206 protein-coding genes, 5 tRNA genes, 1 other RNA gene and 2 pseudogenes (1 of these 214 running past the window's edge) are annotated in these 229138 nt (G+C 66.1%); 127 read left to right on the top strand and 87 right to left on the bottom strand.

What is annotated here, in order from left to right:
* Positions 1-147: 147 nt before the first annotated feature.
* A pseudogene (locus OKW76_RS04355) lies at positions 148-825 on the bottom strand (family 43 glycosylhydrolase); the annotation flags it as partial.
* 225 nt (positions 826-1050) lie between these two features.
* Between OKW76_RS04355 and OKW76_RS04350 the strand changes: the two are divergent.
* Positions 1051-1332: an IS66 family transposase zinc-finger binding domain-containing protein gene (locus OKW76_RS04350; RefSeq protein WP_265551460.1), complete on the top strand. Its 282-nt coding sequence runs from the start codon at positions 1051-1053 to the stop codon at positions 1330-1332.
* A 103-nt stretch (positions 1333-1435) separates the two neighbouring features.
* On the opposite strand, the gene OKW76_RS04345 is transcribed toward OKW76_RS04350, so the two are convergent.
* Positions 1436-3787 (bottom strand): TonB-dependent receptor, encoded by a 2352-nt coding sequence (locus tag OKW76_RS04345; RefSeq protein WP_265551459.1) that lies wholly within the window; start codon positions 3785-3787, stop codon positions 1436-1438.
* A 298-nt stretch (positions 3788-4085) separates the two neighbouring features.
* On the opposite strand from OKW76_RS04345, the gene OKW76_RS04340 reads away from it, so the two are divergent.
* Both OKW76_RS04340 and OKW76_RS04335 read left to right on the top strand, forming a co-directional pair.
* Positions 4086-4805, top strand: coding sequence for a response regulator (locus tag OKW76_RS04340; protein WP_265551457.1), 720 nt, complete (start codon positions 4086-4088; stop codon positions 4803-4805).
* A 281-nt stretch (positions 4806-5086) separates the two neighbouring features.
* Positions 5087-6226: pseudogene (locus OKW76_RS04335) on the top strand (sensor histidine kinase).
* 186 nt (positions 6227-6412) lie between these two features.
* On the opposite strand, the gene OKW76_RS04330 reads toward OKW76_RS04335, so the two are convergent.
* The 7 genes from OKW76_RS04330 to OKW76_RS04300 are packed head-to-tail and all read right to left on the bottom strand — an operon-like array spanning position 6413 to position 14467.
* A complete protein-coding gene (locus OKW76_RS04330) occupies positions 6413-7939 on the bottom strand; it encodes an MFS transporter (protein WP_265551454.1) in 1527 nt (508 codons plus the stop codon).
* Positions 7940-7944: 5 nt separating this feature from the next.
* Positions 7945-8979 (bottom strand): lactonase family protein, encoded by a 1035-nt coding sequence (locus OKW76_RS04325; protein ID WP_265551452.1) that lies wholly within the window; start codon positions 8977-8979, stop codon positions 7945-7947.
* Positions 8976-10034 (bottom strand): zinc-dependent alcohol dehydrogenase, encoded by a 1059-nt coding sequence (locus tag OKW76_RS04320; RefSeq protein WP_256507668.1) that lies wholly within the window; start codon positions 10032-10034, stop codon positions 8976-8978. Before OKW76_RS04320 ends, OKW76_RS04325 begins: the two co-directional genes overlap by 4 nt.
* A 40-nt stretch (positions 10035-10074) precedes the next feature.
* Positions 10075-10815 carry an SDR family oxidoreductase gene (locus OKW76_RS04315; protein WP_265551449.1) on the bottom strand — a complete coding sequence of 247 codons (741 nt, stop codon included), beginning with the start codon at positions 10813-10815 and terminating at the stop codon, positions 10075-10077.
* Positions 10816-10817: 2 nt separating this feature from the next.
* Positions 10818-13043 carry a hypothetical protein gene (locus tag OKW76_RS04310; protein ID WP_265551447.1) on the bottom strand — a complete coding sequence of 742 codons (2226 nt, stop codon included), beginning with the start codon at positions 13041-13043 and terminating at the stop codon, positions 10818-10820.
* 9 nt (positions 13044-13052) lie between these two features.
* On the bottom strand, positions 13053-13577 hold the full coding sequence (locus OKW76_RS04305; protein ID WP_265551445.1) for a ferritin-like domain-containing protein: 525 nt from the start codon (positions 13575-13577) through the stop codon (positions 13053-13055).
* 32 nt (positions 13578-13609) lie between these two features.
* Positions 13610-14467, bottom strand: coding sequence for an MBL fold metallo-hydrolase (locus OKW76_RS04300; protein WP_265551443.1), 858 nt, complete (start codon positions 14465-14467; stop codon positions 13610-13612).
* A gap of 408 nt (positions 14468-14875) precedes the next feature.
* On the opposite strand from OKW76_RS04300, the gene OKW76_RS04295 reads away from it, so the two are divergent.
* Together OKW76_RS04295 and OKW76_RS04290 are read left to right on the top strand one after the other, a co-directional pair.
* Positions 14876-15652 (top strand): Crp/Fnr family transcriptional regulator, encoded by a 777-nt coding sequence (locus OKW76_RS04295; protein WP_265551441.1) that lies wholly within the window; start codon positions 14876-14878, stop codon positions 15650-15652.
* Positions 15653-15804: 152 nt separating this feature from the next.
* Positions 15805-15987, top strand: coding sequence for a hypothetical protein (locus OKW76_RS04290; RefSeq protein WP_265551439.1), 183 nt, complete (start codon positions 15805-15807; stop codon positions 15985-15987).
* A gap of 214 nt (positions 15988-16201) precedes the next feature.
* On the opposite strand, the gene OKW76_RS04285 is transcribed toward OKW76_RS04290, so the two are convergent.
* From OKW76_RS04285 to OKW76_RS04230, 12 genes are all read right to left on the bottom strand, one after another.
* Positions 16202-16951: a kinase gene (locus OKW76_RS04285; protein WP_265552763.1), complete on the bottom strand. Its 750-nt coding sequence runs from the start codon at positions 16949-16951 to the stop codon at positions 16202-16204.
* A gap of 294 nt (positions 16952-17245) precedes the next feature.
* Positions 17246-17569 (bottom strand): DUF2200 family protein, encoded by a 324-nt coding sequence (locus tag OKW76_RS04280; RefSeq protein WP_265551437.1) that lies wholly within the window; start codon positions 17567-17569, stop codon positions 17246-17248.
* A gap of 184 nt (positions 17570-17753) precedes the next feature.
* Positions 17754-17828 (bottom strand) — tRNA-Glu (locus OKW76_RS04275).
* A gap of 61 nt (positions 17829-17889) precedes the next feature.
* Positions 17890-19557 (bottom strand): formate--tetrahydrofolate ligase, encoded by a 1668-nt coding sequence (locus tag OKW76_RS04270; protein WP_265551435.1) that lies wholly within the window; start codon positions 19555-19557, stop codon positions 17890-17892.
* 68 nt (positions 19558-19625) lie between these two features.
* Complete coding sequence (locus OKW76_RS04265) at positions 19626-20414, bottom strand: 3-keto-disaccharide hydrolase (protein ID WP_265551433.1); 789 nt, start codon at positions 20412-20414, stop codon at positions 19626-19628.
* Positions 20415-20586: 172 nt separating this feature from the next.
* Complete coding sequence (locus OKW76_RS04260; RefSeq protein WP_265551431.1) at positions 20587-22176, bottom strand: class II 3-deoxy-7-phosphoheptulonate synthase; 1590 nt, start codon at positions 22174-22176, stop codon at positions 20587-20589.
* Positions 22177-22215: 39 nt separating this feature from the next.
* Positions 22216-23151: a D-2-hydroxyacid dehydrogenase gene (locus tag OKW76_RS04255; protein WP_265551429.1), complete on the bottom strand. Its 936-nt coding sequence runs from the start codon at positions 23149-23151 to the stop codon at positions 22216-22218.
* Between the two features lie 268 nt (positions 23152-23419).
* On the bottom strand, positions 23420-24862 hold the full coding sequence (cysS, locus tag OKW76_RS04250) for a cysteine--tRNA ligase (protein ID WP_265551427.1): 1443 nt from the start codon (positions 24860-24862) through the stop codon (positions 23420-23422).
* Between the two features lie 74 nt (positions 24863-24936).
* Positions 24937-25155: a hypothetical protein gene (locus tag OKW76_RS04245; protein ID WP_265551425.1), complete on the bottom strand. Its 219-nt coding sequence runs from the start codon at positions 25153-25155 to the stop codon at positions 24937-24939.
* A 124-nt stretch (positions 25156-25279) separates the two neighbouring features.
* A complete protein-coding gene (locus tag OKW76_RS04240; RefSeq protein ID WP_265551424.1) occupies positions 25280-26338 on the bottom strand; it encodes a glycoside hydrolase family 43 protein in 1059 nt (352 codons plus the stop codon).
* On the bottom strand, positions 26335-28290 hold the full coding sequence (locus tag OKW76_RS04235; RefSeq protein ID WP_265551422.1) for a sialate O-acetylesterase: 1956 nt from the start codon (positions 28288-28290) through the stop codon (positions 26335-26337). Before OKW76_RS04235 ends, OKW76_RS04240 begins: the two co-directional genes overlap by 4 nt.
* Positions 28291-28365: 75 nt before the next feature.
* Positions 28366-30378 carry a glycoside hydrolase 43 family protein gene (locus tag OKW76_RS04230; protein ID WP_265551420.1) on the bottom strand — a complete coding sequence of 671 codons (2013 nt, stop codon included), beginning with the start codon at positions 30376-30378 and terminating at the stop codon, positions 28366-28368.
* 138 nt (positions 30379-30516) lie between these two features.
* Here OKW76_RS04230 and OKW76_RS04225 point away from each other — a divergent pair, with 138 nt between their 5' ends.
* The gene (locus OKW76_RS04225) at positions 30517-32088 is read left to right on the top strand and encodes an alpha-N-arabinofuranosidase (protein WP_416221857.1); all 1572 of its coding nucleotides are present in this window, start codon (positions 30517-30519) and stop codon (positions 32086-32088) included.
* A gap of 78 nt (positions 32089-32166) precedes the next feature.
* Here the strand turns inward: OKW76_RS04225 and xylA are convergent, their stop codons facing one another.
* The 11 genes from xylA to OKW76_RS04170 all read right to left on the bottom strand — a co-directional run bounded on the left by xylA (position 32167) and on the right by OKW76_RS04170 (position 45108).
* Positions 32167-33477, bottom strand: coding sequence for a xylose isomerase (gene xylA, locus OKW76_RS04220; RefSeq protein WP_265551418.1), 1311 nt, complete (start codon positions 33475-33477; stop codon positions 32167-32169).
* Positions 33474-34934 (bottom strand): xylulokinase, encoded by a 1461-nt coding sequence (gene xylB, locus OKW76_RS04215; RefSeq protein WP_265551416.1) that lies wholly within the window; start codon positions 34932-34934, stop codon positions 33474-33476. The genes xylA and xylB overlap by 4 nt, the downstream gene beginning before the upstream one ends.
* A 6-nt stretch (positions 34935-34940) precedes the next feature.
* Positions 34941-36074 (bottom strand): glycoside hydrolase family 43 protein, encoded by a 1134-nt coding sequence (locus OKW76_RS04210; protein ID WP_265551414.1) that lies wholly within the window; start codon positions 36072-36074, stop codon positions 34941-34943.
* A 221-nt stretch (positions 36075-36295) separates the two neighbouring features.
* Positions 36296-38098: an IlvD/Edd family dehydratase gene (locus OKW76_RS04205; protein WP_265551412.1), complete on the bottom strand. Its 1803-nt coding sequence runs from the start codon at positions 38096-38098 to the stop codon at positions 36296-36298.
* A gap of 30 nt (positions 38099-38128) precedes the next feature.
* Complete coding sequence (locus OKW76_RS04200) at positions 38129-39265, bottom strand: aldose epimerase family protein (protein WP_265551410.1); 1137 nt, start codon at positions 39263-39265, stop codon at positions 38129-38131.
* Between the two features lie 123 nt (positions 39266-39388).
* Positions 39389-40609: a dihydroorotase gene (locus OKW76_RS04195; protein ID WP_265551409.1), complete on the bottom strand. Its 1221-nt coding sequence runs from the start codon at positions 40607-40609 to the stop codon at positions 39389-39391.
* Complete coding sequence (locus OKW76_RS04190) at positions 40606-41595, bottom strand: aspartate carbamoyltransferase catalytic subunit (RefSeq protein WP_256507042.1); 990 nt, start codon at positions 41593-41595, stop codon at positions 40606-40608. The genes OKW76_RS04195 and OKW76_RS04190 overlap by 4 nt, the downstream gene beginning before the upstream one ends.
* Positions 41596-41635: 40 nt before the next feature.
* Positions 41636-43159, bottom strand: a complete 1524-nt coding sequence (locus tag OKW76_RS04185) for a methyl-accepting chemotaxis protein (protein ID WP_265551407.1) — start codon at positions 43157-43159, stop codon at positions 41636-41638.
* Positions 43156-43446 (bottom strand): hypothetical protein, encoded by a 291-nt coding sequence (locus OKW76_RS04180; RefSeq protein ID WP_265551405.1) that lies wholly within the window; start codon positions 43444-43446, stop codon positions 43156-43158. Before OKW76_RS04180 ends, OKW76_RS04185 begins: the two co-directional genes overlap by 4 nt.
* 100 nt (positions 43447-43546) lie before the next feature.
* The gene (ruvX, locus tag OKW76_RS04175) at positions 43547-44008 is read right to left on the bottom strand and encodes a Holliday junction resolvase RuvX (RefSeq protein ID WP_265551403.1); all 462 of its coding nucleotides are present in this window, start codon (positions 44006-44008) and stop codon (positions 43547-43549) included.
* Complete coding sequence (locus tag OKW76_RS04170) at positions 44005-45108, bottom strand: DUF3089 domain-containing protein (protein WP_265551401.1); 1104 nt, start codon at positions 45106-45108, stop codon at positions 44005-44007. The genes ruvX and OKW76_RS04170 overlap by 4 nt, the downstream gene beginning before the upstream one ends.
* 131 nt (positions 45109-45239) lie before the next feature.
* On the opposite strand from OKW76_RS04170, the gene gatC reads away from it, so the two are divergent.
* From gatC to gatB, 3 genes are read left to right on the top strand one after another with little or no spacing between them, the layout of a single operon-like run.
* Complete coding sequence (gene gatC / locus OKW76_RS04165; protein WP_033921318.1) at positions 45240-45527, top strand: Asp-tRNA(Asn)/Glu-tRNA(Gln) amidotransferase subunit GatC; 288 nt, start codon at positions 45240-45242, stop codon at positions 45525-45527.
* Complete coding sequence (gene gatA / locus OKW76_RS04160) at positions 45524-47008, top strand: Asp-tRNA(Asn)/Glu-tRNA(Gln) amidotransferase subunit GatA (protein ID WP_265551398.1); 1485 nt, start codon at positions 45524-45526, stop codon at positions 47006-47008. The genes gatC and gatA overlap by 4 nt, the downstream gene beginning before the upstream one ends.
* 1 nt (position 47009) lies before the next feature.
* On the top strand, positions 47010-48488 hold the full coding sequence (gene gatB / locus OKW76_RS04155) for an Asp-tRNA(Asn)/Glu-tRNA(Gln) amidotransferase subunit GatB (RefSeq protein WP_265551396.1): 1479 nt from the start codon (positions 47010-47012) through the stop codon (positions 48486-48488).
* A 48-nt stretch (positions 48489-48536) separates the two neighbouring features.
* Here the strand turns inward: gatB and OKW76_RS04150 are convergent, their stop codons facing one another.
* Together OKW76_RS04150 and OKW76_RS04145 are read right to left on the bottom strand one after the other, a co-directional pair.
* A complete protein-coding gene (locus OKW76_RS04150) occupies positions 48537-48752 on the bottom strand; it encodes a hypothetical protein (protein WP_265551394.1) in 216 nt (71 codons plus the stop codon).
* A gap of 19 nt (positions 48753-48771) precedes the next feature.
* Positions 48772-48996, bottom strand: coding sequence for a hypothetical protein (locus OKW76_RS04145; protein WP_256507051.1), 225 nt, complete (start codon positions 48994-48996; stop codon positions 48772-48774).
* A gap of 111 nt (positions 48997-49107) precedes the next feature.
* Between OKW76_RS04145 and OKW76_RS04140 the strand changes: the two genes are divergently transcribed.
* From OKW76_RS04140 to clpX, 5 genes are all read left to right on the top strand, one after another.
* A tRNA-Leu gene (locus tag OKW76_RS04140) sits at positions 49108-49192 on the top strand.
* Between the two features lie 68 nt (positions 49193-49260).
* Positions 49261-50871: a trigger factor gene (gene tig / locus OKW76_RS04135; protein WP_265551392.1), complete on the top strand. Its 1611-nt coding sequence runs from the start codon at positions 49261-49263 to the stop codon at positions 50869-50871.
* A gap of 152 nt (positions 50872-51023) precedes the next feature.
* Complete coding sequence (locus OKW76_RS04130; protein ID WP_265551391.1) at positions 51024-51962, top strand: glycosyltransferase family 2 protein; 939 nt, start codon at positions 51024-51026, stop codon at positions 51960-51962.
* Between the two features lie 100 nt (positions 51963-52062).
* Entirely contained in the window at positions 52063-52704 is a 642-nt protein-coding gene (locus OKW76_RS04125) for an ATP-dependent Clp protease proteolytic subunit (RefSeq protein ID WP_265551389.1), read from the top strand.
* Between the two features lie 142 nt (positions 52705-52846).
* A complete protein-coding gene (gene clpX, locus OKW76_RS04120; protein ID WP_033921312.1) occupies positions 52847-54115 on the top strand; it encodes an ATP-dependent Clp protease ATP-binding subunit ClpX in 1269 nt (422 codons plus the stop codon).
* Positions 54116-54166: 51 nt separating this feature from the next.
* On the opposite strand, the gene OKW76_RS04115 is transcribed toward clpX, so the two are convergent.
* Positions 54167-54418, bottom strand: a complete 252-nt coding sequence (locus OKW76_RS04115) for a DUF1294 domain-containing protein (protein ID WP_416221842.1) — start codon at positions 54416-54418, stop codon at positions 54167-54169.
* 48 nt (positions 54419-54466) lie between these two features.
* Positions 54467-54700, bottom strand: coding sequence for a hypothetical protein (locus OKW76_RS04110; RefSeq protein ID WP_265552758.1), 234 nt, complete (start codon positions 54698-54700; stop codon positions 54467-54469).
* Between the two features lie 107 nt (positions 54701-54807).
* Here OKW76_RS04110 and OKW76_RS04105 point away from each other — a divergent pair, with 107 nt between their 5' ends.
* The gene (locus tag OKW76_RS04105) at positions 54808-55923 is read left to right on the top strand and encodes a calcium:proton antiporter (RefSeq protein WP_265551386.1); all 1116 of its coding nucleotides are present in this window, start codon (positions 54808-54810) and stop codon (positions 55921-55923) included.
* Positions 55924-55942: 19 nt separating this feature from the next.
* On the opposite strand, the gene OKW76_RS04100 is transcribed toward OKW76_RS04105, so the two are convergent.
* Positions 55943-57622: a M1 family metallopeptidase gene (locus OKW76_RS04100; protein WP_265551384.1), complete on the bottom strand. Its 1680-nt coding sequence runs from the start codon at positions 57620-57622 to the stop codon at positions 55943-55945.
* A 55-nt stretch (positions 57623-57677) separates the two neighbouring features.
* On the opposite strand from OKW76_RS04100, the gene lon reads away from it, so the two are divergent.
* The 5 genes from lon (at position 57678) to OKW76_RS04075 (ending at position 65326) form a co-directional block, all read left to right on the top strand.
* The gene (lon, locus tag OKW76_RS04095) at positions 57678-60074 is read left to right on the top strand and encodes an endopeptidase La (RefSeq protein ID WP_265551383.1); all 2397 of its coding nucleotides are present in this window, start codon (positions 57678-57680) and stop codon (positions 60072-60074) included.
* Positions 60075-60216: 142 nt separating this feature from the next.
* Positions 60217-60489 (top strand): HU family DNA-binding protein, encoded by a 273-nt coding sequence (locus tag OKW76_RS04090; RefSeq protein ID WP_256507059.1) that lies wholly within the window; start codon positions 60217-60219, stop codon positions 60487-60489.
* A gap of 95 nt (positions 60490-60584) precedes the next feature.
* Positions 60585-60659: transfer RNA gene (locus OKW76_RS04085), tRNA-Val, on the top strand.
* Positions 60660-60918: 259 nt separating this feature from the next.
* Positions 60919-62514, top strand: coding sequence for a hypothetical protein (locus OKW76_RS04080; RefSeq protein ID WP_265551380.1), 1596 nt, complete (start codon positions 60919-60921; stop codon positions 62512-62514).
* Positions 62515-62572: 58 nt separating this feature from the next.
* Positions 62573-65326 carry a TonB-dependent receptor domain-containing protein gene (locus OKW76_RS04075; RefSeq protein ID WP_322740110.1) on the top strand — a complete coding sequence of 918 codons (2754 nt, stop codon included), beginning with the start codon at positions 62573-62575 and terminating at the stop codon, positions 65324-65326.
* A gap of 61 nt (positions 65327-65387) precedes the next feature.
* On the opposite strand, the gene OKW76_RS04070 is transcribed toward OKW76_RS04075, so the two are convergent.
* A complete protein-coding gene (locus OKW76_RS04070) occupies positions 65388-66065 on the bottom strand; it encodes a prolyl hydroxylase family protein (RefSeq protein WP_265551378.1) in 678 nt (225 codons plus the stop codon).
* A 244-nt stretch (positions 66066-66309) separates the two neighbouring features.
* Between OKW76_RS04070 and OKW76_RS04065 the strand changes: the two genes are divergently transcribed.
* The 4 genes from OKW76_RS04065 (at position 66310) to OKW76_RS04050 (ending at position 69398) form a co-directional block, all read left to right on the top strand.
* On the top strand, positions 66310-67434 hold the full coding sequence (locus tag OKW76_RS04065) for a GspE/PulE family protein (RefSeq protein WP_265551376.1): 1125 nt from the start codon (positions 66310-66312) through the stop codon (positions 67432-67434).
* Positions 67435-67510: 76 nt separating this feature from the next.
* Positions 67511-67587, top strand: a tRNA-His gene (locus OKW76_RS04060).
* Between the two features lie 29 nt (positions 67588-67616).
* Positions 67617-68669 carry a Glu/Leu/Phe/Val family dehydrogenase gene (locus tag OKW76_RS04055; protein WP_265551373.1) on the top strand — a complete coding sequence of 351 codons (1053 nt, stop codon included), beginning with the start codon at positions 67617-67619 and terminating at the stop codon, positions 68667-68669.
* A 66-nt stretch (positions 68670-68735) separates the two neighbouring features.
* Positions 68736-69398: a tetratricopeptide repeat protein gene (locus OKW76_RS04050; protein ID WP_265551371.1), complete on the top strand. Its 663-nt coding sequence runs from the start codon at positions 68736-68738 to the stop codon at positions 69396-69398.
* Positions 69399-69535: 137 nt separating this feature from the next.
* Here OKW76_RS04050 and OKW76_RS04045 read toward each other — a convergent pair whose 3' ends face one another.
* Both OKW76_RS04045 and ald read right to left on the bottom strand, forming a co-directional pair.
* On the bottom strand, positions 69536-69754 hold the full coding sequence (locus OKW76_RS04045; RefSeq protein ID WP_265551370.1) for a DUF3072 domain-containing protein: 219 nt from the start codon (positions 69752-69754) through the stop codon (positions 69536-69538).
* A 17-nt stretch (positions 69755-69771) separates the two neighbouring features.
* Complete coding sequence (gene ald, locus OKW76_RS04040; RefSeq protein WP_265551369.1) at positions 69772-70914, bottom strand: alanine dehydrogenase; 1143 nt, start codon at positions 70912-70914, stop codon at positions 69772-69774.
* 270 nt (positions 70915-71184) lie between these two features.
* Between ald and OKW76_RS04035 the strand changes: the two genes are divergently transcribed.
* The 4 genes from OKW76_RS04035 (at position 71185) to trxB (ending at position 75098) form a co-directional block, all read left to right on the top strand.
* Complete coding sequence (locus OKW76_RS04035) at positions 71185-73029, top strand: potassium transporter Kup (RefSeq protein WP_265552755.1); 1845 nt, start codon at positions 71185-71187, stop codon at positions 73027-73029.
* Entirely contained in the window at positions 73026-73544 is a 519-nt protein-coding gene (locus tag OKW76_RS04030; RefSeq protein ID WP_265551367.1) for a 2'-5' RNA ligase family protein, read from the top strand. Before OKW76_RS04035 ends, OKW76_RS04030 begins: the two co-directional genes overlap by 4 nt.
* 55 nt (positions 73545-73599) lie before the next feature.
* A tRNA-Met gene (locus OKW76_RS04025) sits at positions 73600-73676 on the top strand.
* A 453-nt stretch (positions 73677-74129) separates the two neighbouring features.
* A complete protein-coding gene (gene trxB / locus OKW76_RS04020) occupies positions 74130-75098 on the top strand; it encodes a thioredoxin-disulfide reductase (RefSeq protein ID WP_265551366.1) in 969 nt (322 codons plus the stop codon).
* Between the two features lie 132 nt (positions 75099-75230).
* Here trxB and OKW76_RS04015 read toward each other — a convergent pair whose 3' ends face one another.
* From OKW76_RS04015 to OKW76_RS04005, 3 genes are read right to left on the bottom strand one after another with little or no spacing between them, the layout of a single operon-like run.
* Positions 75231-76025: a hydrolase 1, exosortase A system-associated gene (locus OKW76_RS04015; RefSeq protein WP_265551364.1), complete on the bottom strand. Its 795-nt coding sequence runs from the start codon at positions 76023-76025 to the stop codon at positions 75231-75233.
* The gene (locus OKW76_RS04010; RefSeq protein ID WP_265551362.1) at positions 76013-76720 is read right to left on the bottom strand and encodes a hypothetical protein; all 708 of its coding nucleotides are present in this window, start codon (positions 76718-76720) and stop codon (positions 76013-76015) included. The genes OKW76_RS04015 and OKW76_RS04010 overlap by 13 nt, the downstream gene beginning before the upstream one ends.
* 10 nt (positions 76721-76730) lie before the next feature.
* Positions 76731-77003 carry an acyl carrier protein gene (locus OKW76_RS04005; RefSeq protein WP_256507072.1) on the bottom strand — a complete coding sequence of 91 codons (273 nt, stop codon included), beginning with the start codon at positions 77001-77003 and terminating at the stop codon, positions 76731-76733.
* Positions 77004-77116: 113 nt separating this feature from the next.
* On the opposite strand from OKW76_RS04005, the gene OKW76_RS04000 reads away from it, so the two are divergent.
* The 12 genes from OKW76_RS04000 to OKW76_RS03945 all read left to right on the top strand — a co-directional run bounded on the left by OKW76_RS04000 (position 77117) and on the right by OKW76_RS03945 (position 92422).
* Positions 77117-78625 (top strand): acyl-CoA ligase (AMP-forming), exosortase A system-associated, encoded by a 1509-nt coding sequence (locus OKW76_RS04000; RefSeq protein WP_265551360.1) that lies wholly within the window; start codon positions 77117-77119, stop codon positions 78623-78625.
* Positions 78622-79857, top strand: coding sequence for a pyridoxal-dependent decarboxylase, exosortase A system-associated (locus tag OKW76_RS03995; protein ID WP_265551359.1), 1236 nt, complete (start codon positions 78622-78624; stop codon positions 79855-79857). Before OKW76_RS04000 ends, OKW76_RS03995 begins: the two co-directional genes overlap by 4 nt.
* Positions 79858-79952: 95 nt before the next feature.
* Positions 79953-80597 (top strand): XrtA/PEP-CTERM system exopolysaccharide export protein, encoded by a 645-nt coding sequence (locus tag OKW76_RS03990; protein ID WP_265551356.1) that lies wholly within the window; start codon positions 79953-79955, stop codon positions 80595-80597.
* Positions 80597-82132, top strand: a complete 1536-nt coding sequence (locus OKW76_RS03985) for an XrtA system polysaccharide chain length determinant (protein WP_265551354.1) — start codon at positions 80597-80599, stop codon at positions 82130-82132. Before OKW76_RS03990 ends, OKW76_RS03985 begins: the two co-directional genes overlap by 1 nt.
* A gap of 10 nt (positions 82133-82142) precedes the next feature.
* A complete protein-coding gene (locus OKW76_RS03980) occupies positions 82143-83069 on the top strand; it encodes an AAA family ATPase (RefSeq protein WP_265551352.1) in 927 nt (308 codons plus the stop codon).
* Positions 83066-84688, top strand: coding sequence for a hypothetical protein (locus OKW76_RS03975; RefSeq protein ID WP_265551350.1), 1623 nt, complete (start codon positions 83066-83068; stop codon positions 84686-84688). Before OKW76_RS03980 ends, OKW76_RS03975 begins: the two co-directional genes overlap by 4 nt.
* Before the next feature lie 33 nt (positions 84689-84721).
* Positions 84722-85780, top strand: a complete 1059-nt coding sequence (locus tag OKW76_RS03970) for an ExeA family protein (RefSeq protein ID WP_265551348.1) — start codon at positions 84722-84724, stop codon at positions 85778-85780.
* A gap of 13 nt (positions 85781-85793) precedes the next feature.
* Positions 85794-86636, top strand: a complete 843-nt coding sequence (locus OKW76_RS03965; RefSeq protein WP_265551346.1) for an XrtA system polysaccharide deacetylase — start codon at positions 85794-85796, stop codon at positions 86634-86636.
* Positions 86633-87685, top strand: coding sequence for a FemAB family XrtA/PEP-CTERM system-associated protein (locus OKW76_RS03960; protein WP_265551344.1), 1053 nt, complete (start codon positions 86633-86635; stop codon positions 87683-87685). The genes OKW76_RS03965 and OKW76_RS03960 overlap by 4 nt, the downstream gene beginning before the upstream one ends.
* Positions 87685-88869, top strand: a complete 1185-nt coding sequence (locus OKW76_RS03955; RefSeq protein WP_265551342.1) for a TIGR03087 family PEP-CTERM/XrtA system glycosyltransferase — start codon at positions 87685-87687, stop codon at positions 88867-88869. The genes OKW76_RS03960 and OKW76_RS03955 overlap by 1 nt, the downstream gene beginning before the upstream one ends.
* Positions 88866-90401 carry an exosortase A gene (xrtA, locus tag OKW76_RS03950; RefSeq protein WP_265551340.1) on the top strand — a complete coding sequence of 512 codons (1536 nt, stop codon included), beginning with the start codon at positions 88866-88868 and terminating at the stop codon, positions 90399-90401. The genes OKW76_RS03955 and xrtA overlap by 4 nt, the downstream gene beginning before the upstream one ends.
* 137 nt (positions 90402-90538) lie before the next feature.
* Positions 90539-92422, top strand: coding sequence for an XrtA/PEP-CTERM system amidotransferase (locus OKW76_RS03945; RefSeq protein ID WP_265551338.1), 1884 nt, complete (start codon positions 90539-90541; stop codon positions 92420-92422).
* 151 nt (positions 92423-92573) lie between these two features.
* Here OKW76_RS03945 and OKW76_RS03940 read toward each other — a convergent pair whose 3' ends face one another.
* Complete coding sequence (locus OKW76_RS03940; protein WP_265551336.1) at positions 92574-93548, bottom strand: alpha/beta hydrolase; 975 nt, start codon at positions 93546-93548, stop codon at positions 92574-92576.
* 108 nt (positions 93549-93656) lie between these two features.
* Here OKW76_RS03940 and OKW76_RS03935 point away from each other — a divergent pair, with 108 nt between their 5' ends.
* Complete coding sequence (locus OKW76_RS03935) at positions 93657-94862, top strand: saccharopine dehydrogenase family protein (RefSeq protein ID WP_265551334.1); 1206 nt, start codon at positions 93657-93659, stop codon at positions 94860-94862.
* A 109-nt stretch (positions 94863-94971) separates the two neighbouring features.
* Entirely contained in the window at positions 94972-96150 is a 1179-nt protein-coding gene (locus tag OKW76_RS03930; RefSeq protein WP_265551332.1) for a carboxynorspermidine decarboxylase, read from the top strand.
* Between the two features lie 213 nt (positions 96151-96363).
* On the opposite strand, the gene OKW76_RS03925 is transcribed toward OKW76_RS03930, so the two are convergent.
* Positions 96364-97596 carry a type III PLP-dependent enzyme gene (locus OKW76_RS03925; protein ID WP_265551330.1) on the bottom strand — a complete coding sequence of 411 codons (1233 nt, stop codon included), beginning with the start codon at positions 97594-97596 and terminating at the stop codon, positions 96364-96366.
* A 150-nt stretch (positions 97597-97746) separates the two neighbouring features.
* Here OKW76_RS03925 and OKW76_RS03920 point away from each other — a divergent pair, with 150 nt between their 5' ends.
* Positions 97747-98709 (top strand): threonine ammonia-lyase, encoded by a 963-nt coding sequence (locus tag OKW76_RS03920; RefSeq protein ID WP_265551328.1) that lies wholly within the window; start codon positions 97747-97749, stop codon positions 98707-98709.
* Between the two features lie 191 nt (positions 98710-98900).
* Entirely contained in the window at positions 98901-99071 is a 171-nt protein-coding gene (locus OKW76_RS03915; RefSeq protein WP_265551326.1) for a hypothetical protein, read from the top strand.
* 24 nt (positions 99072-99095) lie between these two features.
* On the opposite strand, the gene OKW76_RS03910 is transcribed toward OKW76_RS03915, so the two are convergent.
* Positions 99096-99752 carry an alpha/beta hydrolase gene (locus OKW76_RS03910; RefSeq protein WP_256507091.1) on the bottom strand — a complete coding sequence of 219 codons (657 nt, stop codon included), beginning with the start codon at positions 99750-99752 and terminating at the stop codon, positions 99096-99098.
* A 113-nt stretch (positions 99753-99865) separates the two neighbouring features.
* Here OKW76_RS03910 and OKW76_RS03905 point away from each other — a divergent pair, with 113 nt between their 5' ends.
* The 9 genes from OKW76_RS03905 to OKW76_RS03865 all read left to right on the top strand — a co-directional run bounded on the left by OKW76_RS03905 (position 99866) and on the right by OKW76_RS03865 (position 108355).
* On the top strand, positions 99866-100972 hold the full coding sequence (locus OKW76_RS03905) for a cysteine desulfurase family protein (RefSeq protein ID WP_265551323.1): 1107 nt from the start codon (positions 99866-99868) through the stop codon (positions 100970-100972).
* Positions 100969-102186 carry a cysteine desulfurase family protein gene (locus OKW76_RS03900; protein ID WP_265551321.1) on the top strand — a complete coding sequence of 406 codons (1218 nt, stop codon included), beginning with the start codon at positions 100969-100971 and terminating at the stop codon, positions 102184-102186. The genes OKW76_RS03905 and OKW76_RS03900 overlap by 4 nt, the downstream gene beginning before the upstream one ends.
* Positions 102183-102518, top strand: a complete 336-nt coding sequence (locus tag OKW76_RS03895) for a 2Fe-2S iron-sulfur cluster-binding protein (protein WP_256507094.1) — start codon at positions 102183-102185, stop codon at positions 102516-102518. Before OKW76_RS03900 ends, OKW76_RS03895 begins: the two co-directional genes overlap by 4 nt.
* A 1-nt stretch (position 102519) precedes the next feature.
* The gene (gene bla, locus OKW76_RS03890) at positions 102520-103377 is read left to right on the top strand and encodes a class A beta-lactamase (protein WP_265551319.1); all 858 of its coding nucleotides are present in this window, start codon (positions 102520-102522) and stop codon (positions 103375-103377) included.
* A gap of 63 nt (positions 103378-103440) precedes the next feature.
* Positions 103441-103538, top strand: an RNA gene (gene ffs, locus OKW76_RS03885) — signal recognition particle sRNA small type.
* 245 nt (positions 103539-103783) lie between these two features.
* Positions 103784-104032 carry a hypothetical protein gene (locus OKW76_RS03880; protein WP_265551317.1) on the top strand — a complete coding sequence of 83 codons (249 nt, stop codon included), beginning with the start codon at positions 103784-103786 and terminating at the stop codon, positions 104030-104032.
* Between the two features lie 188 nt (positions 104033-104220).
* Positions 104221-105483: an MgtC/SapB family protein gene (locus OKW76_RS03875; RefSeq protein ID WP_265551315.1), complete on the top strand. Its 1263-nt coding sequence runs from the start codon at positions 104221-104223 to the stop codon at positions 105481-105483.
* 126 nt (positions 105484-105609) lie between these two features.
* Entirely contained in the window at positions 105610-106830 is a 1221-nt protein-coding gene (locus OKW76_RS03870; protein ID WP_265551312.1) for a Gfo/Idh/MocA family protein, read from the top strand.
* Between the two features lie 25 nt (positions 106831-106855).
* Positions 106856-108355, top strand: coding sequence for a hypothetical protein (locus OKW76_RS03865; RefSeq protein WP_265551311.1), 1500 nt, complete (start codon positions 106856-106858; stop codon positions 108353-108355).
* A 30-nt stretch (positions 108356-108385) separates the two neighbouring features.
* Here the strand turns inward: OKW76_RS03865 and OKW76_RS03860 are convergent, their stop codons facing one another.
* Positions 108386-109108, bottom strand: a complete 723-nt coding sequence (locus OKW76_RS03860; RefSeq protein ID WP_265551309.1) for a Crp/Fnr family transcriptional regulator — start codon at positions 109106-109108, stop codon at positions 108386-108388.
* Positions 109109-109276: 168 nt separating this feature from the next.
* Here OKW76_RS03860 and OKW76_RS03855 point away from each other — a divergent pair, with 168 nt between their 5' ends.
* The 4 genes from OKW76_RS03855 (at position 109277) to OKW76_RS03840 (ending at position 113837) form a co-directional block, all read left to right on the top strand.
* Positions 109277-109555, top strand: a complete 279-nt coding sequence (locus OKW76_RS03855) for a hypothetical protein (RefSeq protein WP_265551308.1) — start codon at positions 109277-109279, stop codon at positions 109553-109555.
* Positions 109556-109598: 43 nt separating this feature from the next.
* Entirely contained in the window at positions 109599-110588 is a 990-nt protein-coding gene (locus tag OKW76_RS03850) for a sensor histidine kinase (protein WP_265551306.1), read from the top strand.
* A gap of 134 nt (positions 110589-110722) precedes the next feature.
* Positions 110723-111682, top strand: a complete 960-nt coding sequence (locus OKW76_RS03845; RefSeq protein ID WP_265551304.1) for a response regulator — start codon at positions 110723-110725, stop codon at positions 111680-111682.
* An 82-nt stretch (positions 111683-111764) separates the two neighbouring features.
* A complete protein-coding gene (locus tag OKW76_RS03840; protein ID WP_265551302.1) occupies positions 111765-113837 on the top strand; it encodes a putative bifunctional diguanylate cyclase/phosphodiesterase in 2073 nt (690 codons plus the stop codon).
* A 27-nt stretch (positions 113838-113864) separates the two neighbouring features.
* Here OKW76_RS03840 and OKW76_RS03835 read toward each other — a convergent pair whose 3' ends face one another.
* Positions 113865-115661, bottom strand: a complete 1797-nt coding sequence (locus tag OKW76_RS03835) for a putative bifunctional diguanylate cyclase/phosphodiesterase (protein ID WP_265551300.1) — start codon at positions 115659-115661, stop codon at positions 113865-113867.
* A 48-nt stretch (positions 115662-115709) separates the two neighbouring features.
* The gene (locus OKW76_RS03830; protein ID WP_265551299.1) at positions 115710-115997 is read right to left on the bottom strand and encodes a hypothetical protein; all 288 of its coding nucleotides are present in this window, start codon (positions 115995-115997) and stop codon (positions 115710-115712) included.
* Between the two features lie 195 nt (positions 115998-116192).
* Here OKW76_RS03830 and OKW76_RS03825 point away from each other — a divergent pair, with 195 nt between their 5' ends.
* Positions 116193-116900 carry a Crp/Fnr family transcriptional regulator gene (locus OKW76_RS03825; RefSeq protein WP_265551297.1) on the top strand — a complete coding sequence of 236 codons (708 nt, stop codon included), beginning with the start codon at positions 116193-116195 and terminating at the stop codon, positions 116898-116900.
* 27 nt (positions 116901-116927) lie between these two features.
* Here OKW76_RS03825 and OKW76_RS03820 read toward each other — a convergent pair whose 3' ends face one another.
* A complete protein-coding gene (locus OKW76_RS03820; protein ID WP_265551295.1) occupies positions 116928-119309 on the bottom strand; it encodes a hypothetical protein in 2382 nt (793 codons plus the stop codon).
* A gap of 132 nt (positions 119310-119441) precedes the next feature.
* Here OKW76_RS03820 and OKW76_RS03815 point away from each other — a divergent pair, with 132 nt between their 5' ends.
* Together OKW76_RS03815 and OKW76_RS03810 are read left to right on the top strand one after the other, a co-directional pair.
* Positions 119442-120809: a M24 family metallopeptidase gene (locus OKW76_RS03815; protein WP_265551293.1), complete on the top strand. Its 1368-nt coding sequence runs from the start codon at positions 119442-119444 to the stop codon at positions 120807-120809.
* Complete coding sequence (locus OKW76_RS03810; RefSeq protein WP_265551290.1) at positions 120806-121552, top strand: phosphatase PAP2 family protein; 747 nt, start codon at positions 120806-120808, stop codon at positions 121550-121552. The genes OKW76_RS03815 and OKW76_RS03810 overlap by 4 nt, the downstream gene beginning before the upstream one ends.
* On the opposite strand, the gene OKW76_RS03805 is transcribed toward OKW76_RS03810, so the two are convergent.
* On the bottom strand, positions 121489-122415 hold the full coding sequence (locus tag OKW76_RS03805) for a diacylglycerol/lipid kinase family protein (protein WP_265551288.1): 927 nt from the start codon (positions 122413-122415) through the stop codon (positions 121489-121491). The genes OKW76_RS03810 and OKW76_RS03805 overlap by 64 nt on opposite strands.
* 97 nt (positions 122416-122512) lie before the next feature.
* The gene (locus tag OKW76_RS03800; protein WP_265551287.1) at positions 122513-123487 is read right to left on the bottom strand and encodes an alpha/beta fold hydrolase; all 975 of its coding nucleotides are present in this window, start codon (positions 123485-123487) and stop codon (positions 122513-122515) included.
* Positions 123488-123685: 198 nt separating this feature from the next.
* Between OKW76_RS03800 and OKW76_RS03795 the strand changes: the two genes are divergently transcribed.
* The 3 genes from OKW76_RS03795 (at position 123686) to OKW76_RS03785 (ending at position 124945) form a co-directional block, all read left to right on the top strand.
* On the top strand, positions 123686-124048 hold the full coding sequence (locus OKW76_RS03795; protein ID WP_265551285.1) for a hypothetical protein: 363 nt from the start codon (positions 123686-123688) through the stop codon (positions 124046-124048).
* Positions 124049-124086: 38 nt separating this feature from the next.
* Positions 124087-124347 (top strand): hypothetical protein, encoded by a 261-nt coding sequence (locus OKW76_RS03790; RefSeq protein WP_256507115.1) that lies wholly within the window; start codon positions 124087-124089, stop codon positions 124345-124347.
* Between the two features lie 94 nt (positions 124348-124441).
* A complete protein-coding gene (locus tag OKW76_RS03785; protein WP_265551282.1) occupies positions 124442-124945 on the top strand; it encodes a ferritin-like domain-containing protein in 504 nt (167 codons plus the stop codon).
* A 43-nt stretch (positions 124946-124988) separates the two neighbouring features.
* Here the strand turns inward: OKW76_RS03785 and OKW76_RS03780 are convergent, their stop codons facing one another.
* Positions 124989-126446 (bottom strand): helix-turn-helix transcriptional regulator, encoded by a 1458-nt coding sequence (locus OKW76_RS03780; protein ID WP_265551278.1) that lies wholly within the window; start codon positions 126444-126446, stop codon positions 124989-124991.
* A gap of 158 nt (positions 126447-126604) precedes the next feature.
* Here OKW76_RS03780 and OKW76_RS03775 point away from each other — a divergent pair, with 158 nt between their 5' ends.
* The 6 genes from OKW76_RS03775 to OKW76_RS03750 all read left to right on the top strand — a co-directional run bounded on the left by OKW76_RS03775 (position 126605) and on the right by OKW76_RS03750 (position 133584).
* Positions 126605-126874, top strand: a complete 270-nt coding sequence (locus tag OKW76_RS03775; RefSeq protein WP_265551275.1) for a GlsB/YeaQ/YmgE family stress response membrane protein — start codon at positions 126605-126607, stop codon at positions 126872-126874.
* A gap of 17 nt (positions 126875-126891) precedes the next feature.
* The gene (locus tag OKW76_RS03770) at positions 126892-127422 is read left to right on the top strand and encodes a hypothetical protein (protein ID WP_256507119.1); all 531 of its coding nucleotides are present in this window, start codon (positions 126892-126894) and stop codon (positions 127420-127422) included.
* Positions 127423-127712: 290 nt separating this feature from the next.
* Positions 127713-128516 carry a SirB1 family protein gene (locus OKW76_RS03765; protein WP_265551272.1) on the top strand — a complete coding sequence of 268 codons (804 nt, stop codon included), beginning with the start codon at positions 127713-127715 and terminating at the stop codon, positions 128514-128516.
* A gap of 124 nt (positions 128517-128640) precedes the next feature.
* A complete protein-coding gene (gene ahpC, locus OKW76_RS03760) occupies positions 128641-129204 on the top strand; it encodes an alkyl hydroperoxide reductase subunit C (RefSeq protein WP_265551271.1) in 564 nt (187 codons plus the stop codon).
* Between the two features lie 88 nt (positions 129205-129292).
* Positions 129293-130879 (top strand): alkyl hydroperoxide reductase subunit F, encoded by a 1587-nt coding sequence (gene ahpF, locus OKW76_RS03755; RefSeq protein ID WP_265551269.1) that lies wholly within the window; start codon positions 129293-129295, stop codon positions 130877-130879.
* Positions 130880-131064: 185 nt separating this feature from the next.
* Positions 131065-133584 (top strand): glycoside hydrolase family 3 protein, encoded by a 2520-nt coding sequence (locus OKW76_RS03750; protein ID WP_265551267.1) that lies wholly within the window; start codon positions 131065-131067, stop codon positions 133582-133584.
* 153 nt (positions 133585-133737) lie between these two features.
* Here the strand turns inward: OKW76_RS03750 and OKW76_RS03745 are convergent, their stop codons facing one another.
* From OKW76_RS03745 to OKW76_RS03730, 4 genes are all read right to left on the bottom strand, one after another.
* Positions 133738-133944 carry a DUF2842 domain-containing protein gene (locus OKW76_RS03745; protein ID WP_265551264.1) on the bottom strand — a complete coding sequence of 69 codons (207 nt, stop codon included), beginning with the start codon at positions 133942-133944 and terminating at the stop codon, positions 133738-133740.
* Positions 133941-134492, bottom strand: coding sequence for a 5-formyltetrahydrofolate cyclo-ligase (locus tag OKW76_RS03740; RefSeq protein WP_265552753.1), 552 nt, complete (start codon positions 134490-134492; stop codon positions 133941-133943). The genes OKW76_RS03745 and OKW76_RS03740 overlap by 4 nt, the downstream gene beginning before the upstream one ends.
* 286 nt (positions 134493-134778) lie before the next feature.
* Positions 134779-135081 carry a cell division protein ZapA gene (locus tag OKW76_RS03735; RefSeq protein ID WP_265551262.1) on the bottom strand — a complete coding sequence of 101 codons (303 nt, stop codon included), beginning with the start codon at positions 135079-135081 and terminating at the stop codon, positions 134779-134781.
* The gene (locus OKW76_RS03730; protein WP_265551260.1) at positions 135081-135275 is read right to left on the bottom strand and encodes a hypothetical protein; all 195 of its coding nucleotides are present in this window, start codon (positions 135273-135275) and stop codon (positions 135081-135083) included. Before OKW76_RS03730 ends, OKW76_RS03735 begins: the two co-directional genes overlap by 1 nt.
* 186 nt (positions 135276-135461) lie before the next feature.
* Here OKW76_RS03730 and tkt point away from each other — a divergent pair, with 186 nt between their 5' ends.
* From tkt to OKW76_RS03570, 32 genes are all read left to right on the top strand, one after another.
* The gene (gene tkt / locus OKW76_RS03725) at positions 135462-137450 is read left to right on the top strand and encodes a transketolase (RefSeq protein WP_265551258.1); all 1989 of its coding nucleotides are present in this window, start codon (positions 135462-135464) and stop codon (positions 137448-137450) included.
* 4 nt (positions 137451-137454) lie between these two features.
* Positions 137455-138459 (top strand): type I glyceraldehyde-3-phosphate dehydrogenase, encoded by a 1005-nt coding sequence (gene gap, locus OKW76_RS03720; RefSeq protein ID WP_265551257.1) that lies wholly within the window; start codon positions 137455-137457, stop codon positions 138457-138459.
* A gap of 157 nt (positions 138460-138616) precedes the next feature.
* The gene (locus OKW76_RS03715; protein WP_265551255.1) at positions 138617-139084 is read left to right on the top strand and encodes an MOSC domain-containing protein; all 468 of its coding nucleotides are present in this window, start codon (positions 138617-138619) and stop codon (positions 139082-139084) included.
* 53 nt (positions 139085-139137) lie between these two features.
* Complete coding sequence (locus tag OKW76_RS03710) at positions 139138-140331, top strand: phosphoglycerate kinase (RefSeq protein WP_265551253.1); 1194 nt, start codon at positions 139138-139140, stop codon at positions 140329-140331.
* Between the two features lie 52 nt (positions 140332-140383).
* Positions 140384-140911, top strand: a complete 528-nt coding sequence (locus OKW76_RS03705; protein ID WP_265551252.1) for a DUF1440 domain-containing protein — start codon at positions 140384-140386, stop codon at positions 140909-140911.
* Between the two features lie 78 nt (positions 140912-140989).
* Complete coding sequence (locus tag OKW76_RS03700; protein WP_265551250.1) at positions 140990-141889, top strand: fructose bisphosphate aldolase; 900 nt, start codon at positions 140990-140992, stop codon at positions 141887-141889.
* 63 nt (positions 141890-141952) lie between these two features.
* Positions 141953-142636, top strand: coding sequence for a thiamine phosphate synthase (gene thiE / locus OKW76_RS03695; protein ID WP_265551248.1), 684 nt, complete (start codon positions 141953-141955; stop codon positions 142634-142636).
* Between the two features lie 85 nt (positions 142637-142721).
* The gene (locus OKW76_RS03690) at positions 142722-143756 is read left to right on the top strand and encodes a L,D-transpeptidase family protein (protein WP_265551246.1); all 1035 of its coding nucleotides are present in this window, start codon (positions 142722-142724) and stop codon (positions 143754-143756) included.
* Positions 143757-143768: 12 nt separating this feature from the next.
* Positions 143769-144407 (top strand): M23 family metallopeptidase, encoded by a 639-nt coding sequence (locus OKW76_RS03685; RefSeq protein ID WP_265551244.1) that lies wholly within the window; start codon positions 143769-143771, stop codon positions 144405-144407.
* 38 nt (positions 144408-144445) lie between these two features.
* The gene (gene efp / locus OKW76_RS03680; protein ID WP_033919948.1) at positions 144446-145009 is read left to right on the top strand and encodes an elongation factor P; all 564 of its coding nucleotides are present in this window, start codon (positions 144446-144448) and stop codon (positions 145007-145009) included.
* 121 nt (positions 145010-145130) lie between these two features.
* Entirely contained in the window at positions 145131-145952 is an 822-nt protein-coding gene (locus OKW76_RS03675; RefSeq protein WP_256507137.1) for an inositol monophosphatase family protein, read from the top strand.
* 138 nt (positions 145953-146090) lie between these two features.
* Positions 146091-146465 carry an NADH-quinone oxidoreductase subunit A gene (locus OKW76_RS03670; protein WP_265551240.1) on the top strand — a complete coding sequence of 125 codons (375 nt, stop codon included), beginning with the start codon at positions 146091-146093 and terminating at the stop codon, positions 146463-146465.
* Positions 146456-147034, top strand: coding sequence for a NuoB/complex I 20 kDa subunit family protein (locus OKW76_RS03665; protein ID WP_416221841.1), 579 nt, complete (start codon positions 146456-146458; stop codon positions 147032-147034). The genes OKW76_RS03670 and OKW76_RS03665 overlap by 10 nt, the downstream gene beginning before the upstream one ends.
* Positions 147035-147036: 2 nt before the next feature.
* Positions 147037-147882 (top strand): NADH-quinone oxidoreductase subunit C, encoded by an 846-nt coding sequence (locus OKW76_RS03660; RefSeq protein WP_265551238.1) that lies wholly within the window; start codon positions 147037-147039, stop codon positions 147880-147882.
* Complete coding sequence (locus tag OKW76_RS03655; protein ID WP_256507140.1) at positions 147882-149117, top strand: NADH-quinone oxidoreductase subunit D; 1236 nt, start codon at positions 147882-147884, stop codon at positions 149115-149117. Before OKW76_RS03660 ends, OKW76_RS03655 begins: the two co-directional genes overlap by 1 nt.
* A gap of 75 nt (positions 149118-149192) precedes the next feature.
* Entirely contained in the window at positions 149193-149870 is a 678-nt protein-coding gene (locus tag OKW76_RS03650; RefSeq protein WP_265551236.1) for a complex I 24 kDa subunit family protein, read from the top strand.
* On the top strand, positions 149867-150037 hold the full coding sequence (locus OKW76_RS03645) for a hypothetical protein (protein WP_265551234.1): 171 nt from the start codon (positions 149867-149869) through the stop codon (positions 150035-150037). The genes OKW76_RS03650 and OKW76_RS03645 overlap by 4 nt, the downstream gene beginning before the upstream one ends.
* Before the next feature lies 1 nt (position 150038).
* On the top strand, positions 150039-151343 hold the full coding sequence (nuoF, locus tag OKW76_RS03640) for an NADH-quinone oxidoreductase subunit NuoF (RefSeq protein ID WP_265551232.1): 1305 nt from the start codon (positions 150039-150041) through the stop codon (positions 151341-151343).
* Positions 151340-151570 (top strand): hypothetical protein, encoded by a 231-nt coding sequence (locus tag OKW76_RS03635; protein WP_265551230.1) that lies wholly within the window; start codon positions 151340-151342, stop codon positions 151568-151570. Before nuoF ends, OKW76_RS03635 begins: the two co-directional genes overlap by 4 nt.
* Before the next feature lie 10 nt (positions 151571-151580).
* Positions 151581-153587: an NADH-quinone oxidoreductase subunit NuoG gene (gene nuoG / locus OKW76_RS03630; RefSeq protein ID WP_265551228.1), complete on the top strand. Its 2007-nt coding sequence runs from the start codon at positions 151581-151583 to the stop codon at positions 153585-153587.
* Between the two features lie 5 nt (positions 153588-153592).
* Complete coding sequence (locus tag OKW76_RS03625; protein WP_265551226.1) at positions 153593-153991, top strand: clan AA aspartic protease; 399 nt, start codon at positions 153593-153595, stop codon at positions 153989-153991.
* On the top strand, positions 153988-155040 hold the full coding sequence (gene nuoH, locus OKW76_RS03620) for an NADH-quinone oxidoreductase subunit NuoH (RefSeq protein WP_265551224.1): 1053 nt from the start codon (positions 153988-153990) through the stop codon (positions 155038-155040). The genes OKW76_RS03625 and nuoH overlap by 4 nt, the downstream gene beginning before the upstream one ends.
* Positions 155037-155522 carry an NADH-quinone oxidoreductase subunit NuoI gene (nuoI, locus tag OKW76_RS03615; RefSeq protein ID WP_265551222.1) on the top strand — a complete coding sequence of 162 codons (486 nt, stop codon included), beginning with the start codon at positions 155037-155039 and terminating at the stop codon, positions 155520-155522. Before nuoH ends, nuoI begins: the two co-directional genes overlap by 4 nt.
* Positions 155523-155668: 146 nt before the next feature.
* Complete coding sequence (locus tag OKW76_RS03610) at positions 155669-156280, top strand: NADH-quinone oxidoreductase subunit J (protein WP_256507147.1); 612 nt, start codon at positions 155669-155671, stop codon at positions 156278-156280.
* Positions 156277-156582: an NADH-quinone oxidoreductase subunit NuoK gene (gene nuoK, locus OKW76_RS03605; RefSeq protein WP_256507148.1), complete on the top strand. Its 306-nt coding sequence runs from the start codon at positions 156277-156279 to the stop codon at positions 156580-156582. The genes OKW76_RS03610 and nuoK overlap by 4 nt, the downstream gene beginning before the upstream one ends.
* 127 nt (positions 156583-156709) lie before the next feature.
* Positions 156710-158770 carry an NADH-quinone oxidoreductase subunit L gene (gene nuoL / locus OKW76_RS03600; RefSeq protein WP_265552752.1) on the top strand — a complete coding sequence of 687 codons (2061 nt, stop codon included), beginning with the start codon at positions 156710-156712 and terminating at the stop codon, positions 158768-158770.
* A complete protein-coding gene (locus OKW76_RS03595; RefSeq protein WP_265551220.1) occupies positions 158770-160350 on the top strand; it encodes an NADH-quinone oxidoreductase subunit M in 1581 nt (526 codons plus the stop codon). Before nuoL ends, OKW76_RS03595 begins: the two co-directional genes overlap by 1 nt.
* Positions 160350-161795: an NADH-quinone oxidoreductase subunit NuoN gene (gene nuoN, locus OKW76_RS03590; protein WP_265551218.1), complete on the top strand. Its 1446-nt coding sequence runs from the start codon at positions 160350-160352 to the stop codon at positions 161793-161795. The genes OKW76_RS03595 and nuoN overlap by 1 nt, the downstream gene beginning before the upstream one ends.
* A 5-nt stretch (positions 161796-161800) precedes the next feature.
* On the top strand, positions 161801-162502 hold the full coding sequence (locus OKW76_RS03585) for a biotin--[acetyl-CoA-carboxylase] ligase (RefSeq protein ID WP_265552748.1): 702 nt from the start codon (positions 161801-161803) through the stop codon (positions 162500-162502).
* 21 nt (positions 162503-162523) lie between these two features.
* Positions 162524-163318, top strand: a complete 795-nt coding sequence (locus tag OKW76_RS03580; RefSeq protein ID WP_265551215.1) for a type III pantothenate kinase — start codon at positions 162524-162526, stop codon at positions 163316-163318.
* Between the two features lie 132 nt (positions 163319-163450).
* The gene (locus OKW76_RS03575) at positions 163451-165091 is read left to right on the top strand and encodes a ribonuclease J (RefSeq protein WP_265551213.1); all 1641 of its coding nucleotides are present in this window, start codon (positions 163451-163453) and stop codon (positions 165089-165091) included.
* 4 nt (positions 165092-165095) lie between these two features.
* Positions 165096-165368 (top strand): DUF1467 family protein, encoded by a 273-nt coding sequence (locus tag OKW76_RS03570; protein ID WP_265551212.1) that lies wholly within the window; start codon positions 165096-165098, stop codon positions 165366-165368.
* Between the two features lie 174 nt (positions 165369-165542).
* On the opposite strand, the gene OKW76_RS03565 is transcribed toward OKW76_RS03570, so the two are convergent.
* Complete coding sequence (locus OKW76_RS03565; RefSeq protein WP_265551211.1) at positions 165543-167822, bottom strand: hypothetical protein; 2280 nt, start codon at positions 167820-167822, stop codon at positions 165543-165545.
* Positions 167823-167898: 76 nt separating this feature from the next.
* Here OKW76_RS03565 and OKW76_RS03560 point away from each other — a divergent pair, with 76 nt between their 5' ends.
* Positions 167899-168192 (top strand): Hpt domain-containing protein, encoded by a 294-nt coding sequence (locus tag OKW76_RS03560; RefSeq protein ID WP_256507155.1) that lies wholly within the window; start codon positions 167899-167901, stop codon positions 168190-168192.
* A gap of 14 nt (positions 168193-168206) precedes the next feature.
* Here the strand turns inward: OKW76_RS03560 and OKW76_RS03555 are convergent, their stop codons facing one another.
* From OKW76_RS03555 to OKW76_RS03510, 10 genes are all read right to left on the bottom strand, one after another.
* Positions 168207-169382, bottom strand: a complete 1176-nt coding sequence (locus OKW76_RS03555) for a vWA domain-containing protein (protein WP_265551210.1) — start codon at positions 169380-169382, stop codon at positions 168207-168209.
* Between the two features lie 40 nt (positions 169383-169422).
* Positions 169423-170823 carry a glycosyltransferase family 39 protein gene (locus tag OKW76_RS03550; protein ID WP_265551208.1) on the bottom strand — a complete coding sequence of 467 codons (1401 nt, stop codon included), beginning with the start codon at positions 170821-170823 and terminating at the stop codon, positions 169423-169425.
* Positions 170824-170862: 39 nt separating this feature from the next.
* Positions 170863-171423, bottom strand: a complete 561-nt coding sequence (locus OKW76_RS03545) for a CHAP domain-containing protein (RefSeq protein WP_265551206.1) — start codon at positions 171421-171423, stop codon at positions 170863-170865.
* A 99-nt stretch (positions 171424-171522) separates the two neighbouring features.
* Complete coding sequence (locus OKW76_RS03540) at positions 171523-172365, bottom strand: AAA family ATPase (RefSeq protein WP_265551204.1); 843 nt, start codon at positions 172363-172365, stop codon at positions 171523-171525.
* A gap of 90 nt (positions 172366-172455) precedes the next feature.
* Positions 172456-173121 carry a DUF6975 family protein gene (locus OKW76_RS03535; protein WP_265551201.1) on the bottom strand — a complete coding sequence of 222 codons (666 nt, stop codon included), beginning with the start codon at positions 173119-173121 and terminating at the stop codon, positions 172456-172458.
* Positions 173122-173231: 110 nt separating this feature from the next.
* Positions 173232-174140 (bottom strand): PAS domain-containing protein, encoded by a 909-nt coding sequence (locus OKW76_RS03530; protein WP_265551199.1) that lies wholly within the window; start codon positions 174138-174140, stop codon positions 173232-173234.
* Positions 174141-174253: 113 nt separating this feature from the next.
* Positions 174254-176281 (bottom strand): RNA polymerase sigma factor RpoD, encoded by a 2028-nt coding sequence (gene rpoD / locus OKW76_RS03525; protein ID WP_256507162.1) that lies wholly within the window; start codon positions 176279-176281, stop codon positions 174254-174256.
* Between the two features lie 13 nt (positions 176282-176294).
* Entirely contained in the window at positions 176295-178169 is a 1875-nt protein-coding gene (dnaG, locus tag OKW76_RS03520) for a DNA primase (RefSeq protein ID WP_265551195.1), read from the bottom strand.
* 82 nt (positions 178170-178251) lie between these two features.
* Entirely contained in the window at positions 178252-178644 is a 393-nt protein-coding gene (locus OKW76_RS03515) for an endonuclease domain-containing protein (RefSeq protein ID WP_265551193.1), read from the bottom strand.
* A gap of 55 nt (positions 178645-178699) precedes the next feature.
* Positions 178700-179152: a GatB/YqeY domain-containing protein gene (locus OKW76_RS03510; RefSeq protein WP_265551191.1), complete on the bottom strand. Its 453-nt coding sequence runs from the start codon at positions 179150-179152 to the stop codon at positions 178700-178702.
* 140 nt (positions 179153-179292) lie between these two features.
* Between OKW76_RS03510 and carA the strand changes: the two genes are divergently transcribed.
* The 5 genes from carA (at position 179293) to OKW76_RS03485 (ending at position 185719) form a co-directional block, all read left to right on the top strand.
* Positions 179293-180564, top strand: coding sequence for a glutamine-hydrolyzing carbamoyl-phosphate synthase small subunit (gene carA, locus OKW76_RS03505; protein WP_265551189.1), 1272 nt, complete (start codon positions 179293-179295; stop codon positions 180562-180564).
* Positions 180561-181184 carry a hypothetical protein gene (locus OKW76_RS03500; RefSeq protein WP_265551187.1) on the top strand — a complete coding sequence of 208 codons (624 nt, stop codon included), beginning with the start codon at positions 180561-180563 and terminating at the stop codon, positions 181182-181184. The genes carA and OKW76_RS03500 overlap by 4 nt, the downstream gene beginning before the upstream one ends.
* Positions 181185-181186: 2 nt before the next feature.
* Positions 181187-184522: a carbamoyl-phosphate synthase large subunit gene (gene carB, locus OKW76_RS03495; protein ID WP_265551184.1), complete on the top strand. Its 3336-nt coding sequence runs from the start codon at positions 181187-181189 to the stop codon at positions 184520-184522.
* A gap of 76 nt (positions 184523-184598) precedes the next feature.
* Positions 184599-185075, top strand: a complete 477-nt coding sequence (gene greA, locus OKW76_RS03490) for a transcription elongation factor GreA (RefSeq protein WP_256507169.1) — start codon at positions 184599-184601, stop codon at positions 185073-185075.
* A 5-nt stretch (positions 185076-185080) separates the two neighbouring features.
* Positions 185081-185719, top strand: coding sequence for a rhomboid family intramembrane serine protease (locus OKW76_RS03485; RefSeq protein WP_265551181.1), 639 nt, complete (start codon positions 185081-185083; stop codon positions 185717-185719).
* A 131-nt stretch (positions 185720-185850) separates the two neighbouring features.
* On the opposite strand, the gene OKW76_RS03480 is transcribed toward OKW76_RS03485, so the two are convergent.
* From OKW76_RS03480 to OKW76_RS03460, 5 genes are all read right to left on the bottom strand, one after another.
* Positions 185851-186081, bottom strand: a complete 231-nt coding sequence (locus OKW76_RS03480; protein ID WP_265551179.1) for a DUF4170 domain-containing protein — start codon at positions 186079-186081, stop codon at positions 185851-185853.
* Positions 186082-186178: 97 nt separating this feature from the next.
* Positions 186179-186631 carry a hypothetical protein gene (locus OKW76_RS03475; protein ID WP_265551177.1) on the bottom strand — a complete coding sequence of 151 codons (453 nt, stop codon included), beginning with the start codon at positions 186629-186631 and terminating at the stop codon, positions 186179-186181.
* Positions 186632-186633: 2 nt separating this feature from the next.
* Complete coding sequence (locus OKW76_RS03470) at positions 186634-186957, bottom strand: hypothetical protein (RefSeq protein WP_265551175.1); 324 nt, start codon at positions 186955-186957, stop codon at positions 186634-186636.
* A complete protein-coding gene (locus OKW76_RS03465; protein ID WP_265551173.1) occupies positions 186954-187310 on the bottom strand; it encodes a phage holin family protein in 357 nt (118 codons plus the stop codon). The genes OKW76_RS03470 and OKW76_RS03465 overlap by 4 nt, the downstream gene beginning before the upstream one ends.
* 35 nt (positions 187311-187345) lie before the next feature.
* Positions 187346-187915: a hypothetical protein gene (locus tag OKW76_RS03460; protein ID WP_265551171.1), complete on the bottom strand. Its 570-nt coding sequence runs from the start codon at positions 187913-187915 to the stop codon at positions 187346-187348.
* Positions 187916-188055: 140 nt separating this feature from the next.
* Between OKW76_RS03460 and eno the strand changes: the two genes are divergently transcribed.
* The 4 genes from eno (at position 188056) to OKW76_RS03440 (ending at position 192412) form a co-directional block, all read left to right on the top strand.
* Positions 188056-189339: a phosphopyruvate hydratase gene (eno, locus tag OKW76_RS03455; RefSeq protein ID WP_265551169.1), complete on the top strand. Its 1284-nt coding sequence runs from the start codon at positions 188056-188058 to the stop codon at positions 189337-189339.
* 31 nt (positions 189340-189370) lie between these two features.
* Positions 189371-189694 (top strand): FtsB family cell division protein, encoded by a 324-nt coding sequence (locus OKW76_RS03450; RefSeq protein ID WP_265551166.1) that lies wholly within the window; start codon positions 189371-189373, stop codon positions 189692-189694.
* Positions 189695-189945: 251 nt separating this feature from the next.
* A complete protein-coding gene (gene pdhA / locus OKW76_RS03445) occupies positions 189946-190995 on the top strand; it encodes a pyruvate dehydrogenase (acetyl-transferring) E1 component subunit alpha (protein WP_265551164.1) in 1050 nt (349 codons plus the stop codon).
* Position 190996: 1 nt separating this feature from the next.
* The gene (locus OKW76_RS03440; protein ID WP_265551163.1) at positions 190997-192412 is read left to right on the top strand and encodes a pyruvate dehydrogenase complex E1 component subunit beta; all 1416 of its coding nucleotides are present in this window, start codon (positions 190997-190999) and stop codon (positions 192410-192412) included.
* A gap of 41 nt (positions 192413-192453) precedes the next feature.
* Here the strand turns inward: OKW76_RS03440 and OKW76_RS03435 are convergent, their stop codons facing one another.
* From OKW76_RS03435 to OKW76_RS03425, 3 genes are read right to left on the bottom strand one after another with little or no spacing between them, the layout of a single operon-like run.
* Entirely contained in the window at positions 192454-193122 is a 669-nt protein-coding gene (locus tag OKW76_RS03435) for a TadE/TadG family type IV pilus assembly protein (protein WP_265551161.1), read from the bottom strand.
* Positions 193104-193721: a TadE/TadG family type IV pilus assembly protein gene (locus tag OKW76_RS03430; RefSeq protein WP_265551159.1), complete on the bottom strand. Its 618-nt coding sequence runs from the start codon at positions 193719-193721 to the stop codon at positions 193104-193106. The genes OKW76_RS03435 and OKW76_RS03430 overlap by 19 nt, the downstream gene beginning before the upstream one ends.
* Positions 193718-195499, bottom strand: a complete 1782-nt coding sequence (locus OKW76_RS03425) for a TadE/TadG family type IV pilus assembly protein (RefSeq protein WP_265551156.1) — start codon at positions 195497-195499, stop codon at positions 193718-193720. Before OKW76_RS03425 ends, OKW76_RS03430 begins: the two co-directional genes overlap by 4 nt.
* 74 nt (positions 195500-195573) lie before the next feature.
* Here OKW76_RS03425 and OKW76_RS03420 point away from each other — a divergent pair, with 74 nt between their 5' ends.
* Positions 195574-196287: a squalene/phytoene synthase family protein gene (locus tag OKW76_RS03420; protein ID WP_265551154.1), complete on the top strand. Its 714-nt coding sequence runs from the start codon at positions 195574-195576 to the stop codon at positions 196285-196287.
* A gap of 65 nt (positions 196288-196352) precedes the next feature.
* A complete protein-coding gene (locus OKW76_RS03415; protein WP_265551152.1) occupies positions 196353-196814 on the top strand; it encodes a histidine kinase in 462 nt (153 codons plus the stop codon).
* Between the two features lie 9 nt (positions 196815-196823).
* Here the strand turns inward: OKW76_RS03415 and trmFO are convergent, their stop codons facing one another.
* On the bottom strand, positions 196824-198191 hold the full coding sequence (gene trmFO / locus OKW76_RS03410; RefSeq protein WP_265551150.1) for a methylenetetrahydrofolate--tRNA-(uracil(54)-C(5))-methyltransferase (FADH(2)-oxidizing) TrmFO: 1368 nt from the start codon (positions 198189-198191) through the stop codon (positions 196824-196826).
* 125 nt (positions 198192-198316) lie between these two features.
* Between trmFO and OKW76_RS03405 the strand changes: the two genes are divergently transcribed.
* A complete protein-coding gene (locus tag OKW76_RS03405; protein ID WP_265551148.1) occupies positions 198317-198766 on the top strand; it encodes a DUF488 family protein in 450 nt (149 codons plus the stop codon).
* 130 nt (positions 198767-198896) lie between these two features.
* On the opposite strand, the gene OKW76_RS03400 is transcribed toward OKW76_RS03405, so the two are convergent.
* From OKW76_RS03400 to OKW76_RS03390, 3 genes are all read right to left on the bottom strand, one after another.
* Positions 198897-199247 (bottom strand): DUF952 domain-containing protein, encoded by a 351-nt coding sequence (locus OKW76_RS03400; RefSeq protein WP_265551146.1) that lies wholly within the window; start codon positions 199245-199247, stop codon positions 198897-198899.
* Positions 199244-202093 (bottom strand): DNA gyrase subunit A, encoded by a 2850-nt coding sequence (gene gyrA, locus OKW76_RS03395; protein WP_265551144.1) that lies wholly within the window; start codon positions 202091-202093, stop codon positions 199244-199246. Before gyrA ends, OKW76_RS03400 begins: the two co-directional genes overlap by 4 nt.
* A gap of 188 nt (positions 202094-202281) precedes the next feature.
* A complete protein-coding gene (locus tag OKW76_RS03390) occupies positions 202282-203052 on the bottom strand; it encodes a thioesterase family protein (RefSeq protein WP_265551142.1) in 771 nt (256 codons plus the stop codon).
* 185 nt (positions 203053-203237) lie between these two features.
* Here OKW76_RS03390 and OKW76_RS03385 point away from each other — a divergent pair, with 185 nt between their 5' ends.
* From OKW76_RS03385 to OKW76_RS03370, 4 genes are all read left to right on the top strand, one after another.
* Positions 203238-204455, top strand: coding sequence for an acyl-CoA dehydrogenase family protein (locus tag OKW76_RS03385; RefSeq protein WP_265552746.1), 1218 nt, complete (start codon positions 203238-203240; stop codon positions 204453-204455).
* A gap of 100 nt (positions 204456-204555) precedes the next feature.
* On the top strand, positions 204556-205629 hold the full coding sequence (locus OKW76_RS03380; protein WP_265551140.1) for an acyl-CoA dehydrogenase family protein: 1074 nt from the start codon (positions 204556-204558) through the stop codon (positions 205627-205629).
* Positions 205630-205818: 189 nt separating this feature from the next.
* Positions 205819-208620: a TonB-dependent receptor gene (locus OKW76_RS03375; RefSeq protein WP_416221840.1), complete on the top strand. Its 2802-nt coding sequence runs from the start codon at positions 205819-205821 to the stop codon at positions 208618-208620.
* Between the two features lie 88 nt (positions 208621-208708).
* A complete protein-coding gene (locus OKW76_RS03370) occupies positions 208709-210010 on the top strand; it encodes a spinster family MFS transporter (protein ID WP_265551137.1) in 1302 nt (433 codons plus the stop codon).
* A 130-nt stretch (positions 210011-210140) separates the two neighbouring features.
* On the opposite strand, the gene OKW76_RS03365 is transcribed toward OKW76_RS03370, so the two are convergent.
* Positions 210141-211097, bottom strand: a complete 957-nt coding sequence (locus OKW76_RS03365; RefSeq protein WP_265551134.1) for an NAD(P)H-dependent flavin oxidoreductase — start codon at positions 211095-211097, stop codon at positions 210141-210143.
* A gap of 385 nt (positions 211098-211482) precedes the next feature.
* Between OKW76_RS03365 and OKW76_RS03360 the strand changes: the two genes are divergently transcribed.
* Positions 211483-211824 (top strand): UrcA family protein, encoded by a 342-nt coding sequence (locus tag OKW76_RS03360; protein WP_265551132.1) that lies wholly within the window; start codon positions 211483-211485, stop codon positions 211822-211824.
* Positions 211825-211870: 46 nt separating this feature from the next.
* Here the strand turns inward: OKW76_RS03360 and OKW76_RS03355 are convergent, their stop codons facing one another.
* The 5 genes from OKW76_RS03355 to OKW76_RS03335 all read right to left on the bottom strand — a co-directional run bounded on the left by OKW76_RS03355 (position 211871) and on the right by OKW76_RS03335 (position 217853).
* Entirely contained in the window at positions 211871-212380 is a 510-nt protein-coding gene (locus tag OKW76_RS03355; protein WP_265551130.1) for a RidA family protein, read from the bottom strand.
* 33 nt (positions 212381-212413) lie between these two features.
* A complete protein-coding gene (locus OKW76_RS03350) occupies positions 212414-215071 on the bottom strand; it encodes a TonB-dependent receptor plug domain-containing protein (protein ID WP_265551128.1) in 2658 nt (885 codons plus the stop codon).
* A 68-nt stretch (positions 215072-215139) separates the two neighbouring features.
* Positions 215140-215706, bottom strand: coding sequence for a GNAT family N-acetyltransferase (locus tag OKW76_RS03345; RefSeq protein ID WP_265551126.1), 567 nt, complete (start codon positions 215704-215706; stop codon positions 215140-215142).
* Complete coding sequence (locus OKW76_RS03340; protein WP_265551124.1) at positions 215703-217235, bottom strand: flavin monoamine oxidase family protein; 1533 nt, start codon at positions 217233-217235, stop codon at positions 215703-215705. The genes OKW76_RS03345 and OKW76_RS03340 overlap by 4 nt, the downstream gene beginning before the upstream one ends.
* A gap of 333 nt (positions 217236-217568) precedes the next feature.
* Positions 217569-217853: a UvrB/UvrC motif-containing protein gene (locus tag OKW76_RS03335; protein WP_265551122.1), complete on the bottom strand. Its 285-nt coding sequence runs from the start codon at positions 217851-217853 to the stop codon at positions 217569-217571.
* Positions 217854-218005: 152 nt separating this feature from the next.
* Here OKW76_RS03335 and OKW76_RS03330 point away from each other — a divergent pair, with 152 nt between their 5' ends.
* The 6 genes from OKW76_RS03330 (at position 218006) to OKW76_RS03305 (ending at position 223899) form a co-directional block, all read left to right on the top strand.
* Complete coding sequence (locus tag OKW76_RS03330) at positions 218006-218653, top strand: SRPBCC family protein (RefSeq protein ID WP_265551120.1); 648 nt, start codon at positions 218006-218008, stop codon at positions 218651-218653.
* Positions 218653-219837: a zinc-dependent alcohol dehydrogenase gene (locus tag OKW76_RS03325; RefSeq protein WP_265551118.1), complete on the top strand. Its 1185-nt coding sequence runs from the start codon at positions 218653-218655 to the stop codon at positions 219835-219837. Before OKW76_RS03330 ends, OKW76_RS03325 begins: the two co-directional genes overlap by 1 nt.
* Positions 219838-219841: 4 nt before the next feature.
* Positions 219842-220612, top strand: a complete 771-nt coding sequence (locus tag OKW76_RS03320; RefSeq protein WP_265551116.1) for an SDR family NAD(P)-dependent oxidoreductase — start codon at positions 219842-219844, stop codon at positions 220610-220612.
* Between the two features lie 78 nt (positions 220613-220690).
* Positions 220691-221467: a class I SAM-dependent methyltransferase gene (locus OKW76_RS03315; RefSeq protein ID WP_265551114.1), complete on the top strand. Its 777-nt coding sequence runs from the start codon at positions 220691-220693 to the stop codon at positions 221465-221467.
* A gap of 115 nt (positions 221468-221582) precedes the next feature.
* Entirely contained in the window at positions 221583-222440 is an 858-nt protein-coding gene (locus OKW76_RS03310) for a DUF4886 domain-containing protein (protein WP_265551112.1), read from the top strand.
* Between the two features lie 112 nt (positions 222441-222552).
* A complete protein-coding gene (locus tag OKW76_RS03305; protein ID WP_265551111.1) occupies positions 222553-223899 on the top strand; it encodes an MFS transporter in 1347 nt (448 codons plus the stop codon).
* Here OKW76_RS03305 and OKW76_RS03300 read toward each other — a convergent pair.
* Positions 223886-226174, bottom strand: a complete 2289-nt coding sequence (locus tag OKW76_RS03300) for a glycoside hydrolase family 3 N-terminal domain-containing protein (RefSeq protein WP_265551109.1) — start codon at positions 226172-226174, stop codon at positions 223886-223888. The two genes, OKW76_RS03305 and OKW76_RS03300, sit on opposite strands and share 14 nt — an antisense overlap.
* Positions 226175-226350: 176 nt before the next feature.
* On the opposite strand from OKW76_RS03300, the gene OKW76_RS03295 reads away from it, so the two are divergent.
* Both OKW76_RS03295 and OKW76_RS03290 read left to right on the top strand, forming a co-directional pair.
* Positions 226351-227343, top strand: coding sequence for a LacI family DNA-binding transcriptional regulator (locus tag OKW76_RS03295; RefSeq protein ID WP_265551108.1), 993 nt, complete (start codon positions 226351-226353; stop codon positions 227341-227343).
* Between the two features lie 43 nt (positions 227344-227386).
* A protein-coding gene (locus OKW76_RS03290; RefSeq protein WP_265551106.1) for a TonB-dependent receptor crosses the window boundary here: on the top strand, positions 227387-229138 show its 5' portion. Its footprint extends 1254 nt past the window's final position; only the first 1752 of its 3006 coding nucleotides appear in the window; the start codon lies at positions 227387-227389; the stop codon falls past the right edge of the window.

Here is a 229138-nt window from a genome sequence, read left to right as displayed (position 1 = left end):
TCCGATCTCGGATATTACAGGCGCACTGTTGCAGAAGCGTTCGGTGCTCGGAAAATATACGCGTGGGTTTGAAGCGCGTCCAAGCAGAAGGTGGGGGGCGGATATCGCCCTTGCGTGCCACACCGCTCTCGCCAGGCAGGATCAGGTCAGTGGCCCATTGCCGACCGGGGGATCGAATAGCGGCACCCCGGCGCTGTCATAGCGCACCCGCTGGATGCGCGTATGGCGATTGGGGTCGAACAGCGGATCGCCGGTGATTTTCTCGTAATCGCGTGCGTGGAACACCAGCATGTCGCGGCCTTGCTCGTCCATCGTGAAGCTGTTGTGCCCCGGTCCGTAGATGTTGTTGGTTGGCGAGGTCTGCATCACCGGCACCGGCGACTTGGTCCACGCCCGTGGGTCCATGATATCGGCGTCGTCGCGCGCGGTTAGCATCCCCAGGCAATAGCGTGCGTCGGTAGCGCTTGCCGAATAGGTCATGAACAGCCGGCCGTTCCTGGCGAGCAGCGCAGGGGCTTCGGCGACCTTGAACCCGCGGATTTCCCACGGAAGCTCGGGGATCGTCAGTCTCGCCGGCTTGGCGGCCAGCGTAAGCGGCGTGGCGAGGGGCGCGAGATACAGATTCGAGTTGGTCTCGATCCCCGGCTCGCGCTGCGCCCAAGCAAGATAGCGGGTGCCGCGATGGACGAAGCTGGTCGCATCGAGGTTGAAGCTGTCCCATGGGGTTTCGAGTTGCCCCAGCAACGCCCATTTGCCCGTCATCGGATCGGCGCCGTTGCACGCGACGACATAGGTGCGAATGCGGAACACATCTTCGCCGCCGCCGGGGCGCGGCGGGGGACCGCGCCCGGTGGAGGTCAATCGAGCGAATAGCGGACGCCAAGCGCAAAGGTTCGGCTGAGCAGCGTAGTATCCAGATTGAACTGGTCGGGGTTCCCGCCGCGCGCGAGCCCGTTATCGATACGCTGCGCGTGCAGCTGGCCCGTCTCAAGCGAAGCGCCGGATCGAGCCCGAGCAAGGCAGTTGCACCTGCGCAGATTGCGGCGGGGCATGCGCCCGCTGGGCCAGGACAGCGACGAGATGCTCGATGCCGTGCCCGTCCAGGGGCGCGTCGTGCGCACCATCCGCCCCAAGTATAGCTGCAGGGCTTGCGACAAGATCGTGCAGGCGGCCGCCCCGGTGAAGGCGATTGTGCCCGGTAAAGCCACCTTCGCGACGCCGACCCATGTCGTCGGCAAGTGCGATCATCGCCTGCCGCTCTACCGCCAGGCTGAAATGATGGCAGCACCGGGATCGATCTGGATCGATCGACGCTCACCGGTCGGCGGCTGAAGTTCAGACGCAGCATTTGGCTTCGGAGCGTCCAGCATTGGTCTTCTCAGAGCTGAACTCCTGCTACTTCGCAATCCGGCTCGCTTCGTACAGATTGTGGATCTTAAAACGCCTTTCGTAGCGTCAGGTTGACCGTTCGCCCCAACGGATCGAGCAGCGCGGGTTGGAAAGCGATCGGCGTCGCACCCGCTTGGTCGCGCACCTGCGGGCGGGCGTTCAGAAGGTTGCCGACGCCGAGCGTCACGCGGGTCCGCTTGATCCAAGCTGGTGCTCCTGCGCCCCCGAAGCGCTCAGCTGGGTTCAGGAATAGGTTGAGGTCGACCCGTCCGAAGTCGGCGAAGGCAAGGTCGCCTGTTCCGCCCAGCCCGCTAATCCGGGTCGCGCTCTGCCAGTTCACGCCAAGGCGCGCGCCAAGCCCCTTTTTGAATACCCCAATCTGGAACTCAATCTCGTGCCCCCGCCGTCCCCCGCGCAGATCGGTGGCGAAGCCATCGAGCCGGTCGAGGGTCGGCCCGCCTTCCACCAGCGTCAGCGAATCGGTCAGCGTCCAATTGTGGTAGAGGCTGACGTAGAAGCGGCTGCGCATGGTTTCGCCCCGACGCGCCGCTGCGCTCCCGGGCTCGGCGGACGCAAATACGACTGTGGCGTTGGGATTTTGTCGGCGGGCGTGGGCTTCCGCCTCAGCCGCGCTCGAGAAAACCCGCGTCTTCATGGTCGTACCCGGTGCAAGCCCGGCGGTCGGGTCACCGAGCGGCCGGGTGAAGTTGATGCCCGTGCGCAATTGCCGAGTCGTCGATTGCGCGAAGTTGATCGGACGAGCATCTATGGTCGTCAGGCGACCCGCGGTGTCACGCGAAAACCGGTTTGGAAAAGCCGACTCTAGCGCCGGCGTAAGGACAGGGAAGGCGGCGATCGGGTTGTCGATCCGCGTGTCGACATAGTCGACGCTGAAGAAGAGGTCGGTGCGTTTGATCGGTGCGACGTTCAGGGCGATGCGCAGCACCCGGCGGTCGTCCGCGACAAGATCGGCGTTCCCACCGAACACGCGCGGCACATCGACCGACGTGCCGCTGGCGAAATCGAAGAAGCGGAATGCCGGGGTGACGATCGTCGGCGCACCAAGCTGTTCGACGGTCGGCGCACCCTCCTCCTGCGTCACGGATGCGACGAGGTTGATCGAGGAAATCGGAGACCAGGTTAGCGCGGCCCCGGCCGTCGACAGCGTGCCTACGTCCGACAGTCGTTCCACCTCGGCGCTGATATTCGCCGACAGCGTGCCAATCGCGCCCGCGCTCGTAATCGGCACGTCGACGCTTCCGCGCGCTGCCGCCCGGTCGCGACCGAGTCTGGTAAGGCTGAACACGTCGTCGCGGTCCGAGGAACCGCGAAAGTCGCGCGTGCCGACGCCGCCGCCGATGCTGGCGGTGACGGACCCTGCAGGTAAGGTGAACAAAGGGCCGCTCATGATCAGATCGGCATCGGCGATCGCATTTACCGAACGGACGCGGTCGTGCGAATCCATCGGGTCGTTGCCATCGGTCAGCACGGTCACCGCCGTGCGATCATACCCGCCGGTGAACGACCACAGCCACCGGCCCACGCGTCCATCGAACACGGTTCCGATCCGGCCCCGTCTACTCCGCGTGCTACGCTCGAGTGGCTGGTCGAGAGCGGCGGGACCAAGGAGCGCCGTCAGGTCGCTTGCCTCGAACTGCGCGTTCAGCGACGCGCCGATTTCCGTCGTCAGCGGCGCGCCGATCACCCCGTTGAGCGAGAAACGCTCGGCTTGCGGCAACAGTGTGCGAAGGTTGCCGCTCCCCTGAGCGCCACCGGGCTGCAGCAACTCACGCTCGCTTTCCAGCAGAGACGACGTTCGGTTGTAGCTGGCGCCAATCCCGAGCCGGGTGTCGCCGCTGAGGATTAGCTGATCTGCGGTCAAACCGCCGGTCGCCGTCCCGCCCTCGGTCGGCACCAGCGCGGTCGCCTGGGTGACGAGCGAGCGGAAGTTTGGAAGGGTGACGATGTTCACCACCTTCTGGTCGGCGCGAAAGCCGTAGCGCAGCGCCAGTTCTTCCGGAAAGACATCCATCCGCTCGATCGCTTCGGTGGGTATCCGGGCGATCTCGGCAAAGCTCGAGACGCGGCGGCCGTTCAGGAGCGTCACCGGACCGGCATCCGAGCGTCCGCGATTGCTGCGGGCCTGCGGCGCGATCGCCTCAAGCAGTTCGCTCACATCGGTCGCCCCAAACGCGCGCACGCTGAGCATGTCGAAACTCCGCTCCGCCGGCACGTCGCCAATCACTGCCCCGCGCGCTCGATCGCTGGTGACGACGATATCGCCGTTCCGGGCTGGAGGTTGGCCGGTCTGCGCGGGGGGATTGTTGCGAAACCGCTCTTCAAGCTGGCGCTGGACCTCTGGCGGCAGCGGGTTGCCCTGCGCATCGCGGAAAATCATTTGCGGCCCCGGAGCGCGGGGCGGCGACGCCCGCGTCGCGCCGGCCCGCGGTGCGGTCTGCGGGGCGGTGGTTGCGGAAGGCGCAGTCACGGGCGGGCGTTCTTGCGCAGCAGCTGGCGCCGCGAACAGGGAGATTGCCGAGACTCCTACGTACCGTTTCGCTTTTTGCATCGCTGCTGCTCCCCCTTCGATTGGACCGACGGGAACCTTCAAGCAGCAGACCGTAGCCTCGCGATGTCGGGTGCGTAGCAGCGGCGGATACGCAAATGCTACAAAAGCGCGCTATCGATGCTTGCTCATGGCCATCCTTCCCAAGCTCGCGGAGACCATCCTCGTCGTCGATGACGACACCAGCATCCGCGACGCGCTTGCCGAATTTCTTACCGCGCATGGCTATTGCGTGCGGGCTGCAGCCGACGCCGCGGCCTGCGAACGGGCGCTTGCGGTCGCGCCGGTCGACCTGATCGTACTCGACGTCATGATGCCCGGTGAGGACGGACTGTCACTGTGCCGCCGCCTGGCGACGGGTGGCCGGCCGATTCTGATGCTGAGCGCACTCGATGGTGTCACGGACCGGGTCGTTGGTCTTGAGGTCGGCGCGTGGGATTATCTAGTGAAGCCGTTCGAGCCGCGCGAATTGCTCGCTCGCATCCGGGCGCTCCTGCGCCGGCCGCGAAGCGAAGCGCCGGCGACCGCGCCACCAAGCGGCGTGACTTTCGCCGGCTGGTATCTCGACATGGACGAACGACGACTGCGCGATCCGGCCGGGCGCCCGCTGGTCCTAAGCGAAGGCGACCACGCGCTGCTTGCAGCGTTTGTGCAACGACCGGGCCGGGTGCTCAGCCGCGATTCGCTGCTTGATCTGGCGCGTGGCGTCGATGCCGCTGCCTATGACCGCGCGGTCGACATTGCGATCAGCCGGTTGCGCCGCAAGCTGGCCGACGGGGATCCTGCGCCGCTGATCGAAACGGTGCGCGGTGTCGGGTATCGCTTCACCGCTACGGTGCGACCAGCTTGACCGCGCGCGCGAAACGCCCGCGAAGCGCGGTCGCGGCTATTGGCGGCTTCGGCATCGGCGTGGCATTGCTGAGCGTGGCCGCTACCGCTGCAATAGTGTTGATCGCGCCGGAACCCGACGGCCTGCGTGTCAGCATAAGTGACGCCGCTACTGCGCTGCGCGGCGAAACACGCCGGTTCGAACGCAGTATCGGGGCGGAGCCCGAAGGGCGGCGCTCTGTCATTTTCGAGGCAGTCCTTGCCGATCTGGTCCAGCGACCCGCAAGCGACGTCCGCATCATCATGACCGGGCCCGACACCTTCTCCACGCGGGCGAGGATCACCGGCGGACCTCCAGGCCGCGAGGCCTCAGGGCCGGTAGTGCTGGTCAGCCGCGCGAAGGATCAAGCAAGAGGCATCGCGGGCTCGATCCGTAGCCAAGGCATCGTTCTTCGCGGCGATAGTCTTCGCCTGCTGGGTGCGGATCATACGCCGCCGCCAGCGCTGCGCATAGCGCTGGCGGCGGTGCCGATCGATGCGTTCGCCGCCAGCGTGCGGCAACCCGACGGGCGTTGGTTGACCGTAAAGCCCTACCAACCTTGGCTTAGCGGCTGGCGGCTGCGGGTGATAGCCGCGATCCTCGTCAGTCTGCTGCTGATCCTGCCTCTAGCTTGGCTGTTCGCGCGGCGCCTGACCCGCCCGTTCCGTGCGCTTGCCACGGCCATCGACACCGGCGGCATGACCATCCCCATCGAAGGTCCGCGCGAACTGCGCGACGCGGCGAGCGCCATTGCCGCAATGCGGGAACGCCTCGCCGATGAGACCGCCGAGCGCTTGCGGATGTTGACCGCTATCGCGCACGATCTGCGTACGCCCTTGACCAGCCTGCGACTGCGCATCGAGTCGGCTGCCGAGCCGCAGCGATCGCGCATGGTCGCCGATGTCGAACGGATGCAGGCGATGATCGGCGAAGTCCTCGCATTTGCTCGAGATGTCGAGCTGCCGCGACAATCTGTCGCGGTCAGGCCGCTGATCGCACAGATCGTTGCTGACATGGACGCAGGGCGAGGCATGGTCTTGCTGAAGCCCGGCGATGACGGTTGGGTCAACGTTGCCGAATCGGCCTTTCGTCGAGCGATCGAAAATCTCGTGCGCAATGCGATCGACCATGCCGGCGGCGGCAGCGTCGGCATCGTTCGGGAAGGCGACGACGTCATCGTGACGGTCAGTGATACAGGGCCGGGGATCGCAGCCGAGGATCACGCACGCCTTCTGCGACCCTTCTAGCGCGGTGAAGCCTCCCGTAATCGTGAGACCGGGGGTGCCGGCCTCGGCCTTAGTATCGTTCAGGATTTCGCTGATAGGCATCGCGGTACGCTCGTCCTACGCAACCGGGTCGAGCCGGGATTAATTGTCGAGCTTCGGCTGCCTTCGCTTCGCTGAAACGTATCGTCCCGCGGTCGGATAATCATGTCCAGTTTGTCTACTTGCCGTTCGTCGTCACCGGATAGCGGCATGCTGTTTCAAACATAACAAATGGCGGAAGCTGCGGTAGTGGGGCAACGTCGCAAATGTGGCATTTTGGGTCATCTCGCCAGCGCTGCACTGCCGCGACAATGCCAGGCAGCTTCAGTCTTCGCGTCGTTCTTCGAACATTTGATCGGCCTGCTTCATTGCACTGCGCCGTCGCAATGCGGTCCTTCCGTCGCGGAGCAGCGATACGGGCACGAAGGTCGCCGCGCGCAAGCCCGCGACCGAGGAGATGTTGCGGATGCTGCGGCGGGTGTTGTTGAGCATCTCGGTCATCATCTCGCGCGGCTCGATCTCGCCCTGCTCCTGCACCAGCGACAGCCGGTGGATCGCGTACATGCCGATCGGGCCGGCGAGCAGGAAATAGAAGTCCCAGCTGGTCAGCAGGATCGGCACGCTGAAGCTCGATTGCGGGCTCGACCAGCGCACCAGCAGTTCGAGCCGACGCTGCGCGAAGAAATCGGCGAGCAGTCCGCCCAGGATCGGCGCGGTACCGGCGGCGATCGCGGTGACGGTGGCACTCACCGCGATATAGGCGGTCGCGCTGCCGCGCGGCGAGAGTTTCAGCGCGATGTTGCTCACCGCCAGCGTCACCCCGGCCACCGACGCGCCCATCGCCAGGTGCAGCAAGATCAGCCACAGCTTCACCAGGTCGCGGTCCGCGATCTGCGACGCGCCGATCATTGCGACGATCGAGAAAATGTAGACCGGCGCGCAGATCGCGAGCACCGATTTATTAGCGAACCGGTCGCTCAGCTCACCCCAATAGCGCAGCACCAGGATGTTGGCGACCTGGCTGACGACGCTGAGCGCCATCACGAAACTGGCGTCGAAGCCCAATTGGCGGACGATGAAGACCGTGAAGAAGGGCGTCGCGAGGTTGACCGCGAATTGCCAGCTGGCGACGAAGATCAGCAGCCGCTTGAAATTGCTGTCGCGCAGCGGCGGCATCAGCAACGCGACCAGGCTAACCCGGTCGCTGCGTTCGGGCATCGCGGGTTCGGGCATCGCGCTTACCATCCGCGCGCTGATCAGCCCGGCGATGCAGCCGATGAGGAACATGCCCGCGAACACCAGGTCGCGCGCCAGCGACTGGGCGTCGGTGACATCGAGCGCGATCGCCGCGGCCACTCCCAGCGCGAGGTTAATTGCGGTTAGCCGGGTGGTGCGCTTGGCCATTACCTGGCCGAGCCGGTTTTCGGGCGCGAGATCGCGTAGCCAGGTGTTCCACGCGCAGCTGCCGACCGCGCCGAATCCGCACAGCGTGAACTGCGCCGTGAGCAGGATCAGCAGCGGCAGCATCCCGGTCGAAAAGGCGGTGAGCGCCATCACCGCGAGCATCGATCGCCCGACGATGCTCGTCAGCACCGCGATCCGCTTGCGCTGGCGCAGCCGCTCGACGAGCAGGATCGCGGGCAGCTGGAGCAACTGCGCGAGGAACGGCGCGCTCGCGAGCACGCCGATCATCGTGTTCGATGCGCCCAAATGGAGCGCGAAGGCGGTGAGGATGACGCCGGTGGTCAGCGCGGTCGCGCCGCCCGAGAAGGCGGCTTCGACGACCAGCAGCCGCAGCCCCCGTTCGCGCTCGTCATCGCTGACGTGCGACTGGGGGGATAGCGAGGGCAAGGCTGTTATCGCCCCGGGACGAAGGGAAACACCGCGCCGGGAAGGGGGATTGCGGCGGGTCGTGCCGCCAGGGTGCCGTCAGGCCGTAGATCGAAGAGGGTGAGATTGCCGCCGTCTTCATTGGCAAGCACCAGCAGCCGCTCGGCTTCGAGCAGCGCGAACGCACGGGGCGAGGCCCCGCCGCTGGGAATGGCTTGCAGCATGTCCAAATCGGTGCCCGATTTCCATGCGAAGACGGCAATGCTGTCGTGCCCGCGATTGGTAACATACGCCCGCTCGCCGTGCCGGTCGAGCGACAGATGCCCGGCGATGCTTTCGCCGGTAAAGTCCTCGGGCAGCGTCGAGCGCGTCCGCAGCGGCGTCAGCACGCCGTCGCCAACCGCGAGGACCGTCAGCGTGTTCGCCAGCTCGCTCACCAGCAGGGCGAGCGGGTGTGAGGGATGGAACACCAGATGGCGTGGGCCCGATCCCGGGGGTGCGTCGTATGCGCGCTGCCCCGTGCCGAGCGGTCCGTCGCGCCGGTCGGCGCGATAGGCCATGATCGCGTCGGCGCCGAGATCGACATGGTAGAGCCACCGCTGATCGGGCGCGAAGCATACGCAATGCGCGTGCGGGCCCTCCTGCCGATCGGCGACCGGCCCGCTCCCCGCGTGATGGCGGATCTGCGGCGGCGCGAGCGGGCGGCCGCTCGATGAATCGAGGCGGAAGAGCGCGATGCTGCCGCTGCCGTAATTGGCCACCGCCAATCGATCTTCCGCGCCGTTGAGCGCGACATAGCAGGGGTCGGCGCCGTAGGTCGCGACCTGCGCCACCTGCTGCCAGCCATCGGCGCCCGCGCGATACGCGCCGAGCGCGCCATCAGCCTGTTCGTCGACCAGATAATAGAGGTCATGGCGCGGCGAATAGGTGGCGAACGATGCATTGCGCGCGACCGCAAGCACCTCGTCGCGGCGCAAGCTGCCGTCGTTCGACAATCGTAGCCGGTGCAGGCCGGTACCGCCGATGCTGGCGTCGGTGCCGACCAGCAGATCGACGCTCACGAAATCGTGATGGCGACGAAGACCGCGCCGGTGGTCTCCTTGGCGTCGGCGGTCTCGAACGCGTCGTTGATGTGATCGAGGTCGAAGCGATGGGTGATCAGGCTGGCGGCGTCGAGCTTCCCGTCGGCGAGCAGCTGGAGCACCATGCCCTGTTCGGGATAGATGTCGTGGAAGGCGAAGCTGGCGCTCATCACGATTTCGATCTCGGACATCTGGATCCGCTGCCATTCGAGCGGGATGCTGAGTTCGCCCGCGTCGAAGCCGCCCACGACCACCACCTTGCCGCCCCGGCGCGCCAGCTTGGTCGCGAGCGGCAGCGTCTCGGCCATCGATTCGCCGCCCGCGCATTCGAAGCACACATCGGCGCCGCGCTCGCCGGCGAACGCCAGGACGCGCTCGAGCACGTCTTCGCCCTTGCTGGTGTCGACCACGACATCGGCACCCAGCTTGGTCGCGAGCTCGAGCGAACTGGCGACGCGATCGACGATCAGCACATCGGCGCCGCTCAATTTGGCGAGCTGCAACTGGCCGAGCCCGATCGGCCCCGCGCCGATGATCGCGATCTTCTGATTGACCCCGACCCCGGCGCGATGATGCGCGTGCAGGCAAACCGAGAAGGTGTCGATCAGCGCGGCTTCCTCGAAGCTCACATGATCGGGCAACGGATAGAATTTGCTCTGCGGCCCGCACACGAATTCGCCATAGGCGCGCGAGACATATTTGGTCCGCACGTCGTACAGATGCTCGCAGATATTGTAGCGCTGGATCCTGCAATAGGGGCACACCCCGTCGCCCATCACGGTTTCGATCACCACCCGGTCGCCGGGCTTCAAATTGGTGACGTCGGCGCCGACTTCGACGACTTCGCCGGCCAGCTCATGGCCGACGATATGGCATTCGAGCTCGGGCTCGGCCTTGTTCCAATGGCGAAGATCGGTGCCGCAAATGCCTGCGACGCGAACCCGCGCCAGCACGAAATCGCCGGTGGGAATGATCGGGCGTTCGACCTCGGTAACCTGGAACCTGCCATCGGCGGTCTTGAGCGCGGCCCTCATCGGCGTGTTCCTTCGGTGATAGCGGGGGTGAGTGACACGGTCAGGCGGTCTTCTGGATCCGCGGCTCGATCCGCAGATTGACGATGTCCGACCGCTCGGACCGCGTGAGCGCGAACAGGATCACGTCGGCGACCTCGTCGGCGTAGAGCATCCGATGGTCGGCGATCGCCTGTTCCTTCTGGTCGTCGCTGCATTCCTGCATCGGGGTCGAAACCGATCCCGGCTGGATCACGCTGACCTTGATGTTCTTGTCGGCGACTTCCTTGCGTAGCGTCTCGGCAAAGGCCTGGATGCCCGCCTTGGTCGCGGCGTAGACGCTCTCGCCCACCGCCTTGATCTCGGTGCTGATCGATCCGACGAACAGCAGATGCCCGCCGCCCTGCGCCTCCATCCGCAGGATCGCGCGCCGCGCGCTGGCCAGCGTACCGATCAGATTGGTTTCGATGACATAGCGCCAGGCGTCCTCCTCCATCTCGTGCACCGGTTGCGCGCCAAGCGCCGCGCAGGTGACGAGCATGTCGATGCCGCCGAGCTTCTCGTCCATCGCGGCGAACACCGCATCGATGCCGTCGCGCGTCGAGACATCGGCGAGCATCCCATCGACGCTGCCGCTGCCGCGATCGGCCTGCGCCAGTGCGTCGTCGAGCCCCGGCTGATGCCGGCCAAAGGTCATGACGCGCGCGCCGGCTTCGACGAGCAATGTCACTGTCGCGAGGCCGATCCCGGTCGTGCCGCCGGTGACGAGCACGCGCTTGCCGTCGAGGCTGGTGAGTTCTGGCATGATCATTCCCATGTGAGGACGAGGCGGCCGCTGGCGGGCACTTCGTAGGCGATGCGATCGGCGGTGCTGGCGCTGGATCGCAGGACGTCGCCATCGGGCGCGGTCAATTCGACCGCCCCGAGCTTGCGGCGCTTGAGCCGAACGACGCTGAGGCCGGCGATCGAGGACTCGCCCCCCGCCAGCGTGATCGTCAGCGCGCGATCACCGGTGCGCTCCATCGACTGGACGAACTGGTCGCAATAGATCCGGAACGGGGCGCCCTCGATCGGGTGGAAGCTGCGCGTGGCGAAGATGAAGGCGGCGCCGGCGCCATAGACTTCCTGGCCGACCTGGCCCGCGGGCTGGCCGTCGGGATAGAGGTCCTCGAGCGGGAACGAGAGCTTGGGGTCGATATGCCCGTTGCTCTCGCGCTGCTCAGTGGCGACGGCTTCGGGCGGCAGCGCGTCGGGGTAGAAATACCAGCCGCGATCGAGCGCGTAGCGGCAATATTCGGCGACCAGCAGCCGCGCGGCGGGTTCTAGATCTGGGCCGCTATCGGCGAGATAGCGCTCGAACGCGGTGAAGGAATCGAAGCATTCGTAGATCGCCATATACGGCGCATCCTGCAGGCAGGTGACCCCCAGGAAGGTCTTGTACTGCGCGGCATGCCCGACCTTGCTCTCCCAAATGACGCAATTCTGGAAGAAGCTGGCGAGATAGACATAGCTTTGTTCGAGATAGACCGGGCGGTTGGTGATCCGCCACAGCCGCATGCACGCCGCTGCACCCCAGGCGGTGAGATTGGCCTGGTAATTCACCCCGAAGCGCAGCCCCATCGCTGCGTCGATCGCGCAGCGCGCCTCGTCGAGGAAGCGTTTCTCGTCGGTCAGCTCGAACGCCTGGAGCATTACCCAGGCATAGATGCCCGCGACATCGGTCTGGCCGCGGCAATCGGCGCCGGCAAGCTCGGTGATGATGCTGAAATCGGTGACCTTGTACTGGACCGGCCATTCATAGTTGAAATGATGCGCCGCCTTGATGCCGAAATCGATCGACTTGAGCAGCAGCGTCCTTGCCTGTTCGTCGCCGTCGAGCGCGAGCAGGCCGAGGTTGAGCATCGGGTGGTACAGATACCAGCTGTCGACCGCGTCGGCGTCCTTGTCGTCGCCGACATTGGGCAAATAGCGTCGCAGCGATTGCAGCTCGGGATCGTAGAATTTCTCGAGCCCCGCCTTGAACTGCGCTTCGAGCGGGTGCGGGGTGCCGCACCATTTGCCCCAATCATGGATCGCCGCCACGACCGACATCTGGACCATGATGTCGGGATATTCGGCGTTGGTGTAGGGGTGGATATAGCGATGGCCGTAATGCTCGATCGTCGCCTCGGGCGCCTGGTCGAGGTCGCGCAGCGTGCGTTCGGCGCGGTCGACCCAGTCGCGATAGTCGACGCAGGGCAGGTCGAGCCGCTGATAGGCGACGCCGAGCATCTGCAGGAAGCGCCGCGCGGTTTCGCGCTCGTCGGGCGGGGCATCGTGGCGGAACACCAGGATCGCGTCGGACAGGATGATCTCGGTCCCGCCTTCGAGCACGCCGGCGGGTGGGGTCTGGCCGCCCTGCGCGATCGGAAGGAGATGGCCGAGCTCGGGCCAGCTTCCGCCGACGATGCTTTCGGGGGTGGTGCCCGTCGCGCCATAATAATCGTTCATCGACGTCAGGTTCTGGAAGTACAGCACGTCGCCGAAGCGCGGTTCGTCGACGCGGAAATAGACGATGCCGACGTTCAACTTGCGCTGCTTCGCCTCGACGCTGCCGACGGTGCCGAGCGGATCGCCCTTATTGTCGATCGGGTACAGGTCGCGCGGGATGAACGGGATCAGCATCGGCATCGCCGGCGTGAAGCGAACCGTCACGCGCAGGTTCTCGAGCGCGTTCGCGCCGGCTTCGAGCGTGACCAGATGGCGGCCGAGCGCGCTGGTGACGCCGAGCCGCGCATCCTCTCCCGCCTGCGGCGCGAGCGCCTTGCATTCGAAGGCGCACGACAAATGGGCGGCGCGCAGTGCGACGCCGCCGCGGCCTTCGCGCACGACCACCACGAACACCGAATCCTGCGTGGTGCGCACCTCGACCTGGAGCTCGCCCAGGTCGAATTCGGCGATCGGCTTGGCAGCCGCCGCACGCCCTAACTCGCGCACCGCCAGCACGTGCGGGCTGGCGATGGGAACGTCGGCTTCCGGATTTTTCGCTCCCATCGCCTTCGCTCAAACCTTGGCGGTGAACGAACCGCTTTCGGCGTACAGGCCGGCATAGCGGCGGGTCACCATCGGCAGCGATTCATCGATCCACTGCGCCATCGCCTGCTCTTCGTGCAGCGACTCGGTGAACAGCGCGGTGGCCTGAGCGAAGCCTGCATCCTCGGCCATCGTCAGCAGCGATTTGTACCCGGCGATCTCGAAATGCTCGAACGCATAGTTGGCGAAGCTGTTCTTGAGGATCTCGTCGCCGGCGATCGAATGCGCCATCGCCGCCATGCCGCCCGTCATGCTGAGGCCCAGATCCTTGAGTGCCGAAGCGCTGGTGTCGAAGCTCGCCAGTACTTCGTCGATCCGCGCGAGCTGATCGTTGGTTTCCTCGATATGCGAGCGAAGCCGATCGGCGACCTCGGGATAATGCTCGATCCGCGCGACCTGCGGGGTCATGATCGACAGCGCCTGCTTTTCGACCGCGTGCATGTTCTTGGTGCCGGTGATGAAAAGGTCGCGGAGGGCTTCCTGGATGTTGGTCATGATCGTCTCCTTCGGCTTGGGGTGGTAGAAATCTAAAGCGGTGATCCCGCGCGACAGCGTTCGAACTCGACCGGATCGTGCGCGCAGGTGACGGTGACCTGGTCGCGACGCTCGATCGACAGCGTGCGCAGCCGTGCCTGGTTGGCCATCCGGCTGGTCGCGTCGACCTGCATCAGCCGCTGATAGGCGCGCAGTCCTGGGGTGCAGCGGCGCCGTGCATCGCGCATCTCGCCGCGGTAGAAATAGGCGTCGCCGGCATGGAGCAGCCAGCGGCCGTCGTCGCGCCGCACCGCTACCCCGGCATGGCCCCATGTGTGCCCGGGCAGCGGCACGAACAGGATTTCGGGTGGCAGGCCGGCAAGGTCGCGGACCGCGTCGAAGCCGAACCAGGGCTCGCCGCGCGCGCTATAGCGGCGCCAATGCTGGACGCCGTCCAGCTGCGGCGCGCGCCAGCGGTTGCGCGCGACAACCCCGGCATGCGGCCCGGTGGCGTCGTCATATTCGCGCGCCATGACATGGACCACCGCGTTGGGAAAATCCTCGAGCCCGCCGGCATGATCGAAGTCGAGATGCGTCGCGACGATATGGCGGACGTCCGACGCCCGGTGGCCGAGCGCTTCGATCTGGCGGATCGCGGTGTCGCGTTCGTGCAGCCGGATGTTGAGCATCATCCGCCACGGCACCGGAATCCGAGGATCGGGGCGCGCATGCGGATGCGCCACGTCGCGCAGGCCATAGCCGGTATCGATCAACACCAGCCCATGCGCGTCGGTTTCGATCAGCAGGCAATGGCACACGATCTTGCCGAGCGGGCCGGTGCTGCGCCCGTCGAACAGCGCGCCGCCGAGCGGGCAATCGGTACCACAGTTCAGGTGATGGATTCGCAACATCGGTCCTTCGTCGATCCGCCGCGCGCGCCCGCCCCGAGGGACGGACGGGGAGTTACCTGCACCGCGGTTGGTCGGGTGCCGGGAGGGTCTGCTCAATCGAAACGAAGGGCTGCTGGCGGCGATCGTGATAGTACATGATACGTCCTCGGGCTGCGCAGATGCAGATGCGGAAGGAGAACCGGTCAGTCGGGCAGATGTTTCGGTGATTTTCCCACATCGCGGCCAAGATGTTGCGGCGATTGGGGAATATAATATCGGGTCGGCGCATTTGAGCGGTCTGTCGATCGGAACGATAATCTACGTTAGTTTTCAGCCGTGCGTACCGGCTATCATCGATCGATCGGCCAAGGCAGGAGAGGTGCGGGTGATGCGCGAGGTGCATACACTATTAAGCGAATGGGGTCGGCGATGAACACAGTGACCGAAATTCGTACCGGCAATCTATTATTGAACGCGCTTTCGCCTGACGACCTGGCGTTGCTGGCCGAAAAGATGGAACCGGTCTCGCTATCGCGCGACGACATCATCGTCGTGTCGAATGCGGAAATAGATCATGTTTATTTTCCCGACGACGGCCTTGCCTCGATCAGCACAGTCACGTCGATCGGTCGGCAGACCGAAGTCGCCATATTTGGCCGCGACGGGGTGTCGGCGACCTGCCTGATCCTAGATGTATTCAGCTCGCCGCACGAAACGCGGGTGCAGATGGCGGGGATGTCGGCGCATCGGATCGAGACCGAACATTATCTGGCCGCGATCGCGCAAAGCCCGACGTTGCGATCGGCGCTGCTTCACTATGTCCAGACGCTGCTGGTCCAGGCCGAGCACAATGCCGCCACCAATGCGCACCAGCGGATCGAGGTCCGCCTCGCGCGCTGGCTGTTGATGGCGCACGACCGGATCGATGGCGACGAGCTTCGGCTCACGCATGAATTCATGGCGAAGATGGTGAGCGCCGAGCGCAGCGGCGTGACGATCGCGCTCCACATGCTCGAGGGCAGCGGACTGATCAAATCCGAACGCGGGCGGGTCATCATGATCGACCGCCCGATGCTCGAACGGCTGGCCGGCGAATGCTACGGCTTGCCCGAAGCCGAATATCGCAAGCTGATCGGGCCGCTGGGGCGCGGGGCATGCGCGCGCGTGCAGGTCAATTCCGCCAGAAGCCCGGGCGCTAAGCAATAAAGCATCTTCTGTCCGCCGATAGACGTGCAAGCCCATTTAAGGGGGGCTGTAGTTCCATAGAATAATGTAGATCGCGATATACTGTAAAAAAAGCCGGTGCTGGGTCCTGCGCGGACCGCCAGCATCGCCTCTCGTGTTGAAAGTGTACGATCATGAAGCGCAGTTTTGGACTTTCGGTCGCTGCGATATTGGCCGCCTGCGCCGCCCCCGCATTCGCTGAGACGCCGCCGCCGCCCGAAGCCGCAAAAGGCGAGGCCGCGCCCTATGTGATGGCTGCGGCCCGGAGCGATCTGTACGAGATCAATTCGAGCAAGGTCGCGCTGGAGAAATCGTAGGACCAGCATCTGGTCGCGGCGCAGAGGATGCAGCGTCGAGATCACGCCGACCATGGACAGCTATCCATTTCACGGTCTTGGAAGTCGGCCAACCGGCAGCGTGAACCAGCGCCAGTTTGCAGAGGCCTCCTTGGATCGCTGATCGAGCAAGCATGGAGCGCACCAACCTTGGCTGCCGTTCTTGCACCGGTGAGCGCCGGCGTGTTGAGAATATTCACACAGGCACCATCCGCCGCCCCTCGTCGAGGTGGATCGTGCGATCGGCCATTTCCGGCATCCGCTCGATCATCCAGCGTGTGATCCGCTCGTAATGAGCGACGAACCGAACAACGGCTGCGTCGTCCATAACTGCGGTGCCCTGAGGCGCAGTGCTACGCAGCGCGGCCTCCTGCTGCTGCCGCCACTGCACCACCGTCTCAAATGATGGAGGCGCCAGCCACAGCAGCGCGTCAATTGGTTGCCAAAGCGCGGTATAGGCCACCGCCAAGTGGCGGTTGACCCACCGCCGCCACACTCCGTCGCGATCCTCCTCCGCCTCCAGTGCGTTGACGGGATCGACGAGTAGACCTTCCGGCATGGCCGGCGCGCCGAGGCACCAGCCCTCGACCACGATCAGCGGGCAAGCGGGACCCGCCACCGGCCATTGCTTGTCCGGCAAACGGTCGTCGATCGCCTTGTCGAAGCGCGGAAGCCGCACCGCGTCGCCGCGCCGTAGCGCAGCGATGGTGGTGATGCCGAGATCGACGTCGTGGGTGCCCGGCACACCCCGTGTCGCCAACAGCGGATGGACATCGCGAGCGAGCCGTCGCCGCGTATCACGACCAAGGTAAAGATCGTCCAGCGACAGGACCGCAGCGCCGGGGACGGCGGCGGCAAGCTCCGCTGCGAGCGTCGATTTGCCGCTACCTTGCGGTCCTGTGATACCCAGCACCATAGGCGCGGCACCGTGATGCGCGGCCGCCATGTCGAGCAAGATGCGCTTAACAGACACAGTTTGGCGGCTCCAAGCGAGCTAAGGAATCTCGCAGGTCCCTTATCGCCTGCGCGCCACGATCGTGGCGCTGCCGAGATGCGGCGTCAATCGCCAGCCCGAGCGCGTGATATGATGAGCTGTCCGCGACATGCTCCGGCGACACCGCCGTCGAGGCGGCGATGAACGAAGGTCTGGTTTTGAGAGGTGCCAAAGAGCTCCCGGACGTCCGCTTGTGGGTCTTCGCGACCACGAAGCCGCCTGCGCGCGCATGTGCCCAAACCGCCGTCACTTACCGCGCATAAACTTCCGCATGGCCCAACCCTTGGCGAGCTCGTCGATCATTTTGTCGAGCCGGCGAATGTTTCGCATCAACGGTTCCTCCACCGCCTCCACCCTGACGCCACGCACCACACCAGTCACAAGCTCGCGCGAGGCATTCATATCCGGCGCCTCCGTGAAGAAGTCCGCGACTGTTATGGGCGTTGCAAGTGTAGCCTCCAGCGACCGCTGCGTGTGTCCCGTAAGCCAGCAGATGATCTCATCGACCTCCGCCTTCGTGCGGCCCTTCCTCTCCGCCTTAGCGACATACGCAGGATACAATCCCCTCATCGTTACGGACGTTGGCCGAGTCTGTGGACCGCACATCGATCGAGGCGCGGCGGCAGGATCAGGATCACTCGGCTGCCAAAGGATCTCGCGGTAGGAAAGCCTGCGCAGTGTGTGCGACGGAATGTGGACGCTGGCTGCGCCACCGAGTAAAAAGCGCAGCATTCGGCCGATTCTGGCTTGACGATGGTGACCCCTACGAGAATCGAACTCGTGCTTACGCCGTGAGAGGGCGTCGTCCTAACCGCTAGACGAAGGGGCCGTTAGCGAACCGCGCATCTAGGGCGGGGGCGGGGGGGCGTCAAGGCGGTTTGCGTGGGGGCTCAGCTCAGGCCTTCGATGCTGCCATCCGGACCCAGGCCGATATGTTCGGCGGCGGGGGCGCGGGGGAGGCCGGGCATCGTCATCAACTCGCCGCAGATCGCGACGACGAAGCCCGCGCCCGCCGCCAGCCGCACCTCGCGCACGGGCACGACATGGCCGGTCGGCGCGCCGAGCTGTAGCGGGTCGGTCGAGAAGCTGTACTGCGTCTTGGCCATGCACACGGGTAGATGGCCATGGCCTGCCGCCTGCCAGCGTTCGAGCCGGGCGTGGATCGCGGGTGATGCGGTCGCGCGTTCGGCGCGGTAGATCCGCGTCGCGACGGTGTTGATCTTGTCGAACAGCGACAGGCCGTCGTCGTAGAGCGGGGTGAACTGCCCGGCATCCTTGGCCGCCAGCGCCTCCACCGCGTCCGCCAGCGCTTCGGCGCCCGCGCCGCCTTCGGCCCAGTGGCGGCACAGGATCGCCGCGGTGCCGTGCGCAGCCGCGCAGCGCTCGATCGCCGCGACCTCAGCGGCGGTGTCGGTGCCGAAATGGTTGATCGCGACCACCGCGGGGACGCCGAACTGGCGGATATTCTCGATATGGCGGACGAGGTTCACCGCGCCGCGTTCGACCGCGGCGACGTCTTCGCGCGCCAGATCGGCCTTCGCCACCCCGCCGTTCATCTTGAGCGCGCGGACCGTCGCGACGATCACCACCGCGGCAGGCGCGAGCCCCGCCTGGCGGCATTTGATGTCGAAGAACTTCTCGGCCCCCAGATCGGCGCCGAAGCCCGCTTCGGTCACGACATAATCGGCGAGCTGGAGCGCGGCGCGCGTCGCGATCACCGAATTGCAGCCATGTGCGATGTTGGCGAAGGGGCCGCCGTGGATCAGTGCCGGTGTCGCCTCGAGCGTCTGGACGAGGTTGGGCTTGATCGCCTGCGCCAGCAGCACCGCCATCGCGCCGCTGGCCTTGAGGTCGGCGGCGGTGACCGGCCGGCGGTCGCTGGTATAGGCGACGACGATCCGCGCGAGCCGCGCTTCAAGGTCGTGCAGGTCGCTTGCCAGGCACAGGATCGCCATGACTTCGGAGGCGACGGTGATGTCGAACCCGCTTTCGCGCGGGTAGCCGTTGGCGACCCCGCCGACGCCCTGGACGATGTCGCGCAGCGCACGATCGTTCATGTCGAGCACGCGCCGCCACACCACGCGGCGGACGTCGATCCCGAGCGCATTGCCCCAATGGATATGGTTGTCGATCATCGCCGCGAGCAGATTGTGTGCCGAGGTGATCGCGTGGAAATCGCCGGTGAAATGAAGGTTGATGTCCTCCATCGGCACCACCTGCGCATAGCCGCCGCCGGTCGCGCCGCCCTTGGTGCCAAAGCATGGTCCGAGCGAGGGTTCGCGCAGCGCGAGCATCGTCTTGCGGCCGGTGCGATTGAGCGCGTCGGCGAGGCCAACCGAGGTGGTGGTCTTGCCCTCACCCGCGGGGGTCGGGTTGATCGCGGTGACCAGGATCAGCTTGCCGGCGGGCGCCGGGTTCGCGGCGAGCCAGTCGAGGTCGAGCTTGGCCTTGTGCCGGCCATAGGGCTCGATCGCTTGCGGCGGCAGGCCGGCACGGTCGGCGATCGCCTGGATCGGCTGAAGTGTGGCCGCGCGAGAGATTTCGATGTCGGAGAGCATTGCGCAGACGTAGCGCGCAGCCGCGGCGGGGGGAAGGTTGCTTCGGGCCGGGTTCGCTCGAGCTGCGATCAGCCGATCGGCTGGAGTTCGATCTTGCGGAACTCGACCGGGTGGCCCTCGCCCTGCAGTGCGATGTACCCGCGATCGAGCGTCAGCTTGCCGCCCGCGGCGGCGATCAGCGGCTTGGCGTCGGCATCGTCGGGATCGAGTTCGGGGTCGGCGTAGCGCAGCACGACCTTGCCATCGATGCGGTGGGTGATGCGGCCATCGGGCAGGACTTCGAGCTCGGCGGTGGTCCAGCGCCCGGCGGGGAGCGGTTTGCCTCCTGCGAGGATGCAATGGCGCGGGTCGCGCTTGCCGTCGAACGTCACGATCGTGCCGGGGGTACACAGGTTGCCCGATGGCTCGCGGGTGGCGCGGGGCACCGCCAGCAGCTGCATCTCGAGGCTGACGGGGAATTTCTGGTCACGCGCCATCGTCGCGGGGGCCTGCGCGTGGAACATCACGCCGCTGTTGCTCTGCTGCCAGGGTTCGACGCCGGGCAGGAAATCGCCGAACAGCCGATATTCGTAGCGCAGCCGATAGGCAGCGACCGGAGCCTTCCAGAACAAATGGCCGAACTCGCCCTCGAAGCGGGGATAGTTGGCATGCGACACACGGATCGCGCCGTTGTGGACGATGAACATGCCGCGCGGGTCTTCGCCGACTGCGCGACCGGCGATCTTGGGGGTCCAGCCGGCGAGGGTCTTGCCGTCGAACAGCGACTGCCAGCGCGGCGCGGGAGCGGCACCGAGCAATGCGAGCGCGGGGAGCAGGAGCAGGGCCTTGGCGGCGCGGCGGGGGAAGTCGCTGGGCATTGGCTGTTCCTTCATTTGATCGTGAGCGCCCCACCGTTCGTGCTGAGTAGCCGCTGAGCTTGTCGAAGCGGCGTATCGAAGCACCCGGCCCGCTTGCGGCAATGTCCTTCGATACGGGTCTTCGCCTTCGCTCAGCCCCTACTCAGGACGAACGGGTGGGGGTGGGGCGCGCTTACGCCGCTACCTTGCGCCGTTCGGCCATTTCCTCATTGAGCATCTCGGCCAGCAGGAACGCAAGCTCGAGGCTCTGCCCCGCGTTCAACCGCGGGTCGCAATGGGTGTGGTAGCGATCACCCAGCGACTGTTCGGTCACGTCGACCGCGCCGCCGGTGCATTCGGTGACGTTCTGCCCGGTCATCTCGGCGTGGATGCCGCCGGCATGCGTGCCCTCGGCGCGATGGACCGCGAAGAAGCCGCGGACTTCGGCGAGGATCCGCTCGAACGGGCGGGTCTTGTAGCCATTTGCCGCCTTGATGACGTTGCCGTGCATCGGATCGCAGCTCCAGACCACCGGATGCCCCTCGCGCTTCACCGCGCGCACCAGCTTGGGCAGCAGCGCCTCGATCTTGTCATGGCCATAGCGGGTGATCAGCGTCATCCGCCCGGGCACGCGACCGGGGTTGAGCGTGTCGAGCAGGCGCAACAATTCGTCGGGCTTGAGCGTCGGGCCGCATTTCATCCCGATCGGGTTGCCGATGCCGCGCAGGAATTCCACATGCGCCGATCCCTCGAACCGCGTGCGATCGCCGATCCACAGGAAATGCGCGCTGGTGTCATACCAGTCGGCGGTCAGCGAATCCTGCCGGGTCAGCGCCTGTTCGTAAGGCAGCAGCAGCGCTTCGTGGCTGGTGTAGAAATCGGTCGCCTTGAGTTGTGGCACCGTTTCGGGATTGATCCCGCACGCTTCCATGAAATCGAGCGCTTCGCCGATCCGATCGGCGACGTCGGCATATTTGGCGGCCCAGGGGCTGCGGCCCATGAAGTCGTGGGTCCAGCGATGGACCTGCTGAAGATTGGCATAGCCGCCTTGCGCGAAGGCGCGCAGCAGGTTGAGCGTTGCCGCCGACTGCGAATAAGCGCGGATCATCCGCTGCGGATCGGGAACGCGGCCCTCGGGCGTGAAGGCGATGTCGTTGACATTGTCGCCGCGATACGAGGGCAGGGTGGTATCGCCGATCGTCTCGGTATCGGTCGATCGCGGCTTGGCGAACTGGCCGGCCATGCGGCCAAGCTTCACCGTCGGCAGCTTCGAGGCGAAGGTGAGCACCACCGCCATCTGGAGGATGACGCGGAAGGTATCGCGGATGTTGTTCGCGCTATGCTCGGCAAAGCTTTCGGCGCAATCGCCGCCCTGCAACAAGAAGCCGCGCCCTTCGGCGACCTGCGCCAGTTCGGCGGTGAGGCTGCGGGCTTCGCCGGCAAATACGAGCGGCGGGAAAGTCGCGAGCTGCGCGGTGGCGGCGTCGAGCGCTTCGGCATCGGGATAGGTCGGAAGCTGGCGCGCTTCGGCATGAGTCCAGCTATTGGGGGCCCAATCGGCCATGTCGTTCTCCGCGTTGCGTAGTTTCACGAACCAGTCGGCGTGATGCGCGATGCCGTTGGCGGCGATCTGGTTGACCACCGCCGCCTGCGCGCGCTTGCCGTCTTCCTCCCAGCCCTGCACCGTGCTGCCGGGAGTGCCGTACCAGGCGCCAAAGGCGGCGCGGGTGATGCCGCGTTGTTCGCGGAAGCGTTTGATCTTGGTGCCGGCTAAGGTTGTCATCCCCGGGCATTTACCCGATCGGGGTAAATCCGCAACCCCTCAATAGCCCGCCTCGAGATCGACGACGTTGCGCAGCGGTTCGCCCGCGCGGAACGCAGCGAGGTTTTCGAGGAACAGCGTGGCTGCACGGCTGAACATCGTCGTCTGGCTGCGGCCCGAAAGATGCATCGAGTGCAGCGCGTTGGGCGCGGACCATAAGGGGTGGTCGGCGGGGAGCGGCTCGGGATCGACGGTGTCGAGGAACGCCCCGGCGATCCGGTGCTTGGTGAGCGCCTCGATCAGCGCCGGCTGGGCGATCATGTCGCCGCGCGCCATGTTGATGACCCAGGCGCTGCGCTTCATCGCGGCGAATTCGGGCGCGCCTAGCAGCGCCGCGGTTTCGCCGGTCGAGGGCGCGGCGAGAACGATCCAATCATAGTCGGCGATGCGCGCCTTCCAGCCATCGGGGGTCAGCGTGCCGTCGCGGCCCGATCGCGTGACCCCGGTCACCGCGACGCCGAACGCCGCCAGCCGCTCGCCGATCAGCCGACCGATCGTGCCATAGCCGATGATCAACGCGCTGCTGCCCGCGAGTTCGACGGTGCCCGGGGCGACGGTCGGCCAATCGTGGCGGTCGGCGATCCGGACGACCTCGTCATAACGCTTGGCAGCGGCAAGGATGCCGAGCAGCGCATATTCGGCGACCGCGACCGGATTGAGTCCGGTGCCGTTGGTCATCACCGTCCCGCGCCGGCGGAGCAGCGCGGTGTCATAGGCATCGATCCCCGCGCGCATCGTCGACAGCCACCGCAGCCGTGCGCCGAGCGCCGCGACCTCGGCCGAATCCTGCGGGTTCTGCATGTCGACCCAGGCGATATCGGCATCGACAATCGCCGCCTCGGCCTCGGCGCGGGTGGCGAACCAGTGCAGGTCGAGGCCGGGCGGGAGATGCGGCTCGAGCAACGGCCGGGCAAGCGCGGGGAGGAGGGTTTTCATCGGCGGGGTCCATGGCTGGAAGTGCGACGTATCATTCCTCCCCCTGGCGGGGGAGGAATATGGGTTTCGATCCTGGGCGCGGTGGTCGGTTCGAGCAACGGGCGGCTTTTCATAGGCACGGCTCGGCGGCGGACTGCGATCAACAATTCCTCCCCCGCCAGGGGGAGGGGGACCAGCGAAGCTGGTGGAGGGGGAGGACCCCCAACGGCAGCAATCGCGCGCGCCCCCTTCGCCGCTGCGCGCTCCCGCTCCCCCTGGCGGGGGAGGATTATAGCTTCCAATCCCAGCTCAGCGGGTCGCCGTCCATCACTTCGACCCCGGCCGCTGCCAACTCGTCGCGCAGCGCATCCGAGCGGGCAAAGTCCTTCGCGGCGCGCGCCTCGCGGCGCTCGGCGAGCCTGGCCTCGATATCGGCAGCATCGATCGTCGCCGTCGCCGGACGGACGCGCAGATCGGCGCGGGTGAGCGTCGCCAGCTCCAGTCCGAGCGCCGCGTCGAACGCCTCGGCTGCGGCTAGCCGATCGGCAGGCGACAGTGCCTTGTCGGCCAGCAATTCATCGAGCACCGGCAGCGCCCGCGGCGTATTCAGGTCATCCGACAGCGCCTCGTCGAACCGCGAGCGATAGGCATCGGCGGTCGTCCGCGAAGGCTTCTCGGGCGCCGCCCGCAGTTTCTCGATGGTCTGCACCAACCGCTTCAACCTAGTCTGCGCGGCGATCGCGCCCTCCCAGGTGAACTCGAGCTCGCTGCGATAGTGCGCGCTAAGGCACATCAGCCGGTATGACAGCGGATGGATGCCGCGATCGACCAACGTCTGCAGCGTCAGGAATTCGCCCGCCGACTTCGACATCTTGCCCGCGCGATCGACCAGGAAGTTGTTGTGCATCCACATCCGCGCGCCGGTGAAGCCTGGCTCTGTATCGGTGCAGCCGCAAAACGCCTGGTTCTGCGCGATCTCGTTGGGGTGGTGAATTTCGCGATGGTCGATCCCGCCGGTGTGGATGTCGAACGGGTGGCCGAGCTGCGCGTTGCTCATCACCGAGCATTCGAGATGCCAGCCCGGCGCGCCGCGACCCCAGGGCGAATCCCATTCCATCTGGCGGCTCTCACCCGCCGGGGTCTTGCGCCAGATCGCGAAATCCTGCGGGTTGCGCTTGCCGCCGACCGGGTCGATCCGGCTTTCGCCCGCATCGGTGGCCTGGCGTGCCAGCCGGCCATAATCGGGCACGCTCGACACGTCGAAATAGAGCCCGCTGTCGAGCTCGTAGCAATGCTGCGCCGCGATCCGCTGCGCAAAGGCGATCATCTGCGGCACATAGTCGGTCGCCACGGTCCATTTCGCTGGCGGGGGGATGTTGAGCCGCGCGACATCGGCCTTGAACACCTGGGTATAATGCGCGGCGATTTCCCAGATTGATTTGGCCTGCGCGGCGGCGGCCTTCTCCATCTTGTCGTCGCCGGCATCGGCGTCCGAGGTCAGGTGGCCGACATCGGTGATGTTGATGATGTGCTTGAGGCCATAGCCCTTCCAGCGGAGCACGCGCCCGAGCGTATCGGCGAACAGGAACGCGCGCATATTGCCGATATGCTGGTAATTATAGACCGTCGGGCCGCAGGTGTAGACGCGCACCGGCCCGGCGGGGTCGATCGGCGCGAAGGGTTCGATGCTGCGGGTGAGCGAGTTGTAGAGCTTCAAGGGGGCGGCGTTCATGCCGCCCCGTCTAAAGCGCGTGGCCGCGAAGGCAAATGGGGTTTGCGTGGCCCGAGGACGTCAGGTGGCAGGCTTCAGGCGGCGAGGCGCGCGGGCCGGCTGCCGTTCGACACACGGAAGACGCTGTCGCCCTGCACCTGGCCAGTGCGGATCGGCAGCGCGGTCGCGCAGGTCGCGCATTCGGCGGTCACCCGTCCCACCAGCCATTGCGAGCCGCCACAGCCGGGGCAGTGATTGATTTCCTGCAGCCGATAGCCGGGCTCGCCGGCGCGGAAGGGGTGCTGAACGTGCATTACGATAAGGTCCTGATACTGGTTCGACCGCTTCAACCAAGGCGGTTCGCGCTTGGTTCCGCCTTCGCGTCAACGACGATCAAGAACGTTTCGTCGTGACATGCGGGCAACAGCCACGCGGAGGCTAGTCGCTAGGTGGCGGCACCGAGATGCCGGCATCGGTCTGCACCACCGGCTTCATCAAGCCGTTGGTGTCATATTGGAGGTGCTCGGCGGTCACCGCGCGGCGACCGATCGAGCCTTTTAGTTCGCCGATCGTCAGCGATGCGTTGTGCGCGAACAGATACCAGTTGTTCTTGAATTCGGCGATTCCGGGATGGATCGTGAAGCTGTCTTTGCCCGATCCGGTCAACTCGCCGCGATGCGTCCAGGGGCCGTCGAGCGAGGTCGCGGTCGAATAGGAAATCCGTTCGTCGCGATGCGTCTTCCGGTCGAGCGAGGCATAGGTCAGGTAGTAGAGGCCCCCGCGCTTGTGCAGCCACGGCCCTTCCTCGAAATGCGGCGGGGTGATCTCGCGGATCGGCCCGTCGATCTCGATCATGTTGGGTTTGAGCTTGGCGATATAGGCCTGGCGATTACCCCAGGCGATCCAGGTGGTACCGTCGTCGTCGGTGAGCACCGTCGGGTCGATATCCTCCCAGCTATGCGTACCCTTGGGGGTCATCTCGTTGGTGATCAGCGCCGTTCCCTTGGCATCGACGAAGGGGCCGGTCGGCTTGTCCGCGACCGCCACCCCGATCGCCTTGCCCGGATGCGTGGCGTCGTGCTCGACCGTGGCAAAGAACCAGAATTTGCCGTTCTTCTCGATCGTCTGCGCGGCCCAGGCGTCCTGCTTGGCCCATTTGAAGTCCGACACCTTCATGATCGATCCGTGGTCGGTCCAGGTCTTCATGTCGGTCGTCGAATAGACCAGCCAGTCGCGCATGTTGAACATCTGGTCGCGCTCGGCTTCGTCATGCCCGACATACAGATACAGCCGGTCGCCGACGACCAGCGGCGCCGGATCGGCGGTGAACTTGTCGCGGAACAACGGGTTCGATCCGGGGGCGGGTGCGGGCTTGCTCTGCGCCTGCACCACCGGCGCGCCGATCGTGGCGGCGGGCGTCACCGCACCGCCTACGGCGAGCAGCGCGATCGCCGATGTAAGGGTGCGAAGCGTGAGGCGCTTGGCGGCGATCATCATTCGGCTCCTACGGGCAACTCGAACGGTACGGCAGGCAGCGGAGCTTCGTCGAACAGGTTCACGACCGGCGCATCGGCCCAGGCATAGCGGACGCGGTCGACCGGCTGGCCGTCGCCCTTGAGCCGGACGGTGCTGCCCTGCGCCCGCGCCTCGGCGAAGCGACAGCTGGTCGGACCGCACAGCTCGAAGCCGATCGGCCCCGCCGCGCTCGATGCCGCCAGTCTGCCCTTTACCCCTTCGAAGGTCACGACGACATCGCTGCCGGCGTGCCGCGCGTGCAGCGGCAACGGTCCCGAGGGCGGCAGCTTCGCGCCATAAGCGAGCACCGATGCCGCCTGCGCCATGCGCTTGGCCAGGTCGTTCTTGTTCGCCGGGTGGATGTCGGTCGGCTCGCCGATATCGATCGCGGTGACGATCGCGGCATGACCATCGGCGAGCGCGGCGCGGCGCTGTTCATCACGCACCACCGCCCAGCCGCTTTCCTGCGGCGTGGTCGGTGGCGCGCCGAAATTGGCGAGCCCGACGATGACGAAGGGAAGCTGCGGATCGCCGAACTGGCGCCGCCACCCGGCCATCAGCGCCGCCATCCGCGCGTCGTAGCCCGGCATGCCGGCATCCGATTCACCCTGATACCAGGCGGCGCCCTTCAGCGCGATCGGGCCGAGCGGCGCGATCATGCCGTTGTAGAGCGTCGAGACGCCGGCATGGCTTTCCCACGGCATCCGCGGCGCGCGCCCCAGATCGGCGGTCTCGACCGAATAGCGCCAGCCCTTGCCCAGCGGCACCGGCGCGCCGCCCGCCGGGGTGATGCGGATCGCCTCGGCGGGGCCGACCATGCCACCGGTCTGCCAGCTGTCGCCGACCGACACGATCACCTCGTTGCTTCCCTGGCGCAGCACCGATGCGGGCACGGTGTAGCTGCGCGGGCTTCCCCAGCCGAAGGTCGATCCGACCGCGACGCCGTTGACCCACACGACATCGATCTCGTCGACCCCGCCCAATTCGATCAACGCGTCGCCGGTGGGCGCGGCGGCAAGGTCGAAGCGATTGCGGAACCACACATGCCCGCCCGATTTGGCGGTCTGCGGGTCGCCATAGTCCTGCCAGACGCCGATCCTGGGCACCGGCTTCCACTGGCGCTTGTCGGGCGCGGCCCAGGGTTCGGCGCCGACCGCGTCGCCGGTCTTGGCGCGCCACCATCCGCCCCATTGGTCGGCATATTGGCGGATCGCCGCGGTGCGGTCGCGTGCGTACAGCGCGAGCAGGTCGACGTCGGCGGCGGTGTCGGGGAGCTTGCGCGCATCTGCGGCGGCGATCCACGGGCGGATCCGCGTCCCGCCCCAGCTCGAATCGATCGCCCCCATCGGCACCTTCGCCTCGGCCTTGAGCGCCTTGACCATCAACAGGCACGCGGCGGAGAAATCGGCTGCGCTTTCGGAGGTCGCTGCCTGCCACTTGGGGCGTTCGGGCAGTGCTTCGTCGGCGGTGAGCCCGACGCGCTGCGCCATCGACAGCAGCCGGATGTCGGGATCGCCGGCGGCCTGGACGAGTCCTTCGCCGTTGAGCGCCGACTTGAGCGGATATTCCATGTTCGACTGGCCCGAGCACAGCCAGACATCGCCGATCATCAGATCGCTCGCGCTCGCGGTACCGTTTGCGCCGGTCACGTCGAGCCGGTACGGCCCGCCCGCCTTTTGCGGCGCCAGCTTGGCCTGCCAGGCGCCATCGGCGGCGGCGCGTACGCGCAAGCTTTGGGTGCCGAGCTTGACCGTCAGCCGTTCGCCCGGCTTTGCGGTGCCCGCGACGACGATCGGCCGATCGCGTTGCAACACCGCATGATCGCCCATCGGCGTCGCGATCGTCGGCACCTGCGCCGACGCCCCGACCGCGACGGCGCAAGACGCGGCGGCGAGCGCCCAATAGCAGCGGCGACGTACGGCGGATGGCATCATGCTCTCACTCCCAAAGCTGGTATTTTTGCGTGCTATGACGATGCCGGGTTGCCCCCGGCAACGATAATTCTGGGCTCAGCGCACGGAAAAGCGGCTGCGGTCCTTGTTGTCGGCGGTCGCGCCCGGGCTGTCGGCGCGCAGGCTGCCGTCGTCGGCGACGTGCAGATAGCGATGGGTCTCGAGCGACATCAGCAGGGCGCCGCCGGTCAGTGCCTCCATCCACTGGAATTGCTGCGCGACGCCGCCATCGGCGCGCCGCATCGTGACCGCGCCGTCCTTCGCCACCGTCAGCGCCTGCCCCCCGTGCAGCAGCGACACGCGCCCGAGCGGATGCTGCTGGACGAGCAACGGTTGCGCGAGCATCGGCGATCCGGCTGCGCCGATCGGGGTGAAGCGTACGTGCTTGCCATAGGGGATGGCCGGGCGGCTCTCGGCGCGCGGCTCGTTCACCGCGAAGTCGAGGAAATCGGCATGGCCGCCGGGCTTGCTGCCCTTGTTGTACGCGAACAGGCTGTAGCGGACGCCCTGGAAGGTCAGCAGCTGGTACGGCATCGTGATCGGCGTGCCGACATTGCTGAAGCGGCGGCCATCGGTCGACACCGCGAACTGCGCCTGGTCGGTCGAGAAATCGCCATCGGCGCGGAGCCACAAGCGCTCAGACGGCATCGGCTGCCGCGCGATTTCGCCGCGCAGTTCGTCGGTTACGACCAGCGCGAGCCCTGCGCCAGTGCGCTCGATCGCGATCGACGCGTGCGGACGGTTGAGCAGCGCCAGACCCGCAACGTCGCCAGCGCGCAGACCGCTCGCGTCGATCTCTACCACCGCCGCCGATTGCGGTCCCATCGCGCGCTGGGTCAGCGTGTTGCGCGCCTGCAGGAACCCGGAGGCGGGGAGGGTGGTCAGCCGCAACGCCCCCGGCCGTGCCCGCAGCGACCAATTGGCGTCGACCGGCACATGGTTCCATTGCCACACCGCGCCGAGCTCGGGTCCGTCGAAACGGTCGCCGCGCGCATAGGGCGCGCGGTCCGGTTGGACGGGCAGCGCGGGTTTCACCCAGGTGCGCGGCGTCCGCCCGAGATTGCCCGGCAGCCCGAAATAGGGCCAGCCGTCCTTCCAGGTGATCGGCGACAGCCCGGTCAGCCGCCCGACCGAATTGCCCTCGAACATCGACCAGCCCCACCATTCGCCCGCCGGGGTCTGGATGATTCCGCCCTGGTGCAGCGCCAGCGCGCCGCGCGCGGTGCTCGGCGGCACCAGCGTGATCGGCTCGTTGTTGCCCGCGACACGCCAGCCGTTGATCTGGCCGAAATCCTCGTCGATGCTGATCGCGCGATTGACTTCCCAGGGGCCGGTCAAGGTATCGGCGCGCGCCGCGGGCATGCGGAACGGGCTCGCCCATTCGGCGCTGGTGATGAAGTAGCGCCCGGCGAATTTGTAGAAATGCGACCCTTCGCCCATCCCCTCGCCCTTGCGGATAATGATCCGCTCGGTGCCGGGCACGATGTCGGTCAGCGTCGCGTCGAGCTGCGCCAGATGAATGTCCTGATAGCCCCACACCACCCAGGTCTTGCCGTCGTCGTCGAACAGCACCGACATGTCGTGCAGGCTGCGCTTCATCGGCGTGCGCTTCCACGGTCCCCCCGGCGACGTCGCGCTGAAGATCTGGCTGTTCTGCCCGTTGATGTTGGTGAAGATGTAGAAAATGCCGTCGCGATAGCGGAAGCTCGGCGCCCAGATGCCGCGGCCATAGACGTTCTTGCCGCCCTCGAGCCGGAAATCGGGGCCGAGGTCGAGCTTGTCCATCGCGTAGCCGACGAACTTCCAGTTCACCAGGTCGCGCGAATGCAGGATCGGCAGCCCCGGCATCGCGTGCATCGTCGTGCCGGTGAGGTAGAAATCGTCGCCGACGCGGATCATGTCGGGGTCGGAGAATTCGTCGAAGAACAGCGGATTGGTGAAGGTGCCGTTGCCATTGTCGGCGGTCCAGGTCGCCGATTGCGCCAGCGCCTGTCCGTCGCCCGCATTCGCCGCGGCGATCGTCGCCGCCATGCCCAGCGCGAGCCCCAGCCCCAGACGTCGTCCTGCCATCGCATCCTCCCCCGTTCGGTCGTTATGTCCGTCGTGCGACCGTTTGCACTTGCTTAACTCGGACAATATCGGTTTTCTAGGCGGAATGATGCTGCGCTCGCGCGCGCATCGCAGATAAACCAACGGGAGAGAGAAGTGCTGAAGCGATTCCATTTAGGGCTAGCCGTATCGTTCGCGGCATTGGTCGCGGCGCCCGCCGCCCTCGCGCAACAAGCCGCGGGTCAGGCCCCCGCCACCGCGACGCTGTCGGGCGACAAGCCGGGCCCGGTGATGCACCGCAACGTCTTCGGCCAGTTCGCCGAGCATCTCGGCACCGGCATCTATGAGGGCATCTGGGTCGGCGGCAATTCGCGTATTCCCAACGAGGGTGGCTATCGCCGCGACGTGCTGGCCGCACTCAAGGCGATCAACGTGCCGATGGTGCGCTGGCCCGGCGGCTGCTTCGCCGACGAATATCACTGGCGCGACGGCATCGGCCCGCGCGGCAAGCGCCCGGTCAAGGTCAACACCAACTGGGGCGGTGTGACCGAGGACAACAGCTTCGGCACGCATGAATTCATGGGCTTCGTCGAGAAGCTGGGGGCCGAAGCCTATGTCTCGGCCAACCTCGGCAGCGCGCCGCCCGCCGAGACTGCGCAATGGGTCGAATACCTCACCGCACCTGCAGGCACGAGCGTGCTCGCCAAGGAGCGCGGCGCCAATGGCCGCTCGCAGCCATGGAAAGTCCAGTATCTCGGCATCGGCAACGAGCTATGGGGCTGCGGCGGCAACATGCGCGCCGAATATGCCGCCGACCTGACCAACCAATATTCGCAATTCGCCAAATCGACCAACGGGCCGATGCTCAAGATCGCCAGCGGGCCCAGCGATTCGAACTATGACTGGACCGAGACCTTCATGAAGATCTCGGGCAAGCACATCAACGGGCTGGCGCTGCATTACTATACCCGCCCGCGCGACAAGGACTGGAGCGACAAGGGCCCGGCACTGGGCTTCCCCGAGCGCGAATGGGCCTCGACGATGGCGCACACGCTCCAGATGGAGGAGTTCATCACCAAGCATTCGGCGATCATGGACAAATATGATCCCGAGAAGAAGGTGATGCTTGCGGTCGACGAATGGGGCACGTGGTACGACCCGACCCCCGGATCGAACCCCGGCTTCCTCCAGCAGCAGAATTCGCTGCGCGATGCGGTGGTGGCGGGGCTCAACCTCAACATCTTCGCGCATCATGCCGATCGCGTGAAGATGGCGGCGATCGCGCAGCTGGTGAACGTGCTGCAGGCGATGCTGCTGACCGACGGCGCCAAGATGGTGAAGACCCCGACCTATCATGTCTTCGACATGTACCAGCCGTGGATGGACGCAACCACGCTGCCGATCGAGGTTGAATCGCCCTACTACCACAACGCCGAATTTGCGATGAAGGCGGTCAGCGCATCGGCGGTGCGCGACAAGAACGGGCAGGTGCATGTCGCGCTGGTCAACCTCGACCCCAACCGGCCGATGCCGATCTCGGTGGCGATGACCGGGGTGCAGGCGACCGGTGCGACCGGGCGTATCCTCACCGCCGAGGCGATGGACGCGCATAACAGCTTCGAGCGGCCCGACACTCTGGTGCCGGTGGCGTTCGATGGCGCGCAGATCGCGAACGGCACCTTGTCGGTGACGCTGCCGGCGAAGTCGGTGGTGGTGTTGGCGCTGCGCTAGGGCCGCAGCTTCGGCGTCGCCATCGCGGCGGCGCCGACGTGGCCCCGGCCCCGCGCTGAGCGGGGCCGGGGCAGACGATCAGAGGAAGCGGTTGATCAAATTCTCGATCCGCTCCTGCTGGCCCGACACCTGGTGCGGGTTCAGGTCACGCTCGACTGCCAGATCGGCGATACCGGCCAGGTCGAGCCCGCCGATCGTGCTGCCGATATCGGCATCCCAGCCGGCATAACGCTCGGCCTTGATCGCATCGACGCGGCCGTCCTCGATGATCGCCGCGGCTGCCAGCAGGCTCTTGGCGACGACGTCGATGCCGCCGACATGACCATAGAAGAGATCGGCAGGATCGATGCTCTGGCGACGGACCTTGGCGTCGAAGTTGAAGCCGCCATCGGTGAAGCCACCCGCACGGATGATCTCGATCATCGCGAGCGTCAACTCCTCGACCGAATTGGGGAACTGGTCGGTATCCCAGCCATTTTGCGGATCGCCGCGATTGGCGTCGATCGAACCGAAGATGCCGAGCGCCGCAGCGGTCGCGATCTCGTGCTCGAAGGTGTGGCCCGACAGCGTGGCGTGGTTCGCCTCGATATTGACCTTCACTTCGTTCTCGAGGCCGTAGCGCTTCAGGAAGCCGTACACCGTCGCGGTGTCGAAATCATACTGGTGCTTGGTCGGCTCGTGCGGCTTGGGTTCGATCAGGATCGTGCCCTTGAAGCCGATCTTGTGCTTGTGCTCGACCACCAGGCTCAAGAAGCGCCCGAAATTGTCGAGCTCGCGCTTGAGGTCGGTGTTGAGCAGCGTCTCATAGCCTTCGCGACCGCCCCACAGCACATAGTTCTGGCCACCCAGCCGATGCGTCGCCTCGAGCGCGTCGCGAACCTGCAGCGCGCTGAAGGCATAGACTTCGGGGTTGGGGTTGGTTGCCGCACCGGCGGCGAAGCGCGGGTGGCTGAACAAATTGGCGGTGCCCCACAGCAACTTGCGGCCCGACGATGCCTGCAGCTTTTCGAGATGATCGACCGCCTCGGCGAAATAGCGGCGATGTTCGGTGACGTTCGCCGCATCGGCCATCACGTCGATATCGTGGAAGCAATAATAGGGAATGTCGAGCTTCTGGAAGAAGTCGAACGCCACTTCGCGCTTCTCGGCGGCTGCCGCGCTGTCGTTGGCGCCGCGATGCCAGGGGCGGTTGAAGGTGCCGCCGCCGAACACGTCCGAACCCGGCCAGCAGAAGGTGTGCCAGAAGCAGGCGGAGAAGCGCAGATGGTCTTCCATCCGCTTGCCCAGCACGACCTTGTCCTTGTCGTAATAGCGATAGGCCAGTTCGTTGGTCGATTCGGTACCTTCGTACTTGATCGTTGGAATGTCGGCGAAGAAGTCGGACATCATGCGTTCCTTGTCGTGGATTTGGTGGTGATCCGGGGATAGGCCAGTTGGAAGGCCGCTTTTTTCTCCGCCAACGCGGCGACGAGCTGGGGATCGGGCGCGATGCGGTGCGCCACCGGCGGCGCGACGCAGACCTTGGCGGGATCGCCGCCATCGACCGCGAGTTGCGCGAGCCTTGCCGCGCCGAGCGCGGGGCCGACTTCGCCGCCCTGGAGGTAGACGAGCTCGACCCCCATCGCCGCAGCAATGACCTGGCCCCAATAGCGCGACCGCGCGCCGCCGCCGATCACCGACAGCCGCTCGACCACGGTACCGGCCTCGCGCAGCACTTCGAGCCCGTCGGCCAGCGCGAACGCCACGCCTTCGAGCACCGCCTGCGAGAGCCGCCCAGCATCGCTGTCGTTGTCGAGCCGCAGGAACGCGCCGCGAACCTCGGCATCGTTGTGCGGCGTGCGCTCGCCCGACAGATAGGGGAGGAACAGTTCGGGGCCGCTGGCTGGGCCGGCGGCTTCGGCGCGTGCGAACAGGTCGGCAGCGCCCGCCGCGCCGGTGATGCGTGCGACCCAGTCGATGCACGATGCCGCCGATAGATGCACCGACATCTGGTGCCACATCCCCGGCATCGCATGGCAGAATGCATGCACCGCGCGATCGGGGTTGGGCCGGAATTCCTGCGTCGCGACGAAGATCACGCCCGAGGTGCCGAGCGACAACAGCGCGTCGCCGTCGGAAACGACGCCGACGCCGACCGCTCCGGCGGCATTATCGCTGCCACCCGCCGCCACCGGTACCTGTGGCATGCCCCAGGCTTCGGCGACCTGCGGGGTGAGCGTACCGGTGATCTGCGTACCCTCGAACAGGGCCGGCATCTGCGCGCGGGTCAGCCCGCATGCGCTGAGCAGCGTATCGCTCCAGTCACGCTTGGCGACGTCGAGCCACAAGGTGCCCGCGCTGTCCGACAGGTCCGACGCCTTCTCGCCCGTCATCAGCAAGCGGACATAGTCCTTGGGCAACAGCACCGTCGCGATCTTGGCGAAGATCTCGGGCTCATGCTCGCGCACCCACAGCAATTTGGGCGCGGTGAAGCCGGGCATCGCGATATTGCCCGCGATGCTGCGCAGGTCGGGTACCGCGCGCTCCATCGCCTCGCACTCGGCGTGGCTGCGCCCGTCGTTCCACAGGATCGCCGGGCGAAGCGGAACGTCATCGGCATCGAGCAGCGTGGCGCCGTGCATCTGCCCGGCAAGCCCCACGCCGCGCACCGACCGGCGAATGCTCGGCTCGATCGCCTGCACCGCAGCGTTGGTCGCGCGCCACCAAGCTGCGGGGTCCTGCTCTGACCAGAGCGGATGCGGGCGCTGGACGGTCAAGGCGGCGACGCCCTGACCGACCACTGCGCCGGTCTCGTCGAGCACCACGGCCTTTACGCCCGAGGTGCCGATATCGATGCCGAGGAACATGCCCGATCAGTCCTTGAACGGATTGATCGGGACGATCGTGCCGTCGGGGTTGAAGGTCATCTCGGTCATCTTCACCGAACGCAGGTGGTTCTTATTCGACAGCTGGGTGTCGTGGTAGAAGAGCCACCATTTATCCTCGAACTTCACGATCGAATGATGCGTGGTCCAGCCCTGCACCGGCTCCATGATCCGTCCGGTATAGGTGAACGGGCCATAGGGATTGTCGCCGATCGCGTAGGCCAGATAATGCGTGTCGCCGGTCGAGTAGGTGAAGTAATATTTGCCATCGCGCTTGAACATCCACGCCGCCTCGAAGAAGCGCCGCTCATGGTCGCCGCCCAGGATCGGCTTGCCTTCGGCATCGACGATCTGCACGTCGCGCGGCTTTTCGGCGAAGGTCTTCATGTCGGCCGACATGCGCGCGATCTTGGGCGCCAGTGCCGGCTTGTCGTCCTGCTTCAGGTCGGTATCGCCGCCCTGCGCATTATAGCTGCCGTTCGCCCAGCGCTGGAGCTGGCCGCCCCAGATGCCGCCGAAGAACATGTAGCTTTCGTTATCGTCGTCGGTGAACACCGCCGGATCGATCGAATAGGCGCCGGGGATCGGCATCGGCTCGGCGACGAACGGGCCGGTCGGCGACTTCGAGGTGGCGACGCCGATGCGGAAGACGTCATCCTTGTCGCGCGCCGGCATGTACAGATAATAGGTGCCGTTCTTGTACGCCGCGTCGGGCGCCCAGGTCTGCTTCGACGCCCAGGGGATCTGCGACACGTCGATCGCGACCGGATGGATCGTCACTTCGCCGCCGGGCCGGTCCATGCTCAGCACGCGATAATCTTTCATCGCATATTGGTTGCCCAGATCGTCGTCGGGGATGCCCGCATCGATGTCATGACTCGGATAGACGTACAGCTTGCCGTTGAAGACATGCGCCGACGGATCGGCGGTGAAGATCTCGCTCACCAGCGGCTGGTTGAGATAGCGCTTGCCCTCGGGGCTGCGTGCCTCGTCACCCGCTGCCGCGTTGGCGCCCGCTTCGTTGGCAACCGCCTCGTTCGAGGTCGCGGTCTGCGACGCGTTGCAGCCGCCGAGCAAAATGAGGGGAAGCAGCATTGCGCTGGCCTGGAGCCCGATTTTCATGCCTTCGATCCTTTCCTATCGTCACGATCTTCTGCGAGATCGATGGTTCGTTAAAACTACGTTAGCGCTATCATAGACGGACGCCCGGTTGGTACAAGCCTAGCGTGCCCCCGTAGCGGGGGGAAGGGCGCCATCGCCGGGACGCGCGCCGCGGCGTCCCGGTCCGGCGTGCTTTCCCCCGCGCGGATGCCGGCGCATCGGGCTGGAATCGCGCGCAAAGCTCAGTGATTGTCGCGCGGCAGGCCCATCGTCTGGGCGATGCGCTGATATTTTTCGGCCCCTTCCAGGATTGCCCCGGTCTGCAACTGGCCCACCGTGGCACGCTGGATTTCCTGCCACGGTGTCTGCGAGGCGGGATAGGCATAGCCGCCGGCCTCGGTAAGCGCACGGCGGCGCTCGGCGAGTTCGGCGTCGTCGACCAGCACATCAGCCGAGCCCTTGCCCAGATCGATCCGCACGCGATCACCGGTGCGGATCAGCGCCAGCCCGCCCATCGCCGCCGCTTCGGGCGAAGCGTTGAGGATCGAAGGGCTGCCCGACGTGCCCGACTGGCGGCCATCGCCGATGCAGGGAAGGGCATGCACGCCTTCGCGGATCAGATAGGCGGGCGCGCGCATGTTGACGACTTCGGCCGCCCCCGGATAGCCGATCGGCCCGGCACCGCGCATGAAGAGCAAATGGCTGTCGGTGATGCCAAGCGCGGGATCGTCGATCCGCGCGTGATAATCCTCCGGACCATCGAACACCACCGCGGGACCTTCGAACGCCTCGGGATCGTCGGGGTTCGAGAAGTAGCGGTTGCGGAATTCGGGGCTGATCACGCTGGTCTTCATGATTGCCGATTCGAACAGATTGCCGCGCAGCACGATGAACCCGGCTTCTTCCTTCAGCGGCGTCGCGAACGGGCGGATGACCTTGTCGTCCTCGATCGTCGCATTGCGGCAATTGTCGCCGATCGTCTTGCCGTTGGCGGTAATCGCGTCCTCGTGAATCAGCCCCTGCTTCATCAGTTCGGCCACCACCGCGGGAACGCCGCCGGCATGGTAGAAATCCTCGCCGAGATATTCGCCGGCAGGCTGCAGATTGACCATCAGCGGCACCTTGTGGCCGTGCGTCTGCCAGTCATCGAGCGCGAGGTCGGCGCCGATGTGGCGCGCGATCGCGGCGAGATGGATCGGCGCGTTGGTCGATCCGCCGATCGCCGAATTGACGACGATCGCGTTGAGGAACGCGTCGCGCGTCATGATGTCCGACGGCTTGAGATCCTCGGCGACCATCTCGACGATGCGGCGGCCGGTGAAATAGGCGACTTCCTGGCGGTCGCGATACGGCGCCGGGATCGCCGCCGAGCCGGGCAGCTGCATGCCCAGTGCTTCGGCCAGCGAGTTCATCGTCGTCGCGGTGCCCATCGTGTTGCAATAGCCGGTCGAGGGCGCGGAGGAGGCGACGAGCTTGATGAAGCCCTCGTCATCGATCGCGCCGGTCGCAAGCAATTCGCGCGCCTTCCAGACGATCGTGCCCGAGCCGGTGCGCTCGCCCTTGTGCCAGCCGTTGAGCATCGGCCCGACCGACAAGGCGATCGCCGGGATGTTCACCGTCGCGGCGGCCATCAGGCAGGCAGGTGTGGTCTTGTCGCAACCGATCGTGAGCACCACGCCGTCGAGCGGATAGCCGTACAGCACCTCGACCAGCGCCAGATAGGCCAGGTTGCGATCGAGCCCCGCGGTCGGGCGCTTGCCCGTTTCCTGGATCGGATGCACCGGGAATTCGAGCGGGATGCCGCCCATTTCGCGGATGCCATCGCGCAGCCGCTCGGCCAGCACGAGGTGATGACGGTTGCAGGGCGAGAGATCGCTGCCCGTCTGCGCGATGCCGATGATCGGTTTGCCCGACCGCAATTCCTCGAGGCTGAGCCCGAAGTTCAGATAGCGCTCGAGGTAGAGCGCGGTCATGTCGACATTCTCGGGATTGTCGAACCAGGCGCGCGAGCGGAGCTTTGGCCGGAGCTGGGGCGTGTCAGTCATGCAGGGTCTTTCGCGAAACGGGCAGGTGGGTCAGCGCTTCGTCGACACGCGATAGATCATGACATGCCGATAGGGCTTGCCGGGATCGACGCGCGCCGAGACGAAACTCGGCTGGTTGGGGGCATCGGGAAACTTCTGTGGCTCAAGCGCGATGCCGTCGCCCATACGGTAAAGGTGCCCCTTCTTCCCGACGTACGTGGCATCAAGGAAGTTGCCGCTGTAGAATTGGACGCCTGGCTCGGTCGACAGCACTTCGAGCACGCGGCCCGATGCAGGGTCCTCGAGCCGTGCCGCGATTTCGGGGGTATCGGTCAGGCCCTTGTCGAGCGCGTAATTATGGTCGTAGCCCTGCGCGACGCGGATCTGCTCGTCCTTGCCGTCGCGAATGCGCTCGGCGATCATCCGCGGCCGGCGAAAGTCGAATGGCGTATTCTCGACCGGGCGCAGCTCGCCGGTCGGGATCAGCGCGGCGTTGACCGGGGTGTAGGCGCGCGCGGGGATCGTCAGCAGCTGGTCGGTCGCGCCCATCGGCGATCCGTCGCCCGCCATGTTGAACAGCGCGTGGTTGGTCATGTTGACGATCGTCGGCTTGTCGGTCTTCGCGTCGAACGCGATGCCCAGATTGCCCGTCTCGTCGAGCGTGTAGGTGACGGTGACGTCGAGCTTGCCCGGATAGCCCGAATCGCCATCGGGGCTGCGGTGCGACAGCACCAGCTTGGCGGTAGGCCCGCTGCTGACCGACACGACCTTCCACAGGATCTTGTCGAAGCCCTTGTCGCCGCCATGCAGCGAATTGACCTTGTCGTTGAGCGGTAGCTGATAGCTTTTGCCGTCGAGCGTGAACTTGCCCCCTGCGATCCGGTTGGCGAAGCGGCCGACGGTGACGCCGAAATAATTGGGACGGTCGACATAGGAAGCGACGTCGTCATAGCCGAGCACCACGTCGGCAAGCTTGCCGTCGCGACCCGGTACCATCAGCGATTGCAGCGTCGCGCCATAGGTCAGCACGCGCGCGCTGACGCCATTGGCGTTGCTGAGCGTGATCGCCTCGACAACTGATCCGTCCTTGAGCGTTCCCGCTGCTTCACGCGTCGCGGTGGCGGCGATCGCCCCGCCGGGGGACGTCATGGCCAGCATTGCACCAATCATCAGCGTCGCTGCCTTCATGTTCGCCATCCTTCGTCTCTCCCGCGCGGGCGTCGGTCCATGCGTCCGCTGCGCGGATATAGTCAGACAACATCGCGGTGGGCAAGCGCTTGGGGGCGGCTTTCGGGTTCGGTTCGGCGGCAATCAGGCGAGGATCGACCCGCCCTTCATCACCATCTTGACGCGGCCCTGCACCGGCAAGCCGTCGAACGGGGTGTTACCCGCCCGCCCGACCATCCGGTCGGCGACGATCTGCGCGCCGATATTGGGATCGACCAGGATCAGGTCGGCGGGCTGCCCCGCCGCCAGCATGCCCGTGTCGAGCCCGAGGATCCGCGCGGGGTTACGCGCGAGCAGCGCGAAGAGCCGCTCGATCGTGATCGTGCCGTCGTGCACCAGCCCGAGTCCCAGCGGCAGCAGCGTCTCGGCGCCCGACATGCCCGGTGCCGAATCGGCGAAGGGCAGGCGCTTTTCCTCGGGGCCGCGCGGATCGTGCGACGAGGTAAGCACGTCGATCGTCCCATCGGCGAGCGCCGAAAGCGCCGCGCGCCGGTCGTCTTCGCAGCGCAGCGGCGGCGAGAGATGCGCGAAGGTGCGGAAATCGTTCATCGCGATGTCCGACAGCAGCAGGTGCGCGGGCGAGATTCCGCAGGTCACCCGAACCCCGCGCGAACGTGCGGCGCGGATCAGGTCGAAGCCGGCAGCCGTCGTCACCTGGCGAAAATGGATCGCCGCGTCGGTTTCCTCGGCCAGCATCAAATCGCGGGCGATCGCCAGCGATTCGACGATGGCGGGGGCGGCGCGTAGGCCCAGCCGCGTCGCGGTCTCGCCCTCGGTCGCGACCGCGCCTGCAGCGAGCCCGGCATCTTCTGGGTGGGCGACAACTGTCAGCCCGATATCGGCGGCGTAGGCGAGCACGCGGCGCATCACGCCGCTATCGGCGATCCAGCCGCGCCCGGTCGCCACCGCGCGCGCGCCGGCCTCCTGGTTGATCGCCATTTCGGCGAGGTCGATGCCCGCCAATCCGCGCGTCGCGGCGGCGATCGGATGGACCCACAATTCGGGCTTGCCCATGTCGGCGGCGCGCTGGACGATGCCCGGATCGTCGAGGATCGGCGACTGATCGGGCATCAGCCCGACACGGACGATCCCGCCGACAAGGCACGCCGGCTTGTCGATCGCGAACACCCCCAAGTCAACGATCGCCGGCGCCAGCATCCGCCCGCGGCAATCGACGATCGTCGCATCGGCGGGCGCGTCGAAATCGCCGACTCGCGTGATACGATCGCCCTCGACCAACAGGCTGCCCGGCCGCACGCCGCCTTCGGGGCATACCAAGGTCGCGTTCACGAATGCCGTGGTCATGCCCACCCCTCCACGCCGCGCGCGCGCCGGGTCAGCACGTCGAGACACGCCATCCGCACCGCGACCCCCATTTCGACCTGCTCGGTGATCGCCGACCGGCCGGGCATGTCGGCGACCGACGAGGTGATCTCGACCCCGCGGTTCATCGGCCCCGGATGCATTACCAGCGCGTCGGGCTTGGCGAGCGCCAGCCGCTCGGGGGTCAGGCCATAGCGGCGGTGATATTCGCGCGTCGACGGGATGAACGCCCCCGACATCCGCTCGTTCTGCAGCCGCAGCATCATCACGACGTCGGCACCATCGAGCGCGGCGTCGAAATCGGTGAAGCGCGTGACCGCCATCTGCTCGACCGCGGCGGGCATCAGCGTCGACGGGCCGACGACGCGCACCTCGGCGGCGAGCGAGGCAAGCGCCAGCATGTTCGATCGCGCGACCCGGCTGTGCAGCACGTCGCCGCAGATCACCACGCGCTGGCCGGCGATGCTGCCGCGCCGCCGCCGGATCGTCAGCGCGTCGAGCAGCGCCTGGGTCGGGTGCTCGTGGCTGCCGTCGCCGGCGTTGAGCACCGGGCAATCGACCTTGTCGGCGATCAGCTGCACCGCGCCCGAGCTGCCGTGGCGGATGACGATCACGTCGGCGCGCATCGCGTTGAGCGTCACCGCGGTGTCGATCAGCGTCTCGCCCTTCTTCACGCTCGACTGGCCGACACCCATATTGACGACGTCGGCGCCGAGCCGCTTTCCCGCGATCTCGAACGACAGCAAGGTCCGCGTCGAATTTTCAAAGAAAGCGTTGATTTGGGTCACGCCGTCGAGCCGCCGGTCGTTCTTGGCGCGCGCGCGGTTCGCCTCGATCCATTGCTCCGATTCGTCGAGCAGGAAGGTGATCTCGTGCGGCTGCAGCCCGCCGATACCCGTGAGGTGCCGGTGCGGGAACGCGACGCGTCCGGGCAGGACGGCGGCGGGGGAGTGGTCCGAGGCTGACATCAAGGCCGGCGGTTAGAACGCCCCCGCCGCGCGCGCAAGCTCAAGCGGCTTCGAGCTTCGAGACGAAGGTGTCGGCGGCGGCATGCAGCGCACGCGAGGTTTCGGCGAGCGCAGATGCCGCGCCGAGCACGCGGTCGGACAGTGTTTCAGTGTCGTGCGCGGCCATCACCACATTGGCGATCTGGTCGGCCATTTGCGTTGCCCCCGCCGCGGTATCGATCGCCGTGGTCTTGAGCGCGGCAGCGGTGGCGCGCTGCGCGTCGATCGCGCTGCGGATCGCCGCCGCATCGGTGGCGAGATCGCCGATGGCGCCGGTGATTCCGGCCAGTGCATCGTGCGCGATCTCGGCCTCGCCATGCACCGACGTCGCGAGCGTGCGGATTTCGCCCGTCGCGCCGGTGGTTTGGCCCGCCAACAGCTTCACCTCTTGCGCGACCACCGCGAAGCCGCGTCCGACATCGCCCGCACGCGCCGCCTCGATCGTGGCGTTGAGCGCTAGCAAATTGGTGCGCGCGGCGATCGCATGGACCGAATCGGCAAAGCGTCCAATCGCTTCGGTACGCTCGGTGAGGTGGCGGACCGCGTCGTGCCCCGATGTCGATACGTCGCGCGCGTCACGGCTCAACCGCGCCTGGCGATCGACGCTGGCACCGATCGCGTTGATCGACAGCGACAGTTCGGCGATCCGCGCGGCAAGCGCCTCGGCGCTGGCCGACGACATCGCCGCGGTATCGGCGCTTTCGGTCGTCTCGCGGCTCGCGCGGCGGGCAATATCCCGCAGGTCGCGGGCCGACGCCTCGAGCTCGGACGACGCCGCGGACACCGATCCGACGATCGCGTCGATCGTGTCGTGGAAGCTGCCCGCGAGCGCGAGCATCTCGGCGCGGCGCGCCTCGGCGGCGTCGCGCTCGGCGGCCTCGCGGCGCTCGCGCTGCTCGCCTTCGCGGCGCTCGGCGGCGGCCGCCGCTTCCATCGCCGCCTCAATCTCGCGGCGGCGCGCGATCGCGTCGGCAGCCGCAGCATCGCTGTCCTCCTGCGCCTGTTGCTGCCGCAACATCAACGCCTGCAGTCGCATGGCAAGGAACGCGAGGACGCCGCATTGCAGGACCACCGCGATCACATGGATCACCGTCCGCCAGACATTGCCGCCGCCCAGAAACACCCAATCGGTGGCGAGCAACCCGAAGCTTAGATGGTGGAGCGCGATCAGCACCGACGCCAGCACCAGCGGGCGCCAGTCGCACAGCACTGCGAGCGCGGCGAGCGCGACGAAGAAATACATGTGGATATCGATCTGCCACGCGCGCCCGGCATATAGATAGACGCCTAGCGCGGGGAGCAACGCGGCGAGCACGCCCAGCATCAGCCGCGCATTGGGGTCGCGGCGACCGCGAAGCAGCGCGATCGTGGGGGGAAGCGTGGCTGCGATCCCGATCGACAGCACGATCCCAAATCCAGGCGCGCGAAGGACCATTCCCATCGCGCCGATCGCCGCTACGCTGACCCAGGCGGCGATGACCAGCAGGTCGAAGCCGCGGCGACGAAATGCGTCGAGCTGGTTCATGCCTTCTCCACCGCTTCGCTGCCACAGCCCGCCCCGGGCGCACGCAGCAATAGGATCGCGCGCCCCTGCGTCTGCCCGCGCAGCGCCGTCAGCGGCGATTCGACGATCAGCGACCCCGGCCAGCCGCCGGTCGCTACCAGCGATCCGCCCGCCGATCGTGCCAATGCCGCCATTGCGCCGGCCGAGGTGCCGTCGAGCGGGACCATCAGGATACGCCCGCGCTGCGGCGGCAGCCCTGCGAGCACGCCCATGCCAACGATCGCGACCAAGGCTTGGCCGATCAGCATCGAAGAGGATGAAAAACGCGCACGTTGGAACACGCGCTCGGTGTAACCGCGACTAGTTAGTGCGAAGTAAACTGCCCAAGAAGGTCTTTCGTACCCTTATTCAGCCATGCGCGAGCGCGTCGATCGCGCCTTGCAGGATCCAGGCGGCGGCCATGTTGTCGATCAATTCAGCGCGTTTTGCGCGACTTGCGTCCTGTTCGATCAACGTTCGCTCGACCGCGACGGTCGACCAGCGCTCGTCCCACAGCAATATCGGCAATGCGAGATCCTCGACATTCCGCGCGAACGCGCGGGTCGATTGGGTGCGCGGGGTGTCGCTGCCGTCTAGGCTCAGCGGCAGCCCGATGACGATTCCGCGCACCACCTGCTTGCCGATGACGCTGGCGATCTCGGCCTTGTCCTTCTGGAACTTGGTGCGGCGGATCAGCGTGGCGGGGCTTGCGAAGCTCCAGCCGGCGTCGCAGAAGGCGGTGCCGATCGTCTTGGTGCCGACGTCGAGCCCGATCAGCCGCCCGCCAGCAGGGAGCGCCGCGGCGAACACCGCCTTGTCGGTGGTGATCATCGCGCGAACGCCGCCATCCGCCGCGCCGCATCCTGGCGGATATTGCCCCAGAACAGGCTGTAGTCGAACACGTGGTAGTTGTTGCCCGGCAGCACGTAGTTGCCGAGGTCGGGCGGGGTACCGATCATCAGGATACCGCGCCCCTCGCAGCGCCCCGGGATGCGCCCGGGCTCGAGCGTCGCCTCGGTCAGGTCTTCCGACGGGAACAATGCGCCCAGATTGGCCGAGGCCTCGGCCGAATCGCCGGCATTGCCGGTGATCGGGTTGGTGCACACCACTGGCGTTCCCGCGCGCGGCTGGCCGTTGAAGCCGGTGGTTTGGTCGAAGGTGTCGAAGATCAGCGAGGGATCGGCGGGCTCGGCAAAGCTCTGCCACGACAGGATGCAGCCGGTCTGCTGCGCCGTCGCGCATTCGGGCAGCCCGAGCGCGGGCAGGTCAGCGGGCTTCGATACCGGCCAGCCGACGACATAGGCAGCGACGATCCGGTCGGCGATCGGCTGGCCCGCGATCCGGTCCTTGAGCAAATGCGTGAGGTGCAGCGCGCCCTGGCTGTGCCCGGCAAGAATGATGGGTCGATCGGGGCCGACTTCCTTTGCGAACTGGTCGAACGCCGCCAGAACGTCGCGATAGGCCAGCGCCAACGCCTGGCGCGCGCTGTCCTCGCTGGTCAGGAACGCGCCGAAGGTCGCTTGCCGATAGCGCGGCGCCCAGATCGCGCCGACCTCGTTGAACGCGCTCGCCTGGCCGCGCAGGAAAATCTCGGCGCGGCCATTGGCGTCGGCATTGTCGAGCGGCGCGTTCCAGTGACCACGATCGAGATACGAGGTGGGGTGAATGAAGAACACCGCCGCGGGCGGATTGGCGCCGACGTTCAGCCCCTGCGGCACCCAAAGCGCAGGGTTCCCCGCGCGGTCGGGCCGCGCGATCCACATGGTGGGCTTGGCATAGGCATTGGGCTCGGGCTCGGGCAGCGCTTCGAACGGCGCGCTCGGCACCATCGTCCTGCGCAACAGCTCGATGCCGTACAGGCGATAGGCAAAGGCCGCTGCGATCGCGAGGATGATGAGCACCGCCACCACGTACAGAAATTTCCGCGCCACTATCCAAATCCTTCCTGCCCGCGAACCAGCGGACCCGCGCACACCCCGTGCGACAGCGTTGCGCGCGGCGCAACCGCAGCTTTGGGGGGTGAACGCTTGAAGCGGGCAAGGCACGATGCTAGCCGCGACGAATGTCCGTAGACACCGCAACCGTGAAACGCATCGCGAGCCTCGCCAGGATCGCGATCACCGATGACGAGGCGCAGGCAATGGCGCCCGAACTCAACAACATCCTTGGCTGGATCGAGCAATTGGGCGAGGTCGACTGCACCGGCATCGAGCCGATGACCGCGGTCATCCCCAACACGCTTCGTTTGCGCGAAGACGTGGTGACCGAGCCCGACCAGCGCGACCTGGTGCTGGCCAACGCGCCGCAGGCCGAACATGGCTTTTTCGCGGTGCCCAAGGTGATCGAATGACCAAGCTTACCGACCTCACCGTCGCCGGTATCCGCGACGGCTTTCGCGCAGGCGATTTCTCGGCGCGCGAAGTGGCCGAAGGATTCAACGCGGCGGTTGCCGGCGCGAAGGCGCTCAACGCCTTCATCGTCGACACCCCCGATCATGCGCTGGCCGCCGCCGACGCCGCCGATGCCGCGCGCGCGGCAGGCGACGCGGCCAAGCCGCTGGCGGGCGTGCCGATCGGCATGAAGGATCTGTTCTGCACCAAGGGCGTGCAGACCACCGCAGCGAGCCACATCCTCGAAGGCTTCGTGCCGCCCTATGAATCGACGGTGTCGGGGAAATTGTGGGAAGCCGGGGCAGGGATGCTCGGCAAGCTCAACCTCGACCAGTTCGCGATGGGGTCGTCGAACGAGACGAGCTATTTCGGCAATGTCATCAGCCCGTGGCGGCGGAGCGACGGCGGCAACGCCGCAATGGCCCCCGGCGGATCGTCGGGCGGCAGCGCCTCGGCAATCGCGGCGCGGCTGTGCCCCGCGGCGACCGGCACCGACACCGGCGGCTCAATCCGCCAGCCCGCGGCGTTCGTCGGTATCTCGGGCATCAAGCCGACGTATGGCCGCTGCTCGCGCTGGGGCGTGGTCGCCTTCGCCTCATCGCTCGACCAGGCGGGGCCGATGGCGCGCGACGTGCGTGACTGCGCGATCATGCTCGAGGCGATGAGCGGGTTCGACCCCAAGGATTCGACCTCGCTCGATCTGGCGGTACCGCAGTGGGAAGCTGGTTTGTCGAGCGACCTCAAGGGCAAGCGCGTCGGTATTCCCAAGGAATATCGGGTCGAGGGCATGCCCGCCGAGATCGAGGCATTGTGGCAGCAGGGGATCGATTGGCTCCGCGACGCCGGGGCCGAGATCGTCGAGGTCTCGCTGCCGCACACCCGCTACGCACTACCGGCCTATTACATTATCGCCCCGGCCGAAGCGTCGTCGAACCTCGCGCGCTATGATGGCGTTCGGTACGGCCAGCGCGAGCTGCCCGAGGGTGCGAACCTGCAGGACATGTACGCCGCGACTCGATCGGCGGGCTTCGGTCCCGAGGTGAAGCGCCGGATCATGATCGGCACCTATGTGCTGTCGGCGGGCTATTACGACGCCTATTACACCCAGGCGCAGAAGGTCCGCACGCTGATCGCGCGCGATTTCGCCGAGGCCTGGGACCATTGCGACCTGCTGCTGACCCCGACCGCGCCGTCGGCGGCGTTCGCGCTGGGTGAGAAGATGGCCGATCCGCTGGCGATGTACTTGAACGACGTGTTCACGGTGCCGTCGTCGCTGGCGGGCCTGCCCGCAATGTCGGTGCCCGGTGGGCTCGACGCCGGCGGTCTTCCGCTTGGGTTGCAGGTGATCGGCCGCCCGCTCGACGAACAGAGCGTGCTGAATGCCGGCCTGGCATTGGAAGAACGCGCCGGCTTCACCGCCCGCGCCGAGGCATGGTGGTAAGATGAGCAGCTATCGTATCCAGGGCGCCACCGGCGACTGGGAGGTCGTCATCGGCCTCGAAGTCCATGCGCAGGTCACCTCGCACGCCAAGCTGTTCTCGGGCGCGTCGACCGCGTTTGGGTCCGAGCCCAACACCCAGGTCAGCCTGGTCGATGCGGCGATGCCCGGCATGCTGCCGACGCCGAACCGCGAATGCATCCGCCAGGCGGTGCGCACCGGCATGGCGATCGATGCGGCGATCAACAAATGGTCGCGCTTCGATCGCAAGAATTATTTCTACGCCGATCTGCCGCAGGGCTATCAGATCAGCCAGCTCTACCACCCGCTGGTGGGTGAGGGGACCATCACCGTCCAGCTAGACGAGAAGGACCCCGAATCGCCGGTCAAGGCGATTGGCGTCGAGCGGATCCATGTCGAGCAGGACGCGGGCAAGCTGATGCACGATCAGCATCCCACGCGAAGCTATGTCGATCTCAACCGATCGGGCGTCGCGCTGATGGAGATCGTGTCGAAACCCGACATGCGCTCGCCCGCCGAAGCGGGGGCCTATGTCCGCAAGCTGCGATCGATCCTGCGCTATGTCGGGTCGTGCGACGGCAATATGGAGGAAGGCTCGATGCGCGCCGACGTCAATGTCAGCGTGCGCAAGCCCGGCGAGGAATTCGGCACGCGGACCGAGACCAAGAACGTCAATTCGGTGCGATTCGTGATGGCGGTGATCGAGCATGAGGCGCGCCGCCAGGTCGACGTGCTCGAAGCCGGCGGCAAGATCGTGCAGGAAACGCGGCTCTACGATCCCGATCGCGGCGAGACGCGGTCGATGCGGTCGAAGGAAGACGCGCATGATTATCGTTACTTCCCCGATCCCGATCTGCTGCCGCTGGTGCTCGACGACGCCTTCCTCGCCGAATGTCGCGCAAGCCTGCCCGAGCTGCCCGATCCCAAGCGCCGACGCTACGAAACCGAGCTGGGGCTGTCGGCGTACAACGCCGCGGTGCTCACCGCCGAGGTCGAGACTACGCGCTGGTTCGAGGCGCTGCTTGCCGAATGCGCTTCGCAGGTGACGGCAAAGGCGGCGGCGAACTGGTTGATTTCAGACCTGTTCGGCGCGCTCAACCGGCTGGGCCGCGACATTGCCGACAGCCCGGTCAGCCCTGCCCAGGGCGCTGAATTGCTGGCGCTGATCGCCGACGGCACGATCTCGAATACGCTGGGTAAGCAGGTGTTCGAGATCATGCTCGAAACCGGGCAGGGCGCGGGCGCGATTGTCGAGGAACGCGGGCTCAAGCAGACGAGCGATACCGGCGCGATCGAAGCCGAGATAGCGAAGGTCATCGCCGCCAACCCCGACAAGGTCGCCGATTATCGCGGCGGCAAGGACAAGCTGTTCGGCTTCTTCGTCGGCCAGACGATGAAGGCGATGGCGGGCAAGGCCAACCCTGGCGTGGTCAACGAACTGCTCAAGAAGGTGCTCGGCTAAGGCCGGCGAACGGGGCGCACCGCAGATCGGTGCGCCCCGCTTGCGCGCTTACTGCGCGTCGGCGTCCTGGTTGCGGACGACGCCGCCCGAACCGCCCGCGCTGTCGGGCGAGACCGTCGGTACGGTCGGCGACGTGCCGCCGCCGGTGCCGCCCTCTACATTCTCGACATCGTCGTTGCGTCCCGAAACCGCGCGTTCGATATCCGAACGGCGGTCGGTATTGTCTTGCGGCATGCTGTCTGGATGCGGGTCGCGATCGCTCATCGGGCTTCTCCTTGTGGAATCACATTACCGGCTGGCCGGGGGCAACGCCTGGATCGCCGCCGGGCTGCGGTGAGGGGACGTCGATATCGGGGCCGGGCGGGTTGAATTCGGGTGGCGGGCTGGCGGGGATGCCGGGCTGGCTCGGCTGTTCGCCGGGGTGCGGCGGTGCTTCGGGCGGCGGTGCGGTGGGCTGGCCGGGTTCGCCGGGCATCGGTTGTTCGGGCATCGGGGGTTCTACGGGCATCGACACTCTCCTTCAGGGGCATAACGAACTGCATCGATAGCGGTTGCCTTGTGTCTTGCCCTGTCTCGCACGGCTGCTATAGACGCCGGCTGATCGGCGGTGTCCTCTCAGGCGGGCGTGGCGGAACTGGTAGACGCGCTTGGTTTAGGTCCAAGTATCGCAAGATGTGGGGGTTCGAGTCCCTTCGCCCGCACCAGTCTCGCCCCATGCAGGGGCGATGCAGCCACATATGGATTCACGAGAAACGAAAGCGCGACCCCGCACATGCAGACTGTCGAGACGTTGAACGAGGGCCTCAAGCGCGCCTACACGCTCACCATCACCGCCAAGGATATCGATTCCAAGGTCGATGCCGAGGTGAAGCGTGTCGCGCCGCAGGTCCGCATGCCCGGCTTCCGCCCCGGCAAGGTGCCCGCCAATCTGGTGCGCAAGATGCACGGCGAGTCGATCGCGCAGGACGCGCTGAACAACTCGATCCAGGAAGGCATCCAGCAGCTCATCGCCGAGCAAAAGCTGCGTCCGGCAATGGCGCCTGCAGTGTCGCTCGACGATTATGCGCCGGGCAAGGACGCAGCGGTCAAGGTCGAGCTGGAAGTGCTCCCTGACGTGCCCGCGCCGTCGATCGAGGGGCTCAAGCTCGAGCGGCTGATCGTGCCGGTGCCCGAGGAGCGGGTTGCCGAGCAGATCAACCAGCTGGCATCGCAGCAGAAGAAGTTCGACGACGCGCCCGAGGGGCATGCAGCCGCCACCGGCGACCTGGTCGTGATGGATTTCCTGGGCAAGGTCGACGGCGTCGCCTTTGACGGCGGCACTGGCGAGGACATGTCGGTCGAGATCGGCACCGGCCGCTTGATCCCAGGGTTCGAGGATCAACTCGTCGGCGTGAAGGTCGGCGACGAAAAGCAGATCGAGGTGACCTTCCCCGAGGATTACGGCGTCGACACGCTGGCGGGCAAGCTCGCGACCTTTGACCTGACGGTCAAGAAGGTTCAGGTTTCGGGTGAAATGGCGATCGACGACGATTTCGCCAAGTCGCTCGGGCTCGAGAGCCTCGAGCAGCTGCAGGGGCTGATGAAGGGCCAGCTCGAGAACGAGACCGGCCAGCTCACGCGCACCCACATGAAGCGCAAGCTGCTCGACCAGCTCGCCGAGGGTCATGATTTCCCGGTGCCGCCGTCGATGGTCGAGGCCGAGTTCAACCAGATCTGGCAGCAGCTCGAGCATGAAGCCGGCCATGAGGAAGATCCCGCGGCGGCGATGGCCGAGCTCGAGAGCGAGCGCGACGATTACCGCAAGATCGCCGAGCGCCGCGTGCGGCTGGGGCTGCTTCTGTCGGAGATCGGCCAGGCCAATGGCATCGAAGTGACGCAGGCCGAAATGAACCGGCTGGTCGCACAGGCCGCGCAGCAATATCGCCAGGAAGACCGCGAGCGCTTCATGCAATATATCCAGCAGGAGCCGATGGCGGCTGCCCAGCTGCGCGCGCCGCTGTACGAGGACAAGGTCGTCGACTTCCTGTTCGACAAGGCCGAAGTGACCGAGCGCGAAGTGTCGCGCGAGGAACTCGAAGCCGCGATCGAGAGCGAAGATGGCGTGGTGCCGCATGTCCATGGCCCCGATTGCGGCCACGACCATGACGAGGCGCCGGCCAAGCCAAAGGCGAAGGCCAAGAAGGCGGCTGCCAAGCCGGCGACCGACAAGGACGTAGCGCCTGCGGAAGCCGACGCGCCTGCCGAAGCCGCTGCTCCCAAGAAGAAGGCAGCGACCAAGAAGGCGGCAGAGCCGGTCGAAGCCGCCGCCGAAGTGTCGGACGAGGCTGCCGAGGCTCCCAAGAAGAAGGCTCCTGCGCGCAAGAAGAAGACCGACGCCGAGTAATCTGTCCCTCTCCCGCGGGTGGGAGAGGGTTGCGTAGCCTGGGTCCGCGGTCTTCACGCGGCCCCAGGCGTAGCTGGATGGGGTGGCTGGGGTCGCCCGCGACCTAGCGACGCTATCCTTCTCCCGCCGTCGGGGGAAGCTTTGGGGGCAATGTGACCGAACCACGCATCGCGGTGATCCTGCCTTGCTATAACGAGGAAGCCGCGATCGCGCAGACGGTGGTGGCGTTCCGCGCCGCGCTGCCCGGCGCGCGCGTCTATGTGTACGACAACAACAGCCGCGACCGCACCGCCGAGGTCGCCGCCTTTGCCGGCGCGATCGTCCGCACCGAACGCGTGCAGGGCAAGGGCGCGGTGGTCCGGCGGATGTTCGCCGATGTCGACGCCGATATCTATGTGATGGCCGATGGCGACGCGACCTATGACGCCGCCTCGGCGCCGGCGATGGTCGCGCGGCTGCTCGACGAACAGCTCGACATGGTTGTCGGCAGCCGGGTGCACGAGGCGACCGAGGCGTATCGCCGCGGCCATCAGTTCGGCAACAAGGCGCTGACCGGCATGCTCGCGCGGCTGTTCGGCCGTAGCTTCAGCGACATATTGTCGGGCTATCGCGTGTTTTCGCGCCGCTTCGTCAAGAGCTTCCCTGCGCTGTCGGCGGGGTTCGAGATCGAGACCGAGATCAGCGTCCACGCGCTCGAGCTGAAAATGCCCGTCGCTGAGGTTGAGACGCCGTATTTCGCGCGGCCCGAAGGCTCCGAATCGAAGCTCAACACCTATGGCGACGGCTTTCGAATCGCGACGACCATCGCGACCTTGTACCGGATCGAACGGCCGATGCTGTTCTTCGGGCTGATCGCCGCTGCCATCTCGCTGCTCGCGCTGATCCTGTCGATCCCGCTGGTCGCGACCTATATCGACACTGGGTTGGTGCCGCGTTTTCCCACCGCGATTCTCGCGACCGGGCTGATGATCCTCGCCTTCCTCAACCTTTTCGCAGGATTGATCCTCGATACCGTGGTGCGCGGGCGGCGCGAGGTGCGGCGGCTGGCCTATCTGGCGCATCCGGCACCATCGCGCGGCGGCGACCGCTAGCCCCAGCGCTGCGGCAACGTTCGCCGAACCCCGCCGCGCCCCCTTGCGCGGCACTTCACTAGCGCCGATGTTGGCGTTTCAACTTCTGAGCGGGATTTCCATGCACGACCCTATGAGCGCACTCGTTCCTATCGTCATCGAACAGTCGAGCCGTGGCGAGCGCAGCTTCGACATTTTCTCGCGGCTTCTGCGCGAGCGCATCGTTTTCGTCACTGGTGGGGTCGAGGACGGCATGGCCTCGCTCATCACCGCGCAGCTGCTCTTCCTCGAGTCCGAGAACCCGAAGAAGGACATCTGGATGTACATCAACTCGCCCGGCGGCGTCGTGACCGCCGGCATGGCGATTCACGACACGATGCAGTATATCCGCCCGCGCGTCGGCACCGTCTGTATGGGGCAGGCGGCGTCGATGGGCAGCTTCCTGCTGGCATCGGGTGAGCCGGGGATGCGCGTCGCGCTTACCAACGCGCGGATCATGGTGCATCAGCCTTCGGGCGGCGCGCAGGGCATGGCGAGCGACATCGAGATCCAGGCGCGCGAAATCCTTCGTATCCGTCGCCGGATGAACGAGCTGTACGCCAAATATACCGGCAAGCCGATCGAGGAGATCGAAAAGGCGATGGACCGCGACACCTTCCTCGAGGCCGACGAAGCCAAGACCTTCGGCCTGGTCGATGAAGTGTACGACAAGCGTCCGGGCGTGCCCGAGGATCCGTCGACGGGCACCACGCCGACGATGTAAGGCCTAGGATGCAGGTCCGTTTCGGCGGGCCTGCATTGCAGGGGGCGGGGGCAGCCCCCAATTTGTGCGTTGCCCCTGATACCCTGCCGTGTAGGATGGCGGGTGGATTAAAGCGCCCGAGCGGCGCCAAGGATGAAATCGAATGACGAAGCTGAGCGGTGGCGACTCGAAGAGCACCCTCTATTGCTCCTTCTGCGGCAAGTCGCAGCACGAGGTGCGCAAGCTCATCGCCGGGCCGACGGTGTTCATCTGCGATGAATGCGTCGAACTGTGTAACGACATCATCCGCGAGGAAACCAAATCCGCGCTGGTGAGCAAGAAAGACGGCGGCGTCCCCGCGCCGCAGGAAATCTGCGACGTGCTCGACGATTACGTCATCGGCCAGAAGCGCGCCAAGCGCGTGCTGTCGGTGGCGGTGCACAATCATTACAAGCGGCTCAACCACGGCGCCAAGGGTGCCGATGTCGAGCTGAGCAAGTCCAACATCCTGCTCGTCGGCCCGACCGGCTGCGGCAAGACTCTGCTCGCGCAGACGCTGGCGCGAATCCTCGACGTGCCCTTCACGATGGCCGATGCGACTACGCTGACCGAAGCGGGCTATGTCGGCGAGGATGTCGAGAACATCATCCTCAAGCTGCTTCAGGCTTCCGACTATAACGTCGAGCGCGCGCAGCGCGGGATCGTCTATATCGACGAGATCGACAAGATCAGCCGCAAGGCCGAGAATCCTTCGATCACGCGCGACGTGAGCGGCGAAGGCGTGCAGCAGGCGTTGCTCAAGCTGATGGAGGGAACGACCGCCTCGGTACCGCCGCAGGGCGGGCGCAAGCATCCGCAGCAGGAATTCCTGCAGGTGGATACGACCAACATCCTGTTCATCTGCGGCGGCGCGTTCAGCGGCCTCGAAAAGATCATCGGCGACCGCCTGCAGGGCAAGTCGATCGGCTTCGGTGCCTATGTCGCCGCACCCGAGGAACGCCGCACCGGCGAGACTCTGAAGCAGGTCGAGCCCGAGGATCTGCTGAAGTTCGGCCTGATCCCCGAATTCGTCGGTCGTCTGCCGGTGATCGCGACGCTCGAGGATCTCGACGTGTCGGCACTGATGAAGATCCTCACCGAGCCGAAGAACGCGCTGGTGAAGCAATATCAGAAGCTGTTCGACATGGAGGGCGTGAAGCTCGGCTTCAACGACGAGGCTTTGGTCTCGATCTCGAAGAAGGCGATCGAACGCAAGACGGGTGCGCGCGGGCTGCGCTCGATCCTCGAGGGCATTCTGCTCGACACGATGTTCGACTTGCCGAGCATGGACGGGGTCGACGAGGTCGTGGTCGACAAGGACGTGATCGAGGGCCGCAAGGAACCGGTGCGCGTGTACGCCAAGAAGGAAAAAGCGGGCAGCGGCGCCGCCTGATCGATCGGCGATGCTGCTAGCGAAGGGGCCTCGGGAAACCGGGGCCCCTTTTTATTGCGGTAGCAACAGGCCGATCCCGACCTGGATCATCACGATCAGCAGCAAATAGGTCGAGAAAGGCTGTTTGCGCGTCTTGTGCCGGAACAGCTGCCGCGCCAGCAGCGCGCCCGGTGACCCGCCGATCAGCGCTAGGCCGAGCAGGTCGTTTTCGGGGATGCGCCGGAGGCCCTCGATCGCGCGCTGCTTGTCCTGCCAGAACCGCATCATCGTCCAGCCGTTCAGCACGATGGCGGCGGTAATCAACCAATATATCATGGGGATAGATGATAAGCGGGGCAAGTTTCGCTAATCTTAACCCCGTCCGCGCTGGCGGCTTGCCAGGACCAGCCCGGCGGCGATCTGTACCACCGCATAGGCCTGCCGTCGGCCCGGGCGCCCGCGGAAGGGGGCGACCAGCTTCTCGGCACCCAGCGCCTCACGCTCCCACAAACCGACGTGCCGTTCGGGCTGCACGAGCCCCAACAGCCCGTCGCCGATCATGAAGGTGGCCGCCATTTCGGCGGCACGGTTGGTCCAGATCGTCATCTGCAATATCTCCTATCGGCGCGTAACGCACCGATGCCTGGCTATGATCCTCGGAACCCCGGCTGCGCCCGCTCATTCGTCGAGCGACCGAATTGACAGGAGACCGCATGCCCGCTGCCCCGATTGCTGCCCCAGACCTGCCCGATCATCCGATGCTGCCCTTATGGTCGCTGGCGCTGCCGGCGTTGGGGCTGATCGCGATTGGCCTGTCGCTTGCCAAGATCGGAGGTGCGGGAATCGCGATGGCGGTAGCGATCCTGATCGGATGCGTGCTCGCGGCGGTGCATCAGGCCGAAGTGGTCGCGCACAAGGTCGGCGAACCGTTCGGGACCTTGGTGCTGGCGGTATCGGTGACGGTGATCGAGGTGTCGCTGATCGTCTCGCTAATGCTCACCGGCGGCGACGATGCCCCGACCTTGGCGCGCGACACGGTGTTCGCGGCGATCATGATCATCCTCAACGGAATCGTCGGCATCTGCCTGCTGGTGGGCGCGGTGCGGCATCATGAACAGGTCTTCGTGCTGAAGGGCGTCAGTGCGTCGCTCTGCGTGCTGGCGGCGATGGCGGTGCTCAGCCTGGTGTTGCCCAACTACACGCTCGCGCGCGCCGGGCCCTATTTCAGCCCCGCGCAATTGATGTTCACCGCGACGATCTCGCTGATCCTCTACGCGACGTTCGTGCTGGTGCAGACCGTTCGCCACCGCGATTATTTCCTGCCCGCGGCCGACGGCGATCTGGGCGACGAGGCGCATGCAGCGCCACCCACCACCCGACAGGCCTGGACCGCCTTCGGGGTCCTGCTGGTGGCATTGGTATCGGTGGTGCTGCTGGCGAAGGATCTGGCGCCGACGCTCGAGCGCGGCGTGCTCGGCGCAGGACTGCCGCTGGCAACGGTCGGCGTGGCGATCGCCGCGCTGGTGCTTGCGCCCGAGAGCCTCGCCGCGGTGAAAGCGGCGCGGCGTAACCGGCTGCAGACCAGCCTCAACCTCGCGCTCGGCTCGGCGCTGGCGACGATCGGGCTGACGATCCCGACCGTGGCGATCGTGTCGCTGGTGCTCGGGCTCGACATCGCGCTCGGCATTGATTCGAAGGCGATCGTGCTGCTCGGGCTGTCGCTGCTGGTCGCGGTACTGTCGCTCGGCAACGGGCGGACGACGGTGTTGCAGGGGGTGGTCCACCTGCTGATCTTCGCGACCTATTTGTTCACGACGGTGGTGCCGTAATCCGAGCCGGGCGGTGGCGTCAGCTGCCGCCGTCGCCCGGTAGCTTGCGCAACACGCGCGACTGCGGATCGACGATAACCAGCGCCCCCGCCGGTACGGCAACCGAACCGCGCCCGTTCGCCATCGCCAGCGTCTGCACCCGTCCTGCGACCCACACCTCGACCGGCAAGGGAAAGTCGCCACCCCCCGGCACTTTCCACGCCAGCGCCAGCCGCCCCGGCGTCCGCGTTTCGGCCAGTTCGGGAAGCGCTGCCTGCCCCAGATACACGTCAAAGAACCAGCCGAGGTCGCGCCCGGCCACATCGTTCACGATCGCGCGATATTCGGCGGTCGTCGCGAAGCGTGAGGTGAAGTTGCCCGGCGCTGGATCGGAGCGGCCATAGACGACGCGGCGCATGATTTCGCCGAACTTCGCATCGCCGATCAGCCCGCGCAGCGTGTGGAGCATCCACGCGCCCTTGAAATAAATGTCGCTGCCAGGCCCGGTCGCTTCGTCGCTCACGAGGTTCGCCGCGCGAGGCGTGCCCGAAACGATCGGATGAAGATTCTCGAACCGCGCCCGCCCGGCGCGCATCATCGCCAGATAGCGCCCTTCGCCCTCGCGGGCACGGCCATAGAGCGGCTGCATATATTGGGTATAGGCCTCGTGCAGCCAGAAATCGTCCCAGTTCGCCACCGTCATCTGGTTGGCGAACCATTCATGGCCGAACTCGTGGTGCAACAGCCAGTCGAAGCCCTCGGGCGCCTGCTTATAGGCGTTGCCATAGGCGTTGATCGTCTGGTGCTCCATGCCGAGGTGCGGGGTCTCGACCACCCCCATCTTCTCGGCGGCGAAGGGGTAGGGGCCGACCATCGCCTCATAGAAATCGAGCGTCGGCGCGAATTCGGCGAACAGCCCGCGCGCCTTGGCCTCATTGCCTTCGAGATACCAGAAATGCATCGGGATCTGGTTGCCGAAACGGCTGGTATGGACCGCCTTGAGTTCGCGATACGGCCCGACATTGAGCGCGACCGAGTGGATCGTCGGATTGGCGACCCGCCAGTTCCACCGGCGCCGTCCGTCGGCCAGCGTATCGATGCCGGTCAACACCCCGTTCGACGGCGCGCCGAGCCCTGCGGGAACGGTGATGTGCAGGTCGACGCGCTTGGGCTCGTAGGTCGGGTAATCGATGCACGGCCAGAACAGGTCGCAGCCCTCGCCCTGGATCGCCGTGGCGACCCAGGGCTTGCCCGACGGCGTCTTGGCCCAGACGAAGCCGCCATCCCACGGCGCGCGCACCGCGACATGCGGGGTGCCGGCATAGCTGATCCGCGCGCTGACCTTGCCGCCCGCCGCAACCTGGCGCGGCAGGTCGATCGTCATGCGGCCTTGCGGGTTGCGCCACGCGCTGCGCGGCAGCGCGACCCCGTCGATCGCCACCGCGCTCACCGGCAGATTACGGTCGAGATCGATCACCAACCGGCGGACCGGCGCCTTGGCGGTGAAGCCAAGCGTCGCCACCCCCGCGATCGCTTCACGCTCGGGAAAGATTTCGAACGCCAGGTCGGCGGTGTCGAAGATCAGCTTTTGTTGGTCGGGGTCGAGCGGCCCACCCGTCGTCGCGGTTTGCGCGGTGAGCGGCGGCTTGCCCGGATCGGCGGCGGCGGAGGCGAGCAGCGCGGCGGCGCCAAGCAGCGCCGCACGATTGATGCCTTGCATTGCGCCCCCATATAGGTTGCAAAGGCGTCGTTTGTCGGACGCCATCGGAGTGTTCATGAAGTCCAGCTATCCCGTATTGCCGCTACGCGACATCGTCGTGTTCCCGCACATGATCGTGCCCCTGTTCGTCGGTCGCGACAAGTCGGTCGCCGCGCTCGAGGCCGCGATGGCCGACGACAAGGAGATTTTCCTGGTCGCCCAGCTCGACCCCGCGCAGGACGATCCTGGTCGCGACGATCTCTACGACACCGGCGTCTCCGCCGAAGTGCTGCAATTGCTCAAGCTGCCCGACGGCACCGTCCGCGTACTGGTGTCGGGCAAGGCGCGCGCCAATCTCGACCAGCTCGAGGCCAAGGACGGCTATCTCACCGCGACGGTCTCGCCGGTCGAGGAAGCGGCGGTCGAGGGTACCGAGGTGCAGGCGCTGATGCGATCGGTGGTCGACCAGTTCGAGAATTACGCCAAGCTCAACCGCAAGCTGCCCGCCGAAACCGCGGTGCAGCTGGGCGAGCTCGACGATGCCTCGCGCCTCGCCGATGCGATCGCGGGGAATATTGCGGTCAAGGTCGCCGACAAGCAGTCGCTGCTGGTCGAGATCGACCCGCGCAAGCGGCTCGAGATGGTGTTCGCCTTCATGGAGGGTGAGCTTGGCGTGTTGCAGGTCGAAAAGAAGATCCGCAGCCGCGTGAAGCGCCAGATGGAGAAGACCCAGCGCGAATATTATCTCAACGAACAGTTGAAGGCGATTCAGCGCGAGCTGGGCAATGAAGGCGAGGAAGGCGATGGCGACGAAATCGCCGAGCTGACGCAGAAGATCGCGACGCTCAAGCTGTCGAAGGAAGCGCGGACCAAGGCCACCGCCGAGCTGAAGAAGCTCAAGACGATGGCTCCGATGTCGGCTGAATCGACGGTGGTCCGCAACTATCTCGACGTGCTGTTGGGGCTGCCCTGGGGCAAGAAGTCGAAGGTCAAGAAGGACCTGGTCGAGGCCGAAGCGGTGCTCGACGCCGATCATTATGGCCTGGAGAAGGTCAAGGACCGCATCCTTGAGTATCTCGCGGTCCAGGCGCGCACCAACAAGCTGAAGGGGCCGATCTTGTGCCTCGTCGGGCCGCCGGGCGTGGGCAAGACCTCGCTTGGCAAGAGCATCGCCAAGGCGACCGGGCGCGAGTTCATCCGCCAGTCGCTGGGCGGTGTGCGCGACGAGGCCGAGATCCGCGGCCATCGCCGCACCTATATCGGTTCGCTGCCGGGCAAGATCGTGACCAACCTGCGCAAGGCCGGCACGTCGAACCCGCTGTTCCTGCTCGACGAAATCGACAAGCTCGGCCAGGATTTCCGCGGCGACCCGGCATCGGCTCTGCTCGAAGTGCTCGACCCTGAACAGAACGGCAAGTTCCAGGACCATTATCTCGAAATCGACGTCGACCTGTCGGACATCATGTTCGTCACGACCGCGAACTCGCTGAACCTGCCACAGGCGCTGCTCGACCGGATGGAGATCATCCGGCTGGAGGGCTATACCGAGGATGAAAAGGTCGAGATCGCCGAGGGGCATCTGATCGCCAAGCAGATCGACGCGCATGGCCTGAAGGAGGGCGAGTTCACGCTCGAACAGGCCGCGCTGCGCGATTTGATCCGCTATTATACCCGTGAGGCGGGCGTCCGCACGCTCGAGCGCGAGATCGCGCGGCTGGCGCGCAAGGCGCTGCGCCAGATCCTCGAGGGCAAGGCGACCAGCATCACGATCACGCCAGAGAATCTCGGCGAATATGCCGGGGTGCGCAAGCATCGCTTCGGCATCGGCGAGGAGGAGCATCAGATCGGCGCGGTCACCGGGCTTGCCTGGACCGAAGTCGGCGGCGAATTGCTGACGATCGAAAGCGTGACGGTGCCCGGCAAGGGCGCGGCCAAGATCACCGGCAAGCTCGGCGATGTGATGAAGGAATCGATCGAAACCGCGTTCAGCTTCGTCAAGGCACGCGCGCCGTCTTATGGCATCAAGCCCAGCCTGTTCGCGCGCAAGGACATCCACATCCATCTGCCCGAAGGTGCGGTGCCCAAGGACGGTCCGTCGGCGGGTATCGGAATCGTCACCGCGATTGTCTCGACGCTCACCGGCGTTGCGGTGCGCCGCGAGATCGCGATGACCGGCGAGGTGACGCTGCGCGGCCGGGTGCTGCCGATTGGCGGCTTGAAGGAAAAGCTGCTTGCGGCGATGCGCGGCGGGATCACGACGGTGCTGATCCCGGCGGAAAACGAGAAGGACCTGGTCGAGATCCCCGCGGTGATCCGCGACGGGCTCAAGATCATCCCGGTCAGCCATGTCGACGAGGTGCTTCGCCTGGCGCTGGTCGAACCGCTCACCGCGATCGACTGGACCGAGGCCGACGAGCTGGCCGCCTTGCCCCCGCCCGGGGTGCCGCCGGTGGCGGGGTCGGTGCACCACTAACCCGCCGTTTTTCGGACGTTTGGCCGCAAAAACGCCCAAATCCCTTTGACACAGGGCGTTGGAGCGGCCTTACTGCCGCACCGATTGCGGACATTCGATCCGCGAGCGAGCAAGTTTCGGTTTTTAGAGCAGGGGTTTTGGGATGAACAAACAGGAACTGATCGGCCAGGTTGCCGACCATTCGGGGCTTACCAAGGGCGACGCGATCAAGGCGGTCGAAGCGGTGTTCGATTCGATCTCGGGTGCGCTCAAGAAGGGCGACGAAGTTCGCCTGGTCGGTTTCGGCACCTTTTCGGTCAGCAAGCGCAAGGCATCGACCGGTCGCAACCCGCGCACCGGCGAGCCGATGACGATTAAGGCCTCGACCCAGCCCAAGTTCAAGGCCGGCAAGGGCCTGAAGGATTCGGTCAACTGATCGACTGACATACGCCGTCGATCGACGGGCTGGACAAAGGGCGCGCGCCTCGCTTAAGAGCGCGCTCCCGCCGTTCGGTTCGCCGTTTCGGCAGCGGGCGCGTAGCTCAGTGGTAGAGCACACCCTTCACACGGGTGGGGTCGCAAGTTCAATCCTTGCCGCGCCCACCAGATTTTCGAAACCCCGCCGGGCGCGAGCCTCGCGGGGTTTTTCGTGTTTGGCCTGTCGATCGGCGGCTCGCTGTAACCGCGGCGTAACAACCGTCACGGTTCAGCAATAAAACTGCCACCGAACTTTCTTCAAAATCCCATCCCGTAGTCATGCTTGGGCCTTAGCGAGGGCGCGAGGTCGACAGGGGGATTTCCGAGTCGATCGTGGGCGCCCATGCCCAGCCCTCGCAAACCGGAAGCACCGGAACGGAGATTCTTCATGGCCGATTTCAAACGCCTCAGCCTCGTATTGCTCACCAGCTGCGCCGCAGCCTCGCTCGCCGCCTGCGACGGCGCGACCAGCGTCGCATCGCCCGGCGAAGGCGTGATCGTTGTGCCTGCCCCGACGCCCGCCCCGTCGCCCACGCCGACACCGACGCCAACCCCGACGTCTGGTACCGGCCCTGCAGCAAGCTGCCCCACCGGCACGGAGAGCGTCGGTGTGATCGGTAACTTCCGCAGCTGTCGTCTGCCGACGCTGATTACCAACTTGTCGCTGCCGCGCGTTGCTGGCGTTGCGTATGAGATGAACGGCCGCGTCGATGTCGGCGTGGACCGCGGCGGCTCGGGCACGATCGGCCAGGCTGGTAACCTGACAATCGCTCCTGGCGTGATCATCTATGCCAATACCACCAACGGTGACGCCGACTATCTTGCGGTCAATCGCGGCTCGACGATCAACGCCGAAGGCACCGAAACCAGCCCAATCATCTTCACCGCGCAAGCGAACTTAACCGGCAATGTCACCGACGAGTCGCAGCAGCTTTGGGGCGGTATCGTCCTTGCAGGGCGCGCACCGATATCGAACTGCAACCTAGGCGGTGTCACGGGTGGTGCAGTGAATTGCGAGGATGACGTCGAAGGCACCGGCAACGTTATTTACGGTGGATCGACGCCGACCGACAGCTCGGGCGTTATGCGCTACGTCCAAATCCGCTATTCGGGCACGACGATCAGCCCCGATAATGAACTGCAGGGCCTCACCACCGGCGGCGTCGGTTCGGGCACGCGGATCGAATATGTCCAGATCCATAACAGCTCGGACGATGGCATCGAGATTTTCGGCGGCCGGCACAACGCCCGCTACCTGGTTATCACCGGCTCGGATGATGACAGCGTGGATACCGATGTCGGCTGGAAGGGCTTCATCCAGTTCGTGATCGCCGCGCAGCGCCCGAACAACATCCAGAGCGATAGCTACATGATGGAGATCGACTCGAACGGCAACGAAGACGCGCTTCCGCGCCAAAATGGCCGGATCGCCAACTTCACCTTCATCCATCGCTCGACCGGCGTGAACGCAGCGATCCGTCTGCGCGGCGGTGCCGACTTCACCTTCGTCAACGGCATTGTCACCAGCAACCAGCCCTGCTTGAACATCGTTGCGGGGACCGAGGCAAATGGCGGCAAGTCCACCATTCGCGCGGCCAATGCAGCCCTGGATGAAGAAGGCCCGCCGCGCTTCAACTCGGTCTACTTCGCATGCTCGGCACTGTCGGCAACGACCACGCAGAGCAACGTCACTGTCACCAACGACGAGCAGGCAGCTATCGTAGCCGCAGGCACCAACAACGTTACCAACGGAACCGCCGCAGCGGCGCTGAACGGTCTGCTGCCGGGCACGGGTGCCGCCGGGGTTACGGCCTTCAACGCTGCGACGCTGAACCCATCGGGTTCGTCGTTCTTCGTCCAGACCTCGTATATCGGTGCGGTCAACGGCTCGACCGACACTTGGTATCAGGGTTGGACCTGCAATTCGAACCGCGCGAACTTCGGTACGACCAGCGGCTCGTGCACGACGGTGCCCGGCATCTAACAGGCTGTCGATGCCAACCGGGCGGGGGTGATGGCAAGGGGCCGTCACTCCCGCCTCCTTGCGGCGGCTCGTCGTTTACCTGATCCGGATATTGAAAATGAAAAAGCAACTAGCATTCGGAAGCCTGCTTCTGGCCACTTCGCAGCTTGTCGCTCCTGCAGCGCTGGCTCAATCGACGAGCCCGCCAACCGGATCGGTCGTGACGCCCGACGCAACGCAGCAGGGCACACCGCCTGAGAGCTTGGGGCCGCAGGACGCGCCGACTGAAGATATCGAAATTTCGGCGCCCGGCGCAGGCGATGTTCAGGAAGACATTGTTGTGATCGGCCGCAACATTCCCAACATCGTCCGCGCGACCCCGCAGGTCGTTTCGGTCCTAAGCACCGCCGACATCGCCCGCACCGGCGAAGGCGACATTGCGGGCGCATTGACCCGCGTAACCGGGCTGAGCGTAGTTGGTAACGGTTTCGTGTTCGTTCGTGGCCTCGGCGATCGCTACTCTTCGTCGCTGCTCAACGGTTCGCCCTTGCCAAGCCCCGAGCCGCTGCGCCGCGTGGTGCCTCTCGACATTTTCCCAACGAATATCGTCGCGTCGGCCTTGGTGCAGAAAAGCTATTCTGCAAACTATCCCGGCGAATTCGGCGGCGGCGCGATCAATCTGACAACGCGCGCCGTGCCCGACGAGACATTCCTTCAGGTTGGCGGTTCGGTGGGTTTCGACACCGTTTCGTCGAGCGAACTCGGCTATGTTTATGATGGCGGCTCTGCCGATGTTTTCGGATATGATGATGGGGAGCGCGACGTTCCTGCGTTCATCCGCGAGGCGGGACTGAATTCGCGCAGCCTCACTTCCGCCGAGGCGTCGTCGCTTTCGAACGCTCCTACCACGTTGCTGCAGGAGCAGGCACAGCTCCCCGCGAACTGGTCGGGCGAAGCTAGCTTCGGGACATTCGTGGACGTAAGCGGTTCGACCCGGATCGGGTTGATCGCAAGTGGCGGCATCAGCAACAGCTTCCGCACGCGCGCCGCTACACAGCAGGTTGCCAACAGCGCAGACGGCGGGCTGTCGAGCGACTTCGACACGGTCACCACCGACAACCGCATTCTGGTGAACGGCTTGTTCGGGCTGGGTGCCGAAATCGGCGAACACCGCCTTCGCCTGACCAACGTATATGTGCACGACACGCTGAAGCAGGGCATCCTGAGCGCTGGCGACAACGAAGCGTCGGGCATTCCTAGTCCGTTCGGCGTACCCGGCCTGATCGAGCAATATACCAACTGGTTCGAGCGCCAGCTGTTCACCACCCAGTTCAATGGGGAGTTCGATTTTGATCCGCTCAAGGTCGAGGTTCGCGGTTCGTATGCTAATACTAAGCGTAAATCTCCCTATGAGCGGGCGTTCCGGTATCAATATACCGACGCGCTGGGGATCAACGACTATATCAACGATCTCGGCGGATCACCGAACCGTTTTGGCAGGGTAGCGTTCAGCGACCTGAACGAGGATCTCTATTCGGGTTCGATCGACCTGACCTACGACCTCAACCTCGATCGCCCGCTCAGTATATCGACTGGCTATGCGTATACCGACTCGCAGCGTACTGCGAGCCGCTATGAGTTCCGCTATCTCGGGCCGAACAACGCATCGCTGCCGATCGAGGTTGCGCAATTGCGTCCCGACTATCTCCTGTCGGACGCCACGATCAACTTGTACGGCATCACCCTGCAGAACAATTCGACGTCGCAGGGGGCCGCAGCATATGATGCGTCGCTCGAGACGAATGCAGGCTATGTACAGGTCGACGCAGAGGTGCTCGACGGCATTCGTGCCACCGTCGGCGTTCGGTATGAAGACGCCAGCCAATCGGTCGTGCCGACCGGCGGCGTAACGGGTACGAACCTGTCGAACAGCTATTGGCTGCCGGCATCGACGATCACCTGGAACTTCGCTGAAGACATGCAGCTTCGCGTCCATGCGTCAAAGACCATCGCTCGACCGCAGTTCCGTGAATTGGCGCCGCAAATCTATCAGGATTTCGAATCGAACCGGCAGTTCATCGGCAACCCGTTGCTGGTCGACTCGGAGCTGTACAATCTCGAAGCTCGGTATGAGTGGTTCTTCGGGCGCGATCAGCGCCTGACGGCGGCGGGCTTCTACAAGCGGATCGACAATCCGATCGAGGCGGTTGCATCGATTGCGGCCGGTGGCGGTGCGCTGCAGACCGGCTTCTCGAATGCGCCCTCCGCCAACCTCTATGGCGGCGAGATCGAGTTCCAGAAATATCTGCCGCTCGACAGCCTGGGCAGCAGCTTCGCCACTGCGCGCCTATTGTTGCTCGCGAACTACACATATACCCAGTCGAGCATCAACGCCTCGGAGGCGCTGGTGCCCAACCCGATCCTCAACCAGCCACCGGTAGCGGCAAATCTGTTGTTTCGGGACGGCGCACCGCTGGTTGGCCAGTCGGACCATCTGGTGAATGCGCAAATCGGTATCGAGGACGAGGAGAACCGCACCCAGTTCACCGTGCTGTTCAACTATGCCAGCGAACGAGTCACAAACCGTGGCCCGGTTTTCGACGGCCAGCGCTTGCCCGATATCGTCGAAGAGCCCGGGCTGCGGCTGGACGTGGTGTTCCGGCAAGGGATCGCGATCGGCGACAAGCAATCGATCGATCTGAAGTTCGAAGGCCGCAACCTGACCAAGACGCGGTACCAGGAATATCAGATTTTCCCTGAGAACGTCCGCGTTGACACCAACACCTATGATCTCGGCCGCATCTTCACCGTCGGGATCAGCGCCACGCTGTAACCGTCGAGCTATCGCGCCGATGCGGGCCGCCGGGGCATATCCTCCGGCGGCCCATTTCGTTTTACGCCCAGCCCCAGGGGCGCTCGCGATACCATTTGGTGATTACGTACTTGGTCCCCGCGCGCACCTTCATCCCATGATGCAGCGTCGCCGGATTGGGCGTGCCGTCAGGACGCAGGTTGTTCCACGCGAGCAGTTTGCCGGTTTCGGGATGGACCATCTTGTCGATCGCCTTGAACCGCGTCGCGCCGCCTGCCTCGGGTTCGTTCAGGTAGAGCATCACCGTCCAGGTACGGTTGCCCGCGACCGAGCAGAGTTTCTGGAAGTCGGCGCCCTGTGGTTCGAAATAATCGGTGTGCGCCTTGAACTCCTGCCCCACCGCATAGCGCTGGCCCTGGATCGGCTCGCCATGCGCGCGATCGAGACCGCAAAACGCGGTGATCGCCCGCTCGAGCTGCGCGACCAGTGGATCGCTGGTGTCGAGATCACAGGTCTCGCTGGTCCGGAACGCCGAATCGCCGTTGAAGTCCGACACCGTCGAGGGGCGGCGCTGCGCATCGATCTGCGCGCACAACGCGGCGCAGACCTCGGGGGTGAGAAAGCGCTTGCGGAGGAACAGCGTTAGCTTTGGGCTGGGGACTTTCTGGACACCGGGTTGCGCGAGGATTTGATCGATTACTGGTTCGGGCGGATAGCCCGAGCCGAGATTGACCGACGGGGCGGATGCGAGCGTTGCCATGGCGTCATCCTGCCAAAAAGCCGCAGCCGCGAAAAGCGTTGGGAGGTTCGGCACCCACTTCGCTTGGTAGCTGACACGAAACGGTAACATCAGGGTCGCAGGACCGTAACGCTCGGCCAGATCGGTCGCGCTTGGGGGGCATATGGCGACCGATCACTTGCTCGTACGGCAACGGCAATCGTCCCCGGTCGTTCCCCGCGGGACGGTAATTCCCGCGCCCACCGGTAGCGGCGAGGCGGACGCAATGCTCGACCGCATGCTGGCCGAATGCATCGCGCGCCGTGGCGGCACGGTGCATGTCGATCTCAGCGGCGAGGCGCTGGCGATCCGGATCCGCGTGCACGGTGCGTTGCACGAAGTCCTGGCGCTGCGTGGCTCCGACGCCACGGCCTTGCGCGCCTGCCTGTTCGACCGCGCTGGGCTGATCGCGGGGCAGGGTGAGGGACGGTTGACCGCCGCCGGCCGCGACTGGCTCGCCCATCGGCTCGACACCGCCGATGGCGCGCGCGTCGTGCTGCAGCATATGGGGACGCCGATCGCCGAAGACCCGCTGGCCGCGATCGGCATGTCGCCTGCGCTGGTCCGCACGATCGACAGCGCCTTGCTCGATGCTGCGGGCGGTGTCGTCGTAGTGGCGGGACCCTCGGGTTCGGGCTGCGCCGCGACGTTGCGGGCGATCCTGGCGCGGGTGAATGTCGGTACGCGGCGATCGTTCGCGGTCCAGCGCGTCGCCGAGGCCGCAGACGCCGGCGTCGGGCGGGTAACCGTTGATGCAGCCGATCCGCGCGGCACCGCCGCTGCGCTGCGGCTGGTGCTGCGGCAGGATCCCGACATCGTGCTGCTCGACGACTTGCCCGATCGCGAGACCGCGCAGATGGCGTTCGAGGCGGCGCGGACGCGCCGGCTGTTGCTGTTGGGGGTCGAGGCCGACGACGCAGTGGGGGCGATCGCGCGGCTGCGTGCGCTGCGCGTCGAACGCTTCCTGCTCGCGTCGACGCTGCGGGTCGTCGTTGCCCAACGCCTGGTGCGCCAGCTCTGCGCCGATTGCCGGCGCCCGGTCCAGGCATCGGCGGCGGCGTCGGCGCTGCTGGGGTTCGATCCGGGCTCGGTGATCTACACTAGCGACGGCTGCGACGTATGCAAGGGCAGCGGCTTTGCGGGGCAGGTCGCGGTGTTCGAAGCGATCGCGTGCGATTCGGCGATCAGCCGGCTGCTCAACGATGGCGGCGATTCCGCGATCCTTTCGCGTCACGCCTTCGTCGCCGCCCCCAATCTCGGCTCGGCCGCGCGCGCGCTGGTGCGCGAGGGGCGGACCACGCCCGAGGAAGCGCTACGAATCTCGCGGGGCGGCGCGGCGGTCACCGCCTGACGCAAGCCAATGCGAAGAAACCCGCGCAGCAATCTTGCGTTTGGCGAAACCCCTCGTTAAGTGCGCTCACTCTGCGGCGGTCGTAGTTCAATTGGTTAGAGCACCGGCTTGTGATGCCGGAAGTTGCGGGTTCAAGTCCCGTCGGTCGCCCCATTCCTTCCCCAACACCGGAACCATCGTTCGTGCTCACCGACTGGGGCTTCCCCGATTTCGACGATCATGAGGGCGTGCACCTCTTCACCGACCGCGCCACCGGCCTGCAGGCGGTGATCGCTTTGCACTCGACCGCGCTCGGGCCAGCCGCTGGCGGCACCCGCTTCTGGCATTATGCCCAGTCGGCCGATGCGATTACCGATGCGCTGCGATTGTCGCGCGGGATGAGCTTCAAGAACGCGATGGCCGGGCTGCCGATGGGCGGCGGCAAGGGCGTGATCCTCGCCGATGCCAATCGCACCAAGACCCCTGAAATGCTCAAGGCTTTCGGTCGCGCGGTCGAATCGCTCGGCGGGCGCTACATCACCGCCGAGGATGTCGGCATTTCCGAAGCCGATATGGTTACCGTGTCGGGCGAGACGAAGTTCGTCTCGGGCCTGCCGGCCACCGCCAGCGGCGGGGCAGGGGGCGATCCGGGACCCTTCACCAGCACCGGCGTGTATCTTGGCGTCAAGGCGGCGGCGAAGCGCGCGCTGGGCACCGATGACATGCGCGGCGTCCATGTCGCGATCCAGGGCGTCGGCAGCGTCGGTGGCGGGCTCGCCCGGCTGCTGGCCGCCGACGGCGCGCGGCTGACGCTGGCCGACGTCAATCGTGACCGTGCGCAGGCACTTGCCGAGGCGCTCGGCGCTGCGGTTGCCGATCCTGACCAGGTGCTCGGCATCGAAGCCGATATCGTCAGCCCCAATGCGCTTGGCGCGGTGCTGACCCCCGAATCGATCGCCGCGCTTCGCTGCAAGGCGGTCGCGGGCGGCGCGAACAACCAGCTCGCCCACCGCGACGACGGCGCGACGCTGCATGCGCGCGGGATCCTGTACGCGCCCGATTACGTCATCAACGCCGGCGGCATCATCAGCGTCGGCCTCGAATATCTCGGTCATGGCGACCGCGCCGAGGTCGAGCGGCGGATCACGCTCATTCCGGGCCGGTTGGTCGATGTGTGGGACGAAAGCGAGCGCACCGGGCTGCCCGCGTCGGACGTCGCCGATGCGCAGGCGCGCCGGCTCATCGGCCGCGGATGATCCTGCCGCGGTCGAGCGGCGGCTGCTGACGGTGCTGCGGCGCCGATCGCTGCGACGGACGCCCGCATGGGTTTCGTAACCCTGGCCTTCCTGCTTGCCGCGATCGTCGCGTTGCTATGGTCGCTACGGATCGCGCCGCGATTGCTGTTGCTGGCGGGCGCGGTGATGATGCTGGGGGCGGCGGGCTATGCGCTGCAGGGCCGGCCGACGCTCGCGGGGAGCTTGCCCGACGCCCAGGCGGCGCGCGGCGCGCCGATCGATCCGTCGCTGATCGAAATCCGCCAACAGATGTTCGGCCGGTTCCAATATGCCGATACCTATTTCACACTGACCGACGCGCTCACCCGGATGGGCAATGATCGCGGCGCGGCGCTGGCGATGCTCGGCGGCGTGCGATCGGCGCCCAACAGCCTGCCGCTCTGGACCTGGCTCGGCGTGACGCTGAACCAGCAAGACGGAGGGGCGATGTCGCCTGCCGCGCAACTGGCGTTCCGGAAGGCGCGGTCGCTCAATCCGCAGCATCCCGCGCCGTGGTTCTTCCAGGGCACAGCGCTGATGCGCGCGGGCGAGTTCGATTCGGCGCGCGCCTATTGGGTGCGTGCGCTGGCGGTGTCGCGGGCGAATTCCGCGTACCGGCCGGCCATCGCCGAACGGATCGCGATGCTCGATCGGTCTCTCGCGATGCGCGTGAAGATGCAGGCCGAGATGGGCGGCGCGCCGGTGATGTAGCAAGCCTCTCCCTGGAAGGGAGGGGTTGGGGTGGGTATCGTCCAGGCAATACGGTTCAATCGCGCGCTGCGCCGCCGTATCACGAGCACTCGACCCACCCCCGCCCCTCCCTTGACCACGGAGGGGCGGGAAAGCGGTTAAACCCCGCGCCCCGTCTGCCCCTGCAGTTCGTCGATCCGCTTCGACGCATCGGCCTTGGTCAGCGTCTCGTCAAACGTCTCGCCGGCTTCCTCGCTCAGCGTCTTGAGATACGATGCCTGCGCACCCGTCATTTTCTCGTCCCCGGTGGTCCAGTCATCGGGGTCCTTCTCGGCGTTCGAAAAGGGCTCGCTCTTGGGGTTGGCAGTATCGGACATCGTGGGTTCCTCGTTACTTAGGCATCATGCGCCAAACGAGCTTGTTCCACATTCGTTCCCGTCCATTCGTGGAAGGATAGGTCGAGCGCTTCGGCTACCGCGCGATGGCGGATCTTGCCCTGCGACACGTTCAGCCCGTTCGCCAGATGCCGGTCGGCAGCCATCGCGCCCTCGGCGCCCATCCGCGCGAGGCGCAGCACATAGGGCAGGGTGGCGTTGTTGAGCGCGAAGGCCGAGGTGCGGGCGACCGCGCCGGGCATGTTGGCGACGCAATAATGGATGACGCCGTCGACCTCGTACACCGGGTCGTCGTGCGTGGTGGCGTGCGAGGTTTCGAAGCAGCCCCCCTGGTCGATCGCGATGTCGACCAGCACCGAGCCGCGCTTCATCGTCTTGAGCATCTCGCGCGTCACCAGCTTGGGCGCGGCGGCGCCGGGCACCAGCACCGCGCCGATCACCAGATGCGCGTTCTTCACCGCCGCGGCGATCGCCGCCTTGCTGGCATAGGCGGTCTTGATCTGGCTCGAGAAGAACATGTCGAGCTCGGCCAGGCGGTCATTGTTGATGTCGTAGATCGTGACGTCGGCGCGCATGCCGACCGCCATCTGCGCCGCGTTGACGCCCGACACGCCGCCGCCCAGGATCGCGACCCGCGCCGGCGCGACGCCGGGCACGCCGCCCAGCAATACGCCGCGTCCGCCCTGTTCCTTTTCGAGATAATGCGCGCCGACCTGCACCGACATCCGCCCGGCGACTTCGCTCATCGGCTTGAGCAGCGGCAGCGAGCGCGATTCGCTCGTGACCGTCTCATAGGCGATGCAGGTCGCACCCGACGCCATCAGCCCCTCGGCCTGCGCCTTGTCGGCGGCAAGGTGGAGATAGGTGAACAGCAGATGCCGCGGCTCAAGCATCGCGATTTCCGAAGGCTGGGGCTCCTTCACCTTCACGATCATGTCGCTGCTCGCGAACACTTCGGCAGCGGTGCCGACGATGCGGGCGCCCGCGCCCACATAATCGGCGTCGTCGAAGTCGATTCCGCTGCCCGCCTGGGTCTCGACGATCACTTCGTGGCCCGCTGCCACCAGCTCGGCGACCGAGGGCGGGGTCAGCCCGACTCGATATTCGTGGTTCTTGATTTCCTTGGGGACACCGACTCGCATGAACGATCCTCTCTTGAAGCTTATGGCGCGCCTATAGCCCGGCGTTTCGCGCTTGTCCCGCGGGTGGAAACCGGGTCCATCGGCCCCGTTGCGGCGCTGCAGCGAGGGTGGTAACGGCGCGGTTTCCTTACACGAGAGATTTGGTCGCATGGTCGTTCAAGGCCCGCTACCCGCCCGGACGCTTCGTTCGTGATCGACAACCCGACTTCGTCGGCCGAGCTGCCGGCGTCGGACGATAGCGAACCGCCGCGTGCGCATGGCCAGAACGGCATGTGGAAGCTCACGATCGGCGCGATCGGCGTGGTGTTCGGCGATATCGGCACCAGCCCGCTCTATGCGCTCAAGGAATCGTTCGTCGGCCATCATCCGCTGCCGGTCGATGGGGTGCACGTGTTCGGGGTCGTCAGCCTGATCTTCTGGACGATGATGATCATCGTCACGCTGAAATATGTCATCCTGATCATGCGCGCCGACAACAAGGGCGAGGGGGGCAGCCTGGCGCTGCTGGCGCTCATCACCCGCCGATCGGGCGCGCAGCGCTGGTCGCGCAGTCTGGTGATGCTCGGGGTGTTCGCCACCGCGCTATTCTATGGCGACAGTTTCATCACCCCGGCGATTTCGGTGCTGTCGGCGGTCGAGGGGCTTACCACCGTCCAGCCGGGGTTCGAGCCACTGGTGCTGCCGATCGCGGTGTCGATCCTGGTCGGGCTGTTCTTCATCCAGGCGCGCGGCACCGAGGTGATGGGCAAATTGTTCGGCCCGATCATCATCGTCTATTTCATCACGCTGGCGGTGCTCGGCGTCATCAACATCATGCCGCGCCCCGAAGTGCTGTGGGCCTTGTCGCCGCAATATGCGGTGCAGTTCTTTACCGACGATCCTCGCCTGGGCTTCCTCGCGCTGGGATCGGTCGTGCTGGCGGTCACCGGGGCCGAGGCGCTCTATGCCGATATGGGGCATTTCGGGCGCAAGCCGATCGCGATCGGCTGGCTCTATTTCGTCGCGCCCGCGCTGATCCTCAACTATCTCGGCCAGGCCGCGCTGCTGATGAACGACCCCAGCGCCGCGGCGAACCCGTTCTTCCGCATGGCGCCCGAAGAATTCCGGCTGCCGCTGGTAATTCTGGCGACGATGGCGACGATCATCGCCAGCCAGGCGGTGATCTCGGGCGCCTTCTCGGTCACCCAGCAGGCGATCCAGCTCGGCTTCATGCCGCGGATGCGGATCAACCACACCAGCGCGAGCGCGGCGGGGCAGATCTACATCCCCGTCATCAACTGGGCGCTGCTCGTGATGGTGCTGCTGCTGGTGTTCTTCTTCCGCAGCTCGAGCAACCTCGCCGCAGCCTATGGCATCGCGGTGACGGGCACGATGTTCATCACCACCTGCATGCTCGGCGTGCTGATGGTGCGCGTCTGGAAGATGCCGACCGCGGTGGCATTCGGCGTCACCTTCGTCTTCCTGGTGATCGACGGTGCCTATCTTGCGTCGAACATGACCAAGATCCCCGATGGCGGCTGGTTCCCGCTGCTCGCGGGGATCATCATCCTGACGCTCATGACCACCTGGGCCAAGGGCCGCAAATTGATGATCGACCGGCTGCTCGAAAGCGCGATGCCGATCAAGGTGTTCATCCAGTCGGCGGCCAATTCGGCAACGCGAGTCGCCGGGACCGCGGTGTTCATGACCTCGACCCCCGAAGGCGTGCCGCACGCGCTGCTGCACAATCTCAAGCACAACAAGGTGCTCCATGATCGCGTCATCCTGCTGACGGTGAAGATCGTCGACGTGCCCTATGTCGCCGACGACAAGCGGGTCGCGCTCGACGATCTGGGCCAGGGGTTCCACCGCATGATCCTGTGCTACGGCTTCATGGAAGAGGCCGACGTGCCCGCCGCGCTCGCCAAGGTGCATGATTGCGGCGCCGAGTTCCGGATGATGGAAACCAGCTTCTTCTTGGCGCGCCAGACGCTGTTGCCCTCGGCGCGGCCGGGGATGTCGCTGTGGCGCGAGAAGCTGTTCGCGTGGATGCTGCGCAACGCCGAAAGCGCGATGGAGTTCTTCCGCCTGCCCACCAACCGCGTCGTCGAACTGGGAAGCCAGGTCGAGATTTGACCGGGGCAGCACAGCCCGCGCCGATCATCGTCACCGCGCTCTTCGGTGGCGAGGACGCCAGCTATCTCAATCGGCTGCGTACCGAGCATTTCCCACCCGAGCGCAACCAGCTCGACGCGCATCTGACGCTGTTCCACCATCTCGCGCCCGATCTGGCGCGCGAGCTCAAGCAGCGGCTGGCGGCCGAGACGCGGGGTATTACGGCGCCCGATGCGCGGATCGCCGGCGTGATCTCGCTGGGGCGCGGCACCGCCTTCCGCATCGAATCGCCCGCGCTCGAGGATATCCGGGCGCGGCTGGCCGAGGCATTTGCGCCGATGCTAGTACCACAGGACCGCGCCGGCTGGCGCCCGCACGTGACGATCCAGAACAAGGTCGAGCCCGCCGCCGCCAGGGCGCTACGCCAGCAGATCGAAGCCGATTTCGCGCCGCGACCCCTCGCGATCGCAGGGTTGGCGGCGTGGTGGTATCGCGGCGGGCCATGGGAAGCCCTCTCGCGCCATATGTTCGCTTGACCGCCCCGCCACACCGACTTATGAGCGCGCCTTCGCCAATAGGCGGGCCCCTTGGGGCGGAGTAGCTCAGTTGGTTAGAGCACGGGAATCATAATCCTGGGGTCGGGGGTTCAAATCCCTCCTCCGCTACCACCCGCGTGGTGTTCGGCTGTTGTGCGCCGCTCCCGTCATAGGTCAGCAATCGCTGCTTCGGCCGTTGCATCACCCCGTCCCATGCCTTGGCATGCGCGATGTTTTGGCGGCGTCGTTGGCGTCGACGCTCGCGGCGTTCGCGTTCGCGCACATGCTTGCGAATGCCCAAGCCAAGACACAGTGCTACGATGATGAAGATGACCAGCCCGAGATGCATGGGAGCCGACTCCGCGATAGAGCTTCTGGTGCGACGCAAAACTCTACGCAAACTCGACTTTGGCTACAGCAACAGCAGCGATTCGGCGAGTCCGTTGCCGCGGCTGCGAAGGCGCGTTGTGCCATTTCGCGGCGGCGCAGCACCGCTGGCAAGCCCGCCCCGCCGCTCCTATCTTGCGATCTGGCACGCGGGCGTCTTAAAGCCGGTCGCACGATCCTCTTATCCGATGGAATGCCATGACGACGCACACCACCCGCATGCTGATCCTGGGCTCGGGCCCCGCCGGGCTTTCGGCCGCCATTTACGGCGCGCGTGCCGGTATGCAGCCGATCGTGGTGCAGGGTATCCAGCCGGGCGGCCAGCTGACCACCACCACCGATGTCGAGAATTATCCCGGCTTCCGCGAGGTCATTCAGGGGCCGTGGCTGATGGAGGAGATGCAGGCACAGGCCGAACATGTCGGCACGCGGCTGATGTACGACACGATCGTCGAGGTCGACGTCTCACGGCGCCCTTTCAGGCTGATTGGGGATGGTGGGGATGTGTATGAAGGCGAGACGCTGGTGATCGCCACCGGGGCGCAGGCGCGCTGGCTGGGGCTCGACAGCGAGGAACTGCTCAAGGGCAAGGGCGTGTCGGCCTGCGCGACCTGCGACGGCTTCTTCTATCGTGGCAAGAAGGTGGCGGTGATCGGCGGCGGCAACACCGCGGTCGAGGAAGCCTTGTACCTCACCAACCACAGCGACGACGTCACCCTGATCCATCGCCGCGACAGCCTGCGCGCCGAGAAGATCCTTCAGGAGCGGTTGTTCGCCAACGACAAGATCACCGTGCTCTGGAACAAGGGGGTCGAGCGCTTCATCGACGGCGGCGGCACCGCGGGGCTGGTCGGGATCGAGCTGCGCGACACCGTGACCGGCGAATTGTCGGCGATCGACGTCGATGGCGGGTTCGTCGCGATCGGCCACCATCCCGCGACCGAGCTGTTCCGCGGGCATATCGAGCTCGACGAGGATCACTACATCGCGGTCGAAACCGGATCGACGCGCACCAACGTGCCCGGCGTGTTCGCGTGCGGCGACGTGATGGACAAGGTGTACCGCCAGGCGGTGACCGCGGCGGGGACCGGTTGCATGGCCGCGCTCGACGCCGAGCGCTTCCTGGCTGAGGTCGAGTTCGAGGAAGTGCGCGAGGCGGCGGAATAGCCGGCGCTAGGTGAGGGTGGTGCGGTCGCTTGCGACCGCGCGAGCCAGAGGCTCGCACCACCCTCATCCAACCTTCGCTAGGCCGCTTTGTGGCCAAGCTTCGGTATCCTTCTCCCGCCGGCGGGAGAAGGTTTAGGGGACCATCGCTTTCAGCAACTGCTCGCGCAGCCAGGCCTTGTCTTCGGCGGTGTGGAAGCTGTGGCTCGCGGTATCGCGCTCGGCGATCGTCAGCCGCCCGCGTAGTGGATCGAACGCGCTTGCCTGCCAGGCTTCGTTGAACGCCACCGCGGTATTGTCGCGCTTGGCGAGCAGGATCGTGATCGGTTCGGCGCGCGCCGCCATCCCCGCTGCCAGCCGCCCGGCAAGCCCCGCGGGTTCTTCGGTGGGCGCCTTCGACACTTTCGACAGCCCTTGCGCCAGCTTGCCCATATTCACCCCGCCGGTCACGAGCCGAAGCCAGGCCTTGGGATCGCGCAGCCGTTCGGCATAGCGCGCGCGGATCGCGGCTGCCGGCGGGAGCGCGTCGGCGGTCTCGATCACCCAGGGGTTGGCGAGCACGAAGGCGTCGATGCCGCCCACGCCGTGCAGCGCCAGCGCGCTGGCGGCATCGCAATTGCCGAACCCGACGATCCGCGTCACGCCGGGTGCCGCGCGCCGGAACGCCGCTACCGCCGCCGCGATATCGTCGCCGCTCGTTTCGAACCCGCGATTGGCGCCCGTCGAATCGCCGATCCCGCGCCGGTCGAAGCGGAAGACCGGATGCCCCGCGGCGGCGATGTCGGCGGCGAGCAGCGCCATGCCGCGATGCGCGCCGATGCGGATTTCGTTGCCGCCCGACACGACGAGTAGTCCGGTGCTCCCCCCGGCCGCATCGAGCGTGCCCACCAGCGTATCGCCGGCGCAAGGAAAGGCGATCAGCTCCCGCATTGCTTCACCCAATCGGCGACATCGGCGGCAAGTTCGCGCGCGAGTGCGGGGTTATTGTCGGGCTCGGCGCGCCGCCACAGGGGACGCGCGACGATCTTGCGGTCGGCCTCGCCAGCGTCGGTGTCGAGCCGAAGCGTGCGCAGCGGCGGCGCGACCGTCGGCACCGCGCCCTGCAATTCGGCGAGCAGCCCGCGCGACAGCAGGTTGCCCGCGAGCTCGATCGGCGGGCCATCCTCGTGGATCGCCTTGGCCGAGAAGGCCTCGCCGCTCTCCTTCACCGCGGCCTGCTTGGCGCGGATGAGGTCGCGCACCAGCGCTGCGCCGGTGACGGGCGAGAAATGCCAGCGGCCGTTGCAATTGGCGCGGGTGTCGATCAGCGCGCCGCCGCGCATCGCCAGCACATGGACGCGCGCGCCCTGGCGCGTCAGCCGCTCCTCGGCAGCCGCGAAGGCCTGACGCCAGTCGTCGAGCGTCGCGGCTTCGGTCGGGACGAGGCTCTCGCCGGTACCCGGCAGATCGGGCAGCGCCCCGCCGATCCCGTGGTCGCCGAGCGCGCGCAACAGCGTGACGATGAACGCGCGGAGCCGGTTGGCTTCCTCGAACAGCGGCATCGCCGCCAGCACGACCGGGCCGGTCGCGGGCCCGAAGCGCAGCATCGGCTCGCTGCCGTCGGTCCAATCATAATGGTCGATCATGCCGCCGCGGTCACGTCAGCGACTTGTCCTGCGCGAAGCGGACCAGCGCGCCGAAGCTTTCGAGCGTCTCGCCGTCGATATCGTCGTCGTCGATCGTGATGCCCAGCCGATCCTCGAGCTCGGTCAGCACGCCGGCTACCGCCATCGAATCGAGCTCGGGGAGCGCGCCGAACAACGCGGTGTGGTCGTCAAAGGCGGCGACGCGGTCGTCGCTCAGCCCCAGCACGTCGCGCAAGACCGCGCGGACCGCGTTTTCGACTTCGGCATGTCTTTCGGGCAGCAAGTTTGTTCCCCAACGTCACGATTTGCTTACCCCCGGGCGTTAGAGGCGCAAATGGGCGCTGCCAACCCCGCGCCCCTTGCCGGTGCGGGACAGCGGCGCGAAAAAGGCGAACGATGCTGCTCGATATTCCCGAACCCTTACCGATCGACCATGTCGCGCTGCGCGGTGCCGCCGATGCGCCCGCGCTGGTAACGCGCGACGGCACGCTCGATTATGCCGCGCTCGAAGCCGCGGTGGGGGCGCTCGCGCACTGGCTGGCGGGGCAGGGGCTGGTGCCCGGCGCGCGGGTGGCGACGTGGTTGCCCAAGACGCGGACCGCCTGCCTGATGCCGCTCGCGGCTCCCCGGGCGGGGCTCGTCCATGTGCCGGTCAATCCGGTGCTCAAGCGGGCACAGGTGGCGCATATCCTCGGCGATAGCGGCGCGGCGCTGTTGCTGACGCAAGGCGCGCGGTTGGCGGCGCTCGAGCCGGGCGACGTTCCGGCTGCTTGCCGGATCGTGACCGAGGAGGAGGCGCAGGGTAGCGACCTTCTGCCGCCCTCGTCGGCCGATCCGCAGGCGCTTGCGGCGGTTCTCTACACCTCGGGCTCGACCGGGCGGCCCAAGGGAGTGATGCTCAGCCATGCAAATATGTGGCTCGGCGCGGTCAGCGTCGCGCGCTATCTGAAGGTCACGCCGCACGATCGTGTGCTCGGCGTGCTGCCCTTGAGCTTCGACTATGGGCAGAACCAGCTGTTCTCGACCTGGGCGGGGGGCGGGTGCGTCGTGCCGCTCGATTACCTCACCGCGCGCGACGTGGTGCGCGCGGTCGAGCGCCACGCGATCACCGGGCTGGCGGGAGTGCCGCCGCTCTGGGTGCAATTGCTCGAAGCCACTTGGCCCGATGCTGCCGCCGCGAGCCTCAAGCGGCTCACCAACTCGGGCGGGGCGCTGACCCCCAAGCTGGTGCGCGAGCTGCGCGCGCGATTCCCCGCGGCCGAGCTCTATCCGATGTACGGGCTGACCGAAGCCTTTCGATCGACCTATCTCGCGCCCGAGCTGGTCGACACGCATCCCGATTCGATGGGCCGCGCGATCCCCTTCGCCGAGATCATGGTGGTGCGCCCCGATGGCGGCGAAGCCGCGCCCGATGAGCCCGGCGAGCTGGTCCATGCCGGGCCTTTGGTCGCGCAGGGCTATTGGCAGGATGCCGAGCGCACCGCGCAGCGATTCAAGCCCGCGCCCGCCTGGTCGCGCTTGGGCGGGATGGCGGTATGGTCGGGCGACACCGTCCGCGCCGATCGCGAGGGGCTGCTGCACTTCGTCGGGCGCGACGACGAGATGATCAAGTCGGCGGGCAACCGGATCAGCCCCACCGAGATCGAGGAAGCGGTGCTGTCGGGGGGCGAGGCGGCCGAGGCGGTGGCGCTGGGCGTGGCCGATCCGCGGCTGGGGCAGGCGATCACCGTCGTCGCGCGCGCCAATGGCGATGCGCGCGCCGCCGAGGCCGCGCTGCGCGACCGGATGCGGCGCGAATTGCCGAGCTTCATGCAGCCCGCCGCCTATGTCTGGCGCGAGGCGATGCCGCGCAACGCCAATGGCAAGCTCGACCGCGCCGCGCTCAAGCAGGAGATGATGCCTTGAAGCCGATGGGACCGATCCCGCCCGAATTCGCCGGGACCGATGCGTTGACGATCGCCGGCCACGACGCCGAGCATTGGATCGCGCAGGCGGGCGACACCCCGTTATTCGTGTACGATTTCGCGATCGTCGCGGCGCGGGTCGCGCGGCTGCGCGCGGCGATGCCCGACCGGCTGCAGCTCCATTATGCGATCAAGGCCAACCCGCACCCGGGGATGCTCGCGGCGATCGCGCCGTTGGTCGACGGGCTCGACGTCGCGTCGGGGGGCGAGCTCGAAAAGGCGCTGGTGGTGAAGCCCGCGGGGGTCGTCAGCTTCGCAGGCCCCGGCAAGCGCGACGACGAACTCGACCTCGCGATCCGATCGGGGGCGACGCTCAACCTCGAATCCGAGGGCGAGGCGGCGCGGGCGCTCGCGATCGGCGATGCGCTGGGGATCACCCCCCGGCTGGCGATCCGGGTGAACCCCGATTTCGACCTCAAGGGATCGGGGATGAAGATGGGCGGCCGTGCCTCGCCCTTCGGCATCGATGCCGAGCGGGTGCCGGCGTTGGTCCGCAAGCTGGTCGCGGCGGGCGCCGACTGGCGCGGCTTCCATATCTATGCCGGGTCGCAGGCGCTGTCGGCGGCGGCGATCATCGATACCCAGGCGGCGACCGTCGCGCTCGCGCGGCGGCTCGCCGACGAAGCCGGCGCACGCGCGGCGCATGTGAACCTGGGCGGCGGGTTCGGCATCCCCTATTTCGCGGGCGACCAGCCGGTCGATGTCGAAGCGGTCGGCGCCGCGCTCGGCGAATGCCTCGAACGCGATGGCGATCCCGACACGCACTATGCGATCGAGCTCGGACGCTGGCTCGCGGGCGAATGCGGCGTCTATCTGACGCGGATCGTCGACCGCAAGCAGAGCCAGGGCGAGACCTTCCTGATCGTCGATGGCGGGCTGCACCACCAGCTCGCCGCCAGCGGCAATTTCGGCACCGTCGTCCGCCGCAACTATCCCGTCGCGATTGCGCGCCGGATGGCGGCGGCGGAGACCGAGACCGTATCGGTGGTGGGCAGCCTGTGTACCCCGCTCGATCGCCTCGCCGATCGCGTCGCGCTGCCGCCCGCCGATGTCGGCGATGTCGTCGCGATCTTCCTGGCGGGCGCCTATGGCTTCACCGCCAGCCCATTGCTGTTCCTGGGCCACCCCAGCGCGCGCGAGCTGTTCGTCAATCTAACTGACGCTGAACGGTAATTTAACCTCTCCGGTCCCATAGCGCTGGCGATCCTGCGCGAGTTGCAGGCGGTCGCGCCGCCTGCTGGGGGCGCGCGAACGGGGAGCGAAGAACGATGCGTTTGGGCGATGGTGCAAGGGGCGCGGCTGCGTCGGTGATGCTTGGCATGGTGCTGGCGGGCTGCGCCGGCGGCGGCGGACGCCCCGAGCTGCCGCCCGCGCAATTCGTCGGCGCGACCGAAGGCCCGGGCGAGGAATATGTCATCGGCCCGCTCGATTCGCTGCAGATCTTCGTCTGGCGCAACCCCGAACTCTCGGCGAAGGTCCAGGTGCGCCCCGACGGCCGCATCACCACCCCGCTGATCGCCGACATGCCCGCCACCGGCAAGACCCCGTCGATGCTCGCCGACGACATGAAGATCGCGCTGCGCGAATATATCAAGGACCCGATCGTCTCGGTGATCGTCGAGAATTTCTCGGGCACCTTCAGCCAGCAGATCCGCATCGTCGGCGCGACCGAGAAGCCCGCGTCGTTGCCCTATCGCGCGAACATGACGCTGCTCGACGCGATGATCGCGGTGGGGGGGCTTTCCGAATTCGCATCGGGCAACCGCGCGCGGCTGATCCGCTTCGACAAGAATACCGGCAAGCAGAACGAGTTCACCGTGCGGCTCAACAGCCTGCTCAAGGACGGCGATACCAGCGCGAATGTGCGCCTCGCCCCCGGCGACGTCATCATCATCCCGCAGAGCATGTTCTGATGGACGGGCTGTACGACGAGGTACGCGCCGGGATCCATGCGGTGTGGCAACGCCGCTGGCTGGCGCTGGGGATCGCCTGGGGGCTGTGCCTGGCGGGCTGGCTGGTGGTGTCGCAAATCCCGAACCAATATGTCTCGACCGCGCGGATCGACGTCCAGCTGCGCTCGATCCTGCCCGCGCAGGACGGATCGGTCGCGCGCAACGAGCAGGAAAAGGATATCGAGCGCGTCCGCCAGACGCTGACCTCGGCGGTGAACCTCAAGAAAGTGGTGCTGTCGACCGATCTCGCCAACACCGTGTCGAGCGACCAGGACATCGCCAACCGCGTCGCCGCGCTGCAAAAGGCGATCAAGATCACCCCGCAGCAGGACAATATCTTCGAGATTTCGGCGACGATCGCCAATGCCGGCGCCTCGGACGCGACCAATGCCAAGCTGGCGCGCGACGTGGTGCAGAAGCTGATCGACATCTTCGTCGAGGACAATCTCGCCAATAATCGCGGCCAGACCAGCCAGTCGCTGCGCTTCCTCGACCAGCAGCTCGACCAGCGCCAGCAGGCGCTCCAGGCCGCCGAAACCAAGAAGGCCGATTTCCAGACGCGCTTCCTCGGCTCGCTGCCGGGTACGGGCACGATCGCCGATCGGGTGGGGCAGGCGCGCACCCAGCTGGCGCAGGTCAATGCCGATCTCGCCGCTGCGCAATCGAGCCTCAGCGCGGTCAACGGCCAGATGGCGGGCACCCCGCGATCGACCCCGGGGGCGGCCGGCGTCTCGGGGCCGGCGCGCGCGCGGCTCGCGGCGATCCAGGGCCAGCTTGCCGAGGCGCGCGGGCGCGGCTGGACCGACAGCCATCCCGACGTGATCGCGCTCAACAGCCAGCTGGCGCAGGCGCAGGCCGCGGCGGGCAACGAACCGCTCTATGGCGGCGGCGGCGGGGCGTCGAACCCGCTATATTTGAGCCTGCAGGCGATGCAGGCCGATCGCGCGGCGCAGGTCGCCTCGCTCAGCCAGCGCAAGGCGCAGCTCGAGGGCGACCTGGCGCGGCTCAGCGATACGATGGCCAACGAACCCGGTGTCGCGGGCGAGCTGGCGGCGATCGACCGCGATTATCTGGTGCTCAAGGACCAGTATGACAAACTGCTCGCCAGCCGCGAACAGGTGCGGCTGCGCAGCCAGGTGCAGACCGAAACCGATGCGGTGAAGTTCGCGGTGATCGACCCGCCGACGCGCCCGCAGGCGCCCGCTGCGCCCAATCGGCCGCTGTTCCTCACCGCGATCCTGATCCTGGGGCTGGGCGGCGGCGCGGCGGCGGCGTTCGCGATGAGCAAGCTGCGGACCACCTATCCCACCGCGACGCGGCTCGAAAAGGCGAGCGGGTTGCCGGTGATCGGCTCGATCGGCGAGGTCGTGACCGCGGCGCAGACCGCGATCCGCAAGCGCCAGCTGCGGATGTTCGCGGGCGGTGTCGGCGGCCTCGTCGTCGCCTTCGTCGTGCTGATCGGCGTCGAATTCCTGCAACGCGGCCTGGTGGCTTGAGGATCGAACGATGAACGACCAGACCCCCGGCCGCTTCAAGGGCACGCTGCTCGAACGCGCGGCGAAGCTGTATGATTACGCGCCGCTGCCACCGCTCGATCCCGCGACCTTGCCGCCGCGCCGCGCCGAGACGCCGCCCGCGCCAGCCTTCGATCCCGAACCTTCGGGCTTCGCCGAAGCCGAACCCTATCCGGCGTTCATCCCCGATCGGCGCTTCGCCGCGATCGATCCGGTGGCGCTGGGCGACAAGGGGCTGCTCGTCCCCGGCGCGCCGGTGACGCCGCTCGCCGAGGAATATCGCCTCGTCAAACGCCAGCTGCTCGCCAATGCGCGCGGTATCGCGGGCGATCAGGCGCGCGCGATCCTGGTGTGCTCGGCCAAGCCCGGCGACGGCAAGACCTTCACCGCGATCAACCTCGCGCTGTCGCTCGCCGCCGAAAAGGACGTCGAGATCCTGCTGGTCGATGCCGACATTGCCAAGCCCGACGTGCTCCAGACGCTGGGGATCGACGAAGGCCCCGGGCTGCTCGACGCGATCGGCGATCCCCAGGTGGCGATCGAAGGCTGCATCGTCGAAACCGACGTAGCGAACCTCACCGTGCTGCCCGCGGGTACGCGCGGCCATGCCGACACCGAATTGCTCGCCAGCGCGCGCGCGCGAACGCTGATCGAGGGGCTGGTCGCCGCCGATCCGCGCCGCATCGTCGTGTTCGATTCGCCGCCCGCGCTCGCCGCCTCGCCCGCCGGGGTGCTCGCGACGTTGGTGGGGCAGGTGGTGGTCGTCGTCCGCGCCGATCGCACCAGCGAGACCGACCTGCGCGACGCGATCGCCGCGCTCGACGGGTGCGAGCATGTCCAGTTGATCCTGAATGGCGTCACCCTGCGCCCCGGCGGTCCGCGCCTTGGCGATTACTATGGCTATGGAGCCACCGAATGAGTATTCGCATCCTCTGTGCCGCCGGCAGCATGCTCGGCTGCGTGGCAGTCCCCGCGATGGCGCAGGAACGCCAGCGAACCGTCAATGTCTCGCCCTATATCCAGGTCGGCCAGGTGCTCACCGCCGATCTGCGCGACGGCGACGTGCTGACCTATTCGACCGTCTCGGCGGGGGTCGACGCCACGGTGAACACCCGGCGGGTCCAGGTGCAGGCGAGCTATCAATATGAGCATCGCTTTTCGTGGGACGACGATATCGGCGACGACGACATCCATAGCGGCATCGCCCGCGCCGCCATCGCGCTGGCGCCGGGGCTGAGCCTCGAGGCCGGCGCGCTCGCGACGCGCACCCGATCGGACATTCGCGGCGCTGCGCCGGGTATCCTGGCGGGGAACGTCGCCAATATCAGCCAGCTCTATTCGGCTTATGCCGGGCCGACCTACGCCAATAATTTCGGCGATCTCGGGGTGAATGCCGCCTATCGGATCGGCTATACCAAGGTCGAGACGCCGACTTTCGGCACCGGGCTGCTGCCCGGCGAGCCCGCGCTCGACCTGTACGACGATTCGCTCAACCATCTGGTCACCGGCAGCATCGGCACGCGGCCGGGCACCGTACTGCCCGTCGGGCTGACGCTGAGCGGCGCCTATACCCGCGAGGATGCCGGCCAGCTCGACCAGCGCTACGAGGGCTATTTCGGCCGCGTCGAGGCGCTGCTGCCGGTCAGCCGCACGCTCGCGCTCACCGCCGGCGTCGGCTATGAATCGATCGAGTCGGGCCAGCGCGATCCGCTGCGCAACGCCAATGGCACCCCGGTGCTCGACGGCAATGGTCGCTTCGTCACCGACGAGAGCAGCCCGCGGCGGCTGGGCTACGACATCGCCGGTATCTTCTACGACGCCGGCGTCCTGTGGCGCCCGAGCCCGCGGACCAGCGTCCAGTTCCGCGTCGGCGAACGCTATGGTTCGCTTAGCTTCACCGGCACTGCGAGCCACCAAATGTCGGCGAACGAAGGCATCCAGGTCAATATCTACGACAGCGTCCAGACCTTCGGACGCCAGCTCACCGACGGGCTGGCGGCGCTGCCGACCAGCTTCAACACCCCCTTCGACGGCTTTGGCGACCAGTATAATGGCTGCATCTTCGGCACCCAGGGCGGCGCGGTGGGCGGCTGTCTCAACAACGTGTTCCAGTCGATCTCGACCGCCACCTTCCGCGCGCGCGGGATCGACGCGGTCTATGCCGGCAGCTTCGGCGCGACTCGGCTGGGGGCGGGGGCGGGCTATACCAATCGCCGCTTCTTCGCCGCCGATCCGGGGCCCGATGCAGGCTTCACCATCGACGGGCTGAACGATCAGAGCTATTACCTCCAGACCTTCGCGGCCCGCGCGCTGGGGCCCAACAGCGGCGTTACTGCCGATATCTATGTCAATTACTTCGACAGCGGCGTCGGTTTGGGCACCGATATCTGGGGCGCCGGCGCGACTGCGGCCTATTTCCGCCAGATCGGCAGGCTTAACGCGGTGGTGACAGGTGGCATTTATACCTTCGACCAGGAAGGTGGCGGGCAGAGCGACGTTTCGGCGCAAGGTCTGCTCGGCCTGGGCTACAGGTTCTGAACGGGAGCAAGAGGCTTCTTCGAGGATTCGACGATGTACGATGAACATTATGGACTGAGCGGACGGCCCTTCCAGCTGACCCCCGATCCCAAATTCTGGTTCGAGACCGCCACCCACCGCAAGGCGATGGCGTATCTCGGCTATGGCCTGAGCCAGGGCGAAGGCTTCATCGTCATCACCGGCGATCCGGGCGCTGGCAAGACCACGCTGGTCGGTCATCTGATGGACCAGATCGATCGCGAGCGGCTGCACGTCATCAAGATCGTGTCGACCCAGATCGACGCCGCCGAGCTGCTGCACCTCGTCGCCGCCGGGCTCAACGTCGACACCTCGCGATTGTCGAAGGCGCATGTGCTCGCCAGCATCGAGCGCGCGCTCCACGCGATGGCGCGATCGGGCAAGCGCACGCTGCTGATCATCGACGAGGCGCAGTCGCTGCCGCTGGGCAGCCTCGAAGAGCTGCGGATGCTGTCGAACTTCCAGGCGGGCGGCTATCCGCTGCTGCAGATATTCCTGCTCGGCCAGCCCGAGTTTCGGGGCGTTTTGCAGGGCGCGGGCAGCCTCGAGCAGCTGCGCCAGCGGGTGATCGCGATGCACCACCTCGAGCCGATGGAGGCCGAGGAGGTCGAGCCTTATCTGATCCATCGCCTGCAGGTGGTCGGCTGGGAAGGGCGCCCCGATTTCGATGCCGACGCGATCACCGCGCTGCACCGTTGGTCGGGCGGCGTACCGCGGTTGCTCAACCAGCTTGCCGGCCGGGTGATGCTGTACGGCGCGATCGAGGGGATCGACCGCTTCACCGCCGACGACGTCGCGACGGTGACCACCGATATCGACAGCGACATGGCCGATCGCCCGGCCCGGCCCGGCGCCGCGCCGCGCCCGATCCGCGCCGACATCGCGCCGCCGCCGCCCACGCCGCCGCCTGCACCGACGCGCGACGGCGCGCTCGAAGCCCGGATCGCCGAGCTCGAACAGCGGCTCGAGGAACAGGATGCGGCGCTTCGCCGGGTGCTGACCTTGCTGGTCGATTGGGTCGAGGGGGATGGCGGCCGCCCCGAGCAGACGGTGCTTCGCGGCACCGCCGCCTGAACGGACGCATTCGATGCGCAACGCCATGTCGGTCGACGTCGAGGACTGGTTCCAGGTCGGCGCGTTCGAAAAGGTCATCGACAAGGCGAGCTGGCCGACGCTCGACCAGCGGGTCGATGCCAACACCAACGCGGTGCTCGACCTGTTCGCCGAGACGAACATGAAGGGCACCTTCTTCACGCTAGGCTGGGTCGCGCAGCGCAATCCTGCGTTGATGCGCCGGATAGCCGATGAGGGGCATGAGGTCGCCAGCCATGGCTGGGACCATGCCCGCGTGTTCACCTTCACCGCCGAGCAGTTCCGCGCCGACCTCGCCCGCGCGCGCGCCGCGCTCGAGGATGCCAGCGGGCAGCCTGTCACCGGCTATCGCGCGCCGAGCTTCTCGTTCGACACCCGCACCCCCTGGGCGCACCAGGTGCTCGCCGAGGAGGGCTATGCCTATTCCTCGAGCATCGCGCCGATCGCGCACGACCATTATGGCTGGCCCGATGCGCCGCGCGGGCTGTACCGGCCACTTGCCGATTCACCGCTGATCGAGTTTCCGGTGACGATCGCGCGGGTGCTGGGGAAGGAAGTCACCGCGGGCGGCGGCTTCTTCCGCCTGCTGCCCTCACGCGTCGTCGAACGCGCGATCGAGCGTTCGAATGCCGACGACCAGCGCCCGGCGGTGTTCTATTTCCACCCCTGGGAGATCGACCCCGCGCAGCCACGCGTGAAGGCCGCGCCGCTCAAGTCGCGCGTTCGCCACTATAGCCGGCTCGGGGCGATGGCGGGCAAGCTGCGCCGGCTCGCGCGCGGGCATGCCTGGGGGCGGGTCGATGCGGTGGTCGGTGCGCAAGCCCCGCTGATCGCGTGAACGCGCGCGCGCTTCCCCCGGCCACGATCCGCGTCGCCGATCTGCGTGACGCCGGTGATCGAGAACGCATCATCGCGTTCGTCGAGGCGCAGCCCGATGCGACACCCTTCCATCTGCCGCAATGGAGCATCGCCACCGCCAAAGGGTGCGGCCAGGTCGCGCAGTATCTGCTCGCCGAGCGCGGCGATGCCGGGATCGTCGGCGTGCTGCCGCTTACCGAGGTGCATTCGCCCCTGTTCGGGCGGGCGCTCGTCTCGACCGGTTTTGGTGTCGATGGCGGGATATTGGGGGAGGGGGGCGCTGCGTTGGCGCAGGCGGCTTGGCGGCTGGCCGAGCGGCTGAGCTGCCCTACGCTCGAACTGCGCGGCGGTGGCGATCCGGGCGAAGGGTTCGCGCGCAACACCGCGAGCTATGTCAGCTTCGCGCGCGACCTCGCCGCCGACGACGATGCTGAACTGCTGGCAATCCCGCGCAAGCAGCGCGCCGAAGTCCGCCGCGCGCTCGGTTTCGACCTCGATGTGACGATCGACGCCGATCCGCGCGATCATTATGCGGTCTATGCGCAATCGGTCCGCAATCTCGGCACCCCGGTGTTTCCGGCGAGCCTTTTCCGCGCGGTGCTCGCGGCGTTCGGCGACTCTGCCGATATCTTGACGGTCCGGCACCAGGGCAGGGCGATCGCCAGCGTGCTCAGCCTATATTGGCGCGGCACCGTCTATCCCTATTGGGGCGGCGGCACTGCCGAGGCGCGCGCACTGCGCGCCAACGACCGGATGTATTTCGCGCTGATGGGGCATGCCCGCGCGCGGGGCTGCACCCGCTTCGACTTCGGACGCTCGAAGACCGGCACCGGCGCGGCGGCGTTCAAGAAGAATTGGGGGTTCGAAGCGGTCCCGCGCACCTACTATACCCGCACCGCCGACGGCAGCGCGCCGCGCGAGATCAATCCGCTGAGCCCGAAATACCGGTTGCAAGTGCAGGCCTGGTCGAAGCTGCCGCTGCCGATCGCCAACCGGCTGGGGCCGTGGATCGCGCGGGGGCTGGGCTGATGCGCGACATCCTGTTCTTAGCGCATCGCGTGCCCTTTCCCCCCGATCGCGGCGACAAGATTCGCGCGCATCACGTGCTCAAGCATCTGGCGAAGCGCGCGCGCGTCCATCTGGTCGCGATGGCCGATGTCGAGGCTGATCTGCACCACGGCGCGCTGCTCGCCGAGCATTGCGCGAGCCATAAGGTGATCTGGCGTTCCATGGGCCGCGCGCAGGCTGCAGCGACTGCGTTGCTGCGCCGCCAGCCGATCTCGATCGCCGCCTTCGCGCATCCCGAATATGCGCGAGCGGTGCAGCGCGCGCTGGCCGAGCATCCGATCGACACGATCTTCGTCTATTCGGGGCAGATGGCGCAATATGTCCCCGCCGATTTCGCCGGGCGCTTCGTGATGGATTTCTGCGACGTCGATTCGGCCAAGTTCGGTGATTATGCCGAGGGTGCCTCGCTGCCGATGGCGATGATGATGCGCCGCGAGGATCGCCTGCTCGCGCGGTTCGAGGCGCAAGTCGCGGCGCGCGCCGACGCCAGCCTGTTCGTCAGCGAAGCCGAGGCCGCGCTGTTCCGCGCGCGCACAGGCGCTGCGCGGGTGCAGGTGATGGAAAACGGCATCGACACCGGCTTCTTCGACCCCGCCGCGCCCTTTGCCGAGGCAGGGCAGGCGGGACCATTGATCGTCTTTACCGGGCAGATGGATTATCGGCCGAATGTGGATGCGGCCATCTGGTTCGCGCGCGAAGTGATGCCGCAGCTCCGCCAGCGCCAGCCGAGCGCGCGCTTCGCGATCGTTGGCCGGGCACCCGTGCCCGAGGTGTCGCGGCTCGCCAGCGACAGTGTGATCGTCACCGGAGAAGTCGCCGATGTGCGCGGTTGGCTCGCCGCCGCCGCGGTGGTGGTCGCGCCGCTCAAGATCGCGCGTGGCATCCAGAACAAGGTGCTCGAAGCGATGGCGATGGCGCGCCCGGTCGTCGCCAGCCCCGCCGCGGCAGAGGGGATCGATCATGCCGGTACGGTCGTCATCGCCGACACCCCAGCCGACTATGTCGCGGCGATCGACGCGCTGATCGCCGACCCCCGCGACCTCGGCCAAGCCGCGCGCCGGCAGGTCGAGCGGCGCTATGCCTGGGCCGCGCGGCTTGCGCCGCTCGATGCGTTGCTCGGGCTCGAAACCAGGGCCGCGGCGTGACGATCGCGATCCCGGCGGCAGATTTCGCCCGTGCCGGCGGCTTCGACACGCGCTGGCGTCGCCACGCCGCGTTCCTGGCCTTCGCCTGGGCAGCAATCCTGCTGATCTTCGCGCGCGATGTCGGTGACCTCGCCGATATCTATTGGAACTCGACCACCTTCGGGCATTGCCTGTTCATCCTGCCGGTGGTCGGCTGGCTGATGTGGCAGCGCAAGGACGCGTTGCCCGCGGTGCCGGTGGCCGCCTGGTGGCCCGCGCTCGCGCTGGTGGCGCTGGGGGCGTTCGGCTGGTTCGTCGGCGAGATCGCCGGGGTCGCGCTCGCGCGGCATCTGGGGCTGGTGCTGATGCTCCAGGGCGCGGTCGTAACGATCCTGGGACCGCAGGTCGCGCGCGCGCTGCTGTTTCCCATCGCGTATCTGCTCTTCCTGGTGCCCTTCGGCGAGGCGTTCGAAGCGCCGCTGCAGGACGTCACCGTCGCGTTGCTGATGCCGATGCTCCACGCCGCGGGGGTGCCCGCGGTGGTCGACGGGGTGCTCATCACCACCCCCAATGGCTATTTCGAGGTCGCCGAGGCGTGTTCGGGGGCCAAGTTCCTGATCGCGATGCTCGCTTATGGCGTGCTGGTCGCCAATGTGTGCTTCGTGTCGTGGTCGCGCCGCGCGGCGTTCATGGCGGTCGCGATCGTCGTGCCGATCCTCGCCAACGGGGTCCGCGCCTGGGGGACGATCTATGCCGCTGAACTGACCTCGGTCGAAGCGGCGACCGGCTTCGACCATATCGTTTATGGCTGGGTGTTCTTCGCCTTGGTGATGGTCGCGGTGCTGGCGATCGGCTGGCGCTGGTTCGATCGCGATCCCGATGCGGCGTGGTTCGACGCGAGCTTGCTGCAAGCGATCCCCCGCCGCACCACCGACGTTTTCCGTGCGACCGGCCTGGTCATCGCGATTGCGGTGGCCGCCGCTGGCTGGGCGCACGTGATCGACGCGCGCACCGCGCCGCTGCCCGATCGGATCGCGCTGCCGCAAATTCCCGGCTGGACCCGTGTTCCGCCCGCAACCACGGCCCCTTGGGTTCCTAATTATCCCGGCGCCGACCGTTTCGCGATGGCGCGCTATGCAGATCCCTCGGGCTCGACGGTCGATCTCGCGATTGCGGTCTATGCCAACCAGCACGAGGGCAAGGAGCTCGTCGGCTTCGGCATCGGCGCGATCCGCGAGAATGATCGCTGGATCCGCGTCCACGACCTGCCCGATCTGGCGGGCGGCGCGGCGCTTCGCATGACGCATGCCGGCCCGATCGAGCGCGAGACGGTGACGTGGCATCGCATCGGCGCTACGCTCACCGGCGACGCAAGGCGCGTGAAGCTGGAGACGCTGCGGGTGAAATTGACGGGCGACGACAGCCGCGCGGTGGCGGTGCTGGCATCGACGGTACGGGCGCCGGGGCAGGACAGCCGCGCGGTGCTGCAGCGCTTCGTCGCCGCGGCGGGGCCGATCGAGCGGGTTGCCGATCGCGCTTCGGGGCGTCGGTGAGTCCTCTCTCGCTTCATTCCCGCGCGGGCGGGGATCGATATCGGCAACCGCAGCGGGTGGTCCTGCAACACTGGATCCCCGCCTTCGCGGGGATGACGAAGATTAGGGTAGATACCGGCCCGCGGGACACGCGCTGAATGTGCGGTATTGCAGGCCTGTTCTACCCCGGCACCCCCAAGCCCGTCGAACCCGCGCGCATCGCCGCGATGACCGACGCGCTCGCGCATCGCGGGCCCGACGGATCGGGGATCTGGACCGCCCCCGGGGTCGGCTTCGGCCATCGCCGCCTGTCGATCATCGACCTGGCGGGCGGGCGCCAGCCGATGGCGACCGACGATGGCGAGATCACCGTCACCTATAACGGTGAGATATACAATTTCGCCGACGTCCGCGCCGAACTCGAGGCGAAGGGCGCGCACTTCCGCACCGCGGGCGATACCGAGGTACTGCTACACGGCTGGCGCGCCTGGGGGCCGGACCTTCTCGATCGGCTCAACGGCATGTTCGCCTTCGCGCTGCACGATAGCCGCCGCCAATGCCTGTTCCTTGCGCGCGACCGGATGGGGGTGAAGCCGCTTCATTATGTCGAGCTCGCCGACGGCGCGCTTGCATTCGCGTCCGAACTCAAGGGGTTGCTGGCACACCCTCTGCTACGCCGCGAACTCGATGTGCGCGCGATCGAGGATTTTATGGGGCTGGGCTATGTCCCAGACGACGCCTGTCTGATCGCCGGCGTGAAGAAGCTGCCCGCCGGCCATTTCCTGCTGGTCGAGCGCGGACAGCCCGTGCCGCAACCGCGCAAATGGTGGGACGTCGATTTCTCGCAGCGTGCCAAGGGCAGCACCCGCGACCTTCAGGCCGAGCTTACCGATCACCTGCGTGCAGCGGTGCAATCGCGCATGGTCGCCGACGTGCCGCTCGGCGCATTCCTGTCGGGCGGGGTCGATAGCTCGGCAGTGGTCGCGCTGATGGCCGAGGCGAGCCCGCGCGCGGTGCAGACCTGCACGATCGGCTTCGACGAGGCGGGGCACGACGAACGCGCGCACGCGCAGACGATCGCCGATCGCTTCGCCACCGATCACCGAGTTCGCACCGTCGCGTCGGACGATTTCGCGCTGATCGACACGCTGGTCGCGGCGTTCGACGAGCCCTTTGCCGATGCCTCGGCGCTCGCCACCTATCGCGTCTGCGAACTGGCGCGCGAGCGGGTGACGGTGGCGCTGTCGGGCGACGGTGCCGACGAGGCGATGGCGGGTTATCGCCGCTATCGCTTTCACGCCGCCGAGGAGCGGGTGCGCGGGCTGTTGCCGGCGGCGCTTCGCCGTGGTGCCGGCGCGCTCGGGGCGATCTACCCCAAGGCCGATTGGGCACCGCGACCGCTGCGGGCCAAGACGACGCTGCTCGCGCTCGCCGACGATGGCCCGACCGCTTATGCCAAGTCGGTCGGGGTGACGCTGCCCGCGATCCGCGAGGGGCTTTACAACGCCGCCACACGCCGCGCGCTTGGCGGCCATCGCGCTGAGACGCGCTATATCGAAACGATACGCGCCGCGCCGGGACGCGACGGGCTCGACGCCGCGCAATATGCTGATTTCAAACATTGGCTGCCCGGCGACATCCTCACCAAGGTCGATCGCACCAGCATGGCGGTGAGCCTGGAAGCGCGCGAACCCTTGCTCGACCACCGGCTGATCGAGTTCGCCGCGACGCTGCCGGCTTCGCTGCGCGTGCGAGGGGGTGAAGGCAAGTGGCTGATGAAGAAGGCGATGGAGCCCTATCTGCCGCGCGACATCCTGTATCGGCCAAAGATGGGGTTCGTGACGCCGATCAGCGCGTGGTTCCGTGGGCCACTGGCCGATGATGCCGCGAACCTGGCGCGGTCGGCGGTGCTTGCGACGTGGTTCGAGCCCGCGGCGATCGAGCGGCTGGCGAGCGAGCACAAAGCGGGCAGGGCCGAGCATGGCCGGACTTTGTGGCAATTGCTGATGCTGGAAAAAAGCGTGGCGCGGTTGTTCGGCTGAAACCCTCTCCCGCTTGCGGGAGAGGGGGCGAGACTTGGGGGCGCACTTGCGGCCCCTAGTCGCAGCGGTGAGGGCATTTTTTTGGTTCGGGCATGAGAGAAGAAGAAGGCCCTCACCCAACCCTCTCCCGTAAACGGGAGAGGGCTATTGCTTACCCCATATGCCTTGCCAGCCAGGTCGCGAACAGCGCGCCCCAGCCGTGCGCGGGATGCGCCGGATCTGTCGCCATGCCGAAGCCATGCCCGCCCTTTTCATAGAAATGTCCCTCGACCGGCACCTTCGCGGCGCGCGCTGCGGTCAGCATCGACAGTCCCATCTCCAGCGGCACCAGCCCGTCATCGGCGGCATGCAACAGGAAGATCGGCGGCGTCTGCGTGGTCACTCGTGCGACGGTGTCGTAGCGCGCCAGGATCGCCGGATCGGGCGAATCGCCCACGAGGTTGCGGCCCGACCCGTTGAGCTTGCCGTCATAGGTCAATGCGGTCACCGGATAGACCAGCCCCGAAAATGCTGGGCGCGCATCGCCGCGATCGGCTGCGTCGAGCGCGGTATAGACCGGGTCGGCATGGCCGACGGTCAGCGACGCCGCCAGATGCCCGCCGGCCGAAAAGCCCAGAATGCCGAGCTTCGCCGGATCGATCCCGAACGACCCCGCCCGCGCGCGGATCAGCCGCATCGCGCGCTGCGCGTCCTGCAGCGGCACGTCGGCGCGCTGGCTCCAGCCTTCGCCGGGTAGGCGATAGGTGAGCACGAACACCGTATAGCCCAGCGGATTGAGCACGCGCGCCACGCCCGCGCCCTCATTCTCGACCGACACGAAGCCATAGCCGCCGCCGGGGATCGACAGCACGCCGATGCCATTGGGCTTGGCGGGGCGATAGACCGACACCGTCGGCTCGGCGACGCCGCGCATCCATAGTTCGCGGCCATCGTCGGGGCCGTCGCGCTTGGGCACCGGCAGCGTCGCGGGCGCCCCCGGCGCCCGGCCCGGCCAGAGCTTGAAATGCTCGCGCGTCGGCCATTGGAGCGTCGTGCGCTGCGCCGGCGCGGCGCGCGCGACGCCCGCGGCGGCGCCGGTCACCGCCATCGCCGCGCTCGCGCCCAATATCGTTCGCCGGTCGATCATCGCTGTCTCTCCTGTCACCGCGCCGTCACCCCGCGCGCCTAATCTTTGCATCCTTCGACACGCTCCCATATGGGCAGCGCAACTGGTTTCTATCCGAAAGGCTCATCTGTGAAAGACGTTCTGGTGATCGGTGCGGGCGGCGTATCGTCGGTTGCAGTCCACAAGATGGCGAAGAACCCCGATTTGTTCGGGAAGATCACGCTGGCAAGCCGCCGCCGCTTCAAATGCGATGCGATCGCCAAATCGGTGATGGAGCGCTATGGCGTCGAGATCGCCACCGCCGAAGTCGATGCCGACGATGTCGAGGCGACCGCGCGGCTGATCGAACAGGTCAAGCCCGCGCTGCTGGTGAATCTGGCGTTGCCCTATCAGGATCTCAACCTGATGGAGGCGTGCCTCAAGACCGGCACGCATTATCTCGACACCGCCAATTACGAGCCGCGCGACCAGGCCAAGTTCGAATATAGCTGGCAATGGGCATATCAGGAGCGCTTCAAGGAAGCCGGGCTGATGGCGCTGCTGGGGTCGGGTTTCGATCCGGGCGTCACCAGCGTGTTCGCGACCTATATCAAGAAGCATCTGCTCGACCGGATCGACACGCTCGACATTCTCGATTGCAACGGCGGCGATCATGGCCAGCATTTCGCGACCAACTTCAATCCAGAGATCAACATCCGCGAAGTGACCGCCCCCGCGCGTCATTATGAAAAGGGCGAATGGGTCGAAACCCCGGCGCTGAGCGAGCGTCAGGTGTTCATCTTCGACCAGGTCGGCGCGAAGAACATGTATCTGATGTATCACGAGGAGCTCGAAAGCCTCGCCAAGCACCTGCCCGAGATCAAGCGCATCCGCTTCTGGATGACCTTCGGCGAGCAGTATTTGACCCATCTGCGCGTGCTCGAGAATGTCGGCATGACGTCGATCGAGCCGGTGATGTTCGAAGGACGCGAGATCGTGCCGCTGCAGTTCCTCAAGGCGGTGCTGCCCGAACCCTCGACGCTGGGCGAGACGACCAAGGGCAAGACCAATATCGGCGACATCGCCACCGGCGAAAAGGACGGCAAGCAGAAGACCGTCTATGTTTATAACGTCTGCGATCATGAGGACGCCTATGCCGAGACGGGCAATCAGGCGGTGAGCTACACCACCGGCGTTCCCGCGATGATCGGCGCAGCGCTGATGCTCAATGGCACCTGGAAGGGCGAGGGCGTGTTCAACATCGAACAGCTCGATCCCGATCCCTTCATGGAGATGCTCAACGCGCATGGCCTGCCCTGGCAGGTCAAGGAACTGCCCGAGCCGCTGCGGTTCTGACGATCGGGAGGATCGTCACCCCAGCGAAAGCTGGGGTCTCGTGCCGCAGACGCGGCGCTTCGTTACGGGGAGACCCCAGCTTTCGCTGGGGTGACGTGCTATGCAAGCAATGACCACCAAGGCCGGCGATCCCGGCGCCTTCGCGCGCTTCGATCTCACGCGCGTGCCGAGCCCCTGCTTCGTCGTCGACAAGGCGGCGATCGAACGCAACCTCGCCATCCTCGCTCAGGTCCGCGATCGTGCCGGCATCAAGGTGCTGCTGGCGATGAAGGCCTTCTCGATGTGGTCGCTGGGCGATCTGGTCGGTCGCTATCTCGACGGCACCGCGACGTCGGGGCTGTGGGAGGCTCGGCTGGCGGCCGAGCATTATCGCGGCGAGATCGCGACCTTCTGTGCGGGCTACAAGGCCGGCGACATCGCCGAGGTCTGCCGGTTGTCGGATCATGTGATCTTCAATTCCCCCAGCCAGCATAAGCGCTTCGCTGCCGAACTTGCCGCGGCGCGCGAGGCGGGGGCGGTGTTCGATGTCGGGCTTCGTCTCAACCCGATGCATGCCGAGGGCGAGGTCGCGAAATATGATCCGGCGCAGCCGCATTCGCGCCTGGGTCATCCCGCCGACCAACTCACCGCCGCCGATCTGGAGGGCGTCGACGGCCTCCATATTCATTCGCTGTGCGAGCAGGATTTCCCGCCGCTTCGCCGCACCTGGGAAGCGCTACTGCCGCGGATCGCGCCCTATTTCGGCCAGCTCAAATGGCTAAATTTCGGCGGCGGGCACCACATCACGCGCGCCGATTACCAGCGCGACGATCTGGTAGCGTTCCTCAAGGAGGTGCGCCAAGTCACTGGTCTGGAAGTGATCCTGGAGCCCGGGGAGGCGATCGCGCTCGATGCCGGCATCCTGGTGGGCGAGCTGCTCGACCAGTTCGACAACGGCATGCCGATCGGCATTCTCGACATCTCGGCGACCTGCCACATGCCCGACGTGATCGAGGCGCCCTATCGTCCGGCGTTGCTCGGTGAGCCCGTCGCGGGGGAGGGCGTCACCGTCCGGCTGGGCGGGCCGTCGTGCCTGGCGGGCGACATCGTCGGCGACTATCGCTTCGATGCGATGCCGGTGCCGGGCGCCCGCGTCGCGTTCCTCGACCAGGCGCATTATTCGATGGTGAAGACGACGACGTTCAACGGCGTGCCGCTGCCCGCGATCGCGCTGTGGGACAGCCGCGACGACAGCCTGGAGATGGTGCGCGAATTCGGCTGGGAAAGCTTCCGCGACCGGTTGTCGTGAAGTTCTCCCCTCCCTGAAAGGGAGGGGTCGGGGGTGGGTCTAGTGCTCGCGTCACGGTGGCGTCGAAGCGCGCGGAAGCCGTACCCCCGGACCCTACCCACCCCCAGCCCCTCCCTTCCAGGGAGGGGGGTAAGAAGAAGGGAGGGGAGCCGAACAAAAAAGGCGGCGGAAGCTTTTGCTCCCGCCGCCTTTTTCTTCAACCCCTCGCCGTGTTCAGCCGCGTGCGCCCAAGCGCACCACGTTGCTGCGGCCGGCATCCTCGTCGACATCGTCGTACAGGGTCGCCATGGGCATGTCGCTCACCTCGACCACGGCATCGACACCGAAGCCGTTGAACGCGGTCCGCATCGCGCAGCCATAGGCGCCGAGCATCCCGACCTCGATATAGTCGCCCGCCTTCACGTCGGCGGGGAGCATGAACGGCCCTGCCATATGGTCCATGTCGTCGCATGTCGGGCCATAGAAGCTGAACGCCATGTCCTTGGTGCGGCTCTCGGGCTGGCGAAGCAGCTCGACCGGGAAGCGCCAGCCGACATGCGCCGCATCGAACAACGCGCCATAGGCACCGTCGTTGATGTACAGCTCGTCGCCGCGGCGCTGTTCGACGCGGACGATCAGCGAGCTGTATTCGGCGCACAATGCCCGGCCCGGCTCGGCCCAAAGCTCGGCCGAATAGGAGATCGGCAAGGCTTCGAACGCGCGGTGGATGACGTCGAAATAGCGCTCGAGCGGGGGTGGCTCCATGCCCGGATAGGACGAAGGAAAACCACCGCCGACGTCGATCACGTCGACCGTCACCGCCGCCTCGACAATCGCCAGCCGCACGCGCTCCATCGCCTGGGCATAGGCGTCGGGCGCCATCGCCTGGCTGCCGACATGGAAGCAGATGCCGAGCGCATCCGATGCCTGCCGCGCCGCGAACAGCAATTCCTTGGTCTCGCCGGGGCCTGCGCCGAATTTCGACGCGAGGCTGAGCTTCGACAGTTCGGACGAGACGCGGATGCGAACGCACAGCGTCAGATCCTCGGCGGCCTTGGTGGCGCGCACGATCTTGTTGAGCTCTTCCATCGTGTCGAGCGAGAAGGTGCGAACGCCGTGCGTGAAATACGCCTCGGCAATCGCCTCCTCGGCCTTGACCGGGTGCATGAAGCACAAGGTCGCCTCGGGCAGGGTGCGGGCAACGAGCCGGACCTCGCCGATCGACGCGACGTCGTAATGCGTGATGCCGCTATCCCACAGGATTTGCAGCAGGTCTGGAGAGGGGTTCGCCTTGACCGCATACATCGACGTACCCGGAAACTTCTCGACGAAGAACCGAGCCGCGCGACGAGCCGCGTGGGGACGAACCAACGTCACCGGCTGTACCGGTGCATTGTCGTGTGCAACGCCGATGGCGTTGGCGAACGGGGAAGAAGCTAACCCCAGCGCGCTATAGTGCTTGGCCAATTCAAGGGACCTCCAATTGCCTTTCGGCATAAGTACAGAAACACTGCCTTGCGGTTGGAAGTCCCATGGGGCAGCGAGGGGTGCATCTATGGTCGCACCCCCCGGATGTAAAGTGATTCTGCGGGGTTTTTTCGTTGCCCGAGGTGATTTGTGACGCTTTTACGACAACCCACCCGCGCCGGCGTCCGCGATGCCGCTGCCAAGATCGCCGCGATCCTGCCGCCATCGCCGTTGCTGGTGCTCGAAATCGGCGGGGTCGAGGTCGGCTTCAAGGCCGAATCGCTGCAGCCCGTCGGCGCGTTCAAGCTGCGCGGCGCGTGGCACCGGCTGACCGCGATCGCCGATGCCGACCGCGCGGCGGGGGTGGTCGCCTTCTCCTCGGGCAATCATGCGCAGGGCGTCGCCTGGGCGGCGAAGCGGCTGGGGATGCCCGCGGTGATCGTGATGCCCGCCGACGCCCCCAAGGTGAAGCTCGAGTCGACGCTGGCGCTGGGTGCCGAAGTGGTGCGCTATGATCGCATGACCGAGGATCGCACCAAGATCGCGGCGCATCTGGCGCATGCGCGCGGCGCGGTGCTGGTGCCGAGCTTCGACGATGCCTGGGTGATCGAGGGGCAGGGCAGCGCCGCGGTCGAGGCGGCGGCGCAGATGCAGGCGGCGGGCTTGGGCGATCCGCTGCGCGCGATCGTGCCGTGCGGTGGCGGCGGGCTGGCGGCGGGAACCGCGCTGGCGCTACCCGACGCCGAGATCGTCATCGCCGAGCCCGAGGGCTGGGACGACATGACGCGCAGCCTGGAGGCGGGCTGGATCGAACCCGTCGGGCCAAACCCGCCCGCCACCACCTGCGACGCGCTGCAGACGATGCGGGTGGCCGAGCGCACCTTCGACGTGCTGTCGCGCCGCGGCGCGACCGGGGTGGCGGTGAGTGAGGAAGAGGTGCGGGTTGCTCAGCGGTTCGCGGCGCAGCGGCTGCGGCTGGTGCTCGAGCCCGGCGGGGCGGTGGCGCTGGCGGCGCTGCTGGCGGGCAAGCTGCCGGCGAAGGCGGGGACGCTGGTGCTGCTGTCGGGCGGGAATACCGATCCCGGGGACTATGCGGCGGTGCTGGCGGGGTAGGGAGCGGGTCGTCATTCCTCCCCCGCAAGGAGGAGGGGGACCATGCGAAGCATGGTGGAGGGGGAGGACAGGGGCGGCATCTTATGCGGCAACCCCCTCCACCGCTTACGCGGTCCCCCTCCCCCTGGCGGGGGAGGAATTGGGATGGGAAAATCCTCCCACCGTTTCACCTAAGCCGCTAAGGCACCGCCATGCCCAGCTCGACCCTAGCCACCACGCTGCTCACCATCGCGATGATCGGTGCCTTCGCGCTCGTCTTCGGCGGCATCGCGCTTATTCGCCGCGGCGAGCGGCTCAAGGGCGCGCTGATGATCGGCGTCGCGGTAGTGCTGGTCGGCAACGTGCTGATCTGGACCACCTGACCACCCCGCCGCCGACCGCTCGGCTCACCGGATCGGCGAATCGGGCGCCAGCCGCATGTCGAGATATTTGTCCACGCTGCCCATCAGCTGCGGCATTTCATGCTCGAAGAAATGGTTCGCACCCGGGATGGTGTCGTGGTGGATCGTGATGTGCTTTTGCGTGCGCAGCTTGTCGACCAGCTTCTGCACCGCGCTCGGCGTCACGACTTCGTCGGCATCGCCCTGGATGATGATGCCCGAGCTCGGGCAGGGCGCCAGGAAGGTGAAGTCGTACATGTTGGCGGGCGGGGCGACCGAGATGAAGCCGCGAATCTCGGGCCGGCGCATCAGCAATTGCATGCCGATCCACGCGCCGAAGCTCACCCCGGCGATCCAGGTCGTCTGCGCTTCGGGGTGGAAGCTTTGTACCCAGTCGAGCGCGCTCGCTGCATCGGATAGCTCGCCGACGCCGTTGTCGAAGGTGCCCTGGCTCTTGCCGACGCCGCGGAAATTGAAGCGCAAGGTCGCGAAACCGCGGCGCTGGAAGGTCTTGTAGAGTTCCTGTACGATGCGGTTGTTCATCGTGCCGCCCGATTGCGGATGCGGGTGCAGGATCATCGCCACGGGTGCGCGCGGACGCGGGCCGGGGGCGAATCGCCCTTCGAGACGACCTTCGGGGCCGGGAAAGATCACTTCGGGCATCGGCAAACCTGTTCGGCAAAAGGAGGGGCGCGGTGGCGCATAAAAACGTGCAGGCTATATAGGCGGCTGCTGCGAACACGCAATCTATCCGCCGCCATCGAAGGAAAGCCGCCTTGGGCGACCGCCTGAACCTCGATCACGCCGCTACCACGCCGATGGTGCCCGCCGCGGCGCAGGCGCTGGCCGACGCCTTTGCCCGGTGGGCGAACCCGTCGTCGCCGCATGCCGAGGGGCGCGCGGCGCGCGCGGCGATCGAGCGCGCGCGCGGCCGTATCAGCGCGGCCTATGGCTGGGCGGGCGAGTGCATCTTCACCAGCGGCGCGTCGGAGGCGATCGCGATCGCCTGCACCCGCGCGCAGGTCGGCGCGGTACTGGTGTCGGCGACCGAGCACGAGGCGGTGCTGCGCGCGGTGCCCGACGCCGAACGGCTGCCGGTGCTTGCCGACGGCACGCTCGACCGCGCCGCACTCGAAGCCGCGCTGGCGCGCACCCCCGGCCGTGTGCTGGTCGCGGTGCAATGGGGCAATAATGAAACCGGGGTGCTCCAGCCGCTGGGTGACATCGCGCGGATCGTCCACGCCGCGGGCGGGCTGCTGCTCGCCGACGCGGCGCAGATGCCCGTCGGCTGGGACGATGGCGACCTGCCGCAGGACCATGCCGATTTCATCGCGATCTCGGGGCACAAGCGCGGCGGGCCGATCGGCATCGGCGCGCTGCTGGTGCGCGACCTGGCAACGTTGCATCCGAGCGGCGGACAGGAGCGCGGCTATCGCGGCGGGACCGAGAATATGCCAGGTGCAGTGGCGTTCCAGGCGGCGCTCGATACCCCCGAGGACCTGATCTACATGGCCGACCTTCGCGATCATCTCGACGTGCTGATCGCCGAGGCGGGGGGCGATCCGATCGGGGGCACCGCCGAGCGGCGGACGCCCCTGATCGGCGCCTATCGGATGCCCGGAGTCGCCGCGGCGACCCAGCTCATCCGCTTCGACCTTGCGGGGATCGCGGTGTCGGCGGGGGCTGCATGCTCGTCGGGTTCGATGCGGCCGAGCCATGTGCTGGCGCAGATGGGAATCGCCGCTGCCGACGCGAGCGAGGTGATTCGCGTGAGCTTCGGGCGCGAAACCGGCGCCGACGACGTTGCGCGCTTCGTCGCTGCCTGGCGCGAGATCGCGGGCGAACTTCGCGTCCAGCCCCCCGCACCCGAACGGCGGCTATGATATACCTCGATTATCAGGCGACGACCCCGCTCGCCCCCGAAGCGCTGGCGGCGATGGCGCCCTGGCTCCAGACGCAGCACGCCAACCCGCATTCGCCGCACGCGCCGGGGCGCAAGGCCAAGGCCGCGGTCGAGGTCGCGCGCGACTGGATCGCCGGGCTGCTGCCCGAGGATGGCCGGGTCGCCTTCACCGGCGGCGCGACCGAATCGCTCAACTGGGCGATCAAGGGCACGACCGGCCCAATCGTGACGCTGGCGACCGAACACGCCGCGGTGCTCGACACCGTGCAGGCAGAGGCGGCGCGCGGCAGGGCGGTGACGGTGCTGCCGGTCGGCACCGATGGGCTGGTCGACCTCGACGCGGCGCGCGCGGCGATCGTGCCGGGCACCGGGCTGGTCGCGGCGATGCTGGTGAACAACGAGATCGGCGTGATCCAGCCGATCGCGCAGCTGGCGGCGCTGGCGCACGAGGCCGGCGCGCTGATGCTATGCGACGCGGTGCAGGGCTATGGCCGCGTGCCGGTCCCGGCGGGCTGCGACCTGATCGCGCTGTCGGCGCACAAGATATATGGCCCCAAGGGGATCGGCGCGCTGTGGCTGCGCGACGGGGTGAAGCTGGCGCCGCTGATGCACGGCGGCAACCAGGAGGATGGGCGATCGGGCACCTTGTCGCCGGCATTGTGCGCCGGGTTCGGCACCGCGGCGCGGCTGATGGCCGAGGGAGCGGCCGAAGATGCGGCGCATGTCGAGCGGCTGGCGGAAGTAGCTGCTGCATTGCTCGACCTAACTCCCCTCCCTGAAAGGGAGGGGCTGGGGGTGGGTCGAGGCCTGGGGTACGGCCGCCAGGAGCGGGACGGCGACTGTAGCGCGAGCACTCGACCCACCCCCGACCCCTCCCTTTCAGGAAGGGGAGAAGGCTGGACCCAGAACGCCCCCACCGCCCCGCGCTACCCCGGCAATCTCAACCTCCACCGCGCCGGCCTCGACGTCGCGCGCCTGATGAGCGAATGTCGCGACATCGCCTTTTCGGCGGGGTCGGCCTGTGCCAGCGGATCGGGGCGGTCGAGCCATGTCCTGCGCGCGATCGGTCTCAGCGAGGCGCAGGCGCGGGCATCGATCCGCATCGGTTTCGGCCGCTATACGAAGGAAGACGAATTGATCGACGCGCTTACCCGGATCGACGCCGCCGCCCGCGCGCAGCGGATCGCCGCATGATCCGCATCCGCTTCGTCGCCGCCGAAGGCGACGCCGTCCGCGAAGTCAGCGCCGCCGCAGGGGATCGCCTGCTCGACGTCGCGCAGAATGACGGCCAGCCGCTCGAGGGAACGTGCGAGGGGCAGATGGCCTGCTCGACCTGCCACGTCATCATCGCCGCCGAGGATTTCGATCGCCTGCCCCCCGCCAGCGAAGAGGAGGAAGACATGCTCGATCTCGCCACCAGCGCCACCCGCACCAGCCGGCTGGCGTGCCAGATCCATCTCGACGAGACGCTCGACGGCATGACGGTGCGGATCCCGCCCGAACGCCGCGACATGCGGGGGCGCTGAGATGATCGACCGCCGCTCGCTGCTCATCGGCACCGCCGCGGCGATCGCCGCCAGCCCCGCCTTCGCGCAGGCGCGCGCCAACCCGTTCGAGGCGATCCGCGCCGAAACCGGCGGGCGGCTGGGGATCGCGGTGCATGACAGCGGCACCGGGCGGCGCTTCTCGCTCGATGCCGACAGCCGCTTTGCGATGTGCTCGACCTTCAAGGCGCCGCTCGCCGCCGCGATCCTCGCGCGCGCCGATGCAGGGAGGCTCGACCTCGCGCAGACGATCCGTTTCGGCGAGGGCGACCTGGTCGGCCATTCGCCGACGGTGCAAGCCAATCTCGCCGCCGGCCGGCTGAGCATCGAGCAACTCTGCGAAGCCGCGGTAACGGTCAGCGACAACGCCGCGGCCAACCTGCTGCTCCCGCAATTGGGCGGTCCGACCGGGCTCACCCGCTTCTTCCGCGAACAGCGCGACAGCGTCACGCGGCTCGACCGCGACGAGCCGACGCTCAACCAGGTGCGCGGCGGTGATGTTCGCGACACCACCACGCCGCAGGCAATGGCGGCGTTGCTCGAACAGATTTTCACCGCCAGCACGCTGTCTGCGGCATCGCGCGACAGGCTGCTCGGCTGGATGGTGGCGAGCACCACCGGTCGCGCGCGGCTGCGCAAGGGCCTGCCCGGCACCTGGCGCGTCGGCGACAAGACCGGCACCAGTGGCGAGGGCTATTTCAACGACATCGCGGTCGCCACCCCGCCGGGGCGCAAGCCGATCTTCATCGCCTGCTATCTCGACGCCCCCGGCCTCGACCCCGCCCGGGCCGACGAAGCGCATGCGCGCGTCGGATCGCTGATCGGCGACCTGTTCGCCTGATAGCGGCGCAGGGGTGCGCACTGCCAATGCTTGCACCCCCGCGCAACCTTCGCCATATGCCCACACGGGAGTCGGGCGGACGTGGTCGTCGCCAACCCGGTCAGGTCCGGAAGGAAGCAGCCGCAACGATTTCGCCGCGGGTCGTCCCGGCTCCCACCGCGAAGTGCAGGGTTTGGCGCAGTCGCCGACAGTCCAAGGCAGCCGCCAAGGACCATCTTTCCAATAGCGTCTTTAACGTTTCTTCAACACTAGTGTGCCGTGTCACGATAGTGCTGCAAAAATGCAACAATCGAGTGAAAAACCCTGCTTCCGTCACGTATTTTGTCGATCGTGGAGGAACTTAAGCGTCAATCGGCTACTGTTACGACGTAGCGTATCCTCGCGCGCACCACAGGGAGACCCTAATATGATCGCACGCCTTCTTTCCGGCCTAGCCGCAACTGCCCTTATCGCTACACCGGTCGCAGCATCGGCCGCTTCGGCTGCCGCACCTGCCGCCAAGCTTTCGGTCGCGCAGGCGCGCACCGGCACTGCCGCAACCAAGACCAACCGTCAGGCGGGCGTCAGCCTGTTCCCGGCGCTGCTGGCAGCGGCAATCATCGCCGGCGGTGTCTACCTCGTGGTCGACAGCAACGACGATTCGGACAGCAACTAATCGTTGAGCGGGGGGCGAAACGCCCCCCGCTTCATCTTACCGCAATGGCAGCGCCCGCGCGCAGCCAGAAGCTACCCGCTCGCGAGCGGGTCGGGTGCCGCGCCACGGCAGCGAGCCCCTCTTCGATCCATCCTTGTCGATTGCATCTGCCTTGGATGTGATATGCCCGATCGTCAGGGGAGCCTCGGATGATCTGGAACGCGCAGCATCTGGCAGTCGGTGCCGCGATCGCGATCGGGTTGCTGATCGGGATCGAACGCGGTTGGAACCTGCGCGATGCGCGCGAGGGAACGCGTGTTGCCGGGGTGCGCACTTTCGTCCTGCTCGGGCTGCTGGGCGGTCTCGCCGGCCTGCTCGGCACCGACGACCAGCCCTTGGTGGCGGCGTTGCTGATCGCCGCGCCCGCGATCATCCTGGCGATCGGCTATGCCAAGGACCCTGCAAAGCGCCTGAAGCCCGACGCGACTACCGCGATCGCCGCGTTGCTGACCTTGGCACTGGGGTTCGTCGCGGGCCATGGCCAGCCGATGCTCGCCATCGCGTGCGCCGCGCTCGCCACCTTCGTCCTGGCGCTCCGCACCGAAGCCCATGCGCTGATCGAAAAGCTCGATGGCCAGGACATCAAGGCTATGGCGCGCTTCGCGGTGATCGCCGCGGCGGTGCTGCCCTTCCTGCCCAGCGGCGACTACGGGCCCTATGATGCCTGGAACCCGCAGAAATTGTGGCTGGTGGTGGTGCTGGTGACGGGCTTTTCCTTCGCCGGCTATGTCGCGAACCGCATCTTCGGCGCGCGCCACGGGACGATCGCCACCGCGCTGATCGGCGGCGCCTATAGCTCGACCGCGGTGACCCAGTCGCTGGCGCAGCGGCTGGGTTCGGATTCGCCCGGCGGCGCCGAAAGCGCGGGGATCGCGCTGGCCAGCGCGGTGATGTACCTGCGGGTGCTGATCCTGGTGGCGGCGCTGGCGACCTCGGTGCTGGTGCCGTTCGCGATCGTCCTGCTGCCCGCCTCGCTCGCCGCGCTGGTCGCCGGGGTCTGGCTGTATCGCAAGGCATCGGCGGGCGATGACGCGACGCCGCCGGGAAACCCGATCGCGCTCGCGCCCGCGCTCGGCTTCCTGCTCTTCGTCGCGCTCGCCGCGGTCGCCGCACGCTGGGCCGAGGGGCGGTTCGGCGAACAAGGGATTGCGACGCTGGTGCTGGTGATGGGCAGCCTCGACGTCGATGCCGCAATCGTCACGGTCGGCGGCCTGCAACCCGGCGCCATCTCCCCCGAACTGGCCGCGCTGGCCCTGGGGGGAACGGTGCTGGCGAACATGACCGTGAAACTGGGGATCACGATCGCCTATTCGCGATCGCACGGCCGCGATGCGGCGATCGCGCTGGCTGCCAGCATGATCGTCCTGCTGCTTTCGCTCGGCATCGGGTTCGCGCGGTTCGGATCGACCTGATCGCGGCTTGAAACGCGACGTCGGGTTCGTTCAAGTTGCTGGCAATCGGTTGGTATAGCGCGTCAAAAGATGCGACACCGAAATCGTCCGGCCGCCAATGCTGGGTGGCACGATAGGAGGGAAGCGATGATCGTAGACAAGTTTACGCGGCGCGGGTTCATCGGGGCAAGCGGCGGCGTGGCCTCGCTGGCGTTGACCGCCAGTCCTGCCGGTGCCTTGCTGCAGACGGGCGGCGCGGCACGCGCGGCCGGCCAGCCGATGCCCGGCGGCGTCAAGCTTCCAACCACCCCGCCAAAGCGCAAACGTGCCGACAGCGTCGGCTTCGCGATCGTCGGGCTTGGCGGCTATGCGCTCAACCAGATGATGCCGCGGTTCGGGCAGGCCGAGCGCGCGCATATCGCCGCGATCGTATCGGGCAACCCCGAGAAGCTGCGCCGCGTCGGCGACGCCTACGGGGTGCCGCAGGATGCGCGCTATTCCTACGCCGACTATGCCAAGATCGCGGCCGACGACCGGATCGACGCGGTGTACATCGTCCTGCCGACCGGGCTGCACGCCGACTATGCGACGCGCGCCTTCGCCGCGGGCAAGCATGTGCTGTGCGAGAAGCCGATGGCGCTGACGAGCGCCGATTGCGCGCGGATGATCGCTGCCGGAAAACGCGCGAACCGCAAGCTGATGATCGCGTACCGCTCGCATTTCGAACCGTATAATGTCGAGGCGATGAAGCTGATGCGGCAAAAGGCGGTCGGCGACGTCCGCTTGCTGCGGACCGAGCAATCCTATCGGATGGGGCCGACCAGCCCGAGCGAAAATTGGCGGACCAGCCGCGCGCTGGCGGGCGGGGGGCCGCTCGAGGATTACGGCCTCTACGGGCTGCAATCGGCGCTCTATCTGACGAAGGAAATGCCCGAGAGCATCAGCGCCAGCACCTTCCGCCCCAATGGCGATCCGCGCTTCGCCGAGATCTTCGCGCATGTCTCGTCGCAATGGCGCTTTCCCTCGGGGGCGGTGGCGCAATTGGTGACCTCCTATGATTCGGCTGGCGCCAATTTTGCGCACGTCCGCGGCACCACCGGCGCGCTGATCATGGATCCCGCCACGAGCTATTCGGGGCAGAAGATGCGGATCGAGGGCGAAGCGGATCGCGAGTTCGCGCCGGGCGACCCGAGCGTACAGTTCGCGCGCCAGATCGACCATTTCGTCGACGCGATCCGTGACAATACGCCGATCATCACCCCGGGCGAAATGGGCCTGCGCGATACCCGGCTGATCGAGGCGATCTATGCATCGGCGGCAGCGGGGCGGACGGTGAAGCTGGCGCCCGATGGCACGATGCGCGGCTGATCGGGCCGGGAAGGTGAGGGGGCGTATGGCTGGCAAGACGATACGGATGGCGGGCATCTTGCTGGCCGCCGCAGCCCTGACCGCGCAAAATTCGGGCAGCGGCGATGCCGATCGCGCGGCGATGATGCGGCAATTGGGGATTACGGCACTCGTCCCCGGGCCGAGCGGCGACGAGCAGGCACCCAACCATGCCAATTACGACGAGGCCAGCGCCAACCCGTATCCCGCGCTGCCCGACGTCCTGATCGCCGAGAACGGGCGCAGGATCGCGACTGCCGATGCGTGGTGGAAGGTGCGACGGCCAGAGATCGTCGCGGCGTTCTCGCGCGAAATCTATGGGCGGGTGCCAAAGGGGCTGCCCGCGGTCGAATGGCGCGTCGTTGCCGAAGAGACGCAGACGATCGGCTTTTTCCGCCCGGTTCGGGTTCGGCAGCTGGTCGGTCATGTTCCGAGCCCCGACGGAGCGGTACCCGCGGTCGATATCCGGATGACCGTCGTCACGCCCGCTGCGGCAACGCAGCCGGTGCCGTTGCTGATCATGTTCGGCCGCGACGTGCCGCCCGCGCCGACCCAGCCCGATCGCGCCGAAGCCGCGCGGATCGACGCGGCGATGAAGGCGCTGTTGCTGCGGCAGGACCCGTCGCTGGCGACGGTCTTCGCGCGGCATCCGTTCTTTGCGTTCCAGGCCGAGCAGCCCTTCCGCTTCACCCCGCCGGGCCCCGGCGACCCGCCGCGCGAGGAGCAGCTGATCGCCGCGGGATGGGGCTATGCCTTGCTCGACCCGACCAGTGTGCAGCCCGACAATGCCGACGCGCTGCGGCAGGGGATCATCGGGCTGGCCAATCGGGGCAAGGCGCGCGCGCCCGATGACTGGGGTGCGCTCCGCGCCTGGGCATGGGGCGCGAGCCGTGGCTTCGACTGGCTGGCTGCCGATCCCACGATCGATGCGCGCCGGATCGGGATCGAGGGGGTGTCGCGCTATGGCAAAGCAGCGCTGCTCGCCGCGGCGTTCGATGAGCGCTTCGCGATGGTGCTGGTGGGATCGTCGGGCAAGGGCGGTGCGACTCTGCTGCGGCGCAATTTCGGCGAGGCGGTGGCGAATTTGGCGACCGGCCAGCATTATTGGATGGCGGGCAACTTCCTGAAATACAACGCGGCGTCGGGGAAAGACCCGCTCGACCCCGGCGACCTGCCGGTCGATTCGCACCAGCTGATCGCGCTGGTCGCGCCACGGCTGGCGTTCGTCAGTTATGGCGTGCCCGAAGCGGGTGACGCCAAATGGCTCGACCAGCGTGGCTCGTTGATGGCGACGGTAGCCGCGGGGCGCGTCTGGCGCCTGCTCGGTGCGCGCGACCTTGGCCTGGGCGACGACTGGCGCGGCGTGCAGTTGCCGCCGGTGAATAGTGGCTTGCTGGATGGCGAGCTTGCCTGGCGCCAGCATGACGGCGGCCATACCGATCAGCCCAATATGAAGAGCTTCCTCAGCTGGGCGAACACGAAGATCGGTTGGGTGCCGCAAAGGTAAACGTCGCCCCCTTTTTCAGGGGGGCCTGCGTCACGCCGCGCGTTTGAGGCGACGATGGAGGTAGTTGTCGTCGAACCCCGCGATCCGCGCGAGTTTCGCCGGGTCGAGGATCGTCAGCGATCCCGATCGCAGGTCCATCACCTCGGCCTGGCGCAGGCCCTGCAGCACGCGGTTGACGTGGACCGGGGTGAGGCCGACCGCGTCGGCCAGCACCACCTGGGTCAGCGGCATCTCGCACTGATTGTCGGTCGCCAGGCCGATATTGTGCATCCGGATGTACAGCTCGCACATCAGGTGCGCGACGCGCTCCTGCGCCTTGCGCCGTCCCATGCTGACGATCCACGCGCGAAGCACCCCCTGATCGACTAGCTGCGACCACCAGAAGGCGCGGGTGATCGCGGGGCGCGCCTCGACCAGCGCCTCCATCTGCTGGCGTGGGAGCGAGGCGACCTTGGCCTTGGTCAGCGTCACGATGCTGTGATCCATCGCCTCTAGCACCGCGATGTGGATGTCGCAGAAATCGCCCGGCAGCATGAAGGCCATGATCTGGCGCCCGCCATCGGGCAGGATCTTGTACCGCGCGGCCCAGCCTTCGAGCATCACGAATACCGGATCGGGGCGGTCGCCCTCGCGGATCAGGTGATGGCCCGCGCGGTGCCCGCGGATGCTGTGGCAGGCCGAAGTGAGCAGTTGGACGTCGTCATCGGTCAGCGGGCCATGGCCGCGCAGCCGGTCGGTAAAAGCGTTGGACATTGGGTGCTCCCACGAGCGGGGTATCTTATGGCGGTACGCTAACACTAACCTCGGTTATGTTTCCTACGCAAAAGTGGTCCATTACCGGCACATTGTCGGCAACCAGACTCAGGCGCCGACAGCCGGGAGACGCGTATCGCTCTCGCCTGACAATCGATCGACCCTGTTATGGACGATATCAACCGCGACGCCTTCCTTCCGCCGTTGCCGCGCGTGCTCGAACCCGACGCGCATGGCCAGGCTGCGCTGCTGCTGGTCGAAAGCATGCTGCACGCGCTCGTCGAAGCGCGGGTGTTTACCTTGGGTACCGCGCTCGAGGTGATCCAGACGACCTGCGAAGTGAAGATGGAAGTGGCGCAGCTTGCCGGCGAATCGAAGGCGAGGATGCTCGAGTCGCTCGACCTGCTCAACGCGATCTATGTCAGCTTCGCCGCCGATGCCGAATAGCCTTTCAAAGCTCTCCGATCGGGGGCGATCTTCGATCACCGGCATGCCTGAACCATTTGCGTGGCAACCCGAACATCTGCGGCTGGCGGTCGATGCCGCGGGCGTCGCCTTATGGGCGTGGAATGTCGAGACCGACGAATTGATCATGGACCGGCGGGGGTTCGACCTCTGGGGGCTGGAATGGCGCGCTACCGTCGATTTCGAGACGCTGTCGTCGAACATCCACCCCGCCGATCGCGATCGCGTCCGCGCGGCCTTCGCCGCCACCCGCGCGATCCTGGGCGCCTATGAGACCGATTTTCGCATCCTGATCGATGACGAGGTCCGCTGGATCGCCGCGCGCGGCGAAGGCGCCGATGTCGGGATGGTCGGCCGCACGATGTTCGGCATCTTCGTCGACGTCACCGGTCGCAAGCAGGCCGAGGAAGGCCATGAGCTGCTCGCGGGCGAGATGAGCCATCGCGTCAAGAATCTGCTGACGATCGCCTCGGGGCTGACCGCGATCGCGTCGCGCTCGGCGACGTGCAAGCAGGACATGGCGCGCGAACTCACCGGGCGGCTGTCGGCGCTTGGCCGCGCGCATGATCTGGTCCGGCCGCTGCCATCGGGGCAGGGGGCGGCGGCGCTGCTCGGCGACCTGCTATCGATATTGCTCGCGCCCTATGACGAGCTCGGCGCCTTCAAGGGACGGTTTCGGGTAGGCGTCGAGCGGATCGGCGTGGGTGAGGCCGCGGCGACGGGGGTCGCGCTGGTGGTGCATGAGCTGGCGACCAATTCGATGAAATATGGCGCGTTGTCCGAACCCACCGGCACGCTCGATATCTCGAGCGAGTCCGACGGCGACGATATCGTTCTGACCTGGGTCGAGCGTGGGGGTCCCCCGGTCGTCGAACCCGACGCGCCCGATGGGTTCGGCAGCCTGCTGATCCGGCGCAGCGTCAACCGTCAACTCGGCGGCACGATCGACTATGATTGGTCGTCGCAGGGCCTGATCGTAACGCTGCGGATCAGCCGCGCGCATCTGGCGATCTAGACTCCTGCGTCGGGGTCAGGTCACCGCCAACCCACCGACTCCTCATTTTAACGCATTGGCAACACGACCGTTGCAAACATATGTTTATAACATAAGCTAGTCTTTGGGCCAGGTGTATTGGTTTTGGGGGTGGTATGGCTTCTGCGCGCGGCGTTAAGCGTGTCGTTATTGTCGACGATTCAAGGACGGTTCGTTCGGTGCTCGGGTCGGCGTTCGAAAGGGCAGAGGGCTTCAAGGTCGTCGGGCTGGCGAGCGATGCGGAAATGGCGCGTGATCTGATCGCCAGGCTCGCACCCGATCTGGTGATGATCGACTTTTGTATGCCCTATATCGACGGCGCCGCGCTGCTCAAGCTGATCGGCGGTAGCCGCGTTCCCAAGATCGTCGTGTCCGATTCGCTGGCCAAGAGCGTCTTGATGCAGGCGCGGCTCCAGGCGCTGGGCGCATCGGCCTGCTTTGCGCTGCGCGACGCGACCGACGCGCCCGACGCGTTCTTCGAAAAGGTTCATGCGGTTTGCGATCATGCCCAGGCTACCCATCTTGCTGGTCTTCGCATCGCCCGGCCCGTGACGCCGGGCGAAGCCCCAGCGGAACCGATACCGGCATTTCCGATCCCGCGCGATGAAGCTGCCCGGATCGCCATCCTTCGCCGCAAGCAGCTCTCTAACGCGACCGCCGAGCGGCAGTTCGATCTCATCACGCGCTATGTGGGTGAAATACTACGCTTTCCGGTGTGCCTGCTGACCTTCATCGATCGCGACACCCAATGGTTGAAGTCGACCTATGGCATGGAGGAAACGCAAATGCGGCGTGAGGACGCGTTCTGCAGCTACACGATCGCGCAGGACGGGCCACTGGTCGTAACCGATGCCGCCGACGACCGGCGCTTCGAGCAAAGCCCGCTGGTCGTCGGCGAACCCAATCTCCGCACCTATGTGGGCCATCCGATCACGCTGCGCGATAGTACCCGGATCGGCGCATTGTGCGTTTTGGATACCAAGCCGCGGTATATCGGCCAGCCGATAACGACTACCCTGACATTCATGGCTGACATTGTCGCCGAAATGGTAGAGGCCAGGCCGTCGATTGGGTGAACCGGGGGGGGCACGCGAACGACCAACCCGAATTTCAACCCTTTGCGATGAACGCCCCCTGACGATGACGATCCCGCGACCCTTGCGATTTTCGATCGCCGCCCGCGTGACCGTCGCGGCGGCTGCGATGCTGGCGTTCCTGCTATTGCTGCTGGGGCTCAGCATCGATGTCGTCCGTCAGGTCGAGGCGGCCGACCGGCAGATCAGCGCGCTGACCGGGCTGCTCAAGGACCAGGAGGATACCGACCGCGCGCAACGCGCGCTGCGGCTCGCGATCGGCGAAGCGACGCGTAGCGCCGAAGACGGCGATGCGGTGTCTGACGAGCGCTGGCGCGCGCTTACCGCCCAACTGCAACGCTTCCGCGCCAAATCGATCCGCTCGCGTGCGCTGCTCGACAGCGCCGAGATCGGTCTGGTGCGCGAGCATATCGATGTCGACCAGGCATCAGCGCGCGACTTCGTTGCCGTCGCAGCGAGGCTGCTGACAGTGGCGCAGGGTCGCCCCGATGAAGTGAAAACGGTGATGCCCGACTTCCTTCGCACGCTCCGCGAACTCGAAGCGCGGCGCACCGCGACGCGCGACGTGCTGGTCCGCGAAATCGACGTCGCGGTGCAAATGAGCATCGTCAGCAGCCGGCGGAGCACCTTGCGGCTAGTGGTCGGCGCGATTGTCGCGGTCTTCATTCTTATCGCGCTGGTGCTGTGGATCCGGCGAAGTGTGATCAAGCCGATGGTCGAGATCGCCAAGGGCCTTCGCCACCCCGGCTTCGACCGGATCGCGACCGCCTGCCCCCCCTTCGTAGACCGCAGCGACGAGGTGGGCGACCTGGCGCGCGGGTTGCTCGAATATCGGCTCAACGTGGGCGAGCAGGAAAAGGCGAGGCGTCAGATCGATTTCCTGGCGCACCACGACGCGCTGACCGGGCTGCCCAACCGCATCGTGTTCGAAAGCCGGCTGCGCCAGGAATTGCGGCGTACGGCTCGCACCTGCGAAAGCGTTGCGGTGTTCGCGATCGATCTCGACGATTTCAAGGCGATCAACGATCGGCTGGGGCATGCCGGGGGTGACGAAGCGCTGCGGCGCGCTGGCACACTCTTGGTCGAATGCGCGCGTGCCGACGATTTGGTGGCGCGGATCGGCGGCGACGAGTTCGCCATCATTCAGGTGGCAGCCGATCAGCCTGCGGCGGCGCAGGCGCTGCTGGCGCGGCTGTTCAAGGCGACCGACGACCAGACCGGCACTCTTGCGGTGCGGACGAGCATCGGAGTCGCGATCTCGCGCGGTGAGACCGACGTTGAAGAGCTTTACAACCATGCTGACGTCGCGCTGTACCGCGCCAAGGCCGATGGCCGGAACACCGCGCGGTTCTTTGACGAAGGGATGGAGGCTGAAACGAGGTTGCGCCGCCGTCTCTCGCGCGACCTCCAGGGTGCGGCGCAGGCAGGTGAGTTCCACATCTGCTACCAACCGATCGCGACCTGCGATACGCTCGAGGTCATCGGCTACGAAGCGCTGCTTCGCTGGCGGCACCCCGAACTCGGCGACGTCACGCCCAGCATCTTCATCCCGATCGCCGAATCAACCGGCAGCATCGACAGCATCGGCCGCTGGATGGCGAGCCAGGCATTTGCCGAGGCAGCGCGGTGGCGACCCGACCTTTCGCTCTCGCTCAACCTCTCACCGGTCCAGTTCCGGCAGGGCGACCTGGTAGACGCGCTATATGCGCTTGCCGCCCAGTACGGTGTCGCGTTCGATCGGGTGCAGTTCGAGGTGACCGAAAACGTCACGCTGCTCGGCCATCAGCGCGACGCGGTGCTGGCGTCGCTCAAGCAGCTTCAGGATCGGGGCGCCAAGGTGGTGATGGATGATTTCGGCACCGGCCATGCATCGCTCAGCAATTTGCAGGCGTTCGAGTTCGACGGGCTGAAGATCGACGGTCGCTTCATCGCGGCGATGCTCGACCATCGTTCGTCGGCGCTGATCGTGCGCGCGGCGATCGGGCTGGGGAAGAGCCTGGGGGTGCCGGTGGTTGCCGAATGCGTCGAAACCCAGGCGCAGTTCGACCGGCTGTGCGCCTGGGGATGCACGCATGTGCAGGGCTATCTGTTCGGCCGCCCGGTTTCCGCCGACCAGCTGGCCGATGCGCGGCGATAGGCTGGCGAACGCCCGCCAATGAAAGGATCAGGCGGCGCGCGCCTGTGCATGGTCGAGCAATAGCCGCGTGGTCGCGTGGCGATCGACCGCGCGCGACAGCAGATAGCCCTGGCCCAGGGTACAGCCGATCGCGGCGAGATGCTCGGCCTGACCCTCGGTTTCGACCCCCTCGGCTACCACGCGGATTCCTAGCCCCTTGGCGATGCCGATCAGCCCCTCGATGATGATCGCGCTGGCATCGTTCACCGCCAGCCGATCGATGAAGCTCTTGTCGATCTTGATGATATCGACCGGCACGCTCAGCAGATGCGTGAGCGAGGCATAGCCGGTCCCGAAATCGTCTAGCGCAACCTTGAGCCCCTCGGCGCGCAACACCTCGATCGACTTCTGCACGAAGTCGTCGTCATCGTTCATGTAGACGGTCTCGGTTACCTCGAGCACGATGTGGCTGAGCGGTACGCGGTGGCGGCCGAAGGCGGTCGTGATCAGCTTCGCGAGGCCGCCGCTGTGCATATCGGCCGACGACACGTTGATGCCGACATGCTGGAACGGGATGCCAAGGTCGATCCACGATCGCACATCGCTGGCGACGATATCGAGCATCCGCGCGGTCAGCGCCGCTGCCATATGGGCGTCCTTCGTCGCCTCCTGGAAGCTGGCGGCGGACACGATTTCGTTGCCGATCCGCATCCGGCACAGCGCTTCGAGCCCGACCACCTCGCGCGTCCCCAGCAGGAAGATCGGCTGGTAAAAGGCATCGATCCGCCCCTCGCGCAGCGCTGCATCGACGTCCTTGAGGTGGCCCAGGCGCCGGGTCATCTGGCTGCCCAGCCCCGGCCAGTAGCGGACAAAGCCGCCGCGCCCGGTTTCCTTGGCGTGATAGAGCGCGAAGGCCGCGTTCTGGCGGACGCGTTCGGCCGATGGATTATCGATCGACGGTGCCGCGCCGCCGATCGTTGCGCGCGGAACGACGGTGTCGCCGCCGCATTCGGTGGGCTGCGATATCGACGACAGGATCGATTCGGCGGTGTGCTCGATATCGCGCAGCAATGCAGGCGATTGCAGCAGGATCACGAACTCGTCGCCGCCGATCCGGAAGATCGGTTCGGCCGCGATCGCGAGCGAAACGCGTTCGGCGACGGTCTTGAGCAAATGGTCGCCGGTGCGATGCCCGAAAGTGTCGTTCACGATCTTGAGATTGTCGACATCGACCATCAGGATCGCCCAGTTGCCCGGCGGGTCGCTCGGCAACGCCGCCAATGCCGCCTCGAACGCCAGCCGGTTGGGCAATCCGGTCAGTTCGTCGACCAGGGTCCGCCGATGCTGTTCTTCGCTACGGCGGTGCCGATCGAGCGCAATCTGGCAGATTTGCGAAACCTGGCGGACGATCCGGCGCTCGGCCGCGCTCGGGCCGCGGCGTTCCTTGAAGTAGAAGGCGAACACCCCGACCGGGGCTCCCGACGCGCCCAGGATCGGCGTCGACCAGCAGGCGCGAAGCCCCAGCGGCAGCACCAGATGCTTGTGCTTCGCCCATCGCGCGTCATGCTCGATATCGGTCGCGGCGACTTCCTGCTGCCAATACACCGCCGAGCCGCACGACCCCGACTCCGGCCCGATCGCCAGCCCGTCGAGCGCCGCGAGCAAGCCGGGGGGCAGGCTGGGCGCGGCCAAGGGTTGGAGCAATCCGAGCGGGTCGATCGCCAGGATCGAGCAAGCCGTGCCGGGCGACGCCTTTTCTGCCTCGAGACACAGGCGCGACAGGATGGCATGCAGCGGCTCGTCGGCAGCCATCATCCCCAGAATGATGTCCTGCACTTTCAGCATGTCGCGAGCCGCGCGGAGCCTGCCAGCGTCATCGAAATCCGCGGGCGCTCAGCGCTTCTCATCATCTTCGAGATCATGTCCAAGCGACGACGCGATCGATGACAGCAGCGCGTGCGATTTCCACATCTCGCACGCATCGTTCGATGCTTCGGCGATATCGGTTTGCACATCGACCGCTCGATCGACGATCGCAACGCTGTCGCTGGTGGTGAGGACGGTTTGTTCGATCAAGCCGTGGATCAGGCTTTCGACCAATATCAGCGCAGCCTGGCCATGGGCATCGGGCGTCGCGGGCGGGGTAATCGAAACGATCGGGGTATTGTCGTTTTCAGGCATGCATCGACCTTTTACAAACACGGGCATCGAACGCGCCCGTTGTTCGATTGCCCTGGCGCATATTTGCAGCGTTGATATGCCCCGCCCCGACACCACGCCACAACTTAGCTTAACAATGGACTATAACACGGATCAATGTCCTAAAATGCTAAAAGCGTGTAGTGCTGATCGATGGGCAATAGGTTCGTACAAAAGATGCGTGAACTCAGCGTTTTAGGCGCTGACGACGTCGCCGCATTGGAAGCTGCGACCGCGCGCACTCGTACCTTTGTTGCACGGCAGGATTTGATCCGCGAAGGCGACGAGCCGGGGCCGGTGTTCGTGATCCTCGACGGCTGGGCATGCCGCTACAAGATCCTGCCCTCGGGCGCGCGACAGATCATGGCGTTCATGATGCCGGGCGATTCCTGCGACTTGCACGTCAATCTGCTGCCCGAAATGGACCACAGCATCCAGGCGATCACCACCGCGACGGTCGCGACGATCTCGAAGGAGACGATGCAGGCGCTGATGGCCGATCACCCGGCGATCGCGCGCGCGATGTACACCGCGCAATTGATCGACGAGAGCGTGATGCGCGCATGGATCGTCAGCATGGGGCGGCGCAGCAGCATCGAACGCGTCGCGCATCTGATGTGCGAGCTGTATCTGCGCGCCTACAGCATCGGGCTGGTCAACGATGGCGAGGTGGCGCTGCCGCTATCGCAGCTGGTGCTCGCCGATGCGCTGGGCATGACGTCGGTCCATATCAATCGCGTGCTCAAGGAGCTGCGCATCGCGGGTGCGATGGCGCTGCGCCGCGGCAGCCTCGACATCATCGACCCGATCAAACTGATCCAGATCGCGGGCTTCGACGAAAACTACCTCCATCGCCGGCTATGTACCGGAGCCGAGCGCCGCTAGGTACCGCGTCGCGGCGAAGCCGAACGTCTAGGGCGCTTTGGGCAAGGTCAGCCGGACGATCGCGTCGGGGGCATCGTGCAACCGCAGGAACAGCGTGTCGCCAGCGGGGCGGGGGAGCGCGATCGACGCCCCGACGAAGCCGATCGGCACCGCGACGGAGTTGGCGAAATCGGCGGTCTCGCTGATCGCGGCGATCAGGAACAGGCTCCGCCCCGACAGCGCGCATTCGGCCTGCCCGGGTGCGCAAGCCAACCGCGTGATCTCGGGAAGCCGGACGATATGCGCGAGCGGTTGCCAGTCGCCCGGCGCGTCGCCGTTCAGCAGCCGGAAGCGCAGCGGCCCCGACACGTCGTGATCGAACAGTTTGTCAGCGCTCGCGCTGGCGACGATGACGTCCTCGCCGACGCGCTGCAGCGCGCCCGATGCGAAATCCAGGCGCGCGACGCTGCCGTCCTTGGCGGCAAGCTCGATCCCCTCGCGCAACGGACCGTTGGCGACGCGGAACGAAAAGGCGAGCCTGCCCTGTTCGGGCAGCAACGCGTCGGGCAGCGCGATCGGCAGCACGCCCTGCGCCGGTTGATACGCCGCCTCGCGGCTGATGAGCGTCGCCGACGGGCGCGGCGGGGCGATCGTCGCGGTGACGCGCAGCGTGCGCCCGTCGCGCAAAATCGCGGTGGCGGGGACGGCTTTCCCCGGCGTCAGGCCGATGAGCGCGGTCTCGGCGCGCATCGTCATCCGATCGCCCTGTTCGCCGCGGCTGACGTCGCCAGGCGCGAATCGGTGCTCGCCGATAGCGAGCTGCGCGACCTGGTCGAGCCGGCTGCCGCGCAGCACCGCCTCGCGGTCGCCGAGATGCACGACGAAGCGATCGAGCCGGCTCGCCTCGACGCGGCCCTTGAGCGCGATGCGTTGCATCGGCGCGGCGCCATGGCGCGCGATCGTCAGCGTGAAGGCGCCGGGCGCCACGGTTTCGAGCGGGAGTTTGGCTTCGATCGCGTCGGCGGCGGTGGCCGTCCATGCCGGGTGCCGCTCGCTTCCCTTCGAATCGCGCAGCGTCAGTTGCGACACGCACGCCGCCGCGCCGCCCTTGAGCGTCAGCCCATGCTCGCGCCCGACCACGATCGTATCGTCTGGTTCGGCGCGCCAGGCGTCGGGCGCGTCGAGCACGAGCGGCAACCGCGGTCCCGAAAAGCGATCGAACCCCCATTTGCCGTGGAGCACCCCGCCTTCGATGCCGGTCAGCGCTGCCAGCGCGTCGAGGCTGGCGGGGCGGACGCCGCCCGCCGCGACATCGACGAGCACGGGAATCTCGCTCGCCTTGCCGCCGACGGTGACCGCGATGGCGAGGTCGCGCGCATAGTTGGTGGCGAACAGCAGAGACGCGTCGTCGAGCGGGATTGCGACGTCGGATCGGGCGAGGCAGATCGGCGTCCGGCTGCCCGGCTGCCAGCTCGGCGGCGTGGCGACGCCGATCGGCGGCAGCGGGGCGAGCAGCACCGACCGCGGATTCTGGAACGACGGCGGCGCGTTGAGCTTGAGCTGGAGGTCATCGCCGCGCGCCACGGTGAGCGCCGGGAGATACTGGTATTGCGCGGTGCGGAAGGCACCGAACAGCCGCGCCACGTCGCGCGCCAGCCCGATATAGGGGCTGTAATAGCCCGCGCCCGCCTCAGGGGTGGCGGCGATGCGATAGGCGACGTCGACCGGGGTGCCGGTGAGCGTCTCGGCCAAGGTGGTGCCGCGCTGCGCCTGCAGCACCAGCGTTTCCTTGTTCTGCGTCAGGCAGCTCGCCTGCAGCGCGCGCGGCCGCGTCAGGCATTCGGCGTTGAGCTTGATCCCCAGCGCCTTGGCGAGCAGCGGCGCGGCGGTGGCAAGTTTGCCGGGCCGGGTGTCGGCGATCGTCCCGACCGTCGCGACGAAGGTTTCGAGCCGTGCCTGGTCGAGCGATGCCTGATGCAGGTCCTTGGCCGCGCGCACGAACACGCCGGGGCGGCCGCGCACCCCGTCGCGCACCGCGTCGAACCCGCCGCCGGTCTGCGGTGCGAGCAGGATCAATGCCTGTTCGGCGCCCTCGGGTACCGTGAGCTCGAGGACATTGCCCTTCGATTTCCAGGTTTCCGCATGCTCGAACCAATCCTTGGGCGGCGGATTGGCGGCACCGCGCAGGAAGGTGCCGATCAGCAGATAGCGTGCCGACTTGGTATCGGGCAGCAAGGCCTTGGCCGACAGCCGGTCGCCCGCGCGCAGCGACGGGACCGCGGTGATCGGCAGCGTCACACCGTCGCGCGTCACGGTGATCGAGAGCGCGGGGCCGTCGAGATCGAACCCACCTTGCTGTTGCTGGGCAAGGGCATCGCCGGTGAGCACCAGGGCGATCGCGGCGAATAGCGGAACAAGCGGGCGGATCATCGGCGGGGCTATAGGGCACCACCCACGCGGCGGCAAAGCGATGTGGCGAACCGGCCGCTTGATGCTGGCGCGATGCGCGCGGTGCTGTAGCCTGCGAACTGACTGAACGACTTCGGGGGTGCGATGTTTGCGATGACGGTGGCTTGGCGCGCGGCGCTGTTCCTTGGCCTCACAAGCGTGCCGCTGGCCGCGAGCGCGCAGCAAAACGTGCGCCCGGCCTACCCGGCGGTGCTGCCGCTGCGCGAGCGGGCCGCGGTGATAGACGGCTGGCTGAAGGAACGGCTCGACACCGTGGTGCCTGCGATCATGCGCGAACAGGGAATCGACATGTGGGTGCTGGTGGCGCGCGAGAATTTCGAGGAGCCGGTGGTCGCCTCGATGCTCGATGCCGAGAGCATGGCGGCGCGGCGGCGGACGATCCTGGTGTTCTTCGATTCGGGCGAGGGCTTGCCGTTCGAGCGGCTGACGGTCAGCCGCTACCCGCTCGGCGATCTGTTCGAAGCCGATTGGGACCCCAACATCCAACCCGACCAATGGAAGCGGCTTACCGAGATCATCGCGGTGCGTAACCCCAAGCGGATTGCGATCAATTCGTCGCGCCGCTCCGCTTATGCCGATGGCATGACGCTCAGCGCGCATGACGAGATGATGGCGGCGCTGCCCGAATCGCTCCGCTCGCGCGTGGTGCGCGACGAGACGCTGGCGGTGCGCTGGCTCGAAACGCGCACGCCTGCCGAAATGGCGCGCTATCCGCAGATCGTCGCGCTGGCGCACGCGATCATCGGCGAAGGGCTGTCGGACAAGGTCATCACCCCCGGCGTGACGACCACCGACGACGTGGCATGGTGGTTCCGCGAACGCATCGCCGCGCTCAAGCTCGATACGTGGTTTCACCCGTCGGTCGAGGTCAGCCGCCAGGGGGTGAAGGATACGCTCGACGGCGACACGGTGATCGCGCCGGGCGACCTGATCTGGACCGATTTCGGCATCGAATATCTGCGGTTGCACACCGATACCCAGCAGAACGCCTATGTCCTGCGTCCCGGCGAGACGCAGGCGCCCAAGGGGCTGCGCGACGGGCTGGCCGCCAACAACCGCGTCCAGGACGCGCTGACGAGCTCGTTTCGCGTCGGCGACAGCGGCAACGCGATCCTGGCGCGCGCGCGGGCCAAGGCGATCGCGCAAGGGCTGAACCCCAGCATCTATTCGCACCCGATCGGCTATCATGGGCACGGCGCGGGCACCGCGATCGGCTTTTGGGACAATCAGCAGCCCGACCCGCGCGGTGATTATCCGCTATACCCCAACACCGCGTGGTCGATCGAGCTCGCCGCCACCGCCGCGGTGCCCGAATGGGGCGGCCAGCAGGTATCGTTCAAGACCGAGGAGGATGCCTATTATGACGGCAGCCGGGTCAGCTATCTCGACGGACGCCAGACCGACTTGTACTTGCTAGGCGGCACTCCCACCGCCAACCCCAAGCCCGGAACCCCCAAATGATTGCAAGCGACAGCGACGGTACCTGGCTCCACCGGTTGGACACGCGGATATTGGTCACGCTGCTGATCGTCATCGTCGCGCTTGGCGGTTTCGCTTATGTCGCGTCCGAAGTGGCCGAGGGCAATCCGCTGGCGATCGACCGCTGGTTGCTGCTCCAGTTGCGCAGCGTCGCCGATCCGGGGACGTCGATCGGTCCGCGCTGGTTCTCGCACGCGATGGTCGATTTCACCGCGCTGGGCGGGGGCACCGTGCTGACGCTGGTGACGTTCTTCATCACCGGATACCTCGTGGCGCGGCGCAAGCTCGCGCTGGCGATGTTCGTGGCGTCGTCGATCGCGGCGGGCGGGCTGCTCAATGCGCTGCTCAAGACCGCCTTCGTCCGCGCTCGGCCCGATATCGTGCCGCATCTGGTCGAGGTCAGCTCGGCGAGCTTTCCCAGCGGCCATGCGATGAATTCGGCGATGGTCTATCTGACCGGGGCGGCGTTGCTCGCGAGCGCCGAACCCAGCCGGCGGGTGCGCGTCTTCCTGATCAGCGCCGCGCTGGTGCTAACCTTGCTGATCGGGTTTTCGCGGGTGTTCCTGGGGGTCCATTTCCCCACCGACGTGCTGGCGGGATGGGCGGTCGGGATCGCCTGGGCGGTCGCGGCGTCATGGGTGGCCGGGATATTGCAGCGGCGTCATACGATTGAGGGAGCGGAGGGCGAAGGCCCCGAGGGCACGACGACTTCGATCGCGCGCTGAGCGACGCGCACCGTCACCGGGGTGCGCGCCAGATTCTCGCCGTCGATCGAGATATTCTGGTGCGGCCGGGTGCGAAGCCGCAACTCGCGCCCGCGGAACTCGACGGTATTGGCGCTGCGCGACTTCAGCTTGAAGAATTTGGCGTACCAGTCGAACGCCAGCCGCATCAGGCTGCGCCCGGTCACCGCCTGGATGACGATGTCGCCGCTATCGACATCGGTGGTCTCGATCAGCTCGACCCCGCCGTGAAAGCGGCCGTTGAAGATGCGGACTTCGCTCGCCCAGGTTCGGTGCTCGCCATGCTCGTCCTCGACGGTCAAGCGGAACGGGCGGAAGTTCAGCAGGCACCACAGCGCCCAGCCGAGATAGCCGACGCGCCCGAGATAGCGCTTGAGCTTGTGCGGGACGGTGTCGCCGATCATCGGCGACAGCCCCAGCGCGGCGGCGTTCACGAAATAATCGTCGTCGATCATGCCGAGGTCGATCCGGCGCAGCCGCCCCGAAACGATCGCGTCGATCGCGCCGTCGAGATCGAGCGGCAAGCCCAGCGTCCGCGCGAAGCTGTTGGCGGTGCCCAGCGGCAAAACCGCGAAGACGCAATTGGTGTTGGCGACGTCGTCGACCAGCCGCGACAGCGATCCATCGCCGCCGCCGACGATCACCATCGGGGCACCGTCGCGCACGGCTTCGCGAACATAGTCGTTCAGCTTCGACGGATCCTGCACGGCGTGCGAGGCGATCAGCGTGATCCCCGCTTGCTCGAGCTTTTCCTTGGCCTGGTGGCACAGCGCCTCGCCCTTGCGCGAATGCGCGTTGACGATCAGCACCGCCTCGCGGGGAATGGGACGGCTCAACGCTTGCAATCCGATCGTTTACGCAACGGTACCGTCTCCTTCGTGCAGCGATACGCCCTGCACCGGTCGTAAGCCGGCAAACCGCTTTCGGCCATAGCCGGCAAAACTATGCGCGATCGGCAACCGCCAGGATCGCCGCCGCGACGCGCGCCGGATCGGTGTGGTGGACCATGTGCCCCACCCCCTCCATCCGCGTCGCCACCGCATCAGGCAATTGCTCGGCAAGTTTCGCCGATTGATCGGCCTGCACCACCAGCTTGTCGCCAACGCCCCAGACGATCGCGAGCGGCAGATCAAGCTCGGCGTAGCGCGGCGAGAGGCGGCCTGCCGATGCGGGCATCTGCCCGCTGTCGATCGCGGTTGCGCGCAATTGCGACGGGCGCAGCATCAGCGTGAAGGGTATGTCCTTCAGGAACGCCTCGGTCGGCTCGGCGGGCGAGAAGACGAGCTTGTTGCCCAGCGGACCGGTCAGCCGGGTCTGCAGCGGCGCGACGGTGTTGACGATCACGTCACCCAGGCCGGGCGAGCCCGCGACCGCCGCCATCACCGCGTCGGGACGCGGCGTCGCGAAGAAATAGCCCGACAGCAGCGCTAACCCGCTGATCGACTCGCGATGATCGAGCGCCCATGCCAGCGCCGGCAGGGTGCCCCAGCTATGGCCGACGACGATCGGGCGATCGATCCCGAGCTTGGCGCAGGCGGCGACCAGCAATTCAGCCTGGCGTTCGGGCGTCCAGTCGATCCCGCGCGGGCGGGGGGTATAGCCATAGCCAGGGCGATCGAACGCGATCACGCGGTGTTGCTTGGCGAGCAGGGCGATCAACCCGCTGACGACGAAATCCTCGACGAGCGAGGCGCTGCCGTGGATCAGTACGATCGCCGGCCCGGCGCCGCGCTGATAATAATGCACCGGCATCCCATCGACCTCGACGAACGCACCGATCGGCGGGTGATCGCGCTGGGCACGCGCTGCCGACCAGCGGTTGAAGATCGCCGCACCGGCCAGCGCGGCGATGCCTGCGCCGAGCCAGGTTGCAGGGGTGTTGCGGGCTATGTCGTTGGGTTTGCTTGCGTTGGCCATGATGATCCTCGATCCGAAAGATGGGGCAGTCGACCGAAGCGAATCGGGCGGGTTCGCGACGCCGGCGGGACGGCTGGCGATACCGGCACCAACCATGGGTTTTGCCGAACGTTCCGCACCGAAAGAGATACCGCAGCAACGCAGGTTCGGCAGGAACGCCCGGTCGCGGCGATGGTTGAGCCGGGGAGGAGTCTTTCCATGACCGACGATCCAGCTTCGACATCGAACACCCCGATCCCGTCGCGCCCGACCGCGACCGCGATCGGCGACGGCCCCGGCTATTCGGGGCAGGACCATGGCAGCGCCGACCAAAGCGATGCCGATCGTGCACGCAAGCCGGCGCTTGCCGCCGACGAGCACGCGACGCGCGGTGCGGTTGCGTCGGGGGTCGATCTGCGCGGGCTGCCTGCCGATGCTGGCTATCGCGGCGCGCCGCAGCAGGGGACGGGCGAAGTCCATGGCAGCGGCGCCGGCGCAGGAGGCGGCAATCCCGGTGAGGATTATGACAGCGATACCGGCGGCGACCAAAGCGAAGACCAGGGCGTTCCGCCCTCGATCTGACCGCACGCCACAACCATTCTCCCTTTGAAGGATAGAGCATGAGCGACAAGCAACCGATGCAGGCGAGCGGCCAGGATACCGACCGCAATGCGCCCGACGGGGTCAGCGATACCAAGATCAGCGGCAAGACCAGCAGCGAAAGCTCGGGCGCTGCCTATCCCAACCCGCACACCGGCAAGGACGGCAACCCCGATGCCGACAAACATGGTGGCCAGACCGAGATCGCCTATCACGGCCCGGGGCAGCTCGGCGACCAGAAGGTCGGCGAAACCAAGAATGCGGTTACCGAGGGCAACTAGCCCAGGTTTCGCGAGCGGCCTGGAACTATGCCGCCAGGCCAACCGCTCAGCAATCAGGACCGAGCGACCCGCTCGGGTGACCAGGAGTTCTTGTATGTCGACCCCCGAAACGCTGAACGACATCTATGTCGACGAGCTCAAGGATCTGTATTCTGCGAACGACCAGATGCTCAAGGTCGTCACGAAGATGACGACCAAGGCGAGCGATGCCGCACTGAAGGACATGCTGACCAAGTCGCATGAGGGTATCACCGCGCATACCGCGGTGCTCAAGGAGCTGATCGCCGGACAGGACGAGAAGGTTTCGAAGGAGCATTGCAAGGGCATGGAAGGGCTGGTTGCCGAGGCGACCAAGCATGTGCTCGAAGAGGGGCCCAAAAAGGGTCCGATGCTCGATGTGCTGATCATCGCGCAATATCAGCGCATGACGCATTACGGGCTGGCGGGCTTCGGCACCGCTGCGGCTTATGCCAAGGCGTTGGGCCTGAAGGACGACGACAAGAAGCTGCGCGCCGCGACCAAGGAAATCTACGGTAGCGACGAATATATGACGCGGCTTGCCGAAACCTCGGTGAACATCGACGCCAAGGACGCCTAATGGGTTGCGCCCGCTCCGGCAGTACCGGGGCGGGCGGTTCCTTTCAATCGCGGCGCGTGCCCATGCCGCGCTCGCGCCCCCATACGACCGCGCCGCTGCGGCGGTTCACCCCGATCTTGGCATAGAGCCGCGCGACATGGTTGCGGACGGTGTTGCGCGACAGCCCGAGCTGCGCCGCGATCGCCTTGTCGTCGAGATCGTCGCAGATCAGCTCGAGGATTTCGCGTTCGCGGGGACTGAGATTGCTCGCAGGGGCAGGCGCCTCGGGACGGCGTAGCGTCGCGAGCTTGTCGAGGATCGAGTGGCTCAGCCAATTGGCGTCCTTCATCACCGCGTCGATCGCATCGGCCAGTTCGCGCTCGCTTTGCTTGCGCGAGGTGACGTCCTGGCACACCCATAATACGCACGGCGCGCCTTCCACGCTGATCGTCTCGGCCGAAATCAGGCAGTCGATCTGCTCGCCGCTACGCGAGCGCAGGATCGCTTCGGCGTCGCGGACCGCGCCCAGCTCGACCAATTGCCGCTCGAGCGCCTGGCCGCGTTCGGGGTCTTTCCATAGCTGCAGATCGTCGGCGGTCTGCCCGATCGCCTGACGGGCGTCATGCCCGGTGAGCGCGCGGAACGCCGCGTTGACGCTCGCGATGCGGTGATCGCAATCTGCGGTCACCACCATCGCAACCGGCGCCATTTCGAAGACCGAGCGCAGATGATGCTCGCTTGCGGCGAGCGCCTGCTCGGCGCGGCGCCTGGGTTCGAGGTCGGCGAAGGTCAGCAGCAGCGAATCCTCGCCGGTGACGTCGATCGGTTGGCCCGCGAACAGCACCAGCCGGCGCGATCCGTCGGCGACGCGAAGCTCGGCCTCGGCCTGCGCGACGATTTCGCCCTCCTCGATCCGACGGCGCACCGCAATCGGATCGCCGAGGCTGGCGAGCAGGTCGAGCCCGAACAGCGACTTGCCGGTGAGTGCTTCGGGGGCGAAGCCGGTCAGCGTCTCGAAGCCGGCATTGACCTGGACAATCCGCTGGTCGTGCAGCCGCACGACGATCGCGGGGGCGGGGTTGGCGTTGAACATCGCGGCAAATCGCGCCTCGGCATCGAATCGCGCCGATACGTCGTCGATTACCAGCGCGAGATATTCGGCTTCGCCGCCGTCGATATCCATGACGACATCACGCACCTGGTGAATCCAGCGCGCCTGATCGTCACCTGCCGGGACGACTTCGACGATCAGGTCGGGGAAGCTGTCCCCCGCCAGCAGCCGGAAGAGCGGATATTCGCGATGCTTGAGCGGACGATGGTCGTGGGTGCGCAGGGTGAAGCGCTCGGCATAGCCCTCCGCGGTCGTGCCCAGTTCGGCCAGCGTGCCCACGCCGTGCATGCGAAGCGCGGCGGCGTTCGCGCTCAGGATCGTTCCCGCGGGGTCGATCAGGATCACCCCGTCGAGCAATTGCGCGGTCAACTGTTCGAGATGGCGGAGTGCGGGGCGGTCGGGTGTGTCCATGCCTGCACAAGCGTTCGATCGCCGAGGCCGTTCCCCTGCAAATTACCAGATTGCCTGGTGCTGCAGCACTAGATGCGAGCCGAGCGCGGTCGGTGCCGATCTGAACATCCCAACGCATCAGCGGTTTAGCCATCACGAAACAAGCGAAGGGAAACACCATGGGCATTATTGTCCTTCTTGTCGTCGGCGGATTGATCGGCTGGGTCGCCAGCATGATCATGCGTACCAACGGCCAACAAGGCATCATCCTCAACATCATCGTCGGCATTGTCGGCGCGTTGCTTGCAGGGTTCATCATCACCCCGCTGATCGGCGGCAGCCCCATCACCAGCGGCGAGATTTCGATCCAGTCGGTGCTGGTATCGCTGGTCGGCGCAGTCGTGCTGCTTGCCATCATCAACATGTTTCGCCGCGGTGCGGTACGTTGAATTCAGGAGATCACAACATGACCACCAATGTAGCTTCGGCAATGTTCGACACGCCAGCAGAAGCCGATCGCGCCGTCGCGGATCTGCGCCAGGCCGGCGTCCCCGATGCCGCGCTGTCGATCGTGACTCGCCACGACGGCGTCAACAGCACCGCGCATGGCGATGGTGAAGCAGTCGATGACGGCCAGGGCAGCGTGATGCGCGGTATCCTGGGCGGCGGCGCGCTCGGCGCCGGGCTCGGCATCGCGGCGCTTGCCATTCCCGGCGTCGGACCGCTGGTCGCCGCAGGGGCGATCGCGGCAACGGCAGTCCCCGGCGCGATGGCGGTCGGTGCGGCAGCGGGCGCGGTTGCGGGCACCGCGAACGAGACGTTGCTCAACCACGGCATCGATGAGGAAGACGCCGGCTATTATGGCGATCATCTGGGGCGCGGCGGCGTGCTCGTATCAGTGGAAGCCAATAGCGGCACCGTGTCGGGCGAGACCGTCACCGACATCCTCTACCGCAACGGTGGCCACAGTTCGCGGCGCTCGCGCCTGACGACCTGAAGCTGGCTCAGGGCCCGAATAAGCGAAAGGCCGCCCCTTGCAGGGCGGCCTTTCCATTGTCGACTGAAGCCGGCAATATTCAGGCGCGAAGCCATCCCGCCGAGGCGATCACAGTTGTGCCCGAAGCCGCATTCAGTGCGTGACAATGAGACATTCGATCACCTCCTTTCGATTGTTGACGATTGGTGGAACATGGCCCGCGCCCGCGTCGATGCAAGGCTGCGGCACGAATAATCGACGGTGATATTGCATGGTTGGCGTTCGGCGGGTGCCGACCCCATCTTCATGGCATGAACGATGACCTGATCCAGCTCGGCCTGATCGACGCTGCCGAGATCGTGCTCGACGAAGCCGCGCTCACGCTCGCGATGCTCGACCACCCCGACACCGATCCCGAGCCCTATTACGACATGCTCGAAGCCGCCGCGGCGCGGCTCGAGGCGATGAACGGCGCCGCGACCGAGGCCGACGACCGCGCCGACAGCCTGGCGGCGGTGTTTGGTGACGAACTCGGCTTTGTCGGCGACGCGCAAAGCTATGACGATCCCGCCAACGCCGACCTGATCCGCGTCATCGATCGCCGCCGCGGGCTGCCGATCAGCCTATCGATCCTGTATGTCGCGGCCGCACGTAGGCTCGGCTGGGAGGCCAACATCCTCGACGTGCCGGGGCATGTGCTCGTGATGGTGGGGACCGAGGTGGTGCCGGTGATCGTCGACCCGTTTCGCGGCGGGGCGCGGGTGGGGCGCGAGCGCCTCGCCGCGATGGTGGCGGCATCGTTGACGGGAGCGCCGGCGCCGGCGGCGCATGTTTCGGTGATGCCCAACCGCGCGGTGCTAGTGCGGCTATTGCTCAACCAGGCCTCGCGCGCCGAACGCGCCGGAAAGGGCAGGCGCGCGCTCGAGCTGTATCACCGGATGACGATCGTCGCGCCGGGCTTCGCGCAGCCCTGGTGGGAGCGGGCGCGGCTCGAAATGGTCGATGGCGACATTGCCGGCGCGCGCGTCAGCCTGACCGCCATGCTCGAAATCACGCGCGATCCCGCAGTGCGGCAGCGCGTGACCGACACGCTGCGCGGGTTGCCCGTCGGTTGAGCCGCAAACGTCGATAACCAGGCGGGTTATATCGACGGAAGCGATTACTGCGATGCAACATTATCGTTTTTGCAATGCAACATCCGCACCTATATCGGAGTCTCAGAATTCAACGGAGGTTCCCATGACGCTCATCGGCAGCAAGCTGAAACCATTCACCACCCAGGCGTACAAGCAGGGCAAGTTCGTTTCGGTCAGCGACACCGACGTCGCCGGCAAGTGGGCGGTATTCTTCTTCTACCCCGCCGATTTCACGTTCGTCTGCCCGACCGAGCTGGAAGACCTGGCCGACGTGTACCCCACGCTGCAGCGCATGGGCGTAGAGGTCTATTCGGTCTCGACCGACACGCACTTCAGCCACAAGGCATGGCATGACAGCTCGCCGGCGATCGGCAAGATCGACTATTACATGCTGGGCGACCAGAACCATGTGATCAGCAACAACTTCCAGATCCTGCGCGAAGGCCAGGGCCTGGCCGATCGCGGCACCTTCGTGGTCGATCCCGAGGGCGTCATCCAGCTGATGGAAGTGACCTCGGAAGGCGTCGGCCGCAACGCCGCCGAGTTGCTGCGCAAGATCAAGGCGGCACAGTATATCGCGGCGCATCCGGGCGAAGTCTGCCCCGCCAAGTGGGAAGAGGGCGAAGAGACGCTCGCCCCCAGCCTCGACCTGGTCGGCAAGATCTAAAAATCCTGCCCATTAGGGTGATCGCGGCCCGGGGTGGAATTCGCTTTCCGCTTCGGGCCGCTTCGTATCTGAACCACGGGAGTTTCCTATGCTCGACGCCAATCTGACGCAGCAGCTGAAGGCCTATCTGGTCAATATTCGCGAGCCGATCGAACTGGTCGCGAGCCTGGGCGACGATGCCAAATCGCGCCAGATGGGCGAGCTGCTGAACGAAATTGCCGCGCTGTCGGACAAGGTGGCCGTCGTCACCGTCCATGACCGTCGCACCCCCAGCTTCATGATCCGCCGCGTCGGCACCGACATCGGCGTTCGCTTCGCCGGCTTGCCGATGGGGCATGAGTTCACCAGCCTGGTGCTGGCGCTGCTCCAGGTGGGCGGCCATCCGTCGAAGGCGGCGCAGGACCTGCTCGACCAGGTCCGCGGGCTTGAGGGCAGCTATAATTTCGAGACCTATTTCTCGCTGTCGTGCCAGAATTGTCCCGACGTCGTGCAGGCGCTGAACCTGATGGCAGTGCTCAACCCCGGCATCACCCACACCGCGATCGACGGCGCGCTGTTCCAGGACGAGGTCAACGAGCGCAAGGTGATGGCGGTGCCGACCGTCTATCTGAACGGCGAAACCTTCGGCCAGGGCCGGATGGAGCTCGAGCAGATCGTCGCGCGGCTCGACACCGGCGCGAGCGAGAAGGCCGCGGCCAAGATCGCCAAGAAGGACGCGTTCGAGGTGCTGATCGTCGGTGGCGGCCCCTCGGGTGCGGCGGCAGCGATCTATACCGCGCGCAAGGGCATTCGCACCGGCATCGCCGCCGAGCGCTTCGGCGGGCAGGTGCTCGACACGATGGCGATCGAGAATTTCATTTCGGTCCCGCATACCGAGGGGCCCAAGCTCGTCGCGCAGCTCGAGCAGCATGTCGGCGACTATGACGTCGACGTGATGAACCTGCAGCGCGCGCAGAAGCTGATCCCTGCGACCAGCGAAGGCGGGCTGCACGAAGTGGTGCTCGAAAACGGCGCCTCGCTGAAGGCGCGATCGGTGATCCTGGCGACCGGCGCGCGCTGGCGGCAGATCAACGTGCCCGGCGAGGAGCAGTACAAGAACAAGGGAGTCGCCTATTGCCCGCATTGCGATGGCCCGCTGTTCAAGGGCAAGCGCGTCGCGGTGATCGGCGGCGGCAATTCGGGGGTCGAGGCGGCGATCGATTTGGCGGGCATCGTCGCGCATGTGACGCTGATCGAATATGACAGCGCGCTGCGTGCCGATGCGGTGCTCCAGCGTAAGCTGGCGAGCCTGCCCAATGTCCAGATCGTCACGTCGGCGCTGACCACCGAAGTGCTGGGCGACGGCGAGAAGGTCACCGGGCTGGTGTATAAGGACCGCAATGGCGACGCGAAGCATCAGGTCGCGCTCGAGGGAATCTTCGTCCAGATCGGGCTGGTGCCCAACACCGAATGGCTGCGCGGCGCGGTGGGGTTGAGCCAGCACGGCGAGATCGAGGTCGATCATCGCGGGCACACCTCGCAGCCGGGAATCTTCGCGGCGGGCGATGCCACAACGATCCCGTTCAAGCAGATCGTGATCGCGATGGGCGACGGGGCGAAGGCAGGGCTGTCGGCGTTCGATTATCTGATCCGCCTTCCCGCCGAAGAGACGCGCGATTGGGAACAAGCGGCCTGATGCCGCTGCTGGCGTGGGGGGCGACGGAAGCTTCCGCCCGACCCCGCGCCGGCGGTCCTAAGTCCAGCCCCGCGCAACGACAGATAATCCTGCACGACGGCATTGAGCGGCCGCCCGAAATCGGTAGGTTGCGCGCCGAATATTACGACGTCGTCGTTCGGACGCGGCACGCATAGGGGGATCGGATGCAGGGTTTTCATCGGCTGCTGGGCAGCGCCACGGGTATCGCGCTGGCCTTTGCGATTGCAGGCACCGCGCGCGCGCAGACGGTGCCAGCACCGCCGCCCGAGGCCACGGTCCATCCCGAGCTCTGGCCGCAGGGCAATTGGCCCTACAAGCCCGATGCGGCGATGGAAAAGCGCATCGCCGACCTGCTCGCGCGGATGACGATCGAGGAGAAGGTCGGCCAGGTGGTGCAGGCCGACATCGCATCGGTCACCCCCGCCGACGCGCGCCGCTATCATCTCGGCTCGATCCTCAACGGCGGCAATTCGGCGCCGGGGGGCGACGAATTCGCGCCCGCCGCCGAATGGCTCAAGCTCGCCGACAGCTTCTACACCGCCTCGGTCGATCGCAGCGATGGCCGGGTGGGCATCCCGATCATCTGGGGCACCGATGCGGTGCACGGCCATTCGAACATCGTCGGCGCGACGCTGTTCCCGCATAATATCGGGCTGGGCGCGATGCGCGACCCGGTGCTGATCAAGAAGATCGCGCAGGCGACCGCCAAGGAAATCCGCGCGACCGGGATTGAATGGACCTTCGCGCCGACGATCACCGTGCCGCAGGATCTGCGCTGGGGCCGCGCCTATGAGGGCTATTCGTCGGATCCCAAGCTGGTCGCGAGCTATGTTGGCGAATTTATCGAGGGGCTGCAGGGCAAGCCTTCGGCGACGCCGATCCTGCAGGGGCCGTATGTGCTGGCATCGACCAAGCATTTCCTCGCCGATGGCGGCACCGAGGGCGGGCGCGACCAAGGCGATGCGCGCGTGAGCGAAACCGAGCTGCGCGACACGCACGGCATGCCCTATGTCCAGGCGATCAACGCCGGGGTGCAGACGGTGATGACCAGCTTTTCGAGCTGGAACGGCGAGAAGATCGCCGGGCACAAGGGGCTGGTCACCGATGTGCTCAAGGAGCGGATGGGCTTTGGCGGCTTCGTCGTGAGCGATTGGAACGCACACGGCCAGATCCAGGGCTGCACCAACGCCAGCTGCCCGCGCGCGCTGAATGCCGGGCTCGACATGTATATGGCACCCGACAGCTGGAAGCCGCTTTGGGAAAGCCTGGTCGCGCAGGCCAAGAGCGGGCAGGTGCCGATGGCGCGGCTCGACGACGCGGTCGCCAAGGTGCTGCGGGTGAAGATGCGCGCCGGGCTGTTCGACATGGGCAAGCCTTCGAGCCGGCCGCTCTCGGGGCAGTTCGAGCTGCTCGGCAGCGTCGAGCACCGCGCGATCGCGCGCGAGGCGGTGCGCAAGTCGCTGGTGCTGCTCAAGAATAACGGCAGCCTGCTGCCGCTCAAGCCCGGCGCGAACATCCTGGTCGCGGGCGACGGTGCCGACGATGTCGCGCGCCAGGCAGGCGGCTGGACGCTGACCTGGCAGGGGACGGGGATCGATCCCAAGCATTTCCCCGGCGCGACATCGATCTGGAAGGGCCTCGACGGCGCGGTAAAGGCCGCGGGAGGGACCGTGCGGCTGTCGCCCGACGGCAGCTTCAGCGGTACGAAGCCCGATGCCGCGATTGTGGTGTTCGGTGAAACCCCCTATGCCGAATTCCAGGGCGATATCGCGACGCTCGAGCTCAAGCCCGAATTGCGCGGGCCGCTGGCGACGATGAAGAAGCTCAAGGCGCAAGGAATTCCCGTCGTCGCGTTGATGCTGAGCGGCCGGCCGTTGTTCGTGAACCCCGAGATCAACGCCGCCGATGCGTTCGTCGCGGCGTGGCTGCCGGGGTCCGAAGGGGCAGGGGTGGCCGATGTGCTGCTGCGCGATCGCAACGGCGCGGTGGCGCACGACTTTACCGGCACGTTGAGTTTCGCCTGGCCTGCGACGGCCGATGCCAAGGGCAAGACGCTGTTCGAGCGCGGCTATGGCTTGAAGGCGGGCAGCCGCACGGTGGTGCCGCAACTGTCCGAGGACCCCGGCGTCAAGCAACAGGCGCAGGCGGGGGTGTATATGGACAAGGGGCTGCCTGCGGCGAGCTGGTCGCTGATGGTGGGCGACCCGAGCGGGAGCAGCACGCGGGTGACGACGCTGCCCGCCGATGCCGCCAATGGCCGCGTCCGCGTGACCGCTACCGACTTCGGCGTCCAGGAAGGCGCCCGGCGCTTCGCGTTCGACGGCAAGGGGCCGGCGGTGGTGGCGCTGACCAGTGTCGCCGCGGTCGACACCACGCGCGAAACCAATGGCGACGTGTTGCTGGTCAGCACGATCCGCGTCGACCAGGCCCCGACAGCGCCGGTGACGCTGGCGATGCGATCGGGCCCGGCGCAGGCGACTATCGCGCTCGGGCGGATGGAGCGGTTCAAGCCCGGCGCCTGGACGACGCTTGGCGTGCCGCTCAAATGCTTCCGCGCGGGGCGTGCGAACATGGCGGCGATCGATACGCCGCTGGCGGTCACGAGCGAGGGCGCGTTCACCTTCAGCCTGGCGCGGGTCGCGCTGGGGACCGAGGCGGAGGTGAAGCTCAGCTGCGGCGGGTGAGGGGGCTTCCTTAATCCTCCCCCGCAAGGGGGAGGGGGACCGCCGCGTAGCGGTGGTGGAGGGGGCGGATTACCCGCGGCGGCTCGTGTCCTCCCCCTCCACCAGCTTCGCTGGTCCCCCTCCCCCTGGCGGGTGAGGAAAGGGGGCAGCCTGCTACCGCCATGTACCGAGTTCCATCCAGCGCAGCAGCGGCTTGAGCGGCAGGATCCACACGATGCCGGTGACCAGATAGACGATCGCCTGCAGCGTCCAGTGCAGCTGGCTGATCGTCCCGGCGAAGCTCGCGACCAGCACGACCCACACCAGGATCAGCGCGAGGATCGCGAACATGCCGGCGGGCTTGCGCCAACTGGGGTTCATTCGAGCTTCTCCCGTAGAAAGACCGATCGTTCGGTGACGACGCCGTGCAGCGGCACGTCCCAGGGGTCAACCGGGACCTGCGGCACTTGCTGCACCGACCAGGCGATGCCGAGCCGCCAGGCATCGGGCAAGCCCGCGAGCGCGCGGTCGTAATAGCCGGCGCCCTGGCCGAGGCGGTGGAGCGTGGGGTCGAACGCGACCAGCGGGACGAGGACGATGTCGGGGGCGACGTCGCGCGCGGTGGCGGGGGGCTGGCGGAGGCCGAAGATGCCGGGTTCGAGCGGGGTTGCGGGGTGCCATTCGAGGAAGCGCATCGGGTTGGCGCGGTCGATCACGTGCGGAAGCGCAAGAGTGCAGCCGTGTGCGAGGGCTGCGTCGATCAAGGCCGCCGGGTCGGCTTCGCTGCCGAGGGGGATGTAGCTGGCTACGATCGCGCCTGGGGTCAGGCGGGCGAGATAGGCGGGGGGCGGAAGGATCTTTTGCCCCCCTCCCGCTTGCGGGAGGGGGCGGGGCTGTTCGGTGTCACCAGCGTCGGCGCTCGCGGACATGCCCTCGCCTAGCCCCTCCCGCAGGCGGGAGGGGGATCGGATCGCGCCGACGAACGCGTCGCGCTCGGCACGGATGCGTGCGCGCATCGCTCGCTTGTCTTCAATCATGCGGGCAGGTGGCGGGCCCGCCATGGCCGTTGGCTGGAAGATCCTCTGACGCCAAGTACGTCAGGTGGGAACCATGTGCGTCGGACCAGGATCCGGGCAGGGACAGCCCCCATAGGATGATTATCGCCTCAGGGATTTTCGCTAAAGCTCGCACCGGGCAGTACCCGCCACCGCCAATCTAGTGCGTTGCGCCGTCATCCTCAAGGGCCGATGCGACGGCTTCGAGACGGTCGGCGATCCGATCGAGCAGCATCGGCGGAATGCCGCTCGGCGGCGCGACTTCCTGTTCGGCAAGCTGGTCGGCGAGCATCAGCGCGATGAACAGCATCGTGCGTTCGCCGCTCAGGCCGCCCGAGGCCCGCAATGCGGCAGCGCCGTGCGCCTCGAGCTTACCCGCCAGCGCGCGCAGCTGGGCTTCCTCGCCGTCGCGGCAGGCGACCTTGTGGTCGCGGCCGGCGATCGTGAGCGTGACCTCTGCCATTACATTTTGTCCCCGTCTTCGCGCGCGATCAGCTCGTCGAGCGCGGCGACGGCTTCCTCCATCCGCTCGCGCAGCGCGGCGTGGCGGCGCGCCATCGAATCGGCGTCATAGGCGCGCGCGGCGGCGGCCTGTTCGATCCGGGAGACGGCGCGTTCGATGCGTTCGATCGCGGGATGCGGGGGTTCTGATGCCATCGCTGCTGGATAGCAGGACGCACGGACGCGGCAAGGCGGCAGCGGGGGTGGCGCGGGGGCTCGTCGCGATTGGCGCGCCGGTTGACGCGAAGCCGCGAGACCCGCAAAGGCATCGCGAGTTTATCATTGCCGGTACGCGAAGCGGCGTGGATCAGCGCTCGCAGTCGGCCGGCCGAGGGGAATCCGATGCACCCAACCGACAGCGATTGCGCCAACGCCATCCGCGCGCTTGCCATGGACGCGGTGGAGGCCGCCAATTCGGGGCATCCCGGCATGCCGATGGGCATGGCCGATGTCGCGACGGTGTTGTGGCAGCGCTATCTGAAGCACGATCCCGCCGATCCGCACTGGCCCGACCGCGACCGCTTCATTCTGTCGGCGGGACACGGATCGATGCTGATGTACAGCCTGCTCCACCTGAGCGGCTATGCGCGCCCGACGCTCGATGATCTCAAGAATTTTCGCCAGTCGGATTCGCCCTGCGCGGGGCACCCCGAGAATTTCATGCTCGAAGGCGTCGAGGCGACGACCGGGCCGCTGGGGCAGGGCTTCGCGATGGCGGTCGGCTTCGCGATCGCCGAGCGCCAGCTCAACGCGACCTTCGACGACGCGCTGGTCGACCACAAGACCTGGGTGATCGCGGGCGACGGCTGCCTGATGGAAGGCATCAACCACGAAGCCGTCGGGCTTGCCGGGCATCTGAAGCTGGGCCGGCTCAACGTGCTGTGGGACGACAACCGGATCACGATCGACGGCGCGGTATCGCTGTCGTCGAGCGAGGACATCCCCGCGCGCTATCGCGCAAGCGGCTGGCATGTCGCCGAATGCGACGGCCATGATTTCGACGACATCGCACGCGCGATCGACGAGGCGCTGGCGAGCGACCTGCCGTCGCTGATCCGTTGCCGCACGATCATCGGCAAGGGCGCGCCGACCAAGGCGGGTACCTCGGGCAGCCATGGTTCGCCGCTGGGTGCCAAGGAAATCGAGGGCGCGCGCGCGGCGTTGGGCTGGGCGCACGAGGCGTTCGTGGTGCCCGACGATATCCGCGAGACCTGGCTGGCTGCGGGCAAGCGTTCGGCAGACGATCATGCCGCGTGGAAGCAACGGCTCGCAAGCCATTCGGATCGCGCCGAATTCGAGCGCCGGATGGAGGGCACGCTGCCCGAGGGCTTCTCGCTCGACGACTATATCGCGGGGCTGCTCGCCGACCCCAAGAAGGTCGCGACTCGCAAGGCGTCGGAAATGGCGCTCGAGGCGCTGACCGCGGCGCTGCCTGAGACGATCGGCGGATCGGCCGATCTCACCGGATCGAACAACACCCGCACCAAGGCGACCGGACCGCTCAACGCCGAGAATTATGGCGGTCGCTACGTCTCGTACGGCATCCGAGAGTTCGGCATGGCGGCGGCGATGAACGGCATGGCGCTGCACGGCGGGGTTATCCCCTATGGCGGCACCTTCCTGGTTTTCGCCGATTATTGCCGCCCCGCGATCCGCCTGTCGGCGCTGCAGAATACGCGCGTCGTGTACGTCATGACGCATGATTCGATCGGCCTGGGCGAAGACGGGCCGACGCACCAGCCGGTCGAACATTTGACCAGCCTACGGCTGATCCCCGGGCTCGACGTGTATCGGCCGTGCGATACGATCGAGACCGCCGAATGCTGGCAGCTGTCGGTCGAGCGCAGCGACGGGCCGTCGCTGCTGGCGCTGAGCCGCCAGAACCTACCGCAATTGCGCACCGATGCCGCCGAGAATCGCTCGGCGCGCGGCGCGTATCGCCTGCAGGCCGCCGAGGCGCCGCGCCGGGTGGTGCTGATCGCCACCGGTTCGGAGGTGGAAATCGCGGTTGCGGTGCGCGCGGCGCTTGAAGCCGAGGGGATCGGCGCCGATGTGGTGTCGATGCCGTGCTGGTCGCGCTTCGACGCGCAGCCCGCCGACTATCGCAACGACGTGCTGCCGCACGCCAAGCCCGAGGAACTGCTTCGCGTATCGATCGAGGCGGGCACGACCTTGGGGTGGGAGCGCTACACGATGGTCGACGGGCTTCGGTTCGGCATCGATCGTTTCGGCGCCTCGGGTCCCGCGCCCGAGCTGTACGCAAAGTTCGGCCTTACGCCCGAGAACATCACGCAAGCCGTCAAGGCGCGGCTGCAAGCCACGGAGAATTAAGCGCATGACGAAGGTAGCGATCAACGGCTTCGGACGAATCGGCCGCCTGGTGGCGCGCGCCATCCTCGAGCGCCCCGATTGCGGGCTCGAACTGGTGACGATCAACGACCTGGCCGACGCGAAATCGAACGCGTGGCTGTTCAGCCGCGATTCGGTGCATGGCCGCTATCCGGGCGAGGTTTCGGCCGACGGCAACGACCTGGTGGTCGACGGCAAGCGCATCCGCGTCACCGCCGAGCGCGATCCGGCCAACCTGCCGCACGCCGAACAGGGCATCGAGCTGGTGCTCGAATGCACCGGCTTCTTCGCCGACAAGGAATCGTGCCAGAAGCACATCGATGCCGGCGCCAAGAAGGTGCTGATCTCGGCACCCGGCAAGAATGTCGACCTGACGGTGGTGTATGGCGTCAACCATGAGAAGCTGACCGCCGATCATGTGATCGTGTCGAACGCCAGCTGCACCACCAACTGCCTGGCGCCTGTCGCCAAGGTGCTGAACGATTCGATCGGCATCGAGCGCGGGCTGATGACCACGGTGCACGCCTACACCAACGACCAGAAGATCCTCGACCAGATCCACCCCGATCTTCGCCGCGCGCGTGCGGCGGCGATGTCGATGATCCCGACGACGACGGGCGCCGCGCGCGCGGTGGCCGAAGTGCTGCCCGAACTGAAGGGGAAGCTCGACGGTTCGGCGATCCGCGTGCCCGTGCCCGATGGCAGCCTGATCGACCTGACGTTCACGCCATCGCGCGACACGACCAAGGAAGAGGTCAACGCGCTACTGAAGGCCGCCGCCGAGGGACCCATGAAGGGCGTGCTCGAATATAGCGACGAGCCGCTGGTTTCGATCGACATCGTCCACACGCCGTTCTCGTCGACGATCGACAGCCTCGAGACGTCTGTGATCGACGGCAAGCTGGTGCGCGTCGTCAGCTGGTACGACAATGAATGGGGCTTCTCGAACCGCATGGTCGATACCGCCAGCGCGATGGCGAAGCTGGGCTGAGCTTGCTGGTGATCCCTATCCTATCCGTTCGTGTCGAGCGCAGTCGAGACACCGCCCCGCGTCATGTGGGTGCCGGCTTCTCGACTTCGCTCGAAGCGAACGGGGTAGGGGGCGCCAACACGGGCGGAGTTGGTTTTGCATCGAGTGGTGCGAAGCATTGACCGGTCGGCTGTTGGGGATTGCCCGCCATGGCCGGCCGCGCGGGCCGATCGAGACGCTCGAGAAGGTCGCGGTGTCGGTCGAGGGCGGGCTTGCGGGCGATTTTCGCGGCATGGTGAAGCCCGGCGGACGCGGACGGCGGCAGGTGTCGCTGATGGAAGCGCGGCACTGGGCGGCGGCGATGGACGAGCTGGGGCACAACCTGCCGTGGTGGAATCGCCGCTGCAACCTGTTGGTCGACGGAATCGCGCTGCCGCGCGTGCCGGGTAGCCGGCTTCGGATCGGCGACGTGGTGATCGAGATCATTCAGGAATGCGATCCGTGCAGCCGGATGGAACAGCTGCTGCCGGGGCTCGAGGCGGCGCTGACCCCCGATTGGCGCGGTGGCGCGTTGGGGCGGGTAATTGCCGGCGGCGAGATTGCGGTGGGCGACGAAATCGAATTGGACGCCGTTCGTCCTGAGTAGCCGCTGACGAGCGCAGTGCCGACTCAGGCGCACGGGCAATGGGAGAATTGGTGATGGCACGCAAATTCAAGACGCTCGACGACATGGGCGACGTCACCGGCAAGCGCGTGCTGGTGCGCGAAGACCTCAACGTGCCGATGGCCGAGGGCAAGGTCAGCGACGACACGCGGTTGCGCGCGGCGGTGCACACCGTCAGCGAGCTTTCGGACAAGGGCGCGATCGTGCTGGTGCTCGCGCATTTCGGCCGGCCCAAGGTGCCGAGCCCCGAGCATTCGACTGCGCTGCTGACCAAACCGTTCGAGGCGGTGCTGGGGCGCGAGGTGCGCTATATCGATTGGGAGAACGCCGCCGAAGCGGTGGCGATGCTGGCGCCGGGCGACATCGCCTTGCTCGAGAACACGCGCTTCTTTGGTGGCGAAGAGAAGAACGACCCCGCCGTGGTCGATCGCTTCGCGGCGCTGGGCGACCTGTATGTCAACGACGCCTTTTCGGCGGCGCACCGCGCGCACGCATCGACCGCGGGGCTGGCGCACAAGCTGCCATCCTTCGCTGGGCGCCAGATGGAGGCCGAACTCGACGCGCTCGACAAGGCGCTGGGCAATCCCGAGCATCCAGTCGCCGCGGTAGTCGGCGGGGCCAAGGTTTCGACCAAGCTCGACGTGCTGACGCATCTGGTGGGCCGCGTCGATCACCTGATCATCGGTGGCGGGATGGCGAACACCTTTCTGGCGGCGCGCGGCGTGAATGTCGGCAAGAGCCTTGCCGAGCATGAGCTGACCGCGACCGCCGAGGCGATCTTCGAGCAGGCAGAGCGGGCGAACTGCACGATCCATCTGCCCTATGACGTGGTGGTGGCGAAGGAATTCGCGCCGCATCCGGCATCGCTGCGGACCTGCAACGTGCATGAAGTGGCGGCCGACGAGATGATCCTCGATATCGGGCCGGCGGCGACCGAAGCGCTGGGCGATGTGCTCAAGAATTGCCGTACCCTGGTGTGGAACGGGCCGCTGGGCGCGTTCGAGACGCCGCCCTTCGATACCGCGACGATGGCGCTGGCACGCACCGCTGCGGCGCTGACGACCGATGGGTCCTTGGTGTCGGTGGCGGGGGGCGGCGATACCGTCGCGGCGCTCAACCAGGCGGGGGTTGCGGGCGAGATGAGCTTCGTTTCGACCGCGGGCGGCGCGTTCCTCGAATGGATGGAGGGCAAGGATTTGCCCGGGGTCGCGGCACTGGCGCGCGACTGAGCGGAACGCGGCGACGCCTTGGCGGTTCAGCGAACGGCTCAGGAGAATGCGCATGCAGAACGGTTCGGATATCGCGGTCACCCCTTCGATCGAGGATGTCGCCAAAGGAGCGTTGGCGGGGTTGGCGGCAGGGCTGGTGGCGTCGTTTGCGATGAACCAGTTTCAGGCGGTGACGTCGAAGCTGATGGGCAGCGGCGACGATGCCGGTTCGGACGAGGAGCCCGCGACGGTGAAGGCAGCCGAGCGGCTGTCTGCGCTGGCGACCGGCGAGGAGCTGGCCGACGAAGCCAAGGCCGGGGCGGGCAATGCAGTGCATTACGCGCTGGGTGGCGCGCTGGGTCTGGCCTATGGCATCGCCGCCGAGTTCCGCCCTGCGGTGACCAAGGGCTTCGGCAGCGGCTTCGGTATGTCGACCTTCGCGCTGCTCGACGAGATCGCGGTGCCGGCGAGCGGGCTCGGGGCGGGCCTCAGCGAAACCCCGGCGTCGACGCATCTCTATTCGGCGGCATCGCATGTGGTGTTCGGCAGCGTCACCGAAGCCGTGCGGCTGGGCGTGCGCCGGCTGCTACGCGCCCGATAGCGGGCTGTTGCGGCTTGCCAGTACGCTCTTTAAGGCCGGGCCAATAGCTGCGGCAGGCCGCTACCCGGAGAGACCGACATGAATACCGCCGAGATGACCGCAAAGATCGCCGAGGGGAATGGTTTCATCGCCGCGCTCGACCAGTCGGGCGGTTCGACCCCCAAGGCGCTGGCCGCCTATGGCGTCGCGGACGGTGCCTGGGAGGGCGACGAGGAGATGTTCGCGCTGATCCACCAGATGCGCAGCCGGATCATCACCTCGCCCGCGTTCAGCGGGGACAAGGTGATCGGCGCGATCCTGTTCGAGCGGACGATGGACGGCATGGTCGAGGGCAAACCCGCCCCGCAGGCGCTGATCGAGCGCGGCGTGGTGCCGTTCCTCAAGATCGACAAGGGGCTCGAGGACGAGGCGAACGGGGTGCAGTTGCTCAAGCCTATGCCCGGGCTCAATGCGCTGCTGGCGCGCGCCCGCGACCTGGGGGTGTTCGGTACCAAGGAGCGGTCGGTGGTTCACCTCGCCAATGCAGCCGGGATCGACGCGGTGGTGGCGCAGCAGATCGCGGTGGCGCAGCAGGTGATCGCCGCCGGCCTGATGCCGATCCTCGAGCCCGAGGTGAACATCAAGAGCGCCGAGCGCGAGGCAGCAGACGTGCTGCTGCGCGATTCGCTGGTGAAGGCGCTCGATGCGATGCCGGGCGACGACAAGGTGATGCTGAAGCTGTCGATCCCCGCCAAGCCGTGCACCTTCGACGCGCTGGTCGAGCATCCGCGCGTGCTTCGTGTCGTGGCGCTGTCGGGCGGGTTCGAGCGGCCGCAGGCGTGCACCGAACTGGCGAAGAATCGCGAGATGATCGCCAGCTTCAGCCGCGCGTTGCTGGCCGATCTGCGCCACGGCATGAGCGACGCCGAGTTCGATGCGGCGCTGGGCGGTGCGATCGACGAGATCCACGCGGCGTCGACGCAGAAGGTCGCGGCCTGAACCGGGGCGGGCGGGAGGTGCATCCTTCTTCCCGCGACCGCCGCGAGCGGCTAGGGGGCGTCGATGGATGATATCGAAGACCCGCTAGGCCCGCTCGACCCTTCGTTCGCGGTGCAGTTCCAGCGCGACGACCGGCGCCCCAAATGCCAGCTATATCTGATCTCGCCGCTCGACGTGGGCGGCGACTTTCCCGATCGGCTGCGGCGCGCGCTTGGCGCCGGGCCGGCCGCGGCGTTCCAGTTCCGGGTGAAGGACGTCGACCAGCACAAGGCGGCGATGCTCGCCGAACCGCTCCAGCGGATCTGCGCCGAGCATGACGTGGCGTTCCTGGTCAACGACAGCATCAGCCTTGCCAAGCGGCTGGGTGCCGATGGCGTCCATCTGGGGCAGGACGATGGCGACCCGCGCGAGGCGCGTGCGGTGCTGGGGCCAGCAGCGCAGATCGGCGTGACCTGCCACGACAGCCGGCATCTGGCGATGGAAGCCGGCGAGGCGGGGGCTGACTATGTCGCGTTCGGGGCCTTCTATCCGACGACCACCAAGGAAGTGCGGCATCATCCGCATCCGGTGATCCTGTCGTGGTGGGCGACGGTATTCGAAATGCCCTGCGTCGCGATTGGCGGGATCACCCCGGTCAATGCGCCGCCGTTGATCGAGGCGGGCGCCGATTTCCTCGCGGTATCGGGCGCGGTGTGGGGACATGACGAGGAAGTCGCGATGCGGCGCTTCGGGCAGCTGCTGGCTTGAAGCGAAATTCGTAACGCTTGAGGAAACATCGGGCTTACCCGTCGTTTATCCTGCCACAGTACAAGCGTAACAGGGGGTAGGGTATATGCGTAGTCGCACGATATTGGGCTTGAGCGGTCTGGCGAGCGCTATGGCGCTAACTGCAACGCTGGCGACCCCGCAAGCCGCAACCGCGCAAGCGGCGCCCGCCGTCGCAAGTGCCAGCGCGGTCGATCCTACCATCCTGCACGTCCAGGTGATTCTCGATAAGCTGGGCTTCGGTCCCGGCGTGCTCGACGGCAAAGGTGGCCAATCGCTGGTGGCGGCGCTGCGCGGGTTCCAGACCAGCCGCGGGCTGCCGGTGACGGGCAAGGCGGATATCGCCACGCTCAAGGTGCTGGGGCGCTATCGCAACTGGCGCCCGACCAAGACGATCGCGCTGACGCCGGCGATGCTGGCAGGCCCATTCATGGCGAACCTGCCCGAGGACTATGGCGACCAGGCCAAGCTGCCGGGCATTCCGTATCGCTCGCCGCTCGAAAAGCTGGCCGAGATGTTCCACACGACGCCCGAGACGCTCGTCGCGCTCAACAGCCGCGAGACGCCGCTGAAGGTGGGGCAGCAAGTGGTGTTCCCCAACGCGCTGCCGACTTCGCGCGACTATGACGTCGACGATGCCGATTGGCGGCGGACGCTCGCCTATCTCAACGTCGACGCGCGCCAGCCGGTCGGCGAGCGCGTGGTGGTCGACGAATCCGAAGGCGTGCTGAAGGTGTATGATGCGCGCGACCGGCTGGTGGGGCAGTTCAGCGCCACCATGGGGTCGAGCCAGTTCCCGCTGCCGATCGGGACGTGGACGATCAAGGGCGTCGCGCGCAATCCCGACTGGTCGTTCGATCCCAAGCTGATCGCGGGTACCGCGCCCGATGCCGAGAAGGCGATCGTGCCGCCGGGGCCCAACAACCCCGTGGGGATCGTGTGGATCGACCTGTCGAAGGAGCATTATGGCATCCACGGCACCCCCGAGCCCGCCAAGATCGGCCGTACCGAGAGCAATGGCTGTATCCGCCTGACCAACTGGGATGCGGCGCGCGTCTCGATGATGGTGAAGCCCGGCACCAAAGCGGTGTTCCAGCGGTGATCGGCTGAGGCGATGAATCGGCTGGGTTGGGGGATCCTGTTGCTGATCGTGGGCGGCATCGCGCTGTTCGGATCGATGCTGTCGTTCGGTTCGAACGGCAGCGTGCGCGAGCCGTTGGTGTCGCTTCGCCGCGAGCGACCCGCGGTTCCCGCCGTACCCGTCGATCCGCTTGCCGATACCGGCACGCGGATCAGCTGGAACGGGCCATTGCTGACGGTGCCGGTGGCCGGGGTGCCGCGTGCCGCGATCGCGTCGAGCTGGGGCGATCCGCGCGGCGATGGCACGCGCGCGCATCGCGGACACGACATCATGGCGCCGCGCGGTACCCCGGTGCTGGCGGCGGCCGATGGCGTGATCGAGAAATTGTTCGAAAGCGGCGGTGGCGGTGGGACGACTTTGTACGTCCGCTCGCTCGATAGCCGCTGGTCCTATTATTACGCGCATCTGGCGGGCTATGCGCCGGGGATACGCGAGGGGTTCGCCGTTCGGGCAGGCGAGGTGCTGGGCTATGTCGGCGATACCGGCAACGCCGGCCCGGGCAACTATCACCTGCACTTTGCGATGAACCTGATGCAGCCCGGTGACGACTGGCACGAGGGCCGCGCGGTCGATCCGACGCCGCTGCTTGCCGGGACAGCCGCCGCTCGCTAAAGCCGCGCGCTCAGCTCTTTCTAATCCAGGCAGGACCCATGAAGATCAGCGGCGTGGACATTCGTCCCGGCAACATCATCGAATATGAAACCGGCATCTGGCGCGCGGTGAAGATTCAGCACACCCAGCCCGGCAAGGGCGGCGCCTATATGCAGGTCGAGCTGAAGAACCTGATCGACGGCCGCAAGAACAATGTCCGCTTCCGTTCGGCAGAGTCGGTCGAGCGCGTTCGTCTCGACACCAAGGATTTCCAGTATCTGTTCGCCGAGGGCGACACGCTGACGTTCATGGACAAGGACAATTACGAACAGATCACGCTCGACAAGGGCGTGCTGGGCGACGCTGCCGACTTCCTGCAGGACGGGATGGACGTGGTCATGGAATGCTATGACGAGCGTCCGATCAGCGTCCAACTGCCCGACACGATCGAAGCGCTGATCGTCGAGGCCGATGCGGTGGTGAAGGGCCAGACGGCATCGTCGTCGTACAAGCCCGCGATCCTCGAGAACGGCGTTCGCGTCATGGTGCCGCCGCATATCGGCGCAGGCACCAAGATCGTCGTCGACGTGTACGAGCGTACCTATGTGAAGCGCGCGGATTGATCTTCTGCTCCCTCTCCCCTTCAGGGGAGAGGGCCGGGGAGAGGGGCCTGTAACCACCCTCTCCATACTACCCCTCTCCCAACCCTCTCCCCTGAAGGAGAGAGGGCTTTAGGTTTAAGTTATGGCAGCCCTATCCGGCCTTCTCAGCGTTATGGAACGCGCCGCGCGCAAGGCGGCGCCGCGGCTTCGTCGCGACTTCAACGAGGTCCAGCATCTGCAGGTCTCGAAGAAGGGCCCCGCCGATTTCGTGTCGATGGCCGACCAGCGCGCCGAGCGCACCTTGTACGACGAACTCCTCAAGGCGCGCCCCGATTGGGGGTTCCTGCTCGAGGAAGGAGGCGACATCAAGGGCGACCCCGACAAGCCGCGCTGGATCGTCGATCCGCTCGACGGCACCACCAACTTCCTCCACGGCATGCCGCATTTCGCGATCTCGATCGCGGTCGAAGATCCGCGCGGGCCGCAGGGGCGCCCCGAGATCACGCATGCGCTGGTCTATCAGCCGCTGACCGACGAGAGTTTCTGGGCCGAAAAGGGCCGCGGGGCGTGGTTGCAGGATGCGCGGCTTCGCGTATCGGCGCGGCGCGATATGTCCGAGGCGCTGATCGCCACCGGCATCCCGTTCATGGGGCATGGCAATTTCGCCGAGTGGAGCCGGATCTTCGGTGCGATCGCCCCCGAAGTCGCAGGCATTCGCCGGTTGGGCGCCGCCTCGCTCGACCTAGCCTGGGTTGCTGCGGGCCGCTATGACGGCTTCTGGGAAAGCGGGCTCGAGCCTTGGGACTGTGCAGCGGGGATGCTGCTGATCAAGGAGGCCGGCGGCTTCGTCACCGATTTCCGCGGTGGCGATTCGCCGATGGAGCGCAAGCAGTTGCTCGCCGCCAATGACGGGATGCATTCAAAGCTGCACAAGCTGCTGGCGGGCGCGCTGCGCAACGCGTGACGCGTCGCGCCGCGGTCGCTCAGGGGGGTCACAAAGCGGGTATCCTGCGAGTGATTCTCACACTGGCGCGGCCTTGCCCCCCTAGGCCCATCCGCCTAGAAGCCCGGTAACTTCCTACCGCAACTGCGAGAAGATGTTTTGGTCGACCTGTCGCAATATCTGCCGATCCTGCTGTTTCTGGGCGTCGCCCTGATCCTGTCGTCGGCGTTCGTGTTCCTGCCGATGGTGGCCTCGCGCTTCACCGGTTCGCACAAGCCGACGCCCGAGAAGCTCACCGAATATGAATGCGGCTTTCCCGCGTTCGAGGATTCGCGCAGCCAGTTCGACGTGCGCTTTTATCTGATCGCCATCCTCTTCATCATCTTCGATCTCGAGGCGGCGTTCCTATATCCATGGGCAGTGACGGTGTTCGATCTGGGCTGGGTGGCCTGGACGTCGATGATGATCTTCATCGCCGAACTCGCGCTTGGCCTGATTTACGCCTGGAAAAAGGGAGCTCTCGATTGGGAGTAGAATTCAACCCCGCGCATCCTGCCCAGCGGGGCGCCGTCGGCCTGACCGGCGGTGCGAGCGTGGTGACGCCGCCCGACCACCAGTTTTTCGGCGACCTGAATGGCGAGCTGAACGACAAGGGTTTCCTGGTCACCTCGACCGAGGATCTGTTCACCTGGGCGCGCACCGGCAGCCTGTGGTGGATGACCTTCGGCCTGGCATGCTGCGCGGTCGAGATGATCCACGTCAACATGCCGCGCTATGACATGGAGCGCTTCGGCGCCGCACCGCGTGCGTCGCCGCGCCAGTCCGACGTGATGATCGTCGCGGGCACCTTGTGCAACAAGATGGCCCCTGCGCTTCGCCGCGTGTACGACCAGATGTCTGAGCCGAAATACGTGATTTCGATGGGCAGCTGCGCCAATGGCGGCGGCTATTATCATTATAGCTACAGCGTCGTTCGCGGCTGCGACCGGATCGTGCCGGTGGACATCTACGTCCCCGGGTGCCCGCCGACCGCCGAGGCGTTGCTGTATGGCGTGATGCAGTTGCAGCGGAAGATCCGCCGCATCGGCACGATCGAGCGTTGAGCATGAAGGCGCCCGCTCCCCGTTACGCCGAGAATGGCGATACCATCGACCTGGCGCAGACGGCGCTGGGGGCGATGATCGTCGAAGCGCAGGACAAGGTCGGCGAGGTGACGATCACCGTCGATCGTCTGCAATTGTACGACGCGATGATCGCGCTGCGCGATACGCCCGGCCTCGAATATCAGCAGCTGATGGAGATTGCGGGTGTCGACTATCCGTCGCGTCCCGAGCGGTTCGACGTCTGCTATCATCTGCTCAGCCTGACGCGGAACCATCGGCTGCGCGTTCGCGTGGTCACCGACGAGGAAAAGCCGGTGCCGTCGATCGTGGCGATCTGGCCGGTTGCGGGCTGGCTCGAGCGCGAGGTGTACGACATGTACGGCGTGCTGTTCGACGGTAATCCCGACCTGCGCCGGATCCTGACCGACTATGGCTTTCGCGGTCATCCGTTCCGCAAGGACTTCCCGCTCTCGGGCTTTGTCGAGATGCGCTATTCGGAAGAAGCCAAGCGCGTGGTGTATGAGCCCGTGAAGCTGGCGCAGGACTTCCGCACCTTCGACTTCATGAGCCCATGGGAAGGCGCGCAATATGTGCTGCCCGGCGACGAGAAGGCCGCGGTCGCGCCGCAGGCGCAGGCCAAGGGTGCGCCTTCGCCGGTAACCGCCGACGACGCAGCGAAGGCGCCGGCGTCGCCCGCCAAGGACGTCCAGCCACAGGCGACCGAGAAGAAGGTGACCGAGAGCCGCGCCGATACCGGTGCCGGACGAGCCGATTCGGGGAATTTGGCCAAGGACAAGCCGGTCGATCCCGACGTGCCCTCGCCCGATGGCGGGGAAGGAAAGCAGTAATGGCCGAGTATCTCGACGAAATCGCCCATCGCACCGATGCCGCCGATCCGACGGTCGGCGATGTCGAAATCCAGAATTACACGATCAATTTCGGCCCGCAGCATCCGGCTGCGCACGGCGTGTTGCGGCTGGTGATGGAGCTCGATGGCGAGATCATCGAACGGATCGATCCGCATGTCGGGCTGCTCCATCGCGGCACCGAAAAGCTGATCGAATACAAGACCTATACCCAGGCGCTGCCCTATTTCGATCGGCTCGATTACTGCTCGCCGATGTGCATGGAGCACACCTATGTGCTGGCGGTCGAGAAGCTGCTCGATCTCGAGGTGCCGCTGCGCGCGCAATATCTGCGCGTGTTCTTCGCCGAGCTGACTCGCATCAAGAACCACATGCTGAACCTTGGCTCGCACGTGATGGACGTTGGCGCGATGACGCCGAACCTGTGGATGTTCGAGCTGCGCGAAGACTGCATGGGCTTTTACGAGCGCGCGTCGGGCGCGCGGATGCACGCCAATTACTTCCGCGTCGGCGGCGTCCACCAGGACGTGCCGCTCAAGCTGCTGACCGACATCGCCGACTGGCTCGATACGCGGCTGCCGCGGCTGTTCGGCGACGCGATCAGCCTGGTCGCCGAGAACCGCATCTTCAAGCAGCGCAACGTCGATATCGGCACGGTGAGCCGCGAAGACGCGATCAAATGGGGCTTTTCGGGGCCGATGATCCGCGCTGCGGGCATCCCTTGGGATCTGCGCAAGTCGCAGCCCTACGACGTGTACGACCGGATGGAATTCGACGTTCCCGTCGGTACCAAGGGCGATTGCTACGACCGCTTCATGGTGCGCGTCGAGGAAGTGTATCAGTCGGCGCGGATCATGAAGCAGTGCCTCGCGCAAATGCCCGAGGGGCCGATCGCCTCGCTCGACCGCAAGGTGGTGCCGCCCAAGCGCGGCGAGATGAAGCGCTCGATGGAAGCGCTGATCCACCACTTCAAGCTGTATACCGAGGGCTTCCACGTTCCGGCGGGCGAAGTATATGTCGCGACCGAGAGCCCCAAGGGCGAGTTCGGCGTCTATCTGGTGAGCGACGGGTCGAACAAGCCGTATCGCTGCAAGATCCGGCCGACCGCGTTCAGCCATTTGCAGGCGATGGATTTCATGTCGCGCGGCCACATGCTCGCCGATACGACCGCGATCCTGGGGGCGATGGATATCGTGTTCGGGGAGTGCGACCGGTGAGCGCCGCGAATCTGTTGCCCTTGTTGCAGGGGCCTGTCGCGGTCATCGCCGTCGCATCACGTGAGAAGAAGCAGAATGGCTGACGCACCCCATATCCCCAACGAAGCCGAAACCCGCGCGCGCTGGGGCGCGTTCGCGTGGAGCGATGCGAGCGCTGCGAAAGCCCGCGAGATCGTCGCGCGCTATCCCGCCGGGCGCCAGCAATCGGCGACGCTGCCGCTGCTCGACCTCGCACAGCGTCAGGTGGGCGAGGAAACGCACACCCAGGGCTGGCTGCCGGTGCCGGTGATCGAATATGTCGCCGCCTATCTCGACATGCCGTATATGCGCGTGTTCGAGGTCGCGACTTTCTACACCATGTACAATCTGGCGCCGATCGGCCGTTATCACGTCCAGGTGTGCGGCACGACGCCGTGCATGCTGCGCGGGTCGGACGATGTGCTGGCGGCGTGCAAGAATCGCGGGCTGACCAAGGGCAAGACGACCCCCGACGGGCTGTTCACGCTCACCGAGGTCGAATGCATGGGCAATTGCGCCAACGCGCCGATGGTCCAGATCAACGACGATAATTTCGAAGACCTCGATTATGACCGCACCGTCGCGATCCTCGAGGCGCTGGCCAATGGCGATACGCCCAAGCCCGGCCCGCAAAACGGCCGTCACACTAGCGAGGCCGAGGGCGGCACCACGAACCTCCACGCGATGGTCGATGCCAATCATGACTATCGCAGCGAATGGGGTGTCGGCGCGTGAAGGGGATCGCTTCGATCCTGCTGGCGATCGTCGTCGGCATCGTGCTGCTGTGGCTTGCGATCCAGCTGCTGGTCGGCGTCATCAAGCTGGTCGGCGTGCTGATCGCGATCGTGATCGCGGTGGCGGTGTATTTCTTCGCCGAGAAGGCGATCGGGAAGGGTCGATAGGATGCTCCACGACAAGGACCGCATCTTCACCAACGTCTATGGCTTCCAGCCGTGGAACATCGGTGCTGCCGAAGCGCGCGGCGACTGGGACAATACCAAGGCGCTGATGGAAATCGGCCAGGATGCGATCATCGATCGCGTCAAGGCGTCGGGCCTGCGCGGGCGCGGCGGCGCCGGCTTCCCGACCGGCGTCAAATGGGGCTTCATGCCCAAGGAACCCAAGCCCGAACGGCCCAATTTCCTGGTCATCAACGCCGATGAATCCGAGCCCGGAAGCTGCAAGGACCGTGAGATCATCCGCCACGATCCGCACAAGCTGATCGAAGGCGCGCTGATCGCGGGCTTCGCGATGCGCGCACGTGCGGCGTATATCTACATCCGCGGCGAATATATCCGCGAGGCCGAGACGCTGTTTGCGGCGATCGCCGAGGCCTATGACCGCGGCTTTCTCGGCAAGAATGCCTGTGGGTCGGGCTATGACTTCGATGTGTTCGCGCATCGCGGGGCAGGGGCGTATATCTGCGGCGAAGAGACCGCGATGCTCGAAAGCCTCGAGGGCAAGAAGGGGCAGCCGCGGCTGAAGCCGCCATTTCCGGCAGGAGCCGGCCTTTATGGCTGCCCGACGACGGTCAACAATGTCGAGTCGATCGCGGTGGTGCCGACGATCCTGCGGCGCGGTCCCGAATGGTTTTTCGGCTTCGGGCGCGAGAACAACAAGGGCACCAAGCTTTTCCAGATCAGCGGGCATGTCGAAAAGCCCTGCGTGGTCGAGGAAGAAATGGGCATTCCGTTCCGCGAGCTGATCGAAAAGCATTGCGGCGGCATTCGCGGCGGCTGGGATAATCTGCTGGCGGTGATCCCCGGCGGGTCTTCGGTTCCGCTGGTGCCGGCGGCGCAGATCATGGACGCGCCGATGGATTTCGACGGGCTCAAGGAGCTCGGCTCGGGTCTTGGTACCGCGGCGGTGATCGTCATGGACAAGTCGACCGACATCGTCCGCGCGATCAGCCGCCTCTCGTACTTCTACAAGCACGAGAGCTGCGGCCAGTGCACGCCATGTCGCGAGGGCACTGGCTGGATGTGGCGCGTGATGGAGCGGATGCGCACCGGCGACGCTGACATTTCCGAGATCGACACGCTGTACCAGGTGACCAAGCAGGTCGAGGGCCACACCATCTGTGCGCTGGGCGATGCGGCCGCATGGCCGATCCAGGGGCTGATCAAGCATTTCCGCCCCGAAATGGAGCGGCGCATTGTCGAACGACAGGGTGGCGAGACGGCGTCGTATCAGGAGGCTGCGGAGTGACCGACGATAGAGCCGACCTGATGCTGGAAATCCTGAAAAATATTCAGGCCGACGTAGCAATGATCAAACGCGAACAGGTATCGCAGGGAATGCGGTTGTCTTCGATCGAAGATCATGTCCGTGGAATGATGACGTCGATCTACCAATTACAGTCGGATGTTGCCGACCTGAAAAATCGTGTTGATCTGATCGAGAAGCGTCTCGGTCTTACCGACACCTCGCATTGAGTTAAACACGATGCCCAAGCTAAAAGTCGATGGAATCGAAGTCGAGGTGCCGCAGGGCGCGACGGTGCTGCAGGCGTGCGAAGCCGCGGGCAAGGAAATCCCGCGCTTTTGCTATCACGAGCGGCTGAGCATCGCGGGCAATTGCCGGATGTGCCTGGTCGAGGTGAAGCCCGGGCCGCCCAAGCCACAGGCAAGCTGCGCGCTGCCCGCCGCCGACAACCAGGAAATCCGCACCGACAGCGCGATGGTGAAGGCCGCGCGCGAGGGCGTGATGGAATTCCTGCTGATCAATCATCCGCTTGATTGCCCGATCTGCGACCAGGGCGGCGAATGCGACCTGCAGGACCAGACGATGGCCTATGGGCGCGGCCATTCGCGCTACACCGAGCATAAGCGCGCGGTGACCGAGAAATATATGGGACCGATCGTCAAGACGGTGATGACGCGCTGCATCCAGTGCACGCGCTGCGTCCGCTTTGCCGAGGAAGTCGCGGGCGTCGAAGAGATCGGTGCGATTTATCGCGGCGAGAACATGCAGATTACCAGCTATCTCGAAAAGGCGGTGACGAGCGAATTGAGCGGCAATGTCGTCGATCTCTGCCCGGTCGGTGCGCTGACGTCGAAGCCCTATCAGTTCGAGGCGCGCCCTTGGGAGCTCAAGAAGACGCTGGCAATCGACGTGATGGACGCGGTCGGCACCAACATCCGCCTCGACAGCCGCGGTCGCCAGGTGCTGCGCGCGCTGCCGCGAATTAACGAGGACGTCAACGAAGAGTGGGCGCACGACAAGACCCGCCACGCGGTGGACGGTCTGGTGCGCCGCCGGCTCGACAAGCCCTATGTCCGGCGTGACGGCAAGCTGGTCGCGGTATCGTGGGACGAAGCCTTTGCGGCAATCGCGCAGGTTGCGGCGGGTGCCGGATCGAGCGTCGCGGCGATTGCCGGCGACTTGGTCGATTGCGAGACGATGTTCGCGGCCAAGAAGCTGGTCGAAGGCTTTGGTTCGTCGCTGCTCGAAGGGCGGCAGACGGGCATGGCGTATGACGTGACCTCGCTGGGCGCGGTCGCGTTCAACACCACGATCGCGGGCATCGAGGATGCCGACGCGATCCTGCTGGTGGGCAGCGACCTGCGCCACGAAGCGCCGCTGGTGAATACGCGGATCCGCAAGGCGATCAAGCGCGGCGCCAAGGTGTTCGCGATCGGCCCGCAGGTCGACCTGACCTATCGCGCCACGTGGCTTGGTGACGATCTGTCGCTGCTCGGCAACCTGCCCGAGGCGGTGACGCAGGCGTTCGGTGATGCCGCGCGTCCCGCCGTAATCGTCGGTCCGGGAGCGCTGAAGGCGGGGCATGGTGGCGCGCTGGCACTTGCTGGTTCGCTCAATCTGGTACGTGAAGGTTGGAACGGCTTCAACGTCGTCCATACCGCCGCGGCGCGGATGGGTGGGCTGATGCTCGGCTATGCGCAGCCGGGCGGAATCGCCGACATCGTCGCGGCGGCGCCGAAGCTGGCGTTCTTCCTAGGCGCCGACGAGGTCGATTTCGCGGGCTTCGCCAACAGCTTCAAAGTGTATGTCGGCCATCACGGCGACCGGGGCGCGGCGCATGCCGACGTGATCCTGCCGGGCGCAAGCTATGCCGAGAAGCCCGGGACCTATGTGAACCTCGAAGGACGAGTCCAGCGCGGCGACCGTGCGGTCTTCCCGCCGGGCGACGCGCGCGAGGATTGGTCGATCTTCCGCGCGCTGTCCGACGTGCTGGGGCGGCGGTTGCCGTTCGACAGCTTCGACGCGTTGCGCGCCGCGATGGCGAGCGACGTGCCTGCGTTGGCGCAGGAGGGGTTGGTCCGGTACGACTGGAACCCGCCGGCGTTGGCAACGGTGGCGTCGGGAAGCGTGACCTATCCGATCGCCGACTTCTACTTGACCAACGCGATCTGTCGCGCCAGCCCGACGATGCAGCGCTGCTCGGCCGAGCTGGTGCACGGGCAGGACTTTGCCGAGGCGGCGGAGTAATGGGATTGATCCACGCCGATATCGAGTTGGCCAACGCGCGCGAGGACGATCTGCTGCCGATGACCGTCAGCGCGCTGGTGGACAGCGGCGCGCTGCACCTCTGCATCCCGCAGCACGTGGCGACCCAGCTGCGCCTGCCGGTGCTCGATCGGCGCGAAGTCACGATCGCCGATGGCAAGGCGCATATGGTCGACTATGTCGGGCCGGTGCGTATCGCGTTCGAGAATCGCCAATGTCTGGTAGGCGCGCTGGTGCTGGGTAACCAAACGCTGCTGGGCGCGATTCCGATGGAAGACATGGACGTGGTAATTCACCCATCGCGTCAGGCGCTTACCGTCAATCCTAACAGTCCGAACATCGCCGTATCGCTCGCAATGGGCATGCGGACGGAGCATCCCGAATGACCAGTTTCTTCCAGTCGCTCGGCCTTGGCTATGAGGGCGCGTGGTTTACCGCGACGATCGTCGGCATCTTGGTGATCGCATTGCCGCTGATGCTGGCGGTGGCGATGATCATCTATGCCGATCGCAAGATCTGGGCGGCGATGGCGCTGCGCAAGGGACCCAACGTCGTGGGGCCCTTCGGGCTGCTCCAGTCGTTCGCCGATGGTCTGAAGGTGTTCCTACAGGAAACCATCATCCCGACCAGCGCCAACAAGGGGCTGTTCCTGCTCGCGCCGATCATCACCTTCACCGTGGCGCTGATCGTGTGGGCGGTGGTGCCGTTTCAGGCGGGCGTGGTGCTGGCCGACATCAATGTCGGGCTGCTCTACATTCTCGCGGCGTCGTCGCTGGGCGTTTACGGGGTGATCATCTCGGGTTGGGCGTCGAATTCGAAATATCCGTTTTATTCGGCGCTGCGGGCGGCGGCGCAGATGGTGAGCTACGAAGTCGCGATCGGTTTCGTGCTGGTGTCGGTGGTGCTGTGGGCGGGGACGTTCAACCTGTCGGGCATCGTTGAGGCGCAGCGCGGCACGATCTTCGGCTTCATCAATGGCTTCGGCTTCAACCCGTTGCTGTTCCCGATGGCGGTGGTGTTCCTGATCTCGTCGCTGGCCGAGACCGCGCGCGCGCCGTTCGACCTTACCGAGGCCGAGAGCGAGCTCGTCGCGGGCTACCAGACCGAATATTCGTCGATGGCGTTCGCGCTGTTCTGGTTGGGTGAATACGCCAACGTCATCCTGATGTGCACGCTCAACGCGCTGCTTTTCTGGGGTGGCTATCTGCCGCCGTTCGATTGGGCGCCGCTGTATCTGGTGCCAGGAATCATCTGGCTGTTCGCCAAGATCCTGTTCTTCTTCTTCGTCTTCTCGTGGATCAAGGCGACGGTGCCGCGCTATCGCTACGACCAGCTGATGCGGCTGGGTTGGAAGGTGTTCCTGCCGCTCAGCCTGTTTTTCGTTTTCCTCGTGTCGGGCTTCCTGATGCTGACGCGCTATGGAGTTTCGGCATGAGTTTCGCCCAGGTCGTCCGCTCTTTCACGTTGTGGGAGTTTTTGAAGGCGCACGCGCTGACGCTTCAGTATTTCTTCAAGCCCAAGGCGACGATCAACTACCCGTACGAGAAGAACCCGATCAGCCCGCGCTTCCGGGGTGAGCATGCGCTTCGCCGGTATCCCAATGGCGAGGAACGCTGCATCGCGTGCAAGCTGTGCGAGGCGGTGTGCCCGGCGCTGGCAATCACGATCGAGGCCGAGCCACGCGAAGACGGCAGCCGCCGCACGACGCGCTACGATATCGACATGACCAAGTGCATCTATTGCGGCCTGTGCGCCGAGGCATGCCCGGTCGATGCGATCGTCGAGGGACCGAATTTCGAATTTTCGACCGAAACGCGCGAAGAGCTGATCTATCACAAGGACAAGCTGCTCGCGAACGGCGACCGCTGGGAACGCGCGATCGCCGCAAACCTTGCCGCCGACGCGCCGTACCGTTAAGCGACCGGTTCACAAGGGGTCAGCATGATTCACGCTATTGTCGTCATCCCAGCGAAAGCTGGGATCTCGTGCCGCAAGGGCACGCTTCGTTTCTGCGATGCTCCTGCTTTCGCAGGAGCGACGGCGGCGCTGATGGAGTCGCTTCGTTGATCCAGGCAATCGCCTTTTATCTCTTCGCGAGCATCGTCGTGCTGTCGGCGGCGCTGGTGATCACCGCGCGCAACCCGGTGCATTCGGTGTTGTGGCTGATCCTGGCGTTCTTCAACGCCGCGGGGCTGATGGTGCTGGTCGGCGCGGAGTTCATCGCGATGCTGCTGGTGGTGGTATATGTCGGCGCGGTCGCGGTGCTGTTCCTGTTCGTCGTGATGATGCTCGACATCGACTTCGCCGAACTGCGCGCCGGGTTCGTGCGCTATCTGCCGATCGGCATCGCGCTGGCGGTGGCGCTGGCGGCCGAGATCATGATCGGCGTCGGCGCCTGGAGCGTCGGCGGGATCGAGCTATCGACGCGCATCGCGCCGATCGATGCCGCGGTGCCCAATATCGAGGCGATCGGCCGGCTGCTCTATACGCGCTACCTGTTCGTGTTCGAAGGGGCAGGGCTGGTGCTGCTGGTGGCGATGATCGGCGCGATCGTGCTGACGCATCGCGAACGCGGCGGGGTGCGTGCGCAGAACATCTCGGCGCAGGTCAACCGCCGCGCCAAGGATGCGGTGCGCAAGGTCAACCAGCCGGTCGGCACGGGGGTGGAATTGTGATCGGCCTCAACCATTATCTCGTCGTCGGGGCGATCCTGTTCGCGCTTGGCGTGATGGGGATTTTCCTCAACCGCAAGAACCTGATCATCATCCTGATGGCGATCGAGCTGATCCTGCTCGCGGTGAACCTGAACCTGGTCGCCTTCTCGGCGTATCTGGGCGATCTGGTGGGGCAGGTGTTCGCGATGTTCGTGCTGACCGTCGCTGCGGGCGAGGCAGCGATCGGGCTGGCGATCCTGGTGATCTATTTCCGTGGGCGCGGTTCGATCGCGGTCGACGATGCCAATCGGATGAAGGGGTGAGCCGGGTGTCGCTATTGAACGTCACCCCAGCGAAAGCTGGGGTCTCTTCCGTCTTGAGCGCGCGTTTGCCGCACGAGACCCCAGCCTTCGCTGGGGTCACGGTAATGGGTGAGATGCCGGCGTGAGCATGATCTCGATCATCGTCTTCCTGCCGTTGCTCGCCGCGATCGTCGCGGGCCTTGGCAATCGCGCGATCGGCAGCGTGCCCGCCAAGCTCGTCACCACCGGCGCGCTGTTCATTTCGTGCGCGCTGTCGTGGCCGATCTTCCTGTCGTTCGTCGCCGGCAGCGCCGAGGCGACCGTCACGCCGGTGTTGCTGTGGATGCAGTCGGGCGAGATGAGCATCGACTGGTCGCTGCGCGTCGATACGCTCACCGCGATCATGCTGGTGGTCATCACCACCGTCTCGGCGCTCGTTCACCTGTATAGCTGGGGCTATATGGACGAGGATCCCGATCAGCCGCGCTTCTTCGCGTATCTGAGCCTGTTTACCTTCGCGATGCTGATGCTCGTGACCGCCGACAATCTGGTCCAGATGTTCTTCGGCTGGGAAGGCGTCGGCCTGGCGAGCTATCTGCTGATCGGCTTCTGGTACAAGAAGCCGTCGGCGCAGGCTGCCGCGATCAAGGCGTTCGTCGTCAACCGCGTCGGCGATCTTGGTTTCATGCTCGGTATCTTCGGCACCTATCTGGTGTTCGGCACGATCTCGACCCCCGAGATCCTCGCTGCCGCGCCCGAGATGGCGGGCTCGACGATCGGCTTCCTCGGCTATCGCCTCGATACGATGACGATCCTGTGCCTGCTGCTGTTCATCGGTGCGATGGGCAAGTCGGCGCAGCTCGGCCTGCACACCTGGTTGCCCGACGCGATGGAGGGGCCGACCCCGGTGTCGGCGCTGATCCATGCCGCGACGATGGTCACCGCTGGCGTGTTCATGGTCTGCCGCCTGTCGCCGATGTTCGAAACCTCGCCAGTGGCGCTGGCGGTCGTGACCGGCGTCGGGGCCGCGACCTGCATCTTCGCCGCGACGATCGGCACGGTGCAGACCGACATCAAGCGCGTGATCGCCTATTCGACCTGTTCGCAGCTCGGCTACATGTTCTTCGCCGCTGGCGTCGGCGCCTATGGCGCGGCGATGTTCCATCTGTTCACCCACGCCTTCTTCAAGGCGCTGCTGTTCCTGGGCGCGGGCTCGGTCATCCATGCGATGCACCATGAGCAGGACATGCGCTTCTATGGCGGCCTGCGGAAATCGATTCCGGTGACCTTCTGGACGATGCTGGCGGGAACGCTCGCGATCACCGGCGTCGGTATCTACGGCATCGGCGGCTTTGCCGGCTTCCATTCGAAGGACGCGATCCTCGAGGCCGCATGGGCTTCGGGTGCCGAAGGGCAGGGCGCATTCTGGGTCGGCACGCTGGCGGCATTGCTCACCAGCTTCTATTCGTGGCGCCTGATGTTCCTGACGTTCTGGGGCAAGCCGCGCTGGGCCGCGTCGGAGCATATCCAGCACGCGCTGCATGACTCGCACGGCCATCACGAAGAGCCTGCGCACGAGGATGCAGGCCATGCTCCCGACGCGCATGCGCCCGGCGCGCATGAGGTGAAGACCGGCACCGGCGGCTATCACCCGCACGAGAGCGGCATGGCGATGCTGATCCCGCTGCTGGTGCTGACGGTCGGCGCGGTGGCGGCAGGCTTCGGCTTCCACCATTATTTCCTCGAGCCCGAGGCGGGTGCGACCTTCTGGAAGGGATCGATCTTCTTCGATTCGACGCTGGCGCATAACATGCACGAAGTGCCGTTGTTCGTGAAACTGGCGGCGACGATCGTGATGGTCATCGGTCTGGTGATCGCGTGGCTGGCGTATATCCGCTCGCCCGAGTTCCCGGCGAAGTTCGCCGAAACCTTCCGCGTGCTCTACGGCTTCCTGCTCAACAAATGGTATTTCGACGAGCTGTACGACCTGTTGTTCGTACGTCCGGCCTTCGCCATCGGCCGCTTCTTCTGGAAGGCGGGTGACGAAGGCACGATCGATCGGTTCGGCCCCAACGGGTCGGCGGCGGTCGTGTCGCTTTCCAGCCGGCTCGCGGGCCGCATTCAATCGGGATATGTGTATTCCTATGCATTCGTCATGCTGATCGGGCTCACCGCCGCGGTCACCTGGGCCATTGCGGGGCAAGGCTGATGGAAGGCTTCCCCATTCTTTCGGTAATGCTCGCCGTTCCCGTGCTCGCGGCGATCGCGTGCCTGTTCGTCGATGCCAAGACCGCGCGGCTGACCGCGCTAATCGCGACGCTGATCGACTTCGTGCTGGGCTGCGTGCTCTGGGCTAATTTCGACATCGGCGGCGCCGCGGCGCAGTGGCAGTTCGTCGAATATGCCCCGTTGTTCGGGCGCTTCGCCTGGGCACTTGGGATCGACGGCTTCGCGCTGATGCTGATCATGCTTAGCGTGTTCCTGATGCCGATCTGCATCGGCGCCAGCTGGACCGCGGTCACGAACCGCGTGCCCGAATATATGGCGGCGTTCCTGTTGGTCGAAGTGCTGATGATCGGCACCTTCGCGGCGCAGGACCTGTTCCTGTTCTACATCTTCTTCGAAGGTGGCCTGATCCCGATGTATCTGATCATCGGCATCTGGGGCGGTGCGAACCGGATCTACGCCAGCTACAAATTCTTCCTCTACACGCTGCTCGGCTCGGTGCTGATGTTCATCGCGATGCTCTATATGAGCGTCAATGCGGGGACGTCGTACATCCCGGCGCTGATGGAATATGATTTCCCGGCGGGCGTGCAGACCTGGTTGTGGCTTGCCTTCTTCGCGTCGTTCGCGGTGAAGATGCCGATGTGGCCGGTGCATACCTGGCTGCCCGATGCGCACGTTCAGGCGCCCACCGCAGGGTCGGTGATCCTGGCGGGCGTGCTGCTCAAGCTTGGCGGCTATGGCTTCCTGCGCTTCAGCCTGCCGATGTTCCCCGAAGCATCGGGTGAGCTGACCTGGCTGGTCTTCGGGCTGTCGGCGGTCGCGGTGATCTACACCTCGCTGGTGGCGCTGGTGCAGTCCGACATGAAGAAGCTGATCGCCTATTCGTCGGTCGCGCATATGGCGATCGTCACGATCGGCCTGTTCGCGTTCAACCAGCAGGGGATCGAGGGCGCGATGATCGTCATGCTCTCGCATGGCCTGGTATCCGCGGCGCTGTTCCTGTGCGTCGGCGTGATCTACGATCGGCTGCACACCCGCGAGATCGGGCGCTATGGCGGGCTGGCGAACAACATGCCGCGCTACGCGATCTTCTTCCTGCTGTTCACGATGGCGTCGATCGGACTGCCCGGCACCTCGGGCTTCGTCGGCGAGTTCCTGAGCCTTGCCGGCACCTATCAGGTGTCGACGACGATCGCTTTGCTCTGCACCACCGGCATCATTCTGGGCGCGGCATATATGCTGTATCTGTACCGCCGCGTTGTGTGGGGTGAGCTGACCAAGGACGATGTCCGCGCGATGCCCGATCTGTCGGGGCGCGAGATCGCGCTGCTGGCGCCGATCGCAGCGGTGGTGCTGTGGATGGGTGTCTATCCCGAGCCGTTCCTCGCGCCGATGCGCGCCGATGTGACGACGTTGCTGGCGCGCCTCGATCGCGCTGCGCCGCCGAGCGATTCGCGTCCGACCCCCGGTACCCCCGAAGCCCGCGCGGCGATTGCCGAGCGTGAGGCCGAAGCGGGCGCCTATGCGCATTCGGCCGGTGCCGAAGGCGGAGAGCATTGATGTCCTACGCTAGCCAATTGCTGCTGATCCTTCCCGAACTGGTACTGACGATCGGCGCGCTCGTGCTGATGCTCGTCGCCGCCTGGGGCGGGCAGGCATCGACCCGTGCGGTGAGCTGGGCGTCGGTTGCGGTGCTGCTGGGCGCCGGCATTTCGCTGCTCGGCCCGGCGTCGAGCGGCGGCGAGGTGTTCGACGGCTTGTACCGCGCCGATGCGTTCGGCACCTTTGCCAAGGTGCTGATCTATATCGCATCGGCAGCGGCGATCGTGATCGCGCCGCGCTTCTTCCAGCAGACCTCGGGCGACGATCTGCGCCCCGAATATCCGGTGTTGATCCTGCTGAGCGCGGTGGGCATGGGGATGATGGTGTCGGCAGGCGACCTGCTGAGCCTGTACGTCGGGCTCGAACTCCAGAGCCTTGCCGCCTATGTGCTCGCCAGCTTCATGCGGCGCGACCAGCGGTCGGCCGAAGCCGGCCTCAAATATTTCATCCTCGGCGCGCTCGCCAGCGGCATCCTGCTCTACGGCATCAGCCTGGTGTACGGCTTCAGCGGCACGACGATCTATGCCGACATCGCGGCGGCCTATGCCGCGTGTACGTCGACCGGCTTGCTGTTCGGGCTGGTGTTCGTATTTGCCGGCCTCGCCTTCAAGATCGCCGCGGTGCCGTTCCACATGTGGACCCCCGATGTGTACGAGGGTGCGCCGACCCCGGTAACGATCAGCTTCGCCACCGCGCAGAAGGTCGCCGCGGTCGCGCTTGCGGTTCGCGTCGCTACCGAGGCGATGGGACCGGCGTTGCTCGAATGGCGCCAGATCGTGATCTTCGCATCGCTCGCGTCGATCATCTTCGGTGCAGTCGCGGCGATCGGCCAGACCAACATCAAGCGGCTGCTCGCCTATTCGTCGATCAACAATGTCGGCTTCGCGCTGATCGGGCTGGCCGCAGGCACCGAACAGGGCGTGGCGAGCGTGCTGGTCTATATGACGATCTATGTCGCGATGACGCTGGGCAGCTTCGTGATCGTGCTGCAGATGCGCGACGATGACGGCGTGCCGGTCGAGACGCTGAGCAGCCTGTCGGGCATGTCGCAGACGCGGCCCGGCCTCGCGCTGGCCCTGGCGATGTTCATGTTCAGCCTTGCGGGTATCCCGCCGCTGTTCGGCTTCTACGCCAAGTTCGCGGTGTTCGACGCTGCGGTTTCGGCGGGGCTGTTCCCGCTGGCGGTGATCGGCATCGCCGCATCGGTGATCGGCGCCTATTATTATCTGCGTGTCATCAAGACGATGTATTTCGACGCGCCGGCGCCTGCGTTCCCGCGCAGCGGCAGCGTGGTCGAGAACGGCATCATCGCGGTGACCGCGGCGTTCATCTCGCCGCTCGGCTATTTCGCGATTCCGCTGTTAGGTGGCTGGAGCGTCCTGGCGGCACGAGCCCTGTTCTGAGCGATATCCGCAGCGTCGCCGAAACTGGCTCGACCAACGCCGATCTGTTGGCGGCGGCGCTGGCGGGTGCTCCCGAGGGCAGCTGGCTTCGCGCCGATCGGCAGACCGCGGGGCGCGGGCGGCAGGGGCGGGCGTGGGACTCGCCGGCGGGTAACTTATACGCGAGCACGCTGGTGCGGCTTCGGCCGACCGATCCGCCTGCGGCTACCCTGTCGCTGGTGGCGGGGGTTGCGCTCGAGGAGGTCGTTGCCACCTATCTGGGCGGTGACCGCGGGGTCGCGCTGAAATGGCCCAACGATCTGCTGATCGGGCGCCCCAAGCTTGCCGGGATCCTGCTCGAGCGCGCCGAGGATGCGGTGGTGGCGGGGATTGGCGTGAACCTGGCGCACCATCCCGATCTGCCCGAGCGGCCGACGACCAGCCTTGCGGCGCAGGGCGTTGCGGTTGCGCCCGCCGATTTCATCGAAACGCTTGCCGAGAGCTTTGCGCGCTGGCTTCGGCGCTGGCGCAGCGAGGGGCTCCTGCCCGTGCGCGATCGCTGGGCTGCTCGCGCGCACCCGGTGGGCACCGCGCTTCGCGTTGGCTTGCCCGGTGGCGAGCCGGTCGATGGCTTGTTCGAGGGGCTGACGGGTGACGGTGCGCTGATGCTGCGGTTGGCCGATGGGCGGCTGCATGTCATGCATGCGGGGGATGTGTTTCTTGTTTGAGTGCGGGAAGGGGTGAGGCCGATGCTGCTCGCGATCGATGCCGGCAATACCAATATCGTCTTCGCGCTGGTCGATGCCGATCGGGTGATCCGCGCGCGCTGGCGGATCGCCACCGATCCGCGCCGCACCGCCGACGAATATGCGGTGTGGCTGAGCCAGTTGCTCGCGCTCGAAGGCTATGAGCGGAGCCAGGTGACCGGCGTGATCGTCGGCACCGTCGTGCCCCGTGCGCTGCATAACCTGCAGGTGCTGGCGTCGAAATATTTCAAGACCGACGCGGTGATCGCGGGCAAGGGCGACGCACCCTGGGGGATCGCGCTCGATGTCGACGAACCCGATGCGGTGGGGGCCGATCGCGCGCTCAACGTGATCGCGGCGCATGCGAGTCATGCCGGCGACCTGATCATCATCGATTTCGGCACCGCGACCACCTTCGACGTCGCCGATTACACCGGGGCATACAAGGGCGGGATCATCGCACCGGGCATCAATTTGTCGCTCGACGCGCTGGTGAGCGCGACCGCCAAGCTACCGCGGATCGCGATCGAGGCGCCCGATAATGCCAGCGTCATCGGCCGTACGACCGTCGACCAGATGCATATCGGCATCTATTGGGGCTATATCGCGATGATCGAGGGGCTGGTCGCACGGCTGCGCGCCGAGATCGGTCGCCCCGTGAAAGTGATCGCCACCGGCGGCCTGGCGATGCTGTTCGAGAAACAAACCGACGCATTCGACACGATCGAATCGGACCTGACCATTCAGGGGCTGGCGATTCTGTGGTCGCGTCACCATATAGCGCAAGGATCGGTATAGCACCGAAACGGCTTCCGCCATCTTCCCCCTCGTGCGTTTGTCAAAGCGCCGCCGGCAACGGCGCTTTGACAAGCTCAGGCATCGGGCGGCGGCGGGAGCCTCCATTCCACTAGAAGCAAGAACAGGAACGAAGTGACTCCAGGAAAAGAACTGCTCTACGTCGCACTTGGCGGCTCGGGCGAAATCGGCATGAACGTCAGCCTGTATGGCGCCGACGGCAAATGGTTGATGGTCGATTGCGGCGTGACCTTCGCCGATCCCGCCTATCCGGGAATCGACATCATCCTGCCCGACCTGCAATTCATCGAGGATCGCGTCGCCGATCTGGCGGGCATCGTCATCACCCACGGGCATGAGGACCATATCGGCGCGTTGCCCTATTTCGCCGCCGACCTCGGCGTGCCGATCTATGCGACGCCGTTCACCGCGGGGCTGATCCGCGGCAAGCTCGAGGAAGAGGGCATCGCCAAGCAGGTGAAGCTCAAGATCATCGAGATCGGCGGCAGCGTGAAGGTGGGGCCGTTCGGCGTCAGCTTCGTCCCGATGGCGCATTCGATCCCCGAGCCGAGCGCGTTGGTGATCGAGACGAAATATGGCCGCGTGTTCCACACCGGCGATTTCAAGCTCGATCCCAATCCGCAGGTCGGCACCCCCGCCAGCCCCGAACAGCTGACCGCGATCGGCGACAAGGGCATCCTGGCGATGATGTGCGATTCGACCAACGTGCTCAACGAAACCGCATCGGGTTCGGAAGAAGACGTTCGCGCCGGGCTGCACGCCGAGATCGCACGCGCCGAGGGGCGCCGCGTGCTGATCACCAGCTTCGCCTCGAACGCGGCGCGGCTCCAGACGCTCGCAAGCTGCGCAATCGCCAATGGTCGGCAGGTGTGCGTCGCCGGGCGTTCGCTCGACCGCATCCTGAAGGTCGCCAAGGCGACGGGCTATCTCAAGGACTTCCCCGAGACGGTCGATTTCGACACCGCGATGCGGTTGCCGCGCGGCAAGCTCCTGATCATCGGCACCGGCGGGCAGGGTGAGGATCGCGCCGCGCTGGCGCGCATCTCGTCGGGCAGCCACCAGCTAAAGCTCGAATCGGGCGACCGGGTGATCTTCTCGTCGAAGCAGATTCCTGGCAACGAAGTCGCGATTGGCCGGATCATGAACACGCTCGCTGAGCGCGGGATCGAACTGATCACCGACAAGCAGGCGCATGTCCATGTGTCGGGGCATCCGGGGCGTCCCGAGCTCGCCAAGATGTACAAGTGGATCCGCCCGCAGATGGTGGTGCCGGTGCATGGCGAAGGTCGTCACCTTACCGAGCATGGCAAGTTTGCAACGGCACAGGGCATCAAGCGCTCGGTCGTGCAAAAGAACGGCGATGTGCTTCGGCTGTCGCCGGGCGAGCCCAAGCGGATCGGCTTTGCGACGGTCGGGCGGCTGCTGCTCGACGGCGACGTCATCCTGCCCGCCGACGGATCGACGATCAACGAACGCCGCCGATTGGCAACCTATGGCCAGATGTCGGTCGCGGTCGCGATCGGCAAGGGCGGCCGGATCATCGGCCAACCAAAGGTCTGCGTGCAGGGCGTACCGGTCGAGGAGGATCGCGATCCCTTCCTCGCCGAAGTCCAGGGCGCGGTGATCAAGGTGCTGTCAACCAACGAGCGCAACGCCGAGAAGCGGACCGAGGCGATCCGCCTCGCCGCGCGGCGCGTCGCGACGCGCTGGACGGGCAAGAAGCCCGTGGTCGATGTGCTGATGATCGAGGGCTGACGCGATGGCCTGGCAATCGGCGATGGCGATCTACTTCCTCTTCTGGGCGCTGTCGGTGTTCTTCGTGCTGCCGTTCGGCGTGCGGACCACCGAAGAAGCTGGGATCGACCGGATACCGGGCCAGGCCGACAGCGCGCCGACGCATTTCAACGCCGGGCGGGTGGCACTGCTGACGACGATCGTGTCGGCGGTGCTGTTCGGTGCGTTCTACGCGAATTACGTGAATGGGTGGGTGACCGCCGAGATGCTCGACTTTGTGAACGCACGCGGGCGGTGACGGTCGCTCCCCTCCCTGGAAGGGAGGGGCTGGCCGGTGTGAAGCTCCCCTCCCTGCAAGGGAGGGGCTGGGGGTGGGTAGAGTGCTCGCGATACGGTCTGTTCGGGATCTGCGGGTTCCGTAGCTCCAGGCTTCGACCCACCCCCGACCCCTCCCTTCCAGGGAGGGGAGAAATTACGCCCGCAGGCGCTCGATCGCTTGCGCCAGCGCCACGTACAGCTTCCCGGCATCCGACGACAGCAACGTCACTCCCAGCGGTGAGCCGTCGCGGTGCGCCAGCACCTGGCGCAGCATCGCTTCGAAATCATGGATGTAGCGGTTCACCTGGTCGCGGAAGTCGTCGTCCGAATCGTAGAGGTTCGCGATCTCGCGCAGCTGGCCGGGTTCGATCAGCTTGACCGCGCGGCGGGTGAAGACGCCGCGATCGCCCTTCAGATACGCCGACCAGGCGGTGTCCGACACGTCCGACGAGAGCGCGCGTGCGATGTCGATCGAGGCCGAGTTGAGCGCTTCGATCAGCAGCGACACGCGGCGGCCGAAGCTGTCGCGGTCGGCGGTCTCGCGCTCGCTGCGCGCTTCCTCGATCCGATCGTCGATCCGTGCGGTGGCTTCGACGATGCTCGCCATCTGTTCACCCACTTGCGCCGAGGCGCGGTTGGCGGCGCGGACCGCGTCGTCGGCGGCCTGGCCGAGCAGGCCGAGCTGGCGCGTAACCGCTTCGTCGATCGCGCGCGCGAGCGCCTGAACCGACGCGGTTTCGAGCCGGGTCGCGGCTTCGGGAATGACGCTGGCGAGGCTGGTGCGCGCATGTTCGGTCGCGGCGCCTGCGGTTTCGCGGATCCGCACCAGCGCCTCGACCAGCCGCGGTGCCGCATCGTCGGCGAAGTCGCGGGTCTGTGCGATCGTACTTTCGATCGCCTGCTGGATGCCGTCGATCCGCTCGCTGCCGGTGCCCAGCGCCTCGACCAAGGCCGCCGACAGCGCCACCAGCGTGTCGCGCTGCGCGCCGACGGTGGTGTTGATCGCGTCGATCGCGTCGTGGGTGCTCGCGGCGGCGTTGACCAGCGCGAGCAGTTCGGGCTTGGCGGCGCCGACGATCGCGCGGCTTTCGCCGACGCGCGCGTCGAGGCGCGCGAGCGCCTGGGGCAGCGTCTCGTCGATTTCGCGCACCGCGGCATCGAGCGCGGTCAGCAGGCCTTCGGCGCGCTCGATCGTCGCTGCGGCGACGATATTGCCCGCCTGCATCGAATCGCGCATCGCATCGAGCCCGACGCTGACCGTCGCGACCGACTGGGCGAGCGACCCCGCCCGCCGGACGCCGGTTTCATGGAGCAGGTCGAGCTGCGCGGTGGCGCTGGCGACATTGGTGTCGAGCGTATCGAACAACAGGTCGGCATGGTCGCGCTCGCGATCGAGCACCACCGCGATCCGGCCGATCGCTTCCTCTACGGTGGCGAGGCGCGCTGCGAGCGTCTCCATCCCCTCGCGCCCGACGCGGTCGAGCGTCGCCTGGTTGGTGGTGAGCATCGCCATCATCGCGTCGCCCTGCGCGGCGATCCCGCGGCGCGCCTCGTCGATCGCCTGCGCCGCGCGATCGAGCACCGCGTCGACCGCCGCCGAGGTATCGGCGGTGACGGCTTCGAGCCGCGCGCCCGCGCTTTCGCTGGTGGCTTCCATCCGCGCGATATGCGCCGCGAGCCGCTGCGCCGCGTTGCCGGTGACTTCATCGGCGACGCGGCCGCGTTCGGCGAGCGCGCCGAGTTGCGCGTCGAGCGCCGACACCTGTTCGCCCGCCGCCAGCCCGAGCCGGTCGAGCGTTTCGGCCATTGATTGCAGTTCGCCATTGGCGCGCGGCATCGTCGCGATCAGCACCGCGAGCCGCTTGCCCGCGGTGTCGGAGGATTCGCCCAGCGTGCGCGCAGCGGCGTGGACCGATGCGACGTCGCGCACGACGAGATTGCTGACATGCTGCAGCCGCTCGCTGGCTTCTTCGCCCGCGGCGATCATCGCATGCGCCTGTTCGTTGAGCGCGGCGCGGTTGCCCTCGATCCGGTCGGACAGCGCGGCGATCCGCACTTCGAGGCTGGCCGCCTCGACCCGCATCGCGTGCGCGGTAGCGCCGAAGCGGCGGGCTTCGGCACGGCCGTTGCGGGTGGAGAGGAGGTAGAGAATGGCGATGAGCGCGGGGGGCACGCACAGCGCGGCGATCAGCTGGACAAGCGCGACGGGAGGCAACGCCGCGGCTGCGCCATCGAACAACAGCCACGCCGCGAAGGCGAACCAGCCGAGCAGCGCAACGCCGGCGACGATCGCTGGCCAGGGAGTGTCGCGCCGGGCGGGCTCGCCGGTTTCCTCGCCCAAATAGATCGATTCGTGATCGAGCGGCAGCACCGATTCCTCGGGTGCGGGGTCGCGCTCAGCGCGCAGACCGATGATGGTTGAACCCCCGTTCATGGCCATCGTGTACCATGTTTCTGCAAACGCGATAGCGAAACCATGCGTTAACGGGAACGGTTTAGCAGGTGTTGCGATGGCTTATGATCCGGGTGCAATCGATGCGACGCTGGCGGCGGCGGTGGGCGACGAGCCCGCGCTGATCGCCGAACTGCGTGAGGCGTTTCTAGACAGCACGCAGCGCGCGCTCCACGCGCTGATGGTCGCCGAAACGGGCGAGGCGTGGACCGCGGCGGCGTGGCGGCTGAAAGGGCTGGCAGCGAGCTTCGGCGCGGTGCGGCTGATGGCGCTGGCGAGCGAGGCGGCGGCGGTGCCGGTGGGCGACATCGCGATGCTGCGCAAGCTCAAGCGCGCGGTGGAACGGCTTTAGGTGTTTCCGCGGCTCTAGGCCTTCCGCCCCAGCTCGCGCATCGCTTGGTCGAGGCCGGTCAGCGTCAGCGGGTACATCCGGTCCTTCATCAGTTCCCGAATGATCCGGATCGAATGGGTATAGCCCCATTGATCCCTGGGCAACGGGTTGAGCCACACCGCCGAAGGGTAGGTACTGATCAGCCGCTGCATCCACACCGCGCCCGCTTCTTCGTTGAAATGTTCGACCGAGCCGCCGGGGTGGGTGATCTCGTAGGGGCTCATGGACGCATCGCCGACTAGCACCAGCTTATAATCATGGCCATATTTGTGGAGCACGTCCCACATCGGCGTGCGCTGGGTGAAGCGTCGGCGATTGTCCTTCCACACGCCCTCATAGGGGCAGTTGTGGAAGTAGAAGAATTCGAGATGCTTGAACTCGCCGGTCGCGGCGGAGAACAGCTCCTCGCATAGCGTGATGAAGGGGTCCATCGATCCGCCGACGTCGAGGAACAGCAGCAATTTGACCGCATTGTGCCGCTCGGGGCGCATATGCACGTCGAGCCAGCCCTGCTTGGCGGTGCCCTCGATCGTTGCGTCGAGATCGAGTTCATCAGCCGCCGCGGTGCGCGCAAAGCGGCGCAGACGGCGCATCGCGACCTTGATGTTGCGGGTGCCGAGCTCCTTGGTGCTGTCGAGATTGCGGAATTCGCGCTGGTCCCAGACCTTGAGCGCGCGCTTGTGCCGCGATTCGCCGCCGATACGCACGCCTTCGGGGTTGTAGCCGGCATTGCCATAGGGGCTGGTGCCGCCGGTACCGATCCACTTGTTGCCGCCCTGGTGGCGCTCCTGCTGCTCGGCGAGCCGCTGCTTGAGCGTCTCCATGATCTCGTCCCAGCTGCCGAGCGATTCGATTGTCGCCATTTCTTCGGGGGACAGATATTTCTCGGCGATCGCGCGGAGCCATTCGTCGGGGATGGTAGTGCCGTCGGTTTCGGGGGCGACGACGCCGCGGAAGACCTGCGCGAAGACCTGATCGAAACGGTCGAGCAGCCCTTCGTCCTTCACGAAGGTGGCGCGCGCGAGGTAGTAGAAGGCGTCGGGGGTGCGCTCGATCACCTCGCGATCGAGCGCTTCGAGCAGGACCAGATGCTCCTTGAGGCTGGCGGGAATGCCGGCGGCGCGCAGCGCGTCGATGAAGCCGTGGAACATGGAGCAGGGTGTGGCGCGCGATGACGTGCGGGGCAAGCGGTCAGTCGATGCGTTGGTATAGCCGCCAGCCTTCTTCGGACAGGCCTTCCGATCTATCCTCGGCAATCCGGCGCCAGGCATGGCCGCAATAAGACGAATGGTCGCCGAAGGACTCGGCGCGAAATCGGTGAACGATCAGATAGGCGGCGGGTGCGCAACCGTTGATATAGATGTGTAGCGCATAGCCGGAGCGGCGACTTGCTACCTCGTAGACGGCACTACCCATTTTTCGTTCGAGCATGACCGAGCTTCCCTCCGGTGAGCCTGCTGCGATCCAGCGGATCGCGCCATCGGGATCGCCGCGGGCGTCGCGGATCAGCGCAAGGTCGACCGAGATGCTTGCTGCAACCAACGCTAAGAAGAGTGCTGCGCACCCGTAGCGAAAGCCGGTTCCGCGCTGCCATGCCCACGCCGCCAGGTCGGACCACATCACGAGCGTGGCGATAGCCACCAGCATATAATATCGGCCGTTACTTGGATTGGCGGGTTGCAGCACCGCAATCGCGAGTGGAAAGCACAATATGGCGAGCACATAGAAGCTGCGCCGCGGCAGCGCGATACCGACGGCTACCGCCAGCGAAGCGAGGATGGCTGCGATGGGCCACGAATGCAGGAGCGGTGCACCGACCAAGTGTGCGGTGAGTCCGATCATCGCCTCGCGATACGCCGCCCAGGTGAATGGCACATACGCGCCCACGCTCATGCCCTTGCCGTCTATCATCGGTGCGACGAACACCAGCGACAGGATCGCAAGAATTGCGATCAAGGCGGGGGAGGTCATTTCGAGCGTTCGTCGAACGCTCGCCCAGCCGCGCGCGCGTTCGAGTTGCACGAAGAGGATCCAGCCGCCGATCGCGAAAAAGGCAAACAACATCGTCAGCTGTGAAAGCATGCCGATCGCGAATACGATCGCCAGCGGCCCGCGCGGCGGCGGTGCCTCCCCCGCCGCCCATCGATCGACCAGCAGGATCGCCACCAATACCATCAGCGTCATCGAGGCATAGCCCCGCGCTTCGGCGCCATAGGTGACGAATACCGGCGATACGGCGAACAAGGTTGCCGCCACCAAGCCCGCGACGTTGCTGGTCCGACGGCCAATCGCTGCCGCCACGGCTACGCTCGCTGCGCCCGAGACAATCGATAGTGCCCGCTGGGCCAGCGGCGATGCCTGCGGGCCGAGGAGTTGTAGCCAAACCGAGGTCAGGTGATGATTATTATCGTGATTGATCGATGTGAAGACACCCAAGATCGATCCGGTCCGATAGACATGGATCGCCGACCAGGCTTCGTCGAGCCAAAGACCGCCCGTGGCATATGCCATGCGACCCGCAATCGCGATCACCACGATGACTAAGAGCGCAGCATATTCGATGCTTTGCGACGCTGTGTTCCGGTTCGCCATGTCCCGGACGTATCGGCTTCATGGTTAAGGAGGCGTAAGTTAGCGAGCGTAGGCGTCGATCAGCGATCCGACATAATCGGGGCGGGCGCTGGTGAGTTCGGGGGCGGGCCGGGCAGGGGGCGCCTTGCCGCCCTTGCCATAGATGAAGCCGTAGACGGGGTAGCTGCTGCCGCCCAGGCCGTCGCTGTCGCGATACCACACCTTCACCCGGCTCCAATCGCCGCGCGGCGATACGTCGAACAAGGTCACGTCCTGTTCGGCGCGGCCGCGCTTGCCGCCGATGCGCGACCAATTGGCGTGGGTGACCATCACGGTGCGATCCTCGATGATCCGGCTGACCACCGCGACATGGCCGAATTTGAGCTGGTCGGTGTTGGCGAAGACGAGCACCGCGCCGATCCGCGGGCGATCGCCGCGGTCGTATTTGCCTGCGGCTTGCTCCCACCAGGTATGCGCGTTGCCCCAGATCTGGATGCCCGACACTGCGCGCGCGAAGGGAACGCATTCGCCGACATAGTCCTGGATGATCGACCGTGCCTGCGCTGCCGGTGCCGAGAGCGCGACCGCCAGCATCATCGAGATCGCAGCGAACCTACGCATCGCCTACTCCCTTTACCCGCCGCTACATCACACGCGACCGGTAGCCATTCTATTGGCGGGAATAGTTAAGCCAAGGTAACCAAATGGCGGCTGAACGCGTCAGCCTTGCCGGCGCGCCATGAAGGCGAGGCGTTCGAACAGCATCACGTCCTGCTCGTTCTTGAGCAACGCGCCGTGGAGCGGCGGGATCGCCTTGGTCGGGTCGCGCGACTGGAGCACTTCGAGCGGCATATCCTCGTGCAGCAACAGCTTGAGCCAATCGAGCAATTCGCTGGTCGAAGGCTTTTTCTTGAGCCCGGGGACCTCGCGCAGGTCGTAGAAGATATCCATCGCGCGGTTGACCAGCAGTTGCTGGATGCGCGGGAAATGGACGTCGATGATCGCCTGCATCGTCGCGCGATCGGGAAATTTGATATAGTGGAAGAAGCAGCGACGCAGGAACGCGTCGGGCAGGTCCTTCTCGTTGTTCGAGGTGATGACGACGATCGGGCGTTCGACGGCCTTCACCGTCTCGCCCGTCTCGTAGACATGGAATTCCATCCGATCGAGTTCCTGCAACAAATCGTTGGGGAATTCGATATCGGCCTTGTCGATCTCGTCGATCAGCAGCACCGGTAGCTTGGGAGCGGTGAAGGCTTCCCATAATTTGCCGCGGCGGATGTAATTGCCGATGTCGTTGACGCGCGGATCGCCGAGCTGGCCGTCGCGGAGCCGCGCTACCGCATCATATTCGTAGAGCCCCTGCTGCGCCTTGGTGGTCGATTTTACGTTCCATTCGATCAGCGGCGCGTCGACCGCGCGGGCGATTTCATAGGCCAGCACGGTCTTGCCGGTGCCGGGCTCGCCCTTGACGAGCAACGGCCGGCGCAGCGTGACGGCGGCATTGACCGCCACCTTCAGGTCGTCGGTCGCCACATAGTCGCTGGTGCCTTCGAAGCGCATCGCCGTCCCCGTCCGATCTCGAATATCCCGGGACTTAGGAGCAAGCGCGTGGGGGAGCAAGCGCGCGCGCGGCGCAACCCGCGGCGCGGATCAGCTGTGGTTGCGGGCGATCGCGCGCGCCTCGAGCAGGCTCCAAAGCCCGCGTTGCTGCGCCACGAACTGCTGCGCGCCGAACAGCAACGCGCGTTCGATGGCGGGGGTCGCGGCGAAACCGTCGAGCATCATTGCGGTATCGACCGGCGAGGAGAGTACTGCTGCGTCGATGTCGATTCCCATTCGGCTCGCCGCGCGATCGAGGATCATCCGCACGGCGTGCCAATCGAGTACCAGCGCCGCCGCGGTGCCGAGCGCGCAGCCGCGCCGATCGGATTGCGACAGCATGTCGAACGCGTGGTGCTGCGCGATCACTGCGGCCTCGCTCTCGGCCTGGCCGGGGGTGCTGGGAAGCGGTCCCGATGCCGCGACGAGTATCGCCAGCGTCCGGCGCTCCTCGGTAAAGCCCGCCGCAGCCTCGCTCAGCCAGGCGTTGGCGCCGGGCTGGTCGGTATGCTGCGCGGCATGGTCGATGATCCCCGGAAGCCGCCCGTGCAGCATCGTGACGAGATGGAGCATGTCGGTGACGTCGCGCGTCGGCGCTGCCGGCTGGCGCAGCGTGGCAGGATAGCGATGCCCAGCGGTACCGTCGCCTGCGACCACCGCGAACAGCGCGCCCGAAGCGCCGCTGGTGCCGATCATCCGCGCGGTGTCTAAAGGCATGGTTCCCCCGGTGGTATGAAATGCGAAGCGCCGGCGACGCTGCCAACGCGGCGCACCTCGATCCTAGCCCCCCGCTCTAACGCAATATCGTAAATACCAGGTTTAGAGCCTTACCCGCCCACCGCAGCTTCGGCACCGGCTACCACCAACAGCGCGGTGATCGCTTCGATCGCCAGATGGCGGCGCTGCGGCGCGAACCCGATCCGCACGGGGACGGGCGGCGCATCGCGGCGGATCATCCGCGCGGCGAGCCGGCGGCCCTTGCCCTCGCGAAGCGTCGCCTCGATCGCGTCGCTTGCCGCCGCGCGCGAGGGGATGTCTAGGAGGGTGACGAAGCGCATCGATGCCGATCCGGTTTCGGCCAGCCCGGTCAGCATCGCCAGCGGCGGCGCGGGGGGATCGACATAGCCGCGCAGGTTCAGCCGCAGCGCCGCGACCCCGCCGGCCATCGCGATCGCTTCGTCGAGCGCATCGACCGTCGCGCTCAGCGATTCGGCCGCGACATCGAGCGTGACGTCCTCGAAGATCAGCAACAGGCCGTCGGGGTGCGGGGCGATCACGACCGAGAAATGGCGCTCGGCGATCGCGACGTCGACCTGCTCGGTAGCGGCCTTTCGGCGCGTTCGGGCGCCCTGATCGAGCAGGAATTGCGCGACCGCGGGTGGCAGCAACCGAGCCAGCGGCCGCCCGCGCGCCGCCGCCTCGCCGATCGCAAAGCCCAGCCGCGCGGCGCGATTGGTGTCGACGATATCCCCCACCAGATCGACCGCGATCACCGCCTCGCGCATCGCATCGAGCAGCAGCGCACGATGGTCTGCGGTGGAAGGTTGGGTTGCGTCGTAGCTGCTGCACAGCCGCCGCATCAGATCGAACGAAGTGAGTACCAGGCTAGGCTGGCCGCGGCGCATGACGAACACCGGCCGCGCGATCGCGCGTTCCTGCCATGCGCCGAAATTACGGACGAGCTGCGATGCGGTGACGCAAGCGCTGGGATCGAGCTGGAGCGGTTCGGCGGCCATGGCCCGAGAAAGCCATGCGCGGGCGCCGATCGGCAACCCGGTCGATCCGTTTCGGAGCTATCTTGCGCAATCAGCGCGCCCGGAACGCGCGATCGCGTTCCGGGCGGCAGCCGCTATTGGTCGAGGAACGACCGCATCTTGCGGCTGCGGCTGGGGTGCTTGAGCTTGCGCAGCGCCTTGGCCTCGATCTGGCGGATACGCTCGCGCGTGACCGAGAATTGCTGGCCGACTTCTTCCAGCGTGTGATCGGTGTTCATGCCGATGCCGAAGCGCATCCGCAGCACGCGTTCCTCGCGCGGGGTGAGGCTTGCCAGCACCCGGGTGACGGTTTCCTTGAGGTTGGCCTGGATCGCGGCATCGACCGGGATGATCGCGTTCTTGTCCTCGATGAAATCACCGAGATGCGAATCCTCCTCGTCGCCGATCGGCGTCTCGAGGCTGATCGGCTCCTTGGCGATCTTCATCACCTTGCGGACTTTTTCGAGCGGCATGCTCAGCCGCTCGGCCATTTCCTCGGGCGTGGGCTCGCGGCCCTGCTCGTGGAGGAACTGGCGGCTGGTGCGCACCAGCTTGTTGATCGTCTCGATCATGTGGACCGGGATGCGGATCGTCCGCGCCTGGTCGGCGATCGAACGGGTGATGGCCTGGCGGATCCACCACGTCGCATAGGTGCTGAACTTGTAGCCGCGGCGATATTCGAACTTATCGACCGCCTTCATGAGGCCGATATTGCCCTCCTGGATCAAATCCAGGAACTGCAGGCCGCGATTGGTGTATTTCTTGGCGATCGAGATCACCAGCCGCAGGTTCGCCTCGACCATTTCCTTCTTGGCGATGCGCGCTTCGCGCTCGGCCTTTTGCACCATATTCACGATGCGGCGGAACTCGCCGAGCGCCATGCCGGTCGCTTGCGAGATTTCGGCGATCTCGTTGCGGATACGATCGACCGAATCGACCTCGGTTTCGGCGAACGCCTTCCACTTCTTGTCGATCTTGGCGACCGAGGCGAGCCAGTTCTCGTCGAGCTCGTGATCGACATAGCTGTCGAGGAACGACTTGCGATTGACCTTGTGGCGCTCGGCCAGCCGCAGCATCTGGCCGCCGAGCGCGGTCAGCCGGCGGTTGAAGCTGTAGAGCTGGTCGACCAGATATTCGATCTTGGCGTTGTGGAACTGGACGCTCTCGACCTCGGCGGTCAGCTCTTCGCGCAGCTTGTGATATTTGCGCTCGTCGGCGGCCGAGAAGTCGGCGCCCGCCGACATCGCGTCGAGCCGGTTCTGCTGGACCTTCGAAAATTTCTTGTAGAGCGCGGTAATCGAGGCGAATTTCTCGAGCGCCTGCGGCTTGAGCGTCTCTTCCATCTGCGCAAGGCTGAGGGTGTTGTCCTCTTCCTCGTCGTCCGACGCGCGGGGCGTGCGGCGCTCGCTCGATTCGTCGTCCTCGTCGACCGAGGCTTCCTCGGGCTCGGCTTCTTCCTTGAAGGTCGGGCCGGCATTCTTCGCCGAAATCTCGCCATCGTCCTCGCCGTCCTCGGACAGCGATTCGGGGGCGGGGTCCTTCGAGAGCATCGCATCGAGATCGAGGATCTCGCGCAGCTGCATCGTGCCTTCGTTGAGCGCGGTCGACCAGCCGATGATCGCGTTGAAGGTGATCGGCGATTCGCACAGCCCGAAGATCATCGTGTCGCGGCCGGCTTCGATCCGCTTGGCGATCGCGATCTCGCCTTCACGGCTGAGCAGTTCGACCGCGCCCATCTCACGCAGATACATGCGGACGGGATCGTCGGTGCGATCGACGGTCTCCTTTTTCTTGACCATTTCGAACGCAGGCGCGGCGTCGTCCTGGCCGTCGGTCGCCTCGACTTCGTCGGGGGTATCCTCTTCGGCCTCGGCGTCTTCGCCGCCTTCCTCGTTCTCGACGACGTTGATGCCCATGTCGTTGAGCGACGACATCACGTCTTCGATCTGCTCGCTCGACATCTGGTCCTGCGGCAGCATCTCGTTGAGCTGGTCGACCGTGATGTAGCCACGCTTCTTGGCGCGCGCGACCAGTTTCTTGATCGGTCCTTCGTTCAGGTCGATCAGCGGTGCGTCGCCCGATTCAGGACCTTCGGCAACTTCCGCCATGTTCGCTTTCGCCATTAACTGCCCTCAATCACCCAAGCGTTTCGTCGTCTTCGTCCGCCAGCATCAGATTTGCAAGCCGCGCCTCCAGCCGGGCGCGTTCATGCACCAATGCTATCTGCCGCGTATAGGCTTCGTCGGTGAAGCCCGTCTGTACCGCCAGTGTCGCTTCCATCAGTGCGGCATCGACCCGGGGGCGTGCCACCATCACCGCGATCGCCTCGTTCAGGTCGGCCATAGCCTGCGCCTCGTCGGCGTGACCCTGGGTGAACGTGAACGGCAGGCTATCGGCGCGCAACAAGTCGCTTGCCACCTGATCGAAACCGGACCTCGCCAATATGGTGAGGACATGGCCGCTATCAAGCGCCTGATCTTCCAGCGCAACATCGATCACCGCTTCGAACAGGCGCGCAAGGGTGGCGTTGGCGAGCTTCAGGCTGCCCAATATCTCGATATGCCGCGCGATTTGCGCCGGATGGCGGATCAGCCCGGCGAGCACTGCGCGTGCGAGCACCGGGTCGATCCCGCCAGTGCTCACGTCGCGCGTGCCTTCGGTCGCGGGCGGATCGGGCAGCTTCCACCCGCCGCGGCCCTTGTCGAAGCGGCCGCCGGGGCGCTGCGGCTGGAAGGGCCGGCGCGGCGCGGGCTTGCGCGCGAACATATCGTCGAAGCGGTTGCGGAAATCGGCGTGATATTCGTCGCGCACGCCGGGATCGGCGATGCTGCTCGCGAGATCGGAGAGGCGGCGCTTGAGCCCGGCGCGTTGTTCGGGGGTGGTGAGCGGTTCGGCGGCGACCTCGTGGCTCCATATCCGCTCGACCAAAGGCTGCGCCTTGGCGACCAGTGCCTCGAAGGCGGCGGGGCCGGCGGCGCGCACCAGATCATCGGGATCCTGGCCCTGCGGTAGCGTCACGAAGGCAAGGCTTCGCCCCGGCGCGAGCATCGGCATCGCGCGCGTCGCGGCGCGGATCGCCGCCTTCTGCCCCGCCGAATCGCCGTCGAAGCAGAGCAAGGGCACGTCGGTCATCCGCCAAAGTCGTTCGAGCTGCGATTCGGTCATCGCGGTGCCCAAGGGCGCGACCGCCTCGCCGAACCCCGCCTGCGCGAGCGCGATGACGTCCATATAGCCCTCGACCGCGATCACCCGCCCGGTTTTGCGCGCGGCGGGCTGGGCGAGGTCGAGATTGTAGAGCGTGCGGCCCTTGTCGAAGAGCGGGGTTTCGGGGGAGTTCAGATATTTGGGCTCGCCGTCGCCGATGATCCGTCCGCCGAACGCGATCACCCGCCCGCGCGGGTCGCGGATCGGGATCATCAGCCGCCCGCGAAACCGGTCATAGGGTTCCTTGTTCTCGACCTGGATCAGCAGCCCGGCCTCGATCAGCAGCGGATCGCCATAGTCCTTGAGCGCGGCGCGCAGCTTGCCGCGGCTGTCGGGGGCGAAGCCAAGCCCGAAGGTCGCGGCGGTGGCGGCGTTGATCCCGCGGCGTTCGAGCAGCGCCCGCGCTTCGCCGCCGCCCTGGCCGTGCAATTGCTCGGTGAACCACGCGGCGGCATCGGCCATCACCTCGTGCAGCCCCTTGGCGCGCTCGGCACGTTCGGCCGAGCGCTTGTCGGGGGCAGGGACGTCGAGCCCGGCCACCCCCGCGAGTTCCTTGACCGCGTCCATGAAGGGCAGGCCCTGGTGATCGGTCATCCACCGGATCGCATCGCCATGCGCGCCGCAGCCGAAGCAATGGTAGAAGCCCTTGTCGTCGTTGACGTAGAAGCTCGGGGATTTTTCGTTGTGGAACGGGCAGCACGCCCGGAACTCGCGGCCTGCGCGCTGGAGCTTCACGGTGCGCGCGACGAGGCTCGAGAGCGTGGTGCGGGCGCGGAGTTCGTCGAGGAAGGCGGGGGTTAGGGTCATGGGGTTGGGAGCGAGGCAATGCCCACCCCTAGCCCCTCCCGCAAGCGGGAGGGGGACATGGCAGCGAAGAGCGATGGCACGCTCATTCTTCCCCCCTCCCGCTTGCGGGAGGGGCCGGGGGTGGGGCTATCGATAACGCAACCCGTATCGCCTCCAACACACCCTCGACATTCCCCAAAACATCCGCATTCGCGAACCGCAGCACCCGCAATCCGCGCGACCGCAAAAACGCGTCGCGCGTGGCGTCCTCCTGGATGGTCAGATCATGGCTATACCCATCAAGCTCGATCACCACTCGGTGCGACCGCGAAAGAAAATCGCAGATATACGGGCCGACCGGCATCTGCCGGCTGAACTTCACCCCCAGACGCGATGCGCCGATATAGCGCCAGAGCATGCGTTCGGCGGGGGTAGCGGTGCGCCTGAGTTCCTGCGCGCGGATCGTCGGGCGGCGGATGCCTTCGACCGTGCCCACCCCCGGCCCCTCCCGCAAGCGGGAGGGGGGAAGAAGGGGGACGCCGCCCTCCATCTCAGCCCAACGCCGCCTTCACCGCCCCACTCGCCTTGCTCATGTCGAGCGTCATCGCGTGCCGCGCCTTCAGCTCGGCCATCACCCGGCCCATGTCCTTCATGCCCGTAGCGCCCAATTCCGCCTTGATCGCCTCGACAGCAGCCGCGGTCTCGGCCGCGTCCATCTGGCGCGGCAGGAAGCGTTCGATCACCACGACTTCGGCGGCTTCGGCGTCGGCGAGTTCCTGGCGGTCGCCCTTTTCGAACATCCCGATCGATTCGCGGCGCTGCTTCACCATTTTCTGCAGCACTTCGACCACCAGCACGTCGTCGTCGTCGGGCGAGGCGCCGGTGCGCGCTTCGATGTCGCGGTTCTTGATCGCGCTCTGGATCAGGCGGATCGTGCCGGTGGTAGCCTTGTCGCCGCCCTTCATCGCGGTGATGAGGGCGGTCTTGATGTCGTCGCGAATCATGTATGGGCCTCTCGTGCGGGCAAGCCGGAGAGCTTAGCCGATGCGCGGTTGTCCGTCACCGGTTGACGGGGCGGGACCGGGGGTCTAGCCGGACCGCTTAGCGACATCGCTGGAACCAACACACCGGAGTGCCCCCGTCCATGGCCGAGCCTAAACCCATGTCCGCGCCTGAAGGAGCCACGGGGGTTTTGGTGCTCGCCAGCGGCGAGATGCTGTGGGGCCGCGGCTTCGGCGCCGAGGGTGCCGCGGTCGGCGAAGTCTGCTTCAACACCGCGATGACCGGATACCAGGAGGTGATGACCGATCCTTCCTATGCCGGGCAGATCATCACCTTCACCTTCCCGCATATCGGCAATACTGGCACCAATGCAGACGATGTCGAGGCCGACGATCCGCATGCTTTGGGCATGATCGTGCGCGCCGACGTGACCGAGCCTTCGAACTTTCGCAGCGTGCAGCGGCTCGATGATTGGATGAAGGCGCATAACCGCATCGGCCTGTCGGGCATCGACACCCGCGCGCTCACCCGCCGCATCCGCACCGGCGGCGCGCCCAACGGCGTGATCGCTTATGCCGCCGACGGGGTGTTCGATCTCGATTCGCTGCTGCGGATGGCGCGGGCATGGCCGGGGCTCGAGGGCATGGACCTCGCCAAGACCGTATCGTGCGAGACGCATTATGGCTGGGAAGGCGGCTTGTGGAAGCTGGGCGCGGGGTATGACACGTCGAAGGGCTTCTCGACTTCGCTCGAAGCGAACGGAATAGGAGAGGGCGGCTCTCAGGAAACCTCGCCAGTTTCGAGCGAACACCCCCCGTTCGTTTCGAGCGAAGTCGAGAAACCAACCCACGCCCAACCCCACGTCGTCGCGATCGACTACGGCTCCAAACGCAACATCTTCCGCAATCTCGTCGCCGCCGGCGCGCGGGTGTCGGTGCTCCCCGCCACCGCGACCTATGACCAGGTGATGGCGCTCGAGCCCGACGGCGTGTTCCTGTCGAACGGCCCCGGCGACCCCGCCGCGACCGCCGACTATACCGTTCCCGTCATCCGCCGCCTGCTCGACGACAAGATGCCGGTGTTCGGCATTTGCCTTGGCCACCAGTTGCTCGGGCTAGCAGTGGGGGCAAAGACCACCAAGATGCACCAGGGCCATCGCGGCGCGAACCATCCGGTCAAGCGGCTGGCCGACGGCGTGGTCGAGATCACCAGCATGAACCACGGCTTCGCGGTGCTGACCGACACGCTGCCCGACACCGCGCGTGAGACGCATGTGTCGCTCTTCGACGGATCGAACGCCGGCTTCGAGTTGACCGACCGCCCGGCGTTCAGCGTGCAATATCACCCCGAGGCTAGCCCGGGACCGCAGGATAGCTTGTATCTGTTCGAGCGGTTTGTCGGAAATCTACGGTGAATGACGAGGAACTGCGGGAGAAGACGCTTCAGCAGTATCGCTTGCTCATGCGAAACGTCAGGGCTCGCTTCGAGATAGTGGATAAGTTGAAGCTGTCGCCAACGTCTGATTATGCGGAGCTCGAGACTGCAGCGTTCCACCTGAGGAAGTCCATCGAAGGCGTGGCATTTGGTTGTCTTGTTGCGATGGAAAATGGGTTGAAGAGTGTGCCACGAGATGCCGTCGGGCAGTGGAACGCCGACAAGATCTTTTCGAAGGTGGCAAAGCGCGCGCCCGTGATTTTCCCGTTCGCGATTAGCCGCGAAAATCCGCCTTCAGAGGCGGTCGACGTTCAACACCACATGGTGAAGAATGAAAGTGACAACTTATCTGTCGATCAGGTGCGGGTTATATATCGACGTACGCACCGCTGGCTCCATGAAATGAACCCTTACATTCCGATCACGGTCGACAAGTTTGACAAGCACAGAATGGATCTACTCCGAGATATCGTTTCCGTGTGGAGTTGGCTTCTTCACCACTTTATCTTGGCTGGCGGCGAAGTTTTCTTAACGGTTTTGAAGACCGAAGACGGAGACATAGAGGTCTCCTCCGCAAGCGCAAACACAGCGAAGGCTTAGACATGCCCAAACGCACCGACATCTCCTCGATCCTCGTCATCGGCGCGGGGCCGATCGTCATCGGCCAGGCCTGTGAGTTCGATTATTCGGGCACGCAGGCGATCAAGGCGCTCAAGGAAGAGGGCTATCGCATCGTCCTGGTCAATTCGAACCCGGCGACGATCATGACCGATCCTGACCTGGCCGACGCCACCTATGTCGAGCCGATCACCCCCGAGATCGTTGCCAAGATCATCGCCAAGGAGCGGCCCGACGCCGTCCTGCCGACGATGGGCGGGCAGACTGCGCTCAACACCGCGCTGGCGCTTGCGCAGGACGGCACGCTCGAGAAATACGGCGTCCAGATGATCGGCGCCGATGCCGAGGCGATCGACAAGGCCGAGGACCGGATCAAGTTCCGCGACGCGATGGACCGGATCGGCCTCGAAAGCGCGCGCTCGGCGATCGCGCATTCGGTCGACGAGGCGCTCGCCGCGCTCGAACATACCGGGCTGCCCGCGATCATCCGCCCGAGCTTCACGCTGGGCGGCACCGGCGGCGGCGTCGCGTATAACCGCGAGGAGTTCGTCGAGATCGTCCGCAGCGGGCTCGATGCCAGCCCCACCACCGAGGTGCTGATCGAGGAATCTTTGCTCGGCTGGAAAGAGTTCGAGATGGAGGTCGTCCGCGACAAGGCGGACAATTGCATCATCGTGTGCGCGATCGAGAATATCGATCCGATGGGGGTGCATACCGGCGATTCGATCACCGTCGCGCCCGCGCTGACGCTGACCGACAAGGAATATCAGATCATGCGCAACGCCAGCATCGCGGTGCTGCGCGAGATCGGCGTCGAAACCGGCGGATCGAACGTCCAGTTCGCGGTGAACCCCGCCGATGGCCGGCTGATCGTGATCGAGATGAACCCGCGCGTGTCGCGTTCGTCGGCGCTGGCGAGCAAGGCGACCGGCTTCCCGATCGCCAAGGTCGCGGCCAAGCTGGCGGTCGGCTATACGCTCGACGAGATCACCAACGACATCACCGGCGCGACCCCGGCAGCGTTCGAGCCGACGATAGACTATGTCGTCACCAAGATCCCGCGCTTCGCGTTCGAGAAGTTCAAGGGCGCCGAGGAAGTGCTGTCGACCGCGATGAAATCGGTCGGCGAGGTCATGGCGATCGGCCGCAGCATCCATGAGAGCATGCAGAAGGCGTTGCGCGGGCTCGAAACCGGGCTTTCGGGCTTCAACGATGTCGACCGGCTGGTCGGCGCACCGCGCGCGGAGATCGAGGCGGCGCTTTCGGTGGCGACGCCCGACCGGCTGCTGGTCGCGGCGCAGGCGCTGCGCGAGGGCATGAGCGTTGCCGAGGTGCATGCGATCGCCAAATACGACCCCTGGTTCCTGGCGCGGATCGAGGAGATCGTGCTCGCCGAGAACGAAGTGCGCGCGGGCGGCCTGCCGCGCGACGCGGCGGGGATGCGCCGGTTGAAGGCGATGGGCTTCAGCGACAAGCGCCTGGCTTATCTTGCGCTGCAATCGGCGAACCTGCGCGGCGGCAGCGAACGCTCGATCGCGCGCGGATCGGGGCTGATCCACGAGGCGGTGGTCGCGATGACCGGCGGCGTGACCGAGAAGGAAGTGCGCGCACTGCGCCACAAGCTGGGCGTGCGCCCGGTCTTCAAGCGGATCGACACCTGCGCCGCCGAATTCGACGCCAAGACGCCCTATATGTATTCGACCTACGAAGGCCCGAGCTTCGGCGAGCCCGAATGCGAGAGCATGCCCACCGATCGGAAGAAGATCGTGATCCTGGGCGGCGGACCCAACCGGATCGGCCAGGGGATCGAGTTCGATTATTGCTGCTGCCACGCCTGCTTCGCGCTGGCCGATGCCGGCTATGAAACGATCATGGTCAACTGCAACCCCGAGACCGTCAGCACCGATTACGACACCAGCGACCGGCTGTATTTCGAGCCGCTGACCGCCGAGGACGTGCTCGAGATCCTCGAGGTCGAGAAGAGCAACGGCACGCTGGTCGGGGTGATCGTCCAGTTCGGTGGCCAGACCCCGCTCAACCTGGCGCAGGCGCTCGAGGATGCGGGGATCCCGATCCTCGGCACCAGCCCCGACGCGATCGACCTGGCCGAGGACCGCGAGCGCTTCGCCGCGCTGATCGCCAAGCTCAAGCTGCAACAGCCCGCCAACGGCATCGCGCGCAGCCGCGAAGAGGCGATCGCGGTTGCCGAACGGATCGGTTATCCGGTGCTGATGCGCCCAAGCTATGTGCTCGGCGGGCGCGCGATGGAGATCGTCGACGGCACGCCGCAGCTCGAATCCTATATCCAGACTGCGGTGCAAGTGTCTGGAAATTCGCCGGTATTGATCGACCAGTATCTGCGCGACGCGATCGAGGTCGATGTCGATGCGATCTGCGACGGCACCGATGTCGTGGTGGCGGGCGTGCTCCAGCATATCGAGGAAGCAGGGGTCCATTCGGGCGACAGCGCGTGCTCGTTGCCCCCCTACAGCCTGCCCGCCGACATCATCGCCGAGATCGAGCGCCAGACCGTCGTGCTCGCGCACGCGCTGTCGGTACGCGGGCTGATGAACATCCAGTTCGCGGTGAAGGATGGCGTGGTGTACCTGATCGAGGTCAATCCACGCGCCAGCCGCACCGTGCCCTTCGTCGCCAAGGCGATCGGGGTGCCGATCGCCAAGATCGCTGCCCGCGTGATGGCGGGCGAGATGCTCGCCGACCTGCCCAAGATCGACTGGCGCGTCGATCATGTCGCGGTGAAGGAAGCCGTATTCCCCTGGGGCCGCTTTGCCGGGGTCGATCCGGTGCTGTCGCCTGAAATGAAGTCCACCGGCGAAGTGATGGGGATCGATACCGATTTCGCGATCGCCTTCGCCAAGGCGCAATTGGGGGCGGGGACCATCCTGCCATCGAAGGGGACGGTATTCGTCAGCGTGAAGGCGAGCGACAAGGCGGTGATCCTGCCCGGGGTGCGGATCCTCGCCGATCTGGGCTTCACGATCATCGCCACCACCGGCACCGCCGATTTCCTGGCCGGGCAGGGGATCGCGGTCGAGCGCGTCAACAAGGTGGCGCAAGGGCGGCCGCACATCGTCGATCGGATTCTCGACCAGCGCGTCGACCTGATCTTCAACACCACCGAAGGCTGGCAATCGCTCAAGGATTCGTCGGATATCCGCCGCTCGGCCCTCGCGCAGAAAACACCGTACTTCACCACCGCCACCGCCAGCGTCGCCGCGGCGCGCGCGATGGAGGCACTTTCGCGACAATCTCTTGAAGTAAGGCCGCTACAATCCTATTATTCGCGACTGCACAATTGATCCCAACCCACAGGAACATCGGTGCGGGCGACCCGTTCGGGATCGCGCGATAAGCGACTTATCAAGGATTGACGACATGGCGACGGTGGAAAAGATGCCGATGCTGGCTGAAGGGTATGAGACCCTGAGTGTCGAGCTCAAGCGGTTGAAGGCCGAACGTCCGTTGATCGTCGATGCGATCGAGGAAGCGCGCGCGCATGGCGATCTTTCGGAAAACGCCGAATATCACGCCGCCAAGGAACGCCAGGGCCAGATCGAGGCGTCGCTGTCGGACATCGAGGATAAATTGAGCCGCGCGCAGATCATCGATCCCAAGGAGCTTTCGGGCGACAAGATTGTGTTCGGTGCGACGGTGACGCTGCTCGACGACGACGACAAGCCGGTGAAGTACCAGATCGTCGGCCAGACCGAGGCCGACGCCAAGACCGGCCGCATCAGCTATAACTCGCCGCTGGGCCGCGCGCTGATCGGCCGCAAGGTCGACGAAGAGGTCGAAGTGACGGTGCCGTCGGGCGATCGCTATTACGTCGTGTCGAAGATCGAGTTCATCTGACACCGATGCTCGCAAAGGCGCCCGCCACCGCCGCGATCGGGGCGGTGACGGCGTTCATCGGCCTGGCGCTGATCCTGACCGGCAATGTCGATTATACTGCGGTATATGCCGGGTTCATTCCTGCGCGTTTCGGTGGTGCCGAGGCGGCATTTCTCAACGACGCCGGCTTGCTGCCGGCATGGCTGACGCCGTTCAGTGCCACGCTGGTGCATGGCGGGTTCACCCACCTGTTGTTCAACATGGTGATGCTGCTGATCGTCGGGAAGGCGACCGAGATCGCGATCGGCACGCGCGGGATACTCGCGCTGTATCTGGTCGGAGCCGTTGCGTCTGTCGCCGCGCACTGGCTGCTTGATCCGAATTCGACCCAACCGATGATCGGTGCGAGCGGTGCGGTGTCGGCAATCGTCGGGGCGTACGCGATCCTGTACGGGCGCCAGCGCACCGGCGCGATCGGGCCGTTCTCGCCGCGTATGGTGCAGATCATGTGGCTAATTGGGGCGTGGACCGCGATCAACCTGCTGATCGGGTTTCTGACAGCGGGGACCGACTCGCCGATTGCGGCGGCGGCGCATGTCGGCGGGTTTATCGCTGGCGTGGTGCTGGTTCGGCCGTTGCTCGAGTGGCAGTGGCGCGAGGCTTGATGCTGGAGTCCCCGACCCGTTCGTTTCGAGCGTAGTCGAGAAACGGTTTCACCGAGCGGCGCTGTTAGCGGTTTCTTGACTTCGCTCGAAACGAACGGGAAGCGTTGGGGCGGTGGGACCCGCCCCTTGGTTCAAACCCCCCGAACCAATTCGCGATCGGGCTCGAGCAGCCGGTGCAGATGCACCACGACATATTTCATCTCGGCATCGTCGACGGTCCGCTGGGCGGCGCCGCGCCAGGCCTTTTCGGCGCTCGCATAGTCGGCGAAGACCCCGACGATGTCGATCGTCTCCAGATCGTTGAAATCGAGCGTCCGCGGATCAGCCACGCGGCCGCCGAACACCAGATGCAGCTTGCTCATCGCTTGGGCCTTCCGGTTGTTGCAAATTCGCCCCGCGCATAAAGCACGGGGCGAAATCCTCAACCCGTCAGATGCTGCACCGCGGCGCAGCCAGGGTTCAAACGGTCTTGGCGCCGCTGCGTGCAGCCTGGATCACGGCTTCGACGACCGAGCCCGCCTTTTCCTTGGCGTTGCTCTTGTCGGGAACGAGCCCGCTGAGCTCCTGCTTACCCTGATCGCGTGCGGCGCGCACCGCAGCGCTCGCGCTTTCGTTCAGGCGCTTGCCAATCGGCCCCAGATGCCGCGCTTCGGCTTGGGTGCGCGGCAGCAACGCGCCGATCGCGACGCCGACTGCGATACCGCCGACCAATGCTGCCAGCGGGTTCGATTCGATGCCGTCGACTGCCTGATGCACCGCGTCGCCGGTGGTCTTGCGAGTCGTGTCATACGCATGGACGACGGTTTCACGCGTCTTGTCGACGGCGAGCGCGGTTTGCGCCTTGGTCGTGTCGAATGCCTGTGCTGCGGCGTCCTTGGTACGATCGACGATCGAGTGGTCGTGGTCGGTCATGTTCACATTCCTTGCTTAGCGGCGTCCTGCCGGCTGATGGTCGGAAATTCCTGGCTCAATTGGTCTTCAGGCTGCACCGCACGGCGGCGGCGGAACAGCCGATGCCGCGCCGCGAACAGCAGCACCGCCGCCAGCCCCGCCGCAGCCGCCCCCGGGCGCGCCCGGATTTCGCTGTTGGCGCTCTCGATCGCGGTCGCCGCTTTTACGCTGACGCGATCGGCGATCACCGCGGGGGTGAGCGCATGGCGGACGGCGTTGACGTCGGCCACCAATACCGCCCGTGCTGCATCGGCTTCGCGCCGCGCCATCTGTACCTTCGCGCTCATGACGTCATGTCCGACACCGGACGCGTCGCGCGGCGGAGCTTGCCCAGCGCCAGCCAGCTCAGCAGACCCGCCAATGCGAGGGTGGCAAATACCACTACCAACGTCGCCCAGCCCGGCCCGATCACCGGGGTCAGCGTGAGCACGATGCCCACCAGCGCCGCGATCAGTGCGGCTTGTGCGAGGGCCAATGCCGCAACGCCGAAGCCGATGCCAACCCCAGCATCACCGCCACGATCGCCGGCCAACGCCTTGTAATAGGCGAGCTCGGCCTGACTCCAGCGCTTGGCATCCTCGACCGTGCGCGCGACCAAGGTGGTCACGCCCGGTTGTTGCGGGTCACCGCCGATCGCCATGCCGTCGCTCCCCGTTCGCGATGTCGCCCAACGCGTCACGCGCGCGGAGTGCCACCGACGGTGGGATCGCTCGCGTCGGCGACGCCATCGACACCCGCCTTGATGATCCGCGCCAGCACGAAGCCGAGCGCTGCAGCGGTGCCAATCGCAATCGCCGGGCTCTTGCGGACGAAGACGCGGGCATCGTCGAGCAGCTCGTCGACTTCCTTATCACGGAGTGTTTCGGCGAAGCCACCGATCTGGTCGGCGGCCGACCGCGCATATTGGCCATATTGCGCGCCGAGCTTTTCATCGACCGTGTCGGCCGCATCGCTCATCATCCGCGAGAATTCGTCGAGCGCGCCCGATGCCTTCGCCTTGCCGTCGCCGGCGAACGAGCGCGCCTTGTCGGCCGCCTGGCTGCCAAGCTTGCTAGCTTCTTCCTTGATCGTCTCGGCGGCGGTGCGCTTGGCCTCGCTCGAGCCCATCTCCGACGCGGCGTCGAAATCGACATTGCCGGCGGTTTCGAGCTTGGGTGCGGGCTGGAAGCTGACCGTGTCGGTCGGTGCAGTGGGCTTGGGCGGTTCGAAGCCGGTTGGCTGGCTACCGTTCGTATTGTCTACCATTGGGATATCCTCCGTCGTTCGAACGAAGAACCGCAGGGCGCCTTCGCGGTTCCATCACGCTGACGAATTGCCCGCCGACTACGAACCCGATACAGGCGGCGGCGCCATTCTGGTCCCAACCGACATAGGGAGACCGTTACGTGACCGCAATCATCGACCTCCATGCCCGCCAAATCCTCGATAGCCGAGGGAACCCGACCGTAGAGGTCGACGTGTTGCTCGAAGACGGCAGCTTCGGCCGCGCCTCGGTGCCCTCGGGAGCCTCGACCGGTGCGCACGAGGCCGTCGAGCGCCGCGACGGCGACAAGGATCGCTGGATGGGCAAGGGCGTCACCCAGGCGGTCGAGGCGGTGAACGCCGAGATCGCCGAGGCGGTGCTGGGGATGGAGGCCGAGGATCAGGCCGATGTCGACCAGACGATGATCGAGCTCGACGGCACCGCGAACAAGCACCGGCTGGGCGCCAACGCGATCCTGGGCGTCAGCCTGGCGGTCGCCAAGGCTGCGTCCGAAGCGCGCGGGCTGCCGCTGTATCGCTATGTCGGCGGGATCGGCGCGCATCTGTTGCCGGTGCCGATGATGAACATCATCAATGGCGGCGAACACGCCGACAATCCGATCGATTTTCAGGAATTCATGGTGATGCCGGTGGGGGCCGACAGCATCGCCGAGGCGGTGCGTTGCGGTGCCGAAATCTTCCACACGCTCAAGAGGGGGCTGTCCGACAAGGGGCTGTCGATCTCGGTCGGCGACGAGGGCGGCTTTGCGCCGAACATCGCCAGCGCGACCGAAGCGCTCGACTTCATTATGTCGAGCATCGAGAAGGCGGGCTATCGCCCCGGCGAGGACGTGATGCTGGCGCTCGACTGCGCCGCGACCGAATTCTTCAAGGACGGCCAGTATGTGCTGGCGGGCGAGGGCCGCACGCTGACGCCGCATGCGATGGCCGAGTATCTCGCCGATCTGGCCGGGCGCTACCCGATCCTGTCGATCGAAGACGGCATGGCCGAGGATGATTTCGAGGGCTGGAAGCTGCTCACCGACAAGCTCGGCGCCAAGGTGCAGATCGTCGGCGACGACCTGTTCGTCACCAATCCCGAGCGGCTGGCTGACGGCATCGAACGCGGGTTGGCGAATTCGTTGCTGGTGAAGGTCAACCAGATCGGGACGCTTACCGAGACGCTCGAGGCGGTGAACATGGCGCATCGTGCGCGTTATACCGCGGTAATGTCGCATCGTTCGGGCGAGACCGAGGATACGACGATCGCCGATCTCGCGGTCGCCACCAATTGCGGGCAGATCAAGACCGGCAGCCTCGCGCGGTCGGACCGGTTGGCCAAGTACAACCAGCTGATCCGCATCGAGGAGGAATTGGGCGATTCGGCGCGCTATGCCGGGCGCGACATCCTGCGCAACTTCGCTTGATTCGCGGAGCGTAAGCGTCGATAGCTGGGCGATGCTCCGCGTCGCCCAGAAATCGAAGCTCCAGATGATGCTGCAGAGCGCGGGCATGCCGGCGCTCGCGATCATTTTCATGGGGTTCTTCGGCTATTATGCGGTGCTCGGCCCCAATGGCGTCGTCGCCTATCGCGAATATACCCGCCAGATCGAGCGCAAGGAGGTCGAGTTCGCCGCGCTCGAAAAGCGCCGCGCCGAACTGCGCAACGAAGTGCGGCTGCTCGATCCGCAGCGCGGCGCAAACCCCGACATGGTCGACGAACTGGTCCGCAAGGAACTGAACGTCGCACATCCCGACGAGATCATCGTTCCGCTGAACTGATTTTGCGCAGCTGACCGTATCGCCTTTCCGTTCGTTTCGAGCGAAGTCGAGAAACCGGGCTTGGCGCTTCATCAGCGTTTCTCGACTTCGCTCAAAACGAACGGGGGAGGGTGTCCGAGAACGCTGCGGACGATATGCGGCACCTGCCACCCACACGCGGAAAATCCCCTACGGCGTTGCGCATCCCGGACAAACGCGCTTATAGCCGCCTCCACTGCTTCCCGCTCCCCAGGAACGAGGTTTATCCGATCGTGGCCAAGGCACCGGCGCGTACCGCCAACAGCGAACCCGCAACCCCCAATCGCGAGCGGCCCGAACAGCCCACGCGCTACGAAGCCTCGAAAGAAGAGCTTCTCGATTTCTACCAGCAGATGCTGCTGATCCGCCGCTTCGAGGAAAAGGCCGGCCAGCTCTATGGCCTCGGCCTGATCGGCGGCTTCTGCCATCTGTATATCGGCCAGGAGGCCGTCGCGGTGGGGCTCCAGTCGGCGCTGCAGCCCGGCAAGGACAGCGTCATCACCGGCTATCGCGACCATGGCCATATGCTGGCCTATGGCATCGATCCCAAGGTGATCATGGCCGAGCTGACCGGGCGCGCTGCGGGTATCTCGCAGGGCAAGGGCGGGTCGATGCACATGTTCTCGACCGAGCATAAGTTCTTCGGCGGCCACGGTATCGTCGGTGCGCAGGTGTCGCTCGGCGCCGGGCTTGCGTTCAAGCACAAGTATGACGAGGATGGCGGCGTCTGCCTGACCTATTTCGGCGACGGCGCCGCGAACCAGGGCCAGGTGTACGAGAGCTTCAACATGGCCGAGCTGTGGAAGCTGCCGATCATCTTCGTGATCGAGAACAACCAATACGCGATGGGCACATCGGTCAACCGCGCGTCGGCCGAGGACCAGCTCTACAAGCGCGGTGAGAGCTTCCGCATCCCGGGGCTGCAGATCGACGGCATGGACGTACTCGCCTGCCGTGCCGCTGCCGAGACGGCGCTGGCATGGGTCCGCGCTGGCAAGGGGCCGATCATCCTCGAGATGAAGACCTATCGCTATCGCGGCCATTCGATGTCCGATCCGGCGAAATACCGCTCGCGCGAGGAAGTGCAGGCGATGCGCGACAAGTCCGACCCGATCGAGGCGCTCAAGCGCGAGCTCGAAGCGATCGGCGTGACCGAGGCCGAATTGAAGGCGACCGAGCAGGCGATCCGCAAGGTGGTGAACGAAGCCGCCGATTTCGCCGAATCGACCCCCGAGCCCGCTCCGGCCGAATTGTACACCGACGTCCTGGTGGAGAAGTATTGAGATGGCGATCGAACTGAAGATGCCGGCGCTGTCGCCCACGATGGAAGAGGGCACGCTGGCCAAGTGGCTGGTCAAGGAAGGCGACGCGGTCAAATCGGGCGACATCCTTGCCGAGATCGAAACCGACAAGGCGACGATGGAATTCGAGGCGATCGACGAAGGCATCGTGTCGCAAATCCTGGTTGCCGAGGGCACCGATGGCGTGAAGGTCGGAACGGTCATCGCGATGATCGCCGAGGAAGGTGAGGACGCTTCCGCTGCGCCCGCGCCCAAGGCCGAGACTCCGAAAACCGAAACGCCGTCGGACCAGCAGGCCGAGCCGATCACCGCCGGCGGCGGCGCGGCCGAACCCAAGGAAACCGGCACGACCCAGCTGACGCAGTCGGCGGAGAAGACCGGCGAGCGCCAGCCCGAGATCCCAGCCGGGACCGAAATGGTGAAGACCACCGTCCGCGAAGCGCTGCGCGACGCGATGGCCGAAGAGATGCGGGCGGACCCCCGGGTCTTCGTGATGGGCGAGGAAGTCGCCGAATATCAGGGTGCGTACAAGGTCACGCAGGGGCTGCTCGAGGAATTCGGTGCCAAGCGCGTGATCGACACACCGATTACCGAATATGGCTTTGCCGGCATCGGCACCGGCGCGGCGATGGGCGGCCTGCGCCCGATCGTCGAGTTCATGACCTTCAACTTCGCGATGCAGGCGATCGACCACATCATCAATTCGGCGGCCAAGACCAATTACATGTCGGGCGGCCAGATGCGTTGCCCGGTTGTGTTCCGCGGTCCCAACGGCGCTGCCAGCCGCGTCGGCGCGCAGCATTCGCAGAATTACGGCCCCTGGTATGCCAGCGTTCCCGGCCTGATCGTGATCGCGCCCTATGACGCCGCCGATGCCAAGGGCTTGCTCAAGGCGGCGATCCGCACCCAGGATCCGGTCGTCTTCCTCGAAAACGAGCTGATGTACGGGCGCAGCTTCGACGTGCCCAAGCTCGACGATTTCGTGCTGCCGATCGGCAAGGCGCGGATCATGAAGCCGGGCAAGGACGTGACGATCGTCAGTTATTCGATCGGCGTCGGCCTTGCGCTCGAAGCCGCCGAGACGCTGGCGGGCGAGGGGATCGACGCCGAGGTGATCGACCTGCGGACGCTGCGCCCGCTCGACACCGCGACGGTGCTGGAGAGCTTGAAGAAGACCAACCGCATGGTCGTGGTCGAGGAAGGCTGGCCGACCTGCTCGATCGCTTCCGAGCTGGCAGCGGTGGTGATGGAGCAGGGCTTCGACGATCTCGACGCCCCGGTGCTGCGCGTCGCCAACGAAGACGTGCCGCTGCCCTATGCCGCCAACCTCGAGAAGCTGGCGCTGATCGATGCCGCGCGGGTGGTGGCTGCGGTGAAGAAGGTGACGTACAAGGCTTGAGAGCCGTACCGGGCGCCGTGTATCATCGGCGCCCGGTAGTTTCAGCAGGTTGACGGCGTGACGCCTGGGGACGTGAAGATCCCGTTGTTTGGCCCCCCCGTATTCCGCCGCTCGCGGACCATCATCGATGCGATTTCGATCATCGTGCGGGACGGAACCAGCCGTTCGGATACCAGCGGCGTATATTCATAATATACTTCGACGAACATGGTGACGCCATCGGGGAGGACCATCGCCCTCCGCCCGGTAGGCCCGATCCCGTTGAGATTTTCGTCGCCCTGAATTCCGTAACTCGACGCGTGTGGCTTCGCGCCCTTGCAGCGCTGCCAACGAATGCGCGCCAGCGTCCCGGTGGCCATCGGCTCGAGGCTTGAAAGAATGACGCGACCGTTCTCCAACAGATCGAGTTCACCCGATTGATAGTCTGCTCCCGTGAACAAATCTTCGATGTCGGCTTCATTGACTTTCTTGGCTTCCCGCCGACCGCCAAGCCCGACCCGTGCCGAGTTGTCAGCAAGGTGGAGCGCCAGCTGGCTCAACCGCATCCGCGTAATGATGTAGTTCGTCAGTTCGGCGCCGGTTAGGCTCAGGGTAAGCAGAAGCGGCAGCGCCAGCGCGAACTCGGTAAGCGCGACGCCGCCGCGTGAAGCGACGAGCCGGCGAGCCAAGCGGCCGGGAAGGGCGCACGTGATCATGAGCAATTCCGCCAAATGGCGGCGGCATAGCTACCTTGATCATTGTAGGGCTGGTTGCGTAGCACCGTCGTCGCGGCGACTTCACGGTGCTGGCTGCTACCGATCATCTTCCACAACGGAAAGATCGCATCATATTTTACGGTCACCCGATACAGTACGGCGTCCTTCGCCCCGCCTTGCCCTTCGTTGCCACCATCCGCATCCCATACATTGTTGAGATTGGCGTCTTCGTAGGACTCGCCTTCGTCGCATCGTTGATTGGCATTCGTGTCACGAAACTCTTCGGGGGTTTGGGCAGCCGCTTCGGAAAAGGTACGATAGAAGCGCCGGTCGAAACTGATATCCGCATCGGCCGGCACCAGATATGCCACCTGATCTTCGACCGATGCGTTGAGCGCCGCGGCGGCACTTTGCGGGTCGTTGCTTTCTAACGTCGAGTCGCGGCTCGCCTTTTGCATCGCTCCTTCCATCACGGCACGGAGGTAAAGCGCATGCGCGACATCGAACGAGCCGATCAGCAACAGGCAGAGTACTGGCGCAACGATCGCGAACTCGACGAGCGCTGCGCCGCGCGGATCGCCCGCTAGCGCAATCGCTTTGTGCCGACGGTTCATCGCGTCAGCCTCAGTTGTGAGATGTCGTCCGCGATGCGGCGAAACGTCTGCTGTAGCTGGGTAGAATTTGCGGCGTGGAAGTAATAGGTGTCCGCCGTTGCACAATCCTTCAGTCGTTGGTTCGTCGTCGCATTGGTGGCGTCGCCGAAGGAGATGACCCAGAGCGTGATCCCTTGTGGCGCCATATTCGTGATCTGGTTGCACAGAGCGGTGAACCGAGCATTCACTTGATTGTTCATGTCGTTATTGGACGGTCTACTGCTGGTTTGCCGCTGGTCGAACCAGCCGACACCATAAGCGGTATAATCGTAGTTGTTTGCTACCGTGTCGCCATCGGTCATGAAGATCAGGTGCCGGTCGATTTCGCCGCCGCGATTGGTGAACTCATTCTCGGACTTGAAAATGCCATTGGCCGAAAGGAAGCGAGCGCCCCACAATATGCCGATGTCGTGGTAGGTGTTGCCGCTCGGCGTAAGGCTGTCGACATAGTCCTCGAAATTGCTGGCGTTCGGCCACTCCTGCAGCTTCCGCGCTTCGGTTGGACAATAGTCTGCCGGATTGGCGTAACGCGCATAAGTATCGACAGCGCTGTCGTCGAAAGCGCCGGTGCCCGACGCACTGCCCGAGCGGCGCACGAACACATCGCTGGGCAAGGCGGGCGCCCACCGCGTGTCGTCGTTCGTGGGCAGGAGGTTGATGTCCAGATCATATGCGGTATTCGGGATCGGCCAATAGCTGCCTGCCTTTACCGTCTTGCGTTCCTCGATGCAGCCGGGCCAGGCAGTGGTGATCGTACGCCCGTTTTCGGTGCGGGTGAAACTGCGGCGGTCGCCTGTCTTCAGGCCACCGACGTTGATCGTTCGCTGATGATAGCGCCAGACATCGACATAGTCCTGACGGCGATAGCGACAATATTCTCGCCCGCGCCAGTCATAGCCGCGCGCAAACTCGGTATTCAATTGCGTCGTTGAATTGGTTTTGCCGCAACTTTCCCAGTCGGTGTCATATTGCACCGTCCAACCGCTGAATTGGTACGTGCGGCCTTGATAGTCGAATTCGTTGCGGAAATATTCCGACGGGATGAGCCGCCCGACATTGACGTTTGTGTTATAGGGCACAAACCCGAAGCGGAGCTGAACCTGATCGCCGGTGCCGCCGCTGGGTGCGTCGCCATCGCACGCCGCATCGGTATCGAGCCGGGCGACGATCTCGTAGAAGCATTTTACCGCCTTCTTCAGGCCGTCCATCTTCCGCGTGCTGTCGCCGGGTATATTCTGGTCCATCGACCCGGTGACGTCGAGCACGAACATGACGTCGGTGTTTGCCAGCCGCATCTCGGCGTCGCAGGCCACGGTCAGCGTTTCGGTCGTGCGTCCGAACACGCGCATCAATGTCATCGGCAATTGTGCCGTTGCTACGCCGGTCACCTTGCCGGCGCTTTCAGCGAACGTGGCGTCGACGCTCGTCGAGCCATAAGCATCCGATTCAATATTCGCGTCGAAATACTGATCGGCGATCTGGCGCGGTTTGTAGGAGTTCTGCGACCACTGGCCGCTTCCCATTGCCTTGCGACCGGCCAGCGCCCCTGCGTCGCACGCATGCTGCAACCGCGTCTTGACGATGTACATGCGCGACAAATCGAAGCCGCCGCCTACCATGCCGATCAGCGGCACGATGCTGGCCGCGACGATCGCCATCACGTTGGCCCGCGTGTCTTTGGACAGCCGCGCAAGGAAGCCCATGGCTCCATTCCGCTTCCTGCCTGGCCAGTTGATCATGCGCCGCCTTCGTTTGACATCATTGCTCAACCGCGGCGTATGGGCGCTCAAGCTATAAATGTGATTGAAGGCTTATGGTAAACGCCGGTGAAACCACCGAAGCGGTCGAAAATCGATATGTCGCGGCGAGCGATGCCGAGCGGTCGTTGGCGCTGTCTTATGCAGGTGACGCCCGCGCGCGCGCGGGACTCGCCGCGATGCTCGCGCTCGACGCTACGTTCGGCAACGTCATGCGCTCCGCCCGCGACCCGATGCTCGCGCAGATGCGGCTTACCTGGTGGCATGACGCGCTGACCAAGCTCGACACCGCGCCGCCGCCTGCCGCGCCGATCCTGCAGGCGTTGGCAGCAGACGTGCTGCCGCTTGGGGTCAAGGGCGCTGAATTGGCGGGGTTGATCGAAGGGTGGGAGGCGCTGGCCGAGGGCGAACCGGGCGATCGGGCGGTGCGCCTGGCCTATGCCCGGCAGCGCGGTGGGCATCTGTTCGCGCTTGCGGCGCGCTTGTTGGGCGATGCTCGGTTCGACACGGCGGGGGCGGGGCAGGGCTGGGCGCTCGCCGATCTGGCGCGCAACCTCGCCGACCCGGCTGCGGCCGCCGCCGCGCGCACCGAAGCGGAGACCGCACTGGCGCCGGCGCTGGCCCGCCGTTGGCCCGGCTCGCTTCGCAGCCTGGGCGCCCTGGCGCACATCGCCGCGATGGACCTTCGCACCCCTGCCGACCAGCCGCTTCCCGCCGCCACGCCCGGGCGGGTCGCGCGGCTTGCATGGCATCGGATGACCGGCCGCTAGGGACTTGTCGCGATTGCCAGATCGGCTAGCTTTTGCCCCGACACCGGGGCTGGGGGAGAAGGCCGATGTGGCGGTATTTGGTGGGGGGAGCGGCTGCGCTCGCGCTGGGATTGGCGGGGATGTTCCTGTTCGAAGGCAGCGCCAGCCAGGAGGTGGCGTTGCCGCCGCCGCCCGGGGCCGCCGCCGCACCGGGTGACGCGCCCGCGCTGCCCGATCGGGTGGCCGAGGCGACGCCCAAGACGCGCGAGGAGCGCCGCTTCGATCGCTACGACAAGGATAGCGACGACGGCGTCACGCGCGAGGAATATCTCGCCACCCGACGCAAGGCCTTTGCCAAGCTGGACAGCGATGGCGACGGGCGGCTGTCGTTCGACGAATGGGCGGTTAAGACGACGACCAAATTCGCTGCCGCCGACCGCGATAAATCGAACATACTCAATCGAGCCGAGTTCGCCACCACTGCGGTCAAGCGCAAGGCGCCGCGCCGCGCTGCGAACTGTCCGCCGCCGCGCGAGGACGAGGGCTGACGGCCGCGGCTACTCGGCAGCGGCCGCCGTCACCTCAACATCTGGCGCCCAGCGCGCGAACGCATCACGCGCTCGCGCGGTGTAGAGCAGCTTGCGGTCGGGCTTCTTGATCTTCTTGCCTTCGTACGCGATCGGCGGGAACAGCCCGAAATTGACGTTCATCGGCTGATAGGTCGCAGCATCGGCATCGCCGGTGATGTGCGCCAGCAGCGCGCCGAACGCGGTTTCGACCGGCGGCGGCGCGAGCGTCTGCCCCGCCAACTCGGCGGCGGCGAAGCGTCCCGCGAGCAGCCCGATCGCCGAGCTTTCGACATAGCCCTCGCATCCGGTGATCTGCCCGGCGAAGCGCAGGTTGGGCCGCGACTTCAGCCGCAACGTGCGATCGAGCAGATCGGGCGAGCGGATGAAGGTGTTGCGATGCAGCCCGCCCAGCCGCGCGAACTCGGCATTTTCCAGGCCGGGAATGGTGCGGAAGATGCGGACCTGTTCGGCGTGCTTCAGCTTGGTCTGGAAGCCGACCATGTTCCACAACGTGCCCGATGCGTTGTCCTGGCGCAGCTGGACGCACGCATAGGGCCAGCGCCCGGTGCGCGGATCATCGAGCCCGACGCCCTTCATCGGCCCGAAGCGCGGCGTGTCGAGCCCACGCTCGGCCATCACCTCGATCGGCATGCAGCCGTCGAAATAGGGGACATTCTCCCATTCGCGGAACGACGCCTTCTCGCCCGCCATCATCGCGGCGTGGAAGGCGAGATACTGGTCCTTGTCGAGCGGGCAGTTGATATAGTCCTTGCCGTCGCCGCCCGGCCCCGCCTTGTCCCAGCGCGACTGCTTCCAAGCGATGCTCATGTCGATGCTCTCGGCATGGACGATCGGCGCGATCGCGTCGAAGAACGCCAGCGCATCGGCGCCGGTCGCGCCGGCAATGCTGTCGGCGAGGATCGGCGCGGTGAGCGGGCCGGTGGCGATGATCGCGGGGCCGTCGGTGGGAAGCGTGTCGACGCGCTCGCGCACGATGTTGATGTTGGGGTGCGCCGCCAGCGCGCGGGTGACCGATGCGGCGAATTCGTCCCGATCGACCGCGAGCGCCGAGCCCGCGGGCACCTGGTGCGCATCGGCCTGCGCCATGATGATCGATCCCAGCGCGCGCATTTCGGCGTGGAGCAGCCCGACCGCGTTGCGCTCGGCATCGTCCGATCGGAAGCTGTTCGAACAGACGAGTTCGGCCAGCGAGTCGGTCTGGTGCGCGGGCGTGCCGTCGCCACCGCCGCGCATTTCGGAGAGCTTGACCCGCCAGCCGGCATTGGCGAGCTGCCATGCCGCTTCGGACCCGGCGAGCCCGCCGCCGATGATATGGATATCGTGTTCGCCGCTCACGGTGATGGGCTCGTCCTTTTGCGCTGGGTGGGTGGGAAACAGGTAGGGCATCGGGGCGGCGAAGGACAGGGGGGCGAAAGGCGGGCGAGCTTTGACCGGGCGCACGCCGTCCCTATATCGCGGCGATGCAAACCGTGTTCACCATCGGCTATGAAGGCGCGACTGTCGACGAGCTGCTCTCGGCGCTCGAGCGCGCAGGGGTGCAGCGGCTGATCGACGTCCGGCAGTTGCCGCTCTCGCGCCGCCCAGGTTTTTCCAAGACCGGGCTTGCGGCAGCGCTGGCCGAGCGCGGGATCGACTATGTCCATCTGAAGGCGCTCGGCACCCCCAAGCCGGGGCGCGACGCTGCCAAGAAGGGCGATCGCGCGACGCTCGAGGCGGTCTATGCCGGCCAGCTCGAGCTGCCCGAAACGCAGGTGCAAGCGGCGCAGATGCGCGAGCTGATCGCCGACAAACCGTCGGCACTGCTGTGCTTCGAGCGCGACCCTTGCGTATGCCATCGTACGCTGTTGCTGGCCGCCGAAGGTGGCGGCGCGAAGGTCGTCGACCTGTTCGCGGGTGAGGCTTTAGCATGATGCCTTTACCCCGATCCGTTCGCCCTGAGCACGGCGAAGGGCCGTTCATCGTTGTTCCAATGGCATCGCGGCTCAAAGAAAAAACGGTGCTTCGACAAGCTCAGCACGAACGGGGAAAGGGCAGATCAACCTAGCCGGTAACGGGCAGCCGCACCGTGCCGTCACCCAGCCGTTCGAGCGGGCCATAGGCGACCACCGCTTCGAGCGGCAGCCGGCCATAGATATGTGGGAACAGCGCGCCGCCACGGCTTTCCTCCCAACGCACCGTATCGCCCAGCGCCGCCAGATCGACCGCCGCGACGTGGAGGTCGGTCTGGCCGGCGAAATGCTTGTCGACCGTCTCGGTCAACTGCGCCTGCGTCGACAGATGGATATAGCCATCGGCCACATCCACCGGCGCGCCGGCGAAGTTATCGGCTTCGAGCGCCGTCATCTGCTCGCCGGTCAGCACCTTGTACGCGGTGGTTGGGGTGTCGCTCATGCCTCGTCGTCGATGTTGCCGTCGTCTTCGGGGATGGTCTCGCTGATCGTGTCGGGGCCGGTGCCGTCGTCGAGGGTGATCGCCTTGTCGGGATCGGCGGCGGGTGCCTCGGCGATCTCGCTGGCGATCATTTCCTCGGCTTCGTTCTCGGGCGAGGGCTCCTCGTCGATCAGCGCGACGCCGACGACATGCTCGTTTGCCGCGACGTTGAACAGCCGCACGCCCGCCGATCCGCGACCGATGACGCGCAGGCCATTGTCGCTGCCGCCGGCATCCTCGCCCACCGCGCGGCGCTCGATTGGGATGCGGATCAGCTTGGCCTGGTCGGTGACGAGCATCAACTGGTCGCCGAACTTCACCGGGAAGCTCGCGACGACGCGGCCGTTGCGCGCGATATTGTCGATATTGGTCACGCCCTGACCGCCGCGGCCGATGCGGCGATATTCATAGGCCGACGACAATTTGCCATAGCCGTTGGCGCACACCGTCAGGATGAACTGTTCGGATTGCGCCATCAGGTCGAAGCGTTCGCGATCTTCCATCTCGCCTTCGCGCGCGGCCTTCCAGGGTGCGAAGCGCAGATATTCCTCGCGCTCCTCCTGCGTGGTGCCGACGCGGTGGAGGATCGATGCCGAGATGACCTCGTCGCCTTCGCGCAGCGTCATGCCGCGCACGCCGGTGGCGGTGCGGCTCTGGAACTCGCGAATGTCGGTCGCGGCGAAGCGGATCGCCTTGCCCTCGCGGCTGGCGAGCAGCACGTCGTCGCCTTCGGTGAGCAGCGCGACGCCGATCAGCCGATCGCTGCTGTCATCCTCGAAGCGCATCGCGATCTTGCCGGCGGTCGGCACGTTGGTGAACGCATCCATCGAATTGCGCCGGACGGTGCCGCTCGCGGTCGCGAACACGACGCCGAGCTTTGCCCATTCCTCCTCGTCCTCGGGGAGCGGCAGGACGGTCGAGATTACTTCGCCATTGGCCAGCGGCAGCAGGTTCACCATCGGACGCCCGCGCGTGGCGGGGCCGCCCTCGGGCAGCTTCCACACCTTCATCCGATAGACCTTGCCCGCGGTCGAGAAGAACAACACCGGGGTGTGCGTCGAGGTGACGAACAAATTGGTGATCGCGTCCTCGTCCTTGGTCGCCATGCCGGCGCGGCCCTTGCCGCCACGTGCCTGAGCGCGGAAGGTGGCGAGCGGGGTGCGCTTGATGTAGCCCTCCATCGTCACCGTCACGACCATTTCCTCACGCTCGATGAGGTCTTCGTCGTCGATGCCGTCGGCAGCAGCCGCGATCTCGGTCTTGCGCGGGGTGGCGAAGGCGGCGCGCACCTCGACCAGTTCCTCGCGCAGCACCGCGTACAGCTTGGCGCGGTCGCCCAGGATCGCGAGCAATTCTGTGATGACCGCGGCCAGCGCCGCCAGCTCGTTGCCGATCTCGTCGCGCCCGAGCGCGGTAAGGCGATGCAGCCGCAGGTCGAGGATCGCGCGGACCTGAAGGTCCGACAGGCGATAAGTGTCGCCCGAAATCTCGGTTTCCACCGCTTCGACCAGCTTGATGTACTGCGCGATCTCGGCGACCGGCCATTCGCGCACCAGCAATTTGTTGCGCGCTTCGGCGGGGCTCGACGAGCCGCGGATGATCTTCACCACCTCGTCGAGGTTGGTGACCGCCACGACCAGGCCAAGCAACAGATGCGCCCGGTCCCGCGCCTTGGCGAGTTCGAACTTCGACCGGCGGGTGATCACCTCTTCGCGGAACTTCACGAAGGCATCGATGATGTCGCGCAGGTTCAGCAATTCGGGGCGACCGCCGCGGATCGCGAGCATGTTGGCCGAAAAGCTCGATTGCGCCGGCGTGTGCCGCCACAATTGGTTGAGCACGACATCGGCCGTCGCATCGCGCTTCAGGTCGATGACGATGCGAACGCCCTCGCGGTTCGATTCGTCGCGAATGTCGCTGACGCCCTCGATGCGCTTGTCCTTGGCGGCTTCGGCGATCTTTTCGACCAGCCCGTTCTTGCCGGTCTGGAACGGGATTTCGGTGAGCACGATCGAGCGCCGCTCGCCGCGCTGCTCAAGGATGTGGCGGCTGCGCAGGATGATCGACCCGCGCCCGGTCTCGAACGCCGAACGGATGCCCGCGCGCCCCAGGATGATCGCCCCGGTCGGGAAATCCGGCCCCTGGACGATGTCGAGCAACGCTTCGGTAGTCAGCGGCTCGCCGCCGGTGGATGCGTCGACATAAGCGATGCAGGCGTCGACCACTTCGCCCAGATTATGCGGCGGCACGTTGGTCGCCATGCCGACCGCGATACCGCCCGCGCCGTTGACGAGCAGATTGGGGAAGCGCGCAGGGAGAACCGACGGCTCGCTTTCCGAACCATCATAGTTCGGCGTGAAATCGACGGTATCCTTGTCGAGATCGTCGAGCAGCGCATTGGCGACCTTGGCAAGCCGCGACTCGGTGTAGCGCATCGCGGCGGGCGGATCGGGATCCATCGACCCGAAATTGCCCTGACCGTCGACCAGCGGCACCCGCATCGACCAATCCTGCGCCATCCGCGCCAGCGCGTCATAGATCGAGCTGTCGCCATGCGGGTGATATTTACCCATGACGTCGCCGACGATGCGCGCCGATTTGCGATACGGCTTGCCCGCGACATAGCCGCTTTCATACGCCGAATAGAGGATGCGGCGGTGGACTGGCTTCAGCCCGTCGCGCACATCGGGCAGCGCGCGCGCGACGATGACCGACATGGCATAGTCGAGATAGCTCGCCTTCATCTCGTCGACGATCGAGATCGGGGAAATATCGGAAGGGTCCGCGAGGACGGTCTCGTCGGTCAAGGCTGGTTTTCGCTTTCGGGTTGGGTGGTTGATTTGGGTCTAGTACGCGGGCGCGCGCCTGCCAAGCCTTGGCGCCTGGGGCGCGTGCCCCAACGTCCCGTTCGTTTCGAGCGAAGTCGCGAAACCAAGCCCGGTACTCCAAGCCCCGTTTCTCGACTGCGCTCGAAACGAACGGACAGCTTCGAGGCTTACCCGAAGATCGCCACCCCCTGCATCGCCTCGACCACCGGTTCGCCCGCCGCGTTCCAGATCGTCATCCGCTGGCTCGAATAGCCGTCGACCGCGCGATCGGCCTTGGCGTGGAGCAGCCACCAGCCATTGTCGGTCGCGGGTGCAGGCGTCAGCACGTTGACGATCCAGGTCAGCGAGCTGATCGGCACCGGCGCATCGAACAGCCGGAACGCCGCCGGCGGTAGCGCGTCGCCGATTGCCATGAGCTCGACCAGCGGATCGATCGCGGCACGGTCGCGCAAGCGGACCCAGCGCAGCCATTCGGCGGGGGCGAGCGCCGATTGGTCGTCGAGATATTCGAAATTGCCGGTGAAGAAATGATCGGGGCCGGTGTGCGTGGTGGCATCGGCGGGCGGGGGCGTTCGCGGGGCGCGTGCGGCGGCGTCGTGCGCCACGCTCGAGTCGATCGCCGCTATGAACACGAAGGTCGCGCGCAGCCCCAGGCCGGCGTCGCCCGTGACATCGGCCTGGATGAAGGCGGCATTGCGCCCGCGCCGCAGCTTGGTCGCGGTTGCGCGAATATCGCCGGCCAATGGGCCGATGAAGCTGATCTGCGCCGATCGCAGCGGCGGCAGCTCGGGCTCGCAGCGTTGCGCCGCGTGCAGCGCCAGCGCGGTTGAGAGCCCGCCATAGGCGGTGCGGCCCTGCATCCAGTCGGCGGGGATCGCTGCGCTGAACCCCGCCTCGATCGGCTGGGGGCTGGTCAGGATATCGCGGATCGGGGTCATGGCGCGCCTTTCGTTCACCGTCGGCGTGCATCCATACGCGTTGTTCGAAACGTCGCTACCGCAAATATCGTCGCACCCGCCAGTGCTTTCGCGATATGGGGGCGCCTACCGCCGAAATACCCGATCGAAAACCATACCCGATCCTCGCAAAGCTGCTACACAGGCGGAATATCAGGAGAGGCATGATGGCAAGCGCACCCGAGATCGACTCAGCGACCGACCCGATGGCGACGTTCCGCGGCGAGGCACGCGCCTGGCTCGCGGCGAACTTCCCGCCCGAGTTGAAGGGCAAGGAAAACCCGATGTCGGCGGTCGACGGCCCCGACGAGGCGAGCGACGCCGAACGCCGCTGGAAGGCGGCGATGGGCGACAAGGGCTGGGGGGTGCCGACCTGGCCGAGCCAATATGGCGGCGGCGGACTAAGCCGCGCCGAGGCGCGGGTGCTGCAGGAAGAGATGGCGCGCGCGGGGGCGTGGAACCCGATCGGCGGCATGGGGGTGATGATGTTCGGCCCGACGCTGCTCGAATATGGCAGCGAGGCGCAGAAGGCCGAGCATATCCCGGCGATTGTGCGCGGCGAGGTGCGTTGGTGCCAGGGCTATTCGGAGCCCAATGCCGGATCGGACCTCGCCAACATCCAGACCTCGGCGATCGATGCCGGCGACCATTATATCGTCAACGGGCAGAAGACCTGGACCTCGGGCGGGCAATGGGCCGACAAATGCTTCGCGCTGGTGCGCACCGACAAGGGCCACAAACATGCCGGCATCAGCTTCCTGCTCATCGACATGGACGCCCCCGGTGTCGAGACCAAGCCGATCCGGCTGATTTCGGGCCAATCGCCCTTTTGCGAAACCTTCTTCGCCGATGTGAAGGTGGCCAAGGCCAATCTGGTCGGTGCCGAGGGACAGGGATGGGAGATCGGCACCCGCCTGCTCCAGCATGAGCGGTCGAGCCTGTCGGGCGGTGGCAGTGCCAGCCGGTTGTTCGCGGGAACGCCGCTTGGGCAAATGGCGCTCGACTATCGCGGCGCCGATGATGCCGGGCGGCTGAGCGATGCCGATCTGCGGCTGCGGATCGTCCGCCACGAAATGGACGTTCGCGCCTTCGCGCTGACGCTGCGACGCGCCGCGCTCGAATCGAAATCGAATGCGGGACCATCGGCGACGTCGTCGATCATGAAGAATGTCGGCGCGCGGATCACCCAGGACCGCGCCGAACTCGCGATCGAGGTGATGGGGATGCAGGGCCTAGGCTGGGAAGGCGAGGGGTTCAGCGAGGACGAACTCGCGCAGACCCGCACCTGGCTGTGGGGCAAGGCGGTGTCGATCTATGGTGGATCGACCGAGATCCAGAACAATGTGATCGCCAAGCGGATCCTCGGGATGACCGAGGCGAAATAGGCCGCGATGCGTCGCCCCAGCGAAAGCTGGGGCATCGATGGAACGAAGCGCGCGCTAGCCGCGCGAGACCCCAGCCTGCGCTGGGGTGACGGAGGGTGAGATGGCAATATTGAGCGAAGACCAGACGATGCTGCGCGATATGGCGCGGGAATGGGCCGATAACGAAGCGCCGGTGGCGGCGTTTCGCAAGACCCGCGACGCCGCGCCGCCCGAGGGATATGATGCCGCGCTTTGGCAGGCGCAGGCCGAAATGGGCTGGGCCGGCGTGCTGGTGCCCGAAGCGCATGGCGGGGCCGGCATGGGGTTCCTGTCGCTGGGCCTGGTGCTCGAACAGCTCGGCCGCAATCTGGTCGCCTCGCCGCTGGCGGCGACCGCGGCGGCGACCAGCGCGCTGATGCTCGGGGGATCGCAGGCGCAGCAGGCCGAATGGCTGCCGCGGATCGCCGCAGGCGAGATCGTCGCGACGCTGGCGATCGACGACGGGCCGCATTTCGCGCCTGATCGGATCGCCACCCGCGTCGAAGCCGGCCAGCTCACCGGCACCAAGGCATTCGTCGCCGAGGGCGACAGCGCGACGTTGTTCGTGGTCGCTGCCACCGATGGGCTGTATCTGGTGAGCGGCGAGCAGGGCGTCACTCGCAACACCCGCAAGCTCGCCGATGCGCGAAGCCATGCAGAGATCGTCTTCACCGACGCGCCTGCGCAAAAGTTGACCGAAGGCGGCGAGCAGCTGTTGCGCCAGGTCACCGATCGCGCCGCCGCCGCCACCGCCGCCGAAATGCTTGGCATGGCGGAGTCGGCGTTCGCGCAGGTCAACGACTATCTCAAGCAGCGCGTCCAGTTCGGCCAGCCGCTGTCGACCTTCCAGGCGCTGCAGCATCGCATGGCCAGGATGTTCACCGAACTCGAGCTGATGCGATCGGCGGTCGAAGGCGCGCTCGAGGCGATCGACGCCAAGCGTTCGGATGTCGACCAGGCGGTGAGCCTCGCCAAGGCGATCGCCGGTGACACGCTCAACCTGGTCAGCCGCGAGATGGTGCAGCTCTATGGCGGGGTCGGCATGACCGATGAATATGACGCCGGCTTCTACCTCAAACGCGCGCGCGTGCTCGAGGCGATGTGGGGCAACGCCGCCTGGCACCGCGAGCGCTTTGCCAAGCTGAACGGCTACTGAGCGGTATCGGTTGTCGAACGCAACTTTTAGGAATTGGGGTATGGTGCGTTGCGGCGATGGTAATTCCGCAACATACCCTTAGGAATGGTGGCGGTAACGCTAATCATCTTCTTGACGCTCGGCTTCAGCTGGGCTTAATTCGAGCTAACGGTATGCATCGAACGACAGATGCGGCCCTTGGAGGAGATGATGATGAAACGGCAGCTGCTCACCGCCTGTGGGGTTCCCGCGCTGGTTCTGGCTTTGGCTAACCCGGCCGCCGCGCAGGACGCCAGCGCCACCGCGACCGAAGCCGCCGTGACAACGCAGGATGAGGACCCCTCACAGGATACCAGCCGCGACATCGTCATCACCGCCCAAGGCCGCGCGCAGGCGCTCGCCGACGTGCCGATCGCGGTCTCGGCGGTCACCTCCGAAAGCCTGGCGCTGTCGGGCGCCAACGACATTCGCCAACTCAACCAACTCGCGCCGTCGTTGCTGGTGTCCTCGACCGGGTCCGAAGCCAATGGTTCGGCGCGGATCCGCGGCATCGGCACCGTCGGCGACAATCCGGGCCTCGAAAGCTCGGTCGTCACCTTCATCGACGGCGTCTATCGTTCGCGCTCGGGCATCGGCCTCAACGAACTCGGCGAGATCGACCGGATCGAGGTGCTGCGCGGGCCGCAGGGAACGCTCGGCGGGCGCAACTCGTCGGCGGGCCTTATCAGCATCGTCAGCAAGCGCCCCGAATTCGAGTTCGGCGGCAACGGCGAGGTTACCTACGGCAATTATGATTTCTGGCGGCTTGCAGGCAGCCTGACCGGTCCGATCACCCAGACGCTCGCCGCCCGCGTCGACGGCGTGTTCGTCAAGCGCGACGGTTTCTATAACGATCCGGCGAACGGCACGACGATCAACGATCGTGATCGCTACTTTGTCCGCGGCCAGTTGCTGTTCCAGCCCACGTCGGACATCGATTTCCGTCTCATCGGCGATTACAGCAAGCGTGACGAAAATTGCTGCGCCGCGACCTATGTCGACAGCTCGGTCAATCCGTTCATCGGCAATCTCAACAATCCCGCCACCCCGATCACCACCGGGCTCCCGCGCGGCAACAACATCATTAACGTGCTGACCGCGCTCGGCCAGAATCCCGCAGCGTTCAACCAGGGCTATAGCCGCGACGTATCGGTGACGCCGGGTCGCGATTATGGCAGCGCATCGGAAGACTGGGGCGTGTCGGGCCAGCTGGACTGGCGCTTCGGCGACGTCTCGCTGACCTCGATCACCGCCTATCGCACCTATTATAATTCGCAGGGTGGCGATCTCGATTACGGTACGCCCGATTTGCTTTACAATGCCAGCGGCGACGGTAATTCGCGGCTGTTCAAGACCTTCACGCAGGAGCTGCGGCTGCAGGGCAGCCTGTTCGACGACAAGCTCGACTGGCTGGTCGGCGGCTTCTTCCTCGACGAAAAGATCCGGGTGAACAGCAACCTGCGCTTCGGCCGGCAATATGGCCAGTTCGCTGCCTGCCGGATCATCACCGGCGGCGCGCTCGCGGCGCTGTATTCGCCGACCAGCCCCGGCTGCGTCGCGCCCGGGGTCGGCCCGGCGACGTTGGCGGGCGCAGGCAGCCCCGACATCGCTGCGGGCTTTGCGCGGCTGAGCACGCTCAGCGACCTGGGCTCGACGGGCGAAACCTATCGCCAGGACACGCGTAGCTTCGCCGCGTTTACCCACAACATCATCCACCTCACCGACACGCTCGATCTGACCTTGGGGCTTCGCTACACCGACGAGCGCAAGCGCTTCTCGGCGTCGTTCAACAACGACAATACCGTCTGCACCTTCCTGCAATCGACGGTGTCGGACGAAGCCTTCAGCCCGACTTCGACCGCGACTCAGCGCGCGCTTGGCCAGGCGCTGCTCGGGCTTGGCTGCCAGGGCAATTCGACCGCCGAATTGAACGGTGTCAGCATCGACGACGAGCGCAACGAAAGCGAATTCACCGGCACGGCGGTGCTGTCGTGGAAGGCGACCGACGACCTCCTGCTCTACGGCAGCTTCACGCGCGGCTATAAGGCGGGCGGCTTCAACCTCGACAAATCGGCGCTCAAGCTGCCGGTGCAGACCTTCGCATCGGTCGGGGGCGCGCAGGCGCTTGCGGGCAATTTGCAGTTCGATCCAGAGACGGTGAACGCCTATGAAATCGGTGCCAAATATGCGACCGGTCCCTTCAGCGTCTCGGTTGCGGGCTTCCGCCAGGAGTTCAAGAACTTCCAGCTGAACACTTTCGACGGCACCGTCTTCATCGTCCAGAACGTCAATGGTTGCACCGACGGGCTGAACGGCGGCGATCGCGACCAGAGCAAGTTCCCCGCCGCCGCCAATTACAGCGCTGCCGCAGCGGCAACCGGGGCATGCGATACCGACAATCTGGGCTATGGTGTGCTCGCACAGGGCGTCGAGCTCGAGGCGCAATTGGCGCCGATCCGCGATCTGCGCATCGCGGTGGGGCTGACCTATGCCGACACCAAGTTCCGCGACAACCTGGTCGGCAATGATCGTGGCCAGCCGCTTAACCAGGCGCTGCGCAAGCTGCCCGGCGACAATCTGTCGAACGCGCCCGAGATCGTCGCGACCTCGTCGGTCGCCTGGACCCCCGATATCGGCAGCAGCGGGCTGTCGGGGCTGTTCTATATCGACGGTCGCCTGACCGACGATTTCAACACCGGGTCGGACCTGTTCCCGCAAAAGGAACAGGACAGCTTCTTCCTGGTTAACGCGCGCGTCGGCGTGCGCGGTCCCGATCAGCGCTGGGCGGTCGAGCTGTGGGCGCAGAACCTGCTCGACAAGAATTATGCGCAGGTTGCCTTCAACTCGCCGTTCCAGGAAGGCGCCGCCAACGCCGCGTTCCAGGATCCGCAATATCCCGGCGGGCGGCAGATTTTTTCGCAGTACCTCGCCGAGCCGCGGACCTATGGCGTGACGCTTCGCGGCAGCTTCTGAGCCCGCGTGACACCGGCGGTTCGGGGGAGCCGCCGGTGTCGAACCTCAGGGGGGCAACCGACCCGGGCGCGAGCAACAAGGACGATGCGTGACCGAACCCCAGACGCTGGCCGCCCATGCGATCGCCGATGAAAAGGCGATCCGCCGCCGCGGCGTTACGCTCGCACTGCTCACCACCACCTATTTCTTCAGCTATATGGATCGACAGATCCTCGCGATCCTGCAGGAGCTGATCAAGGCCGACCTGCAGCTCAGCGATACCCAGCTCGGCTTGCTGTCCGGTTTGGCCTTCGCGTTGTTCTACGCGACGCTCGGCATTCCGGTCGCGCGGCTGGCCGATCGGTTCAACCGCAAGAACATCGTCGCGCTGAGCCTTGCCGCGTGGAGCGCGATGACCGCGGTCGGCGGGCTGGCGCAAAACTTCACCCAGTTGCTGCTCGCGCGGATCGGGGTGGGGATCGGCGAGGCGGGATCGTCACCGCCGAGCCATTCGATTATCGCCGATCTGTATCCGCCCGATCGCCGCGCTGGGGCGATGGGGGTGTTTTCGCTCGGCGTCGTGCTCGGCAGCGCGATCGGCACCTCGGTGGGCGGGCTGGTCGCCGCGGCGTTCGGCTGGCGCACCGCGATGTATGTCATCGGCATGCCCGGCGTGGTGCTCGCGCTGATCGTCTGGCTGTTCGTCGTCGAGCCGCGCCGCGGCCTCTCGGACCCCAACCGCGCGCCCGATGCCGCCAAGGAACCGATGCCGAGCCTCGCGCAGGGCTTCGCTTCGCTCGCGGCTTCGGGGCCGGCGCTCCACCTGGTCGCCGCGGTGACGCTGACCTCGATGATCGGCTATGGGCTCACCGCCTGGGGGCCGAGCTATATGCAGCGCTCCTTGGGGATCGGGGTGCGCGATATCTCGCTCTATGTCGCGTTGCCCGGCGGGCTGTTCGGCATCGCCTCGGCAGTCGGCGGCGGCAAGATCGCCGACTGGCTCGCGCGGCGCCACGGGCTGCACGCGCAGAGCACGATGGTCGCGGTGCTCAAGACGCTGGCGCTGCCCTTCACCCTGGGCTTCTTTTTGTTCGACCAGCCGGTGCTCGCGATCGGATCGTATTTTCTCTATATCCTGTTCGCCAACAGCTATCTCGGGCCGACCTTCGCGCTGATCCAGGGGCTCGCCCCGCTGCGGCTGCGCGCCTTGTGGGCGGCGATCACCTTGCTGGTGATCAACCTGATCGGGCTGGGCGCCGGGCCGACCTTGGTGGGGGTGATCAGCGATCTGCTGAAGCCGAGCTTCGGCGAGGATTCGCTGCGCTGGTCGATGATGCTGTTCGCCGCGGTGACGCCCTGGGCGATCTTCCATTATTGGCGCGCGGGGGTGTTGCTGAAGCGCGCGGGGTGACTGCTCCCCTCCCTGGAAGGGAGGGGCTGGGGGTGGGTAGAGGCCAGGAGTACGGGTGGGGCGTCGCGCGCGGATGCCGTATGTCGGTCACTCGACCCACCCCCGACCCCTCCCTTCCAGGGAGGGGGGCTTATCCCAGCCGCGCCTTCGCCGCCGCATATTCCGCCGCCAGCCGTTCTACCCGTACCGCCACCGGCTCGACCCGGTCGACCGCGCCGATCCCCTGGCCCGATCCCCAGATGTCGCGCCACGCCTTGGCCTTGGTGTTGCTGCCCGAGCCGAAGTTCATCGCCGAGGGGTCGCTCGCGGGGAGATTGTCGGGGTCGAGCCCTGCGGCTTCGATCGAGCTGCGCAGGTAGTTGCCGTGGATGCCGGTGAACAAATTGGTGTAGACGATGTCGTGTGCATGGCCCTCGACGATGCCCTGCTTATATTCGTCGGCAGCGCGCGCCTCGGTGGTCGCGATGAAGGGCGAACCGATATAGGCAAGGTCGGCGCCCATCGCCTGCGCCGCGAGCACCGCGCCGCCATTGGCGATCGCCCCCGACAGCGCGATTGGCCCGTCGAACCACGCGCGGACTTCCTGGGTGAAGGCGAAGGGGTTGAGCCGCCCGGCATGGCCACCCGCGCCGGCGCACACCAGGATCAGCCCGTCGGCACCCTTTTCGACCGCCTTGTGCGCGAACCGGTCGTCGATCACGTCGTGGAGCGTGATCCCGCCCCAGGCGTGGACCGCGGTGTTGAGTTCGGCGCGCGCGCCCAAGGAGGTGATGACGATCGGCACCTGCCATTTGGCGCAGGTTTCGAGATCGGCCTCGAGCCGGTCGTTCGACTTATGGACGATCTGGTTGACCGCGAACGGCGCGGCAGGGCGATCGGGATGCGCGCGGTTCCATGCCGAGAGTTCCTCGGTGATCTGGTGGAGCCACTCGTTCAGCTCGCTTTGCGGGCGGGCGTTGAGCGCGGGGAACGATCCGACGATCCCCGCCTTGCACTGCGCGATGACCAACTCGGGACCCGAGATGATGAAGAGCGGCGAGCCGATGATCGGCAGCGCCAAGCGATCGAAGAGCGGGGGTAGGGCCATGGCGCCGAACATAGCCATGGTGGGTTTCATCGCGCAACTGGAATGACGGGGGGCGCTGCCTTGGGTCAAGACAGCCCATCGTTCTCCCGACTCTCGCCCACCTGCAATCCTCCCCCGCCGGGGGAGGGGAACCGGTGCGTGGCGGTGGTGGAGGGGGCGGACTCGAGCGGCCCGTCGGCGATCCTCCCCCTCCGTCAGCCCTTCGGGCTGCCACCTCCCCCTGGCGGGGGAGGATGATGTTCTGCCGTCACCTTTACGGCCGCCTGCACGCGACGCCCTATGCTGCACCGCCCAGTTGAAGCCGCCCCGCCGCGAGCGTACATGCGCCCTCGGCGGCAACGACCGTCGGACGGCCGGCAACGTCCGGCCTGGCAGGAGAGCAACGATGATCCGCAGGAAACTGACCGTCGCGTTTCTCGCGACGATGGTGGCATTTCCCGCCACCGGCTTTGCCGTCGACAACGATACCGCGCTTGTCCGCGGCGGTGCGAATACCGTGACGCGGGCGCTGACGGTGCGCACCAATGATCTGAACCTCGACGACCCGCGCGGGCGTGCCGCGGTCGAGCAGCGCGTCCGGCTCGCCGCGCAACAGGCGTGCGGCCGCGTCGATATGTACGGCGTGCGTCCGCCCGCCGATTACCGTCGCTGCCTCGACCAGTCGGTGTCGAACGCGATGGCGCAGGTTACCACGACCGGCGGCGCGGCCCTGGGCGGCGCCAACTGACCCGAGCGGTGGTCCCGTCCGACGGGGCCACCGCTTCGGTTGACGGTTATTTTGCGGGCATCTTCGCCGCGGTCGCTTCGATCTCGACCAGGAAATTGGGGCCGGCCAGCCCCGCCACCTGCACCGTCGATCGCGCGACGGTGTTGGGGTTCTCGGCCGTTCTGAAGAACTGCTTGAACCCCTCGTTCATCCCCACAAAGTCCATCTTGCCGTCGGTGCGGGCGGGGTCGGCGGTAACGAACACCGTCAGCTTGATGACGTCGGACATCGCATAGCCTTTCGACGCCAGGATCGCCTTGATCTTGTTGAGGATGCTGATGGTCTGCGTCTTGGTGTCGCCGAACGACTCCCAGCCCGTCGGCGGTTTCGACGGGTCGATCGGTGCCGCGAGTTGCCCCGACAGGACCAGCGTTTCGGCCCCCGGCGGCACCGTTACCGCCTGGAGGATCAGCGAGGGCGTCGTCCCCGGATTCTGGTGCCGCACCACCTGTGCCCCGGCGGGTGCCGCAAGCACCACCGTCAGAAGGACTCCCGCTGCAATCGTTCGAAATGCCATGTGCCTGTTCTCCCCCGCTAATCATGGTCGTCATCAGAATTTGGTCGCCGCCCGAAAATACCAGAAGCCGCCGTTGAAGCCATAAGGCGCATCGTCGGGATAGACCGAGCCGCTCACCGTTCCCCCGGTCGCGGCATACCAATTCTGGTTGGCCTGGCCGGTCGCGCGGAAGTTCTTGTCGGGATAATTGTCGAAGATGTTCTCGCCGCCCACCGCCAGCCGGATCTGGTCGTTGAGTTCGAACCCGACTTCAAGATCGAAGGTGACGTCGTCGCCGAAGGTCAGGTTGCCACCGTCGGCGGTTGCGGCGTAGCTGGTGAACTTGCCCCAGTAGCTGGCGCGCGCGGTGACGCTCAGCCGGTCGAGCGACCAGTTTTCGGTGAGGTTGCCGCGCCATTTCGAGTTGAGATTCTCGATATTGCCGACGCGGACAGCGTCGATCACCGCGGTCTGGGTGCCGAGCAAATTGACCGTGTCGATCCCGGTCACTTCGGTGTCGTTGTAGTTGACCGCCAGGATCGTGTTGAACCGCCCGAAATCGGTCGAAGCGGTGTGGTTGGCGACCAGATCGACGCCTTGGGTGCGGGTATCGAACGAGTTGGTGAAGTAGCGCAGCCGCCCCAGCGTCTCGGCATTCTGCACCCCGGCGTCGCGCAGGGCCTGGCGCCGCGCCGCGGTGTCGATCTCGATATTGCCGGTCAGGCCGATGCGGTCGGTCACCTCGATCTGATAGGCATCGAGCGTGATCGAGAACGACGAGGTGGGGGTGATGACGATCCCCGCCGAATAGTTCTTCGACTTTTCGGGCCGCAGCGAGGTCGCCCCGAACACCTGCGCGGCGGCGGTCGTCACCGGCAGGATCGCGCTTTCGATCGGGTTTGCGCCGGTGAAGGCGGTCGCGACGTTGGTGGTGAACAACTGCCCCGGAGTCGGTGCGCGGAAGCCGGTGCTGGCGGCACCGCGGACCGCGAAGGCGGGGGTAAATTCGTACCGCCCCGTCGCCTTCCAGTTGGTGGTCGATCCGAAGTCGCTGAACTCCTCGTGCCGGATTGCCCCCGACAGCGACAGGCCGGCGACGATGTCGGCCTCGACTTCGGCGTAGAAGGCGTAGCTCGTGCGATCCTGGTCGATCGTCGAATCGGGGCCATAGCCAGGGAAGCCGTTCGACCCCACTTGCTGCGCGGTGTTGACGAAGCGGGTGCCGTCGGCGCGCTGGACCGTCTGCAACCCGAAATTGCCGAACGCATAGGATGCCGGATCGCCGAGCAGGATCGCATAGGCTTCGCGGCGATGCTCGGCGCCTGCCGCGATCGTTAGCGGCGAGGCGAGGCCGATATCGGTTTCATAAGCGAAATCGGCGTTGAAGTTGGTTTCGCGTTGCTGGAGCGATCCCATGTAGAACGCGGTCGGCGATGCCGGCCCCATCGATGGATTGAGCGTGTTGGTCATGCGATAGTCGATCTGGTTCTGACCATAGGATGCGCTGACGTCGTAGCTCAGCCCCGTCAGCACCTCGCCCTTCAGCCCGCCGACGATCGAATAGTCGGTCACCTTGCCGAAGAAGCGCGGTGCGAAACCGATCGGATACAAGCTGTTGAAGTTGAAGGTCCGCCCGGTGGCGCTGTACACCGGCCGCCCGCGCGCGTCGAACTGCCCCGGGATCGCATCGGTGAACAATGTCGTAAAGATGCCCCCCGCCGCGCCGAAGGTCTGGTTGCCGGTGCCCGCGGCATTGCGACCGGTCGAGCTCACCGGCTGGCGATAGTTGAAGTCGCCCTCCTGCCGCGACACGCCGTAATTGCCGAAGGCATAGACTTCGGTGCCTTCAGCAACTTCGAGCCCGGCATTGACGAACAGCCGGGCGGCCTCGACCTGCGGATCGCCGAAGATCTGCACCGGATCGCGGAGGCCGTCATAGGTGCCGGGGAATTGCGCCTGCAACGCCACCACGCCGGGGCGCTGCACCCCGCGGCTGGTCTGCTTCGAATCGATATATTCGCCGCTGACGTTGAAGAAGCCCGCATCGGTGAGCGGTAGCCCGACATTCGCCGCGATCTGGACGTTCTCGCCATCGCCTTCATAGAATTGGCCATAACGCGCGGTGAGCTCGATCCCCTCGCGGTTGCGCTTGAGGCCGTAGTTGATGACGCCCGCGATCGCGTCCGAGCCATATTGCGCCGCCGCGCCGTCGCGCAGCACTTCGATCCGCTCGACCGCGATCGTCGGGATCTGCGCGAGGTCTACGCCCTGCGAACCCGCCGCCAGCGCGCCGCCGCCGATCTGCACCAGCGCCGCGCGATGGCGTCGCTTGCCGTTGACCAACACCAGGATCTGATCGGGTGGCAGGCCGCGCAGCGTGGGCGGTCGAACGAAGGTGGAGCCGTCGGAAATCGCGAACCGGCCGACGTTGAACGAGGGCACCAGGTTGCGCAGGATGTTGTTCATGTCGCCCGATGCCTGCGTCTGCAGCGTCTCGGCGGTGAACACATCGACCGGCGCGGCCGATTCGAGCACGGTGCGATCGGTGCGCCGCGTGCCGGTAACGATGATCTCCCCCTGCGCATTCGCCGCGGCGGGTGGATCGACCACCGAGCTTTCCTCGACCGGCGGCGTTTGTGCTTGTCCATGCGCCACCCCGGCGCAAAGCGACGTCGCGAGTGCGACGATCGAAATCGACGATATGCTCTTCATTCCCAAAGCCCCCCAAAGATATCCCGGCTTGCGCCTTCGCAGGGCCTCTCCGCCTTTTCTGTTCTGGGTTACGCCGACAGATGCTTGTGCATGGGTATGAACACGACGGTGGCGTCACCCACCGCCACGAAGGTTTCGGGCGCGGCGACGAAGCCGCGCTCGCGATAGAAATCTACGCCTGAGAGCGTCGCCATAAGCTCGACCGCGGTGAAGCCCGCGGCGCGCGCCGCGTCCTGGCCGGCGCGCAGGATCGCGCTGCCGACGCCGCGGCGGGCGAAGGCAGGGGCTACGAACATCGCGCGGATCCTTGCCGGGCTGGTTGCCGGATCGAGCAGATCATCGGCGCGCCCGATGAAGCGGTCGCTGCCGAACAATGTGCCGCGCCGGCTCCAGCCGCCACAGCCCGCCATCGCGCCATCGATCTCGGCGACGAAATAGGTGCCATCAGCTACCAGCATGCTGTCGACCCCGAATACCCCGTCGATCGCCGCCGTCAGCGCGCGGTCGTCATAATAGCCGCTGCCGAGCGCGCGCGCCGATGCCTCGATCAGCGCCGCCATCGCGGGCACGTCGGCGGGCGTCGCTCGCCTGATGCTGATCGCGTCGGACGGGCGCGACAAGATGGCGGTCGTCACGCTGCGATGCGCGTCGGCTGGGTCACCGCGTCGGCGCGCTGGAGGTTCGCCAGGTCTGCGACCGCGCCGTGCGCCGACTGGATCGCGCCCTCCTGCCACCCCGGCGTCTGGCTGAGTGCGGCGCCGGCGAAGATCACGCGGCCCGCGGGCTGGTTGAGCAGGCGGTACGGATCGGTGTCGATCATCCCTTCCTGCCGCCCGGCCATGCCGGCATACCAGTTTGGCCACGGCCCCAGGCTGTAGGGGATCTTGTTCCAATTGACCGCGACGCCGTTGGCGCATTCGCCGCCATGCCCCGGATGCAGCTTCTCGACCACCGCGCGCGCGCGCTCGACCTGTTCGGCGATCGGCAGCTGGGCGAAGCGCGCGGCGCGCTCGCCCGACGAATAGCAGGCGAGCAGCATCCCGCGCGGGCTGAACAAGCCGGCGCTGGGATACCAGACCAGCGACGTATCGCCGCCGACGAAGCTGATCCCGCCGAAAATCTGCTCCTTTTCCCAGAAGCGCGGCGCGTCGAACGCCACCTTGTTCGAATGATCATAGACGACGTTCTTGATCGCCTGCGCGACCGGCGGGGCGAAGTCGCAATCGACCTTCGCCAGCACGGGGAAGGGAATGGTGCAGACCATGTAATCGGCCGAGAGCGAGCGCATCGCGCCGGTGCGCGTATCCTTGAACGCCACCTCGACCTTGCGATCGCCGTTGCGGACGCGCTGGACGTCGGCGTTGAGGATCACCGGGCGCTTGAGCGCGCGCTGGAAACCCGCAGCGATCCAATCCATCCCGCCCACCGGCTGGAACATCGTCGCCTGCATATAGACATTGTCCTCGAACAACGTCGCGGGGAGCTGTTCGTTGGCGAGCAGGTCGCGCAGCGGCACCGCCTCGGGCGGGGCGGCGAAGGATCGCACCCCGGCATCGGGATAGGTCTTGAACCCCGAGCGCAGCGTGCCCTTGAAGCCGCCCTGTTCGTCGAGATCGCCATAGGTCTTGAGGAACGGCAGCAGCGCCGCCTTGTCTTCGGGGGTCAGCGACTGATCGAGCGCGCCCTGATTCACCGCCTTGGTGAGCAGTTCGGCGATATGCCCGCGGGTGTCGTTGATCGCGACGCGCATCCGCTGCTTCCGCCCGTCGCCGCCCATGATGTAGGCGCCGCGGCTCGAATTAATCTCGACCTCGAGCGGGACGCCCAATTTGCCGCAATAGCCGAGCAGCCGCTCGTGGAAGCTGGGGATGCGCGCCGGTCCGGCGTTGAAATAGGCGCCCTCGGAGAAGCGTGCGACCTGGTCGGCCTCGCCGTTCATCACGATGCGGTCGCCGTCGCGGACAGTCCAGCTGCGCCCGCCGACACGGCTGCGCGCTTCGAGTAGGTGGACGGTATAGCCCGCTTGCTCCAGCTCATAGGCAGCGGTCAATCCGGCGATCCCGGCGCCAAGCACGACGACCGATTTGCCCGATCCGAAGTCCTTGGGCAGCACCGGCAAGCTCTGGGCAGCGGCGATATTACCGAACAATCCCAATACCTGCATTGCGCTGGCCGCTGCGGCAGTACCGCCGACGGTTCCGATATGCTGTAACAAGCTTCGACGAGAAATGGTCAAGACATGCCCCCCGGCTATCCCGCATCCAATCGATGCAGGTGGTGTTGTTCAGGGGCCTTCGATTCGTCCAAGACTGGACGTATCGGACATGCACTCTCCCGATGAGCAAAGCACGACGCGCCTGCTCTTGTCTGGAACCCGTCAAATCATGACTGGAGCATGACAACGTATATTCTGAGCGGTGACAAGAAGGAAAATTGCTGCAACGCAAAGTTTTTCGATCGATCGTTGCAATGTGACGATTTGGTCACACTGGCGGCATCACTCAGGGCGCTTGCGCTGCGATCTTCCGCTAGTCATCGGGTCGGGGCGCGGCGGGGGCTTCCATCCGGGGGGCGGGGTCGGGCGGCTTCGGCTACTGCCGAGGCCCATCGCGCCGGGTTGCTGGCGGGTCAGCCCCGAGGTGTCGGCTTTAGCCGCCTGATCGGCGTCGGCGCCGCCGCGCATCAGGTTGAGCTGGTCACGCAGTCGGCGCGCTTCCTCGAAGTCGAGCGCCTCGGCCGCTTGCGCCATACGGTGTTCGATCGAAGCAATTGTGTCTGCCATCGCAGGGTAACGCTCCACCGGTCGAAACGACGCAACCAATCGGCGCAACGTCATCCTGCGTAACGACTATCTTTGTCGCGCGCGGCAACTCCCCGGGCCGGGGCACGTTTCCCCTACAACTTTCCCCCACCATCGCAGCGGAGAAAAAAACGATGCGCAAGCCTTCGGATACACCATCGACCGGGGTGATCGCCGCCGGCCTCGGCCTCTTAGCGGTGGCGGGGGTTGCCGCCGTCGCTGCGACGCGCCCACGCAAACCGCCGCATGGTGGGGAAGACAGTGCGCCCGGTCGCACCGCGCGCCGCAGCAGCTTCGGTGACTATACCGTGATCGGCAAGACGGTGACGATCTCGAAGCCGTCGCGCGCCGAGCTCTATGCCTTCTGGCGCGACTTCACCAACTTGCCCGCCTTCATGGAAAATCTCGATTCGGTCGAGCTGACCGGCGGCAAGCAGTCGCGTTGGACGATCAAGGCGCCCGGCGGCACCGTCACGGTCGACAGCGAAATCGCGCAGGAGCGCGAGGGCGAGTTGATCGCCTGGCGCTCGGTCGAAGGGTCGGAGATCGACACCGAGGGCCGCGTGACCTTCCGCGATGCGCCCGGCGGGCGCGGCACCCAGGTGGCGTTGATCGTCGCGTACAAGGCGCCGTTCGGCACCGCGGGCCGGCTGGTCGCCAAGCTGTTCCAGCGCGAACCCAACATCCAGGCACGGCGCGACCTTCGCCGCTTCAAGAGCCTGATGGAAACCGGCGAAATCGCCACGTCCGACAACCGTCTCAACATCGAGGAGGCCGCCTGATGCGCGCGCTTACATTCCACGGCACGCAGGACGTGCGAGTCGACACCCATCCCGACCCCGAGATCGTCAATCCCCGCGATGCGATCATCCAGATCACCTCGACTGCGATCTGCGGCTCGGACCTGCATCTGTATGACGGCGTCATCCCTGCGGTGATGAAGGGCGACATTCTGGGTCATGAATTCATGGGCCGGGTGATCGAGACCGGACCACATTCGACGCTGCGCAAGGGCCAACGCGTCGTCGTTCCCTTCACCATCTCGTGCGGCTCGTGCTTCTTCTGCGGCCAGCAACAGTTCAGCGCGTGCGACAATTCGAACCCGGTCGAAAAGCGCGACATGTCCGAGCAACTCTACGGCACGCCGATGAGCGGGCTGTTCGGCTATTCGCACCTCACCGGCGGCTATCCCGGCGGCCAGGCCGAATATGTCCGCGTCCCCTATAGCGATGTCGGCCCGATCGTAATCGAGGACGACAGCCTTGACGACGACAAGGTGCTGTTCCTGTCGGATATCCTGCCCACCGGCTGGATGGCGGCGGAGAATGCCGAGATCACCAATGGCGACACCGTTGCAGTGTGGGGCGCAGGGCCGGTCGGGCTGTTCGCGGCGCAAAGCGCGCTGCTGATGGGCGCGCACAAGGTGATCGTGATCGATCATTATCCCAACCGGCTGAAGCTCGCCAAGGGCTTGGGCTGCGACGTGATCAACTTCCGCGAGAGCAATGTCCGCGAAGCGCTGATGGAGATGACCGGCGGGATCGGTCCCGACGCGGTGATCGATGCGGTCGGCATGGAATCGCACGGGTTCAGCTTCGACAATATGATGGACATCGCCAAACAGACGGTGGGCATCGGTGCCGATCGCGCCTCGGCGCTCAAGCAGGCGATCCTGGCGGTGCGCAAGGGCGGGCGCGTTTCGATCCCCGGCGTCTATGGCGGGATGACCGACAAGTTCCCGCTCGGCGCATTGATGGAGAAGGGGCTGAGCGTGAAGGCCGGCCAGACGCATACGCAGAAGTATATGGAATTGCTGCTGGGGATGATCACCGACGGGAAGATCGACACGACCTTCCTGATCTCGCATCGCCTGCCGCTCGAACAGGCGGCCGAGGGCTATCGCAACTTCAAGTCGAAGCAGGACGAGTTCACCAAGGTGATCCTCAAGCCTGGCATGGGAGCCTAAAAGCATGGCGAACAAACTCGCGGTCATCACCGGCGCATCGACCGGCATCGGCCTCGAACTTGCCAAGATCGCGGCCGACGAAGGGTATGACCTGCTGGTCGTCGCCGACGAGCCGCAGATCGATGCCGCGGCGGGCGAATTGCGCGGTCGCGGGGTCGACGTCGAGTCGGTCGAAGCCGATCTCGCGACCTTCGAGGGCAACGACGCGCTGCTGGCGGCTACCAATGGTCGGCCGGTCGATATCCTCATCGCCAACGCAGGGCGTGGCCTGGGCCATGCGTTCGTCGAGCAAGCGCCTGCCGATTGGCGGCGCGTGATCGACACCAACGTCACCGGGACCACCTATCTGCTGCAAAAGACTGCGCAGGCGATGGTTGCACGGAGCGAAGGGCGAATCCTGATCGTCGGATCGATCGCCGGGCTGATCCCCGGCAGCTTCCAGGCGGTGTATAACGGCACCAAGGCGTATCTCGACAGCTTCGCCTACGCGCTGCGCGACGAACTCAAGGGCACCGGCGTCCAGGTGACGGTGCTGATGCCCGGGCCGACCGACACCGAATTCTTTCGCCGCGCGAACATGATGGATACGCCGGTGGGCAAGGACGACGGCAAGGAAGACCCTGCCAAGACCGCGCAAAATGGCTGGAAGGCGATGATGGACGGGTCGGCGCATGTCGTCTCGGGCGCCAAGAACAAGATCCAGGCGGCGCTGTCGCATATCACCCCCGACAGCGTGCTCGCGGGCCAGCATCGCAAGATGGCCGAACCCGAATAACCGATGACGCCCGAGCCGCGATTGCGGCTTCGGCGTCGGCGGTGCAGGATCGGGACTGCAACCAGGTTGAGGGTGGGGATGATCCGTTCTGCGTTTTTGGGGTTTGCTGCGATCCTGGCTGCGCCTGTCGCGGCGCAACAGGACAGCGTCCCCTATGTCCCGACCCCGCAACCAATCGTCGAAGGCATGCTCGACCTTGCCGAGGTCGGCGCAGACGATAGTCTCATAGACCTTGGATCGGGCGACGGGCGGATCGTCATCGCCGCCGCGCGCCGGGGTGCGAGCGCGTTGGGGATCGATCGAAGTTCGCCGCTGGTTGCCCGCGCGCGAATGCTGGCGCGCGGCGAGGAACTGCCCGGACGCACGCGCTTCGAGCAAGGCGATCTGTTCGAAGCACGTATCCGCGATGCCAGCGTCGTCACCCTGTATCTGCTGCCGACGGTCAACGTCGCGCTTCGCCCCAAGCTGCTCAACGAATTGCGCCCGGGTACGCGCGTGGTCAGCCACGCGTTCGACATGGCCGAATGGTCGCCCGACGGGCATCGGGTGGTCGAGGAAAAGAACCTCTATCTCTGGATCGTTCCCGCGACGGTCGGCGGGACGTGGCGGCTGATGATGCCGGGCGGACGCAGTGGCACGCTAGCGTTCGAACAGCGTTTCCAGCGGATCAGCGGGACGCTCGATGGAGCGCCGATCGGTCGGGCGGCATTGCGGGGGACGCGGGTCAGCTTTGTAATTGCCACGCCCGAAGGCCAGCGTCGGTACCACGGGATCGTCGGCGATCGAACGATCGAACCCGATCCCGCTGCACCAGCCGACGCCGCGACCGGCTGGCAGGCCGAGCGGGCCGACTAACCCGCCGTTCGTTTCGACCGAAGTCGAGAAACCGAACTGGGCGACGCGGCAGGTTTCTCGACTTCGCTCGAAACGAACGGTTACGGCTGGGTTCGCAAGCTTCTAGAGTGGTCGCATGAAACCATTGCTAGCCTTCGCGATCGTCCTGGCCACCCCAGCACAAGCCGAAACGATCCTCTTCGTCGGCAACAGCTTTACTTATGGCGCCGAATCGCCGGTCCATCGCTACCGCCCCGACAGCGTCACCGACCTCAACCAGGAGGGCGTCGGCGGCGTCCCTGCGCTGTTCGCAACCTTCGCCGAGCAGGCCGGGCTCGACTATGACGTTCATCTCGAGACCGGCGGCGGACGCAGCCTTGCCTGGCATCTTGCCGAACGCCGCCAAGCGATCGATCGCCGCTGGGACCATGTCGTGCTGCAGGAATACAGCACGCTCGACGCGACGCGGCCCGGCGATGCCACGCGCTACATCGCAGCCTCGCGCGCGCTCACCGCGCTGTTCCGCCAGCGCAACCCGCGCGTCGCGGTGCGCTTGAATGCGACATGGAGCCGCCCCGATCTTACCTATCGCCCGGGCAGCCGCTGGTCGGGCAAGCCGATTGCCGCGATGGCGAACGACGTCCGCGCCGCTGCCGATCGGGCGCAGGCGGCGACCCGCGAAATCGCCGACGTCGCACCGGTAGGCCAGGCCTTCACCTGCGCGATCCGCGCCGGGATTGCCGATGCCGATCCCTATGATGGGATCGATGCGGGCAAAGTCGGGCTGTGGGCAGCCGATCAATATCACGGCAGCACGTACGGCTATTATCTCGAGGCATTGGTGCTGTTCGGCCAGATCACCCGCCACGATCCGCGCTCGCTGGGCCGCGACGAACGCGCGGCGCGTGAACTGGGCATCACGCCCGAACAGGCCGGCGCGCTGCAGGCGGTCGCGGCGGAGGCGCTCAAGTCCGACGGCGGATGCGGGGGCTGACCTTCGCACCAACTCCGTTCGTTTCGAGCGAAGTCGAGAAACCGCCGCGAGCATGGGCATCCCGATTTCTCGACTTTGCTCGAAATGAACGGTTGGACGGGCGCGCATCACGATGACCGCTGTTGCCGCTCCCCTTCGCCCCGGCATCCCCCGGCTGCTGCTGTTCGGCTCGGGCGATTTCGCCTTCAACCTCTATTGGCAGAGCGTTACGCTCTACCTGCTGTTCTTCTACACCGACACGCTAGGACTCCCCCCGGCGACCGCGGGGCTGGTGTATATGGCGGGGGCGATCTGGGACGGGGTGGCCGACCTGATCGTCGGGATCGCCGCCGAACGCGCTCGCGGCGGCTATCGGCGCTTCGTCGCGCTCGGCGCGGTGCCGCTCGGGCTGTCGTTTCCGCTGCTCTATTTGCTGCCGCCGTTCGATGGCGCGCCATTGGTGGCGCTGTCGATCGGCGCGCAGCTTGCGTTCCGCACGCTCTATGCCGTCACCAACGTGCCCTATGCCGCGTGGAGCACGCGGGTGAGCGATGACAGCCGCGACCGGACGTTGATCGCCGGGTTCCGGCTGTTGTTCGGTGCGGCGGCGGCGGCGGTCGTCGCGCTGGGCACGCCGTGGCTGCTCGCGCGCACCGGGGCGGGGGGCTATGCGCTGGTCGCCGCCTTGTTCGCCGCGGTCGCCACCCCGTTGCTGCTGATCGTCGGTATCGCGACCCGGCAGGCGACGCGGATCGCGCCGGCGACCAACCAGGCGTCGGTGACGTGCAACCTTGCCGCGCTCGCGCGCAACCGGGCGTTCGTGACGCTGGGCATCGCGATGGTCGCTGCGGCAATCGCAGGCGCGATCCTCAACCAGTCGGTGCTCTATTATTTCCGCCACGTCGCTGGTGACCCGGCGGGCGGCCCCGCCACCTTTGCCGCGATGGCCGCCGCAGGGGTGCTGGCGGTACCAATCTGGACCGCGATCACCGTGCGGATCGGCGCGCGCGCCGCCTGGATCATCGCGGCGACGCTGGGGCTGGCGGCGCTGGCGATCTTTGCGGTTGCCGGGCCACAGGCGATCTGGCTGGCCAGGCCTTTTCTGATCGCGATGCAGATGGTGCTTACTGGGCTTGGCCTTGCCGGCTGGGCGATGCTTCCCGACACCGTCGATTATGGCGAGGTGCGCGGCGGGCTTCGAGTTGAGGCGACCGCGTTCGGCGTTTCGGCGCTGTTGCAAAAGCTCGCGCTTGCCGCTGCGGCGATGCTGCTCGGCGGGGTTTATACGCTGCTCGGCTATGACGGCAGCGTGGCCCCTGACGCGGCTGCGCGCGAGGGGATACGCTGGCTGATGATCGCCGCCCCCGCCGCCGGGCTGGTCCTGTCGATCGCGGCGATGCTCGCCAACCCGCTGCCGCGCGGGCGGCATGCCGCGATCATCGAGGAACTGGCGGCGGGCCGCCCGGCTAGGCCAGGGTAAACTCGCCGCTCACGCCTTCGGCCTCGGCGGAAGGGGCGATCCACAGGCGGAATTTGCCCGGTTCGACCGTGGGTTTCAGATCCTGTCCGATGAAGGTCAGGTCGGCGCGTGCCAGCGTGAATTCGACCGTTTCGCTGGCGCCTGCCGCGATGCGCACCTTGCGGAACGCCTTCAACTCGCGGACCGGCTGCGTGATGCTGGCGGTCACGTCCTGAACATAGAGCTGGACCACTTCTTCGGCATCGCGCGCGCCGCTGTTGGTCACCACCGCGCGGACGGTCAGCTTGCCCCCAGCCGCCAGCACGCCGTCGCCGGTATCGAGCGCCGAATAGGCGATCCGGCCATAGGTAAGCCCATGCCCGAACGGGTAGAGCGCGCCGCCCGGCACGTCCATGTAGCGCGCCTTGAACGCGACGCGATCCCCCGGCGGGTTGGGGCGCCCGGTATTTTTGTGCGCGTAATAATAGGGTGCCTGGCCGCTGCTGTGCGGAAAACTCACCGGCAACCGTGCCGAGGGTGCGACCGCGCCGAACAGGATGTCGGCGGTCGCCGGACCCGATTCCGATCCCAGGAACCACGTCGCCAGGATCGCCGGCGCGTCCTTCACCGCGCCTTCGAGCGCCAATGCGCGACCGTGGCGCAGCAGCACCACCATCGGCTTGCCCACCGCCGCGATGGCTTCGGCGAGTGCCATTTGCGGCGCGGGGATGGTGATGTCGGTGCGCGATTGCGCCTCGCCCGACATGTTCTGTGCTTCGCCCACCGCAAGCACGACGATGTCCGCCGCGCGCGCCGCCGCGACCGCAGCCTCGATCCCGCCGGGCAGCGGCTCGAGGATCCCCGAGCCATCGGTCGCGGTCACCATCGCTGCGTCGGCCAGCGCGGCGCGCACGCCGGTGAGCAGATCGACCGCATCGGCATCGGTGCCATAGACGTTCCACGGCCCGATCAGCTCGCGCTTGCCTTGCACGAACGGGCCGATCAGCGCGATCCGCTTGCCGCTGCGGGGCAGGGGGAGCAGGTCGCCCTCGTTCTTGAGCAGCACGATCGACTTGGCCCCCGCCTCGCGCGCCACCTTGCGGTGCGCCGGCGTGCCGATGCGTGTGCGTTCGCGCCGCACGTCGATCCGGCGGAAGGGATCGTCGAACAGCCCGAGCATCACCTTCATCGCCAGCACGCGCCGCACCGCTTCGTCGAGCCGCGCCATCGGCACGTCGCCCTTGGCGACCAGGTCGGGTAAGTGGTTGATATAGAAGCTTGACTGCATGCACATGTCGACGCCCGCGAGGAAGGCGAGCTTGGTCGCCTCGCGCTCGTCGGCGGCAAAGCCGTGCGCGATCAGCTCCATGTCGCCGGTATAGTCCGACACCACGACGCCATCGAAGCCCCATTCGGTGCGGAGCACATCGGTGAGCAGCCAGTGATTGGCCGTCGCGGGGACGCCCGACAATTCGTTGAACGCCGCCATCGTCGTGCCCGCACCCGCCGCGAACGCCGCCTGGAAGGGCGGGAAATAAATGTCGCGCAACGTGCGTTCGGAGACGTCGACGGTGTTGTAGTCGAGCCCGCCTTCGGCCGCGCCATAGGCGGCGAAATGCTTGGCGCAGGCGACCATCGCATCGGTCGCTTTCAGCCCCTTGCGCCCCTGAAAGCCGCGCACCCGCGCCTCGGCCATGATCCGCCCGAGCAGCACGTCCTCGCCCGCGCCCTCGATCCCGCGACCCCAGCGCGCGTCGCGCGCGACATCGACCATCGGCGCGAAGTTCCAGTCGATCCCGGCGGCGGTCGCCTCGACCGCCGCGACCCGCGCGGTGCGCTCGGCGAGATCGGCATCGAAGCTGCCCGCCTCGGCCAGCGGCATCGGGAACACGGTGCGAAAACCGTGGATGACGTCGGCGGCGAACACCAAAGGCAGCTTCAGCCGTGCCTCGCGCATCGCCACCAGCTGCATCTGTCGCGCCATTTCGGCACCATTGCCGTTGAACACGCCCCCGAGCCTGCCTTGGCGAACTTCGGCGAGCTGCCCTTCGAAATTGGTCTGCGCGCCGGCGGGGTTGAGCGCGGTCGCCGCGCTGCCTGCCCAGGCAGCGGCGTTGAGCGTCAGCTGGCCTGCTTTTTCGACCACGGTCATCTGCGACAGCAGCGACTCGACGCTCGCCGGAAGCGCGTTTTTGGCGGCTTGCGCCAGCAATGCACGCGCTGGAGAGGCTGCCCAAGCGGTCACGGCGCCGGCGCCAAGCAACATGGCGCGTCTCGAAATTGCGGGCGTTTTCATCGGGATGATCCTCTCTGCGTCGTGCTGTCGCCGCGCTAGCGCAGTGACGTAATCAATCGTGTTGATGCGCGTTGTAGATTGATGTAACCGGTTACATCAAGGGTGATCGGTAGGCCAACGTGCTTACCGGCAATGTCCGCGAGAAGATGACCCTGTTGAGGATCCGGTCTGAAACGATGGCGAATGCCACCATCCGTGATGTTGCGCGTGAAGCGGCGGTTTCGGTCGCCTCGGTTTCGCGCGTGCTCAACGGCCACGACAATGTCCGCCCCGAATTGCGCCAGCGGGTCGAGGCGGTCGCCGCCCGGCTGGGCTATGTGCCGCATGCCGGCGCGCGCAACCTCAGCCTGTCGCGCACCGGGTCGATCGGCGTCGTGCTGCCCGACCTGCACGGCGAGTTCTTCTCCGAAATCCTGCGCGGCATGGACCGCGAAGCCTCCGCACGCGGGCTCCAGCTATTGCTCACCAACATGCACGCCGATGCCGATTCGGGCATCGTTGCGCTCAAGGCGATGCGCGGGCGCGTCGACGGGATGGTGGTGATGGCGCCGCATGTCGATGCCGACGAACTGTTCGCGCACCTGCCCCCCAGCGTTCCAGCGGTGCTGGTGAACTGCGCGCCGCATCACCAGCAGCGCGCCGAGTTGCACGTCGACAATGCCGGCGGTGCCGCGGTGATGGTCGAGCATCTGGTGGCGAGCGGCCGCCGCGCCATCGTCCACATCGCCGGCCCTGCGGGCAACATCGATGCCGACGAGCGCCGGCGCGGCTATGTCGCCGCGATCGAACGCGCAGGGCTCGAGCCCCGCATCGTCGAAGGTGATTTCCAGGAGGAATCGGGCGAGCGTGCCGCGCGGGCGCTGCTCGCCGACGCCGTCCCGGTCGATGCGATCTTCGCGGGCAACGACATGATGGCGATCGGCGCGCTGATGGCGCTGCGCGACGCGGGCATCGACGTTCCCGGGCGGATCGCGATCGCCGGGTTCGATGATATTCCGCTCGCCCGCTTCGTAACGCCGTCGCTCACCACGATGCGCATCGACATCGCAGCGCTCGGGATGCGCGCGGTTGCAAGACTGACCGACATGATCGGCGGCGGCACCGATACCCAGATCGAACAGACCATGCCGCAGCTGGTCGTTCGCATGACCACCGCGATTCACAATTAACCAAAAACCCCCGGAAACAGGGGGGTCAGCAGGGAACGATATCATGAAGACGACACAGGCATTCCGACTTTTCCTCGCCAGCGCAACCGCGCTCGGCGGTACCGTCGTTATGGCGGCCCCCGCCGCCGCGCAGACAACGACCGCGAGCATCCGCGGCACCGTGACCGACGCGTCGGGCGCGCCCGTTGCCGGCGCAACCGTCACCGCGGTGGCGACCGCAAACAACATCACCCGCACCGCGACCACCGCGGCGAACGGCGCGTATATCCTCAACGGCGTGCGCACCGGCGAATATCGCGTGACGATCGCGGGTAGCGACGGCAGCACCTTCGAACGCCTGGTGACGGTCGCGATCGGCCAGTCGGCGACGCTCGACGCGCAGCTCGGCGCCGCGGCGGCCGATGGCGAAGCCCCGGCCGAAGGCGACATCAGCGTCGGCGGCGACCAGACCGCACAGGAAGGCGATATCGTCGTCACCGGTTCGGCGCTCTCCGAAACGCGCACCAGCGAAGTAGCCACCAACGTGTCGCAGGCGCAGATCCGTATCCTGCCGCAGACCGACCGCAACTTCCTGTCGTTCGCTGCGCTCGCCCCCGGCGTCCGCTTCAACGACAGCGAAACCGACAAGGGCTTCCAGTCGGGCGCGTCGCCCGCGAGCCAGGTCAACGTCTTCATCGACGGCGTCAGCCTGAAGAACAAGACCCGCGAAGGCGGCGTCGCCGGCCAGCAGAACAGCCGCGGCAATCCCTTCGGCCAGCTCGCGGTCCAGGAATTCCGCGTCCTGACGCAGAACTACAAGGCCGAATATGAGCAGGCCGGATCGGCGATCATCACCTCGGTGACCAAATCGGGCACCAACGAGTTCAAGGGTGAGGTCTTCGGCCAATATACCGATCGTTCGCTCACCGAGATCGGCTTCCTCGACGTCCAGAATGGCAACCCCAAGCCGGCGTTCGAGCGCAAGCAATATGGCATCTCGCTGGGCGGCCCGATCATCAAGGACAAATTGTTCTTCTTCGCGGCCTATGAAGGCAACGACCAGGATCGCGCGTTCAACGTCAACAGCACCGGCGCGCCCGCAGCGATCCAGGAGTTCGAGCAGTTTTCGGGCCGCAGCCTGTCCGAGTTCGAAGGCGCGTTCGTCAGCCCGTTCCGCGGCGATTTCTACTTCGGCAAGCTGACGCTGACGCCCGACGACAACCAGATCTTCGATCTGTCGTTCAGCCGTCGCGAGGAAACTGACATCCAGGGCTTCGGCGGCAACACGTCGTTCGAGAATGCCGAGAACAAGATCAACCTGGTCGATACCTATCTGTTCAAATGGACCTATAATGGCGATGACTTCATCAATGAATTCAACGCGAACTATCTGAACTACGAGTTCAACCCGACCTCGATCAATCCAGGTTTGCCCACCTTCGATTATGCTGGCGTGATCGTATATGGCGGCAAGGATTCTACCCGGCGCGAGCTACAGCAGGGCTACACGCTGCGCGACGACATCACCTATACCGGGCTGACCGGCCACGCGATCAAGTTCGGCGCGCGCGTCGAGGTCACCGATATCGAGTTCGCCAACAACTCGTTCATCCAGCCGCGCTACACCTTCAACCGCGCCGACGATGCCGGTACGCCCAACAACCCGGCCGACGACCTGACATTCGCTTTCCCTTCGGAAGCGCGGCTCGGCCTCGGTAATGGTCGAATCTACAGCTCGAACACGCAGGTCGGCCTGTATCTGCAGGACGATTGGGACGTCACCGATCGGCTCCAGCTGAACCTGGGTGTGCGCTGG

This window comes from Sphingomonas sp. S1-29 (genome assembly GCF_026167545.1).
Lineage (GTDB): Bacteria > Pseudomonadota > Alphaproteobacteria > Sphingomonadales > Sphingomonadaceae > Sphingomonas.
Note: the sequence above shows the minus strand (reverse complement) of the source record. Positions and strands in the feature narration are given on the sequence as shown.

What these genes read in the sequence shown, in the direction of transcription:
- OKW76_RS04350 (WP_265551460.1), top strand. Translation starts at nt 1,051, where the DNA reads ATGCGCCCGCTGGGCCAGGACAGCGACGAGATGCTCGATGCCGTGCCC.
- OKW76_RS04345 (WP_265551459.1), bottom strand. Translation starts at nt 3,787, where the DNA reads ATGATTTTCCGCGATGCGCAGGGCAACCCGCTGCCGCCAGAGGTCCAG.
- OKW76_RS04340 (WP_265551457.1), top strand. Translation starts at nt 4,086, where the DNA reads ATGGCCATCCTTCCCAAGCTCGCGGAGACCATCCTCGTCGTCGATGAC.
- OKW76_RS04320 (WP_256507668.1), bottom strand. Translation starts at nt 10,034, where the DNA reads ATGAGGGCCGCGCTCAAGACCGCCGATGGCAGGTTCCAGGTTACCGAG.
- OKW76_RS04315 (WP_265551449.1), bottom strand. Translation starts at nt 10,815, where the DNA reads ATGCCAGAACTCACCAGCCTCGACGGCAAGCGCGTGCTCGTCACCGGC.
- OKW76_RS04310 (WP_265551447.1), bottom strand. Translation starts at nt 13,043, where the DNA reads ATGGGAGCGAAAAATCCGGAAGCCGACGTTCCCATCGCCAGCCCGCAC.
- OKW76_RS04305 (WP_265551445.1), bottom strand. Translation starts at nt 13,577, where the DNA reads ATGACCAACATCCAGGAAGCCCTCCGCGACCTTTTCATCACCGGCACC.
- OKW76_RS04300 (WP_265551443.1), bottom strand. Translation starts at nt 14,467, where the DNA reads ATGTTGCGAATCCATCACCTGAACTGTGGTACCGATTGCCCGCTCGGC.
- OKW76_RS04295 (WP_265551441.1), top strand. Translation starts at nt 14,876, where the DNA reads ATGAACACAGTGACCGAAATTCGTACCGGCAATCTATTATTGAACGCG.
- OKW76_RS04290 (WP_265551439.1), top strand. Translation starts at nt 15,805, where the DNA reads ATGAAGCGCAGTTTTGGACTTTCGGTCGCTGCGATATTGGCCGCCTGC.
- OKW76_RS04285 (WP_265552763.1), bottom strand. Translation starts at nt 16,951, where the DNA reads ATGGCGGCCGCGCATCACGGTGCCGCGCCTATGGTGCTGGGTATCACA.
- OKW76_RS04280 (WP_265551437.1), bottom strand. Translation starts at nt 17,569, where the DNA reads ATGAGGGGATTGTATCCTGCGTATGTCGCTAAGGCGGAGAGGAAGGGC.
- OKW76_RS04270 (WP_265551435.1), bottom strand. Translation starts at nt 19,557, where the DNA reads ATGCTCTCCGACATCGAAATCTCTCGCGCGGCCACACTTCAGCCGATC.
- OKW76_RS04265 (WP_265551433.1), bottom strand. Translation starts at nt 20,414, where the DNA reads ATGCCCAGCGACTTCCCCCGCCGCGCCGCCAAGGCCCTGCTCCTGCTC.
- OKW76_RS04260 (WP_265551431.1), bottom strand. Translation starts at nt 22,176, where the DNA reads ATGACAACCTTAGCCGGCACCAAGATCAAACGCTTCCGCGAACAACGC.
- OKW76_RS04255 (WP_265551429.1), bottom strand. Translation starts at nt 23,151, where the DNA reads ATGAAAACCCTCCTCCCCGCGCTTGCCCGGCCGTTGCTCGAGCCGCAT.
- cysS (WP_265551427.1), bottom strand. Translation starts at nt 24,862, where the DNA reads ATGAACGCCGCCCCCTTGAAGCTCTACAACTCGCTCACCCGCAGCATC.
- OKW76_RS04245 (WP_265551425.1), bottom strand. Translation starts at nt 25,155, where the DNA reads ATGCACGTTCAGCACCCCTTCCGCGCCGGCGAGCCCGGCTATCGGCTG.
- OKW76_RS04240 (WP_265551424.1), bottom strand. Translation starts at nt 26,338, where the DNA reads ATGATGATCGCCGCCAAGCGCCTCACGCTTCGCACCCTTACATCGGCG.
- OKW76_RS04235 (WP_265551422.1), bottom strand. Translation starts at nt 28,290, where the DNA reads ATGATGCCATCCGCCGTACGTCGCCGCTGCTATTGGGCGCTCGCCGCC.
- OKW76_RS04230 (WP_265551420.1), bottom strand. Translation starts at nt 30,378, where the DNA reads ATGGCAGGACGACGTCTGGGGCTGGGGCTCGCGCTGGGCATGGCGGCG.
- xylA (WP_265551418.1), bottom strand. Translation starts at nt 33,477, where the DNA reads ATGATGTCCGACTTCTTCGCCGACATTCCAACGATCAAGTACGAAGGT.
- xylB (WP_265551416.1), bottom strand. Translation starts at nt 34,934, where the DNA reads ATGTTCCTCGGCATCGATATCGGCACCTCGGGCGTAAAGGCCGTGGTG.
- OKW76_RS04210 (WP_265551414.1), bottom strand. Translation starts at nt 36,074, where the DNA reads ATGAAAATCGGGCTCCAGGCCAGCGCAATGCTGCTTCCCCTCATTTTG.
- OKW76_RS04205 (WP_265551412.1), bottom strand. Translation starts at nt 38,098, where the DNA reads ATGACTGACACGCCCCAGCTCCGGCCAAAGCTCCGCTCGCGCGCCTGG.
- OKW76_RS04200 (WP_265551410.1), bottom strand. Translation starts at nt 39,265, where the DNA reads ATGAAGGCAGCGACGCTGATGATTGGTGCAATGCTGGCCATGACGTCC.
- OKW76_RS04195 (WP_265551409.1), bottom strand. Translation starts at nt 40,609, where the DNA reads ATGACCACGGCATTCGTGAACGCGACCTTGGTATGCCCCGAAGGCGGC.
- OKW76_RS04190 (WP_256507042.1), bottom strand. Translation starts at nt 41,595, where the DNA reads ATGTCAGCCTCGGACCACTCCCCCGCCGCCGTCCTGCCCGGACGCGTC.
- OKW76_RS04185 (WP_265551407.1), bottom strand. Translation starts at nt 43,159, where the DNA reads ATGAACCAGCTCGACGCATTTCGTCGCCGCGGCTTCGACCTGCTGGTC.
- OKW76_RS04180 (WP_265551405.1), bottom strand. Translation starts at nt 43,446, where the DNA reads ATGCTGATCGGCCAAGCCTTGGTCGCGATCGTTGGCATGGGCGTGCTC.
- ruvX (WP_265551403.1), bottom strand. Translation starts at nt 44,008, where the DNA reads ATGATCACCACCGACAAGGCGGTGTTCGCCGCGGCGCTCCCTGCTGGC.
- gatC (WP_033921318.1), top strand. Translation starts at nt 45,240, where the DNA reads ATGTCCGTAGACACCGCAACCGTGAAACGCATCGCGAGCCTCGCCAGG.
- gatA (WP_265551398.1), top strand. Translation starts at nt 45,524, where the DNA reads ATGACCAAGCTTACCGACCTCACCGTCGCCGGTATCCGCGACGGCTTT.
- gatB (WP_265551396.1), top strand. Translation starts at nt 47,010, where the DNA reads ATGAGCAGCTATCGTATCCAGGGCGCCACCGGCGACTGGGAGGTCGTC.
- OKW76_RS04150 (WP_265551394.1), bottom strand. Translation starts at nt 48,752, where the DNA reads ATGAGCGATCGCGACCCGCATCCAGACAGCATGCCGCAAGACAATACC.
- OKW76_RS04145 (WP_256507051.1), bottom strand. Translation starts at nt 48,996, where the DNA reads ATGCCCGTAGAACCCCCGATGCCCGAACAACCGATGCCCGGCGAACCC.
- tig (WP_265551392.1), top strand. Translation starts at nt 49,261, where the DNA reads ATGCAGACTGTCGAGACGTTGAACGAGGGCCTCAAGCGCGCCTACACG.
- OKW76_RS04125 (WP_265551389.1), top strand. Translation starts at nt 52,063, where the DNA reads ATGCACGACCCTATGAGCGCACTCGTTCCTATCGTCATCGAACAGTCG.
- clpX (WP_033921312.1), top strand. Translation starts at nt 52,847, where the DNA reads ATGACGAAGCTGAGCGGTGGCGACTCGAAGAGCACCCTCTATTGCTCC.
- OKW76_RS04110 (WP_265552758.1), bottom strand. Translation starts at nt 54,700, where the DNA reads ATGACGATCTGGACCAACCGTGCCGCCGAAATGGCGGCCACCTTCATG.
- OKW76_RS04105 (WP_265551386.1), top strand. Translation starts at nt 54,808, where the DNA reads ATGCCCGCTGCCCCGATTGCTGCCCCAGACCTGCCCGATCATCCGATG.
- OKW76_RS04100 (WP_265551384.1), bottom strand. Translation starts at nt 57,622, where the DNA reads ATGCAAGGCATCAATCGTGCGGCGCTGCTTGGCGCCGCCGCGCTGCTC.
- lon (WP_265551383.1), top strand. Translation starts at nt 57,678, where the DNA reads ATGAAGTCCAGCTATCCCGTATTGCCGCTACGCGACATCGTCGTGTTC.
- OKW76_RS04090 (WP_256507059.1), top strand. Translation starts at nt 60,217, where the DNA reads ATGAACAAACAGGAACTGATCGGCCAGGTTGCCGACCATTCGGGGCTT.
- OKW76_RS04080 (WP_265551380.1), top strand. Translation starts at nt 60,919, where the DNA reads ATGGCCGATTTCAAACGCCTCAGCCTCGTATTGCTCACCAGCTGCGCC.
- OKW76_RS04070 (WP_265551378.1), bottom strand. Translation starts at nt 66,065, where the DNA reads ATGGCAACGCTCGCATCCGCCCCGTCGGTCAATCTCGGCTCGGGCTAT.
- OKW76_RS04065 (WP_265551376.1), top strand. Translation starts at nt 66,310, where the DNA reads ATGCTCGACCGCATGCTGGCCGAATGCATCGCGCGCCGTGGCGGCACG.
- OKW76_RS04050 (WP_265551371.1), top strand. Translation starts at nt 68,736, where the DNA reads ATGGGTTTCGTAACCCTGGCCTTCCTGCTTGCCGCGATCGTCGCGTTG.
- OKW76_RS04045 (WP_265551370.1), bottom strand. Translation starts at nt 69,754, where the DNA reads ATGTCCGATACTGCCAACCCCAAGAGCGAGCCCTTTTCGAACGCCGAG.
- ald (WP_265551369.1), bottom strand. Translation starts at nt 70,914, where the DNA reads ATGCGAGTCGGTGTCCCCAAGGAAATCAAGAACCACGAATATCGAGTC.
- OKW76_RS04035 (WP_265552755.1), top strand. Translation starts at nt 71,185, where the DNA reads ATGTGGAAGCTCACGATCGGCGCGATCGGCGTGGTGTTCGGCGATATC.
- trxB (WP_265551366.1), top strand. Translation starts at nt 74,130, where the DNA reads ATGACGACGCACACCACCCGCATGCTGATCCTGGGCTCGGGCCCCGCC.
- OKW76_RS04015 (WP_265551364.1), bottom strand. Translation starts at nt 76,025, where the DNA reads ATGCGGGAGCTGATCGCCTTTCCTTGCGCCGGCGATACGCTGGTGGGC.
- OKW76_RS04010 (WP_265551362.1), bottom strand. Translation starts at nt 76,720, where the DNA reads ATGATCGACCATTATGATTGGACCGACGGCAGCGAGCCGATGCTGCGC.
- OKW76_RS04000 (WP_265551360.1), top strand. Translation starts at nt 77,117, where the DNA reads ATGCTGCTCGATATTCCCGAACCCTTACCGATCGACCATGTCGCGCTG.
- OKW76_RS03990 (WP_265551356.1), top strand. Translation starts at nt 79,953, where the DNA reads ATGCGTTTGGGCGATGGTGCAAGGGGCGCGGCTGCGTCGGTGATGCTT.
- OKW76_RS03985 (WP_265551354.1), top strand. Translation starts at nt 80,597, where the DNA reads ATGGACGGGCTGTACGACGAGGTACGCGCCGGGATCCATGCGGTGTGG.
- OKW76_RS03980 (WP_265551352.1), top strand. Translation starts at nt 82,143, where the DNA reads ATGAACGACCAGACCCCCGGCCGCTTCAAGGGCACGCTGCTCGAACGC.
- OKW76_RS03975 (WP_265551350.1), top strand. Translation starts at nt 83,066, where the DNA reads ATGAGTATTCGCATCCTCTGTGCCGCCGGCAGCATGCTCGGCTGCGTG.
- OKW76_RS03970 (WP_265551348.1), top strand. Translation starts at nt 84,722, where the DNA reads ATGTACGATGAACATTATGGACTGAGCGGACGGCCCTTCCAGCTGACC.
- OKW76_RS03965 (WP_265551346.1), top strand. Translation starts at nt 85,794, where the DNA reads ATGCGCAACGCCATGTCGGTCGACGTCGAGGACTGGTTCCAGGTCGGC.
- OKW76_RS03955 (WP_265551342.1), top strand. Translation starts at nt 87,685, where the DNA reads ATGCGCGACATCCTGTTCTTAGCGCATCGCGTGCCCTTTCCCCCCGAT.
- OKW76_RS03945 (WP_265551338.1), top strand. Translation starts at nt 90,539, where the DNA reads ATGTGCGGTATTGCAGGCCTGTTCTACCCCGGCACCCCCAAGCCCGTC.
- OKW76_RS03940 (WP_265551336.1), bottom strand. Translation starts at nt 93,548, where the DNA reads ATGATCGACCGGCGAACGATATTGGGCGCGAGCGCGGCGATGGCGGTG.
- OKW76_RS03930 (WP_265551332.1), top strand. Translation starts at nt 94,972, where the DNA reads ATGACCACCAAGGCCGGCGATCCCGGCGCCTTCGCGCGCTTCGATCTC.
- OKW76_RS03915 (WP_265551326.1), top strand. Translation starts at nt 98,901, where the DNA reads ATGCCCAGCTCGACCCTAGCCACCACGCTGCTCACCATCGCGATGATC.
- OKW76_RS03910 (WP_256507091.1), bottom strand. Translation starts at nt 99,752, where the DNA reads ATGCCCGAAGTGATCTTTCCCGGCCCCGAAGGTCGTCTCGAAGGGCGA.
- OKW76_RS03900 (WP_265551321.1), top strand. Translation starts at nt 100,969, where the DNA reads ATGATATACCTCGATTATCAGGCGACGACCCCGCTCGCCCCCGAAGCG.
- OKW76_RS03895 (WP_256507094.1), top strand. Translation starts at nt 102,183, where the DNA reads ATGATCCGCATCCGCTTCGTCGCCGCCGAAGGCGACGCCGTCCGCGAA.
- bla (WP_265551319.1), top strand. Translation starts at nt 102,520, where the DNA reads ATGATCGACCGCCGCTCGCTGCTCATCGGCACCGCCGCGGCGATCGCC.
- OKW76_RS03880 (WP_265551317.1), top strand. Translation starts at nt 103,784, where the DNA reads ATGATCGCACGCCTTCTTTCCGGCCTAGCCGCAACTGCCCTTATCGCT.
- OKW76_RS03875 (WP_265551315.1), top strand. Translation starts at nt 104,221, where the DNA reads ATGATCTGGAACGCGCAGCATCTGGCAGTCGGTGCCGCGATCGCGATC.
- OKW76_RS03870 (WP_265551312.1), top strand. Translation starts at nt 105,610, where the DNA reads ATGATCGTAGACAAGTTTACGCGGCGCGGGTTCATCGGGGCAAGCGGC.
- OKW76_RS03865 (WP_265551311.1), top strand. Translation starts at nt 106,856, where the DNA reads ATGGCTGGCAAGACGATACGGATGGCGGGCATCTTGCTGGCCGCCGCA.
- OKW76_RS03860 (WP_265551309.1), bottom strand. Translation starts at nt 109,108, where the DNA reads ATGTCCAACGCTTTTACCGACCGGCTGCGCGGCCATGGCCCGCTGACC.
- OKW76_RS03855 (WP_265551308.1), top strand. Translation starts at nt 109,277, where the DNA reads ATGGACGATATCAACCGCGACGCCTTCCTTCCGCCGTTGCCGCGCGTG.
- OKW76_RS03850 (WP_265551306.1), top strand. Translation starts at nt 109,599, where the DNA reads ATGCCTGAACCATTTGCGTGGCAACCCGAACATCTGCGGCTGGCGGTC.
- OKW76_RS03845 (WP_265551304.1), top strand. Translation starts at nt 110,723, where the DNA reads ATGGCTTCTGCGCGCGGCGTTAAGCGTGTCGTTATTGTCGACGATTCA.
- OKW76_RS03835 (WP_265551300.1), bottom strand. Translation starts at nt 115,661, where the DNA reads ATGCTGAAAGTGCAGGACATCATTCTGGGGATGATGGCTGCCGACGAG.
- OKW76_RS03830 (WP_265551299.1), bottom strand. Translation starts at nt 115,997, where the DNA reads ATGCCTGAAAACGACAATACCCCGATCGTTTCGATTACCCCGCCCGCG.
- OKW76_RS03825 (WP_265551297.1), top strand. Translation starts at nt 116,193, where the DNA reads ATGCGTGAACTCAGCGTTTTAGGCGCTGACGACGTCGCCGCATTGGAA.
- OKW76_RS03820 (WP_265551295.1), bottom strand. Translation starts at nt 119,309, where the DNA reads ATGATCCGCCCGCTTGTTCCGCTATTCGCCGCGATCGCCCTGGTGCTC.
- OKW76_RS03815 (WP_265551293.1), top strand. Translation starts at nt 119,442, where the DNA reads ATGACGGTGGCTTGGCGCGCGGCGCTGTTCCTTGGCCTCACAAGCGTG.
- OKW76_RS03810 (WP_265551290.1), top strand. Translation starts at nt 120,806, where the DNA reads ATGATTGCAAGCGACAGCGACGGTACCTGGCTCCACCGGTTGGACACG.
- OKW76_RS03800 (WP_265551287.1), bottom strand. Translation starts at nt 123,487, where the DNA reads ATGGCCAACGCAAGCAAACCCAACGACATAGCCCGCAACACCCCTGCA.
- OKW76_RS03795 (WP_265551285.1), top strand. Translation starts at nt 123,686, where the DNA reads ATGACCGACGATCCAGCTTCGACATCGAACACCCCGATCCCGTCGCGC.
- OKW76_RS03790 (WP_256507115.1), top strand. Translation starts at nt 124,087, where the DNA reads ATGAGCGACAAGCAACCGATGCAGGCGAGCGGCCAGGATACCGACCGC.
- OKW76_RS03785 (WP_265551282.1), top strand. Translation starts at nt 124,442, where the DNA reads ATGTCGACCCCCGAAACGCTGAACGACATCTATGTCGACGAGCTCAAG.
- OKW76_RS03780 (WP_265551278.1), bottom strand. Translation starts at nt 126,446, where the DNA reads ATGGACACACCCGACCGCCCCGCACTCCGCCATCTCGAACAGTTGACC.
- OKW76_RS03775 (WP_265551275.1), top strand. Translation starts at nt 126,605, where the DNA reads ATGGGCATTATTGTCCTTCTTGTCGTCGGCGGATTGATCGGCTGGGTC.
- OKW76_RS03770 (WP_256507119.1), top strand. Translation starts at nt 126,892, where the DNA reads ATGACCACCAATGTAGCTTCGGCAATGTTCGACACGCCAGCAGAAGCC.
- OKW76_RS03765 (WP_265551272.1), top strand. Translation starts at nt 127,713, where the DNA reads ATGAACGATGACCTGATCCAGCTCGGCCTGATCGACGCTGCCGAGATC.
- ahpC (WP_265551271.1), top strand. Translation starts at nt 128,641, where the DNA reads ATGACGCTCATCGGCAGCAAGCTGAAACCATTCACCACCCAGGCGTAC.
- ahpF (WP_265551269.1), top strand. Translation starts at nt 129,293, where the DNA reads ATGCTCGACGCCAATCTGACGCAGCAGCTGAAGGCCTATCTGGTCAAT.
- OKW76_RS03750 (WP_265551267.1), top strand. Translation starts at nt 131,065, where the DNA reads ATGCAGGGTTTTCATCGGCTGCTGGGCAGCGCCACGGGTATCGCGCTG.
- OKW76_RS03745 (WP_265551264.1), bottom strand. Translation starts at nt 133,944, where the DNA reads ATGAACCCCAGTTGGCGCAAGCCCGCCGGCATGTTCGCGATCCTCGCG.
- OKW76_RS03740 (WP_265552753.1), bottom strand. Translation starts at nt 134,492, where the DNA reads ATGTCCGCGAGCGCCGACGCTGGTGACACCGAACAGCCCCGCCCCCTC.
- OKW76_RS03735 (WP_265551262.1), bottom strand. Translation starts at nt 135,081, where the DNA reads ATGGCAGAGGTCACGCTCACGATCGCCGGCCGCGACCACAAGGTCGCC.
- OKW76_RS03730 (WP_265551260.1), bottom strand. Translation starts at nt 135,275, where the DNA reads ATGGCATCAGAACCCCCGCATCCCGCGATCGAACGCATCGAACGCGCC.
- tkt (WP_265551258.1), top strand. Translation starts at nt 135,462, where the DNA reads ATGCACCCAACCGACAGCGATTGCGCCAACGCCATCCGCGCGCTTGCC.
- gap (WP_265551257.1), top strand. Translation starts at nt 137,455, where the DNA reads ATGACGAAGGTAGCGATCAACGGCTTCGGACGAATCGGCCGCCTGGTG.
- OKW76_RS03710 (WP_265551253.1), top strand. Translation starts at nt 139,138, where the DNA reads ATGGCACGCAAATTCAAGACGCTCGACGACATGGGCGACGTCACCGGC.
- OKW76_RS03705 (WP_265551252.1), top strand. Translation starts at nt 140,384, where the DNA reads ATGCAGAACGGTTCGGATATCGCGGTCACCCCTTCGATCGAGGATGTC.
- OKW76_RS03700 (WP_265551250.1), top strand. Translation starts at nt 140,990, where the DNA reads ATGAATACCGCCGAGATGACCGCAAAGATCGCCGAGGGGAATGGTTTC.
- thiE (WP_265551248.1), top strand. Translation starts at nt 141,953, where the DNA reads ATGGATGATATCGAAGACCCGCTAGGCCCGCTCGACCCTTCGTTCGCG.
- OKW76_RS03690 (WP_265551246.1), top strand. Translation starts at nt 142,722, where the DNA reads ATGCGTAGTCGCACGATATTGGGCTTGAGCGGTCTGGCGAGCGCTATG.
- OKW76_RS03685 (WP_265551244.1), top strand. Translation starts at nt 143,769, where the DNA reads ATGAATCGGCTGGGTTGGGGGATCCTGTTGCTGATCGTGGGCGGCATC.
- efp (WP_033919948.1), top strand. Translation starts at nt 144,446, where the DNA reads ATGAAGATCAGCGGCGTGGACATTCGTCCCGGCAACATCATCGAATAT.
- OKW76_RS03675 (WP_256507137.1), top strand. Translation starts at nt 145,131, where the DNA reads ATGGCAGCCCTATCCGGCCTTCTCAGCGTTATGGAACGCGCCGCGCGC.
- OKW76_RS03660 (WP_265551238.1), top strand. Translation starts at nt 147,037, where the DNA reads ATGAAGGCGCCCGCTCCCCGTTACGCCGAGAATGGCGATACCATCGAC.
- OKW76_RS03655 (WP_256507140.1), top strand. Translation starts at nt 147,882, where the DNA reads ATGGCCGAGTATCTCGACGAAATCGCCCATCGCACCGATGCCGCCGAT.
- OKW76_RS03650 (WP_265551236.1), top strand. Translation starts at nt 149,193, where the DNA reads ATGGCTGACGCACCCCATATCCCCAACGAAGCCGAAACCCGCGCGCGC.
- nuoF (WP_265551232.1), top strand. Translation starts at nt 150,039, where the DNA reads ATGCTCCACGACAAGGACCGCATCTTCACCAACGTCTATGGCTTCCAG.
- nuoG (WP_265551228.1), top strand. Translation starts at nt 151,581, where the DNA reads ATGCCCAAGCTAAAAGTCGATGGAATCGAAGTCGAGGTGCCGCAGGGC.
- nuoH (WP_265551224.1), top strand. Translation starts at nt 153,988, where the DNA reads ATGACCAGTTTCTTCCAGTCGCTCGGCCTTGGCTATGAGGGCGCGTGG.
- nuoI (WP_265551222.1), top strand. Translation starts at nt 155,037, where the DNA reads ATGAGTTTCGCCCAGGTCGTCCGCTCTTTCACGTTGTGGGAGTTTTTG.
- nuoL (WP_265552752.1), top strand. Translation starts at nt 156,710, where the DNA reads ATGATCTCGATCATCGTCTTCCTGCCGTTGCTCGCCGCGATCGTCGCG.
- OKW76_RS03595 (WP_265551220.1), top strand. Translation starts at nt 158,770, where the DNA reads ATGGAAGGCTTCCCCATTCTTTCGGTAATGCTCGCCGTTCCCGTGCTC.
- nuoN (WP_265551218.1), top strand. Translation starts at nt 160,350, where the DNA reads ATGTCCTACGCTAGCCAATTGCTGCTGATCCTTCCCGAACTGGTACTG.
- OKW76_RS03580 (WP_265551215.1), top strand. Translation starts at nt 162,524, where the DNA reads ATGCTGCTCGCGATCGATGCCGGCAATACCAATATCGTCTTCGCGCTG.
- OKW76_RS03570 (WP_265551212.1), top strand. Translation starts at nt 165,096, where the DNA reads ATGGCCTGGCAATCGGCGATGGCGATCTACTTCCTCTTCTGGGCGCTG.
- OKW76_RS03565 (WP_265551211.1), bottom strand. Translation starts at nt 167,822, where the DNA reads ATGAACGGGGGTTCAACCATCATCGGTCTGCGCGCTGAGCGCGACCCC.
- OKW76_RS03560 (WP_256507155.1), top strand. Translation starts at nt 167,899, where the DNA reads ATGGCTTATGATCCGGGTGCAATCGATGCGACGCTGGCGGCGGCGGTG.
- OKW76_RS03555 (WP_265551210.1), bottom strand. Translation starts at nt 169,382, where the DNA reads ATGTTCCACGGCTTCATCGACGCGCTGCGCGCCGCCGGCATTCCCGCC.
- OKW76_RS03550 (WP_265551208.1), bottom strand. Translation starts at nt 170,823, where the DNA reads ATGGCGAACCGGAACACAGCGTCGCAAAGCATCGAATATGCTGCGCTC.
- OKW76_RS03545 (WP_265551206.1), bottom strand. Translation starts at nt 171,423, where the DNA reads ATGCGTAGGTTCGCTGCGATCTCGATGATGCTGGCGGTCGCGCTCTCG.
- OKW76_RS03540 (WP_265551204.1), bottom strand. Translation starts at nt 172,365, where the DNA reads ATGCGCTTCGAAGGCACCAGCGACTATGTGGCGACCGACGACCTGAAG.
- OKW76_RS03535 (WP_265551201.1), bottom strand. Translation starts at nt 173,121, where the DNA reads ATGCCTTTAGACACCGCGCGGATGATCGGCACCAGCGGCGCTTCGGGC.
- OKW76_RS03530 (WP_265551199.1), bottom strand. Translation starts at nt 174,140, where the DNA reads ATGGCCGCCGAACCGCTCCAGCTCGATCCCAGCGCTTGCGTCACCGCA.
- rpoD (WP_256507162.1), bottom strand. Translation starts at nt 176,281, where the DNA reads ATGGCGAAAGCGAACATGGCGGAAGTTGCCGAAGGTCCTGAATCGGGC.
- dnaG (WP_265551195.1), bottom strand. Translation starts at nt 178,169, where the DNA reads ATGACCCTAACCCCCGCCTTCCTCGACGAACTCCGCGCCCGCACCACG.
- OKW76_RS03510 (WP_265551191.1), bottom strand. Translation starts at nt 179,152, where the DNA reads ATGATTCGCGACGACATCAAGACCGCCCTCATCACCGCGATGAAGGGC.
- carA (WP_265551189.1), top strand. Translation starts at nt 179,293, where the DNA reads ATGGCCGAGCCTAAACCCATGTCCGCGCCTGAAGGAGCCACGGGGGTT.
- carB (WP_265551184.1), top strand. Translation starts at nt 181,187, where the DNA reads ATGCCCAAACGCACCGACATCTCCTCGATCCTCGTCATCGGCGCGGGG.
- greA (WP_256507169.1), top strand. Translation starts at nt 184,599, where the DNA reads ATGGCGACGGTGGAAAAGATGCCGATGCTGGCTGAAGGGTATGAGACC.
- OKW76_RS03485 (WP_265551181.1), top strand. Translation starts at nt 185,081, where the DNA reads ATGCTCGCAAAGGCGCCCGCCACCGCCGCGATCGGGGCGGTGACGGCG.
- OKW76_RS03480 (WP_265551179.1), bottom strand. Translation starts at nt 186,081, where the DNA reads ATGAGCAAGCTGCATCTGGTGTTCGGCGGCCGCGTGGCTGATCCGCGG.
- OKW76_RS03475 (WP_265551177.1), bottom strand. Translation starts at nt 186,631, where the DNA reads ATGACCGACCACGACCACTCGATCGTCGATCGTACCAAGGACGCCGCA.
- OKW76_RS03470 (WP_265551175.1), bottom strand. Translation starts at nt 186,957, where the DNA reads ATGAGCGCGAAGGTACAGATGGCGCGGCGCGAAGCCGATGCAGCACGG.
- OKW76_RS03465 (WP_265551173.1), bottom strand. Translation starts at nt 187,310, where the DNA reads ATGGCGATCGGCGGTGACCCGCAACAACCGGGCGTGACCACCTTGGTC.
- OKW76_RS03460 (WP_265551171.1), bottom strand. Translation starts at nt 187,915, where the DNA reads ATGGTAGACAATACGAACGGTAGCCAGCCAACCGGCTTCGAACCGCCC.
- OKW76_RS03450 (WP_265551166.1), top strand. Translation starts at nt 189,371, where the DNA reads ATGCTCCGCGTCGCCCAGAAATCGAAGCTCCAGATGATGCTGCAGAGC.
- OKW76_RS03440 (WP_265551163.1), top strand. Translation starts at nt 190,997, where the DNA reads ATGGCGATCGAACTGAAGATGCCGGCGCTGTCGCCCACGATGGAAGAG.
- OKW76_RS03430 (WP_265551159.1), bottom strand. Translation starts at nt 193,721, where the DNA reads ATGAACCGTCGGCACAAAGCGATTGCGCTAGCGGGCGATCCGCGCGGC.
- OKW76_RS03425 (WP_265551156.1), bottom strand. Translation starts at nt 195,499, where the DNA reads ATGATCAACTGGCCAGGCAGGAAGCGGAATGGAGCCATGGGCTTCCTT.
- OKW76_RS03420 (WP_265551154.1), top strand. Translation starts at nt 195,574, where the DNA reads ATGGTAAACGCCGGTGAAACCACCGAAGCGGTCGAAAATCGATATGTC.
- OKW76_RS03415 (WP_265551152.1), top strand. Translation starts at nt 196,353, where the DNA reads ATGTGGCGGTATTTGGTGGGGGGAGCGGCTGCGCTCGCGCTGGGATTG.
- OKW76_RS03405 (WP_265551148.1), top strand. Translation starts at nt 198,317, where the DNA reads ATGCAAACCGTGTTCACCATCGGCTATGAAGGCGCGACTGTCGACGAG.
- OKW76_RS03400 (WP_265551146.1), bottom strand. Translation starts at nt 199,247, where the DNA reads ATGAGCGACACCCCAACCACCGCGTACAAGGTGCTGACCGGCGAGCAG.
- OKW76_RS03390 (WP_265551142.1), bottom strand. Translation starts at nt 203,052, where the DNA reads ATGACCCCGATCCGCGATATCCTGACCAGCCCCCAGCCGATCGAGGCG.
- OKW76_RS03385 (WP_265552746.1), top strand. Translation starts at nt 203,238, where the DNA reads ATGGCAAGCGCACCCGAGATCGACTCAGCGACCGACCCGATGGCGACG.
- OKW76_RS03380 (WP_265551140.1), top strand. Translation starts at nt 204,556, where the DNA reads ATGGCAATATTGAGCGAAGACCAGACGATGCTGCGCGATATGGCGCGG.
- OKW76_RS03375 (WP_416221840.1), top strand. Translation starts at nt 205,819, where the DNA reads ATGATGAAACGGCAGCTGCTCACCGCCTGTGGGGTTCCCGCGCTGGTT.
- OKW76_RS03365 (WP_265551134.1), bottom strand. Translation starts at nt 211,097, where the DNA reads ATGGCCCTACCCCCGCTCTTCGATCGCTTGGCGCTGCCGATCATCGGC.
- OKW76_RS03360 (WP_265551132.1), top strand. Translation starts at nt 211,483, where the DNA reads ATGATCCGCAGGAAACTGACCGTCGCGTTTCTCGCGACGATGGTGGCA.
- OKW76_RS03355 (WP_265551130.1), bottom strand. Translation starts at nt 212,380, where the DNA reads ATGGCATTTCGAACGATTGCAGCGGGAGTCCTTCTGACGGTGGTGCTT.
- OKW76_RS03350 (WP_265551128.1), bottom strand. Translation starts at nt 215,071, where the DNA reads ATGAAGAGCATATCGTCGATTTCGATCGTCGCACTCGCGACGTCGCTT.
- OKW76_RS03340 (WP_265551124.1), bottom strand. Translation starts at nt 217,235, where the DNA reads ATGCAGGTATTGGGATTGTTCGGTAATATCGCCGCTGCCCAGAGCTTG.
- OKW76_RS03335 (WP_265551122.1), bottom strand. Translation starts at nt 217,853, where the DNA reads ATGGCAGACACAATTGCTTCGATCGAACACCGTATGGCGCAAGCGGCC.
- OKW76_RS03330 (WP_265551120.1), top strand. Translation starts at nt 218,006, where the DNA reads ATGCGCAAGCCTTCGGATACACCATCGACCGGGGTGATCGCCGCCGGC.
- OKW76_RS03325 (WP_265551118.1), top strand. Translation starts at nt 218,653, where the DNA reads ATGCGCGCGCTTACATTCCACGGCACGCAGGACGTGCGAGTCGACACC.
- OKW76_RS03320 (WP_265551116.1), top strand. Translation starts at nt 219,842, where the DNA reads ATGGCGAACAAACTCGCGGTCATCACCGGCGCATCGACCGGCATCGGC.
- OKW76_RS03315 (WP_265551114.1), top strand. Translation starts at nt 220,691, where the DNA reads ATGATCCGTTCTGCGTTTTTGGGGTTTGCTGCGATCCTGGCTGCGCCT.
- OKW76_RS03310 (WP_265551112.1), top strand. Translation starts at nt 221,583, where the DNA reads ATGAAACCATTGCTAGCCTTCGCGATCGTCCTGGCCACCCCAGCACAA.
- OKW76_RS03305 (WP_265551111.1), top strand. Translation starts at nt 222,553, where the DNA reads ATGACCGCTGTTGCCGCTCCCCTTCGCCCCGGCATCCCCCGGCTGCTG.
- OKW76_RS03300 (WP_265551109.1), bottom strand. Translation starts at nt 226,174, where the DNA reads ATGAAAACGCCCGCAATTTCGAGACGCGCCATGTTGCTTGGCGCCGGC.
- OKW76_RS03295 (WP_265551108.1), top strand. Translation starts at nt 226,351, where the DNA reads ATGGCGAATGCCACCATCCGTGATGTTGCGCGTGAAGCGGCGGTTTCG.